The organism is Aureimonas ureilytica DSM 18598 = NBRC 106430, from assembly GCF_000382705.1.
GTDB classification, from domain to species: Bacteria; Pseudomonadota; Alphaproteobacteria; order Rhizobiales; family Rhizobiaceae; genus Aureimonas; species Aureimonas ureilytica.
On sequence record NZ_ARQE01000004.1, the window covers coordinates 54,239 to 277,053 of the forward strand.

The 222,815-nt window shown below is 68.0% G+C and carries 212 protein-coding genes, 3 tRNA genes, 2 other RNA genes and 3 pseudogenes (2 of these 220 running past the window's edge); 90 read left to right on the top strand and 130 right to left on the bottom strand.

Annotated elements, in window-relative coordinates; translation table 11 throughout:
- The 3 genes from B146_RS0110260 to B146_RS0110270 all read left to right on the top strand — a co-directional run.
- A protein-coding gene (locus B146_RS0110260) for a circularly permuted type 2 ATP-grasp protein (RefSeq protein ID WP_026358503.1) crosses the window boundary here: on the top strand, nucleotides 1–1,279 show its 3' portion. It extends 134 nt beyond the left edge of the window; the window shows 1,279 of its 1,413 coding nt (coding positions 135–1,413); its start codon lies off the left edge, out of view; its stop codon occupies nucleotides 1,277–1,279.
- Between the two features lie 96 nt (nucleotides 1,280–1,375).
- Nucleotides 1,376–2,317: an alpha-E domain-containing protein gene (locus B146_RS0110265; protein ID WP_019996348.1), complete on the top strand. Its 942-nt coding sequence runs from the start codon at nucleotides 1,376–1,378 to the stop codon at nucleotides 2,315–2,317.
- A gap of 162 nt (nucleotides 2,318–2,479) precedes the next feature.
- Nucleotides 2,480–3,223 carry a proteasome-type protease gene (locus B146_RS0110270; protein ID WP_019996349.1) on the top strand — a complete coding sequence of 248 codons (744 nt, stop codon included), beginning with the start codon at nucleotides 2,480–2,482 and terminating at the stop codon, nucleotides 3,221–3,223.
- 10 nt (nucleotides 3,224–3,233) lie between these two features.
- Here the strand turns inward: B146_RS0110270 and B146_RS0110275 are convergent, their stop codons facing one another.
- The gene (locus B146_RS0110275) at nucleotides 3,234–3,596 is read right to left on the bottom strand and encodes a gamma-butyrobetaine hydroxylase family protein (protein WP_019996350.1); all 363 of its coding nucleotides are present in this window, start codon (nucleotides 3,594–3,596) and stop codon (nucleotides 3,234–3,236) included.
- Nucleotides 3,597–3,701: 105 nt separating this feature from the next.
- Here B146_RS0110275 and moaA point away from each other — a divergent pair, with 105 nt between their 5' ends.
- Nucleotides 3,702–4,736, top strand: coding sequence for a GTP 3',8-cyclase MoaA (moaA, locus tag B146_RS0110280; RefSeq protein ID WP_019996351.1), 1,035 nt, complete (start codon nucleotides 3,702–3,704; stop codon nucleotides 4,734–4,736).
- Between the two features lie 78 nt (nucleotides 4,737–4,814).
- Complete coding sequence (locus B146_RS0110285; RefSeq protein ID WP_019996352.1) at nucleotides 4,815–5,057, top strand: YMGG-like glycine zipper-containing protein; 243 nt, start codon at nucleotides 4,815–4,817, stop codon at nucleotides 5,055–5,057.
- Nucleotides 5,058–5,197: 140 nt separating this feature from the next.
- Here B146_RS0110285 and B146_RS0110290 read toward each other — a convergent pair whose 3' ends face one another.
- Entirely contained in the window at nucleotides 5,198–5,500 is a 303-nt protein-coding gene (locus tag B146_RS0110290) for a hypothetical protein (RefSeq protein WP_019996353.1), read from the bottom strand.
- A gap of 277 nt (nucleotides 5,501–5,777) precedes the next feature.
- Between B146_RS0110290 and B146_RS0110295 the strand changes: the two genes are divergently transcribed.
- From B146_RS0110295 to B146_RS0110320, 6 genes are all read left to right on the top strand, one after another.
- Complete coding sequence (locus B146_RS0110295) at nucleotides 5,778–6,680, top strand: DMT family transporter (RefSeq protein WP_019996354.1); 903 nt, start codon at nucleotides 5,778–5,780, stop codon at nucleotides 6,678–6,680.
- On the top strand, nucleotides 6,677–7,297 hold the full coding sequence (mobA, locus tag B146_RS0110300; RefSeq protein WP_019996355.1) for a molybdenum cofactor guanylyltransferase: 621 nt from the start codon (nucleotides 6,677–6,679) through the stop codon (nucleotides 7,295–7,297). Before B146_RS0110295 ends, mobA begins: the two co-directional genes overlap by 4 nt.
- 106 nt (nucleotides 7,298–7,403) lie before the next feature.
- Nucleotides 7,404–8,201, top strand: a complete 798-nt coding sequence (locus B146_RS0110305) for an ABC transporter substrate-binding protein (protein ID WP_019996356.1) — start codon at nucleotides 7,404–7,406, stop codon at nucleotides 8,199–8,201.
- Between the two features lie 256 nt (nucleotides 8,202–8,457).
- Nucleotides 8,458–9,168: an ABC transporter permease gene (locus B146_RS0110310; protein ID WP_026358505.1), complete on the top strand. Its 711-nt coding sequence runs from the start codon at nucleotides 8,458–8,460 to the stop codon at nucleotides 9,166–9,168.
- A complete protein-coding gene (locus B146_RS0110315; RefSeq protein WP_019996358.1) occupies nucleotides 9,165–9,953 on the top strand; it encodes an ABC transporter permease in 789 nt (262 codons plus the stop codon). The genes B146_RS0110310 and B146_RS0110315 overlap by 4 nt, the downstream gene beginning before the upstream one ends.
- A gap of 78 nt (nucleotides 9,954–10,031) precedes the next feature.
- Entirely contained in the window at nucleotides 10,032–10,901 is an 870-nt protein-coding gene (locus B146_RS0110320) for an NAD(P)-dependent oxidoreductase (RefSeq protein ID WP_026358507.1), read from the top strand.
- A 74-nt stretch (nucleotides 10,902–10,975) separates the two neighbouring features.
- Here B146_RS0110320 and B146_RS0110325 read toward each other — a convergent pair whose 3' ends face one another.
- Nucleotides 10,976–11,464 carry an Lrp/AsnC family transcriptional regulator gene (locus B146_RS0110325; RefSeq protein ID WP_019996360.1) on the bottom strand — a complete coding sequence of 163 codons (489 nt, stop codon included), beginning with the start codon at nucleotides 11,462–11,464 and terminating at the stop codon, nucleotides 10,976–10,978.
- A gap of 56 nt (nucleotides 11,465–11,520) precedes the next feature.
- On the bottom strand, nucleotides 11,521–12,222 hold the full coding sequence (locus tag B146_RS0110330) for a uracil-DNA glycosylase family protein (RefSeq protein WP_019996361.1): 702 nt from the start codon (nucleotides 12,220–12,222) through the stop codon (nucleotides 11,521–11,523).
- Between the two features lie 81 nt (nucleotides 12,223–12,303).
- Here B146_RS0110330 and B146_RS0110335 point away from each other — a divergent pair, with 81 nt between their 5' ends.
- From B146_RS0110335 to B146_RS0110345, 3 genes are read left to right on the top strand one after another with little or no spacing between them, the layout of a single operon-like run.
- Nucleotides 12,304–13,809, top strand: coding sequence for a sensor histidine kinase (locus tag B146_RS0110335; protein WP_026358509.1), 1,506 nt, complete (start codon nucleotides 12,304–12,306; stop codon nucleotides 13,807–13,809).
- A gap of 47 nt (nucleotides 13,810–13,856) precedes the next feature.
- Entirely contained in the window at nucleotides 13,857–14,051 is a 195-nt protein-coding gene (locus tag B146_RS0110340; protein ID WP_019996363.1) for a DUF1289 domain-containing protein, read from the top strand.
- A gap of 1 nt (nucleotide 14,052) precedes the next feature.
- The gene (locus B146_RS0110345; RefSeq protein ID WP_019996364.1) at nucleotides 14,053–14,748 is read left to right on the top strand and encodes a retropepsin-like aspartic protease family protein; all 696 of its coding nucleotides are present in this window, start codon (nucleotides 14,053–14,055) and stop codon (nucleotides 14,746–14,748) included.
- A 12-nt stretch (nucleotides 14,749–14,760) separates the two neighbouring features.
- Here B146_RS0110345 and B146_RS29000 read toward each other — a convergent pair whose 3' ends face one another.
- The gene (locus B146_RS29000; RefSeq protein WP_019996365.1) at nucleotides 14,761–14,913 is read right to left on the bottom strand and encodes a hypothetical protein; all 153 of its coding nucleotides are present in this window, start codon (nucleotides 14,911–14,913) and stop codon (nucleotides 14,761–14,763) included.
- Between the two features lie 43 nt (nucleotides 14,914–14,956).
- Nucleotides 14,957–15,976, bottom strand: a complete 1,020-nt coding sequence (gene dusA / locus B146_RS0110355; RefSeq protein WP_019996366.1) for a tRNA dihydrouridine(20/20a) synthase DusA — start codon at nucleotides 15,974–15,976, stop codon at nucleotides 14,957–14,959.
- A gap of 247 nt (nucleotides 15,977–16,223) precedes the next feature.
- Here dusA and B146_RS0110360 point away from each other — a divergent pair, with 247 nt between their 5' ends.
- The 7 genes from B146_RS0110360 (at nucleotide 16,224) to B146_RS0110390 (ending at nucleotide 23,842) form a co-directional block, all read left to right on the top strand.
- Nucleotides 16,224–16,562: an acyl carrier protein gene (locus B146_RS0110360; protein ID WP_192843328.1), complete on the top strand. Its 339-nt coding sequence runs from the start codon at nucleotides 16,224–16,226 to the stop codon at nucleotides 16,560–16,562.
- A 134-nt stretch (nucleotides 16,563–16,696) separates the two neighbouring features.
- Nucleotides 16,697–17,890, top strand: coding sequence for a beta-ketoacyl-ACP synthase (locus B146_RS0110365; protein ID WP_019996368.1), 1,194 nt, complete (start codon nucleotides 16,697–16,699; stop codon nucleotides 17,888–17,890).
- A 64-nt stretch (nucleotides 17,891–17,954) separates the two neighbouring features.
- Nucleotides 17,955–19,241: a beta-ketoacyl-ACP synthase gene (locus B146_RS0110370; RefSeq protein WP_019996369.1), complete on the top strand. Its 1,287-nt coding sequence runs from the start codon at nucleotides 17,955–17,957 to the stop codon at nucleotides 19,239–19,241.
- Nucleotides 19,242–19,256: 15 nt separating this feature from the next.
- The gene (locus tag B146_RS0110375; RefSeq protein ID WP_019996370.1) at nucleotides 19,257–20,306 is read left to right on the top strand and encodes a zinc-binding dehydrogenase; all 1,050 of its coding nucleotides are present in this window, start codon (nucleotides 19,257–19,259) and stop codon (nucleotides 20,304–20,306) included.
- The gene (locus B146_RS0110380) at nucleotides 20,303–21,223 is read left to right on the top strand and encodes a lipid A biosynthesis lauroyl acyltransferase (protein WP_019996371.1); all 921 of its coding nucleotides are present in this window, start codon (nucleotides 20,303–20,305) and stop codon (nucleotides 21,221–21,223) included. Before B146_RS0110375 ends, B146_RS0110380 begins: the two co-directional genes overlap by 4 nt.
- 90 nt (nucleotides 21,224–21,313) lie before the next feature.
- Nucleotides 21,314–23,272, top strand: a complete 1,959-nt coding sequence (locus B146_RS25665) for a putative bifunctional diguanylate cyclase/phosphodiesterase (protein ID WP_019996372.1) — start codon at nucleotides 21,314–21,316, stop codon at nucleotides 23,270–23,272.
- Nucleotides 23,273–23,509: 237 nt separating this feature from the next.
- Nucleotides 23,510–23,842: a response regulator gene (locus B146_RS0110390; RefSeq protein WP_019996373.1), complete on the top strand. Its 333-nt coding sequence runs from the start codon at nucleotides 23,510–23,512 to the stop codon at nucleotides 23,840–23,842.
- A gap of 183 nt (nucleotides 23,843–24,025) precedes the next feature.
- Here the strand turns inward: B146_RS0110390 and B146_RS29500 are convergent, their stop codons facing one another.
- Entirely contained in the window at nucleotides 24,026–24,172 is a 147-nt protein-coding gene (locus tag B146_RS29500) for an entericidin domain-containing protein (RefSeq protein ID WP_019996374.1), read from the bottom strand.
- 354 nt (nucleotides 24,173–24,526) lie between these two features.
- Here B146_RS29500 and B146_RS0110400 point away from each other — a divergent pair, with 354 nt between their 5' ends.
- Nucleotides 24,527–25,471 carry a lysylphosphatidylglycerol synthase transmembrane domain-containing protein gene (locus B146_RS0110400; protein WP_019996375.1) on the top strand — a complete coding sequence of 315 codons (945 nt, stop codon included), beginning with the start codon at nucleotides 24,527–24,529 and terminating at the stop codon, nucleotides 25,469–25,471.
- Nucleotides 25,472–25,504: 33 nt separating this feature from the next.
- Here B146_RS0110400 and B146_RS0110405 read toward each other — a convergent pair whose 3' ends face one another.
- On the bottom strand, nucleotides 25,505–26,350 hold the full coding sequence (locus tag B146_RS0110405) for a DUF1194 domain-containing protein (RefSeq protein WP_019996376.1): 846 nt from the start codon (nucleotides 26,348–26,350) through the stop codon (nucleotides 25,505–25,507).
- A gap of 357 nt (nucleotides 26,351–26,707) precedes the next feature.
- Here B146_RS0110405 and B146_RS0110410 point away from each other — a divergent pair, with 357 nt between their 5' ends.
- Nucleotides 26,708–28,441 (top strand): hypothetical protein, encoded by a 1,734-nt coding sequence (locus B146_RS0110410; protein ID WP_019996377.1) that lies wholly within the window; start codon nucleotides 26,708–26,710, stop codon nucleotides 28,439–28,441.
- 96 nt (nucleotides 28,442–28,537) lie between these two features.
- Here the strand turns inward: B146_RS0110410 and B146_RS0110415 are convergent, their stop codons facing one another.
- The 11 genes from B146_RS0110415 to B146_RS0110465 form a co-directional block, all read right to left on the bottom strand.
- Nucleotides 28,538–30,004, bottom strand: a complete 1,467-nt coding sequence (locus tag B146_RS0110415) for an aspartate aminotransferase family protein (protein WP_019996378.1) — start codon at nucleotides 30,002–30,004, stop codon at nucleotides 28,538–28,540.
- Nucleotides 30,005–30,017: 13 nt separating this feature from the next.
- On the bottom strand, nucleotides 30,018–31,031 hold the full coding sequence (locus B146_RS0110420) for an NAD-dependent epimerase/dehydratase family protein (protein ID WP_019996379.1): 1,014 nt from the start codon (nucleotides 31,029–31,031) through the stop codon (nucleotides 30,018–30,020).
- Nucleotides 31,031–31,471, bottom strand: coding sequence for an EamA family transporter (locus B146_RS0110425; protein WP_019996380.1), 441 nt, complete (start codon nucleotides 31,469–31,471; stop codon nucleotides 31,031–31,033). Before B146_RS0110425 ends, B146_RS0110420 begins: the two co-directional genes overlap by 1 nt.
- A complete protein-coding gene (locus tag B146_RS25670) occupies nucleotides 31,468–32,916 on the bottom strand; it encodes an FAD-binding oxidoreductase (protein ID WP_019996381.1) in 1,449 nt (482 codons plus the stop codon). Before B146_RS25670 ends, B146_RS0110425 begins: the two co-directional genes overlap by 4 nt.
- Nucleotides 32,909–34,351 (bottom strand): UbiA family prenyltransferase, encoded by a 1,443-nt coding sequence (locus tag B146_RS0110435; protein ID WP_019996382.1) that lies wholly within the window; start codon nucleotides 34,349–34,351, stop codon nucleotides 32,909–32,911. Before B146_RS0110435 ends, B146_RS25670 begins: the two co-directional genes overlap by 8 nt.
- Nucleotides 34,352–34,479: 128 nt before the next feature.
- The gene (locus B146_RS0110440; RefSeq protein ID WP_019996383.1) at nucleotides 34,480–34,785 is read right to left on the bottom strand and encodes a YkgJ family cysteine cluster protein; all 306 of its coding nucleotides are present in this window, start codon (nucleotides 34,783–34,785) and stop codon (nucleotides 34,480–34,482) included.
- 171 nt (nucleotides 34,786–34,956) lie between these two features.
- A tRNA-Lys gene (locus B146_RS0110445) sits at nucleotides 34,957–35,032 on the bottom strand.
- A gap of 125 nt (nucleotides 35,033–35,157) precedes the next feature.
- The gene (locus B146_RS27700) at nucleotides 35,158–35,571 is read right to left on the bottom strand and encodes a PilZ domain-containing protein (RefSeq protein ID WP_019996384.1); all 414 of its coding nucleotides are present in this window, start codon (nucleotides 35,569–35,571) and stop codon (nucleotides 35,158–35,160) included.
- Between the two features lie 218 nt (nucleotides 35,572–35,789).
- Nucleotides 35,790–36,809: a ketol-acid reductoisomerase gene (ilvC, locus tag B146_RS0110455; RefSeq protein ID WP_019996385.1), complete on the bottom strand. Its 1,020-nt coding sequence runs from the start codon at nucleotides 36,807–36,809 to the stop codon at nucleotides 35,790–35,792.
- Complete coding sequence (locus tag B146_RS0110460) at nucleotides 36,793–37,488, bottom strand: TetR/AcrR family transcriptional regulator (protein WP_051091541.1); 696 nt, start codon at nucleotides 37,486–37,488, stop codon at nucleotides 36,793–36,795. The genes ilvC and B146_RS0110460 overlap by 17 nt, the downstream gene beginning before the upstream one ends.
- A 100-nt stretch (nucleotides 37,489–37,588) precedes the next feature.
- The gene (locus B146_RS0110465; protein WP_019996387.1) at nucleotides 37,589–38,716 is read right to left on the bottom strand and encodes an ATP-dependent DNA helicase; all 1,128 of its coding nucleotides are present in this window, start codon (nucleotides 38,714–38,716) and stop codon (nucleotides 37,589–37,591) included.
- 192 nt (nucleotides 38,717–38,908) lie between these two features.
- Here B146_RS0110465 and B146_RS0110470 point away from each other — a divergent pair, with 192 nt between their 5' ends.
- On the top strand, nucleotides 38,909–39,826 hold the full coding sequence (locus B146_RS0110470) for a sugar phosphate isomerase/epimerase family protein (protein ID WP_019996388.1): 918 nt from the start codon (nucleotides 38,909–38,911) through the stop codon (nucleotides 39,824–39,826).
- Between the two features lie 43 nt (nucleotides 39,827–39,869).
- On the opposite strand, the gene B146_RS0110475 is transcribed toward B146_RS0110470, so the two are convergent.
- The 6 genes from B146_RS0110475 to miaA form a co-directional block, all read right to left on the bottom strand.
- A complete protein-coding gene (locus B146_RS0110475; RefSeq protein ID WP_019996389.1) occupies nucleotides 39,870–40,463 on the bottom strand; it encodes a LysE family translocator in 594 nt (197 codons plus the stop codon).
- A 78-nt stretch (nucleotides 40,464–40,541) separates the two neighbouring features.
- Nucleotides 40,542–41,123, bottom strand: a complete 582-nt coding sequence (gene ilvN / locus B146_RS0110480) for an acetolactate synthase small subunit (protein ID WP_019996390.1) — start codon at nucleotides 41,121–41,123, stop codon at nucleotides 40,542–40,544.
- Nucleotides 41,124–41,183: 60 nt separating this feature from the next.
- Entirely contained in the window at nucleotides 41,184–42,977 is a 1,794-nt protein-coding gene (locus B146_RS0110485) for an acetolactate synthase 3 large subunit (protein WP_019996391.1), read from the bottom strand.
- 204 nt (nucleotides 42,978–43,181) lie between these two features.
- Nucleotides 43,182–44,030 carry a DUF1206 domain-containing protein gene (locus B146_RS25680; protein WP_019996392.1) on the bottom strand — a complete coding sequence of 283 codons (849 nt, stop codon included), beginning with the start codon at nucleotides 44,028–44,030 and terminating at the stop codon, nucleotides 43,182–43,184.
- Between the two features lie 71 nt (nucleotides 44,031–44,101).
- Entirely contained in the window at nucleotides 44,102–44,875 is a 774-nt protein-coding gene (locus B146_RS0110495; RefSeq protein ID WP_019996393.1) for a transporter substrate-binding domain-containing protein, read from the bottom strand.
- 66 nt (nucleotides 44,876–44,941) lie between these two features.
- Nucleotides 44,942–45,889: a tRNA (adenosine(37)-N6)-dimethylallyltransferase MiaA gene (miaA, locus tag B146_RS0110500; RefSeq protein WP_019996394.1), complete on the bottom strand. Its 948-nt coding sequence runs from the start codon at nucleotides 45,887–45,889 to the stop codon at nucleotides 44,942–44,944.
- 18 nt (nucleotides 45,890–45,907) lie between these two features.
- On the opposite strand from miaA, the gene serB reads away from it, so the two are divergent.
- Both serB and B146_RS0110510 read left to right on the top strand, forming a co-directional pair.
- Nucleotides 45,908–46,789, top strand: a complete 882-nt coding sequence (serB, locus tag B146_RS0110505) for a phosphoserine phosphatase SerB (RefSeq protein WP_019996395.1) — start codon at nucleotides 45,908–45,910, stop codon at nucleotides 46,787–46,789.
- A gap of 17 nt (nucleotides 46,790–46,806) precedes the next feature.
- Nucleotides 46,807–47,364, top strand: coding sequence for a GNAT family N-acetyltransferase (locus B146_RS0110510; protein ID WP_019996396.1), 558 nt, complete (start codon nucleotides 46,807–46,809; stop codon nucleotides 47,362–47,364).
- Nucleotides 47,365–47,373: 9 nt separating this feature from the next.
- Here the strand turns inward: B146_RS0110510 and B146_RS0110515 are convergent, their stop codons facing one another.
- The 4 genes from B146_RS0110515 to B146_RS0110530 all read right to left on the bottom strand — a co-directional run bounded on the left by B146_RS0110515 (nucleotide 47,374) and on the right by B146_RS0110530 (nucleotide 52,290).
- Nucleotides 47,374–49,053: a Do family serine endopeptidase gene (locus tag B146_RS0110515; protein WP_019996397.1), complete on the bottom strand. Its 1,680-nt coding sequence runs from the start codon at nucleotides 49,051–49,053 to the stop codon at nucleotides 47,374–47,376.
- 258 nt (nucleotides 49,054–49,311) lie between these two features.
- Entirely contained in the window at nucleotides 49,312–50,361 is a 1,050-nt protein-coding gene (hflC, locus tag B146_RS0110520) for a protease modulator HflC (protein WP_019996398.1), read from the bottom strand.
- Nucleotides 50,358–51,569: an FtsH protease activity modulator HflK gene (gene hflK / locus B146_RS0110525; RefSeq protein WP_019996399.1), complete on the bottom strand. Its 1,212-nt coding sequence runs from the start codon at nucleotides 51,567–51,569 to the stop codon at nucleotides 50,358–50,360. The genes hflC and hflK overlap by 4 nt, the downstream gene beginning before the upstream one ends.
- 178 nt (nucleotides 51,570–51,747) lie before the next feature.
- Nucleotides 51,748–52,290 carry a dihydrofolate reductase gene (locus tag B146_RS0110530; protein WP_019996400.1) on the bottom strand — a complete coding sequence of 181 codons (543 nt, stop codon included), beginning with the start codon at nucleotides 52,288–52,290 and terminating at the stop codon, nucleotides 51,748–51,750.
- A gap of 213 nt (nucleotides 52,291–52,503) precedes the next feature.
- Between B146_RS0110530 and thyX the strand changes: the two genes are divergently transcribed.
- The 6 genes from thyX (at nucleotide 52,504) to B146_RS29560 (ending at nucleotide 56,916) form a co-directional block, all read left to right on the top strand.
- Entirely contained in the window at nucleotides 52,504–53,451 is a 948-nt protein-coding gene (gene thyX / locus B146_RS0110535; RefSeq protein ID WP_019996401.1) for an FAD-dependent thymidylate synthase, read from the top strand.
- 85 nt (nucleotides 53,452–53,536) lie between these two features.
- The gene (locus B146_RS0110540; protein WP_019996402.1) at nucleotides 53,537–54,943 is read left to right on the top strand and encodes a CHASE3 domain-containing protein; all 1,407 of its coding nucleotides are present in this window, start codon (nucleotides 53,537–53,539) and stop codon (nucleotides 54,941–54,943) included.
- A gap of 93 nt (nucleotides 54,944–55,036) precedes the next feature.
- Nucleotides 55,037–55,402, top strand: a transfer-messenger RNA (tmRNA) gene (gene ssrA, locus B146_RS28325).
- Nucleotides 55,403–55,452: 50 nt separating this feature from the next.
- The gene (locus B146_RS0110545) at nucleotides 55,453–56,058 is read left to right on the top strand and encodes an SspB family protein (RefSeq protein WP_019996403.1); all 606 of its coding nucleotides are present in this window, start codon (nucleotides 55,453–55,455) and stop codon (nucleotides 56,056–56,058) included.
- A 6-nt stretch (nucleotides 56,059–56,064) separates the two neighbouring features.
- Nucleotides 56,065–56,256 carry a DUF4169 family protein gene (locus B146_RS0110550; protein WP_019996404.1) on the top strand — a complete coding sequence of 64 codons (192 nt, stop codon included), beginning with the start codon at nucleotides 56,065–56,067 and terminating at the stop codon, nucleotides 56,254–56,256.
- A 9-nt stretch (nucleotides 56,257–56,265) separates the two neighbouring features.
- A complete protein-coding gene (locus B146_RS29560; RefSeq protein WP_019996405.1) occupies nucleotides 56,266–56,916 on the top strand; it encodes a ribbon-helix-helix domain-containing protein in 651 nt (216 codons plus the stop codon).
- A 382-nt stretch (nucleotides 56,917–57,298) separates the two neighbouring features.
- Here the strand turns inward: B146_RS29560 and B146_RS0110560 are convergent, their stop codons facing one another.
- Nucleotides 57,299–61,015 (bottom strand): AsmA family protein, encoded by a 3,717-nt coding sequence (locus B146_RS0110560; protein ID WP_019996406.1) that lies wholly within the window; start codon nucleotides 61,013–61,015, stop codon nucleotides 57,299–57,301.
- A 184-nt stretch (nucleotides 61,016–61,199) separates the two neighbouring features.
- Here B146_RS0110560 and B146_RS0110565 point away from each other — a divergent pair, with 184 nt between their 5' ends.
- Nucleotides 61,200–63,830, top strand: a complete 2,631-nt coding sequence (locus B146_RS0110565) for an ATP-dependent helicase (protein ID WP_019996407.1) — start codon at nucleotides 61,200–61,202, stop codon at nucleotides 63,828–63,830.
- A 94-nt stretch (nucleotides 63,831–63,924) separates the two neighbouring features.
- On the opposite strand, the gene B146_RS0110570 is transcribed toward B146_RS0110565, so the two are convergent.
- Genes B146_RS0110570 through B146_RS25690 form a run of 3 tightly spaced genes read right to left on the bottom strand, consistent with a single transcriptional unit; the run spans nucleotide 63,925 to nucleotide 66,438 of the window.
- Complete coding sequence (locus tag B146_RS0110570; protein ID WP_019996408.1) at nucleotides 63,925–64,518, bottom strand: hypothetical protein; 594 nt, start codon at nucleotides 64,516–64,518, stop codon at nucleotides 63,925–63,927.
- Nucleotides 64,515–64,988 (bottom strand): hypothetical protein, encoded by a 474-nt coding sequence (locus tag B146_RS27705; protein WP_019996409.1) that lies wholly within the window; start codon nucleotides 64,986–64,988, stop codon nucleotides 64,515–64,517. The genes B146_RS0110570 and B146_RS27705 overlap by 4 nt, the downstream gene beginning before the upstream one ends.
- Nucleotides 64,989–65,040: 52 nt before the next feature.
- The gene (locus B146_RS25690; protein ID WP_019996410.1) at nucleotides 65,041–66,438 is read right to left on the bottom strand and encodes a hypothetical protein; all 1,398 of its coding nucleotides are present in this window, start codon (nucleotides 66,436–66,438) and stop codon (nucleotides 65,041–65,043) included.
- Between the two features lie 399 nt (nucleotides 66,439–66,837).
- Between B146_RS25690 and B146_RS25695 the strand changes: the two genes are divergently transcribed.
- Nucleotides 66,838–67,341: a BA14K family protein gene (locus B146_RS25695; RefSeq protein ID WP_081630962.1), complete on the top strand. Its 504-nt coding sequence runs from the start codon at nucleotides 66,838–66,840 to the stop codon at nucleotides 67,339–67,341.
- Between the two features lie 130 nt (nucleotides 67,342–67,471).
- Nucleotides 67,472–67,963, top strand: coding sequence for a BA14K family protein (locus B146_RS27710; protein ID WP_019996412.1), 492 nt, complete (start codon nucleotides 67,472–67,474; stop codon nucleotides 67,961–67,963).
- Between the two features lie 16 nt (nucleotides 67,964–67,979).
- On the opposite strand, the gene B146_RS0110595 is transcribed toward B146_RS27710, so the two are convergent.
- A complete protein-coding gene (locus B146_RS0110595; protein ID WP_019996413.1) occupies nucleotides 67,980–69,809 on the bottom strand; it encodes an aminopeptidase P family protein in 1,830 nt (609 codons plus the stop codon).
- Nucleotides 69,810–70,006: 197 nt separating this feature from the next.
- Here B146_RS0110595 and B146_RS0110600 point away from each other — a divergent pair, with 197 nt between their 5' ends.
- A complete protein-coding gene (locus B146_RS0110600; RefSeq protein WP_019996414.1) occupies nucleotides 70,007–71,803 on the top strand; it encodes an acyl-CoA dehydrogenase C-terminal domain-containing protein in 1,797 nt (598 codons plus the stop codon).
- A 46-nt stretch (nucleotides 71,804–71,849) separates the two neighbouring features.
- Nucleotides 71,850–73,058: an acetyl-CoA C-acetyltransferase gene (locus tag B146_RS0110605; RefSeq protein ID WP_019996415.1), complete on the top strand. Its 1,209-nt coding sequence runs from the start codon at nucleotides 71,850–71,852 to the stop codon at nucleotides 73,056–73,058.
- 59 nt (nucleotides 73,059–73,117) lie between these two features.
- Here B146_RS0110605 and B146_RS0110610 read toward each other — a convergent pair whose 3' ends face one another.
- Entirely contained in the window at nucleotides 73,118–73,906 is a 789-nt protein-coding gene (locus B146_RS0110610) for an EAL domain-containing protein (RefSeq protein WP_019996416.1), read from the bottom strand.
- Between the two features lie 140 nt (nucleotides 73,907–74,046).
- Here B146_RS0110610 and B146_RS0110615 point away from each other — a divergent pair, with 140 nt between their 5' ends.
- The gene (locus B146_RS0110615; RefSeq protein ID WP_019996417.1) at nucleotides 74,047–76,251 is read left to right on the top strand and encodes an FAD-dependent oxidoreductase; all 2,205 of its coding nucleotides are present in this window, start codon (nucleotides 74,047–74,049) and stop codon (nucleotides 76,249–76,251) included.
- A 61-nt stretch (nucleotides 76,252–76,312) separates the two neighbouring features.
- Here B146_RS0110615 and B146_RS0110620 read toward each other — a convergent pair whose 3' ends face one another.
- Nucleotides 76,313–77,380, bottom strand: coding sequence for a YihY/virulence factor BrkB family protein (locus tag B146_RS0110620; RefSeq protein ID WP_019996418.1), 1,068 nt, complete (start codon nucleotides 77,378–77,380; stop codon nucleotides 76,313–76,315).
- 227 nt (nucleotides 77,381–77,607) lie between these two features.
- Between B146_RS0110620 and B146_RS30260 the strand changes: the two are divergent.
- From B146_RS30260 to B146_RS27715, 3 genes and pseudogenes are all read left to right on the top strand, one after another.
- Nucleotides 77,608–77,818, top strand: a pseudogene (locus tag B146_RS30260) (helix-turn-helix domain-containing protein); the annotation flags it as partial.
- 56 nt (nucleotides 77,819–77,874) lie between these two features.
- Nucleotides 77,875–78,252 (top strand): annotated as a pseudogene (locus B146_RS30265) (S24 family peptidase); the annotation flags it as partial.
- Between the two features lie 125 nt (nucleotides 78,253–78,377).
- Nucleotides 78,378–79,163 carry a thermonuclease family protein gene (locus tag B146_RS27715; protein WP_019996420.1) on the top strand — a complete coding sequence of 262 codons (786 nt, stop codon included), beginning with the start codon at nucleotides 78,378–78,380 and terminating at the stop codon, nucleotides 79,161–79,163.
- Nucleotides 79,164–79,253: 90 nt separating this feature from the next.
- Here B146_RS27715 and B146_RS0110635 read toward each other — a convergent pair whose 3' ends face one another.
- Together B146_RS0110635 and B146_RS0110640 are read right to left on the bottom strand one after the other, a co-directional pair.
- On the bottom strand, nucleotides 79,254–80,915 hold the full coding sequence (locus B146_RS0110635) for a lysine--tRNA ligase (RefSeq protein WP_019996421.1): 1,662 nt from the start codon (nucleotides 80,913–80,915) through the stop codon (nucleotides 79,254–79,256).
- A gap of 93 nt (nucleotides 80,916–81,008) precedes the next feature.
- Nucleotides 81,009–81,884 carry a transporter substrate-binding domain-containing protein gene (locus B146_RS0110640; protein WP_407638547.1) on the bottom strand — a complete coding sequence of 292 codons (876 nt, stop codon included), beginning with the start codon at nucleotides 81,882–81,884 and terminating at the stop codon, nucleotides 81,009–81,011.
- A gap of 100 nt (nucleotides 81,885–81,984) precedes the next feature.
- Between B146_RS0110640 and B146_RS25710 the strand changes: the two genes are divergently transcribed.
- Nucleotides 81,985–83,931 carry a glycosyltransferase family 2 protein gene (locus tag B146_RS25710; protein ID WP_019996423.1) on the top strand — a complete coding sequence of 649 codons (1,947 nt, stop codon included), beginning with the start codon at nucleotides 81,985–81,987 and terminating at the stop codon, nucleotides 83,929–83,931.
- Nucleotides 83,932–84,035: 104 nt separating this feature from the next.
- Here the strand turns inward: B146_RS25710 and B146_RS0110650 are convergent, their stop codons facing one another.
- Nucleotides 84,036–84,281: a DUF2188 domain-containing protein gene (locus B146_RS0110650; RefSeq protein WP_019996424.1), complete on the bottom strand. Its 246-nt coding sequence runs from the start codon at nucleotides 84,279–84,281 to the stop codon at nucleotides 84,036–84,038.
- A gap of 458 nt (nucleotides 84,282–84,739) precedes the next feature.
- Here B146_RS0110650 and B146_RS0110655 point away from each other — a divergent pair, with 458 nt between their 5' ends.
- Nucleotides 84,740–85,174, top strand: a complete 435-nt coding sequence (locus B146_RS0110655) for an NUDIX hydrolase (RefSeq protein WP_019996425.1) — start codon at nucleotides 84,740–84,742, stop codon at nucleotides 85,172–85,174.
- A gap of 22 nt (nucleotides 85,175–85,196) precedes the next feature.
- Here the strand turns inward: B146_RS0110655 and fdhD are convergent, their stop codons facing one another.
- Entirely contained in the window at nucleotides 85,197–85,937 is a 741-nt protein-coding gene (fdhD, locus tag B146_RS0110660; RefSeq protein WP_244877424.1) for a formate dehydrogenase accessory sulfurtransferase FdhD, read from the bottom strand.
- Nucleotides 85,938–86,351: 414 nt separating this feature from the next.
- On the opposite strand from fdhD, the gene B146_RS0110665 reads away from it, so the two are divergent.
- The 3 genes from B146_RS0110665 (at nucleotide 86,352) to ribB (ending at nucleotide 88,670) form a co-directional block, all read left to right on the top strand.
- Entirely contained in the window at nucleotides 86,352–87,014 is a 663-nt protein-coding gene (locus B146_RS0110665) for a TerC family protein (protein WP_019996427.1), read from the top strand.
- Nucleotides 87,011–87,466: a preQ(1) synthase gene (gene queF, locus B146_RS0110670; RefSeq protein ID WP_019996428.1), complete on the top strand. Its 456-nt coding sequence runs from the start codon at nucleotides 87,011–87,013 to the stop codon at nucleotides 87,464–87,466. The genes B146_RS0110665 and queF overlap by 4 nt, the downstream gene beginning before the upstream one ends.
- A gap of 70 nt (nucleotides 87,467–87,536) precedes the next feature.
- On the top strand, nucleotides 87,537–88,670 hold the full coding sequence (gene ribB, locus B146_RS0110675) for a 3,4-dihydroxy-2-butanone-4-phosphate synthase (RefSeq protein WP_019996429.1): 1,134 nt from the start codon (nucleotides 87,537–87,539) through the stop codon (nucleotides 88,668–88,670).
- A gap of 396 nt (nucleotides 88,671–89,066) precedes the next feature.
- On the opposite strand, the gene B146_RS0110680 is transcribed toward ribB, so the two are convergent.
- Nucleotides 89,067–90,305, bottom strand: coding sequence for a porin (locus tag B146_RS0110680; RefSeq protein ID WP_019996430.1), 1,239 nt, complete (start codon nucleotides 90,303–90,305; stop codon nucleotides 89,067–89,069).
- A 632-nt stretch (nucleotides 90,306–90,937) separates the two neighbouring features.
- Here B146_RS0110680 and B146_RS0110685 point away from each other — a divergent pair.
- Nucleotides 90,938–92,029 carry a pyridoxal phosphate-dependent aminotransferase gene (locus tag B146_RS0110685; RefSeq protein ID WP_019996431.1) on the top strand — a complete coding sequence of 364 codons (1,092 nt, stop codon included), beginning with the start codon at nucleotides 90,938–90,940 and terminating at the stop codon, nucleotides 92,027–92,029.
- Between the two features lie 44 nt (nucleotides 92,030–92,073).
- On the opposite strand, the gene B146_RS0110690 is transcribed toward B146_RS0110685, so the two are convergent.
- Complete coding sequence (locus tag B146_RS0110690; RefSeq protein ID WP_019996432.1) at nucleotides 92,074–92,337, bottom strand: hypothetical protein; 264 nt, start codon at nucleotides 92,335–92,337, stop codon at nucleotides 92,074–92,076.
- 273 nt (nucleotides 92,338–92,610) lie between these two features.
- On the opposite strand from B146_RS0110690, the gene B146_RS0110695 reads away from it, so the two are divergent.
- From B146_RS0110695 to B146_RS0110710, 4 genes are all read left to right on the top strand, one after another.
- On the top strand, nucleotides 92,611–92,961 hold the full coding sequence (locus B146_RS0110695) for a DUF2147 domain-containing protein (RefSeq protein WP_019996433.1): 351 nt from the start codon (nucleotides 92,611–92,613) through the stop codon (nucleotides 92,959–92,961).
- A 327-nt stretch (nucleotides 92,962–93,288) separates the two neighbouring features.
- Nucleotides 93,289–94,527, top strand: coding sequence for a porin (locus tag B146_RS0110700; protein WP_019996434.1), 1,239 nt, complete (start codon nucleotides 93,289–93,291; stop codon nucleotides 94,525–94,527).
- Nucleotides 94,528–95,180: 653 nt separating this feature from the next.
- The gene (locus B146_RS0110705) at nucleotides 95,181–96,419 is read left to right on the top strand and encodes a porin (RefSeq protein ID WP_026358514.1); all 1,239 of its coding nucleotides are present in this window, start codon (nucleotides 95,181–95,183) and stop codon (nucleotides 96,417–96,419) included.
- Nucleotides 96,420–96,720: 301 nt separating this feature from the next.
- On the top strand, nucleotides 96,721–97,059 hold the full coding sequence (locus tag B146_RS0110710; protein WP_019996436.1) for a DUF2147 domain-containing protein: 339 nt from the start codon (nucleotides 96,721–96,723) through the stop codon (nucleotides 97,057–97,059).
- A gap of 241 nt (nucleotides 97,060–97,300) precedes the next feature.
- Here B146_RS0110710 and B146_RS0110715 read toward each other — a convergent pair whose 3' ends face one another.
- A complete protein-coding gene (locus B146_RS0110715) occupies nucleotides 97,301–98,008 on the bottom strand; it encodes a glutathione S-transferase family protein (RefSeq protein ID WP_019996437.1) in 708 nt (235 codons plus the stop codon).
- 179 nt (nucleotides 98,009–98,187) lie between these two features.
- Here B146_RS0110715 and B146_RS29005 point away from each other — a divergent pair, with 179 nt between their 5' ends.
- The 4 genes from B146_RS29005 (at nucleotide 98,188) to sbmA (ending at nucleotide 102,331) form a co-directional block, all read left to right on the top strand.
- The gene (locus tag B146_RS29005; protein WP_019996438.1) at nucleotides 98,188–98,346 is read left to right on the top strand and encodes a hypothetical protein; all 159 of its coding nucleotides are present in this window, start codon (nucleotides 98,188–98,190) and stop codon (nucleotides 98,344–98,346) included.
- 71 nt (nucleotides 98,347–98,417) lie between these two features.
- Entirely contained in the window at nucleotides 98,418–99,920 is a 1,503-nt protein-coding gene (locus B146_RS0110725) for an AMP nucleosidase (RefSeq protein WP_019996439.1), read from the top strand.
- Between the two features lie 5 nt (nucleotides 99,921–99,925).
- Nucleotides 99,926–100,948, top strand: a complete 1,023-nt coding sequence (locus tag B146_RS25715; RefSeq protein ID WP_019996440.1) for an endonuclease/exonuclease/phosphatase family protein — start codon at nucleotides 99,926–99,928, stop codon at nucleotides 100,946–100,948.
- Nucleotides 100,949–101,098: 150 nt separating this feature from the next.
- The gene (gene sbmA, locus B146_RS0110735) at nucleotides 101,099–102,331 is read left to right on the top strand and encodes a peptide antibiotic transporter SbmA (RefSeq protein ID WP_019996441.1); all 1,233 of its coding nucleotides are present in this window, start codon (nucleotides 101,099–101,101) and stop codon (nucleotides 102,329–102,331) included.
- Nucleotides 102,332–102,349: 18 nt separating this feature from the next.
- Here the strand turns inward: sbmA and B146_RS0110740 are convergent, their stop codons facing one another.
- Nucleotides 102,350–103,978 carry an electron transfer flavoprotein-ubiquinone oxidoreductase gene (locus tag B146_RS0110740; RefSeq protein ID WP_051091550.1) on the bottom strand — a complete coding sequence of 543 codons (1,629 nt, stop codon included), beginning with the start codon at nucleotides 103,976–103,978 and terminating at the stop codon, nucleotides 102,350–102,352.
- A gap of 189 nt (nucleotides 103,979–104,167) precedes the next feature.
- On the opposite strand from B146_RS0110740, the gene B146_RS0110745 reads away from it, so the two are divergent.
- Nucleotides 104,168–105,070 carry a uracil-DNA glycosylase gene (locus B146_RS0110745; protein WP_026358515.1) on the top strand — a complete coding sequence of 301 codons (903 nt, stop codon included), beginning with the start codon at nucleotides 104,168–104,170 and terminating at the stop codon, nucleotides 105,068–105,070.
- A 116-nt stretch (nucleotides 105,071–105,186) separates the two neighbouring features.
- Nucleotides 105,187–106,437, top strand: coding sequence for an MFS transporter (locus B146_RS0110750; protein ID WP_019996444.1), 1,251 nt, complete (start codon nucleotides 105,187–105,189; stop codon nucleotides 106,435–106,437).
- A 10-nt stretch (nucleotides 106,438–106,447) separates the two neighbouring features.
- On the opposite strand, the gene B146_RS0110755 is transcribed toward B146_RS0110750, so the two are convergent.
- Nucleotides 106,448–107,395 carry a DMT family transporter gene (locus B146_RS0110755; RefSeq protein WP_040408467.1) on the bottom strand — a complete coding sequence of 316 codons (948 nt, stop codon included), beginning with the start codon at nucleotides 107,393–107,395 and terminating at the stop codon, nucleotides 106,448–106,450.
- A 452-nt stretch (nucleotides 107,396–107,847) separates the two neighbouring features.
- Between B146_RS0110755 and pepN the strand changes: the two genes are divergently transcribed.
- The gene (gene pepN / locus B146_RS0110760) at nucleotides 107,848–110,496 is read left to right on the top strand and encodes an aminopeptidase N (protein ID WP_019996446.1); all 2,649 of its coding nucleotides are present in this window, start codon (nucleotides 107,848–107,850) and stop codon (nucleotides 110,494–110,496) included.
- 363 nt (nucleotides 110,497–110,859) lie between these two features.
- Nucleotides 110,860–113,133 (top strand): PAS domain-containing sensor histidine kinase, encoded by a 2,274-nt coding sequence (locus B146_RS0110765; protein ID WP_019996447.1) that lies wholly within the window; start codon nucleotides 110,860–110,862, stop codon nucleotides 113,131–113,133.
- A 58-nt stretch (nucleotides 113,134–113,191) separates the two neighbouring features.
- Here the strand turns inward: B146_RS0110765 and B146_RS0110770 are convergent, their stop codons facing one another.
- From B146_RS0110770 to B146_RS0110925, 32 genes are all read right to left on the bottom strand, one after another.
- Nucleotides 113,192–116,161, bottom strand: a complete 2,970-nt coding sequence (locus B146_RS0110770; RefSeq protein ID WP_040408468.1) for a bifunctional [glutamine synthetase] adenylyltransferase/[glutamine synthetase]-adenylyl-L-tyrosine phosphorylase — start codon at nucleotides 116,159–116,161, stop codon at nucleotides 113,192–113,194.
- The gene (locus B146_RS0110775; protein ID WP_019996449.1) at nucleotides 116,151–117,578 is read right to left on the bottom strand and encodes a sensor histidine kinase; all 1,428 of its coding nucleotides are present in this window, start codon (nucleotides 117,576–117,578) and stop codon (nucleotides 116,151–116,153) included. The genes B146_RS0110770 and B146_RS0110775 overlap by 11 nt, the downstream gene beginning before the upstream one ends.
- A 28-nt stretch (nucleotides 117,579–117,606) precedes the next feature.
- Nucleotides 117,607–118,323 carry a response regulator transcription factor gene (locus B146_RS0110780; RefSeq protein ID WP_019996450.1) on the bottom strand — a complete coding sequence of 239 codons (717 nt, stop codon included), beginning with the start codon at nucleotides 118,321–118,323 and terminating at the stop codon, nucleotides 117,607–117,609.
- 110 nt (nucleotides 118,324–118,433) lie between these two features.
- Nucleotides 118,434–119,954 (bottom strand): Do family serine endopeptidase, encoded by a 1,521-nt coding sequence (locus B146_RS0110785; protein WP_019996451.1) that lies wholly within the window; start codon nucleotides 119,952–119,954, stop codon nucleotides 118,434–118,436.
- A 90-nt stretch (nucleotides 119,955–120,044) separates the two neighbouring features.
- On the bottom strand, nucleotides 120,045–120,563 hold the full coding sequence (locus B146_RS0110790) for a cytochrome c-type biogenesis protein (RefSeq protein WP_019996452.1): 519 nt from the start codon (nucleotides 120,561–120,563) through the stop codon (nucleotides 120,045–120,047).
- A 4-nt stretch (nucleotides 120,564–120,567) separates the two neighbouring features.
- Entirely contained in the window at nucleotides 120,568–122,544 is a 1,977-nt protein-coding gene (locus B146_RS0110795; protein ID WP_019996453.1) for a heme lyase CcmF/NrfE family subunit, read from the bottom strand.
- Nucleotides 122,541–123,053, bottom strand: a complete 513-nt coding sequence (gene ccmE, locus B146_RS0110800; protein ID WP_019996454.1) for a cytochrome c maturation protein CcmE — start codon at nucleotides 123,051–123,053, stop codon at nucleotides 122,541–122,543. Before ccmE ends, B146_RS0110795 begins: the two co-directional genes overlap by 4 nt.
- Nucleotides 123,050–124,222: a c-type cytochrome biogenesis protein CcmI gene (gene ccmI / locus B146_RS0110805; RefSeq protein ID WP_019996455.1), complete on the bottom strand. Its 1,173-nt coding sequence runs from the start codon at nucleotides 124,220–124,222 to the stop codon at nucleotides 123,050–123,052. The genes ccmE and ccmI overlap by 4 nt, the downstream gene beginning before the upstream one ends.
- Nucleotides 124,223–124,334: 112 nt before the next feature.
- Nucleotides 124,335–124,742: a hypothetical protein gene (locus tag B146_RS25720; protein ID WP_019996456.1), complete on the bottom strand. Its 408-nt coding sequence runs from the start codon at nucleotides 124,740–124,742 to the stop codon at nucleotides 124,335–124,337.
- Nucleotides 124,743–124,789: 47 nt separating this feature from the next.
- Nucleotides 124,790–126,193 carry an ATP-binding protein gene (locus B146_RS0110815; RefSeq protein ID WP_019996457.1) on the bottom strand — a complete coding sequence of 468 codons (1,404 nt, stop codon included), beginning with the start codon at nucleotides 126,191–126,193 and terminating at the stop codon, nucleotides 124,790–124,792.
- A gap of 27 nt (nucleotides 126,194–126,220) precedes the next feature.
- On the bottom strand, nucleotides 126,221–126,883 hold the full coding sequence (locus B146_RS0110820) for a response regulator transcription factor (RefSeq protein WP_019996458.1): 663 nt from the start codon (nucleotides 126,881–126,883) through the stop codon (nucleotides 126,221–126,223).
- A 37-nt stretch (nucleotides 126,884–126,920) separates the two neighbouring features.
- The gene (locus B146_RS0110825) at nucleotides 126,921–127,250 is read right to left on the bottom strand and encodes a hypothetical protein (protein WP_019996459.1); all 330 of its coding nucleotides are present in this window, start codon (nucleotides 127,248–127,250) and stop codon (nucleotides 126,921–126,923) included.
- Between the two features lie 77 nt (nucleotides 127,251–127,327).
- Complete coding sequence (locus B146_RS0110830; RefSeq protein WP_019996460.1) at nucleotides 127,328–127,534, bottom strand: hypothetical protein; 207 nt, start codon at nucleotides 127,532–127,534, stop codon at nucleotides 127,328–127,330.
- A gap of 38 nt (nucleotides 127,535–127,572) precedes the next feature.
- The gene (locus tag B146_RS0110835) at nucleotides 127,573–131,451 is read right to left on the bottom strand and encodes a baseplate multidomain protein megatron (protein WP_019996461.1); all 3,879 of its coding nucleotides are present in this window, start codon (nucleotides 131,449–131,451) and stop codon (nucleotides 127,573–127,575) included.
- A 3-nt stretch (nucleotides 131,452–131,454) separates the two neighbouring features.
- Nucleotides 131,455–131,892 carry an NlpC/P60 family protein gene (locus tag B146_RS0110840; protein ID WP_019996462.1) on the bottom strand — a complete coding sequence of 146 codons (438 nt, stop codon included), beginning with the start codon at nucleotides 131,890–131,892 and terminating at the stop codon, nucleotides 131,455–131,457.
- The gene (locus B146_RS0110845; RefSeq protein WP_019996463.1) at nucleotides 131,892–132,779 is read right to left on the bottom strand and encodes a DUF2163 domain-containing protein; all 888 of its coding nucleotides are present in this window, start codon (nucleotides 132,777–132,779) and stop codon (nucleotides 131,892–131,894) included. The genes B146_RS0110840 and B146_RS0110845 overlap by 1 nt, the downstream gene beginning before the upstream one ends.
- Nucleotides 132,776–133,402 carry a phage distal tail protein, Rcc01695 family gene (locus tag B146_RS0110850; protein WP_019996464.1) on the bottom strand — a complete coding sequence of 209 codons (627 nt, stop codon included), beginning with the start codon at nucleotides 133,400–133,402 and terminating at the stop codon, nucleotides 132,776–132,778. Before B146_RS0110850 ends, B146_RS0110845 begins: the two co-directional genes overlap by 4 nt.
- Nucleotide 133,403: 1 nt before the next feature.
- Nucleotides 133,404–133,970, bottom strand: a complete 567-nt coding sequence (locus B146_RS0110855) for a phage tail tape measure protein (RefSeq protein WP_051091552.1) — start codon at nucleotides 133,968–133,970, stop codon at nucleotides 133,404–133,406.
- 22 nt (nucleotides 133,971–133,992) lie between these two features.
- Entirely contained in the window at nucleotides 133,993–134,220 is a 228-nt protein-coding gene (locus B146_RS0110860) for a phage tail assembly chaperone (RefSeq protein ID WP_019996466.1), read from the bottom strand.
- Nucleotides 134,217–134,555, bottom strand: coding sequence for a gene transfer agent family protein (locus B146_RS0110865; protein ID WP_026358522.1), 339 nt, complete (start codon nucleotides 134,553–134,555; stop codon nucleotides 134,217–134,219). Before B146_RS0110865 ends, B146_RS0110860 begins: the two co-directional genes overlap by 4 nt.
- The gene (locus tag B146_RS0110870; RefSeq protein WP_019996468.1) at nucleotides 134,552–134,965 is read right to left on the bottom strand and encodes a phage major tail protein, TP901-1 family; all 414 of its coding nucleotides are present in this window, start codon (nucleotides 134,963–134,965) and stop codon (nucleotides 134,552–134,554) included. The genes B146_RS0110865 and B146_RS0110870 overlap by 4 nt, the downstream gene beginning before the upstream one ends.
- A gap of 76 nt (nucleotides 134,966–135,041) precedes the next feature.
- Nucleotides 135,042–135,455 carry a DUF3168 domain-containing protein gene (locus tag B146_RS0110875; protein ID WP_019996469.1) on the bottom strand — a complete coding sequence of 138 codons (414 nt, stop codon included), beginning with the start codon at nucleotides 135,453–135,455 and terminating at the stop codon, nucleotides 135,042–135,044.
- 61 nt (nucleotides 135,456–135,516) lie between these two features.
- Complete coding sequence (locus tag B146_RS0110880; RefSeq protein WP_019996470.1) at nucleotides 135,517–135,696, bottom strand: hypothetical protein; 180 nt, start codon at nucleotides 135,694–135,696, stop codon at nucleotides 135,517–135,519.
- Complete coding sequence (locus B146_RS0110885) at nucleotides 135,693–136,025, bottom strand: phage head closure protein (protein WP_019996471.1); 333 nt, start codon at nucleotides 136,023–136,025, stop codon at nucleotides 135,693–135,695. Before B146_RS0110885 ends, B146_RS0110880 begins: the two co-directional genes overlap by 4 nt.
- A gap of 1 nt (nucleotide 136,026) precedes the next feature.
- Nucleotides 136,027–136,587, bottom strand: a complete 561-nt coding sequence (locus B146_RS0110890) for a head-tail connector protein (protein WP_019996472.1) — start codon at nucleotides 136,585–136,587, stop codon at nucleotides 136,027–136,029.
- A gap of 75 nt (nucleotides 136,588–136,662) precedes the next feature.
- Nucleotides 136,663–137,913 carry a phage major capsid protein gene (locus tag B146_RS0110895; RefSeq protein WP_019996473.1) on the bottom strand — a complete coding sequence of 417 codons (1,251 nt, stop codon included), beginning with the start codon at nucleotides 137,911–137,913 and terminating at the stop codon, nucleotides 136,663–136,665.
- Nucleotides 137,901–138,452, bottom strand: coding sequence for an HK97 family phage prohead protease (locus tag B146_RS0110900; RefSeq protein WP_019996474.1), 552 nt, complete (start codon nucleotides 138,450–138,452; stop codon nucleotides 137,901–137,903). Before B146_RS0110900 ends, B146_RS0110895 begins: the two co-directional genes overlap by 13 nt.
- Complete coding sequence (locus B146_RS0110905; protein WP_019996475.1) at nucleotides 138,449–138,796, bottom strand: DUF6107 family protein; 348 nt, start codon at nucleotides 138,794–138,796, stop codon at nucleotides 138,449–138,451. The genes B146_RS0110900 and B146_RS0110905 overlap by 4 nt, the downstream gene beginning before the upstream one ends.
- 18 nt (nucleotides 138,797–138,814) lie before the next feature.
- Nucleotides 138,815–140,017 carry a phage portal protein gene (locus B146_RS0110910; RefSeq protein ID WP_019996476.1) on the bottom strand — a complete coding sequence of 401 codons (1,203 nt, stop codon included), beginning with the start codon at nucleotides 140,015–140,017 and terminating at the stop codon, nucleotides 138,815–138,817.
- Nucleotides 140,018–140,093: 76 nt separating this feature from the next.
- A complete protein-coding gene (locus B146_RS0110915; RefSeq protein WP_019996477.1) occupies nucleotides 140,094–141,398 on the bottom strand; it encodes a DNA-packaging protein in 1,305 nt (434 codons plus the stop codon).
- Nucleotides 141,395–141,769: a hypothetical protein gene (locus B146_RS0110920; protein ID WP_019996478.1), complete on the bottom strand. Its 375-nt coding sequence runs from the start codon at nucleotides 141,767–141,769 to the stop codon at nucleotides 141,395–141,397. Before B146_RS0110920 ends, B146_RS0110915 begins: the two co-directional genes overlap by 4 nt.
- A gap of 117 nt (nucleotides 141,770–141,886) precedes the next feature.
- Complete coding sequence (locus B146_RS0110925; RefSeq protein ID WP_019996479.1) at nucleotides 141,887–142,378, bottom strand: YcgN family cysteine cluster protein; 492 nt, start codon at nucleotides 142,376–142,378, stop codon at nucleotides 141,887–141,889.
- 181 nt (nucleotides 142,379–142,559) lie between these two features.
- Between B146_RS0110925 and B146_RS0110930 the strand changes: the two genes are divergently transcribed.
- From B146_RS0110930 to B146_RS25725, 3 genes are read left to right on the top strand one after another with little or no spacing between them, the layout of a single operon-like run.
- On the top strand, nucleotides 142,560–144,734 hold the full coding sequence (locus B146_RS0110930) for a transglycosylase domain-containing protein (RefSeq protein WP_019996480.1): 2,175 nt from the start codon (nucleotides 142,560–142,562) through the stop codon (nucleotides 144,732–144,734).
- Nucleotides 144,735–144,789: 55 nt separating this feature from the next.
- Nucleotides 144,790–145,377 (top strand): DUF1214 domain-containing protein, encoded by a 588-nt coding sequence (locus tag B146_RS0110935; protein WP_019996481.1) that lies wholly within the window; start codon nucleotides 144,790–144,792, stop codon nucleotides 145,375–145,377.
- Nucleotides 145,370–145,963, top strand: coding sequence for a DUF1254 domain-containing protein (locus B146_RS25725; protein WP_019996482.1), 594 nt, complete (start codon nucleotides 145,370–145,372; stop codon nucleotides 145,961–145,963). Before B146_RS0110935 ends, B146_RS25725 begins: the two co-directional genes overlap by 8 nt.
- Nucleotides 145,964–146,017: 54 nt before the next feature.
- Here B146_RS25725 and B146_RS0110945 read toward each other — a convergent pair whose 3' ends face one another.
- Entirely contained in the window at nucleotides 146,018–146,218 is a 201-nt protein-coding gene (locus tag B146_RS0110945; RefSeq protein WP_019996483.1) for a hypothetical protein, read from the bottom strand.
- A 311-nt stretch (nucleotides 146,219–146,529) separates the two neighbouring features.
- Between B146_RS0110945 and B146_RS0110950 the strand changes: the two genes are divergently transcribed.
- Entirely contained in the window at nucleotides 146,530–147,696 is a 1,167-nt protein-coding gene (locus B146_RS0110950; protein ID WP_019996484.1) for a hypothetical protein, read from the top strand.
- A gap of 346 nt (nucleotides 147,697–148,042) precedes the next feature.
- Here B146_RS0110950 and B146_RS0110955 read toward each other — a convergent pair whose 3' ends face one another.
- The 3 genes from B146_RS0110955 to B146_RS27720 are packed head-to-tail and all read right to left on the bottom strand — an operon-like array spanning nucleotide 148,043 to nucleotide 150,927.
- Nucleotides 148,043–148,390 carry a DUF1491 family protein gene (locus tag B146_RS0110955; RefSeq protein ID WP_019996485.1) on the bottom strand — a complete coding sequence of 116 codons (348 nt, stop codon included), beginning with the start codon at nucleotides 148,388–148,390 and terminating at the stop codon, nucleotides 148,043–148,045.
- A 10-nt stretch (nucleotides 148,391–148,400) separates the two neighbouring features.
- Nucleotides 148,401–149,252 carry a peptidoglycan-binding domain-containing protein gene (locus B146_RS0110960; RefSeq protein WP_019996486.1) on the bottom strand — a complete coding sequence of 284 codons (852 nt, stop codon included), beginning with the start codon at nucleotides 149,250–149,252 and terminating at the stop codon, nucleotides 148,401–148,403.
- Nucleotides 149,194–150,927, bottom strand: a complete 1,734-nt coding sequence (locus tag B146_RS27720; RefSeq protein WP_162141939.1) for a sensor histidine kinase — start codon at nucleotides 150,925–150,927, stop codon at nucleotides 149,194–149,196. Before B146_RS27720 ends, B146_RS0110960 begins: the two co-directional genes overlap by 59 nt.
- A gap of 357 nt (nucleotides 150,928–151,284) precedes the next feature.
- Here B146_RS27720 and B146_RS0110970 point away from each other — a divergent pair, with 357 nt between their 5' ends.
- On the top strand, nucleotides 151,285–152,103 hold the full coding sequence (locus tag B146_RS0110970) for a DUF5330 domain-containing protein (protein ID WP_019996488.1): 819 nt from the start codon (nucleotides 151,285–151,287) through the stop codon (nucleotides 152,101–152,103).
- Between the two features lie 65 nt (nucleotides 152,104–152,168).
- The gene (locus tag B146_RS0110975; RefSeq protein WP_019996489.1) at nucleotides 152,169–152,597 is read left to right on the top strand and encodes a SufE family protein; all 429 of its coding nucleotides are present in this window, start codon (nucleotides 152,169–152,171) and stop codon (nucleotides 152,595–152,597) included.
- Here B146_RS0110975 and B146_RS25735 read toward each other — a convergent pair.
- A pseudogene (locus B146_RS25735) lies at nucleotides 152,598–153,056 on the bottom strand (DUF6456 domain-containing protein); the annotation flags it as partial.
- Nucleotides 153,057–153,088: 32 nt separating this feature from the next.
- Nucleotides 153,089–153,487: a helix-turn-helix domain-containing protein gene (locus B146_RS25740; protein WP_019996491.1), complete on the bottom strand. Its 399-nt coding sequence runs from the start codon at nucleotides 153,485–153,487 to the stop codon at nucleotides 153,089–153,091.
- 224 nt (nucleotides 153,488–153,711) lie between these two features.
- Between B146_RS25740 and B146_RS0110990 the strand changes: the two genes are divergently transcribed.
- Entirely contained in the window at nucleotides 153,712–154,188 is a 477-nt protein-coding gene (locus B146_RS0110990; protein WP_019996492.1) for a hypothetical protein, read from the top strand.
- Here the strand turns inward: B146_RS0110990 and B146_RS0110995 are convergent.
- The 3 genes from B146_RS0110995 to B146_RS0111005 form a co-directional block, all read right to left on the bottom strand.
- Entirely contained in the window at nucleotides 154,151–154,552 is a 402-nt protein-coding gene (locus tag B146_RS0110995; protein WP_019996493.1) for a winged helix-turn-helix domain-containing protein, read from the bottom strand. The two genes, B146_RS0110990 and B146_RS0110995, sit on opposite strands and share 38 nt — an antisense overlap.
- Before the next feature lie 71 nt (nucleotides 154,553–154,623).
- Nucleotides 154,624–155,307 carry a dihydrofolate reductase family protein gene (locus B146_RS0111000; RefSeq protein ID WP_026358524.1) on the bottom strand — a complete coding sequence of 228 codons (684 nt, stop codon included), beginning with the start codon at nucleotides 155,305–155,307 and terminating at the stop codon, nucleotides 154,624–154,626.
- Nucleotides 155,308–155,392: 85 nt separating this feature from the next.
- On the bottom strand, nucleotides 155,393–156,460 hold the full coding sequence (locus B146_RS0111005; protein ID WP_026358525.1) for an NAD(P)-dependent alcohol dehydrogenase: 1,068 nt from the start codon (nucleotides 156,458–156,460) through the stop codon (nucleotides 155,393–155,395).
- A 201-nt stretch (nucleotides 156,461–156,661) separates the two neighbouring features.
- Here B146_RS0111005 and B146_RS0111010 point away from each other — a divergent pair, with 201 nt between their 5' ends.
- Entirely contained in the window at nucleotides 156,662–157,588 is a 927-nt protein-coding gene (locus B146_RS0111010; RefSeq protein ID WP_019996496.1) for a ribokinase, read from the top strand.
- The gene (locus B146_RS0111015; protein ID WP_019996497.1) at nucleotides 157,588–158,556 is read left to right on the top strand and encodes a sugar kinase; all 969 of its coding nucleotides are present in this window, start codon (nucleotides 157,588–157,590) and stop codon (nucleotides 158,554–158,556) included. Before B146_RS0111010 ends, B146_RS0111015 begins: the two co-directional genes overlap by 1 nt.
- A gap of 70 nt (nucleotides 158,557–158,626) precedes the next feature.
- Here B146_RS0111015 and B146_RS0111020 read toward each other — a convergent pair whose 3' ends face one another.
- From B146_RS0111020 to B146_RS0111050, 7 genes are all read right to left on the bottom strand, one after another.
- A complete protein-coding gene (locus B146_RS0111020) occupies nucleotides 158,627–160,873 on the bottom strand; it encodes a xanthine dehydrogenase family protein molybdopterin-binding subunit (protein WP_019996498.1) in 2,247 nt (748 codons plus the stop codon).
- Nucleotides 160,873–161,856 carry an FAD binding domain-containing protein gene (locus B146_RS0111025; RefSeq protein ID WP_019996499.1) on the bottom strand — a complete coding sequence of 328 codons (984 nt, stop codon included), beginning with the start codon at nucleotides 161,854–161,856 and terminating at the stop codon, nucleotides 160,873–160,875. The genes B146_RS0111020 and B146_RS0111025 overlap by 1 nt, the downstream gene beginning before the upstream one ends.
- Nucleotides 161,853–162,356 carry a 2Fe-2S iron-sulfur cluster-binding protein gene (locus tag B146_RS25745; protein ID WP_019996500.1) on the bottom strand — a complete coding sequence of 168 codons (504 nt, stop codon included), beginning with the start codon at nucleotides 162,354–162,356 and terminating at the stop codon, nucleotides 161,853–161,855. The genes B146_RS0111025 and B146_RS25745 overlap by 4 nt, the downstream gene beginning before the upstream one ends.
- Before the next feature lie 168 nt (nucleotides 162,357–162,524).
- Complete coding sequence (locus tag B146_RS0111035; RefSeq protein ID WP_019996501.1) at nucleotides 162,525–163,673, bottom strand: anhydro-N-acetylmuramic acid kinase; 1,149 nt, start codon at nucleotides 163,671–163,673, stop codon at nucleotides 162,525–162,527.
- Between the two features lie 110 nt (nucleotides 163,674–163,783).
- Entirely contained in the window at nucleotides 163,784–164,635 is an 852-nt protein-coding gene (locus B146_RS0111040; RefSeq protein WP_019996502.1) for a DUF2793 domain-containing protein, read from the bottom strand.
- Nucleotides 164,636–164,738: 103 nt separating this feature from the next.
- On the bottom strand, nucleotides 164,739–165,698 hold the full coding sequence (locus B146_RS0111045) for a DMT family transporter (RefSeq protein ID WP_019996503.1): 960 nt from the start codon (nucleotides 165,696–165,698) through the stop codon (nucleotides 164,739–164,741).
- A gap of 140 nt (nucleotides 165,699–165,838) precedes the next feature.
- Nucleotides 165,839–166,438 (bottom strand): DNA-3-methyladenine glycosylase, encoded by a 600-nt coding sequence (locus B146_RS0111050; RefSeq protein WP_019996504.1) that lies wholly within the window; start codon nucleotides 166,436–166,438, stop codon nucleotides 165,839–165,841.
- A gap of 246 nt (nucleotides 166,439–166,684) precedes the next feature.
- Here B146_RS0111050 and B146_RS0111055 point away from each other — a divergent pair.
- A tRNA-Met gene (locus B146_RS0111055) sits at nucleotides 166,685–166,761 on the top strand.
- Between the two features lie 148 nt (nucleotides 166,762–166,909).
- Nucleotides 166,910–167,866 (top strand): Gfo/Idh/MocA family protein, encoded by a 957-nt coding sequence (locus B146_RS0111060; protein WP_019996505.1) that lies wholly within the window; start codon nucleotides 166,910–166,912, stop codon nucleotides 167,864–167,866.
- Nucleotides 167,867–167,902: 36 nt separating this feature from the next.
- Here B146_RS0111060 and mnmA read toward each other — a convergent pair whose 3' ends face one another.
- Entirely contained in the window at nucleotides 167,903–169,057 is a 1,155-nt protein-coding gene (gene mnmA / locus B146_RS0111065; RefSeq protein WP_019996506.1) for a tRNA 2-thiouridine(34) synthase MnmA, read from the bottom strand.
- Nucleotides 169,058–169,312: 255 nt separating this feature from the next.
- On the opposite strand from mnmA, the gene sciP reads away from it, so the two are divergent.
- On the top strand, nucleotides 169,313–169,603 hold the full coding sequence (gene sciP, locus B146_RS0111070; RefSeq protein ID WP_026358527.1) for a CtrA inhibitor SciP: 291 nt from the start codon (nucleotides 169,313–169,315) through the stop codon (nucleotides 169,601–169,603).
- 227 nt (nucleotides 169,604–169,830) lie between these two features.
- On the opposite strand, the gene B146_RS0111075 is transcribed toward sciP, so the two are convergent.
- The gene (locus tag B146_RS0111075) at nucleotides 169,831–170,190 is read right to left on the bottom strand and encodes a flagellar FliJ family protein (protein WP_019996508.1); all 360 of its coding nucleotides are present in this window, start codon (nucleotides 170,188–170,190) and stop codon (nucleotides 169,831–169,833) included.
- 375 nt (nucleotides 170,191–170,565) lie between these two features.
- Between B146_RS0111075 and ctrA the strand changes: the two genes are divergently transcribed.
- The 3 genes from ctrA to B146_RS25750 all read left to right on the top strand — a co-directional run bounded on the left by ctrA (nucleotide 170,566) and on the right by B146_RS25750 (nucleotide 173,337).
- Entirely contained in the window at nucleotides 170,566–171,261 is a 696-nt protein-coding gene (gene ctrA, locus B146_RS0111080; RefSeq protein WP_019996509.1) for a response regulator transcription factor CtrA, read from the top strand.
- A gap of 366 nt (nucleotides 171,262–171,627) precedes the next feature.
- Nucleotides 171,628–172,476, top strand: a complete 849-nt coding sequence (locus tag B146_RS0111085; RefSeq protein WP_019996510.1) for a hypothetical protein — start codon at nucleotides 171,628–171,630, stop codon at nucleotides 172,474–172,476.
- A gap of 105 nt (nucleotides 172,477–172,581) precedes the next feature.
- Entirely contained in the window at nucleotides 172,582–173,337 is a 756-nt protein-coding gene (locus B146_RS25750) for an EAL domain-containing protein (protein WP_019996511.1), read from the top strand.
- Nucleotides 173,338–173,377: 40 nt separating this feature from the next.
- Here the strand turns inward: B146_RS25750 and B146_RS0111095 are convergent, their stop codons facing one another.
- Together B146_RS0111095 and chpT are read right to left on the bottom strand one after the other, a co-directional pair.
- Complete coding sequence (locus B146_RS0111095; protein ID WP_019996512.1) at nucleotides 173,378–173,752, bottom strand: response regulator; 375 nt, start codon at nucleotides 173,750–173,752, stop codon at nucleotides 173,378–173,380.
- A gap of 113 nt (nucleotides 173,753–173,865) precedes the next feature.
- Nucleotides 173,866–174,501, bottom strand: coding sequence for a histidine phosphotransferase ChpT (chpT, locus tag B146_RS0111100; protein WP_019996513.1), 636 nt, complete (start codon nucleotides 174,499–174,501; stop codon nucleotides 173,866–173,868).
- A 303-nt stretch (nucleotides 174,502–174,804) separates the two neighbouring features.
- Between chpT and B146_RS0111105 the strand changes: the two genes are divergently transcribed.
- Complete coding sequence (locus B146_RS0111105) at nucleotides 174,805–175,395, top strand: DUF1134 domain-containing protein (RefSeq protein WP_019996514.1); 591 nt, start codon at nucleotides 174,805–174,807, stop codon at nucleotides 175,393–175,395.
- 208 nt (nucleotides 175,396–175,603) lie between these two features.
- Nucleotides 175,604–176,794 (top strand): hypothetical protein, encoded by a 1,191-nt coding sequence (locus B146_RS0111110; RefSeq protein ID WP_019996515.1) that lies wholly within the window; start codon nucleotides 175,604–175,606, stop codon nucleotides 176,792–176,794.
- Here the strand turns inward: B146_RS0111110 and B146_RS0111115 are convergent.
- Entirely contained in the window at nucleotides 176,727–177,548 is an 822-nt protein-coding gene (locus B146_RS0111115) for a TrmH family RNA methyltransferase (protein ID WP_026358528.1), read from the bottom strand. The two genes, B146_RS0111110 and B146_RS0111115, sit on opposite strands and share 68 nt — an antisense overlap.
- 105 nt (nucleotides 177,549–177,653) lie before the next feature.
- Here B146_RS0111115 and B146_RS0111120 point away from each other — a divergent pair, with 105 nt between their 5' ends.
- Nucleotides 177,654–178,406 carry a DUF2161 domain-containing phosphodiesterase gene (locus B146_RS0111120; RefSeq protein ID WP_155897457.1) on the top strand — a complete coding sequence of 251 codons (753 nt, stop codon included), beginning with the start codon at nucleotides 177,654–177,656 and terminating at the stop codon, nucleotides 178,404–178,406.
- On the top strand, nucleotides 178,403–178,930 hold the full coding sequence (locus B146_RS25755; protein ID WP_019996518.1) for a metallophosphoesterase: 528 nt from the start codon (nucleotides 178,403–178,405) through the stop codon (nucleotides 178,928–178,930). Before B146_RS0111120 ends, B146_RS25755 begins: the two co-directional genes overlap by 4 nt.
- On the opposite strand, the gene B146_RS0111130 is transcribed toward B146_RS25755, so the two are convergent.
- The 5 genes from B146_RS0111130 to B146_RS25760 all read right to left on the bottom strand — a co-directional run bounded on the left by B146_RS0111130 (nucleotide 178,914) and on the right by B146_RS25760 (nucleotide 182,349).
- The gene (locus B146_RS0111130; RefSeq protein WP_019996519.1) at nucleotides 178,914–179,351 is read right to left on the bottom strand and encodes a response regulator; all 438 of its coding nucleotides are present in this window, start codon (nucleotides 179,349–179,351) and stop codon (nucleotides 178,914–178,916) included. The two genes, B146_RS25755 and B146_RS0111130, sit on opposite strands and share 17 nt — an antisense overlap.
- A 138-nt stretch (nucleotides 179,352–179,489) precedes the next feature.
- Nucleotides 179,490–179,918: a YbaN family protein gene (locus tag B146_RS0111135; protein WP_202814987.1), complete on the bottom strand. Its 429-nt coding sequence runs from the start codon at nucleotides 179,916–179,918 to the stop codon at nucleotides 179,490–179,492.
- Between the two features lie 561 nt (nucleotides 179,919–180,479).
- Entirely contained in the window at nucleotides 180,480–181,637 is a 1,158-nt protein-coding gene (locus B146_RS0111145; RefSeq protein ID WP_019996522.1) for a GGDEF domain-containing protein, read from the bottom strand.
- A 221-nt stretch (nucleotides 181,638–181,858) separates the two neighbouring features.
- Nucleotides 181,859–181,933: transfer RNA gene (locus tag B146_RS0111150), tRNA-Glu, on the bottom strand.
- 50 nt (nucleotides 181,934–181,983) lie between these two features.
- The gene (locus B146_RS25760) at nucleotides 181,984–182,349 is read right to left on the bottom strand and encodes a hypothetical protein (RefSeq protein ID WP_019996523.1); all 366 of its coding nucleotides are present in this window, start codon (nucleotides 182,347–182,349) and stop codon (nucleotides 181,984–181,986) included.
- A 21-nt stretch (nucleotides 182,350–182,370) separates the two neighbouring features.
- Between B146_RS25760 and B146_RS0111160 the strand changes: the two genes are divergently transcribed.
- The 3 genes from B146_RS0111160 (at nucleotide 182,371) to recQ (ending at nucleotide 186,568) form a co-directional block, all read left to right on the top strand.
- Nucleotides 182,371–183,420: an RluA family pseudouridine synthase gene (locus B146_RS0111160; RefSeq protein ID WP_019996524.1), complete on the top strand. Its 1,050-nt coding sequence runs from the start codon at nucleotides 182,371–182,373 to the stop codon at nucleotides 183,418–183,420.
- Nucleotides 183,421–183,627: 207 nt separating this feature from the next.
- Entirely contained in the window at nucleotides 183,628–184,539 is a 912-nt protein-coding gene (gene rpoH, locus B146_RS0111165; protein WP_019996525.1) for an RNA polymerase sigma factor RpoH, read from the top strand.
- A gap of 151 nt (nucleotides 184,540–184,690) precedes the next feature.
- Complete coding sequence (gene recQ / locus B146_RS0111170; RefSeq protein WP_026358531.1) at nucleotides 184,691–186,568, top strand: DNA helicase RecQ; 1,878 nt, start codon at nucleotides 184,691–184,693, stop codon at nucleotides 186,566–186,568.
- A 155-nt stretch (nucleotides 186,569–186,723) separates the two neighbouring features.
- On the opposite strand, the gene B146_RS27725 is transcribed toward recQ, so the two are convergent.
- Together B146_RS27725 and B146_RS0111180 are read right to left on the bottom strand one after the other, a co-directional pair.
- Entirely contained in the window at nucleotides 186,724–188,706 is a 1,983-nt protein-coding gene (locus B146_RS27725) for a hypothetical protein (RefSeq protein ID WP_019996527.1), read from the bottom strand.
- A 234-nt stretch (nucleotides 188,707–188,940) separates the two neighbouring features.
- Entirely contained in the window at nucleotides 188,941–190,233 is a 1,293-nt protein-coding gene (locus B146_RS0111180; protein ID WP_019996528.1) for an adenylosuccinate synthase, read from the bottom strand.
- A 283-nt stretch (nucleotides 190,234–190,516) separates the two neighbouring features.
- Between B146_RS0111180 and B146_RS0111185 the strand changes: the two genes are divergently transcribed.
- Nucleotides 190,517–191,440 carry a DMT family transporter gene (locus B146_RS0111185; protein WP_019996529.1) on the top strand — a complete coding sequence of 308 codons (924 nt, stop codon included), beginning with the start codon at nucleotides 190,517–190,519 and terminating at the stop codon, nucleotides 191,438–191,440.
- Between the two features lie 75 nt (nucleotides 191,441–191,515).
- On the opposite strand, the gene serA is transcribed toward B146_RS0111185, so the two are convergent.
- From serA to ybgC, 14 genes are all read right to left on the bottom strand, one after another.
- On the bottom strand, nucleotides 191,516–193,108 hold the full coding sequence (gene serA, locus B146_RS0111190) for a phosphoglycerate dehydrogenase (protein WP_019996530.1): 1,593 nt from the start codon (nucleotides 193,106–193,108) through the stop codon (nucleotides 191,516–191,518).
- Between the two features lie 182 nt (nucleotides 193,109–193,290).
- Nucleotides 193,291–194,466 (bottom strand): phosphoserine transaminase, encoded by a 1,176-nt coding sequence (locus B146_RS0111195; protein WP_019996531.1) that lies wholly within the window; start codon nucleotides 194,464–194,466, stop codon nucleotides 193,291–193,293.
- A gap of 192 nt (nucleotides 194,467–194,658) precedes the next feature.
- Nucleotides 194,659–195,444, bottom strand: a complete 786-nt coding sequence (locus B146_RS0111200; RefSeq protein WP_019996532.1) for an outer membrane protein — start codon at nucleotides 195,442–195,444, stop codon at nucleotides 194,659–194,661.
- 229 nt (nucleotides 195,445–195,673) lie between these two features.
- Nucleotides 195,674–196,471, bottom strand: coding sequence for an outer membrane protein (locus B146_RS0111205; RefSeq protein WP_019996533.1), 798 nt, complete (start codon nucleotides 196,469–196,471; stop codon nucleotides 195,674–195,676).
- Nucleotides 196,472–196,812: 341 nt separating this feature from the next.
- Complete coding sequence (glmM, locus tag B146_RS0111210) at nucleotides 196,813–198,162, bottom strand: phosphoglucosamine mutase (RefSeq protein WP_019996534.1); 1,350 nt, start codon at nucleotides 198,160–198,162, stop codon at nucleotides 196,813–196,815.
- 167 nt (nucleotides 198,163–198,329) lie between these two features.
- A complete protein-coding gene (gene ftsH / locus B146_RS0111215; RefSeq protein WP_026358532.1) occupies nucleotides 198,330–200,267 on the bottom strand; it encodes an ATP-dependent zinc metalloprotease FtsH in 1,938 nt (645 codons plus the stop codon).
- On the bottom strand, nucleotides 200,267–201,718 hold the full coding sequence (gene tilS / locus B146_RS27730) for a tRNA lysidine(34) synthetase TilS (RefSeq protein WP_019996536.1): 1,452 nt from the start codon (nucleotides 201,716–201,718) through the stop codon (nucleotides 200,267–200,269). Before tilS ends, ftsH begins: the two co-directional genes overlap by 1 nt.
- Entirely contained in the window at nucleotides 201,718–202,677 is a 960-nt protein-coding gene (ybgF, locus tag B146_RS0111225; protein ID WP_019996537.1) for a tol-pal system protein YbgF, read from the bottom strand. The genes tilS and ybgF overlap by 1 nt, the downstream gene beginning before the upstream one ends.
- 192 nt (nucleotides 202,678–202,869) lie before the next feature.
- Nucleotides 202,870–203,421 carry a peptidoglycan-associated lipoprotein Pal gene (gene pal / locus B146_RS0111230; protein ID WP_019996538.1) on the bottom strand — a complete coding sequence of 184 codons (552 nt, stop codon included), beginning with the start codon at nucleotides 203,419–203,421 and terminating at the stop codon, nucleotides 202,870–202,872.
- A 96-nt stretch (nucleotides 203,422–203,517) separates the two neighbouring features.
- Nucleotides 203,518–204,810 carry a Tol-Pal system beta propeller repeat protein TolB gene (tolB, locus tag B146_RS0111235; RefSeq protein WP_155897471.1) on the bottom strand — a complete coding sequence of 431 codons (1,293 nt, stop codon included), beginning with the start codon at nucleotides 204,808–204,810 and terminating at the stop codon, nucleotides 203,518–203,520.
- 159 nt (nucleotides 204,811–204,969) lie between these two features.
- On the bottom strand, nucleotides 204,970–206,103 hold the full coding sequence (locus B146_RS0111240) for a hypothetical protein (RefSeq protein WP_019996540.1): 1,134 nt from the start codon (nucleotides 206,101–206,103) through the stop codon (nucleotides 204,970–204,972).
- 7 nt (nucleotides 206,104–206,110) lie between these two features.
- Nucleotides 206,111–206,614 (bottom strand): protein TolR, encoded by a 504-nt coding sequence (gene tolR, locus B146_RS25775; protein WP_051091543.1) that lies wholly within the window; start codon nucleotides 206,612–206,614, stop codon nucleotides 206,111–206,113.
- A 45-nt stretch (nucleotides 206,615–206,659) separates the two neighbouring features.
- Nucleotides 206,660–207,379, bottom strand: a complete 720-nt coding sequence (gene tolQ / locus B146_RS0111250) for a protein TolQ (RefSeq protein ID WP_019996542.1) — start codon at nucleotides 207,377–207,379, stop codon at nucleotides 206,660–206,662.
- A 250-nt stretch (nucleotides 207,380–207,629) separates the two neighbouring features.
- Nucleotides 207,630–208,082 carry a tol-pal system-associated acyl-CoA thioesterase gene (gene ybgC / locus B146_RS0111255; protein WP_040408518.1) on the bottom strand — a complete coding sequence of 151 codons (453 nt, stop codon included), beginning with the start codon at nucleotides 208,080–208,082 and terminating at the stop codon, nucleotides 207,630–207,632.
- 140 nt (nucleotides 208,083–208,222) lie between these two features.
- On the opposite strand from ybgC, the gene B146_RS0111260 reads away from it, so the two are divergent.
- Nucleotides 208,223–210,427 carry an esterase-like activity of phytase family protein gene (locus B146_RS0111260; protein WP_019996544.1) on the top strand — a complete coding sequence of 735 codons (2,205 nt, stop codon included), beginning with the start codon at nucleotides 208,223–208,225 and terminating at the stop codon, nucleotides 210,425–210,427.
- A 65-nt stretch (nucleotides 210,428–210,492) separates the two neighbouring features.
- On the opposite strand, the gene B146_RS0111265 is transcribed toward B146_RS0111260, so the two are convergent.
- A complete protein-coding gene (locus B146_RS0111265; protein ID WP_019996545.1) occupies nucleotides 210,493–211,302 on the bottom strand; it encodes an MBL fold metallo-hydrolase in 810 nt (269 codons plus the stop codon).
- A 166-nt stretch (nucleotides 211,303–211,468) separates the two neighbouring features.
- On the opposite strand from B146_RS0111265, the gene B146_RS0111270 reads away from it, so the two are divergent.
- The gene (locus B146_RS0111270; protein WP_019996546.1) at nucleotides 211,469–212,218 is read left to right on the top strand and encodes a YebC/PmpR family DNA-binding transcriptional regulator; all 750 of its coding nucleotides are present in this window, start codon (nucleotides 211,469–211,471) and stop codon (nucleotides 212,216–212,218) included.
- Between the two features lie 96 nt (nucleotides 212,219–212,314).
- On the opposite strand, the gene B146_RS0111275 is transcribed toward B146_RS0111270, so the two are convergent.
- On the bottom strand, nucleotides 212,315–213,790 hold the full coding sequence (locus tag B146_RS0111275; RefSeq protein ID WP_026358534.1) for a glucosyltransferase domain-containing protein: 1,476 nt from the start codon (nucleotides 213,788–213,790) through the stop codon (nucleotides 212,315–212,317).
- Nucleotides 213,791–214,078: 288 nt separating this feature from the next.
- Nucleotides 214,079–215,179 (bottom strand): serine hydrolase domain-containing protein, encoded by a 1,101-nt coding sequence (locus tag B146_RS0111280; RefSeq protein WP_155897458.1) that lies wholly within the window; start codon nucleotides 215,177–215,179, stop codon nucleotides 214,079–214,081.
- A 150-nt stretch (nucleotides 215,180–215,329) separates the two neighbouring features.
- Between B146_RS0111280 and ruvC the strand changes: the two genes are divergently transcribed.
- The 5 genes from ruvC to ruvB all read left to right on the top strand — a co-directional run bounded on the left by ruvC (nucleotide 215,330) and on the right by ruvB (nucleotide 218,284).
- Nucleotides 215,330–215,848: a crossover junction endodeoxyribonuclease RuvC gene (ruvC, locus tag B146_RS0111285; RefSeq protein WP_019996549.1), complete on the top strand. Its 519-nt coding sequence runs from the start codon at nucleotides 215,330–215,332 to the stop codon at nucleotides 215,846–215,848.
- A 66-nt stretch (nucleotides 215,849–215,914) separates the two neighbouring features.
- On the top strand, nucleotides 215,915–216,184 hold the full coding sequence (locus B146_RS0111290) for an AbrB/MazE/SpoVT family DNA-binding domain-containing protein (RefSeq protein WP_019996550.1): 270 nt from the start codon (nucleotides 215,915–215,917) through the stop codon (nucleotides 216,182–216,184).
- Nucleotides 216,162–216,584: a type II toxin-antitoxin system VapC family toxin gene (locus tag B146_RS0111295; protein ID WP_026358535.1), complete on the top strand. Its 423-nt coding sequence runs from the start codon at nucleotides 216,162–216,164 to the stop codon at nucleotides 216,582–216,584. Before B146_RS0111290 ends, B146_RS0111295 begins: the two co-directional genes overlap by 23 nt.
- Entirely contained in the window at nucleotides 216,581–217,201 is a 621-nt protein-coding gene (ruvA, locus tag B146_RS0111300; RefSeq protein WP_019996552.1) for a Holliday junction branch migration protein RuvA, read from the top strand. The genes B146_RS0111295 and ruvA overlap by 4 nt, the downstream gene beginning before the upstream one ends.
- A gap of 42 nt (nucleotides 217,202–217,243) precedes the next feature.
- The gene (gene ruvB / locus B146_RS0111305) at nucleotides 217,244–218,284 is read left to right on the top strand and encodes a Holliday junction branch migration DNA helicase RuvB (RefSeq protein ID WP_019996553.1); all 1,041 of its coding nucleotides are present in this window, start codon (nucleotides 217,244–217,246) and stop codon (nucleotides 218,282–218,284) included.
- Between the two features lie 42 nt (nucleotides 218,285–218,326).
- Here the strand turns inward: ruvB and B146_RS0111310 are convergent, their stop codons facing one another.
- From B146_RS0111310 to B146_RS0111320, 3 genes are all read right to left on the bottom strand, one after another.
- Nucleotides 218,327–218,554: a hypothetical protein gene (locus tag B146_RS0111310; RefSeq protein ID WP_019996554.1), complete on the bottom strand. Its 228-nt coding sequence runs from the start codon at nucleotides 218,552–218,554 to the stop codon at nucleotides 218,327–218,329.
- Nucleotides 218,555–218,637: 83 nt separating this feature from the next.
- The gene (locus B146_RS0111315) at nucleotides 218,638–219,459 is read right to left on the bottom strand and encodes a TIGR00282 family metallophosphoesterase (protein ID WP_019996555.1); all 822 of its coding nucleotides are present in this window, start codon (nucleotides 219,457–219,459) and stop codon (nucleotides 218,638–218,640) included.
- A complete protein-coding gene (locus tag B146_RS0111320; RefSeq protein WP_019996556.1) occupies nucleotides 219,456–220,103 on the bottom strand; it encodes a glutathione S-transferase N-terminal domain-containing protein in 648 nt (215 codons plus the stop codon). The genes B146_RS0111315 and B146_RS0111320 overlap by 4 nt, the downstream gene beginning before the upstream one ends.
- A gap of 149 nt (nucleotides 220,104–220,252) precedes the next feature.
- Between B146_RS0111320 and B146_RS25780 the strand changes: the two genes are divergently transcribed.
- The gene (locus B146_RS25780; RefSeq protein ID WP_019996557.1) at nucleotides 220,253–220,804 is read left to right on the top strand and encodes a CAP domain-containing protein; all 552 of its coding nucleotides are present in this window, start codon (nucleotides 220,253–220,255) and stop codon (nucleotides 220,802–220,804) included.
- On the opposite strand, the gene B146_RS0111330 is transcribed toward B146_RS25780, so the two are convergent.
- The 5 genes from B146_RS0111330 to B146_RS0111345 all read right to left on the bottom strand — a co-directional run.
- Nucleotides 220,758–221,348: a 5-formyltetrahydrofolate cyclo-ligase gene (locus B146_RS0111330; RefSeq protein ID WP_019996558.1), complete on the bottom strand. Its 591-nt coding sequence runs from the start codon at nucleotides 221,346–221,348 to the stop codon at nucleotides 220,758–220,760. The genes B146_RS25780 and B146_RS0111330 overlap by 47 nt on opposite strands.
- A gap of 126 nt (nucleotides 221,349–221,474) precedes the next feature.
- Nucleotides 221,475–221,633: non-coding RNA, 6S RNA (ssrS, locus tag B146_RS28335), on the bottom strand.
- A gap of 79 nt (nucleotides 221,634–221,712) precedes the next feature.
- Nucleotides 221,713–222,348, bottom strand: coding sequence for a 5,6-dimethylbenzimidazole synthase (gene bluB / locus B146_RS0111335; protein WP_019996559.1), 636 nt, complete (start codon nucleotides 222,346–222,348; stop codon nucleotides 221,713–221,715).
- Nucleotides 222,349–222,355: 7 nt separating this feature from the next.
- Nucleotides 222,356–222,718 carry a cell division protein ZapA gene (locus tag B146_RS0111340; RefSeq protein WP_019996560.1) on the bottom strand — a complete coding sequence of 121 codons (363 nt, stop codon included), beginning with the start codon at nucleotides 222,716–222,718 and terminating at the stop codon, nucleotides 222,356–222,358.
- 47 nt (nucleotides 222,719–222,765) lie between these two features.
- Nucleotides 222,766–222,815: the end of a DUF4164 domain-containing protein gene (locus B146_RS0111345; RefSeq protein ID WP_019996561.1), read on the bottom strand. It continues 232 nt past the right edge of the window; 50 of the gene's 282 nt are visible here — the last part of the coding sequence; its start codon lies beyond the right edge, outside the window; it ends in the stop codon at nucleotides 222,766–222,768.

The following is a 222,815-nucleotide window of genomic DNA, read 5'->3' on the forward strand; positions in this document are numbered from 1 at the left end:
GCGCACCGGCATCACCTTCAATGTCTATGGCGAGCAGGAAGCGGCCGAGCGCCTGATTCCCTTCGATCTCGTGCCGCGCATCATCGCGGGCTCCGAATGGGCCAAGCTCGCCGAGGGCATCGAGCAGCGCGTGCGCGGGCTCAACGCCTTTCTGGACGACATCTACCACGATCAGGAGATCGTGAAGGCCGGCATCGTTCCCGAACGTCTGATCAAGGGCAACGAGGCCTTCATTCCGCAGATGGTCGGCTTCCGGCCGCCCGGCGGCGTCTACACGCACATCATCGGCGTCGACATCGTTCGCACCGCCGAGAACCAGTTCTATGTCCTGGAGGACAACGCCCGCACGCCGTCCGGTGTCTCGTACATGATCGAGAACCGCGAAACGATGATGCAGATGTTCCCCGAGCTCTTCGCGCAGAACCGCGTGCGCCCGGTGGAAACCTATCCCCGGCACCTGCGCCGCTCGCTGCAGGCCGTCGCCCCGCCCGCCTGCAAGGGCACGCCCCGCGTCGCCGTGCTGACGCCGGGCATCCACAATTCGGCCTATTACGAACACGCCTTCCTCGCCGACCAGATGGGCGTCGAACTCGTCGAGGGCACCGATCTGAAGCTCGTGGACGGGCGCATCGCCATGCGCACCACGCAGGGCTATCTGCCGATCGACGTTCTCTACCGCCGCGTGGACGATGCCTATCTCGACCCGGAGGTCTTCAATCCCGAATCCGTTCTCGGCGTTCCCGGCATCATGGAGGTCTATCGCAACGGCGGGATCACCATCGCCAATGCGCCCGGCACCGGCATTTCGGACGACAAGGCCATCTATTCCTACATGCCGGAGATCGTGGAATTCTACACGGGCCGGCCGGCGATCCTCGAGAACGTGCCGACCTGGCGCTGCGCCGAGGAGCAAAGCCTCGCCTATGTGCTGGAGCATCTCGAAGAGCTGGTCGTGAAGGAGGTTCACGGCTCGGGCGGCTACGGAATGCTGGTCGGCCCCGCCGCTTCGAAGGCCGAGCGCGAGGCCTTCGCCGCCAAGCTGCGCGCCCGCCCCGGCAACTACATCGCCCAGCCGACGCTGGCGCTCTCCACCGTCCCGATCCTGACCGAGAAGGGTCTGGCGCCCCGCCATGTGGACCTTCGGCCCTTCGTTCTCGTGTCCGACAGCGTGAAGATCATTCCGGGCGGCCTGACGCGCGTCGCGCTGAAGGAAGGCTCGCTCGTGGTGAATTCCAGCCAGGGCGGCGGCACCAAGGATACCTGGGTTCTGGAGGACTGACCGCCCTCCCCGGCGCGTCGGCTCTTGCCGCCGCGCCCGCCCGATGCTCGAACTTACCGGCGGCGCGCCGCTCTTATCGGATCAGAATCGCGACAGATGGCACTACTCGGACGCACCGCCAACGGCCTCTTCTGGATGCAACGCTATATCGAGCGGGCCGAGAACATGGCCCGGCTTCTCGACGCGGGCCTGCGTCTGTCCCTGACCAATCTCTCGGCCGAGCCCGACGAATGGCAGTCGGTCCTGGTCTCGGCCGGCGTCGAGACGGGGTATCTCGCCAAGTACCAGAGCTTCGAGCCCGCGCAGATCATCGACTACATGCTGCGCGATCTCGACAATCCGTCGAGCGTTCTCTCCTCCATCGGCATCGCGCGCACCAACGGGCGCATGGTGCGCACGGCGCTGACGCGCGAGACCTGGGAGGCGATCAACGAAAGCTGGCTGATCCTGCGCCAGCACTTGTCGAAGCCGGTGGAGGAACTGCCCGCGCTTCTGGATCTCGTGAAGGCGCGCACGGCGCTCATTCGCGGCTCGTTCTACGGCACGATGCTGCGCAACCCGATCTTCGATTTCTGCAATCTCGGCACCTTCGTGGAGCGCGCCGACAACACGGCCCGCATTCTCGACGTGAAATACTGGGTGCTCATGCCCCAGCATTCCTCGGTCGGCTCCTCGCTCGACAATTACCAATGGGGCTCGATCCTGCGCTCGGTCTCGGCGCTGCGCTCCTATGCCTGGGAATACGACGCGGATCTGCGCGCGGTCGACATCATCGACTTCCTGCTTCTCAATCGCCGGATGCCGCGATCGCTCGCCTATTCCTATCGCTGCATCAACGACAGTCTCGACTATCTCGCCCGCGCCTACGGGCAGGAGTGCGACTGCCACGCGACGGCCCGGCAGATCGCGAACCGGCTGGAGCAGCAGACCGTCACCGAAGTCCTGGAGACCGGCCTGCACGAGTTCCTGGAAACGCTCATCATCGACAACAACCGCCTGTCCAACGAGATCGCGCGCGACTTCAGCTTCTATTCCTGAAGCTTGCGCCGCTCTTCCTGACGCTTGCGCGGTGGAGGCGCTCAGGCCTCCGGGGCGGCCGTCCCATCAAAATGCGGGCTTGCGATCCCCCGCCGCCCCCGGCATATCCTCGCGCCCGTGAGCCCGGCGGAGGGCGTGGTTTGCCCTGGGGGAGCATCTGAAGTGACCTATTGCGTCGGTCTTCTTCTCAATCGCGGCATGGTCTTCATGTCCGACACACGGACCAATGCCGGGATCGACAACATCTCGGTCGTGACCAAGCTGCGCACCTGGAACGTGCCGGGCGATCGGTTCATCTGCCTGATGTCGGCGGGCAACCTCGCCACCACGCAGTCCACCATCTCGCTTCTGGAAGAGCGGGGCGTTGCCACGCAGCAGCGCAAGCCGAAACTCCTGACGCAGCCGACCATGTTCCAGACCGCCAAGCTCGTCGGCGAAACGCTGCGCGAGGTGATTTCCTATACGAACGACGGTGATGGGGGCGGAAGCCGCTTCCTCGGTTCCTTCATCCTCGGCGGCCAGATCAAGGGCGGGCGCCCGCGCCTCTTCATGATCTACCCGGAAGGCAACTTCATCGAGGCCGGGCCGGACAATCCGTTCTTCCAGATCGGCGAGCACAAATACGGCAGGCCGATCCTGGTGCGCACCTATGATTCGGACATGGCGCTGGAGGACGCGGTGAAGCTCCTGCTCGTGTCCTTCGATTCGACCATCAAGTCGAATCTTTCCGTCGGCCTGCCGATCGACCTCCAGCTCTACGAGACCGACACGCTCGAGGCCGGCCATCGCCAGCGCTTCGACGATCGCGACCCCTATTACCGGCAGATTTCGGAAGGCTGGGGCGACGCGCTGAAATCGGCCTTCGACCGGCTTCCGCCCTTCGCGCCGACGCGGGCCGAGGGCTGAGCCCTCGCCTTCAGGCGTCGCGGCTGAGGCCCTTGGCTTCGAGCTCGGTGAGATAGCCGGTCCAATGCCGCTCGCCGTCGCGCGCGAGCTGGAACAGGTAGGACCAGGTGTAGATGCCCGTGTCGTGCCCGTCGTCGAAGACGATGCGCACGGCATAATGGCCGACCGGAAAGACGTTGCTGATCGCCACGTTGCGCTTGCCGCCGACCGTGACGCGCTGGTCCGGCGAATGGCCCTGCACTTCGGCCGAGGGCGAAAGGACGCGCAGCATCTCGGCCGAAATCTCCGCGCCCGGCGCGCTCGGGAAGCGCAGGACGAGGGTCCGGCGATCGGCCGAAACGCGAATTTCCTGGGGGATGGGGGCTGTGGCCATGGGCTTTCTCCTCGCGCGCGGTGATGCGCCCGCTTGACCCGCTTGGCAAGCCTTTCCACATTCGAGCCAGACGCAAGGAAAGGACGGCGGCTTCGGCTGCCCATCATGAGCATCATCGCGCCTCTCGCCCCCGCCGTCGGCAAGCCCGCCCTGATCGACCCGTTCCAGCGGGCGATCACCTATCTGAGGGTGTCGGTCACGGATCGCTGCGATTTCCGCTGCACCTATTGCATGGCGGAGGATATGGAGTTCCTGCCCAAGCGCGATCTTCTGACGCTGGAAGAGCTCGACCGCCTGTCCACCGCCTTTATCGAGCGTGGCGTGCGGCGGCTGCGGCTGACGGGGGGCGAGCCCTTGGTGCGGCGCAACGTCATGAGCCTCATCCGCTCGCTGTCGCGCCATCTGAAAAGCGGGCTTCTGGACGAGCTGACGCTGACCACCAACGGATCGCAGCTTCAGCGCTTCGCGGGCGAGCTGGCCGATTGCGGCGTGCGGCGGCTCAACGTGTCGCTCGACACGCTCGACCCCGACAAGTTCCGCTTCATCACGCGGCGGGGCGATCTCCCCGTCGTGCTGGCCGGCATCGAGGCGGCGCTCGCGGCCGGCATCAAGGTCAAGCTCAACGCGGTGGCGCTCAAGAACTTCAACGAGGGCGAACTGGCCTTCATGATGGCCTGGGCGCACGAGCGGGGCATGGACATGACGGTCATCGAGACCATGCCGCTCGGCGAGATCGATGAAGACCGCACCGACCGCTATCTGCCGCTCGATCTCGTGCGGAGCCGCCTCGCCGAGCGCTTCACCTTGCGCGACATTCCCTACAAGACCGGCGGCCCGGCGCGCTATGTCGAGGTGGCCGAAACCGGCGGACGGCTCGGTTTCATCACGCCGATGACGCACAATTTCTGCGAAAGCTGCAACCGGGTGCGCGTCACCTGCACGGGCACGCTCTTCATGTGCCTCGGTCAGGAGGACGCGGCGGACCTTCGCGGCGCCATGCGCCGGTCGGAAGGCGACGAGGCGCTGCATCAGGCGATCGACGAGGCGATCGGGCGCAAGCCCAAGGGCCACGATTTCGTCATCGACCGGGCGACCAAGCGCCCCGCCGTTTCGCGTCACATGAGCGTGACCGGCGGCTGAGAGATTTCGGGCTGCGGAACTCTCCGGGCGCATCGGCGTTTGATCGAAACGTTAACGCCAGCGTTCGGAAGGCCGTCCATGAAACCTCTCGTTAAATCCTCCATCGCCCTCGGCGCGATCATGATGCTCGCCGCAGGTTGCACCACGACCGAACGCACGATCGGCGGCGCGGCGATCGGCGGCGTCGGTGGCGCGGCTGTCGGCAACGCGATCGGCGGTTCGGGTGGAGCGATCATCGGCGGCGTCGCGGGCGGCACCGCGGGCGCGCTCATCGGTCGCGAGTCCGGCCGTCGCGCGAACGGGCCTTACTACCGTTACTGACGATCGCTCTTCCCGCACGGGAAGCGAAAACCCCCGCGTCCGGGTACCCCTTCCCGGACGCGGGGGTTTTCGTATGCTCGGGTGAGATTGAGCCGAGCATGACGGCCGGCGGCGCTTCCCGCTGGGGAAGCGCTGAAGGCTTAGTTGCGGTCTTCGTGATAGGCGCGGGAGGCCGATGTCGCCGAGATGGCGTAGGCGCCACCTGAAAGCGTCGTCGGCGAGGCGGCCGCGAAGGGGAGCGGCAGCGCGCTGGCCACCATGGCGCTCGCGGCAGCGATCTCGGACGGGCCGACGGGCGTCGCGGCGGACGCATCCAGGGGCGCGCCTGGGCCCTGCGTGTTTGCGGTCGGCGCGTTTGCGTAGGGCGAGTTCCAGTTCGCGCGCCACTGCGCCAGGCGCTGGCTGCGCTGAAGGTCTTCCGTCTGTGCCAATCGATCGATCATGGCGGGTGTCCCGGTGAGGTTGGCGGTGTCTGTCCGTCAAACGGCTCGGCAAGAGGCCGGTTGCCGCCAACGCCCTCACCTTAGCGCGAGCCGCTTGCCGATCCCTTTGCCCAATCGTTCGGATTTGATGGATCGTGCCGAAACGCACGTGGGAAAACGATCATCGCTGGCCAGCCGCGCCGCCCGGCCCTAGAAGAGAATGGAGCCTCGGGCGTGCGTCGCCCGAGACCTCGTCCCACCCTTTGAGCCCCCAGAACCGAGCCGAAGCGGAACTCGCATGTCGTTCACAGGCGCCCTCCTGGCCGGAGAGAACGCTCGCGCAAGCCTTCTGATGACTGGCGCGATGGCCTGCTTCTCCTTGAACGACCTCATGGTGAAGCTTCTCTCGGCCTCCATGGAAGCGCCGCAGATCATGGCGCTACGGGGTCTTCTGGTGTCGAGCCTTCTGATCGCGCTCTCGCTGCAACGCGGCGCGCTGCGCTCGCTCGGCGCCTTGCGCCACCGCACCGTTTTCCTGCGCACGATGGCCGACATCCTGACCACCGTTTCCTACATCTCGGCGCTCAAGCATCTGCCGCTCGGCAACGCCTCTGCGGTCTTTCAGGCCTTGCCCTTCACGATCACGATCGGCGCCGCCTTGTTTCTGGGCGAGAAGGTCGGCTGGCGGCGCTGGGCCGCGATCGCCGTGGGTTTCGTCGGCGTGCTCGTCATCCTTCGCCCGACGGGCGACGGGTTCAACACCTATGCGCTCTGGGTGCTCGTGTCGGTGGTCTTCGCCGCGATGCGCGATCTCGTCACGCGGCGCATGCCGACCACCATCTCGTCGCTCCAGGTGGCGACCGTCACCTCGATCGCCGTCGCGCTCACCGGCTTCGCCATGCTCCCCGCGGTCGGCTGGGCGCCGGTGACGGCCCTCAACTGGCTGACGCTCCTGTTCGCCGCCTTCGCCATCGGAAGCGGCTATATCCTGATCGTCGCCTCCATGCGGGTGGGCGACATGAGCTTCGTCGCGCCCTTCCGCTACACGATCCTCCTTTTCGCCATGCTGCTCGGCGCCCTGGTCTTCGGCGAGCGGCCGGATGCGTTCGAACTTCTCGGCTCGGCGATCGTGGTCGCGAGCGGCGCCTATACGATTCACCGCGAGGGCCTGAACCGGCGCTCGCGCAAGGGAACCGCGTGAGAACCTTCGGCGCGCTTCTGGCGGGCGGCGCGGCCTCGCGCCTCGGCGGCGTCGCCAAGCCGCTCCTCCTGATCGGCGGCCGGACGATGGCCGAGCGGGCGCTTCAGCCATTGCGCGATCGGACGGAGCGTCTTTTCGTCTCGACCGACCGGCCCGCCCTGTTCGAACCGCTCGGCCTTCTCGCGGTGGAGGACGGGCGACCGGAACGGCTCGGCCCATTGGCGGGTCTTGCCGCCCTTCACCGCGCTATCCGGCGCGAAACCGAAGACCCCTTCCGGCTGCTCGTGGTGCCCGGCGACACGCCCTTTCTGCCGGATGATCTCGGCGCCCGGCTCCTCACCGGCGCCGCGCCGGGCCATGTGCGCATCGCCGCCTCTCGCGGCCGATGGCAGCCGACGATCGCGCTCTGGCCGGGGGAGGCCCTGGCAGGCCTCGGCGCATGGCTCGACGCCGAACCGGCGGACCGCTCGCTTCGCGGCTGGATCGAACGGCATCCTCACGAGACGGTGGAGTTCCCCCCCGCCCCGGGCGCGCCGGACGGCGATCCCTTCTTCAACGTCAACACGCCGGATGATCTGGCCCGCGCCCGTGCGGCGGTCGACGCGGTGGAAAGCTGAGGGCAGTCGTCCGCAAGGCTTGCCAATCCCGCGACCTGCCCATTATTGCTTGCTGAATGGGCATGCCCGTTTGTCGGGCTGCCTCGCATCTGCGAGAAGGTTGACCATGCGATCCATCAAGACGGTTCTCTTCGCCCTGTCCGCGCTGGCGGCCACCTCCTCCCTCGTCGCGGCGCAGGACGGCGACGCCAACAAGACCTGGACGGAGGTCCGCATCGGATCGGAAGGCGCCTATCCGCCCTTCAACGTTCTCGATTCCTCGGGCAAGCTCAGCGGCTTCGACATCGACATCGCCAACGCGCTCTGCGACGAGATGAAGGTGAAATGCACCTTCGTCACGCAGGATTGGGACGGCATGATCCCGGCCCTCCAGAACGACCGGTTCGACGCGGTGATCGCCTCCATGTCGATCACGCCCGAGCGCGAGAAGCAGGTCCTCTTCACCAACAAATACTACAACACGCCCGGCGCCATCGCCGTGCCAAAGGACTCGACCATCCCCGACACGTCGGATGCCTCCTTCAAGGGCAAGACGGTCGGCGTTCAGGGCTCGACCACCCACTCCCAGGCCGTCGAGAAGTTCCTGCCCGACGCCGACGTGCGCGTTTATCCAACCGCCGAGGAATACAAGCTCGACATCGAGAACGGCCGTCTCGACGCGGTCAGCGACGATGTCGTGGTTCTCTCGCAGTGGGTCGAAAGCCCCGAAGGCGCCTGCTGCAAGGTCCTCGGCTCGCTGCCGGCCGATGAGAGCATCTACGGCCGTGGCGCCGGCATCGCGCTGCGCAAGGGCGACACCAAGCTGAAGAAGATGTTCGACGACGCGATCGTCGCCATCCGCGCCAATGGCACCTACAAGCAAATCCAGGACAAGTATTTCAAGTTCGACGTCTACGGAAAATAAGCGTCCCGCCATCGGGGGAGGCCGGCCCGCCCGGCCTTCCCCTCGCCGCCTTCCGTTCGCGGGCTTCCCCTGGCGGGTTCCCCCATGTGACCCGGCGCCGGTGCCCCAGGGCTTTTGCCAAGGGCTCGCCCGCTCGAGGCTCCCCCGCCTTTCGCAGACGGGCGAGAGGTGTTACCAGCAGCGCTCCATTTCCGAAGGCCCGGGACCCGATGACATCAGTCCGCCCAGGCGTATGTCACCCTGACCGGTGCCCCTTGTGACCGATTATCTCACCCTTCTTTCCTACGGTGCCGACGGCTGGGGCGACGAGCTTCTGTCCGGCCTTGCCGTGACCTTCTCGCTGGCGCTCGCCACGCTGCCGCTCGGCCTGATCCTCGGCCTCGGCCTCGCGCTCGCCAAGCGCAGCGCCGATCCGGCTCTCGCCTTGTCGGCCAATATCTACACGACGCTGTTTCGCGGCCTGCCCGAGCTCCTGACGCTCTTTCTCGTCTACTACGGCGGGCAGAACCTCCTGAATTCGGTGAGCGGTGCGCTCGGCTTCGGCAATCTGGAGATTTCCAGCTTTCTCGCCGGCATGATCGCGCTCGGCTTCGTGTTCGCGGCCTATTCCAGCGAAGTTTTCCTTTCGGCCTTTCAGGCGATCCCCGCCGGACAATGGGAAGGCGGGCGCGCGCTCGGCCTTCGCGAGCGGCGCATCTTCCGGCTGGTGGTGTTTCCGCAGCTCCTGCGCATCAGCCTGCCGGGCCTGTCCAATGTCTGGCTCAATCTCCTGAAGGACACCTCGCTCGTGTCCGTGGTCGGGCTCGCCGACATCATGCGCCAGACGGGCGTGGCCGCGCGGGTCACGCGCGACGCCTTCTTCTTCTTCGGATTGGCCTGCGTCCTTTATCTCCTTCTGACCTTCGTTTCCTCGCTGGCGCTCGGCTGGCTGGAGCGCTGGACCCGGCGTGGGGAGGCGGCGCGATGACCTTGGCGCGTTTCGTCTCCTGCTCGAGCTGGCTCGGCCTTCTGACGCTTCTCGTCTGGCTCGGCGGCGGCATCGGCCTCGCGCTCTACCTCGTCGCCGTCTGGGACCCCGAGCTCGTGGCGCGCTACGGCCCGCTCTATCTTCAGGGCCTGCGCACGACGCTGATCCTCGTGTCGCTGTCCTTTCTCTGCGGCATGGCGCTGTCCGTGCCGATCGCCGCCGGCCGCCTGTCGAAGAACCGCGTCGCACGCGGGGTCAGCTCGGCCTATGTCGGCTTCTTTCGCGGCACGCCGCTGATCGCCCAGCTCTTCCTGATCTATTACGGCTTCGGCACCTTCCGCCCGGCCTTCGAGGCGGTCGGCCTCTGGTGGTTCTTCCGCGAAGCCTGGTATTGCGGGGTTCTGGCGCTGGCGCTCAACACGGCGGCCTATCAGAGCGAGATCCTGCGCGGGGCGATCCTCAGCATTCCCAAGGGCCAGTGGGAGGGCGCGCGCTCGCTCGCCCTGCCCCGCTCGGTCACGCTGCGCCGGATCATCGCGCCGCAGGCCCTCATGGTGGCGCTGCGCCCCTATGCCAACGAGCTGATCCTTCTGGTGAAGGCCTCCGCCATCGTCGCCATCATCACCGTGTTCGATCTCTTCGGCGAAACGCGCCGCGCCTTCTCGCGCACCTTCGACTTCCAGACCTATATCTGGGCGGCCTTGTTCTATCTCGTCATCGTCGAGATCGTGCGCAATCTCACCGCCCGCGCCGAAAAGCGCCTGACGCGCCACCTTCAGCGCTAGAGCCTGTCTCCCCTGCAGCCTCGCGGGAAAGCTGCTATGTCGCTTCGCGTGATCCAAGCGGAGGCGAAAGGAAGCGGCATGGCGAAGACGGCTTTCATCGGACTGGGCGTCATGGGCTTTCCCATGGCCGGCCATCTCAAGGCCAAGGGCGGCCACGAGGTCGCGGTGTTCAACCGCACGGGCGCGAAGGCCGAGCGCTGGGCGAGCGAGCATGGCGGAACCGCCCATGCCACCCCACGCGAAGCGGCCGAGGGCGCGGATTTCGTCTTCGTCTGCGTCGGCAATGACGACGACGTGCGTTCGGTCGTTCTCGGCGAGACCGGCGCGCTCGCTGGCATGAAGCCGGGCGCGGTTCTCGTCGACCACACGACGGCCTCGGCGGAGCTCGCCCGCGAGCTCGACGCGGCGGCGCGCGAACGGGGCCTGCGCTTTCTCGACGCGCCTGTTTCGGGCGGTCAGGCCGGGGCCGAGAACGGCGTTCTCACCGTCATGGTCGGCGGCGAGGCGGAGACCTTCGAGGCGGCGCGGCCGGTGATCCAGTCCTATGCGCGCATGGTCGGACTGATGGGACCGGCCGGGTCCGGCCAGCTCGCCAAGATGATGAACCAGATCTGCATCGCCGGGCTCGTGGAAGGGCTCTCCGAAGCGGTGCATTTCGGCCAGAAGGCCGGGCTCGACATCGCCACCGTGATCGACGTCATCTCCAAGGGCGCGGCCGGGTCCTGGCAGATGGAAAACCGTCACAAGACCATGGCGGCCGGCCAGTACGAGTTCGGCTTCGCGGTGGAATGGATGCGCAAGGACCTCGGCATCTGCCTGAGCGAGGCGCGCCGCAACGGCGCGTCCCTGCCCGTCACGGCGCTGGTGGACCAGTTCTATGCCGAGGTCGAGAGCCTCGGCGGCAAGCGCTGGGACACGTCCTCGCTTCTCGCCCGCCTCAATCGCTGATGACGCATGGCTGATGACCGGCGGGGGTCTTGAAAGCGTCCCTCCGGCGCCGCATCGGGCGCCGGAGAACGCTTTCAGGAGGGCTCCCGCTGCTCCTTTTCCAGGATCATGTAATCGAGTGGCAGCTCGGTCGTGGTCTTGATCCGCTCCATGGCGAAGGCGGAGGACACGTCGCGAATGTCGATGCGCGAGATCAGCCGCTTGTAGAACGCGTCATAGGCGGCGATGTCGGGCACGACGACGCGCAGGAGATAGTCCACGTCGCCGCTCATCCGGTAGAAGTCGACGACTTCGGGAAACTCGTTCACCACTTCCGAAAAGCGCTTCAGCCATTCGGCCGAATGCGAATGGGTGCGGATCGAGACGAAGACGGTGACGCGCGTGTTCACCTTGTCGGGGTCGAGAATGGCGACGCGCCGGCGGATGACGCCCTCTTCCTCCAGCTTCTGGATGCGGCGCCAGCAGGGCGTGGTGGACAGGCCGACCCGCTTGGCGATGTCGGCCACCGCCAGCGTCGCATCCTCCTGAAGCAGTCTCAGGATCTTCTTGTCCAAACGGTCCATCGCCGCGCCCCACTCCTGGTACAAAGGCTGTTTGTACAACAGGCGCGGCCCCGCTGTCAGACCAGCGCCGCGATCCGCTGGCGAAGTTCGGGCAAAATCGTCTCCTCGAACCAGGGATTGCGCGAAATCCATCCGCTGTTGCGCCAGGACGGGTGAGGAAGCGGCAGGATCGTCGGCCCCTCCCGCGATTCGGACCGGCGCTCCATCCAGAGCTCCAGCGCCTCCGCCACGCTCCGCCCCGCCAGCCCTTGCGGGCCGAGATGCCAGCTCTGCGCCGCGCGCCCGACCGCCAGAATGAGCGAAAGCTGGGGCATGGCGGCGAAGACCTCCGCGTGCCACAGCCGGCGGCATTCCGGGCGCGGCGGTCGGTCGCCGCCCTTCGGATCGGTGCCGGGAAAGCAGAAGCCCATGGGCACGATCGCAACGCGCCGCGAATCGTAGAACACGTCCTCGCCGACCCCCATCCAGGCTCGCAGCCGCACGCCGGACGGGTCGGTGAAGGGCCGGCCGGATCGATCCGCGAGATTGCCGGGCGCTTGACCCGCAATGCAGATGCGGGCGGTGGGGGAGAGAACGAAGACCGGGTTCGGCTCGCGCTCGAGCGGCGTCCCGAGCGGCGCGTCCCGGCACATGCGGCAGGCTCGGATGCGCGCGCAAAGCTCATCCAGCGAGCGCTCCCGCGCATCGGAAGGCCCGGCGGGTCGGGAGGCGGCGCTCGAGATTTCCGGCGGCGCGGCGGCAAGAAGGCTGTTTGTCACCGCCTCTTAATCCAATTTCTTAAGCTTTTCGCAAGAGCATGGGGCGGTGCCTTTCCGCGCAACGACAGCGTTCTCGAGTTCATGTCCCTTGCGGCCCCTCCTTCCCTGAACGAGAAGCTGCCCCGTCGCGGGCAGGCGTCGCGCCGCGCGGATATGGCCGATACGGTGCGCTCGGCGCGGGACCGGCTCCTGTCGCCCGCCGGCCTGCCGCCGCGCATCGAGCTCGCCCTCCTGCGCCAGCATGTCGCGCATCTCTTTCTCGGCCTGCCGGTCATCGCGACGATCGTGGCGACCGTGGCGATCGCCGTGGGCCTGCGCGAAACGCTGTTCGCCTGGAGCTGGATCGCCGCCAATCTCGTGGCGTCGGGCCTCCTCGTGTTCACCGTTTTGCGCTTCGAAGCGTCGAGCCGGCCGATCTTTCAGGCGCTGGCCTGGAAGCGCCTGTTTCTGGCGGGCCATTTCCTGGCCGGCCTGCCCTTCGCGCTGCTCTGGCTCTGGCCACTCTGCGAGAGCTGCGGCTTCGTGGACACGGATGCCCTACGCTTTGCGGCCTCCATGGGCGCGATCGCGACGATGGCGATCATCGGCGCGGCGCTCGGCGGCGTCGTGGTGGCGAGCTGCCTGCCGCTCGTGGGCGCGCTTCTCTACCGCCTGGCCTCGGGCACGGCCCCGATGGAACAGGCGCTGCACGGGCTTCTGATCGGCGCCGTGCCCTTCTTCACGTTGGTGGCCGAGCGGCTTCGCCGGGGCATGGTCGAGCGCCTGCGCCACAAGGCGGAGAAGGACCAGCTCGTGTCGGAGATCGAGACGGCGCGCATCCAGTCCGACGAGGCGCGCCAGCGCGCCGAGCACGCCAATCTCGCCAAGTCTCAGTTCCTGGCCACGATGAGCCACGAGTTGCGCACGCCGCTGAACGCGATCCTCGGCTTCTCCGAGGTCATCAACAACGAGATCCTCGGGCCGGTCGGCAACGACACCTATCGCGAATATGTGCGCGACATCCACCATTCCGGGCAGCACCTTCTCGACCTCATCAACGAGATCCTCGACCTCTCGCGCGTCGAGGCGGGCCGCTATACGCTCAACGAAGAGCCCATGCTGCTGGCCGACAAGGCCCGCGAGGGCATCGGCTATATCCAGCTCAAAGCCGACACCAAGCGCATCTCGATCGTCTCCGAATTCGAGCCGGACCTGCCGCAGCTCTGGGGCGATCCGCGCTCGCTGCGTCAGGTCGTGCTGAACCTCCTGTCCAACGCCGTGAAGTTCACGCCGGAGGGCGGGCGGATCGTCTGCCGGGTCGGCTGGACGGCGGGCGGCGGGCAATATGTCTCCGTCACCGACAACGGCCCCGGCATTCCCGAAGACGAATTGCCGACCGTCCTCTCCTCGTTCGGCCAGGGCTCGAGCGCCATCAAGTCGGCCGAACAAGGCACGGGTCTCGGCCTGCCGATCGTCCAGGCGCTGATGGCGCTTCACAATGGCCGCTTCGATCTGCGCTCGCGCGTCGGCCAGGGCACCGAGGCCATCGCCATCTTCCCGCATTCGCGCGTTCTGGAAGTCATGCCCGCCATGCAGGACTTCGCCTGACGAAACCTTCATTTGCGAAGCCTTCAGCGCAAACCCATCTTCCGGTCATGCCCACGACGCCTTCCTCCCCCTGCATCAAGATCTGCGTGCTCGACCCCCAAAGCGGCTGGTGCGTCGGCTGCGGGCGAACGCTCGACGAGATCGCCGGCTGGGGCTCGCTCAGCGAGGCCGAGCGGCTGGCCGTGATGGACGGGCTGCCGGCGCGGATGACAAACCTGCCGACTGTCCCGGTGGAGGCCTGACATGCGGGGCCTCGCCGTCCTCGTCGCGCTTCTCGCCGGCGCCGCCCTCTTCGCCCTGTCGCGAAACGGGGCGCCGGACTGGGGCGGCCTCGACGGCGACCGAATGGCGTCGCTCCTTTATCTCGGCGTCTGGGGCATGCTCCTGTCGAGCAGCGTCGTGGTTCTCTTCCGCAACCGCTGGGGCGAGGCGGTGCGCAATCTCCTGATCTGGGGCCTCGCCTTTCTCGTTCTGATCGGCGCCTATGCGTTTCGGGGCGAGTTCGGCACGGTGCGCGACCGGGTTCTGGCAGAACTGTGGCCCGGTTACGCGGTGACGTCGTGCACGGCGGGCGAGGTCCTAGCGGTGCGCGCCGACGACCGGCATTTCCATGTGGACGCCGTCGTTAACGGAACGCCCGTCTCGTTCCTGGTGGACACGGGCGCGAGCGTCGTCGCCATCGACCCGGCCGTGGCGCGCCGCATCGGCGTCGACCCGGACGCCCTCGCCTATTCCAGCCGCATCCAGACGGCCAATGGCGTCGCCCGCGCCGCGCCCGTCACGTTGGACACACTGCGCGTCGGCTCGATCGAGCGACGCAATGTCCGCGCCGTGGTGACGGACGGGCCGGGCATCGGCACCAGTCTTCTCGGCATGAGCTTCCTCGGCTCGCTCGACTCGTTCGAGTTCCGCGGCGATCGTCTCATCCTGCGCGACTGAGGACAGGCGCGATCAGCGCCAGACCATGCCAAGGAACAAGTAGGCGACGATCGAAATATTCCCGATCAGGCCGATGGCGAGCACGGCCCAGATAAAGAACCAGAGCGGAGAGCGCTTGGGCTTCTCGAAGGCGACGGGCGGCGTCGAAGGGCTATCGGTCTTCAAGGCTTGGGTCCTCTTACGGGGCGGTGTGTTTCCGGCCATCGCGTCAGGCCGCCGTTTCTGCGGGCTGGCCGCCAAGATCGACATGACGGAAGGCCTCCAGGATCAGATCGGGCGTCGCGTCGGGGCGAACGGCGCGCTCGGACAGGACCTGCCGCCAGCGGCGCGCGCCGGGCATTCCGCCGAACAGGCCGACCATATGCCGCGTGACCTGCGCGAGGCGACCGCCCCGCGCCATGTGCGCGCCGGCGTAGTCGGCCATCCGCTGCAAGAGAGCCTCGTAATCCACCGCGACGGCCGGCCGGCCATGAAGGCGCGGGCCGACCTCGGCGAGGTCGGACGGATTGCCATAGGCGGCGCGCCCGAGCATGACTCCGTCCAACCCCTTGCGCTCCTCGGCCGCCATGGCGACGCTGGCAAGACCGCCGTTGAGGCCGATGAACATGTCGGGCAGGCGCGCCTTCAGCCGGTGGACGCGGTCATAGTCGAGCGGCGGGATGTCCCGGTTCTCCTTGGGGCTGAGCCCTTGGAGCCAGGCCTTGCGGGCATGAACCCAGATCGCCGAGACGTCGGCCGCCACCGCCTCGTCCGCCAGCGCGTCCAGCGCCGCCTCGGGGTCCTGGTCGTCGACGCCGATGCGGCACTTCACCGTGACCGGGATCGACACCACTGCTCGCATCGCGGCAAGGCACTCGCCGACGAGCTCCGGCTGGCGCATCAGACAGGCGCCGAAGGCCCCCGATTGCACCCGGTCGGAGGGGCAGCCGACATTGAGGTTCACCTCGTCATAGCCGAAGCCTTCGGCGATCCGAGCGGCCTCCGCGAGCTTGGCCGGGTCGGAGCCACCCAGTTGCAGGGCGAGCGGATGCTCGGCGGCATCGAACCCGAGCAGACGCTCGCGATCCCCATGCAGAACCGCGTCGGCCACGATCATCTCGGTGTAGAGCAGCGCATCGGGCGCGAGCTGGCGATGAAAGAAGCGGCAATGACGGTCGGTCCAATCGATCATCGGCGCGACGGCGAAGAGCGGACCGGAAGCGTAATGGGCGGGGCGGGCGGCGGGCATGGTGGTGTTCGGCTCTTGTGGGTCTGGCGCCGCGCTGTCCTTTTTCAAACGCGAACTCTTTTCCGGGCCCCAGAACTGGGACGAACGGTCTTGGCGGCGACCTGTCTTGGCTTTAAATCTATATGCGCGACAAGACACGGTTGCGCTACCCGTTCCAAGGGTTTTGCGGCTGGCCGGGCCGCGCGCCGTCCTCGTGAACGGTGCGTCTTCCCCTGGCCGGCCCGGCGGCGTGCTTTGCAAAATCGCCATGATTGCCTATAGGGTCCCGACTCGACTAGCCAGCGCCTTTGCGAAGGAAACCGACTTGACCTCCACGTTCGACCGGGTTGCCGACATCATCGCCGAAACGAGCGAGATCGATCGGGACAGCATCACGCCCGAAAGCCACACGATCGACGATCTGGGCATCGACTCCCTCGACTTCCTCGACATCGTCTTCGCGATCGACAAGGAATTCGGCATCAAGATCCCGCTCGAGAAGTGGACGCAGCGCGTCAACGAGGGCGAGGCCAACACGGAGGAATACTTCGTGATGAAGAACCTCTGCGCCAAGATCGACGAGCTGCGCGCCGCCAAGGGCGCCTGAGACCCCCTCCTCTTCGGATGCGCCCCCAGGCAGCGCATCCGCGATACGGCCGAGCCTGACCTGTTCGGCGGGCGCGCGGCGTCCGCGCCCCCGATCCGGCGATCCCGCGTCCGGCTCGTTCTGAGAGACGACCCATGACGCAAGCCGCCCGCGACGTTCTGATCACCGGACTGGGACTGGTTTCCTCCCTCGGAGAAGGGGTGGAGGCGCATGTGGCACAGCTCGGCGGCACCTCCGCGCCGCAGCCGACCATCGAGGCCGAGCGCTTCGCCCCCTATTTCCTCCACCCGCTGCCGCAGATCGACTGGAGCCGCCAGATCCCCAAGAAGGGCGATCAGCGGCAGATGGAGACCTGGCAGAAGCTCGGCGTCTATGCCGCCGGCCTCGCGCTGGAGGATGCCGGCATTCCCGCCGACGAAGCCATGCGCGCCGGCATCGACATGATCGTCTCGGCGGGCGGCGGCGAGCGGGACCCGGAGGTCGACGCGCTGATCATGTCGCGCGCGCGTGGCCTTGCCGATCCGCAGCCGCTGATGAACGAGCTTCTGTCGAGCGAGCTTCGCCCGACCCTGTTTCTGGCCCAGCTCTCCAACCTGATGGCCGGCAATATCTCGATCGTCCATAAGGTCACGGGCTCGTCGCGCACCTTCATGGGCGAGGAAAGCGCCGGCCTATCGGCGGTGCAGATCGCGAGCGCCCGCATCCGCTCGGGTCAGAGCCGCATCTGCCTCGTCGGCGGCGCCTTCTCGGCCGAGCGCAAGGATCTCCTGACCAATTACCAGCTCGGCGGCTTCCTCCTGCGCGATCATTGGCTGCCGGTCTCCGCCCGCTCCGGCGAGACCGCGGGCCTTGCGCCCGGCAGCATGGGCGCGTTCCTGATCCTGGAAGACGCCGAACACGCCGCCGCGCGCCATGCGACGGCCTATGCCAGGCTGCGCTTCGTGGCGGGCGATCGCGGCTCGCGCGAGGACGCGCCCTTCCGTCGCCGCCTCGGCCGGCTTCTGGACGAGGCGGGCGCCTCCGACGACGGGCTTCTCGTCCTGTCCGGCGCGGCGGGCCTCGATGGCGCGACGCAGGGCGAAGCCGAGCTTCTGCGCGAGCATTATCCGCAGGCCGCCCACCGCGCCTATGGCACGGCGATCGGCCATGGGTTCGAGGCGCATTTCCCGGCCGGCGTCGCGCTTGCCGCCGCGTTTCTCTCCGCGCGCCGCCTGCCCGCCGAAATGGGCGGCGACGAGCGGCCGGCCGCCTTCGAGCCCAAGCGCGCGCTCGTGACCGGCGTCGGCCATGTGCGCGGCGAAGGCGTCTGCCTGATGGAAGCGGTCTGAGGCGGCCCGGCCGCCGGTTAAGATTTGAGCGCGGCTGATCCGCGCCAGGGACGAAAACACGATCATGGCTTCAAGCGATCTCGACTTTCTCGGCCGGCCGGTGGTCGCCGTCACCGGCATCGGCGTCGTGTCCTCGCTGGGGCGCGGCGTCGCCGACAATTGGGCGGCGCTCGTCTCGGGCCGCTCCGGCATCCATACGATCACGCGCTTTGCCACCGACAATCTGCGCACCACGATCGCCGGCACCGTGGACTTCATGAGCGTCGAGCCCTGGAGCGGCATCGACCTCTCCTACGCGCTGGCGGAAGCGGCCGGCACGGAGGCCATCGCCATGGCCGGCCTCGACCCGGCCGCGTTCGACGCGCCCCTGTTTCTGGCCGCCCCGCCGATCGAGCTGGAATGGTCGCAGCGCCTCGCGCTCGACAAGCTGACCGGCGAGGCGCGCGAGGAAGCGGGCTATGATCGCCTGATGGAACTCGCCCGCAGCCATCGCTCGCGCGCGGTCTACGACCTCACGCTGTTCGGCGGCATTTCGGAGCGCCTTGCCGACAAGCTCGGTACGCGCGGCCTGCCCGTGACGCTCTCCACCGCCTGCGCGTCCGGCGCGAGCGCCATCCAGCTCGGCGTCGAGGCCATCCGCCGGGGCGATGCGGACCGCTGCATCGCCATCGGCACGGACGGTTCGGTGGGCGCCGAAGCGCTGATCCGCTTCTCGCTCCTGTCGGCGCTCTCGACGCAGAACGATCGGCCCGAAAAGGCGTCCAAGCCCTTCTCGAAGGACCGCGACGGCTTCGTCATGGCCGAGGGCGCGGGCGCGCTGGTCTTGGAATCCTTGAGCGCGGCCAAGGCGCGCGGCGCCACCATTCTCGGCGTGCTGCTCGGCGTCGGCGAAAAGGCCGACGATTTCCACCGCACCCGCTCCAAGCCCGACGGCTCGCCGATCATCGCGACCATCCGCGCCGGGCTCGTTGATGCCGGGCTGAAGCCCGAGGACATCGGCTACGTCAACGCCCACGGCACCTCGACGCCCGAGAACGACCGGATGGAATATACCGGCCTTTCCGCCGTGTTCGGCGACGCGCTGCGTGCGACACCCGTTTCCTCCAACAAGTCGATGATCGGTCACACGCTGACGGCCGCCGGCGCGATCGAGGCGGTGTTCTCGGTCCTCTCGATGCGCGAGGGCACGCTGCCGCCGACGATCAATCACGACCAGCCGGACCCGGCCATTCCGCTCGACATGGTGCCCAACACGGCCCGTTCGGCGGATGTCGCGGCGGTCCTGTCCAATTCCTTCGGCTTCGGCGGCCAGAACGTTTCGCTCGTGATCGGGCGCGAGCCGCGCGGCTAACAGAAGAGTCAGAACATGCAGGCTTTGCAGCTCGTCGGAGACAAGGATCTTCGCCGCGTCGAGATCGATGAACCCGGCGCGCCCGGCCCGGGCGAAGTCACCGTCCGCATCAAGGTCGTCGCGCTCAATCATATCGACGTCTGGGGCTGGCGCGGCATGGCCTTCGCCAAGCGCAAGATGCCGCTCACGATCGGCGCGGAAGCGTCGGGCGTGGTCGAGCGCCTGGGCGCCGGCACGTCCGGCCTCGTTCCCGGCCAGCTCGTGTCGATCTATGGCGCGCGCACCTGCGGCCTGTGCAAGAGCTGCCGCGAGAGCCGCGACAATCTCTGCGAGCACGTTTCGGGCGTCCACGGCTTCCATCTCGACGGGTTCGCGCAGGAACTCGTGAACCTGCCCGCGCGGCTTCTCGTTCCCGCCCCTCCCGGCTGCGACGCGGTCGGCGCGGCGCTCGCGCCCGTCACCTTCGGCACGGTCGAGCACATGCTCTTCGACAATGCCAAGCTTCAGCCCGGCGAGACGATCCTCGTTCATGCCGGCGGCTCAGGCATCGGCACGGCGGCGATCCAGCTCGCCAAGCGCCATGGCGCGACGGTCATCACGACGGTCGGCTCCGACGACAAGATCGAGCCGGCGCGCGCGCTCGGCGCCGACCACGTCATCAACTACCGCACCGACCGCTTCGAGGGCGTCGTGCGCAAGCTGACCAAGAAGAAGGGCGTCGACGTCGTGTTCGAGCATGTCGGCAAGGACACGTTCGCCGGCTCCATGCTCTGCCTCAAGCGCGGCGGACGGCTCGTCACCTGCGGCTCGACCTCGGGCGTCTCGACCGAGGTCAATCTGATGATGCTGTTCCAGCAGCAGCTGAAGCTTCTCGGCTCCTTCGGCTGCCGCATGGAGAACATGGCGGACGCCATGCAGAAGATGGCGCGCGGCCTCGTGAAACCCGTGATCGACACCGAGGTCGGGCTGGACGACATCGCCGTCGCGCTCGACCGGATGGAAGGCCGCCGCGTCTTCGGCAAGATCATCCTCCACATGAGCAGCGACACGGCCGCTGCGGGATGAATCCGACGCTCGCCAAGGCCTGGAAGCTCCAGAAGAAGACGCGCGACTTCGTCGCCGCCAAGGCGCTCTTCGCGATCCTGCGCGTCCTGCGTTTGTTTCCGGCCCGCAAGGGGCTGGACGCGGCCGACCGTCTGGCGCGCCTGATCGGCCCCCTCACCTCGCGCCACAAGCTGGCCGTCGAGAACCTCACGCTCGCCTACCCCGAGAAGGATGCGGCCTGGGTCGAGGCCACCGCGCGCTCGAACTGGGGCCAGATGGGGCGCATCGCGGCCGAATACGTGTTTCTGGACGAGATCTTCGACTTCGACCCCGAGCGTCCGGCAGGCGAAGGCCTGATCGAGGTGGAGGGGATCGAGCTCTTCGCCGAGCTTCGCAACAGCGAGCGGCCGGTCGTCTTCTTCACCGCGCATCTCGGCTGTTTCGAGCTGCTGCCGATCTGCGCGGCGACGTTCGGGCTCGACGTCACCGCCCTGTTCCGCCAGCCCAACAATCGCTACGTGGCGCGCGAGGTTCTCGCCGCCCGCAAGACACGCGGCGGGCATCTCGTGCCGTCCAAGGCGGGCGCCGCCTGGGCGCTGGCGAGCATTCTCGATCGCGGCGGCAAGGTCGGCATGCTCGTCGACCAGAAATTCGCCAAGGGCGTGCCGACGACCTTCTTCGGTCGGGCCTGCCGCACCAATCCGCTTCTTCCCAAGCTGGTCCGGCAGTTCGACTGCGACGTCTATCCCACGCGCTCGATCCGCCTACCGAACGGCCGCTACCGGCTGGAGCTGCATCCGCGCCTCGATCTGCCGCGCCTCGAGACGGGCGAGATCGATGTCGCCGCGAGCTGCCAGCGCCTCAACGATGTCGTGGAATCCTGGGTCCGGGAGCATCCCGACCAGTGGATGTGGTTCCACCGTCGCTGGCAGACCTGACGCGAAGCCGAGGGAATTCGCGCTTTCTCGCCGCCGACCCAGACTTTCTTAAGGAACATGCCCTAACCCTGTCTGCAAAGGGATTGGGTAATGCTCCGGAAACTGGGACGCAAATATGCCTCGACAGCGGTGGGAGCGATCGCGCTCCTGACCGTGGTCGGCGGTGCGGCCCTTTATTCCAGCAAGATCGCCGTCGAAATGCTGGTGCGGGGGCAGACGGAAAGCCGCGGCCGCGCTTTCTCGGACTTCCTGCTCGAACAGAACGGGCAGCTCAATGCCCTGCTCACCGGCATTTCGCGGACCTCCGACGCCGAGGTCGACGCCCGCACGGCCAGCAAGGCCGCTGGTCTCCTGACCTTCTCCGTTTTCGACAAGACGGGTCGTGAAGTCTTCACGCCCCGCTCGATGCAGCAGGAATGGTTGCTGCGCGAGCGCCCCGGCGGCACCGCGACGGGCGCCAGCCTGTCGGCCGACTATATCGCCAAGCCCGGTCCCTGGATCGCGGTGGAGGGGCTCGACGGCCCCCGGCCGACCGCGATCCTGCCTTTGGAGCGCAACGGCGAGCGGATCGGCTTCCTGTCGGCCAGCCCGAACATGACCGCGGCGATCGAACGATTCGAATCCGTGGTCCGGCTGATCGCCATCAGCCTGTTCTGCGCGGCGGCGATCGCGGTGGGCGGACCGGCGGCGATGGTCTTCCTGCGCCGGAGACGGATCGATCAGGCCAACGAGCGGATCGAGTTCCTCGACAATTTCGACCCGTTGACGCATCTCCTCAACCGCAAGCGTTTTCAGGAAGAGACCGACCGCATTCTGGCGACGACGCGTGCCACGCGCGAGCGCACGGCGCTCTGGGCCATCAGCGTCGTCGGCCTGTCGGAAATCAACAGCGGCATGGGCCAGCAGACGGGCGACGATCTCCTGCGCGCGATTTCCGATCGCATCGCCCGTGTCATCGACAAGAACGACCTGTTCGGGCGGATGGGCGGCGGCGACTTCCGCCTGCTTCAGCGCAACAAGCCGAGCGGCGTGGAGCCGATCGACCGCCTGGCTCAGACGATCCGGCAGAGCCTCGCCGTGCCGATCGAGATCGCCGGCCATGTCATCGTTCCCAGATTGTCGATCGGCGTGGTCTTGGCGCCCGATCACGGCCGCACCTTTTCCGATCTCGCCCGCCATGCCGATCTGGCGCAGGCGGCAGAACGCGAAACGCGGGCCGGCTTCTACACGGTCTTCGAACCGTCCATGGATGTCGAGGCGCATCGGCGCCGGCGGATCGAGCACGAAATGCGCATGGCGCTGCGCTCCGGACGCTTCGAGCTGTTCTATCAGCCGATCGTCGGCGCGCAGGACGGGGTTCCCAAAGGCTTCGAAGCGCTGATCCGTCTGCCCGACGGACAGGGCGGCTACATTTCTCCGGCCCAGTTCATTCCCATCGCCGAAGCGCGCGATCTGATGAAGCCGATCAGCGATTGGGTGATCGAGGAAAGCATCCGCGCGGTTTCCCGCTGGCCGGAGCCGCTTTACGTCTCGATCAATCTTTCCCCGGCGCAGTTCCGCGACGACGATCTCGTGCAGCTCATCGGCGCGACCCTCCGGCGCCATGGCGTCGCCGGTCGCAGGCTCCAGATCGAGGTGGTGGAAACGCTGCTTCTGGAACGAAGCGACCCCGTCCTGCATCAGTTGCGCGGCCTGAAGGATCTCGGCATCTCCATCGCGATGGACGATTTCGGCACGGGCTATTCCTCGCTCGGCTATCTCTGGCGCTTCCCGTTCGACACGGTGAAGATCGACCAGTCCTTCATGCTGGCTTTCGAGGCGGGCGAAGCGAACGTGCCGCAGATCCTGGAGACGATCATCTCGCTCGCGCACAATCTCGGGATGCGCGTGACCACCGAAGGCGTGGAGACCGCCGAACAGGCGCAAATGCTCGCCCAGTTGAACTGCGACTCGCTGCAGGGCTTCCACTTCGCGCGGCCCAAGCCCTTGAACCAGCTCGACATGCCGACCGCCCTGCCGTCGAAGCCGCAGGCCGAGCGCGCCGCCTGACAGGGCAGGTAAGGGTGAGGATGCGATCGTCCCTACCCCCGCAAACCGCGCCCGCCAACCGGCCGCCGCGCTTTCTTCACCATAGACGTTGAGTATTCACTCGCACTCGCCTGCTATAGTCAGGCGAGCGGGTCGAATTCTTAACGCATCTTTACTTCCATAGAGAAATATTTCTGCAAGAGGCCCGAACCCAATCAACCCGAGTCCGTTCTCTTCTCAAGGCATGGGAGTTGTGTGATGCGTATCCTGATCGTCGAAGACGAGCCTCTGATCGCCATGGACTTGGAAGACATTCTGCACGAAGCGTCCGACGTGGATTGCGTCTGGGCTCGCGACGTGGCGGGCGGGTTGATGCAGGTCGCGCGCGGCGTGGATTTCGCGCTGCTCGATTTCGACCTCGGGCACCAGACCTCGCTGCCGGTCGCCCTGCGCCTGCAGGCCGAGGCCATCCCCTTCTGCTTCGTGTCGGGCAGCCTGTCGGACCTCCCCCCGGCGATGCGTCGCATTCCGAGCATCGCCAAGCCGTTCCGGGCCGCCGATATTCACCGCCTTCTCACCACCGCCGCATGAGCGCGGCATCCCGTCCGGGCGACAGCGCGCCGCGGTCTCGATGGGACGCGGCGCGCTTTCGTTCGGACTGAACTGTCGATGGCCAGCGGAGCGGCGCTCCCGCAAGGCCTTGAAACGAAACGGCCGGACCGCGTTTCCAGCGGTCCGGCCGTTCGGATAGAGGATGGTGAGCGCAAGCGCCGCTTAGCGCGCGACGTCCTTCACGGCCGCGCCGGTCGCATCGACCGTGTTGCCGACATCGCGGCCGACGCCGCGCACGGTGTTGGCGCATGCCGACAGCGCCAGGGTTGCAACGAGGGCGATGGCGACGGAAGTGACGCGACGGGGCATACTGCGCTCCTTTGAACGAATGCTTCGTCGCAAGAACGGGTCCCCGGTCGTTTGGTTCCCACAATTTCGTCACTTTCGCGACATGGCCCGGTCATTCCCGGGCGCTAATCACGCGGGGAAAGATCGCGCGCGAAAGATCGCCGTCTGATTCACCCGGACCGTTTGCGCCTTGCCGACGAAGCGTCGATCGGGTCTCCTGGCGGGTGAGACGGGATGGCTCACGGCCGCGTGTCGTCCCTGTTTGCTTTGCCTTCACTTTTTCAATGGCTTATGTGGCAGGGGCACAGGCGACGGGACGCCGCGCCGAGCGAGCGTCGAACGGCGCGCGGGAGACCTGGGCGGGAAGGGATTCGCATGAAGTTCAAGGATGCCATCTGGCCCCTGATCGGCATTGGCGCCGTGATCTTTTCCTGTTGGCTCCTGTTCCGCGAAGTGCGGACGATCTCTCTCGACCAGATCTGGGCGAGCTTCGTCGCGATCACGCCGCTGCAATGGACCTGTTCCGTGGCGAGCGCGATCGTCGCCTATATCGTGCTCGCCTATTACGACCGGCTGGCCTTGCGCCATATCGGCCGCTCGGTGTCCTTCCCCTTCGTCGCCGCCACTTCGTTCGCCACCTACGCCCTGTCCCACAATATCGGCGCGTCGGTCTTTTCCGGCGCCGTGGTGCGCTACCGCGCCTATCGCTCGCGCGGACTGTCGGGCTCGGAAATCGCGCTTCTGATCGCCTTCTGCTCGTTCACCTTCGGCGTCGGCGTTCTTCTGGTCAGCGCGGTGTCGCTGCTGATCCAGCCCGATATCATCCAGCGCTATTTCGACATCCACTCCTCGGTGCCGGTCTTCATCGCCGGCGCGATCGTGGTCGCCATCGCCTTCTATGCGTTCGGCAGCTTCAAGGGGTTCCAGCCGCTCACGATCGGCAAGTTCCACCTTCATTATCCGCGCCGCGATGTGGTGATCCGGCAGCTCATCGCCGCGCCGCTGGAGATCGTGGCCGCCGCCGGCATCATCTATTTCGCGCTGCCGGCCGAGCACAATCCGGGCTTCGTCGTGGTTCTCGCGATCTTCGTGATCTCCTTCACGCTGGCGCTGGTGTCCCATGCGCCCGGCGGCCTCGGCGTTCTCGAAGTGACCTTCCTCGCGGGCCTCTCCGACGTGCCGGAAACGCATGTCCTGGCCGCGCTTCTCGTGTTCCGAATTCTCTATCTCCTGATCCCCTTCGCGATCGCCATCGTGCTCGTTCTCGTGTTCGAGCAGAGCGCCCTCTGGCGCCGGCGCTCCGCCGACCGCCCCTCCTGAGGCCGGACGAGGGATCGAGGCGAGGGACAAGCGCTAGTTCGGCGCCGGCCCGCCACCTGGCGGAACGCGCCACATGCGCTCGCCCGACAGGCAATTGGGCGGGATCGCCGCGGCACCGGCCGTGAGCACGACCCGCGCCGGCCGTGGCGCCGCCGGGGGCTCGAGCCCGGCCAGTTCCAGGACCAGCTTGCGGCGGATCGCGTCGGGGAATTGCTCCCAGCGCGTCACCGGGATCAGGAACGCGCCCGGCCCGCCGATCACGCAGTGTCCGTAATAGCGATCGAGATCGGGCATCGGGCCCCAGGAATAGGGTCCCTCCTCCGCGCCCGAGGTCATCAGCGGCAGGCCGTTGATCGTGACGCCCGCCCGCACGGCCGCGTCGCGCGCTTCCGTCACCGGCCGTCCCTGGTTGTTGGCGCCGTCGCCCGACACGTCGATGACGCGCCGAAGGCCCTCGAACCCGTTGCGGTCGAACAGCCCGGCGGAGAAGTCGATCGCCGCCGAGATCGAGGTGCGGCGCTGCCGGTCGAACCGCGCCGTCGAAAGGCGATACGCGAAGCGATCGGCGCTTTCGCGCCCATCGATCAGCATCCAGGGAACGACGACGGTCTGCGACAGGTCGCCCGCCCATTCGACATAGGTGACGGCAACGCGCGCGTGCAATCCGTCGAGGATCGCGTCGAGCACCTCCTTGCTGCGCCAGGCGGCGACATAGCCCTGCCGCTGAATGTCCTGCTCCTCCTGATCCATCGACCAGGAGATATCGACCGCCAGGACCAGTTCGACATCGACCGGCAGGTCCTCGGCCGCAGCCCGGCCCGGCCCTTCCGCAGCGAGAAGAGCGAGACACCACAGGAACGGGGTCCACAGGGAGCGCATCGGGGAATGGTGATCCCTCTTCGGCGCGCGCGCAACGGCCTTGGCCGTGATGCCCCCTCGCCCGGGCCGGCGCAAAATGTCGCTGCCTGCATGGACGCGGTCGCGAGTCCCTGCGCGAGCGCGGCCAACGACGCTTCCGCAGCCTCGTTTCTCTCGTTCACATTGTCGTAAACGCGGGGGGTTTTGCCCGCGCTTCCGTCGTTGGATGTCCCGGCCTTTCGGACGTTGCCCCTTCTCCGCATGGTTCGAGCGTCAAAAGCCCAAAGGGTCGACCGTGACGGGTCGGTATCGCCAGCTTTTGTTAGAAGCTCTTGGGCAGGATGCGTCTGGATTGTTTCCCCACCGGAGCTTGCGGATATGTCCACGCCCCCGATATCGCAGCCGCCGGGTGTGGCCCGCCCGTCGCGCTTCGAGCCGCTCGTTCGGCGCGGCCATCTGCCTCTCGTTCTTCTGGTTCTCGCGCTCTGCACGCTCGGGCTCTGGCTGCGCCTGTCGGTGCCGCTCGGCCCCTTCTACTGGGACACGGTCCTGTATCTCGACGGCGGCAACCGCGTTCTGTCCGGGCAGATTCCCTCGGTGGACTTCTTCGCGCCGGTCGGCGCGCTCGGCTACTGGCTCTTCGCGGCGGGGCTCGCCCTGTTTCCCACGCCCCAGCCGCTGCTTCTCGCCCACTGGATGATGTTCGCGGTGACGCTGCCGCCCTTTCTGCCTCTCGTCCTGCGCCTGGCGCGGGATCGGGCGGGCCTTGCCTGGGCGCTGCTTCTGCCGCTTCTCTTCTTCCAGCTCGTGCCGCTGAACGTCGAACAGTTCTCGACCTTTCCGAGCTTCGACGGCTACGGCATGTACAACCGGCAGGTGGCGCAGGTTCTCTACGTGCTCGTCGCCACGCTCCTGTTCGAGCGCCGCGCCGGGCCTCTCCTGTTCGCGATCGCCTGGTGCTGCACGACGCTGTTTCTCCTGAAGATCACCGGCTTCATCGTCGCGGGGCTCGTCTGTCTTCTCGCCTTTGCCGCCGGCCGGGTGCCGCTGCGCGTGGCGCTGGGCGCGCTCGGGGCCTTCGTCGCCACGCTCGCCGCGCTGGAACTCGGCTTCGGCCTCGTCAGCCATTACATGGCGGACATTCTGACACTGGTGCGGCTCAACGAGGGCGGCATCGCCGGCCGGCTCGTCCAGGCCGCATCGATCCATTTCGGCTTCGTCGGCTCGGGCGCGCTTCTGCTCGTTGCCCTTCTCGCGATGGGCTGGACGAGCGTCTGCGCGCGCTTCGCGGCGCTGGCGGAGCGCCGCGATCTCGCCTCGCTCAACGCCGCGCTCGATCAGGACGTGGTCTGGCTCGCCGTGCTGCTCGCGGGCGGCATCTTCTTCGAGTCGCAAAACACCGGCGATCAGGCCTTCATCTTCCTCTGGCCGCTGCTCCTGCGCATTCTCTCAGGCCCCGAGGGACGGCGCCTGCCGATCCTCGTTCTCGCGGGTGCGGTCGCCCTGCCGCCGACCGTCAACGTCGCCCATCGCGCGGCGCGGGCGGTGATCGGTCAGGTGAAATACGTCGCCTTGCCGCTGCCGGATCTGAAGATCCTCGGGCAGGTCAACCAGCGGCCCGAACTCGTCGAGCGCGCGCAGACCAGCCTGGAGATCCTCGGCGAGCACGAGGAGACCTACACGCTCTTCGCCGATCGGGGGCTCCTGCCCTTCTATTCGCTCTATGCCGATATCGACTTTCAGGCGACCTGGCTTCTCGGGACGGATCAGGCGGTGCGCGCGATCCGCGCCTTCGAGGCGCGGAACGGCGTGCGCTTCGAGACGATCATGACGCTGAACTTCACCAATCCCTATCCCTATCTCCTCGATCGGCAGGCGCCCCGCCATATCGCGATCGGCGCCGATCCGAGCCGCGCCGTTCCGGCGCCGGATGCCGAGACGATCGCGGCCGTGCGGGCGACGGACCTCATCCTCTACCCGACCTGCCCGGTCACGCCCGCCAATATGCGCCTTCGCACGATCTACGAGGCGGGGCTGGTCGGCCATCACCCGGTGGAGCTTTCGCCCTGCTGGATCGGCTATGTCAGGGACGCGCTGACGCTCCGGCGCTGAGACAGGGCGCACGCTGAGACGGGGCGCATCTTCCGACGAAAAAGGCCGGGCCCTTCGGGGACCCGGCCTTTTCGTTCGTCGTCTCGTCGGCCTGGATCAGCCGATCTGCGTCTTCACGAAATCCTTGACGATCGACACGATGCCCCGGCCGAGAAGCGCGTCCAGCGCGTCGCAGAACTGGTCGACATTCTCATGCGTGCAGATCAGCGGCGGCTCCAGACGGATGACGTTGCGATTGTACTCGGTGAAGGCGACGAGGCAGTCGTAATCCTTGAGGAGCAGCGCGCCGACGAAGCCCGAAAGCGAGCCCTTCAGCTTGTCGTCGAGCAGCGCCACCATGGGGCGCAGCGCGAAGGGAAGCGTCTGCGAGAAGTCGTGGAACTCGAGGCCGATCATCAGGCCGCGTCCGCGCACATCCTTCACGATGCTCGGATATTTCGCCTGGATCGCCGTCAGCCTGTCCTTCAGATAGGTGCCGACCGCCGCCGCATTGCCGATCAGGTCCTCGTCATAGAGCGTGTTCAGCGCCTCGATCGAGGTGGCGCAGCCCTCGCCGATGCCCCCGAACGTGGCATGGGCGTGGATCATCGCCGTCTTCGGCGTGCCATAGGCCTTCATGTAGACGTCGCGCCGCGCGACCATGGCCGCCATCGCCGCCTTGCCGCCGCCGAAGCTCTTGGCGAGCGCGGTGACGTCGGGGATCACGCCGTGATGCTCGAAGGCGTAGAAACGGCCCGTGCGCCCGTAGCCGCACTGAACCTCGTCGGCCACCCAGATGACCTTGTGCTGGTCGCAGAGCGCGCGCACGCCCTGCCAATAGTCCGTCGGCGCCTCGATGATGCCGCCGCCACCCTGCACCGTTTCCAGGACGACGACGCCGACATCGGGGTCGGAGCGCACGACCGCCGTCAGCGCCTTCAGGTCGCCGAAGGGCACGCGATAGGTGTTCTCGACCAGCTTGAACTCGCCCTTGTAGAGCGGCGAGTCGGTGATCGAAAGGACGCCCTTGGTCTTGCCGTGAAACGAATTCTCGGCATGGACGATCTTGCAGTTCTTGCGGCCCGACGCCCGCTCGGCCACCTTGATCGCGGCCTCCATGGCTTCCGAGCCCGACGAGCCGAGGAAGACCATGTCGAGATCGCCGGGCGAGCAGGCGGCGACGTTCTTGGCCAGCGCCGCCGCATATTGCGACAGGAAGGCGATGGCGATCTCGTGGCGCTTCTCGTCCTGGAACTGCTTGCGGGCGTTGAGGATGCGCGGATGGTTGTGGCCGAAGGCGAGCGAGCCGAAGCCGCCGAAGAAGTCGAGGATCTTCCGGCCGTTCTGGTCGATGTAGAACATTCCCTCGGCGCGTTCGACCTTCACCTTGTGAAAGCCGAGCAGCTTCATGAAATGAAACTGGCCGGGGTTGATGTGCTCCTTGAACAGGTCCGCCATGGTGGCGACGTCCATCGCCTTGGCCTGTTCGAGGGTGAGCATGGCGGGCTTGGGCGGCCCGTGCCGGGGGGCGGGCGCCTCGGCGCTGTCGAGACGGGGCGCGGTCATGATCGGGCGATCCAGCATCACGATTCAGTCCTCACTCGGCCGGATGGGGGAAGGCGGAGCCGGAGGCCGAGCGACCTTCCTTCTTCGCGCGATATTCGGAATAGGCCGCGATCAGCATGTCCTCGTCGCGGTATTGCGGCACCCAGCCGAGATCGCGCTTGCCCTTGGACACGTCGAGAACGCATTCCTCGTCGGCGATCAGATACTGCTCGGGGTCCATGATCGGCATGTTCAGCCAATCCAGGAAATCGAGCGTGCGCTTCACCGCGAAGCCCGGCGTCGGGATCAGGATCGACTTCGAGCCGGCATGGCGCACGAGATCGCCGAGAAGCTTGCGCACCGGCGGCGGGTTCAGCGAGCCGAGATTGTAGGCCTCGTTCGGGACATCCGCCTTCCAGGCGAGGCGCGCGGCCTCCGCGCAGTCGAAGACCGAGATGAACTGATAGGGATTGCGCCCCGAGCCGATCATCGGCACCGGCAGGTTGGCGTCGATCAGCTTGAACAGCTTCTCCAGGATGCCCAAGCGCCCCGGGCCGATGATGAGGCGCGGGCGGAAGAGCGAGATGCGCATGCCGCGCTCGCGCCATTCGGCCGCCAGATGCTCGGTGTCGAGCTTGGACTGGCCGTATTCGCCGAGCGGGGCCACAGGATGGTCCTCGGTCATCGGCGTCGTCACCGTGTGGCCGTAGATCATGTCGGTGGTGAAGTGGACGAGGCGCGAGGCGCCCGCCTTGTCCATCGCTTCCATGATGTGCTTCGTGCCGTCGTAATTGACGGGATAGAAGAAGTCGTGGCGCTTGGCGCGCACCTGGATCGGCGAAAGCATCTTGGCCGACAGGTTGTAGACCATGTCATCCGGCGCGATCGGCGCCTTCATCACGGCCTGCCGATCGGTCACGTCGAGCGCGATATGGGCCACTTCGGCGTAATGCGGCAGATCGCTCTTGGCGATGTCGAGAACGACGACCTCGGCCCCCTCGCCGGAGAGCTTCTGCGCCAGATGGCGGCCGACGAAGCCGTCGCCGCCGAAGATCACGTGTTTCATCAACGGTTTCCTTCAGCCGATGTTGGGTGCGTCTCGGTCGCCCGGAGCGCGCCGTCGTGCCCCGTCTCGCCGCCGTCCCAGGCGATGAAGACGGTGCCGACGCAGATGAGTGCGATGCCGCCCATGCGGGCGAGCGTGAGGTCCTCGCCGAACAGGCCCCAGGCGGCGAAGGCCACCACGACATAGGCGAGCGACAGGAAGGGATAGGCGTAGGACAGGTCCACCTTCGACAGGACGAAGAGGTGCGAGGCCATGGAGACGACGAAGGTCAGGAGGCCCAGGAACACGAAAGGGCTGAAGACGATCTGGAGAAGCTTCAGGATCGGGTTCACGCCCGCGAAGCTCAACGGGCCGAGCTGCATCATGCCATGCTTCAGGAGAAGCTGCGCCGCCGCGTTCGTGAACACCGTGAAGAGGATGAAGGGAATATAGCGGCTCATGATCGCTCCCGTTCGTTCGAATGCCTTACAGAATGACGCTCGGGACCTGTTGGGCGGTTAAGGTCGCGCAAGTCTTCGCGCAAAGGCTCAACAAACGCTTTCCGATCACACGCCCGCGTTGCGGTGGGTGCGGCCTCCAGGCGCAACGCCGTGCGTCGCCAGAAGTCGGAGAGGCACGTCGGGTCGCGCAGCGCTTCCAGCTCGCGCCAGCGCGGAAAGGACGCCGCGAAGGTGGCGGGCGACATGCGGGCGTCCTTGTAGGGGTTCACCCGCCCCCTCGCCGCTACCACGATCGCGTCCAGCGCTTCGAGCAGGCGCTCGGTGCGCTCGCCCAAATGCGGGAAGTCGAGCGTCAGCGTATAGCCCGCCATCGGGAAGCTGAGGAGGCCCGCCCCTTCCAGCGCGCCGAAGCGCTTCAGCACCGTCAGGAACGAGCCCTGGCCGTGCGCCAGCGCGGTTTCCATGAGCGCGCGGATCGTCTCGGGCGCGCCGGCTTCCGGCACGACGCTCTGATGCTGGTGCAGCCCGCGCGGGCCATAGAGCCGGTTCCACCCGCCGACCCGGTCCAGCGGATAGAAGAACCCGTCGAAGGGCACGGTGCGGCGGCTCGTGCCGCGCGCCGCCTTGCGGAAATAGGCCTCGTTGAAGGCGCGAAGCCCGAGCCCTCGAAGCGGGCTGACGGGCGGCGTCCAGGGCACGCTGGCGAGCGGCGCGCGCGCCTTGCCGACGCGATCCCCCTTAAGGGCATGGTCCCCGCAGATCAGATGTCCGCGCCCGAAAGCGGAGCCGCGCGCGAGCGAATCGATCCAGGCGACGGCATATTCGTGGCGCGCGTCCGCCGCCTCGGCTTGGGCGAAATAGTCGGCGAGCCGGTCGAAGCGGTGCGTCACTTCCTCGATCGAGGCCGAGCCGACCCGCATGAGACGAAGCCGCAGGCGCGTGACGAAGCCCGTCAGCCCCATCCCGCCGATCGTGGCGTGGAACAGGTCGGCGTTCTCATCGCGCGAACACAGGAGCGCGTCCGGCCGGTCGGAGCGCCGGAGGTCGAAGCTCTCGACCCATCGCCCGAACGTGCCACGCCGATGGTGGTTCTTGCCGTGGACATCGTTGGCGAGCGCGCCGCCGAGCGTTACGAACTGCGTGCCGGGCGTCACGGGCAGAAACCAGCCCGCCGGCACCACGCGCTCGGTCACGTCCCGCAGCAGAACGCCGCTATCGGCGTCGATCACGCCCGTCTGCGCGTCGAAATGGTGGATGCGCGCGGGCTCGGCGGGCGTCAGCAGAAGGCCCGCATCGTTCAGCCCGCTGTCGCCGTAGGAGCGCCCGTTGCCATGTGGCAGGACGCTGCCCGCGGCTCCGCCCATCTGCCCGTCGAAGGCGCGGTGACGCCGGCCGCCCGGCGGCGGCGCGAGCGTTCCGCCCCAGTTGAAACCGGCCTCACGCATAGGCGGCCGCGAGGAAGAGCAGAGCGCCGGAGCCGACCATGATCTGCGAGCGCCAGTCGCGCAGGATGAACACGACCGGGTCGTCATGCATCTCGTTGCGCTTGGCCAGAACCCAGATGCGCACGATGATGTAGAGAACCAGCGGGCAGAGCGGCCAGATCAGATAGGGATGGGCCTGAAGCTGGCGGATTTCCGCGCTGTCGATATAGAGCGCGAGCACCAGCACCGAGGAAAAGCCCGAGGCCATGCCGGCCTGGGCCAGCGTGTCGAGATCGGCGGGCACGTAGCCTCGCCCGGTGGTCTGCCGCGAGGCCCCTTCCCCGAACTCGGCGAGCTCGACATAGCGCTTCACCAGCGCCAGCGAGAAGAAGAAGAACAGGGAGAAGGCCAGGAGCCAGAAGGACTCCACCGTATCGGCCGAGGCCGCGCCGGCGAGGATACGCAGCGTGTAGAGGCTCGCCAGCGTCAGGACGTCGATCAGGAGCATCCGCTTCAGCGCCAGCGAATAGGCCGTCGTCAGCCCGAGATAGGCGGCGAGGACGATCGTGAAGCCGGCGGGCAGAAGGAGACTGAGGCCGAACGCGCCGACCAGCAGCCCGACCGCCGCGCCGACGCCGATCGGAATGGGCACCTGCCCGCTGGCGAAGGGGCGATGGCGCTTGGTGCTGTGGCGACGGTCGGCCGCGAGGTCGAGAAGGTCGTTGAAGAGATAGACCGAAGACGCCGCCATGGAGAAGCAAACGAAGGCGAGCAGCCCCGCCAGCACCATGGGGATGTCGAGATACTCATGGTTCAGGACGATCGGGACGAAGATCAGGACGTTCTTCATCCACTGGTGCGGGCGCATGGCCTTGAGAAGGCTGCGCGAGACGGGCTTCTCGTCGCGGATCAGGCGGCACTCGCGCGTCGCGCCGCGATGCCAGCGCGCGGCGTGCCGGTCCGGCTGCACCACGGTCGCATGTTCGGCCGCCTCGAACAGGCAGAGATCGTCGCGCGAATTGCCCATATAGTCGAAGGGCGCGCCGGCGCGATCGGCCCGGATGCGCTCCAGCTTGCGCTCGGCCGACAGATTGGTCTCGCCGTCGCTGGCGATCACCTCGTCGAAAAACCCCAGATGATCCGCGACGCCTTTTGCCAGACGCTCGTCGGCGGCGGTGGCGAGCACGATGCGACGCCCCGCCTCGCGCTCGGTGCGCAGCGTCTCGACGACGTCCTCGCGATAGGGCCAGGTCGCCGGATCGACCTCGATACGCCCGGCGAGTTCGGCCTTCAGCCGCGCCTTGCCGGCCAGCGCCCAGCCGAACACACGCCAGACCTCCAGCGGCTTCTGGCGGGCGAACAGGAACAGGCTTTCCCACAACAGGTCGCTGCGAACGAGCGTCCCGTCCAGGTCGACATAGAGAGGCCGATCGGCTTTCGCGCTGAGCGTATCCATATCGAGGGCCGTCGTCGCTTGTGAAATCGGACCCTATGCTTCAACCCGCGCGGGTTTCGGTCGCGTAAACCCCGGCCTCACGAGCCCGCGATCTGAAGTTGACGTTAAGGAAAGGCTTACGGCGGCAGTCAGACTGCAAGGCCATGGGCGGCGCGGGCCATCAGGCATTCCTCGTCGCCGGGCTGGCAGGTGCGGCAGACATGCGGGCGCACGGCATAGATGCCGCAGCCCGTCCTTTCCCCGACGACGCCTGTGAGGGCCGCGCAGCGCTCGCCCTCGCAGCGCATCCCCGACAGGTCCTCGGCGACGAGTTCGGCGGGAATGCGGTCGAGCTCCTCGTCGGTCTCCAGCGAGAAGCGCGGCCAGTCCGACGAATAGGCGCAGCACGCGCCGCAGCTCTGGCAGTCGAAGGAACTGTCGAGGTCCGCCGTCATGAAGGGATTCCTCGAAGCCGGTCGCGAATCGCGGACAGGGCGAAGGTCATGATGCCCCTATCGAACCCGCCGAAACGGCGCGATGGAGGATGCCAAACAAACCTGATCGGAAGAAAAAACAGACGCTGCCGAAGTTTAAACCGAACCCTTTGCCTGATAAGGCATAGGGAATGGTGGGTGATGTAGGGATCGAACCTACGACCCGCTGATTAAGAGTCAGCTGCTCTACCAACTGAGCTAATCACCCGAAGCGCTTGTTTTTGCGCTCTTCAGTGCCGGTCGGCGTCTGTGAGGCGGTGTATACGCAGGGCGATCGGACCTGTCCAGTGCCTTTTTCGCGCCCGGCGCATTTTTCTTGGAAATCGCCGGGGCTCAGACGTCCGACCAGCGAAACCGCGCCACGAGCGCAACCGGCAGCGGCTTGGGCGTGATGCGCAGCCCCTCCTCTCCCGCCGATACGCTGGAAACGACGCGCGGGGTGATTCCGACCGTCTGTTCCTCGTCTTGCGGCACGTCGAGGAAATGGATGCCGGCGAACAGTTCGCGGCGATACACGAGCTTGGCGGGCCGCGGCACCTCGTCGTCGCCGATGCGGAACTCGAACTGCTTGGGCAGCGGCACGGAGCCGTCGATCGTCAGGAGAGCGCCGGTCGCGGAGATGTTGCGAACGATGCAATCGACGGTCGAAAACCGATTGTTGAAGAGGATCTGGGCGCGCTTGAAGGTGCGGGTGCGCGGGGCGACCCGGCGTTCGCTGCCGTCGGAATCCGGTTGCACAAGGGCCATGGATCAGGTCTCCCTGGAAGAATTCTCCCTCATGACCTAACGGGAAAATGGTTCGTAAACCTTGAATCCATCACCCGTAAGGAGGGTGGAACCCGAAAGGGGCGAAGGATTCGCCCTCCCCCGCGAACGAAATCGCCCGCCGGACGCGTGCGTGCATCCGGCGGGCGGGGAGAACGGAACAGGCGGCGGGCGCCGCCTGTCTTCAGCTCGAGGGGAGCTTAGTTGCGGGCCTTGTCGACCAGCTGGTTCTTGGCGATCCAGGGCATCATGCCGCGCAGCTTGGCGCCGACTTCCTCGATCTGGTGGCTGTCGTTGACGCGGCGGATGCCCTTGAAGCGGGCGGCGCCGGAACGATACTCCTGCATCCAGTCGGAGGTGAACTTGCCGGTCTGGATGTCCTTGAGGACGCGCTTCATCTCGGCCTTGGTCTCGTCCGTGATGATCCGCGGGCCGGTGACGTACTCGCCCCACTCGGCCGTGTTCGAGATCGAGTAGTTCATGTTCGCGATGCCGCCCTCGTAGATGAGGTCGACGATGAGCTTCACCTCGTGGAGGCACTCGAAATAGGCCATCTCGGGGGCGTAGCCGCCCTCGACCAGCGTCTCGAAGCCGGCGCGGATCAGCTCGACCAGACCGCCGCAGAGAACGACCTGCTCACCGAAGAGATCGGTCTCGCACTCTTCCTTGAAGTTGGTCTCGATGATGCCCGAGCGGCCGCCGCCGACGCCGCAGGCGTAGGACAGAGCGAGGTCGAGCGCGTTGCCGGACGCGTCCTGGTGGACGGCCACGAGGCAGGGCACGCCGCCGCCCTTCTGGTATTCGCCGCGCACCGTGTGGCCGGGGCCCTTGGGCGCGATCATGACGACGTCGACCGACTTCTTCGGCTCGATCAGGCCGAAATGAACGTTGAGGCCGTGGGCGAAGGCGATCGCCGCGCCGTCGCGGATGTTGCCCTCGATGTCGGCCTTGTAGATGTCGGCCTGCAGCTCGTCCGGCGTCGCCATCATGAGGAGGTCGGCCCACTTGGCGGCCTCGGCCACGGTCATGACCTTGAAGCCGTCGGCCTCGGCCTTCTTGATCGTGGGCGAGCCGGCCTTGAGCGCGATCGCGACGTTCGTGGCGCCCGAGTCCTTCAGGTTCAGCGCGTGGGCGCGGCCCTGGCTGCCGTAGCCGACGATCGCGACGTTCTTGGACTTGATCAGGTTCAGATCGGCATCACGATCATAATACACGCGCATGGACGTTTCCTCTCTCGTTGTTGGATGTGGCCGGAGCCGTTGCCGGAGCCGTTGATTGTGCCCCGTGCAGGGACAGAAACTGCTGCGTCGCGCGCCGGGCGTCCCGGTCGATCTCCGCGTCAGTGATGGGGGTGCGATCGCCGAGCAGAAGGCGAATCTGAAGATCGCGCACGACGAGGCCGAAGAAGGTGCCGAAGGCCTCGTCCGCCGTGTCGAATTCGAGAAGCCCGGCTTCGCGCGCGACTTCCAGGAAGGGGCGCAGGCGGGCGCGGAGGGCGACCGGGCCGTTCTCCAGGACGATGAGGCCGAGATCGTGCTTGTCGGTTCCCGCCTGACCGACGGCGACGCGGTTGAGCGCGATCGACGTGCGGCTGGCGATGACGCGCAGCCAGTCGGAGGCGAACTGCTCCAGCCCCTGCACCAGCGATTGCGGGCACAGCGTCTCGCGGCGGACGGGAACCGCCCTCACCTTCGCGGCCTGCCATTGCACCGTCGCGGTGAGGAGACCGTCGCGGCCGCCGAACCACTTGTAGAGCGTTTCCTTGGAGCAGCTGGCGCGGCGGGCGACGGCCGTCATGGTCAGCTTGTCGCCATCCTCCACGAGAAGCGACAGGGCCGCGTCGAGAACCGCCTTCTGGCGCTCGCTCAGGGCCTCGTCCATGGGGAGGGTTGCACTCATCGCCACTCGCTCTCGCCGGCCGCAAAGCACGTACCGTACGTTACGGTTCGCACTACACAAGCCACGAAGCGGAGGCAAGAGGGGAAGCGCGCGCTCGCCCTTATTTCACGATGGTCAGCCGCTCCGCCGCGCGGGTGATGGCCGTGTAGAGCCAGCGCTCGCGCGAATCCTTGAAGGCCCAGCTCTCGTCGAAGAGCATGACGTCGTCCCATTGCGAGCCCTGCGCCTTGTGGACGGTCAGCGCATAGCCATAGTCGAAATCGTCGTAGCGCCGCTTCAGGGCCCAGGCGACCTCGGCCGTCGGGTCCTCGAAGACCTGCTTCAGGAGCTTGATCTTGGCCATGCCCTTGTCGATGTCGTCATCGTCGGGTTTCACGAGAAGATTGGTGCCGGGCTTCGTCGTCTCGGGCGAGGCGGTCATCACCTGCCAGAGCGAGCCGTTGAGAAGGCCCTTGGTCGGGTCGTTCCTGAGACAAACCAGCTTGTCGCCCGATTGCGGCAGCGCGCCGGTAAAGCCTTTCAGCTCGCGCAGGCGATTGTTGTAGAGGCGGCGCGTCCGGTTGGTGCCCACCAGAACCTGATCGGCGCCAAGCACCTCGTCGCGGTCCACCTCGCGCTTGGTGATAACGCGGGCCGCGCCGTAGTCCCCAAGCTTCAGCTCGCGCCCTTCGCGCGCGTCGAGCGCCAGTTCCAGAATCGGATTGTCGCGGGCTTGGCGGTGGATTTCCGTCAGAAGGAAATCGGGCTCGGCCTCGGTGAAGAAGCCCCCGCCCGACACGGGCGGCAGCTGGCCAGGATCGCCCAGCACCAGAATCGGCGTGCCGAAGGAGAGGAGATCGCGCCCCAGCGCCTCGTCCACCATGGAGCATTCGTCCACCACAACGAGCTTGGCCTTGGCGACGGGGCTCTGGCGGTTCAGCGAGAAGGTCGGCGACACGCGGGCCGTGCCGGTCGTCTCGTCCTCCAGCGCTTCCTCGCCGCGCGGGCGATAGATGAGCGAATGGAGGGTCTTGGCGGATTTCGCGCCCTTGGAGCGCAGCACCTGCGCGGCCTTGCCGGTGAAGGCGGCGAACTGCACGCCCCCTTCCACCCCTTCGGCGAAGTGACGCGCGAGCGTCGTCTTGCCCGTTCCGGCATAGCCGAACAGGCGGAAGATCGGCTGGTCGCCGCGCCGGAGCCAGTCGGCCACACGCGTCAGCGCCTCGTCCTGCTGCGGAGAGAACTTCATGCGCCGAGGGGTCGCAGAAATCGCCCCATTTGCCAAGCGGTCTCGTTCTGTTCTCGTCTCACTTCATGGGCCATTGCAAAACCGTCACGCAAGCGAACTATGAACCCGCTCGCCGCCGGTGGGCCCGCGAGCCCGAAAGATCGGGCCGCCCGCCGCCGGCTTCTCACAGCGTGCGACCCGAAGGATCATCCCATGTCCGGCATCATTTCCGCCGTCGGCTTCTGCAATCACACCGGACCGGGCGACCTGTCGACGCTCGACGCTTCCTTGCGCGCGGTCGCCGACACGGGCGCCGACGCCTGCGAGATCGGCATCTATGCCGAGGAGATCGTGGCGGGCGGGCGCATCATCGAGGAGCGGCTGAAGCGCGTCTCCGCCATCGCCGGCCAGTATTCGTTCCGCAAACTCTCGCTGCACGGGCAGATCGTGTCCAACTTCATGGACCGCGAGAACCTGCATCTCCAGAAGCGCGTCGTGCGGGCCATGCTCGAACTCTGCGACCGGCTCGGCGCGGGCGTTCTCGTGCATCATTGCGGCTCTGCTCAACTGGCGGAAGGCGAAAACGCCGGAGATCTCGACCGGATGGAGCGCGAGGCCCTCCACGAGATGGCCGAACTGGCCAAGGGCTACGGCACGCGCATCGTTCTGGAAAACATCTTCACCACCGCGCCCGGCCAGTATCGCCAGACACCCAGCGAAGTCGCGGCGACCGTGCGCGCCGTCGGCCACAGCCATCTCGCCGCGCTGATCGACTTCAGCCATGCCTATATCGAATCGAGCTACAAGGGCCTCGACTTCCGCCAGGAGCTTCGCGCCATGGCCGAGGTCGCGGGCCATCTCCATGTGCATGACAGTTTCGGCCTGCCCTACACGATGAAGACCTTCTACCACCCGGCGGAAGCGACGGCACTCGGCATCGGCGATCTGCACCTGCCGCTCGGCTGGGGCGACATCGCCTGGGAGGACATCTTCTCCGAACTCACCTTCCTGCCCGACACGACGCTCATCATGGAGATCGATTCGGGCCGCTTCGCCGCCGAGCAGCCGGCCTGCCTGGAGCGCGCCCGCAAGCTCGCCGACCTCGTCAACACGCGCGCGCAGGCCGCCTGACCGAACGCGCTTTCGGCCGAGCCCTCGACGCGCTCGGCCGGGATCAGCGCAGCATGGGCCAGATCGAGGCGACGAGCGCGAGGCCCATGGCGATGTTGAAGATGCGAAGGCGCCTGGGGTCCGACAGGAAACCGCGCAGGGCGACGCCGAAGCCGGCCCAGACCGAAACGCTCGGCAGGTTCACGATGGCGAAGGCCGTGCCGACGAGGACGACGGAAAGAACCGGCGCGTCGGCCTGCGTGTAGGCGCCCATGGCGACGAGAGCCATGGCCCAGGCCTTCGGGTTGACCCATTGGAACGCCGCCGCCTGCCCGAAGGTCAAAGGCTGGCCGCTCGCCCGCGCCTCGCCCATCGCGCCCGAGGTCGCGATCTTCCACGCGAGCCAGAGCATGTAGACGAGGCTCGCGAGTTTCAGCCCCGTCTGGAGCGCGGGAACGGCGTGAAGCAGCGCGCCCAATCCGAAACCGACCGACAGAAGCAGGACGAAGAAGCCGATGGCGATGCCCAGCATATGCGGGATCGTGCGGCGAAAGCCGAAATTCACGCCCGATGCCATGAGCATCATGTTGTTCGGCCCCGGCGTGACCGAGGAGACGAAGGCGTAGACGAGAAGGCCGAGAAACAGATCGAACGGCATGGGAAACTCCGGGCGCGCGCCATCGCGCCGCCCGGATCGGGCGGCGTCAGACGTCGAAAGGGGATCGGTCGGAAATCATCAGCTCTCGTGGGCCGCGTCGCGGCCGCGCGCCATGGCGGCGACGCCCGTGCGGCAGACCTCTACGAGGCCGAGCGGCGCCATGATCTGGATGAACTTCTCGATCTTGGAGCCCTTGCCGGTGATCTCGAAGACGAAATGGTCGGTCGTCGAATCCACCACCTTGGCGCGGAACACGTCCGACAGGCGCAGCGCCTCGACGCGGTCGTCGCCCTTGCCGGCGACCTTCACCAGCGCCAGCTCGCGCTCGATCGGACCATCGTCGCCGAGGCCCATGGCGGTCTTGGTGAGGTCCACCACGCGGTGAACCGGAACGATGCGGTCGAGCTGGCTTTTCAGCTGCTCGATGACCGGCGGCGCGCCGCGCGTCACCACCGTGATGCGCGACAGGTGCTTGTTGTGGTCGGTCTCGGAGACGGTCAGGCTCTCGATATTGTAGCCGCGCCCCGAGAACAGGCCGATGACGCGCGCGAGCACGCCCGGCTCGTTGTCGACCACGATCGACAGGGTGCGCGATTCGACGGAGGGCTTCTCGTCGGTGATGAAATAGGCGGAGGCCGGCGGCTGGACGGGTAGATTCATGACGGATGCTTCTCGAAGAACGAACGGGGATTGGCGGGGCTTATGCCCCGCCGCGCGATGTCAGACCAGAGCCTTGCCCTTGGCGTCGATCGCGTTCGCCACCACCTCGTCGCTCGCCTCGTCGGGAAGCAGGATCTCGTTATGCGCCTTGCCGCTCGGGATCATCGGGAAGCAGTTTTCCAGATTGGCGACGCAGCAGTCGAAGATGACCGGCCGGTCGACCGAGATCATCTCGTCGATCGCCGCATCCAGATCGCCCGCCTTTTCCGTGCGGATGCCGACGCCGCCATAGGCTTCCGCCAGCTTCACGAAGTCCGGCATCGCCTCCGAATAGCTGTTCGACAGGCGGTTGCCGTGGAGCAGCTGCTGCCACTGGCGGACCATGCCCATATACTGGTTGTTCAGGATGAAGACCTTGACCGGCGCGCCGTGCTGGACCGCCGTCGAGAGTTCCTGCGTCATCATCTGGATCGAGGCATCGCCGGCGATGTCGATGACGAGCGCATCTGGGTGCGCGATCTGGACGCCGACCGCCGCAGGCAGGCCGTAGCCCATCGTGCCGAGGCCCCCGGACGTCATCCAGCGGTTCGGCTCCTCGAAACCGTAGAACTGCGCGGCCCACATCTGATGCTGGCCGACCTCCGTGGTGATGAAGGTCTTGCGGTCCTTGGTCTTCTCGTAGAGCCGCTTGATCGCGTGCTGCGGCAGGATGATGTCGCCTTCCTGGCGATAGGCCAGGCAATTGCGCGCCTTCCAGCGGGCGATCTTCGCGTTCCAGTCGGCGAGCGCGGCCTCGTCGGCCTTCGCCCCGCTGTCGCGCCAGATCGAGACCATGGCCTCCAGGACATTCGCGACATCGCCGATGATCGGCAGATCGACGCGGACGTTCTTGTTGATGGAGGATGGGTCGATGTCGATATGGATCTTCTTGGAATTGGGCGAGAAGGCGTCCAGCCGGCCGGTGATGCGATCGTCGAAGCGCGCGCCGACGCAGATCATGACGTCGCACTCGTGCATCGCCAGATTGGCCTCGTAGGTGCCGTGCATGCCGAGCATGCCCAGCCACTTCTCGCCCGACGCCGGATAGGCGCCGAGGCCCATCAGGGTCGAGGTGATCGGGAAGCCGGTGAGGCCGACGATCTCGCGCAGGAGGCGCGAGGCTTCCGGCCCGGAATTGATGACGCCGCCGCCCGTGTAGAAGACCGGACGCTTGGCCGAGCGCATCAGCTCGACCGCCGCCTGGATGCGGCCGCGCTCGGCCTCGCGCTTGGGCTGATAGCGCTGCAGGGCGCGCGAGTGGTTCGGCGGCGTGTAGGTGCCGGTCGCGAACTGGACGTCCTTCGGAATATCGACGACGACCGGGCCGGGCCGGCCGGAGGTCGCGACATGGAAGGCCTCGTGCAGGATCTCGGCCAGATCCTCGACGCTCTTCACCAGCCAATTGTGCTTGGTGCAGGGGCGCGTGATGCCGACCGTGTCGCATTCCTGGAAGGCGTCGGAGCCGATCAGCGTCGTCGGGACCTGACCCGTGATGCAGACGAGCGGGATGGAATCCATCAGCGCGTCCTGCAGCGGCGTGACGGCATTGGTCGCGCCGGGGCCGGACGTGACCAGCATGACGCCCGGCTTGCCGGTGGAGCGGGCATAGCCTTCGGCCGCGTGGCCGGCGCCCTGCTCGTGGCGAACCAGAATGTGCTTGACCGCGCTCTGCTGGAACAGAACGTCGTAGATGGGAAGAACCGCGCCGCCCGGATAGCCGAACAGGTGCTCGACGCCATGATCCTTCATGGCCTGAACCACCATCTGAGCGCCCGTCATCTTGCGGGGGCCCGTCTCCATCATCAGATCGTTCATTGTGCGGCCTTCGTCTTCTTCGTGCCGGTCGGCGCTATCGCTTGGGAAATCTGGGCAATAAAAAAGGCCCTCCGAGGGGCCTTGGGTTGCGCACACGTGGCAAGAGCCGGACGGCCCTTAGACCGTCTCGCGTGTGCGCCTGCTTACGAGGAGAATGAGCTTCTTCGACATGGTGCTGGACGTTATTCCTCGATCCCCTCCCCGTCAAGCGCCCGAACGCGCCTTTTGAATGACCTCGCTGGGATCGAGGTCCGGCGAGCGAATGCGCCCGTAGCGCGCCAGAAGCAGCGCATAGGCGCCGAAGGCGACGAGCCCCAGTCCCGTGGCCGACAGGAGCAGCCAGCCATAGGGCCAGGAGCCGATCTCGCCGAGCGCATCCTCCAGCCCCGGCCGGTGGTCCGGTGTCCAGCGCGAAGCGCCGGTGAAGAACAGGACGGCGATGGCGGCGAAGACCATTCCGCGCGCGGCGAGCCCGAAGCGGCAGATGGCGATCATCCAGCGCGCATGGGCGGGCGGCAGCGAGAGAAAGCGCAGGAAGCTGCCGTCCCAGGCCTTCTTCACCTGCGCGCCGGCGACACCCAGCATGACCGCGGCCGCCGGCAGCGTGAACCAGGGGCCGAGGATCGCGCCCCAGCGGTTCAGGATGTCGGACCCGCCCTGCCCGCCGCCGGTCGAGACACCGAACAGGAGCGAGGCGGCGTAGAGCGCCAGGAACGTATAGGCGAGGCCCGACACGAAGCGGCCGATGCGCACGAAGATGCCCTTGGCCCCCGTGCCGTATCCGTCCGCGTCGAAGATCGCCTGGATGAAGCGCCAGAGCGCGAAACAGGGCAGAGCGATCACCAGGAGAACGAGCATGACGCCGCCGAAGGGCGAGCCGACGATGCGCGAGATCGCCTCCTCCTCGCTCAAGGTCGAACCGCTGGCAAAGGCCGTTCGGAAGGCGAAATAGCCGATCGTGATGAAGACGGCGGCCCGCGCGAGATAGCCGAGCCGCGCGCCCTTCTCGATCGCGTCGCGATGGTCGTGAATACCGACTGGCGTCGTGGACATGCTTACCCCCTCCGATCCGCTGAGAACGAAGGGTCGGCTCGCCCGGTTCCCAGGCGCGAAGGCAGCCCGCCTTACTTCAAGTTGGCGTCCACGATCCGGTCGAACTCGCCGGTGGCTTTCGCCAGATGCAGCCATTGATCGACATAGGCCTTGAAGGCGACGTCGCCGCGCGGCAGCACGATACCCATCTCGCCATATTGCAGGGGCTGGTCGGGGTTCACGGCGCACAGGCCCGGATGGAGCTTTTCCTGCAGCTTCACCTCCACCGATTCCGCCACCATCACGTCCGCCCGCCCTTCTAGGATTTCCTTGAAGATGACGCGGTTGTCGGGAAACAGCCGGATCTCGGCCTTGGTGAAATGGGCGCGGGCGAATTTCTCGTTCGTGCCGCCCGGGTTGACGACGACCCGCGTGCCCGGCTGGTCGATCGCGGCGACGCTCTGGTATTTCGACACGTCCTCGCAGCGCACGATCGGCGCCTTGCCGTTGACGAGATACATCTGGCTGAAGGCGACCTGTCGCTGACGCGGCAGCGTCACGGAAATGCCGCTCAAGGCCACGTCGCACTTGGCCTGGAAGTCGGCGAGAAGATCGGACCATTTGGTCGGCACGAAGACCGGCTCGGCGTCGAGCGACTGGGCGAGCGAGCGGGCGAGATCGATGTCGATGCCCACGAACTCGCCCTGATCGTCCGCCCGGTAGGAGAAGGGCCGATAGTCGCCCGTGGTGCAGACGTTCAGCACCTTGCGCTCGACGATCTGGTCGAGCCGGCTCGGCCCGTCAGTGGCGAAGGCAGGCGGTGCCAGGAGCGTCGCGGCAAGGAGGGCGGTGGCGAGTCTCTTCATCGGGGCAACCTTCGGGGGGCAGGAAAGTGGGCTCGATCCGAGGCTATCGCAGGACCTGCTCGGGCGTCATCCGGTTTCCCCCTCGCCCGCCCCCTTCCCGGCAGATCGGGAAAGTCTCGCCAGCGCCTCGGCCGGGTCGGCAAAGCGCAGCCAGCTCGCGTCGAACTGGTTGCGGAACCAGGTTTCCTGGCGCTTGGCATATTGGCGTGTGCGGGTGACGGAAAGGTCGCGCGCCTCGGCGAGGGTCAGTTCGCCCGCCCGCACGCGCGCGAGTTCCGAAACGCCGATCGCGCTGGCCGCAAGGCCCGTCGCGGCGCCCGGCCGCGCGGCGAAGGCGGCGGCTTCCGCCTCGGCCCCGTCCGCCAGCATGGCGTCGAAGCGCCGGGCGATGCGCTCGCGCAGGAGCGCGCGGTCCGGCGCGAGAACGAGCTTCAGCGCCGCCGCGCCGTCCACCAGCCCGGCACCCGCGCCGCGTTGCAGCCGGCTCAGCGGCGCGCCCGTCGTCTCGAAGAGTTCCAGCGCCCGAAGGATGCGCTGCGGGTCGCTCGGCCGCAGTTTGGCGGCGGCCTCCGGGTCACGCTCGGAAAGCACCGCGTGCAGCGCGGCCGGCCCCTCCTCGGCCATGCGCGCGCGCCAGCGCTCGCGGATCAGGGCCGGAACCTCCGGCAGGTCGTCGAAGCCGCCGGTGAGCGCGCGAAAGTAAAGCCCCGTTCCGCCGCAGAAGACCGGCACGAGGCCGCGCGCGCGAAGCTCGGGCAAGAGCGCCTCCACCTCGCGCAGCCAAGCACCGGCCGAATAGGGCTCGCCCGGCGCGACATGGCCGTAGAGACGGTGCTCGACCCCGCCCATCTCCTCCGGGGTCGGACGCGCGCTGAGGATGCGCAGACCCTCGTAGACCTGCATGGAATCGGCATTGACGACGACGCCCCCGACGCGGCGCGCCAGTTCCACCGCGAGGGCCGACTTGCCGCTCGCGGTCGGCCCCGCTATCAGGATCGCCTCCGGCTTTTCCATTCTCAGGCCCCGTTCCCCATGTTTGTCGTCACCCTTCTGTCGTCGCGGCGCGCGCCCCGCGTGTCGCGCACCCTGGTGAATGCCGCCGCCGACGAGATCGGCGAAGCCGAGATTCAATGGCTGGAGCCCGACATCGCCTGCGATCTCGTCACGCGCGCAAAGCCCTCGGATGAGACCGTGGACCGGCTGCGGCGGCTGGCGCTGGACGAGGCGGTGGACTGCGTGGTGCAGGAGGCAGCCGGGCGGCGCAAGCGGATTCTGATCGCCGACATGGACTCCACCATGATCGAGCAGGAATGCATCGACGAGCTGGCCGCCGCGATCGGCATCAAGGATCAGGTGGCGGGAATCACGGCGCGCGCCATGAACGGCGAGATCGCCTTCGAGCCGGCGCTGCGCGAGCGCGTCGCGCTCCTGCGCGACCTGCCGAGCTCGACCATCGCGGACGTGATCGAGCGGCATATCACGCTGGCCGAAGGCGGGCGGGAGCTCGTGGCCACGATGAACGCCAACGGCGCGCACACCGCGCTCGTCTCCGGCGGTTTCACGGCCTTCACGTCGGTCATCGCGGGCCGGCTCGGCTTTGCGGAAAACCGCGCCAATATCCTCAACATGACCGCCGACCGGCTGGACGGAACGGTGGCCGAGCCGATCCTCGGCGCCGAGGCCAAGCTTCTGGCGCTGCGCGAGATGGCCGCCAAGCTCGGCCTTTCGCCGGCCGACGCGATCGCGGTCGGCGACGGTGCCAACGACCTGCCGATGATCCTGGAAGCGGGCACGGGCGTCGCCATCCACGCCAAGCCCGCCGTCGCGGCCAAGGCGCCGATCCGCATCGACCATGGCGACCTCACCGCCCTCCTGTTCATCCAGGGCTACCGGGCGAGCGACTTCCGGAGCTGAAGGGAGAGGCGACGCCGATGGAGGGCCTGCGCACCGAACGGCTGATGCTGCGGCGCTGGCTGGAAAGCGACCGCGCCGTCTTTCACCGTTTGAACAGCGACCCCGAGGTCATGCGCTTCTTTCCGCAGCGCATGAGCCGGGCCGAGGCGGACGCCACGATGGACCGCTGGAACGCCGATCTGGAAGCGGACGGCATGAGCTTTCTCGCCGCCGTGCGGCGCGACGATCGCCGCATCGTCGGCGTGATCGGCCTGGCCCCCGTGACCGAGCCGATCTACGATTTCGCGCCCAGCGTCCAGATCGGCTGGCGTCTCCTGCCGGAGGCGCAAGGGCACGGCTATGCCACCGAGGGCGCTCGCGCCTGCCTCGCCTTCGGCTTCGGGATGCTGGCACTGCCCGAGATCGTCTCGCAATGCGTGGCGGAGAACGTCGCGTCTTCGGCCGTGATGGAGCGGCTCGGCCTGCGCTTTCGCCGGACGTTCGATCATCCTCGCATCGTGGCGCGCGCCCATCCGCATCTCCTGCGCCACAGCCTCCACGGGCTGCGGCGCGAGGAATGGCTGGAGCGCGCCTGAAGCGGCCTCTCAGTCGATCGGCACCACGACGAGGCGAAGGTCGCCGGAGCGGTCGGCCACCAGAAGCAGCGCGTTCTTGCGACCGTCCGACTTGGCCTTGGCGAGCTTGGCGCGCGCGTCCTCGGCGGTCTGCACCTTCTCCTGACCGATCTCGCGGATCGTCATGCCCGCCTCGAGCCCCTTTTCGGCGGCCGCCGAATTGGCCTCGACCTCGGTGATGACGACGCCCGAGGCCTCGGCCGGCAGGTCGAAGCGCTTGCGCGTCTCGTCGCTGAGATCGCCGACGGTGAGGCCGAGCATCGGGCCGGGCGCGGCCTCCTCGCCGTCCTCGACACTCTGCTCCTCGCCCTGGTCGGTCTGGTTCTCGGCCTCGTCGCCCGCCTCCTCCAAGCGGCCGAGCGTCACCTCGACCTCGACCGGAACGGCCGGCGCGTCGAGGCTCTGCTTGCGCAGGATCGCGAGTTTCACGACCTTGCCGACCGGCGTTTCGGCGACCATGCGCGGCAGGTCGCGCGAGGTCGCGACGCGCTTGCCGTCGAACTCGCGAATGACGTCGCCGATCTCGATCTTGCCGGTGTCGGACGGCCCCTGGGGCACGACGCCCATCACCAGCGCGCCGGCCGCGCTCGGCAGGCCCAGGCTCTCCGCGATCTCGTCCGTCACTTCCTGAAGCCGGAGGCCGAGCCAGCCGCGCCGCGTTTCGCCGAATTCGCGAAGCTGGGCGACGACGTTCTGCGCCAGAAGCGAGGGAATGGCGAAGCCGATGCCGATCGAGCCGCCGGTGGGCGAGATGATCGCCGTGTTGATGCCGACCACCCGGCCATACATGTCGAAAAGCGGGCCACCCGAATTGCCGCGATTGATGGCGGCGTCGGTCTGGATGAAATTGTCGTAGGGACCGGCATTGATGTTGCGCCCGCGCGCCGAAACGATGCCGACCGTGACCGAGCCGCCGAGGCCGAACGGATTGCCGATCGCCATGACCCAGTCGCCGATCCGAACCTGTTCGCTGTCGCCGAACGGAACGGCGGGCAGCGGCGCTTCGGGCTCGACCTTCAGGACGGCGATGTCGGTCTTGCTGTCGATGCCGAGGATCTTGGCGTCGAGCTTCTTGCCGTCTGCGAAGTTGACGCTGATCTCGTCGGCATCGGCGATGACGTGATTGTTGGTGACGATGATGCCGGACGGGTCGATCACGAAGCCCGAGCCAAGCGACTGCACCTTGCGCGTGCCGTCCGAATTCTCGCCCTGCAGCAGGTCGTCGAAGAACTTCTGCAAGGGAGAGCCGTCGGGCGCGTTGAGCGGCGGCACGGGCGCGGACGGGGCGGGCGTGTCCTCGCCGTCGGTCTCGTCGTCTTCGTCGTCGGCGGCGTCCCCCTTCTCCACGGTCTGCGAGGTGGAGATGTTGACGACGGCGCCGAGCAGCCGTTCGGCGAGATCGGCGACCGAGGCCGGCCCCTGCATGCGCGGCTGGGCGGAGCCGGGCGCGGGCGGCGCGGCCGGGACCCCGGCGGCATTCGGGTTCACGCCCTCGGCGGCCGGCGGCTGGGGCGCGATGGACTGGCCTTCGGAGGGCGGCGCGATCACCCCTTGCGCGAAGGCCGGCAGCGGCATCGCGGCGACCGAGGCCAGAAGCAGGGCCAGGGCACGAACAGACCGACGCGGGCGGCGGGAGGGTGTCTCGTTCATCAAGCGTTCCGTGCCGTTTCAGCCAGAGGGGTCGCCGCGCTCTGATCGCCGCGCGCAAGGCCCGAGCGGGCCGACGCGGGATTCGGCCATTGTGTGAGGCAAGCGGATAAAAGCGACCGAATCAAGAAGCCCGGGCCGCCATCCCCCGGTCTCTCGGTCGCAGGTGGTTAAGGGCCCGGACAAGGGCGAGGGCGAAGGCGAGGCCCCCGAAACGAAACCGCCCGCGTCTTGCGACGCGGGCGGCAGGGTCGATCCGTCTCAGTTGGCGGGCGCGGCGGCCGGCGCCGCGTCCGGTGCGGCGGGCGGAGCCGCGGGAGGCGCTGCCGGGGCGGCGGGAGCCGCGGGAGCCTCCGGCGGGGTCGCCGCCGCTGGCGCAGCGGAGGCGTCCGCCCCCGCTCCGGTCGAGGCCGGCCGCGACGTCAGGTTGCCCCGCGCGGTGCCGGATTCGAAGTAGCGGAAGAAGTCCGTGTCGGGCGACAGGACCATGGTCGTCCCGCCCTTCGACATGGCCTCGCGATAGGCCTGGAGCGAGCGGTAGAACTCGAAGAACTCCGGGTCGCCCTGATAGGCGGCGGCCAGGATCGAGTTGCGCTCGGCCTCGCCCTCACCCTGAAGGATGGTGGCGTCGCGCCGTGCGGCGGCGACGGTCTGCGTCACCTGACGATCGGCGCCGGCGCGGATCTCGCGCGCCGACACGCGGCCACGGGCACGAACCCGCTCGGCCTCGGCCAGACGCTCGGCGCGCATCCGGGCATAGGTCTGCTGCGAGACTTCCTGGGTCAGGTCGGTGCGGCGGATGCGCACATCGATGAGATCGAGGCCGAGCTGAGCCGCGTCGGGGCGGATCTGATCGCGCACTTCCACCATCATCTGCCCGCGCTCTTCCGATAGGGCCGACTGGAAGTCGCGAAGACCGTAGACCCGGCGGATCGCCGCGTCGAAGCGCGTGCGCAACCGCTGTTCGGCCTGCTGCACCGAGCCCGACAGGGTCTGTCGGAAGCGGGCCGCGTCGGAGATGCGGTACACGAGGAAGGCGTCCACCTCGTAGAAGGCGCCACCCGAAACCTGAACGCGGATATTGTCGAGATCGAGCCGCAGGAGGCGGTTCGGCAGCATGCTGACATTGTCGGCGCCGGCGAAGGAGAAGGGCAGCTTGAAGTTCAGGCCGGGCTCCGTGACGACGCGCTGGATCTGACCGAAGCGCGTGACCACGCCCTGCTCGCCCTCGCGCACCACGAAGGCGGAATTCCACACCACGAACAGAACGAGGGCGATCGCGACGAGAACGCCATAGAAGCGATTGCTCATCGGTTGCCCCCCTGTCCGAGCGTCGTCGTGCCCGTGTTGCTGCCGGCGGAGACGGCCGGCGCGCGCGCCGAGACGTTGGCGGGCGCGCTGGTCTGGCCTGTCGTGCCGGCCGGGGCGCCTGCGCCGGGCTGGCGCGGCTGCTGCAGTTCGTTCAGCGGCAGATAGGGAACGACGCCCGATCCGCCCGAGGTCTGGCGATCCATGATGACCTTGTTGGAATTGCCGAGCACGCTCTCCATCGTTTCCAGATAGAGACGTTCGCGCACGATGGCGGGCGACCGGCGATATTGTTCGAGGATCGCGGTGAAGCGCTGCGCGTCACCCTGCGCTTCCTGCACGACGCGGTCCTTGTAGGCGGCGGCGTCCTCGCGAACCTGCACGGCCTCGCCCTGGGCGCGGCCGATCTGCTCGTTCGAATAAAGGCGCGCTTCCTCGATGAACTGCGATTCGTTCTGTTCGGCGCGCTGCACCTCTTCGAACGCATCGGCGACTTCGGACGGAGGCGCGGCTTCCTCGATCGAGATCGCGTTCACCACGAGGCCCGTGCCGTAGGCGTTGAGCGTCGTCTGCGTGATCTGGCGGACCTGCTCGGCGATGCCGGCGCGATCGTCGCGGAAGACGTCCTCCACCGGACGGCGGCCGACCACTTCGCGCATTGCGCTCTCGGCGACCTGACGCAGAAGCGACTGCGGGTCCTGCACGTTGAACAGATAGGCCCGAGGGTCCTCTACCGCGTAGAGCACGGCGAACTGGACATCGACGATGTTCTGATCGCCCGACAGCATCAGGCCGGAGGAATCGACGCCGCGCTGGCCGCTGCCGATCGTGATCTGGTTTTCGACGATCGGAACCGTCTCGACCGTTTCGAAGGGCCACATCACGAAGTGAAGGCCGGGCTCGGAGAGTTCCTGGCGCGGCTTGCCGAACAGGAGCTCGACGCCGACCTCGTCCGGCTGGACGGTGTAGACGGCGTTCATCAGCCAGACGACCGCCAGACCCGCGACCGCGAGGCCGGCGATGGCGAGGCCGCCGCCCGAACCGCCCGAACCGGAGCCGCCGGGCATGGCGCGGCGCAGCCGGTCCTGACCACGGCGCAGGATGTCCTCGAGATCAGGCGAGTTGTTGCCGCCGGGCCTTGGTCCTTGCGGCCCCTGGCCCCATGGGCCGCCGCCGCCGCCGCCCTTCCCCGTCTGATTGCTCCAGGGCATGAATGTCCTTCCGGTCGATGGCCGGGCGCGCATGGGCGCCCTGGCACGTCAAAGTCGTCGAAATGCTTATAGGAACTCGAAAATACGCTTTCAACGCGGGCCCCTCCGTTTCGGGCGCCGCGTGCAAGGCATGGTTAGCGGCGCGCTTCGCTTGGTCGCGCTTGCGCCTCGCCCCGCTTCAGCGCGCGGCGGAGACGCTGGGACGCGCCCAGGTCTCGAAGCGGATCGCGGCGCTATCCCTCGGATTTCGTGGCGGAGTCCGGGTTTCCAGCAACTGGAAGCCTTGATCCTCGAAGACCGGAAAGAACGTGTCGCCCTCGGGCTCGGCATCGACGCGGGTGAGTTCGATCCGGTCGGTCAGCGGCAGAAAGGCGCGGTAGAGTTCCCCTCCCCCCGCCATCACGATTTCGTTCGCGCCGCGCGAGGCGGCCATCATCCGGGCGGCCTTGATCGCCGTCTCCGCGTCCGTCACGGCGAGGACGCCCGGCGCCTCGAAGCCGGCCTGCCGGGTGAGGACGATCGTGTCCCGGCCCTCCAGCGCCTTGCCGATGCTCTCGAAGGTCTTGCGGCCCATGATCATCGGCCGGCCGAGCGTGCGTTCGCGGAAATGCCGGAGATCGGTCGGCAGCGTCCAGGGCATCTCGCCGCGCCGGCCGATCACGCGGTTCCTGGCCATGGCGACGACCGCGACGAGCTGGGGGAGAGGATCGGGCTGGGACATGGGGGACGCTTTCCGTTGGTCCGCCCTTACCTAGAAACGCCCTGCGTCAAAGGTAGCGTTCGCCTCGGCTCGCGGCGTCGCAAGCGCGTCGCATCGGCATGATTAGGGAGACCTTAACGACGCGCCTTTCATAAAGGAGGCGAAGCAAGACAACCCGCAGCCGAGCGTCGGGTCCGGCACCTGAGCCGGCGCGCCGGAACAGGAGGCCGATCCGTGAGCCAGTTCACCAGCGAGCAGATCGCGGAGATCGAACAGCTGCGCGCGGCGCGCTCGGCGACCATCCGTCCCGTGTCGGAAGGGCTGGAGGCGATTCTCCATCAGCCCATTCCCGTGCTCGACCACGGCTTCGTGCGCGTCGTCGACTATATGGGCAATGACGACGCCGTGGTGCAGGCGGCCCGCGTGTCCTACGGGCGCGGCACCAAGCGCGTCTCGGAAGATCGCGGCCTCATCAACTATCTCCTGCGCCATTGGCACACGACGCCCTTCGAAATGGCGGAGATCAAGCTTCACGTGAAGCTGCCGATCTTCGTGGCGCGCCAGTGGATTCGCCACCGCATGGCGAGCGTGAACGAATATTCCGCGCGCTACTCCGTGCTCGACCGCGAGTTCTACATCCCCGAGCCGCAGCATCTGGCCGCCCAGTCCGCCTCCAACCGGCAGGGGCGCGGCGAGATCCTGGAAGGCGACGAGGCCGCCGAGGTGCTCGATCTCCTGCGCCGCGACGCGGGCCGCGCCTATGACGACTACGCCTTGATGCTGAACGAGGACGGCACGGATGCCGGCCGCAAGGGTCTGGCGCGCGAGCTGGCGCGCATGAACCTGTCGCTCAACTTCTATACCCAATGGTACTGGAAGGCGGACCTGCACAATTTCATGAGCTTCCTGCGCCTGCGCGCCGATCCGCACGCGCAGTACGAAATCCGCGCCTATGCCGATGTGATGATCGACATTCTGAAGCGCTGGGTGCCGATCACGCACGAGGCTTTCCTGGAGCACCGCTTCGGCGCGGCGCATCTTTCGGCGACCGCGCTCGCCGCCGTGCGCCGAATGATCGCAGGCGAGACGCTCGATCAAGTGTCGAGCGGACTCACCAAGCGCGAATGGGGCGAGCTTTGCGCCGTTCTCGATCTCGAGGAAGGCGCAGCGGCCCCGCGCTGATTTCCTCTTCCTCCTCCCGCAACCTCGCTCGCAGTACGGGCGCGCCGCCCTATCTTCCCGTCGCTTAACCGAGCGAGGACGAGGGATGGCCGCGGGGACGACAAGCGCACAACGGGCGATTCCCACGCTGCCGCTCACCGTGGTTCTGGCGGGCGTCTCGTCCGTTCTCCTCCTGATCGTCGCCTCCGTCGCCATCTGGTCGAGCACCATGGCGCGCGGCGGCGTGGAAGGCCTGCGGGAAACCTCGGTCGTGCAGTCGAGCGCGCTGACCTTTCTCAGCCGCCTTCAGGACGCCGAAACCGGCCAGCGCGGCTATCTTCTCACCGGCAATGCGTCCTTTCTGGAACCCTACGAACGATCGGTCGGGCTGGTGCCGTCCGATCTGGCGCGGCTGAAGTCCGCGACATCCGATGATCCCGACCTGATGCGCGAGGTCGCGCGGCTCGACGGGCTTCTGGCGCGCAAGATCGAGGAACTGACCCGCACCGTCATGCTGGTGCGCGAGAACCGGCGGGCCGATGCGCTCGCCCTGGTGTCGGCCGCCGGCGGCAAGGAGGCGATGGACGACATCCGCCTTCTCGTGCGCCACATCCTCGAAACCGAGGACATGAAGCAGATCGAGCGCGAGACGGAGCTGGCGCACTGGACGCGCCTGTCGACGCTGGCGATCGCCGCCTCCGCGCTGGTCGCCCTCGTTCTCGTCGCCGTCACCTTCCGGCTCGGGCAACGGCAGTTCGCGGTGTCCGAGGACATGCGTCTTCGACTGGCCGAGGCCAACGATCGGCTGGAAAACGAGGTGGAACGGCGCACCGCCGAGGCGGAGGCGGCGCGCGCCGAGGCCATCCGCGAAGCCGAGCGCGCCGTGGCGGAGCGCTCGCGTGTCGAGCTTCTCCTGCAGGACGTCAATCACCGCGTCGGCAACAATCTCGCCATGGTCTCGGGGATGCTCGGCCTCCAGATTTCTGCCACCGCCGACGCCGACACCAAGCGGCAATTGCGCGCGGCGCAGGAGCGCGTCGCGACGATCGCCAACGCCCAGCGCCGCTTGCGGCTGCGCGACGACCTGTCCTCCACGCGTGCCGACGAGATCGTGGCGAACACGATCGCCGATCTTCGCGCGACGCTCGGTCACGACCGGCCGATCGAGATCGAGACCCGGCTGGAGCCCCTCGCGATGGACGGGCGCGACGCGATCCATCTGGCGATTCTCACCAACGAGATCGCCATGAACGCGGTGAAACACGCCTTCGAGGGGCGCGAGGGCGGGCGCATCCGCGTCACGCTCGGCCAGGCCGACGCGGGCATCCGCCTCGTGGTGGAGGATGACGGGCGCGGAATGCCGGACGGGGGCGGCGGCCGGGGGAGCCTCGGCACCAAGCTCATCACGCGCCTGACGCGCCAGTTCGGCGGCGAACCCCTGATTTCGGCCGCCGAGGGCGGAGGAACCCGGATCGAGCTGACCCTGCCGGACCTCGCCGCCTCCCCGGCCTGATCCCTCCCGCCGCAGGATCGTGCCCGATGCCGATGCCGATGCCGATGCGCGGGGCGAGCGATCCTTACGCAGAGATTGCAGGATGCGATTTCTGCCCTTTCCACCTCTGCCGCGAATGCCTATATTGGCCGTGCCGGACTTGATCCGGCTATGGCAATAAACGGCCGATGTAATAAACCTTTCGGACCCGGGGGCGGTACCCGGCGCCTCCACCTGAGCCCACCGGCGAGCTTGCGCTCGTGGGTTGAGGCGGGGGCGAAATAGGATCGACGAGGGCGTAAAGATCGGACTTTTGCTCGGCATGGTACCACCGTCATCGGGCTGTTAAAATAGTTGCCAACGACAACTATGCGGAAGCCCGTCTCGCCGCTTAATGCGGTGCGATAGCTTCAATTCAAGCCCTAGTGGTTCGCACTTCTAGGCGGGGCTCGGAGGCGCCTGGCAACAGAAGCCTCCACTTGTTTCTAGGGCGCCCGCGAGGTGCCATGTCTGCGAGTTCAGGACGACCGATGGGTCAGGATCTTATCCGTTACGATGTTCTGGCGCAGGACGCGCTGCGCGGTGTCATCCGCAAGGTGCTGGGCGAGGTCGTGAAGACCGGCCTGCCCGGAGATCATCACTTCTTCATCACCTTCCTGACCTCGGCTCCCGGCGTGCGCGTGTCGTCGCGCCTGCGCGAGAAGTATCCCGAGCTGATGACCATCGTCATCCAGCATCAATATTGGGACCTGTCGGTCAACGACACGGCCTTCGAGGTCGGCCTTTCCTTCTCCGATATCCCGGAGCGCCTGCTGATTCCGTTCAGCGCGATTCGCGGCTTCTACGATCCGGCCGTCAATTTCGAGCTGGAATTCGACGTGCGCGACATGGACGCGGCGAATTCGCAGAACGAGGAGCCCTCCGCGCCGACCGCGCTCGCCCCTGTGCCGAGCACCCCTGCCCCGGTCGTCGCCGTGGCGCCGGCCAAGGCGCCCGCCAAGAGCGCGGGTTCAGCCAAGGCCGCTGGCAAGGACGCGCCGAAGGAAGCTGCCGGCGAGGCTGCTCCCGCAGAGGAGAAGCCGGCCGAGAAATCCGCCGACGTCGTTTCGCTGGACGCCTTCCGCAAGAAGACCTGATCCGGCATGGGCGAGGTCGTGAACCTGCGCCTCGCGCGCAAGCGCTCCGAGCGGGCGGCGGCCGAAACCAGGGCCGCCGAGAACCGCGCCCGGCACGGGCGCGGCAAGGCCGAGCGCGAACGCGAAGCCATCGAGAAGAGCCGGGCCGAGCGCGATCTCGACGGCGCGCGCCGCGATCCACCCTCGAAGCCGGACTGAGCGCCGGGAATGACCGAGAAGCGCTCGCTCTCGATTCGGGGCCATCGTACCTCCATCAGCATCGAAGAACCCTTCTGGGCGGAGTTGAAGCGCCTCGCCGCGCGCCGGGGCCGCTCTCTGGCCGATCTCGTGGCCGCGATCGACGGCGAGCGCGATCCCGACACCAATCTGTCCTCCGCGATCCGCCTCCATGTTCTCGCCGCGACGCAGGCGCGCGCCGAAACGCCGTTCGAGCGTGGCGATCCCGCCCATGTCATGCTGTCGCATGTCTATATCGGCGTTCGCGATTTCGACCGCGCCCTGCGCTTCTGGGCCGCCGTCGCGCGCGAGATGAACCTGCGCTTTCGCTTCGAGGAGCCCGAGCGCGGCTGGGCCGGATGGCAGCCCGCCGAAGCGGACCGCCCGCTCTTTCTGATCGGCCGCCCCTTCGACGGCGAGCCCGCCTCCGTCGGCAACGGCGCCATGGTGGCCTTCCAGCTCGGCTCGCGCGAGGCGGTGGACAAGACCCATGCGCTCGCCCTGGCGCTGGGCGGTCAGGACGAAGGCGCGCCGGGCCCGCGCCCGCACTACCACCCCCATTATTACGGCGCCTATTTCCGCGATCCCGACGGCAACAAGATCGGCCTCGCCTGCCACCGGCCGGAACCGGAGATGCGGTAGCGTCCGCTTCCTGAGACCGGAGCGTTCAGCTTCGACAGGCGCATAGGGAAAGCCTCATCGGGCGGACCGAGCCTCCACGTCATCGACGCGTTGCGGCCGGGATGAGCGACGATGCGCGGCTCGAACGACCTCAGGGAGGCCAACGGGCCGTTCGAGGACCGGTCAAAGCCGGCGGCACGTGGAGCCTGGGCCTCGCAAGGCGCAGAGCGCATTTGAACCAGTCCGCGCCCCCAAGAGGCGGCTTGGGAAATGGTACGGCGAAGGCGCTTAGGGCGTCGCGGGATGCCAAATGCGGTCGAGCCCGTTAGCACCGGCAACGCATGGGTGAGGCAGCAGCGGCGGAAGAACTGCGGTTCGACCGTCCCTCCTCTCCCAAAATCCCCTAGAACCGGGTCGGGTTCTGAACGCCCGGCAGGCTCGGGAAGGTGTTGGGCTGCACGGGCGGCGGGGCGGGCACGGCGACGGGCGGCGCTTCGAGATCGAGCCCGTCCTCGGCGCGCGACGGGCTGGGACGCGGCGGCGTGGTGGCGGCGGCGCGGGCGGCTTCCTCCGTGAGGCGACGTCGCTCGGCGGCCGCGCGCTCGGCCTCGGCCCGCTCGGCGGCCTTGCGGCGCTCGGCTTCCTCCGCTTCGGCCCGCTCGGCCGCCTTGCGACGCTCCGTCTCCTCGGCCTCGAGCCGCGCGTCGCGAATGGCCTCGCGCTGCTTCTCGCGCGCCTCGTAGAGCCGCACTTCGCGTCGAAGGCGCACGCTCTCGCGCAGCGCCTCCTCCAGGCCGCGCACGCGCGCCTGCTCGATCTGATAGGCCCGCGAGGCGAGATAGCTCGTCAGCGGCGCGACATCGCTCGTTCGACGCGGCTCCGCCAGCGTGCCCGAGAGATCATAGACGACGGCCGGATCGGGCGCGTCCACGACGTCCTCTTCCTCGGGCTTGGGAAGTGTGAGGTCGATCCGCCCCTGAAGCGCGCGATCGGCGAGCGCGATGCTCGCTTGTCCGGATAGAGCGAGTTCGCCCGCCTTCGCCTCGGCCGGCCCGATATGCAGGACGCCATTGGCGAGCCGGAGATCGGCCGAGACCGTGCCGAGGTCGAGGCTCTGGCCCGCGCTCGCCGCCGCCACGAGCGGCGCGACGCGCTCGTCGCTCGCCGAAAAGCCCGGCTCGTTGGCTTTTGCCAGAACGCTCTGCATCACGCCCGGCGAGGCGTCAGAGAGCCGCGTCTCGTGGAGGCTCGCCTCGCCCGATCCTTCGGCCGAGAGGCGCAAAGCCTGCCAGGATTGGCCGCCGGCCCGCCATGTCATGCGTCCGTCGAGCCGGCCGGACAGGATCGCGCCTACCCCCTCGCCAAGTTGCACGGGACGATCCGCGACGCGCCACGTCCATTCCGTGCCAACGAGCCCGCCGACATTGCTGAAGCGCCCGCTGCCCTCGACGCTCCCGGCGCTGATCCGCGCCGCGAATTCGCTGAGCGCGAGTTCGCTCGGTGAGCCGATCACGGTGGCTGTCAGCTCGTCCACCGCCAGGGGCGCGCCCACGAGTGCGCTGGCTTCCAGCGCGAGGCGGAACGGCCAGTTCGGCAGAAAGGGCGCCGCGAAGGGCCGCGTGTCGGCGTCCGTGCCATCCTGCGAGACGCCGGTGAGAACGGTCTTCAACCAGTCGGCGGACAGGCGATCGACGCGCAGACGGCCGATCACGTCGCTGCCGCCGGCCGCCGAAAGCTGCGCTTCGAAGCGATTGCCGGCGAGCTGCCCCTTGGCGCCGTCCAGAACCCAATCGCCCCCGAACCATTTGAGATGCGCCGAAGCCTCGGCCGGCAGCGCCTCGACGCCCTGGCCGAGCGCAAGGCCGAGCACCGTCGCCCAGAGAGCGGCATCCTCGCTCCGGCCGTCGAGCCGGGCATCGAGCGAGCGGAGCCCGCTGGCTCCGAGCGCGGCGGTTCCCTCCAGCGACACGCGGGAGCCCGGCGCCTCGGCTTTCAAGGAAACGCTCGCGCCATCGCTCGGCGCGCCGGAGGAGGAGAGCGTCAGCGACAAGGGTCCGGGCGCGCCGAGATCGAGCCCGGCGAGCCCGAGTTGCGAAAGAAGCGCCACCGGCTTTTCGTTGCGAAGCGCGAGTTCCAGGCCGAAGCGCCCGTCCTTCCAGGCAGCGGCCAGACCGTTTTCCAGCGCGAGCTTGGCGGAAACGTCCGTCTCGCCTGCCTTGCCGGAGAGATTCGCCACGAGGTCCTCGCGGCCGGCGACGGTGATGGGCGAGGCCGTGCCGCTGAGCGCGAGGGGACCCAAAGCCCCGCCCCGCGCGGCCACGGCTTCGAGAAGCGGGCTTTCGGCCAGGCGCGCGCGCAGGAAGGCCAGAAAGCGCGCCGGGTCCTCCGCCGACACATCGAAGCTCAGGTCGGGCATGGGCGCGCCGGTGAGCGCGGCGATCGTGCCCTCGGCATGGATATCCGCGCCCACGAGCCCATTGGCGTCGAAGGCGCTGATGTCGAGAAGATCGCCGGTCAGCGCGAGATCGGCTTCCAGACTGTCGGCCTGTACGCCCTGATAGCGGAGCGGCGCGGCAGCGAATTGCAGCTCCAGCCGATCCCTCGCGCTGGTGGCGGCCGGGTGCAGCTGCGACAGCGCCAGAAGCGGTTCGAGGTCCACCGCCTCGCCGCGAAGCTCAACCGAGGTCGTGGTGCCCTCGGGGCGGACGGCGCGGGCGATCGCCCCGCGCAGCGAGCGGCCGCCGAGATCGAGTTCGAGCCCGTCGAAGCGTTGCGTGGCGGCCGTAAGGTCCACCTTGCTCTGGAGGCCCGCCTGCGAAAGCTGCGCGAGCGCGCCGACATCGCCGAGCCCCGCCCAGGTGAAGAAGGTGGCGGGCTGGCGCGCGGCCACCAGAAGCGAGCCGCGAAAGCCCGGCGTTTGTCCGAGTTCCGCCAGCCCCGAGGCTTCCACCAGCGTGCGCCCCGGAAACTCGCCCGACATGCGCTCGATCGACCAGCCCTCTTGCGAGGGCGAGCCGGAAAAGCGCACCTCGCGAATGGGCGTGTCGCCGATCGTGACGATCGGCAGGGCGAGGCGCACCCGGCCCGGCAGCGGGCTCGCCGGCAGGCGCGACAGCGCCGCGCGCACCGCCTCGACCCGCGCGGCAAGGCTCGGCGCCGCGCCGCCGGGGTTGGCGGAGGCCGGGGCGAGCCGGTCGAGATCGATGTCCTGGCCGGACAGATCGACGTCGAAATGCGGGATCGGCGCAAAGCTGAGCGAGGCCGCGCCGGTCACGAGATAGGGCGCCTCGCCCTCCCCGACGGAGGCCCGCAGATCCGACAGGGCGACGCGCTGGGGCGAAAGCTGGAAACCTCCCTGCATCTGGATCGCCGGCCAGCCGGCGGCGGCGCCGGCAAGCGGCGTGCGCAACGCCAGGGTGCCGTCGAGAAGTGGCTTGTCGGCGGCGCCCGACGCGATGCCCGCCACCGTCACGGACAGGCTCGGCGCGTCGCCCTCCACCGTGACGCGGACCGGCAGCGTCCCGTCGCCGGGCGCGACGCCGGTGGACAGGCTCACCCGCAGCGGCCGGCCGTCGAGGGAAAGCATTCCCGTCCCGGAAATCGGCCCGAGCAGAGAGCGGGCCGACAGATCGGCGTCGATCGCGTCGAGCCGCACGCGCCGGTCGAGGCGACGGTCGGTCAGGAGCACCGTTCCGTCGGCAATGCGGACCTTTTCGAACACGACCGGCAGGCTGGTGGACAGGCTGGAGGTCGCGATCGGCCAGCGGACGCGGCCGCCCGCATCGATGGAAAGGAAGAGCTGCGGCGCGTCGAGCTCGGTGTCGAAGATGCGCACTTCGCCCGACAGGAAGGGCGCGAGTTCGGCATCCATCTTGAAGGCCGACACGGTCAGGATCGGGTCTTGCGGGTCCCCCACCACGACATCGTTGAAGGCGATCGAGGGAAACGGCAGAAGCTGGGCGGACACCGCGCCGCGCACGGCGACCGGGCGGCCGACGAGGCGCGAGGCTTCGGTCTCGAACGCGGTCCGGTATCCCGTCCAGTCCACGAAGCGCGGACCGACGAGAAGCACCAGCAGACACGCGATCAACAAGCCGCCGAGGACGATAAACAGCCGCAACGCTTCGAATTTCCCTTGCCGCGTCGAATCACGGGGCGGTCGGCCCCTCCTGGCCCAAACCCTAGCAGGTCCGCCCCGCGCCGGTCATGCGGCTTGCGCGCCGCGCCGATCAACTCGAGCCGGCGGTGTCGCGAGCCGCCTTGTTCCCCTAGTGTTCCCCGCAGAATCCATTAAGTAGTCCGCCATGACCGACCCGTCCGATCCGTTCGCGCCGCCCGCCCCGAAGAAACCCGGCATCGCCGCCCGCGCCCTCGCCGCCCGTGGCGGGCCGGTGGGCGCGCCCGTCGCGGATTACCTTTCGGGCCTGAACCCCGAACAGCGCGCCGCCGTGGAAACCACGGAAGGCCCGGTCCTGGTTCTGGCGGGCGCGGGCACGGGCAAGACGCGCGTTCTGACGACGCGCATCGCCCATATCCTGTCGCAGCGCCTCGCCTACCCCTCGCAGATCCTGGCCGTGACCTTCACCAACAAGGCCGCGCGCGAGATGAAGACGCGCATCGGGCTTCTCGTCGGCGGCGAGGTCGAGGGGATGCCCTGGCTCGGCACGTTCCACTCGATCGGCGTGAAGATCCTGCGCCGCCATGCCGAGCTGGTGGGGCTCAAATCGAACTTCACGATTCTCGACACGGACGACCAGATCCGCCTCATCAAGCAATTGCTGCAGGCGGAGAATCTCGACGACAAGCGCTGGCCGGCCCGCACCTTCGCCAATCTCCTCGACGGCTGGAAGAACAAGGGCCTGACGCCCGACACGATCCCCGAGGGCGACGCGCGCTCCTTCGGCAACGGCAAGGGGCGCGAGCTCTACCGCGCCTATCAGGCGCGGCTGGCGACGCTGAACGCCACGGATTTCGGCGATCTTCTCCTCCATCCGATCGCCATCTTCCGCGACCATCCCGACATTCTCGCCGAGTATCACAAGCGCTTCCGCTACATTCTGGTGGACGAGTATCAGGACACCAATGTCGCGCAATATCTCTGGCTGCGGCTTCTGGCGCAAAGCTCGGAGGTGCGCCGGCAGGCGGGCCAGGAGACGGTGAATGTCTGCTGCGTCGGCGACGACGACCAGTCGATCTATGGCTGGCGCGGCGCGGAGGTGGACAACATCCTGCGCTTCGAGAAGGACTTTCCGGGCGCGACCGTGATCCGGCTGGAGCGCAACTATCGCTCCACGGCGCATATCCTGGGCGCCGCCTCCGGCCTCATCGCCGTCAACGAGGATCGGCTCGGCAAGACGCTCTTCACCGATTTCCACGACCCCGAGCACGAAAAGGTCTCGGTCAACGCCGGCTGGGACTCGGAAGAGGAAGCGCGCACGATCGGCGAGGAGATCGAGCAGCTTCAGCACAAGGGCCACAAGCTGAACGACATGGCGATCCTCGTGCGTGCCTCGTTCCAGATGCGCGAGTTCGAAGATCGCTTCGTCACGCTCGGCCTGAATTATCGCGTCATCGGCGGCCCGCGCTTCTACGAGCGGCAGGAAATCCGCGACGCGCTCGCCTATTTCCGCTGCGTCTGCCAGCCGGCCGACGATCTGGCCTTCGAGCGCATCGTCAACACGCCCAAGCGCGGCCTCGGCGACGCGGCGCTGAAGCTGCTGCACGAATATGCCCGCGCCAAGGGAATGCCGCTTCTGGCCGCCGCCGGCGATCTCGTGCAGGGCGACGAGCTGAAGCCGCGCCCGCGCGCGGCGCTCGCCGATGTCGCGCGCAATTTCGACCGCTGGTCCGGCCTCCTCTCGACCATGCGGCATACGGACCTCGCCGAGATGATCCTCGACGAATCCGGCTACACGGAAATGTGGCAGGCGGACCGCTCGGCCGAAGCGCCGGGGCGGCTGGAAAACCTGAAGGAGCTCATCCGCTCCATGGACGATTACGAAAGCCTGCCCGGCTTTCTGGAGCATATCGCCCTCGTCATGGACACCGAGCAGAACGCCGAGACCGACGCGGTCTCGATCATGACGCTGCACTCGGCCAAGGGCCTGGAATTCGAGACCGTGTTCCTGCCCGGCTGGGAGGAAGGCCTGTTTCCGCATCAGCGCTCGCTCGACGAGGGCGGGCGCTCGGGGCTCGAGGAGGAACGGCGTCTTGCCTATGTCGGCATCACGCGCGGCAAGCGGCGGGTGAAGATCACCTTCGTGTCCAACCGCCGCATCCACGGCATGTGGCAGACCACCATTCCCTCGCGCTTTCTGGACGAGCTGCCGGAGGACCATGTCGAGGTGATCGAGGCCTCCGCGTCCTATGGCGGCTACGGCGCCGGCGGCATGGGCGGCTATGGCGCCTCGCGCTGGGACGCGAACGCCTTTTCCGCCTCCTCCTACGGCACGCCCGGCTGGCGCCGCGCGCAGGCGGCCGGCGGCATGGGCGGGTCCGGCACCTATGAGGGCGGGCGCGGCCGGCGCATCGAATATAACGAGGGCGGCGTATCGGGTTCGGGCGCGCGGGCTTCCGCCACCGCCGACAAGTATATTTCCCGCGATGGCGGCGCGGGCTCGTCCGAGCGCAGCGGTTTTGCCGGACGGCTCGAAGAGCCCCATTCCGCGCAGCGCTCGCGCGGCTCCAACCAGCCGCCGCGCAAGGGCGGCGGGCTCTATTCCTCGGCCAAGAGCGGCGGCCCGCGCGAGATCGAGGGCACGCTCGTCGCCAAGTCGGTGGCCGACGAGGAAAGCCGCTTCGCCATCGGCGACCGCGTCTTCCACATGAAGTTCGGCAACGGAACCGTGGCGATCGTGGAGGGCAACAAGCTCACGGTGGATTTCGACCGGGCGGGCCAGAAGCGGGTTCTGGACGGGTTCGTCTCGGCGATCTGACGGCGCTTCGCCTTCCAACGAAAACGCCCGGTTCCCCTCATGGGAAACCGGGCGTTTCTTTTTCCAAGGCTGCGCGCGTGGCGCTAGCCTAGTGTCAGGACAGGCCGGCCAGAAGCTCGTGGACGCGGCGCAGATAGGCCTCGGCCTGCTGGGCGCGCGCTTCGGCCTCTTCGGCCCGTTGCTCGGCGCGCTTGGCGCGCACATTTGTTTCCCACTCGTTGTATTCGGCGTTGCGCAGCGCGACTTCGGCGCCGGCGATCTTCTCGTCCGCCTGCTTCAGGCGCTCTTCCAGCATCAGGATCTGCGACTGGGCACGCTGATGCTCCTCGGCGGCGCGGTCGGCGAGAGCCCGGTTCTGCTTTTCGAGCTGAACGAAGCGCTTCTCGTAGCTGCGGATCGTGCCGGCCGCCTGCTCCACCATGGTGAGCGTCTGCGTCCAGTCTCCACCCGGCGCGTCGAGCGGCAGCTTGGCGGGCTGCACCAGTTCCGTCGACGGAGCGACGGGCACGACGCCGCTGCCCTCGTTGGCGGGGGGCGGAATATCACCCTCGCGCAGCGGCAGGGGTTCGCCGCCCCGGAACAGGCTGCCGAGTTCCTCGGCGGCCATGTCGAACAGCGCGGACGGGCGATCGGGCTGGCCCGGATCGAGGTCCAGATCGTCCGAAACCTCGGTGCGGATCGCGCTCATTCGTCATCTCCCTGCGTCGTGCCGAGGAACGCGGCCCGAAGGTCCGCTTCGACCTGTGCGTCGTCATTGTCCGAGCCGACGACCTTGCTGAAACTGCCGATGATGGCGTCGTGCATCTTGGCGAGCCAGGCTTCGGCCTCGCTGGCGCGGGCCTCGGCCCGGCGCGCCCGCGCTTCCGACTCGGCAAGGCGCACTTCGGTTTCGTCGAGCTGCTCCTGAAGCGAGCGGATTTCCTCGGCCGCGCGCTCGGCTTCCAGACGATGCTCGATCTCGAGTTCCGTCGCGCGCTCGTCGCGGATGCGGATCGCCTCGCTCGCCTCGCGCACGAGGTCGAGCGCCGCCGACCAGTCCCGCTTCGGCTCGCCGCCCGGCGCGACCAGCGAGTAGTTCGGCTCGCCCCGGTCCTCGGCCATGTCGGCGAGGCTCTGACGCAGGCTCAGGCCGATCTCCTCGTTTCCTCTGATGGTCATGCGTCGGTTTCCCCTCGTCCCTTGCCGCAGTCCTCGAAACGCCCGAAAGCGCTCAATCGTTCTTGTCGGGCGCCGTGAAGGGGCGCACGTTGGATGGCTTCTCCTCGCGCGCGACCGGCTCGGACGGCAGGTCGATCGCCCCCTCGCCATGGCGAAGCCGCGTCGCGCGCTTCAGGCTTTCGTTCTGCCGCTGCAGCGCGGAGCGACTTTCGCGGGCGATGTCGAGCGCACCTTGGGCAAGTGTGCGTTCGGCGCGCTCGTTCTGCAACTCCTCGATCAAACGACGGTTAGCGACCTCGAGCGCCATGCGCTCCTGCTCGAAGCGGAGCGTCAGCGCCTCGACGCGGTCCGACAGGTTGGCCGCGCGCGCATTGACGCTTTCGAGCGAGGCGTCCTTGGCCGCCAGCGCCTTCACCAGCATGTCGCAGCGCGCTTCCATCTCGTTGCGGCCCTTGTCGGCCTCCCCGAGCATGGTGGACAGGCGCCCATTGTCAGCGCGCAGGCTCTCGACGCGGCGCTCCAGGGTGATGCGGTCGGCGGAGGCTTCCTTCACCGCGCGGTCGGCCGAGCGCACGGTTTCCTCGCGCTCGCGCAACTGGTTGCGCACCTGCACGAGAATCTGATCGGTGGCCGCCAGCCGGGCGGTCAGCGTCTCGATCTTCATGGTGGAATTGGCGCGCTCGGTCTTCAGCGCGCCGAGATCGGCCTCGTGCTGGGCGACGCTGCGCTGGCGCGCGGCCTGTTCGGAGGCGAGCTGCGTTTCCAGCGTGGAGATGGTCTGGAGATTCTGATCGACCTGCTGCTCGATCTCGCTCAGCCGGCCATAGAGGCCGACGAGCTCGGCCGATTGTTCCTCGGCCAGAAGCTGCAGGCGGCGGTTCTCCCCGTCGAGAATCTGCCGCTTCTCCTCGGTTTCGGCGAGCATCCGCTCGGCCTCGTTGAGGGCCTGCTCCGAAATCTGCGCTTCGGCGCGCAGCGTCTTCACTTCGAGCGACAGCGACTGGTTCTGCTCGACCTCGGCGAGGAGCTGGCGCTCCAGCGCATTGGCATGCGAGGTGCGCTCGCGCAGCGACAGGCGCTGCTCGTCCATCAGCGTCTCGTTCTCGCGCAGCGTCGCTTCGAGACGGCCGACGCGGCCCGAGGCGGCGTTGAGATCGGCGAGCGCCTGCGAATTGCGGCTGAGAAGATCGTCCACCTCGCGGCGAAGCGACTGGTTGCCGTCGACTTCCTGCGACAGGAGCGCTTCGAGCTCCAGAACCCGCGCCTTGGTCTGCGACAGTTCGCCGGCGATCGTCTCGATCGGCGCGATCAGAAGCGAGAAGTCGTCGGTCAGGGTGCGCAGCTCGCCGAGGCGCTCCGACATCTCGCCGATCCGCACCCGCAGCATCTCGTTGCGCTGGCCGATGCCGTCGAGGGGCGGCAGGACGCTTGCCGCGGGTTTGGTCTCCACGGGGGGCGCTCTCCAAACGGGCGGGGCCGGCGGTTGTGCCTGCGGCGGGGCCGGCGCCCGCGCTTCGCCTTCCACGGCGCCGACCGTGTCCGGTCGATGTCCGCCGAGCCGGAACAGGAAGGACAAAGGTGACGTCATGGAACGGGACCCCGGAGGCAGCGGCTTCACGCTCTGTCTTGACGCCTCGGGGGCGGGGACGCAATTGGATTAAGATTTCCGAAACGAAGTTTTCCTCAAATTGTCGTTTTGAAACCTCACTCATTCGTCACCCGAACGACGATGTTCCGCCGCGTTATCACGCGGAAATGATGGCGCGAACCCGAGTCCCGAGGCCGTTCAGGAACCGTTCAGGTCCGACCTTGTTTTTAAGGAACTCGAACAATCCAGCCGGAGTGAATCATGCGCATCGCAAGAATGCTCGGGGGTAAGGTCTTGGCCGTCGCCATTGCGCTGACGATGCTGCCCGCCGCCCTCCCGGCCAATGTCCCGCTCGTGGGCGGCAGCGCCGCCAAGGCCGATCCCTATTGGGGCGGCCATGGCCGACACCATTACCGTGGCGGCGGCTATTATCGCGGCGGGCCCGGCTATTACGGCGGTCCTCGCTACTATGGCGGCCCTCGTTATTATGGCGGCCAGCGCTATTACGGCGGCCCGCGCCATTATCGCCGCCACAACAATGGCGGCGCGGCCGTCGCGGGCGCGATTCTCGGCCTCGGCGTCGGTGCGGCCATCGCCAGCGCCAACCAGCCGCGCTACGTCGCGCCGCGCTATGCCGCGCCGAGCTACGGTCTGCGTCCGTGGACGCCGGAATGGTACCGCTATTGCTCGAACCGCTACCGCTCGTTCGACGCGCGTTCGGGCACGTTCCAGCCCTATAACGGCCCGCGCCAGATGTGCCGCTGAGCGGCATCCAACGACATGAGAACGGCCGCGCCCTGCTCCGGGCGCGGCCGTTCTTCGTTGGAGGAACCGCCGAGCCCCGCGCCGCATTTCCCTTTCACAAGGTTGACGCAAGGGCTGGGGAGGCGGCGACATGAAGACGCAGTGGGGACTGAAGCTGGCGGCGGTGGCGCTTTTCGGAGCGATTGCGGGATCGATCGGCCTGCCGGCGCAGGCCTCGGCCGGCGAGTTCGTCGGGCTCGATCCCTATAACCGCCCGGTCTATGCGCGCGACGCGCGCTTCCCCATCGTGCCGAGCATCGTCACCGGCCCTCATTATCGCAAGACGGTCGGCCAGTTCGGCGGCCCTGCGGTGGCCGGCCCGCTCTACTACGCGACGCCCGCGCCCCCGGTGCCCGGCTTCTATCGTCCCGACCCCCTCGTGGAAGCGGGCGCGACGCTCGCCTTCGACCAGAACGCCGCGCTCGCCCGCGCCGAAACCGTGCGGCGGATCGAGCGCGGGAGCGCCCGCCCCGCGCCCTTCAGCGGCGAATGGTATCGCTATTGCGAAACGCGCTACCGCTCCTTCGACCGCGAAACCGGAACCTTCCAGCCGAACGCAGGCCCGCGCCGCCTCTGCCGCTGACGGCCAGCGTCCCCTGTCAAAGCGGCAAAGGACGGGTCGCGAGGTCGAGCCAGCGGCGATCCTCCTCGCTGTCGAGGCGCGGGCCGATCCGGGCCGCGACCTCGGCATGGTAGCCATTCAGCCATTCGATCTCGCCCGGCTCCAGAAGCGAGCGCACCACGAGGCGGCGGTCGATCGGCACGAAGGTCAGCGTTTCGAACCCATGCATCGGCAGGTCGCCGCCCTCGATCGGCGCGGCCTCCAGCGTGAGAAGCAGGTTCTCGATGCGGATGCCGAAGGCCCCTTCCCGATAATAGCCGGGCTCGTCGGACAGGATCATGCCGGGCTCCAGGACCGCCATGCCCCGGCGCGAGATGGATTGCGGCCCCTCGTGAACCGCCAGGAACGAGCCGATTCCATGGCCCGTGCCATGCGCGAAATCGCAGCCCGCGCGCCAGAGCGCGATGCGCGCGAGCGGGTCGAGATCAACCCCGCGCGTGCCCTTGGGAAAGCGGGCCGTGGCGATGGCGATCATGCCCTTGAGCACCAGCGTGAATTTCCGGCGCGCCTCGTCCGGCACCACGCCGACCGCCACGGTGCGGGTGATATCGGTGGTGCCGTCCTGATATTGCGCGCCGGAATCAATCAGGAAAATCTCGCCGTCACTGATCGTGCGGTTGGAAGCGCGGTTGACCCGGTAGTGCGGCAGCGCCGCGTTGGGGCCGGCGGCCGAGATCGTGTCGAAGGAAAGATCGCGCAGCGGCATCCCGTCGCGCTCGCCGAACTCCGCGCGGATGGCTTCGAGCTTCTGCGCGGCGTCGATCTCGGTGATCGTGCCGGCGGGCTGGCGGTCGAGCCAGGACAGGAAGGCGACCATCGCCGCCCCATCGCGCAGATGCGCGCGGCGCGAGCCCTCGATCTCGACCGGGTTCTTGCGGGCGCGCGGCAGCCGGGCGGGGTCTTCCTTCTCCACCACGCGGCCGCCTGCCTCCGCGACGATCCGCGCCAGCCGCTCCGCTGCGAGGGCCGGATCGAGCATTACCGCCTTGTCGCGCGCGAAATCCGCGAGCTGCAGTTCCAACTGATCCGGCGCCTCGATCTCGACGAGATCGGACAGATAGGCGCGCGCCTCGGCGTCGAGCTTGCCCGCGTCGATGAAGAGGGTTGGCCGCCCCTCGTTCGGCACCAGCGCGAAGGACAAGGGCAGCGGCGTGTGGGCGACGTCGCCGCCGCGAATGTTGAAGACCCAGGCGACCGAACTCGGATCGGTCAGCACCACCGCATCGGCCTTGGCGACGTCGAGCGCCTTGCGGAGGATCGCGAGCTTCTCGGCCGCCTCGACGCCGGCATAGGCGACGGGCTGGAGAGTGACGCGGCCCTTCGGCGCACTCGGCCGCGACTGCCAGATGCGATCCACCGGATTGTGCGGGAGAGGCACGAGCGCGCCGCCCGCCGCCTCCATGGCCTTGGAGAGCGCCTTCACCTCGGCGATCGTGTGCAGCCAGGGGTCGACGCCGATGCGAAGGCCCTTGGCGTGCTCGCCGAGATAGGTGGCGAGCGGCGTGTCTACCGAGCTTTCCGGCGCGAACACGGCGCCGTCGATCTGCGCGCGCGCCTGCACCGTGTAGCGCCCGTCCACGAAGAGGGCGGCGCTGCCCGGCAGCACCAGCGCGGTGCCGGCCGAGCCGGTGAAGCCGGTCATCCAGCGCAAGCGGTCGGCGGAAGGCGGGATGTATTCGCCCTGGTGCTCGTCGGCGCGCGGGATCACGAATCCGTCGACGCCCGCTTCGCGAAGCGCGGCCCGCAGGCGCTCGACCCGCGAGGCCGTTTCAGTGGCGTCGGACGTGTCGTCGAAATCCTGGAACATGGCGGCCTTCCCCGGTTCAGGGCAACGCGGCGCCGGGAGGCGCCCTGCCCCGTTTCCCCCGTCTGTTTCAAATCCCCTGGCCGGGCTCAAGCGAAAAAAGGATCGCCGGCGGGCGCTTGCGCGGATCGCGGAGGCTGGCTATGTTCGATCTTACGTTTACGCAAACGTCAAAGTTGCTCTACCGGGGAGGGTTCGCGATGCCGGTCTACCAGGCGCCCGTGGCCGATACGCTGTTCGTGCTCAATGATCTCTTGGGAATGGAGCGGCACAGCAACCTGCCCGCTTTCGCCGAAGCCTCGCCCGACATCGTGGAAGCCGTGCTCGGCGAAGCCGGGCGCTTCGCGCAGGAGGTGTTCTTTCCGCTGAACCAGTCGGGCGACCGCGAGGGCTGCCACCGCGCCGACGACGGTTCGGTGACGACGCCGAAGGGATTCCGCGAAGCCTACCAGCAGTTCCGCGAGGCGGGCTGGGGCGGGCTTTCGATCGACGCCGCCTATGGCGGCCAGGGCCTGCCGCATACGGTCGCGGCCGCCGTCAACGAATATCTCTCCTCCGCCAACATGGCCTTCGCCATGTATCCGGGCCTCACGCGCGGCGCGATCGCGGCGCTCGAACTGCACGGCACGGACGAGCAGAAGCAGCTTTATCTGCCCAAGATGGTCGAGGGCATCTGGACCGGCACGATGAACCTGACGGAGCCCCATTGCGGCACCGATCTCGGCCTCCTGCGCACCAAGGCCGTGCCTCAGGGCGACGGCTCCTACCAGATCACCGGGCAGAAGATCTTCATCTCGGCCGGCGAGCACGACCTCTCCGACAACATCATCCATCTCGTTCTCGCCCGCATCGAGGGCGCGCCGGAAGGCGTGAAGGGCATTTCGCTCTTCGTGGTGCCGAAGTTCCTGCCCGACGCGTCCGGCCAGCCCGGCGCGCGCAACGCGCTCTCCTGCGGCTCGATCGAGGAGAAGATGGGCATCCACGCCAACGCCACCTGCGTCATGAACTACGACGGGGCGACGGGCTGGCTGGTTGGCGAGGCCGACAAGGGCCTGCGCGCCATGTTCACCATGATGAACGAGGCGCGGCTCGGCGTCGGCGTTCAGGGGCTCGCGGTGTCCGAGGTCGCCTATCAGAACGCTGTCGCCTATGCCCGCGAGCGCCTTCAGGGCCGCTCGCTCTCCGGCACCAAGGCGCCCGACAAGCGTGCCGATCCGATCATCGTGCACCCGGACGTGCGCCGGATGCTGATGACGATCCGCGCCGTCAACGAAGCCGGCCGCGCGCTGATCCTCTCGACCGCGCTGAAGGGCGATCTCTTCCATCTCAGCGAAGACGCCAAGGAGCGCGAGGCCGCCGACGACTGGCTCGGCCTGATGACGCCCGTGATCAAGGGCGTTCTCACTGACAAGGGCTTCGAGAACGCCGTGATGGCGCAGCAGATCTTCGGCGGCCATGGCTATATCGCCGAATGGGGCATGGAGCAGTATGTGCGCGACGCGCGCATCGCGCAGATCTACGAGGGCGCCAACGGCATCCAGGCGCTCGATCTCGTCGGCCGCAAGCTGGCGCTGAACAACGGCCGGGCGGTGCAGAGCTTCTTTGCCGAAGTCGGCGCCTTCTGCGAGACGCACCGCGCCGACGAGCGCATGGCGCCCTTCACCAAGGGCCTGAAGAAGGGCCTGAACGACCTGCAGGCGGCGACGCTCTGGCTGATGGGCAACGCCATGGGCAAGCCCGACAATGCCGGCGCGGCCTCGACCGACTACATGCACCTGTTCGGCCTCGTGGCGCTCGGCTACATGTGGGGGCAGATGGCGAAGGTGGCGTCCGACAAGCTCAGCGAGGGAGGAGCCGTGAACGCGGAGTTCCTGGAAGCCAAGCTCGTGACGGCGCGCTTCTTCATGGACCGCCTGATGCCGGAAACCGCCGCGCATCTTGCCCGCATCTCGTCGGGCTCCACCTCGACCATGGCGCTGGATGCCGGCGCTTTCTGACCCGTCCACCCGAACCGCCCCGGCCACGATCCGAAGAGAGCCTGAGATGACCGAAGCTTATATCTACGATCATGTCCGCACGCCGCGCGGCCGAGGCAAGAAGGACGGCTCCCTCCACGAGGTGCCCGCCGTTCGCCTCGCCGCCCGCGTCCTGGAATCGCTGCGCGAGCGCAACGGGCTCGACACGGCCAAGGTGGACGACATCATCTTCGGCTGCGTCGATCCGGTCGGCGAAGCCGGCTCGGTGATCCCCAAGGCTGCCGCCTTCGAGGCGGGCTACGATTTCGCCGCGCCCGGCATGCAGATCTCGCGCTTCTGCGCGTCCGGCCTCGACGCGGTGAATCTCGGCGCGTCCAAGATCGCCTTCGGCGCCGACGACATCGTGATCGCCGGCGGCGTGGAATCCATGTCGCGCGTCGGCATGGGCATGTCGGGCGGCGCCTGGATCATGGACCCGTCCGTCGGCATTCCCGCCTATTTCATGCCGCAGGGCATTTCGGCCGATCTGATCGCCACGAAATACGGCTTCTCGCGCGACGACGTGGACGCCTATGCCGTGGAATCGCAGCGCCGCGCGGCGGAAGCCTGGGGCGACGGGCGCTTCGCCAAATCCGTCGTCCCCGTGCGCGACCAGAACGGGCTCGTGATCCTCGACCGCGACGAGCACATGCGCCCGTCCACGGACATGCAGTCGCTCGGCAGCCTCAACGCCTCCTTCGCCATGCATGGCGAAATGGGCGGCTACGATGCGGTGGCGATCCAGGCGCATCCCGAGCTGGAAAGCGTGACCCATGTTCACCACGCCGGCAACTCGTCGGGGATCGTGGACGGCGCGGGCGCGGTGCTTCTCGGCTCCAAGCGGGCGGGCGAAACGCTCGGCCTGAAGCCGCGCGCGCGCATCCGCTCCTTCGCCAATATCGGCTCCGACCCCGCCCTGATGCTGACCGGGCCGGTGGACGTGACGAAGAAGCTTCTGGAGCGCTCCGGCATGGCGCTGTCGGATATCGACCTCTTCGAGCTGAACGAGGCCTTCGCGGCCGTGGTGCTGCGCTATCTTCAGGCCTTCGAGATCGATCCGGCCGTGATGAACGTCAATGGCGGCGCCATCGCCATGGGCCATCCGCTCGGCGCGACCGGCGCGATGATCCTCGGCACGGTGCTGGACGAGCTGGAGCGTCAGGACAAGCAGACCGCGCTCGTCACGCTCTGCATCGGCGCCGGCATGGGCACGGCCACCGTCATCGAACGCGTCTGAGGCGGGCGAGCGTGACCGCCCCTCGCCTCCTCCCGCGCCCGGCCGAACGCGTCAGGCGTTCAGCAGACCTGGATGCCGAGTTCGGCGGCCATGGCGTGGGCGCTGGTGAGGTTGAGATGCGGCAGGGCCTCGAAGGCGGGACGGGCGAAGTAATAGCCCTGGAAGAGATGGATGCCAGCGACCTGCAGGATCGTGAACTCGGCTTCCGTCTCGACGCCTTCGGCGAGAACCTCGATGCCGAGCGCCCGGGCGGCCGTGGCGATCGAGGCGACCACGACCTGCCGCGGATAGCTCGCGTCGATGCCGCGCACGAGCTTCATGTCGAGCTTGATGAGGTCGGGCTGGAAATCCACGAGAAGCCCGAGCCCGGCAAAGCCCGCCCCGAAATCGTCCAGCGCGGTGATGAAGCCCTGCCGGCGATATTCGGAGAGGATGCGCTGGAGATGGCCGGTGTCGACGATCTCCTCGTTCTCGGTGAACTCGAACATCAGGGCGCCGAGCGGGAAGTCGTGGCGGCGCGCGGCCAGAAGCGTCGCGCGCAGGCAGGCCGCCGGCTCATAGACGGCGTTGGGCAGGAAGTTGATCGACAGGCGAAGATCGTCGCCGCGCGGGAAGAGGCGGGAGGCGAGCTCGATCGCCTTCACGCGGCAGCGCTGGTCGAAGCGGTATTTCTGCTCGGCGCGAACCTGCGACAGGATGCTGTAGGCCCCCTCGCCGCCCAGGCCCCGGATCAGCGCCTCGTAGCCCCAGACCCGGTTCTCGCGCAGATCGTAGATCGGCTGAAAGGCCATGGAAAAGTCGAAGTCGAGCGCCTCGCCCGACCGGCATCCTTCGCATTCGACGCTCATGGGGCTGGCTCCGTTTCGCGGTTTCTCGGCTTTAACCTTAAGGCTCGTCCCTTAGTAAAACCTGAAGTCCATCCGGCTCTTCCTTAGCCGGTGCACCAAATCCATCTCCCATTTTCCATCGTTCTTTCCGGGAAACAGGCATGACCTACAAGAACTTCACGCTCGGCCCGAATGAAGAGGGCATCGTCGTCGTCACCTGGGACATGCCGGACCGGTCGATGAACGTCTTCACCGAAGAGGTGATGGGCGAGATCGACGCGATGGTGGACGCCTTCGCCGCCGACGAATCGGTGAAGGGCGTCGTCTTCACCTCGGGCAAGGCGGGCTCCTTCACCGGCGGCGCCGATCTGAAGATGCTGCGCGGCATGTTCGACGCCTTCGAGGCCAAGCGTCGTGAGGATAAGGACGCGGCGGTCGCCGAACTCTTCACCCGTTGCGGCGAGATGGGCCGGATCTGGCGCAAGCTGGAAACCTCCGGCAAGCCTTATGTCGCGGCGATCAACGGCACCTGCATGGGCGGCGGCTTCGAGCTGGCGCTGGCCTGCCACGGCCGCGTCGCCGCCGACAGCGCCAAGATGGGCCTGCCGGAAGTGAAGGTCGGCATCTTCCCGGGCGCCGGCGGCACGCAGCGCGTGCCGCGCCTCACCGACACGCAGTCCGCGCTCCAGATGCTCCTGAAGGGCGAAACGCTCTCGGCCGCCAAGGCCAAGGGGATGAAGCTGATCGACGAGGTCGTGCCCGCCGATCAGCTGGTGGAGAAAGCCAAGGACATGCTGCGCGCCGGCCTGAAGCCGGTGAAGGCCTGGGACGAGAAGGGCTTCAAGCTGCCCTCCGGCCCGGTCTATTCGCCGGCGGGCGCGCAGGTCTGGCCGGCCGTCGCCTCGCTCTACCGCAAGGAGACCAGCGACAATTATCCGGGCGCCCGCGCCATCGTGAAATGCGTCTATGAAGGCCTGCTCCTGCCGATCGACCAGGCATTGAAGGTCGAGCAGCGCTACTTCACCGAGGTTCTGCAGACCACCGAAGCGGCGATGATGATCCGCTCGCTCTTCGTTTCCATGCAGGCGCTGAACAAGGGCGCGCGCCGCCCCAAGGACGTCGGCCCGACCGAGCTCGGCAAGATCGCGGTGATCGGCGCCGGCTTCATGGGCGCGGGCATCGCCCATGTGGCGGCCAAGGCCGGCCTTTCGGTCGTGCTTCTCGACCGCGACCAGGAGGCCGCCGACAAGGGCCGGGCCCATTCCGCGACCGTCATGGAAGGGCTCGTGAAGAAGGGCCGCGCCACCAAGGAGGAGGCCGAGGCGCTTCTGTCGCGCATCACCGCGACCCCCGACTACGCCGCGCTCGGTGACGTCGATCTCGTGGTGGAAGCCGTGTTCGAGGACCGCAAGGTCAAGGCCGAGGTGACGAAGCGCGCCGCCGAGGCGATGAAGCCCGGCGCGATCTTCGCTTCCAACACCTCCACCATCCCGATCACGAGTCTGGCCGAAAGCTTCCCCGATCCGCAGCGTTTCATCGGTATCCATTTCTTCTCGCCGGTGGAGAAGATGATGCTGACCGAGATCATCATGGGCGAGGAAACAGGCTCGCAGGCGCTCGCCACCGCGCTCGACTTCGTGCGGGCCATCAAGAAGACGCCGATCGTCGTCAACGACACGCGCGGCTTCTTCGCCAATCGCTGCGTGCTTCGCTACATGTCGGAAGCCTACGACATGCTGATCGAGGGCGTGCCGGCGGCGATGATCGAGAACGCGGCGCGCGGCGCGGGCATGCCCGTCGGCCCGCTCGCCCTCAATGACGAAGTGGCCATCGACCTCAGCCAGAAGATCATGCGCGCCACGATCGCGGACCTCGGCGAAGCGGCCGTCGATGCCGGCCATCTCAAGCTGGTCGATGCGCTGGTGGCCGAAGGCCGGATCGGCCGCAAGGGCGGCAAGGGCTTCTACGACTATCCGGAGAAGCCCGCCAAGAAGCATCTCTGGCCCGGCTTGAAGAACCTCTTCCCGCAGAAGCGCCCGGAGGAGGTCGACTTCACCGAACTCAAGCAGCGCTTCCTCGTGACCATGGCGCTGGAAGCGGCGCGCACGATGGAGGAAGGCGTCGTGACCGACCCGCGCGAGGCCGATGTCGGCTCGATCCTAGGCTTCGGCTACGCGCCTTATACGGGCGGCACCATCTCCTATATCGACGGGATGGGCGTGAAGACCTTCGTGGCCCTGTGCGAGACGCTCGAAGCCAAGCATGGCGAGCGCTTCCGCCCGACGCCGCTCCTGCGCGAGATGGCCGAGAGGGGCGAGAGCTTCTATTCGCGCTTCGGCGCGGCGGCCTTGGTGGAAGCGGCCTGAGGCGACATCGCCAGACGGACCCGGATCAGGGGGCGGCTCTTCGGGGCCGCCCCTTTTCGTTTCAGCCCGCGCGCTTTTCCTTGGCGAGGCTGCGGCCGATCGTGTCGGCGACGCGCGCGCCGCGCACGCCGAGCGGCTTTTCCGGCTCGTCGGTCGTGTCGACCGCCGTCTGATGCTCCATCTCGGCATTGATCTCGGCGCCGACGATGAAGATGGTCGAGGACAGCCAGACCCACATCATGAAGCCGACCACCGCGCCGAGCGAGCCGTAGGTCGCGCCGTAATTGGCGAAGTTCTGGAGATACCAGGAGAAACCCATCGAGGCAGCGAGCCAGATCGCGGCGGTCAGCGTCGCTCCGAAGAACACCCATTTCCAGCGCGCCCGCGCCCGGCTCGGCCCGTAGCGATAGACCATGCTGATGCCCCCGACCGCCAGCGCGAAGACGATCGGCCAGCGCGCGGCGGCGATCAGTTCGTCCGTCAGGCTCTCGGCCCCGATCAGGTTCATGAGGATCGGCACCACGCCGACCGAGACGAACATGACCGTGCCGATGAAGACAGCGCCCATGGTGAACAGGAAGGCGACCGCGTTGAGCTTGAGGAAGGAGCGCATTTCCTGCTCGCCATAGGCGACGTTCATCGCCTCGAACAGCGTCTTCACGCCGTTGTTGGCGCTCCAGAGCGAGAAGAGAAGGCCCGAGACGAAGCCGATCGACAGCGAGGCGGGATCGCGCGTCACGAGGTTCTCGAGCTGCGACGTGAGGATTTCGGTGCCCGCGCGCGGGAGGAACTGGCCGACATAGGCGATGTGGTCCGCGATCGTCGTCGGGTCCGCCACGATGCCGTAGAAGGACACGAAAACGGCGAGCGCGGGAAACAGCGCCAGCAGGAGATAGAAGGTCGCGCCGGCCGCGATCAGCATCACCCGGTCCTCGAAGAACGAGTACCAGAGCCGCCAGGCGATGTCCTTCCAGCCCTTCCAGGGAATGCCGAGCGGGCCTCGCGCGTCACGACCGCGCCCCGGTTCGCTGGCGCGGCGCCGGATTTCCTCGGTCGTGTTCGGGGCAAAGCGCAGGCCCGGCACAGGCATGGTCGTCTCCAGCAGGAACTCCAGCCGCGTCGCGGCCATCGAACCCACGGAAATGCCGCATTTCGCCAGACGGTTCCCGCCTTGCCTGTGGAGAAGCCACCGACGGGCCGGTTTCGCGCAAGCTCGGCAAGCGGGCGTGGAAAACCTAGCCCTTCGCGTGCGCTTCCCCTCGACAGGGCGGGCGTGGGATCGTAAAAGTCGAAACGTCAAGGATAATATTCCTTGATCTCTCACTCCGCTCCTTCGATCCCTCCGAGACGATCCGCATGTTTTCCCACGAGCGCATCTGGACCGCGATCGATCTACTGGCCGCCCGCTGCAAGCTGTCCGCTTCGGGTCTGGCGCGGCGGGCGGGGCTGGACCCGACCACGTTCAACCGCTCCAAGCGCTTCGCCGCCGACGGGCGTCCGCGCTGGCCCTCCACCGAATCGATCGCCAAGATCCTGGAAGCGACGGGCGTGTCCTTCTCGGAATTCTCCTCGTTTCTCGGCAGCGGCCTGTCTCCGGCCGCCCTGCCCGCGCGCGCGCCGGCCGCCGTCCCGCTGATCGGCTTCGCGCAAGCCGGCGCCGGCGGCTTCTTCGACGATGCCGGCTTCCCGGTCGGCCAGGGCTGGGACGAGATCGAACTGCCCGGCCAGGACGGGACGCTCTATGCGCTGGAAGTGTCCGGCCAGTCCATGCTGCCGCTCTATCGCGAGGGCGACGTCGTGATCGTCTCGCCCGGCGCCTCGGTTCGGCGCGGCGACCGGGTCGTCGCCAAGACGCGCGACGGCGAGGTCATGGTGAAAATCCTCCAGCGCCAGACCGCTAGGACGGTGGAACTCGCCTCCGTGAATCCGGACTTCCCCGACCGCCAGTTCGCCGCGTCCGAGATCGAATGGATCGCGCGCATTCTCTGGGCCAGCCAGTAGGCTCCGCCGTTTCGTCACAGCGACCGGGGGTGAGCGGTCCGGCTGAACCCGATCCGGGCGCCTATCCGGACTCGGCTTTCAGGCGGCACGCCCTAGGTTTCCAAGGGTACAACCGAGGAACGGACATGCAAGCGTTTCGAATCGCGCTGGGGCTCTGCGCGCTTCTTCTGGCCTGGATGTTTCTTCTGCCGCCCGCAGCGCTCGGCCCCGTGGAGCGGGATATCGTGGAAGCCCGCCCCGTCGCCACACCAGCCGCGACTGCCTCGCCCGCGCCCGCATCCGCGCCCGTCGTGGAAACGGTGGACGCCGCTGCCGCTCCGGTGCGAACGATCGGCCCCGTCGCGGTGGAGATCGACGGCGCGCTTCAACGCCTGCCGGCGGTGGCGAGCGGCGCAGCGGAGCCTCCCATCGCCGAACGGCCGGCGCAGGTCGCACTGGCCGGGGCCGCCGAGGCGGCACCCGCTCCGGAACCCGACCCGGCCGAGACGGCGGCGGTATCCCCGACCCCGGACGCACCGCAGGTGCGCCGCCTTCCCGCGCCGATCGCACTCGACACGGGAACGATCCGCTCCGGCGAGGAGACGATCCAGATCGCGGGCATCGCGCCGATCGCGCCGGAAACGCGCTGTGCCGACGGGCCGCGCTCCTGGCCCTGCGGCGTGCGGGCCAGAACCGAATTCCGGGCCTGGCTGCGCGGGCGCACCCTCACCTGCGACCCGGCCGAAGCCGCGACGCCGGATGCGCCGACCGCCTGCCGGCTGGGCGAAGAGGATGTCGGCGACTGGCTGGTGCGCAATGGCTGGGCCAATGCCGAGCCCGGCAGCCGCTACGAGCGCGAGGCGCAGGCCGCAAGACAGGCCGGCCGGGGCGTCTGGCAGTTCGAGGTGACGCGGCAGGGCGCCGTTCAGTAAGGCGACGTTTGCCCGGTCAGCGCCGCCCCTTCCCCAGGAGAGGCGCTGCGGAGCGAAGAGCACGGCGTCGCCGCCGCGCTCCTTGTCTCGTCAGGCGAGCGGCTGGAGACGACCTTCCAGCGCGTCGCGGATCAGCTTGCGCGTTTCCTCGATGCCGTAGAGCGCCACGAAGGAGCCGAAGCGCGGTCCCCGCTCCTGTCCGATCAGGATCTGGTAGAGCGCCGAGAACCACTCGAGCGACACGCCCGGGCCGCCGTCCGGGCCCTTCTTCTTGGTGTCCTGATAGCGCTCGATGGGCCGCGCGACGTCGAGAACCGCATCCTGGATCGCACCCGCGTCGGCGTCCGGCGCCAGCGCGCCGAGCTTCTGCTCCAGCGTTTCGAGCGCGGCGCGCTCCACCTCGTCGGGCGCGCGGAAGCGCTTGGTCGGGCGAACGAAGTCCTCGAAATAGCGCAGCGCATAGGCGACGAGCCGGTCGAGTTCGGGATCGGTCTCGGCGGTGACGCCCGGCGCATAGCGCGAGATGAAGCCCCAGAGCGTCTTGGCGTCCGACGCATTCGAGGCCGACACGAGGTTCAGAAGCAGCGCGAAGGGCACGGCGATGCCCTTCACCGGCGGCTCGCCATTGTGGATGTGGAAGACCGGGTTCTGCAGGCGGGACTTCGCGTCCTGCCGGTCGAAGGCCGAGGCGAAGGCGTAATAGTCCTCCACCGCCTTCGGGATCACGTCGAAATGCAGGCGCTTGGCGGCGCGCGGCTTGTTGAACATGTAGAGGCCGAGGCTTTCGGGCGAGGCATAGGTCAGCCATTCCTCGATCGACAGGCCGTTGCCCTTCGACTTCGAGATCTTCGCGCCCTCGGCGTCGAGGAAGAGTTCGTAGACGAAATGCTCCGGCGCCTCGCCGCCGAGAATCTCGCAGATCCTGTCGTAGACGCCGGCATTGGTCTGGTGGTCCTTGCCGAACATCTCGAAATCGACGCCGAGCGCCGCCCAGCGCATGCCGAAATCGGGCTTCCACTGCAGCTTCACCGCGCCGCCCGTGACCGGCAGCGTGGTTTCCGTGCCGTCCTCGTCGAGGAAGGTGACGGTGCCCGCCTTGGCGTCGACATGCTTCATAGGGACGTAGAGGACGCGTCCGGTCTTGGGCGAGATCGGCAGGAAGGGGCTATAGGTCGCCTGACGCTCGGGCCCGAGCGTCGGCAGCATGACGCCCATGATGTCGTCGTAGCGCTCGGCCGCGCGCAAGAGCACCTCGTCGAACCGGCCGGAGCGGTAATAATCCGTCGCGCTCGCGAACTCGTATTCGAAGCCGAACGTGTCGAGGAAGCGGCAGAGCATGGCGTTGTTGTGCTCGGCAAAGCTCTCGGCCTCGCCGCCGAACGGATTGGGCACGTCGGTCAGCGGCTTCTGGAGATAGGGCTCCAGCGCGGCGCGGTCGGGCACGTTGTCGGGGATCTTGCGCATCCCGTCCATGTCGTCCGAGAAGCAGATCAGCCGCGTCGGCACCTTGTCTTCCGTCAGGATGCGGAAGGCGTTGCGCACCATCGTGGTGCGCGCGACCTCGCCGAACGTGCCGATATGCGGCAGGCCCGAAGGGCCGTAGCCGGTCTCGAACAGGGCTTCCGTCTTGCCCGTCCGCTCCAGCCGCTTCACGATCTTGCGCGCTTCCTCGAAGGGCCAGGCATTGGAGCCGAGCGCCTCCGCATGGATCGTGGCATCGTGATAGACGGAAGGCCGCGGCGCGTCGGACATTCGTTCGAGTTCCTTCGAAATCAGGGCGGCGCATCGAGCGCCGCGTTGACGTCCGTCTAGGGGCGCAGACGGTCCGTCGTCAACAAATCGCGTTCAGAACGCGCTGATCGGAAAATAGCGAAGCAGGAGTTCGGACATGCGCCCGTCCCTCACGATGCGCCCGATCGCGTAGTCGAAGGCGCTGGCAAGTTGCGGGTCGTCGCCGCGCACCGCGATACCCAGCCCCTCGCCGAGAAAGCGGTCGGACAGATAGGGACCGCCCGCGAACTCGCAGCAATCGGCCGAGGCTTCGCTGCCGAGCCAGAAGGACGAGGCGACCCCATCGCCGAACAAGGCCTTCACGCGCCCGGCGCGCAGGGCCTCCTGCGCGTTCGCCAGCGTGTCGAAGGGAACGGGCTTGGCCTTGGGAAAGAAGGAGCGCAGCATCGCTTCGTGCGCGCTGCCGGTGACGACACCGACATCGACGCCCACCAGCCCGCCTTGCAGAGGTTGCGTCAGGTCCGTCCCCCGCCGAACCATAAAGCGCGCGGGATAGCGGAAGAAGGGCTGCGTGAAGGCGAAGCGCGCGCGGTTGTCGGCGCTGATCGCGAGCCCGGCGACGACGGCGTCGCCCTCCCCCGATTCCAGTGCCGCGCCGAGATCGGCGAAGGGCCGCGCCTCGATCTGGCAGATCGCGGTGACGTTCAACTCCTCGCAGATGGCGCGCGCGAGATCGACATGGAAGCCGGTCAGCCGGCCGCGCTGGTCCAGAAAGTTGAACGGCGGATAGTCGACGGCCGTCAGGAAGCGAATGCGCGTGCGCGCCGAAAGGTCGGGCTGCGTGATTCGCAGCGTCTGGTCGCGGAAATTCGGCGTTTCGACGGCCGACTGCGCCTGAGCCGGAGATACCGCCCAGAATGCAACCAGGGATAAACAAAGAGCCGCAAGATTCGTCAGGGTTCGCTTCTGGGTTGGTTTCTTCAAGCGCATCATTCCGAAACCATCGGGCGGGGTCCTCGTGGGGTGGCGCGTGTCGGTTCCAAAGTCCGCAGATGAGTGGGAAGACGGGTCCGGCGCACGGGCAGAGCCTTTGTATGGCGCGTGGCAAGAGCTCGGCAAGCCGGCCGACCTCCTCATCGAGCCGGCGCATCCGCTCATCATCGAGGGCCGGGACGCGCGGCTGCTCGACGCCTTCCTAGCCCATGCCGGCCTCGACGAACACATCTATGCCGAAACCGCGAACCGTGCGCGCCGCCACGGCGCCGCGGTGGACGAGGAGCTCGTCGCCAGCGGGGTGCTGACGGAAGAGCGCCTCGCCGCAGCGATCGCTCGGACGCTCGACCTTCCCTTCGCCCGGATCGAGCCGGGCATCACCATCCTGCGCAACGGGCGCGGCGAGTGGCAAAGCGGCCAGCGGCACCTCAAAGGGTGCGGCCTCGGCTTCGACGCGCGGCTTTTCATCAGCCCGGCGCTCGACGACCTTGCCGGCACCGCCCGGCGGATCGCGGCGCTCGGCCCGAGGCGGACGGCGCTCTGCGTCGCCACGCGCGGCGACATCGCCCGCGCCCGCGCCGATTTCACCCAGCAGGAACGCGCCGACCGCGCCCGGTTGAGCTTGGCCGCCGACCGGAACCACCTGTCCGCGCGCGAGGTGATGACCGCGTTTCAGGCGATGGTCGCAACGCTGATCGCGACAACCGTCGTTCTCGCCTGGGCTCTCCTGCCCTGGTTCTGGAACGCGGTCCATGTGCTTTGCAGCCTGACGGCCATGGTGCTCACCACCTTCCGGCTGGCGGTTCTCTCCGAAACGCCGCCGATCGAAGAGGAGCCGAGCCGGCCTTCTCCGCCGGACCTTCCCGACCCACTCGACGAGATCGACGGCCTGCCCGTTTATTCGGTGCTCGTCGCCCTGCATCGCGAGGCCGACATGGCCCCGTCCATCGTCGAGGCCATGGCCGCGCTCGACTGGCCGCGCTCCAAGCTCGAAGTGTTCTTCGTCTGCGAGGCGTCCGATCCGGAGACGGTTCATGCGGTGGAACGCGCCATCGCGGGCGAGCCGAATTTCTCGGTGATCGCGACGCCCCGCAGCGATCCCCTCACCAAACCCAAGGCGCTGAACTTCACGCTGCCGCTCGCGCGCGGCGAATTCCTCGTGCTCTACGACGCGGAGGACCGCCCGGCCCCGCGCCAGCTGCGCGCCGCCTTCGAGACCTTCCGCAGCGCCGCGCCGGACCTTGCCTGCGTTCAGGCCCCGCTCACCATCCGCAACGCGCGGGCCGGCTGGTTCGAGACGCTTTTCGCACTGGAATACGACGTCCTGTTCAAGGCGACCCTCCCCTGGCTCGCCGCCCACAACCTTCCCATTCCGCTCGGCGGCACGTCGAACCATTTTCGCCGCGAAGCGCTCGTGGATGTCGGCGGGTGGGACAGTCACAATGTCGCCGAGGATGCCGATCTCGGCATTCGGCTGGCCCGCGCGGGCTGCCGGACCGGGGTGATCGACGCGCCGACCTCGGAAACGGCGACGGGACGCTGGCGCGACTGGCGCAATCAGCGCACCCGTTGGATCAAGGGCTGGATGCAGACCTGGCTGGTTCACATGCGCAATCCCGGCCGTCTGGTGCGGGATCTCGGCTGGCGCAACCTTCTCTCGTTCCAGCTCGTGTTCGGCGGCATGGTGGCGTCCAGCCTGCTGCACGTCGTCTTCGGAATCCATCTCGTCGCCCAAGCGCTCGCCTATGCGGCCGGCCAGCAGACATCGCTCGTCTTCGGCCTTCTGGCGTTTCTCGACGTGTCCAACATCATCCTCGCCTATGCTGCCTTCATCGGCCTTGCCAGCCGCGTGACGCCGCGAAGCGAGCACCGCCTTTTGCGGCGCCTCTGGTCGCTCTGGTTCTATTGGCTGATGGTGAGCTTCGCCGGAATGCGCGCGGCGCTGCAACTCCTGCACAAGCCGCACCACTGGGAAAAGACCCCGCACGGGCCCACCGCCGCGCGGCCGCTGCCGGACGCAGGACATCACCTGTCGACATCCTGACATTCGGCATATGGAAGAGCCCCCGCCGCGATGATCCACGGCGGAGGGTTCGAGCCTCACTCCGATCGAGCCGAGACGTCGCGCCTCGGCTCGCGCCGTTCCGGTCAGTCGCGATCCACGACCTCGGCATGGGGCCGGTCGTCGCCGCGCGCGATCTCCTCGTGCCAGCCGCCGTCGCGGTCCTGATAGACGATGCCCTCGGTTTCGCCCGCCAGTTCCTGACGCGCGGAGGCGTCGCGCGCGGCGGCGAGCGCCGCGTCATGCGACCGGAACGTCTCGGAAAACACGTCGCCGACCTTGTAGGCCCAACCGCCATCGTGCTCGACGACTTCGTAGCGGATGTTCGACATCGGGTCTTCTCCTCGGATGGGCGTCGGGGACGCGCTGCACTCTGTTCAAAGCTGGAGGGAAAGCTGGAACAGCGCGGCGCGAAGGCCAGCCCATCGCGCCTGAATGAGCGTTCAACGCAACTCGGCCGGAACGCTCGTCCGCGAGACGGGGCAAGGTTCCCCGATCCGGCGAGACCGATCGTCGCGGGCATCCCTCATCTTTTGCGGCCCGAAACTCCGGCGTTTGTGTTAGAGATTTTACCGCCAGCCAGAGGCAACCTCTTCCAAAGCAGATTCAAATCGTTATATGCCTTCATAAGGCATCCATGCGATCAAACCGCAGCCTTGAAATCTCGACAGCGACAACGTCCGGTAGCGCCCACCTCGGGTCGTGGCGAACAACATGGCGCGTCGAAATCCAGCCTGACACCATTAGAATACGCCTTCATAAGAGGCCGCATCGAACGAGAGCCCAGACCATGAAAGAGCGCAGGCAGATTGGCGCGATCGCCTATTCCAACGACGCCGACGCGGGTCTGCGCATTCTCTTGGTGACGTCGCGCGAGACCGGCCGCTGGGTGATCCCCAAGGGCTGGCCGATGAAGTCCAAGCAGCCGCATCAGGCGGCCGCGCAGGAGGCTTTCGAGGAAGCCGGCGTGGAAGGCTCGATCGCCAAGAAGGCGGCCGGCTCCTATCGCTATCCCAAGACCCTGCGCAACGGCGAAATCGTCTCGTGCCGCGTCAAGGTCTATCCGATGCAGGTGAGAAAGCTCGTCTCCAAATGGCCGGAGGCCGCCGAACGCAAGCGGCAATGGTTCAGCACGGAGGACGCGGCGGCGGCCGTGCTCGAGCCTGAACTCGCCGACATCCTGCGCTCGATGGGGCAAACGCTGAGCGCGCCTTCCGCATCGTGAACGCGCGGGCGATGGCCCGCGCTTAGCTTTCGGCCTCCGCGCCCCGGATGCGGTGCGGATGGCTGGCCAGTTCGAAATCGGCGCCGCGCGCCACGACGGCCAGCGTAAGGCCGGCTTCCTCGGCGCTGTCGAGCGCGAGCGCGGTCGGCGCGGAAACGGCGGCCATGAGCTCGCAGCCCATCACCGCTGCCTTCTGGACGAGTTCCACCGAGACGCGGCTCGTCATCACCAGGAATCCGCCCCCGGCGCGTCGCTGCGAGCGCGCGAGCCAGCCGGCCACCTTGTCGAGCGCGTTGTGCCGCCCGACATCCTCGCGAACCACTTCGATCGTGCCGTCCGCGCTCGCGAAAGCGGCGGCATGGACCGCGCGGGTCCTGGCACCCAGCACTTGGCGCGCACCGAGTTCTTCCATGGCCCGGCCGATCGCCTCCGGCGCGACGCGGAGGCGGTCGCTCAGCCGGGGCAGGTCCGGCCGCGTCTTCTCCAGGCTTTCCGCCCCGCACAGGCCGCAGCCGACCGGCCCGGTCATGAGACGGCGCTGCGCGACATAGGTCGCGGCGCGCGAGGCGTCGAGCCACAAGCGGCAATCGTAGCCGCCCTCCGCTTCCTCGATCTCCAGAGCCTCGATCTCGTCGGGATGACGGACGATCCGCTCGTTGAGGGCGAGGCCCACGGCGAAGTCCTCGAGATCATCGGGCGTCGCCATCATCACGGCATGGGTCGAGCCGTTCACCGACAGAGCGACCGCCGTCTCGGCCGGCACGCTCCGCTCCGTCGCGACGAAACGCCCGTTTCGCCAGGCAAGGATCGGCGCGGCTCGAAAACTTTCGACCAAGGCAAGTCTCCCGGTTGCAGGTGGCGCGCCGCTTCGCGCCCGATCTGGGGTTTTAAACCAAGGCGGACCCGTGCGGTTAGATTTCCCATGGAGGCATGACCACGAATTGCGGACGATGGCTCGGTCGCAAGGATCATGCCTGCCGCGCGACCGCAGGCGAACAGTTCGACATCGCCGGTCCGGCCCACTTCGTTGCAAAAAGATGTCACCCGAAAGGTCGGATCGGGCAAAGGCCATGCCCCCCTCGCGTCCTACACGAAGAGGTGACGCGTTTGTCATCGACAATCACGAGAAACTGAAGGAAGAACCCGCCACGTCCTTTCAACTAGGTGTGTCAAACCCGTGAGCGACTTTCTGTCCGCCGAGCTGGCGGCCCTTCTCCAGGTTCTCTTCATCGACATCGTGCTCGCGGGCGACAATGCCGTGGTGGTCGGCCTCGCCGCCGCCGGCGTCGATCCCGCCATCCGCCGCAAGGTCATCTTCCTCGGCATCGCCGGCGCGGTGGTGCTGCGCATTCTCTTCGCGCTGGTCGCCGTCCAGCTTCTGGCCATCGTCGGCCTGACGCTCGCGGGCGGCCTGCTGCTTCTCTGGGTCTGCTGGAAGATGTTCCGCGAAATCCGCGAAAGCGGCAGCGCGGAGGACGAGGCCGCCGCGATCGCGGAAGAAAGCAGGAAGCACAAGACCTTCGGTCAGGCGCTGTTCCAGATCATCATCGCCGACGTGTCCATGTCGCTGGACAACGTGCTCGCCGTCGCGGGCGCGGCGCGCGATCATCTGACGGTTCTGGTGATCGGCCTCCTGATCTCCGTGGTGCTCATGGGCGCCGCCGCCACATTGATCGCCAATCTCCTGCATAAATACCGCTGGATCGCCTGGGTCGGCCTCGCCGTCATCTTCTTCGTGGCGCTGCGCATGATCTATCACGGCTGGGACGACGTGGCCTGCCATGTCCAGTCGCTGTCGAGCTACTGCTCGGGCATTCCGATCGGAGGAACCGTTCATTGACCACCGACCTCACGCAACTCGGCCGGGACGCGCGCCCGGCCGCGAGCCCCGAAGACGCCGTTCTCGAAACCGTGCCCTTCGCGCGGCGCACGGACCCGGCCGCGGTGGTGCGTTTCACCTGCCCCGAATTCACCTCGCTCTGCCCGGTGACCGGCCAGCCGGACTTCGCGCATCTCGTGATCGACTACGTGCCGGACGAGCGGCTGGTGGAATCCAAGTCGCTGAAGCTCTTTCTCACGAGCTTTCGCAACCATGGCGCCTTCCATGAGGATTGCACGGTCATGATCGGCCAGCGCATCGTGGAGGCGACGCGCCCGCTCTGGCTGCGCATCGGTGGCTACTGGTATCCGCGCGGCGGCATCCCGATCGACGTGTTCTGGCAGACAGGCGCGCCGCCCGCCGGCGTGTTCCTGCCCGACCAGGGCGCGCCGACCTATCGCGGACGCGGATAGCGAACGCACCGTTCCGGTTGATCGCGACCCCGGCTCGGCCTAATGCCGAGCGATCAAGAAGGGGAGCGCCATGCAACTGGATCGAATCGAAGACGCCATCAAGGCCATCGCGGCGGGCGAGCTCGTCGTGGTGGTCGACGACACGGACCGGGAGAACGAAGGCGATCTGATCATGGCTGCCGGCAAGGCGACGCCGGAGAAGATGGCCTTCATGATCCGCCACACGAGCGGCATTCTCTGCGTTCCCATGACCGGCGAGCGGGCGGCGCAGCTCAACCTGCCGCCCATGGTCGCCAACAATCTCGACCCGATGCGCACCGCCTTCACCGTTTCGGTGGACTACAAGGTCGGCATGACCACGGGCATCTCGGGCGAGGAACGCGCCAACACGGCTCGCGCCCTCGTCAACGACAACGCGGTCGGCTCCGACTTCATCCGCCCGGGGCACATGTTCCCGCTGATCGCGCGCGAAGGCGGCGTCCTCACGCGCTCGGGCCACACGGAAGCGGGCGTCGATCTCGCCAAGCTCGCGGGCCTCGCCCCGGCCGGCATTCTGGCCGAAGTCGTCAATGACGACGGCACCGTGAAGCGCCTGCCCGAACTCCTCGTCTTCGCCAAGGAACACGATCTTCGCATCGTTTCGATCGAGGATCTCATTTCCTATCGCATCCGGCGCGAAAGCTTCGTGACGAGCGTGCGCGACGAGGAGATGGTGGTCGGCGGGCTCAAGGGCCGCGTGAAGATCTACCAGACCCCGTTCGATCCGATCCAGCATGTCGTGGTCGTGTTCGGCGACGTGCGCGGCGAGCGCAACGTGCCGACGCGCATCCATCGCGAGCAGCCGGTGGTCGATCTGTTCTCGCGCGGCGGCACCAGCCGGAAATCCTGGGTGGACGCGGCGCTGGAGCCCATCCGGCGCGAAGGGCGCGGCATTCTCATGCTCCTGCGCACCGCCAATGTGGACGAGTTCGAGACCGAGGTGGAAGCCCGGATCGAGCCCAACGCGGCGGGCGTCTCCGATGGCGAGAAGCACGCCAGCGCGCGCGCGCGCACGCAGCGTTGGCGCGAGGTCGGCGTCGGCGCGCAGATCCTGCGCGATCTCGGCGTCCTTTCCATCGGCGTCATGTCGTCCAAGGAGCGCGACTATGTCGGCCTGACCGGCTTCGGCATCGAGATCGGCGACACGATCCGGCTCGAAGACTGAACGGGGTGCCTCTGCGGGCTGGAGCCGTGTTCGCGCTCGGCTCCCGCATGCGCACAGGATGAAAGGCGCTTCCGGCGACGTTCTCTTCGCCGGCAGTTCTCAGAGGACGACCCTCAGGGGACGACCCTGAGCCCGGACGGGACGGGAGCGGCGACACCGCCCCTCCCCCGTCGCACCATTCCGCCGAGGCGCCTCCGCGTCTCCGCCCCCTCCCGATGAAACGCCGCCGTTCTGCCTCGACCGTCCGTCGAGCCGGAACGGCGGCGTTTTGCGTTCGCAGTTCGTGCGCGTCGCTCGATCGGATGTTCGCTCATAGCCGACCGAGCGTCCCTTGCGGCCAAACGCAAAAAGGCCCGGCTTTCACCGGGCCTTTTCGTATCCGATCGGCGATGCCGATTAGAAGTCGCGCTGGAAGCGCAGGAAGCCGGACACCTGGTCGATGTCGCCAGCAGGACCGCCGAAGTCGACGTTCTTGTAGGAGACTTCGCCGAGCGTCGCGAAGTTGTTGGTGATCTGGTAGCCGACGTTGGCGACGGCGGCCCAGTACTCGCCCTGGTCGACCGAGGTCAGGCCGGTGCGCGGGTTGAACAGACGGACGTCGAAGGTCTCGCCGTACTGACCCGAAACCGCGAGGCCGAGCTTGCCGAAGCTCTGCGCGTAGCCCGCACCAGCGGCCCACTCGAGGAGGATCGGAACGCCAGCGTTGGTCAGGCGGTTCGTGGCGAGCGACGACAGCGTGTCGATGCCCGTGATGCCGGCGTAGATCGTGGGATCGAAGGCGTAGTGACCCTCGATCTTCAGCTGCGAGTCAGCCGCGACGAGGTTCTTCAGGAGCACGCCGCCCTTCAGAGCGAAGGCGTCGTTGTTGCCGTCCTGGAGGAGCGTCGGGAACGTGCCGTTGAGGTTCACGGTCACGCCGTTGATGACGACGGCGCCCGGGATATCGCCGAGGTTGTTGGTCTCGTCATAGACGGCCGACAGGTAGGCACCGCCCCAGGCGCCCGAGTAGACGAGCTTGGCATGGACGTCGGGAACGACATCGCCGGTGCGGTCGTCTTCGAGGCCGAGCGTGGCCGAGAAGCCGTTCGCGGCGAACGTGTAGCTGATCTGGTTGGTGTTGATGTCGCCGACCACGAGGTCCGTGTCGGTGAGCAGGCCGTCTTCCAGGCCGCCGATGCCGGAGGTCCAGAGCGAGTCACGGTAGCCCATGAGCAGGCCGCCGAGCTGGATGTAGGCCTGGTCCATCACGTAGCTGGCGCCGAGCGACGAATCCTGGTTGGCGATCGTGTTGTTCTGGGCCTGGACGCGGGCGAAAGCGCGCAGCGTGCCGAGCTCGGTTTCTTCGCGGGCGTCGAAGTTCAGACGGGCGCGGACCGAAGAACCGGCCTGGTAGTCGTCGCCTTCCAGGTTACGAGCCGGGTCGCCGGCGACGTTGTACTGGAAGCGGACATAGCCGCCGATGCTGAGGCACGTCTCGGTGCCCGGGATGTAGTAGAAGCCCTTGCCGTAGACGTCGCAAACGCGGACGTAATCAACGGGCTCAGGCTCGGCCACGACGACAGCGTCAGCCGCGCGAGCGCCGGTCACTGCAACGAGGGCGGCAGCGGAGCCGAGAAGAAGGCTCTTGATGTTCATGTCCTGACCTCCAGTCAAGTTATGGATAGGGTTGGGCCTTGTTTCGAAGGACAGCCTTCCCTGCCCCATACCCTTCAGAAAGCCCGGGTCGTCCCCCGCTCTTTCTTGCCCCAGAATATTCACGGACCCGTCATGCGCAATTGCAGAAAGGACACACTGAGCTTTGGGTGACACGTCTCGGCTCCGCTTGTGCCCGCAGGGACACGGTTCGCCCGACGCTCGGAGGGACCGCCGATGCTGCACCGCCGAACCCGAAACGATTTCGGAGCGACCAACGCAACGTCTTCTATCCGCTACACTTTTAACGATGCCCTTGAGACGGCGTGAGGTTTTCCGCCGCCCTCACCCACGCCGCCTTCGCTTGCGGCGTCGCGCAAAACAGGCCGATTTCCGCCTGACCCAAAATCGCCTCGGGAGGTCAGGTTAGGGTCAGCCCCACAGATTCAGTCGACCCTTTCGGCTTCGCCAAGGGGACGAATCGGCCTGGAAACGGGACGCGAGGGCTTCGTCCGAAGCCTGCGTCGCTGCGACGAAGCGCATTCAAAAGGCGCGCCGCAGGTTCTATGACGGGTTCCGGGCGGCGCCGTCTCGCGGCCGTCCCCCTTGCTTCCGTTTCAGAAGGCGCGCTGCCCATGCCGTTCACGTCCCGCACACAGGCTCTTCCGGCAACCGTTCCCTTCGTGGGCCCCGAAGCCCTTGAACGACGCCTGGGCTTTCGCTTCCGGGCGCGGCTGGGGGCGAACGAGAGCGTGTTCGGCCCCTCGCCCCGCGTGCTCGAGGCCATGGCCTCGGCGGCGCGCGAAAGCTGGGCCTATGGCGATCCCGAGCATCACGACCTGAAGGCCGCGCTCGCCCGCCATCACGGGCTGGAGCCGGATTGCTTCGTCGCCGGCGAGGGGATCGACGGATTGTTCGGTCTTCTGGCGCAGCTCACGCTCGATCCCGGCGACACGGTCGTCACCTCGCTCGGCGCCTATCCGACCTTCAACTATCATGTGACCGGGCATGGGGGCGTTCTGGACTTCACGCCCTACCGGGACGACCGGGAAGATTGGGACGCGCTGGCCGAGCGCGCAGCGAGGCTGCGCCCCAAGCTCGTCTATGTCGCCAATCCCGACAATCCGACCGGCAGCTGGCACGAGGCGGCGGCGGTGGAGCGTCTGATGGACGCGATTCCGGAGGAGACGCTTCTGGTCCTCGACGAGGCCTATAGCGATCTGGCGCCGGCGAGCGCCCTGCCCCCGCTTCAGCCGCTTCGCCATAATGTCCTGCGCTTTCGCACCTTCTCCAAGGCCTATGGCATGGCAGGCGTACGCGTCGCCTATGCGATCGGCGCGCCGGACGTCGTCCGGCAGTTCGACAAGGTGCGCAATCATTTCGGCCTGTCGCGCATGGCCCAGGCCGGCGCGATCGCCGCGCTGTCCGATCAGGCCTATCTTCGCGAAACGGTCGCGCGGATCGAGCACGCCCGAACGCGCCTCGCCGAGATCGCAACAGGGGCGGGCCTGCGCCCGCTGCCGTCAGCCACGAATTTCGTCGCCATCGATTGCGGCCGCGACGGCGCCTTCGCGCGGCGCGTGCTGGAGGGCGTCCTGAACGAGCGCGTCTTCATCCGCATGCCGGGCGTGGCGCCGCTGGATCGCCTGATCCGCGTCACCGTCGGCCCCGACGAGGATCTCGACCTCTTCGCCGCCGCGCTCGAAACGGCGCTGGCGAAGGCCTGACCCGATCCGCCGGACGATCGGCCCGTGTTCGGCTGCGAGGAGGGTCAGTTGCGGGCGAGCCATTCGCGCGCCGCGCGCTGGGCGCGGGCGATCTGGACGCGCGTCATGCCGGCGGCGAGATCCTGCCGGTGGAACGCGGCGTCCTCGACGCCCATGCGGTCGGCGAGATTGAAGTACATATGGGCCGACACGAGCTCGCGCGGGTTGGCGGCCATGCGCAGGCCCATGGCGAAGAGCGTCTCGCCGAGCGGAACCGCCGTGCCGAGCGCGGTGCCGAAATGGGCGTCCTGAAGTTCGAAGCGAGCCATGATCCGTTCCCTCCTGTGCGGCCGCCCCTTCGGCGGTTCATGCCCCGAGAATGCGGGCTGCGACTGAACGGGTCTCTAAAAGACTTGGATAATTTGAGATAAAACATTCGCACCGGCGCGGAAACCTTAACCGGACCTCAAAACGGGGACGATCGACTTGAACGCATGATGTCGGATGAAAGCAGAGGGTTCGGCGCGATGCCCTCTTGCATGAAGCCGAAAGCCGCTTAGCCTCCGGTCAAGGGCGCAGGACGCCCTGTCTGGGAGGACATCATGAAGAAGACCTTGTCGCTGCTGCTCGTTTTAGCGAGCCTTGGCATCCCTACCCTGGTGCAGGCCGATCCGATCGAAGGCCGCTGGAAGATGCCCTCCGGCAACGACGCCACGATCGCGCCCTGCGGCTCCGACTTCTGCCTGACCTATGTCAACGGCCCCCTGAAGGGAAAGCGGTTCGGCAAGATGAGCGCCGCGGGCACGGGCACCTATGAAGGAACTGTGACGGATTACACCCGCAACGGTCGCGAGTTCAGCGGCAAGGGCAAATTGTCGGGCGACACGCTCTCGGTGTCGGGCTGCGTGCTGGGCGGTCTCATCTGCCGCTCGCAGGAACTCAAGCGCATCTGACGCGCCCTATCGTCCCGCATCGGAAATCGCGCTCCGGCGGCCCTCATGCGAGGGCCGCCGCTTTCTTTTCCAGGCGGGGAAAACGGGATCGAGCGCATCCTTAGCCAATGTAACATTATTCGTTTTGCAAACTTATTTTGTGATGCAAAGCTACAACTCGGCTCTGTGACAAGCTGTCATAAATCTTCCCAAGCCGGAAATGAGTCTCATCTCAACAAACGTTCATGTTAAACGGCTCCTAGAAGGCCTCGACACTGCTGCAGGCTTTCGCCAACGAACCGAACAAGCCCCAAGAAGCTTGATCTGAATGTTGACTGGAGAAAGAACATGAACATCAAGAGCCTTCTTCTCGGCTCCGCTGCGGCCCTCGTGGCAGTGACCGGCGCCCGTGCGGCCGATGCCGTCGTCGTGGCTGAGCCCGAGCCCGTCGACTACGTTCGCGTCTGCGACGTCTACGGCAAGGGCTTCTACTACATCCCGGGCACGCAGACCTGCCTCAGCATCGGCGGCTATGTCCGCTTCCAGTACAACGTCGCCGGCGACCCGGCTCGTAACCTGGAAGGCGACGACTACCAGGCCGGTTCTTCGGTCCGCGCCCGTCTGAACTTCGACGCCCGCGAAGAAACCGAGCTCGGCACGCTGCGCGCCTTCGCCCGCGTCCAGGCCACCAACAACACGATCGCCCAGCCGGATTCGTCGCTCGGCGCCAGCTACGTGATGGACCAGGCCTACATTCAGCTCGGCGGCCTGCTCATGGGCTACCGTGACACGCTGTGGAGCTCGGGCATCGGCGGTCTGGAAGACGGCCTGCTCACCGACACGGACCTCGTGGTCGGCAGCTTCAACACCAACCAGATCAGCTACACGTTCGCTGCGAACGGCTTCTCGGCCACGATCGGCCTCGAAGACGACCGCACCGGCGATGTCGTTCCCGACGTCCACGCCAAGCTCGTCTACTCGGGCGCCTGGGGCGGTGCCTACCTGTCGGCCGTCTATGACGAGACCTACAACAGCAACAACCTGCCGCGCACGATCACGCTCAACGGCGTGACCGTCGCGATCAACGGCACGTACCCGACGCTGGTTCAGGACGGCAACAACGACGCCTTCGCCCTGAAGGGCGGCGTGCTCCTGAAGAACCTGATCGCGGCCGACTCGCAGCTGAAGATCGAAGGTCACTACGCCTTCGACCCGACCGTCTATGCCGGCCTCACGGCGATCGACACGCTCTCCACCCTGTCGACCAGCCAGCTGACCAATGCTGGCGTTCCGATCCTCCTCGAGTGGGCCGCTGGTGCGGGCTACGCGCAGAAGTTCGGCAAGTTCGGCTTCGCGATCTCCGGCCAGTACGGCGAGACGTTCGACATGCGCCTCTTCAACGCGCGCACCGGTCGTACGACGATCGATCAGGGCGAATACTGGGCGGCCGTCGCCAATGTCGGCTACCAGATCACCAACAACTTCGCGACGCTGGCCGAAGTCTCCTACAAGAACGTCGATTTCGGCGGTCCTGCTGGCGACATCGATCAGGTCTCGGGCTTCCTGCGCTTCCAGCGCAACTTCTGATCCAGAGCTGCCCTGCGGGCTCCGGCCCGCAGGCAAACCCGCCGGTCTCCGGCACCATGACCTGCCTCCAGCAAGTCGCGCATAGGCCAAAGATCTTTCGTCCACACTTTGGCCCGGATAGGGAGCCGTTCCGCGTCAGCGGGACGGCTTTCGGCCTTTGCGGGCTCGGACGGACGAATTGCCAGAGCCGCCCGTAGCGAAGCGGAAGAGACGCGGCCTGCGCCCTTCGTGCGCCCGCGACGCCGGCAGGCTCTGCGCCAAGGGAACCGTCGAGCGAGACGCTGGCGGCACGGGCCCGCACGCTCAATCGGGCGCAACACCTCAAACGCATGCTTCATCGCGCGAGAACGCTTCACCCCGAAGCCTCCCCATTTGGGTGTCGCTTCGCCTCAAAGAGGTGGACTGGGTGAAAGAAGACGCAACGTTAGCTCGTGCAACATACTTTGTTAGTTATGCTTATTTTGTGATGCAAAGCTACAACTCATCCATTTCGCTAGCTGTTGCGAAGCTTTCACGACCAGAAAATGACTCTCGTATGAAAAAAAGTTCATGTTACACGTTTTAGCGAGGGCCACGACGCTACGGCAGGCTTTCGCCAACGAACCGAACAAGCCCCAAGAAGCTTGATCCGAATGTTGACTGGAGAAATGATCATGAACATCAAGAGCCTTCTTCTCGGCTCCGCCGCGGCCCTCGTGGCAGTAACCGGCGCCCGTGCGGCCGATGCCGTCGTGGTTGCCGAGCCCGAGCCCGTCGACTACGTTCGCGTCTGCGACGTCTACGGCAAGGGCTTCTACTACATCCCGGGCACGCAGACCTGCCTCAACATCGGCGGCTATGTCCGCTTCCAGTACAACGTCGCCGGCGACCCGGCCCGCAATCGGGAAGGCGACAAGTACCAGGCCGGCTCCTCGGTTCAGGCTCGCATCGATTTCGACGCCCGCGAAGAAACCGAGCTCGGCACGCTGCGCGCCTTCGCCCGCGTCCAGGCCACCAACAACACGATCGCACAGCCGGATTCGGGGCTCGGCGCCAGCTATGTGATGGACCAGGCCTATATCCAGCTCGGCGGCCTCCTCATGGGCTACCGTGACACGCTCTGGAGCTCGGGCATCGGCGGTCTGGAAGACGGCCTTCTGACCGACACCGGTCTCGCCGTCGGCGACATCGGCACCAACCAGATCAACTACACCTTCACGTCCGGCGGCTTCGCGGCCACGCTCGGCCTCGAAGACGACCGCACCGGCGACGTCGTTCCCGACGTCCATGCCAAGCTCGTCTACACCGGCGACTGGGGCGGCGTTTACCTGTCGGCCGTCTATGACGAGACCAACAACCGCAACGACATTCCGAGCGCGATCACGATCAACGGCGTGACCGTCGCCGTGAACGGCACGTTCCCGACCCTTCTCCAGAACGGCAACAACGACGCCTTCGCTCTGAAGGGCGGCGTGCTCCTGAAGAATCTCGTCGCGCCGGACACGCAGTTCAAGCTCGAAGGTCACTACGCCTTCGACCCGACCGTCTATGCCGGCATCACGGCCATCGACACGGTCTCGACGCTGGCAGCCAATCAGCTGACCAATGGCGGCGTTCCGATCCTCCTCGAATGGGCCGTCGGTGCGGGCTATGCGCAGAAGGTCGGCAAGGTCGGCTTCGCGATCTCCGGCCAGTATGGCGAGACGTTCGACATGTCGCGCTTCGACCCGCGCACCCGCCGCACCACGGTCGACCAGGGCGAATACTGGGCGGCCGTCGCCAATGTCGGCTACCAGATCACCAACAACTTCGCGACGCTCGGCGAAGTCTCCTACAAGAGCGTCGACTTCGGCGGTCCTGCTGGCGACGTCGACCAGGTCTCGGGCTTCCTGCGCTTCCAGCGCAGCTTCTGATCCAGAGCTGCCCTGCGGGCTCCGGCCCGCAGGCAACCCCGCCGGTCTCCGGCATCATGACCTGCCTCCAGCAAGTCGCGCATGAGCCAAAGTCGTTTCGTCCACACTTTGGCTGGAATAGGGAGCCGTTCCGCGTCTGCGGGACGGCTTTCGTCGTTGAAGGCCCTTTGGCCGACGCAGCAACGCGCCTCACCTCCCGTTCCTCGCGGAGATGCCGGGGAGCGGGCCCTGCGGCCCTGCCCCCCCCTTGAAGCGCCGCGATCGGCGCGCATGTGAAGCCCGGTTCGCACCGGGAGTTTCCATGCTTCACCCCTTCCTTCTCGCTCCGCTGCTTCTTCTGTGCGGCGTCGTCACCGCCAGCGCGGAGCCGCTTCTGGGCACGTGGCGGCTTTCGAACGGGGAAACCGTGACCTATTCGCGCTGCGGTGCGGCCTTCTGCTCGACCGTCGATACGGGACGCTACAAGGGCCAGTCGGTCGGTCGGATGGAAGGCTCGGCGCCGCTCTACAAGGGCACCGTGATCGATCCGCGCGACGGCAAGAGCTATGACGGGCGCGCCAGCGTGGAGGGCGACCGGCTCGTGCTGACCGGCTGCGTCGCGCGCGTCTTCTGCCGGTCGCAGACCTGGACGCGCCGCTGACGGCTGAGACCGATGAATCGGGTGAGAGCCGGGCTGGGCTCTCGCCCCGCGTCTCGCGAGGCACCGTCACGGCCAGCGGCTTCGGCGAGCATCGGGTTCGGCGGGCATCGGCAACGACGCCGCGAAGCAAACGTCCCTTTCGCGCCGATCCGATCAGGCCGTCGAACAGGCCCCGAGGGTGCCGCACCATCGGCGCGGCCCCTCTCGTGAAGTCGAATGTCGAGGGGTTCGAAGCCGCCGTTCAGCGCGCCTTCTGCCCGAACAGAACGCTCTGCGCGTTCTTGTCGGCGGCCAGATTCAGCTTCTCGCGCTCTTCCTTGCCGACCGCGAGACCCCGCTCCACGGCCGGCCGCGCCTTCATGCGCTCGAACCACGCTTTCAGATCGGGGAAATCCTCCAGCGACTGGCCCTGATTGGCGTGCGGCACGATCCAGCCGATCGAGGCCATGTCGGCGATGGAATACTCGCCGGCCAGGAAGTCGCGGCCCGACAGACGCTTGTTCATGACCCCATAGAGGCGGTTGACCTCGTTGGTGTAGCGATCGATGCCATAGGCGATCTTCTCGGGCGCATATTGGCGGAAATGATGCGCCTGCCCCGCCATCGGGCCGAGCCCGCCGACCTGCCAGAACAGCCATTCCTCGACGGCGACGCGCGCGCGCTCGTCGCTCGGATAGAAGCGCGCGAACTTGCGGCCGAGATATTGCAGGATCGCGCCCGATTCGAAGACCGAGATCGGCTCGCCGCCGGGGCCTTCGGGATCGACGATCGCGGGCATCCGGTTGTTGGGGGCAATGGCCAGGAAGTCCGGCTTGAACTGGTCTCCCGCCCCGATGTTCACGAGCTTCAGCTCGTAGGGCACGCCGAGTTCCTCCAGCATGATCGAGACCTTCCAGCCGTTGGGCGTCGGCCAGTAGTGAAGTTCGATCGGCTTGGTCTGCTCTGTCATGGCGCATGGCTTCCTTCTACGACTGGGCACGCAATCTAGGCACGCCGTGCGCCGACGAACAGGGGAACCGCGCCGAAGCCGGGCAGTCCCGCGAAATCTGAACGAATGCTTAAGGCCTTCCCCAGTCCGGGTTCAGCTTCGTCGGGCAAGGTTCGGCACACGCCCCGGAGGAGATTTCGATGCCGCTTCGCCTTGCCATCGTGTGCAGCCTGTTCGCTCTGTTCGCCTTCGGCTTTTCGGAACTCGTCGAATCCAAGCAGCGCGTGCCGGGCATCGGCGTGGCGAGCGCGGGCTGCCTCGATCGCGGCATGGTCTGCGTGAAGCCATCGGCCGATTGATCCCCCGGCGTCAGGCAAGTTTCGCGGGCGCCCGGCATTCCCGAAGACACGCCCCTCTTGTATGAGGGAGCATGACCGAGCCATTCGCGAGTTCGACCGTGCCGCAATTCGTTTCTCCCCCGTCCGGCGCGCCGCGCGCCTTCATGGAGGCCGAAGCGGCCGTGGCGGAGCTGACCCGCCTTTACCGGCTATCCGCCGAATTCCTGTGCGACCGCTTCGACGAGGTTCTGACCTCGGGCGACACGTCGCGCCGCTTCCGGGCCTTCTACCCGGAGGTGCGGATCGAGACGGCGGGCCATGCGCGGGTGGACTCGCGTCTCGCCTTCGGCTTCGTGCCCGGCCCCGGCATCTACGCGACGACCGTGACGCGGCCGGACCTCTTCGACCACTACCTCGTCGAGCAGCTGGAACAGCTTCTCAAGAACCACGGCCAGCCGATCCAGGTCGGCCTGTCGCAGACGCCCATTCCCTTACATTTCGCGCTGCCGGAAGGCACCTATGTGGACGGGGCGCTGGCCGAGAAACTCGACAAGCCGCTGCGCGATATCTTCGACGTGCCCGATCTTGCCGCGACCGACGACCGGATCGTCAACGGCAATTTCGAGCCGGAGCCCGGCGAGCCCCTGCCGCTCGCGCCCTTCACGGCGCAGCGCGTCGATTATTCGCTGATGCGGCTCGCCCATTACACGGCGACGAGCCCCCGCCATTTCCAGAACTTCGTCCTGTTCACGAACTACCAGTTCTATGTGGACGAGTTCTGCGTCATGGCCCGGCGGCTGATGGACGAGGGCGGGCGCGGCTATGACGGGTTCGTGGAGCCCGGCAACATCCTGACGCGCGCCGGCGCCTCCGAGCCCGAAAGCGGCGTCGCGCCCGTGCGCATGCCGCAGATGCCCGCCTATCACCTGACGCGGCCGGACGGCAGCGGCATCACCATGGTCAATATCGGTGTCGGCCCGAGCAACGCCAAGACGATCACCGACCACGTGGCCGTGCTGCGCCCCCATGCCTGGCTGATGCTCGGGCATTGCGCCGGCCTTCGCAACACGCAGGCCCTTGGCGACTACGTGCTCGCCCATGCCTATGTGCGGGAAGATCACGTTCTCGACGCCGATCTGCCGGTCTGGGTACCGGTTCCCCCGCTCGCCGAGGTGCAGGTGGCGCTGGAGCGCGCGGTGGCCGACGTCACCGGCCTGTCGGGCTACGACCTGAAGCGCATCATGCGCACGGGTACGGTCGCCACGATCGACAACCGCAACTGGGAGCTGCGCGACCAGACCGGGCCGGTGCAGCGCCTGTCGCAGTCGCGCGCCATCGCGCTCGACATGGAATCGGCGACGATCGCCGCCAATGGCTATCGCTTCCGCGTTCCCTACGGCACGCTGCTCTGCGTGTCCGACAAGCCGCTCCATGGCGAGTTGAAGCTGCCGGGCATGGCGACCGAGTTCTACAAGCGGCAGGTCTCGCAGCATCTGGAGATCGGCATCCGCACGATGCAGAGCCTGGCCGACATGCCGCACGAGCGCCTCCATTCGCGCAAGCTGCGCTCCTTCTTCGAAACGGCGTTCCAGTAGGCTCCATGGGTTTTGCCGCGCTTTGGAAGGGGCTGCTCGTCCTGGCCGCGTTCGCGGGCGGGCTGGGCATCCTCGCGGGTTTCTTCGGAGCGCGCGTCCACCCGTTCGACAGCGTGGCCCATTTCCGGCTGCTTCTCTCGATCGCCCTGGTGCTCCTTGCCTTTGTTGCCCTGGGAACGCGCGCCTGGCTGGCTATGGGTGTCGCGCTCGGCTTTGCCGGTCTCGGCTTCGCCTTCACGCTGCCCTGGCTCCTGCCCGGGCGGGCCCAGCCGGCGAGAGAGGGCCAGCCGAGCTACACGCTGCTGCAGATGAACCTTCGCTACGACGCCGCCGACAAGGCGGGAGCGCTGCGGCGCATCGGCGAAGCGCGGCCCGATGTCGTGACGCTGCAGGAGGTCACGGACGAGTGGCGGGAGACCTTCGGGCTTCTGGCCGAGACCTATCCGTTCCAGACCTATTGCGGCTTGAAGGAGGATCGCGACGGGATCGCCATCCTGTCGCGTCGCCCCTTCGTCGGCGAGGCCCTGTGCCAGCCGCGCAACGGGCGCGTCACGCAAGGCGTCGATCTCAACGGGCGCGTCCTCGCCGTCACTTCGCTTCATCTCGACTGGCCCTGGCCCCGGCACCAGTGGCGCCAGATTCGCGGCATCGGAGACACGCTGCGCCGCGCGGACGGCCCATCGCTTCTCGGCGGCGACTTCAACGCCGCGCCCTGGAGCGCGGCGGTCGGCACCGTCGCCGAGAACAACGGCCTTCGCGTCGTCGGCGGGATCGGACCGACCTGGCTGACCATGCGCTTCAGCGAGCTTTGGCCGCGCTGGCTCGGCCTGCCGCTGGATCAGCTTCTCGCCTCGTCCGACGTGATCGTGGACGAGGTGCATGTGCTGGAGCGCACGAGTTCGGACCACCTGCCCGTGCTTCTGCGCTTCTCGCTCGCGTCCAAAGTGCCGGCCACGACGCCGGAGAGCCAGCCACCGGCCACCGCATCCGCGCAAGCCGACCGAAGCGCCAGTCCGGGCAGCGCGTGATACGCGCCCGCCCGCGCACGCAGGCATGAAGACCGAAGACCGAAGACCGAAGACCGAAGACCGAAGATGAAAACTTGGTCATGACAGAAGCTTAACGGGATCGGCCGCCTGCCCTCTGCCAAGGTTCGCCTCGTCAGAGGGTCCTTGCCGATGTTCGTTTCCTTCTTCCCCCGCCCCCGCCTGTTCTTTTCCTCCGCGCTCGTCTGGACGCTCCTCTGCGCGGGCCTGTGGTACGGGGCCGCGCGGCCGCTCACGCATCATCTGGGGTTCGGCGAGGGCGCGGACGCCGTCGGCATCTCCGCCTTCTGGTCGCCGGCCTTTCTCTGGTTCTATCTTTATTTCGCGGCCTGCGTGTCGCTGTTCGCCAGCGTCTGGCAGCGCATCGCTCCGCACCCCTGGGCGCGCTGGTCGATCCTCGGCTCGGCGCTGATCCTGTTTCTGACCTATTTCCAGGTGCAGATCTCGGTCGCCGTGAACACGTGGTACGGGCCGTTCTACGACCTCATCCAGGCCGCGCTCTCGCACGAGCATCCGGTCACGACCGGCGACATCTATCGCAGCTTCCTGACCTTCGGCGGGCTGGCGCTCGTCGCCGTCTCGGTCGGCGTTCTCACCAGCTTCTTCGTCAGCCATTACGTGTTCCGCTGGCGGCAGGCGATGAACGAATTCTACATGGCGCACTGGTCGGCGCTGCGCGGGGTGGAAGGCGCCTCGCAGCGCATCCAGGAAGACACGATGCGCTTTGCGACCACGGTGGAAAATCTCGGCGTCAGCCTGATCCAGGCGGTGCTGACCCTCATCGCCTTCCTGCCGATCCTGCTCGGCCTTTCCTCCGCCATCCGCTCCCTGCCCCTCGTCGGCGAGGTGCCCCATGCGCTGGTGATCGCGGCGCTGCTCTGGTCGCTGTTCGGGACGAGCTTCCTGGCGCTGGTCGGCGTCAGGCTGCCGGGTCTCGAGTTCAGCAACCAGAAGGTCGAGGCCGCCTATCGCAAGGAACTCGTCATCGGCGAGGATCGCGCCGACCGCGCCCAGCCGCCGACGGTGCGAGCGCTGTTCGCCGATGTCCGGCAGAACTATTTCCGCCTCTACTTCCACTACATGTACTTCAACGTCGCGCGCATCTTCTACCTGCAGGCGGACGTGATCTTCCCCTATCTGGTTCTGGCACCGACCATCGCGGCGGGCGCGATCACGCTCGGCGTCATGAACCAGATCCTCAACGCCTTCGAGCAGGTGCGCAGCTCGTTCCAGTATCTGGTGACGAGCTGGACCACGATCGTGGAGCTTCTGTCCATCTTCAAGCGCCTGCGCGCCTTCGAGGGGATGATCGGGACGGACACGCCCGTCCCCGCCTACGGCGCGGCCCTTCCCGCCGCCGAGTGAGGACGGCGGGCCGGCCGGTCACATCGTCCCGTAGACCGGCCCTTCGCCGCCCTGCGGCGGAACCCAGGTGATGTTGCCGTTCGGGTCCTTGATGTCGCAGGTCTTGCAGTGGACGCAGTTCTGCGCGTTGATCACGTAGCGCGGATCGGCCGGGTTGCTCTCGTCCCACTCGTAGACCGCCGCCGGGCAATAGCGCTGCGACAGGCCGGCATAGCGATCGTGCTCCGAGCTTTTCTGAAGCGCCATGTCCTTCACCTTGAGATGAACCGGCTGGTCCTCCTCGTGATTGGTGTTGGACAGGAAGACCGAGGAGGTCTTGTCGAAGGTGAGGACGCCGTCGGGCTTGGGATAGACGATCGGCTTGTGCTGGTCGGCCGGCTCGGTCGACTCGGCGTCGGTCTTGCCGTGCGGCATCGTGCCGAAGAAGGAGAAGCCGACGAGTTGGTTCATCCACATGTCGAGCGCGCCGAGCGCGACGCCGACACCCGTGCCGAAGCGCGACCAGAGCGGCTTCACGTTGCGCACGGCGTAGAGGTCCTGCCCGATCGGCGAGGCGCGCCAGCCGCTCTCATAGGTCTTCAGGAGATCGGCCGAGCGCCCTTCGGCGATCGCCGCCGCCGCCGCTTCGGCGGCCTGCATCCCTGAAGAAATCGCATTGTGAACGCCCTTGATGCGCGGCACGTTGACGAAGCCGGCCGAGCAGCCGATGAGCGCGCCACCCGGGAAGACAAGCTTCGGCACCGACTGGTAGCCGCCTTCCGTGATCGCCCGCGCGCCATAGGTCAGACGCTTGCCGCCTTCCAGAAGCTCCGCGATGTCGGGATGCGTCTTGAAGCGCTGGAACTCCTCGAACGGGTTCAGATAGGGGTTCTTGTAGTTCAGGTGCGTGACGAAGCCGACATAGACCTGATTGTTTTCGAGATGGTACAGGAACGAGCCGCCGCCGGTGGCGAGATCCAGCGGCCAGCCGAACGAATGCTGGATCAGGCCGGGCTTGGCCTTGGCCGGGTCGATCTGCCAGAGCTCCTTGATGCCGATGCCGAATTTCTGCGGCTCGCGGTTCACGTCGAGCCCATGATGGCGAATGAGCTGCTTGGCGAGCGAGCCGCGCACGCCCTCTCCGATCAGCACGTATTTGCCCATGAGAGCCATGCCGCGCTGGAAGTTCGGGCCGGGCTCGCCGGAGCGCTCGATTCCCATGTCGCCGGTGGCGACGCCGATCACGCGGTCTTCCCCGTCGGTCAGCAGCTCGGTCGCGGCAAAGCCCGGATAGATCTCGACGCCGAGCGCTTCGGCCTTTTGCGCCAGCCATTTGCAGACGAGGCCGAGCGAGACGACGAAATTGCCGTGATTGCTCATGAGCTTCGGCATGAAGGCGTTGGGCAGGCGCACGCCGCCATGCGAGCCGTAGATATAGAAGCGGTCTTCCGTCACCGGCTGGCGGATCGGGGTTTCCTCGCCGCGCCATTCGGGCAGGAGCTTGTCCAGCGAGGACGGATCGAGCACGCAGCCCGACAGGATATGCGCACCGACCTCCGCGCCCTTTTCGAGAACGACCACCGAGAGATCGGGATTGACCTGCTTCAACCGGATCGCGGCCGACAGGCCGGCCGGGCCGGCGCCCACGATCACCACGTCGAACTCCATGGATTCCCGCTCCGGGATCGCCTCGCTCGCCACTGGTGTTTCCTCCGCGCTGATTTCTTTTCTCGAACGCTTCTAACGGAATCTTCATGCCGATGTCTTCCCGTTGAAACGGGCTGAACGGGTTTGTGACGCTTTTCCCCCGCCCGCGGGCGGTTCCCGCGCGCAAGCCGATCCGATAAGACGAGACGCATGACGAGGGCGGAGCCAGAAGCGGACGAACGGATGGGCGAGGCGCTGGACGCCTTGCTCGGCTGGTATGCGCGCGCCGGGGTGTCCACCTTCGCGTCGGACCGCCCGCGCGACCGCTTCGCCGAAACCGAGGCCGAGACCGAGCGCCGCCGTCTGGCACGACCGGCCTCCGCCGCGCAGGGCGTGGCGCCGGGCGCCGGGCCTCAGCCGCAAGGCAGCGCCGCCCTTCCCGAACGCCGCGCGGCGGCCCCGCCGCCACGCCCGCGCGCCCCTTCGATCGCGCTGCGCTCCGACGAAGCCCTGGCGAGCGAAGCGCGCGAGGCGGCGGCGAAAGCCACGAATCTCGCCGAGCTTCAAGCGCTGCTCGCCGATTTCACCGGCTGCGGCCTCAAGGCCACCGCCAAGAACCTCGTCTTCGGCAATGGCGCGGAAACCGCCGAGATCATGTTCGTCGGCGAAGCGCCGGGGCGCGACGAGGATCTGGCGGGCGAGCCCTTCGTCGGGCGCTCGGGCCGGCTCCTCGACCGGATGCTCGCCGCGATCGCCATCAAGCGCGAGGATGTGCGTGTCACCAACACGGTGCCCTGGCGCCCGCCCGGCAACCGCACGCCGACGCCGGCCGAGACCGAAACCTGCCTGCCCTTCACGCTGCGCCATATCGAGCTGGTCAATCCGCGCTTTCTGATCTGCCTCGGCTCGCCCTCCACCAAGGCCCTTCTGCGCTCCGAGGAAGGGATCATGCGGCTGCGCGGTCGCTGGGCGAGCGTGACGCTGCCGAACGGCGTCGCGGTGCCGACCATGGCCATGCTCCATCCGGCCTATCTCCTGCGCCAGCCGAGCCAGAAGCGCCTCGCCTGGCGCGACCTTCTCAGCCTTCGCCAGAAGCTCGACACGAAGGAATGATCGGCGTTTCGCCGCGCTGTCGGCAAGCCGACACGCTGCGTCGTTAATCAGGGTGCGCTGCAGCGAGGAACGCGCTAGGTGATGCGTCACCACGCTGCCCAACCGGACGATGCCCCATGCGCGCCGACCTCCTGCCGATCGTCTCGCTGCTTCTTTCCACCTTCTTTCTCATGGCGGGCGCCGGTCTTCAGGGCATTCTCCTGCCGGTGCGCGCCTCGATCGAGGGCTGGAGCCCCTACGAGATCGGCCTGATGGGCACGGGCTATGCCGTGTTCTTCACGCTGGGCTGCGTCGTCATGCCGGCGATCGTGCGCTCGGCCGGGCATGTGCGCACCTTCTCCTCGCTCGCCGCGCTGCTCGCCATCTCGGTTCTCCTGAACGGGCTGATCATCCATCCCGTGGCCTGGATTCTGGCGCGCGGCCTCGCCGGCTTCGCGCTGGCGGGCGCCTACATGGTGATCGAAAGCTGGCTGAACGAGCGCGTCACCAACGAGACGCGCGGGCGCATCTTCTCGATCTACATGGTGATCTCCATGGCGGCGATGATCGGGGGGCAGTTCGCCATGCCGATCGCAAGGCCGGAACTCGCCGCCGGCTTCATGATCTGCGCCATTCTCTATGCGCTCGCGGTGATCCCGACCGCCCTGTCGCGCGCCGAAAGCCCCAAGCCGCTGACGCAGGTGAAGCTCGACCTCGGCACGATCTATCGCAACTCGCCGGCCGCCGTGATGGGCGTCTTCGCCTCCGGCATCCTGTCGGGCGCCTGGACCAACATGGCCCCCGTGCTCGGCCAGAAGATCGGGCTCTCCACCGCCGAGATCTCGACGCTGCTCGTCTCCACCATGGCGGGCGGCGCGGTGCTGCAGGTGCCGCTCGGCCGCTTGTCGGACCGGATCGACCGGCGCGCGGTGATGGTGCTGGCCGGCCTCATCGGCCTCGGCGCCTCCACCTTCGCGCTCACCTTCTGGTCGGGCAACGTCCTGACGCTCTTCGCCATCGCCTTCGTGATGGGCGGCGTGATCTATCCCGCCTATTCGCTCGCCGTCGCCCATGCCAACGACTTCGCCGACGCGGCCGATTTCGTGAAGATCTCCGGCGGGCTCCTGATCCTCTACGGCTTCGGCACGATGGGCGGTCCGATGCTCGCGGCCTGGCTGATGGAGCGCGGCGGGCCGAGCGGCATCTTCTTGGCGACAGGCGGCGCGCATGTGGCGCTGGCCGGCTATGCCGCCTTCCGCATGGCGCGTCGGCAGGCGCTGCCGGCCGAGGAGCGGGAGGACTTCAAGTCCGTGCCCTTCGCGCGGACGCAGACCCCCGCCTCCTTCGAACTCGACCCGCGCGCCGAGGGCAACGCCCCGGGCGCGTGAGCCGCCCTCCTCATCCCTGCGGCGAGGACACGCGGCGCGCCTTGCGCCGCTCGATGCCGAGCCGGTGCTCGCGATAGATGATGAAGATGCCCGAGCCGATCACGATGCAGGCGCCGACCAGCGTCGTGCTCTGGATTTCCTCGCCGAAGAACTGGACGCCGATGGCGATGGCGAACAGCATCGAGGTGTATTCGAAGGGCGCGATCGTGGACGTGTCGGCATAGCGATAGCAGCCGGTCAGGAGAAGCTGCCCGACGCCCCCGCACAGACCCGCCACGACCAGCGCCACGAGCTGCGCCGGGCTCGGCCAGACCCAGCCGAACAGGATGGTGGACAGGGCGACGAGGCTGGAGGTCAGCGAGAAATAGACCACGATCGTCGGCGTGCGTTCCTTGCGCACCAGACGCCGCACCTGGATCATCGCGATCGCCGCGAAGCCCGCCCCGCCGAGCGAGGCGAGCATTCCATAGGCCCGGTCGGGGTCGGCCGCCTCGGCTCCCAGCGTGAAGTTCGGCACGGCGACAACGAGAATGCCGCACAGGCCGATTAGCACCGCCGCCCAGCGATAGGCGCGCACCGTTTCCTTCAGGAAGAGCGCGGCGAAGATCACCGTCAGGAGAGGCGTCGCGTAGGAGATCGCGATCCATTCGGGATAGGGCAGACGCGACAGGGCGAAGAAGCCGAGCCCCATGGACGAGACGCCGATGATGCCGCGCAGGAAATGGCCGCCGATATCGTCGGTTCTGAGCGCGGTTCGGATTTCGCCGAGATAGGCGAGATAGATCGCGACCGGCACCAGGGCGAAGAAGGATCGGAAGAAGACGAGCTGCCCCGCCGGGATCTCCTCTCCGAGCGTCTTCAGGGAGGTCTGCATCGCCACGAAGACGACCACCGAGAAGACCTTGAGCCCGATCCCGAGCATCGGCTGGGGGGACGGAACGAGGGAGGTTGCGCTCATCGGACTCATGCTTCGGCTGGCCTTGCGGCCGGAAGCCGTCAGGCGATGCGCGCGCCGGCCCGAGCCGGAACGGTCCGGGCGGCGGCTGGGAGATGGCGAGACCCGTTCGGCAACCCGGCCCCAAGGCCCGCCTTTGCCTTTCCTCCGCGCGCGTGCGCCGGGTCGATCGATGCGTATCGCATCGGCCTGCCGGCTTCGACACGGGAAGGCGCTTGCGCGGCGAGATGCGTCCCGCCGGCCCTTGTGCAGCCGAGTTGTCAAACCGTCTCTGAAAAGGTGATAGGTAAGTCGCCCCCATGCGTCGACCCTAGAAGCGCACGGGTTCGGGAAACTTCCATTCGCGGCGGACATATCGCGTGAACGCGGGCCGCGCCCGGCGCCCCGCTGGCAAAGCGACGGGTTCGGCGCTATCCCCGGAGCCACCCTGGCTTTTTCGGAAGGCGACCCTCTCCATGCTGCGAACCGACGACGGACAGACCATTCGCCTCGAGGATTATCGACCGACCGATTTCGCCGTTCATCACGTCGACATGCTCGTCCGCCTTCGGGACGGCGCGGCAGAGATCCGGGCCGATATCCGCCTGGAGCGGCGCGAGGGCGTGGCCATGAGCGCCCCGCTCGTTCTCGACGGCGACGAACTGGTGCTGACCGGCCTTTGGCTCGACGGCGAGCCGGTCGCACCCGAGCGCTTCGACGCGACGCCCGAGCGGCTCGTGCTGCGCGACCTGCCCGCGCGCGGTCCCTTCGGCCTGCGGATCGAGACGCGCCTGTCGCCCGAGACCAACACGCAGCTCATGGGTCTCTACCGCTCGGACGGCGTCTGGTGCACCCAATGCGAGGCGGAGGGCTTTCGCCGCATCACCTATTTCCTCGACCGGCCGGACGTGCTCGCCACCTATCGCGTGCGCCTCGAGGCGGACCGCGCGAGCGCGCCGATCCTTCTCGCCAACGGCAACCCGCTGGAATCCGGCGATCTGGGAGAGGGGCGGCACTTCGCCGTCTGGGACGACCCGCATCCCAAGCCCTCCTATCTCTTCGCGCTGGTGGCCGGCGATCTCGATGCGCTGCACGATCGCTTCACGACCGCGAGCGGGCGCGACGTGGCGCTCGCCATCTATACGGAAAAGGGTCTCAGCGGACGCGCGGCCTATGCGATGGACGCGCTGAAGCGCTCCATGATCTGGGACGAGCGGCGCTTCGGGCGCGAATACGATCTCGACGTCTTCAACATCGTCGCGATCTCCGCCTTCAACATGGGGGCGATGGAGAACAAGGGTCTCAACGTCTTCAACCACAAATACGTGCTGCTCGACCCCGACACGGCGACGGATGGCGACTATGCGGGCGTCGAAACCGTGATCGCGCACGAATATTTCCACAACTGGACGGGCAATCGCATCACCTGCCGCGACTGGTTCCAGCTCTGCCTGAAAGAAGGGCTGACGGTCTATCGCGACCAGGAATTCTCGGCCGACGAGCGCTCGCGCCCGGTCAAGCGCATCAGCTCGGTCCACGGCTTGAAGGCGCAGCAGTTCCCCGAGGATCAGGGGCCGCTCCAGCATCCCGTGCGCCCGACGCGCTACCGCGAGATCAACAACTTCTACACGGCGACCGTCTACGAGAAGGGCGCAGAGCTCGTGCGCATGATCGAGACGATCCTCGGCGCGGCGCGCTTTCGCGCCGGAATGGACCTTTATTTCGAGCGCCATGACGGCGACGCCGCGACGATCGAGGATTTCCTCCGCTGCTTCGAGGAAGCCGGCGGGATCGATCTCTGGCAATTCTCGCGCTGGTATCACCAGGCGGGCACGCCGGTTCTGACCGTGAGCGAGCGCTTCGCGAACGGGCAGCTGACGCTCCGTCTGGAACAGGACCTGCCCAAGGGCGCGGCGGGCACGGGAACCGAACCCTTCCACATGCCGATCCGCTTCGGGCTGGTCGATGCGCAAGGCCATGATCTCGCGCTGGAGCCCGTGGCGGGCGATGCGGAGGTCGAGGGCGACGTCATCCACCTGACCGAAAGAAGCGCCGAGATCGTCTTCGATACGGGCGAGACGCGACCGCTCGTCTCGATCCTGCGCGACTTCTCCGCCCCCGTCACGCTGCGTCACGACCAGCGGCGGGAAGACCGGCTGGCGCTGGCGCGGCTCGATCCGAACCCGTTCGGCCGCTGGCGCGCCCTCACCGATCTCGTCGGCGAGATGCTGCGCGAGGCGGCGCTGGCCGAAGGCGCGGGCCGCGCCGTGCGATACGACGAGGCGGTGCTCGACGCTCTTTGCCGCTCGGCGGGCGACGCGGCGCTCGAGCCCGCCTTGCGGGCCCTCATGGTCACGCTGCCAGGCGAAGCGGAGATCGCCCGTCTCGTCGGCAGCGAGATCGACCCGGAGGCGATCCACCGCGCCCGGCGCGGCGCCTTGCGGGCGCTGAACGCGGCCGGCGGCGCCGGCTTCCAGGCGCTGCGGAGCACACTGGCCGAGCCGGCCGGCGCCTTCAGCCCGGATGCGGCGAGCGCCGGACGGCGCGCCTTGCGCGCCGCGCTTCTGCCCGTCGTCGCCTCCGGCCTCGCCTCGCCCGCTCCCCTGCTCGGCGAGTTCGAAGCAGCCGGCAACATGACCGACCGGCTCGCCGCGATCACGGCGCTCGTTCACGTCTTCCCGGCGAGCGCGGAGGCGCAAGCCGCGCTCGCCGCCTTTTTCGGGCGGTTCGAGACGGACGCGCTGGTGCTCGACAAATGGTTCACGCTGCAGGCGACCGCCCCGACCGACGACATCGTGGAAGCCGTGGAGCGGCTGCGCGCCCATCCCAAGTTCGATCTCGGCAATCCGAACCGCGCCCGCGCGCTGATCGGCGGCTTTGCCACGGGCAATCAGCGCGGCTTCAACCGCGCCGACGGCGCCGGCTATCGCTGGGTGGCCGAGCGGCTCGCCGAACTCGACCGCCTGAACCCGCAGACGGCGGCGCGCCTTGCCACCGCCTTCCGCTCCTGGCGCTCCTTCGACGCGCCGCGCCGCGCTGTGGCGGAAGCGGCCTTGCGGGAACTTGCCGGGCGCAAGGACCTGTCGCGCGACCTGTCCGACATCCTGACGCGCACGCTTGAATGAGCGCTCAGCGACGGGAAAAATTCACCCGTTCCCCTTGACTTCTCGCGAAGCGCGGAACCCCTCGAAAGGGCCCCGCGCTTCGATAATTTCACCCGTTCACGTTTTGTTAAGGCTGTTGAGGGAAAAGCGGGCGTAACCCCTGTAAGCGAGGCGCAACAGCAAGATTTGAGGCTTGCTCCCAGCCTGCGCTTCGCTCTCCCGCGCGCTGGACAAGCGAGTCGCGCTCTGTTTGATTGAACCCCGATTCGGGCTGGCGGAGCCGGGATCAAGGTCGACGGACGAGGGGTCGGTTGGATGAGGTCGGACGCTACCAGCGTGCCGGCAAGAACGGATTCGTCCCGAATTTCGGGATGGCTTCGCAGCTTGTCGCAAAGGGTTTCGAACCCAATCCTTCTGTCTTTTCGTGATCGGCTGGGCGAATACGAGCCCCTTCTGCGCAATCTCATTCCCTATTGCGTCATCGTGTTTCTGGTGGTCATGGCGCTCGTGCGCGTGATCTCGCTGATCGATGAAGGCGAGGCGATCGAAGCGCGCACGGCCAACGAACTGCGCGTCGTGGCGAGCCTTCTGCGCGCCGAGGATGGCGGCCTCGACGAGGCGATGCGCGACCCGCGCCAGCGCGCCACGCAGCTCCTCGCCGCCACGCTTCCCCTGTTCCTGAAGGATGACGGCCTCGTCGCGCTCGTGACCGATCGGCAGGGCCGCATCGTCGCCACGACCTTCGGCCATGAGGACGCCGTCGGCCGCAGCCTCGACACGGTGGTGGACGGCAGCCAGCCCTTGTCGGTCTTCGGCGAGCGCGCCGGCGTCATGCGCGTCGCGCTGAACGGCGCCAAGGCCCGCGCCTCCTCGGCGCAGCTCGACGCCCCCCTCGGCAACGTCATCCTCATTCGCGTCGAGGCCCAGACCTTCGCGGACTGGCGCCGCTCGGCTTCGCTGAACGTCACGCTCTTCTGCCTGACCTGCCTCGTCTTCCTCGCCATTCTCGTCGCCTATTATCGGCAGGCCCTGCGCGCCGGCACGGCGGACCGCCTGCTTCTCGACCAGCACAAGCGGGTCGAGACCGCCCTGTCGCGCGGTCGCTGCGGCTTGTGGGACTGGGATCTGGCGCGCGGGCGCATGTACTGGTCGCGCTCTATGTACGAAATCCTCGGCATGGCCCCGCGCGAGGAGGTCCTGTCCTTCGCCGAGGTCGCCGCGCTCCTGCATCCCGAAGACGGCTCCTTCTTCGAATTCGCCCGGCAGATCGCGTCGGGCTCGGTCGGCCATTTCGAGCGCTCCTTCCGGATGCGACGGGCCGACGGGCAGTTCCTCTGGCTGCGCGCGCGCGCCGAGGTGGTGCGCACGCCCAACAACGAGATCCATCTGATCGGCGTCGCCGTCGACGTCAGCGAGAACCAGCTTCTGGCGCGCATGACGGACGAGGCGAACACCCGCCTCCAGAACGCCATCGAGAACATTTCCGAGACCTTCGTCCTGTGGGACGCGGACAATCGTCTCGTTCTCTGCAACTCGAAATATCAGGAGGTCTTCGGCCTCACCGATGGCGATGTGCAGCTCGGCTCCGCCTTCGAAGCGGTGCGCGCCAAGGGCCGCAAGCCGATCGCCGAGCGCAAGCTGACCAGCTCGACCTTCGTGAAGGGCGAGCGCGCCTCCGAAACGCTTCTGGCGGACGGGCGCTGGCTGCAGATTTCCGAGCGCACCATGCCCGACGGCAGCCATGTGGCGATCGGCACCGACGTCACGCAGTTGAAGGTCCATCAGGAGCGGCTCAGCGATTCCGAGCGCCGCCTCATGGCGACGATCAACGACCTCTCCGCCTCGCGGCGCGACGCCGAGGCCAAGGCGCGCGAGCTCGCCGAGCTGAACCACAAATACATGATCGAGAAGGAGCGCGCCGAAAGCGCGAACCAGGCCAAGACGACCTTCCTCGCCAATATGAGCCACGAGCTGCGCACGCCGCTCAACGCCATCATCGGCTTTTCCGAGATCATGCACGAGGAAAGCTTCGGCCCGATCGGCAACGCGAAATACACCGAATACGCCGCCGACATCCATCAGAGCGGCCATTACCTCCTGAAGCTCATCAACGACATTCTCGACATGTCGAAGATCGAGGCGGGCCGCATGGTCCTGGCGCGCGAACTCGTGAACTTCCCGGCCATTCTCGCCGAGGCGACCAAGATCGTCGAGGTTCAGGCCGGCTCGAAGAATCTCAGCCTGCGCGTCGAAAGCCCCGAAAGCCTGACGCTGATCGGCGACCGGCGCGCCGCCAAGCAGATCCTTCTCAATCTGATCGCCAATGCCGTGAAGTTCACGGGCGCCGGCGGCGAGGTGCGCGTGCGCTCCCGCGTGCGGCAGAACCATGTGGTCGTCACCATCGCCGACAATGGCATCGGCATTCCCCGCTCGGCGCTCAAAAGCCTCGGCCGCCCGTTCGAGCAGGTCGAGAACGAGCTGACGCGCACGCACAAGGGCACGGGCCTCGGCCTCGCCATCGCCCGCTCGCTCGTGGAGCTTCAGGGCGGCCGGATGCGCATCGCCTCGACGCCCGGCCGGGGCACGGCGGTCTCGATCCGCCTCCCCTGCGCGCAAGCGGCCGAGATGCAGCAGCTTCCGGTTCCCGTCGCCGCCTGATCCCGCCTAGAGTCCCAGGCGCTTCGCTGGCGAGGCCGGGGCTTCGCTGGGGGGAAGTCTAGCCTCGCGGCAGACGCTCGTCGCCCGCGCCCTCGAACGGAAGCAGGGCGGCGAAGGACGCGCGCACGCGCTCGGCGAGATCGAGGATATGCGGCTCGATGCCCGCCTGATCGGCGAGGTCGAGCGATCTGGCGAGCCGGTCGGCAAGGCCCGGCGGCAGGTCCGCCACGCGAAAGGCCGTGCCCGGCCCCAGCCGGTGCAGATGAACGACGCGGGTGAGATCGGTCATCGCGGCGGGCAGCGCCTCGACGCCCGGCAGATCGGGATGGCGGCGGGCAAGTTCCGCCAGGACCCGTTCCGTGCTGCGCCCGATGAAGGACAGCGGCACCGCGCCCGACAGGATCGCCCATTGGGCAATGAATTCGAGATCGGTGAGCCCGCCCACCAGCCGCTTGAGGTCGAGAGCTCCCCGCGCCGGCTTCTGCACTTCCAGCCGGGCGCGCATGTCGGCGATGTCGTAGCCGAGCAGCGGGTCGCTCGCGTGGCTCTCGATCGCTGCGCGGATCGCCTCGCCGATCTCATGGGTCAAGGCGGCATCGCCCGCGAGCGAGCGCGAGCGCGTCAGGGCCATGCGCTCCCAGGTCCAGGCCTCGCGCTGGTATTTGCGGAAGGCGTCGATATGGGTGGCGAGCGGTCCCTTGTTGCCGGACGGGCGAAGGCGGAAATCCACCTCGTAGAGAACGCCGTCGGCCATGGGCGCGGTGAGCGCGGCGATGAGGCGCTGGGTCAGCCGCGTATAATAGGTCGAGACCGGAAGCGGCCGGTCGCCGTCCGAGGTCTCGGCCTCCGGGTCGTGGTCGTAGAGCAGCATGAGATCGACATCGGAACTCGCCGTCATCTCGCCGCTACCGAGCCGGCCGAGGCCGAGCACCACGAGCCGGCCGCCCGGCACGCGCCCGTGCGCGCGGCGGAACTCGGCTTCGACGCCCTCGACCAGCGCTTCCAGAACCGCGTCGGCGAGCGCCGTGAAGGCGCCGCCCGCCGCCTCGCCCTCGATCGCGCCGGCCAGAAGCCGGATGCCGACCAGGAAGCGCTGCTCGGAAGCGAAGATGCGGAGCCGGGCTAGACGCTCCTCGAAGAACTGCGCGTCGCGCAGGAACAGCGCAAGGCGTTCGCGCAGCAGCGCCCGGGTTGGGATTTCGCGGTAGAAGGCCGGATCGAGCAGCGCGTCGAACACGTGCGGACGCAGCGAGATCGTGTCGGCCAGTCGCGGCGCGGACGAGATCGCCAGCGCCAGAAGCTCCAGAAGGCGCGGGTTGGAGGCGATCAGCGAAAAGAACTGAAGGCCGGACGGTAGGCCGAACAGGAAGCGGTCGAAACCGGCGAGCGCGGCGTCCGGGTCCCGCCCCCGCGCGAAGGCCTCCAGAAGCGAGGGCAGGACGCGCACGAGCTGATCGCGCGCCGCTTCCGAGCGCGTCGCCCGGTAGCGCCCGCCGGCCCAGCCATGCACGATGCGCCCGATATCGCCGGTTCGGCGATAGCCGACACGCTCGAGCCAGGCGAGCGCGCCGGGGTCTTCGGCATCCGACAGGAGCGCGATCGCGCCCTCGTCGCTGCGCACCGGCGCGTGCTCGGCAAAGAGCGCCGAAAACCGCGCCTCGACGGTTTCGAGCCGCGCGATCAAGGCCGCCGAAAATTCTGCCAGCGTCTCGAAATTGCACAGGCGCGCGACGCGCAGGAGATCGCCCTCGGTCTCGGGCAGCGTGTGCGTCTGCTCGTCCGCCACCATCTGCACGGCGTGCTCGACCCGGCGCAGGAACCAGTAGGCCTGTGTCATCTCCTCGGCCGCCGCCGGCTCGATCCAGCCTTCGCGCGCGAGCTGGGCGAGGGCGTCGTCGGTGCGGCGCAGGCGCAGCGCCGGATTGCGGCCGCCGGCGATGAGCTGCTGGGCCTGCGCGAAGAACTCGATCTCGCGGATGCCGCCGCGCCCGAGCTTCACGTTCTGCCCGGCGACCATGATGCTCTCGAAACCGCGATGCCGGTCGATCCGCATCTTCATCGCGTGGATGTCGCCGATCGCGACGAAGTCGAGATAGCGGCGCCAGACGAAGGGGGTGATGTCGCGCAGGAAGGCGGTCGACGCCTCCTCGTCTCCGGCGATCGGGCGCGCCTTGATCATGGCGGCGCGCTCCCAGTCCCGCCCCGAGCTCTCGTAATAGACGAGCGCGGTCGGCACGGGCACGGCGAGCGGCATGGCGGACGGATCGGGACGCAGGCGCAGGTCGGTGCGAAAGACGTAGCCGTCCCTGGAGCGCTCGCCGATCATCTTCACGAGGCGCCGGGCGAGGCGCGAATACATCTCGACGCTTTCGGGCGGATCGAGCACGGCCTCGGCTTCCGGCTCGAACAGGACCACGAGGTCGATATCGCTGGAATAGTTCAGCTCCTCGCCGCCGAGCTTGCCCATGCCGAGAACGAAGAGGCCCGAGCCCCGCTCGGGATGGGCAAGATCGGGAAGCCGCAACTGCCCGCGGCGATGGAGATCGAGAAGCGCAAAGCGCAAGGCGCGCTTCACCGCGCCCTCCGCCACGCCGGACAGATGGCGCGTCGTGACGTCGGGCGGGGCGGCGCCGAAGAGATCGCGCAGCGCGATCAGGAGGCTCGCCTCGTTCTTCGAAAGGCGCAGCTCCGTCATGAGCGAGGCCTCGCTCGCGCCTTCGGGCACCGGCGCTCCCAGCGCCGCGATCAGCGCCTCGACGCGCGCGCCGGCCTCCTCCTCGAACAAGCGGTCGAGCCATTGGGGCGCGCGCAGCGCGAGGCCTTCGAGATGGGGCGAAAGCGACAGGGCCGCGCCGAGCCGCTGCTGCTCGGGGCCGTCCAGCGCGGCCCAGGCGGCGAGGCGGTCGAGGTCCTGCGCTGTTGCGGCAGCGGCGAGATCGGCGAGGCAAGAACGCGCCTTCTCCGGCGAAAGCGGCACCAGGGGAAGCGCCCCTCCGATACGCAGCGCGTCCCTGCCTTCAAGTGTCATCGCTCGCCTTGCCTCCCTCGGCCGGAATCGTGAGTGTCACGATAAGGCCGGGGGCGGCGTCGTCCAGAGTCATTCGTCCGTCATGGATGGAGGCGATCGCCTGCACCAGGGACAGGCCGAGGCCGGAGCCGGGCTTGGTGCGGCTTTCGTCCAGCCGGTAGAAGCGCTCCAGCACCCGCTCGCGCTTGTCGGCGGCGATGCCTGGGCCGTTGTCCGCGACGGACAACGAGAAGCCGCGCTCCTCGGGCGCGAGCCGCACGCGGATGCGCAAGGGCCCTTCCGTCGGCACGCCGTATTTCAGGGCGTTGTCGATGAGATTGGACAGGCCTTGCGCGATCAGCTCGCGGCTGACCTCGGCCGTCAAGCTCTCGGGCGCCTCCACCTCCAGCGTGCCGCCTGCATCCTCGGCCGAGGGCTCGTAAAGCTCGGTGACGTCCCGCACGATCGCCGCGACATCGACCTCGGTCTTCAGGGCCGGATGCGAGCCCGCCTCGACGCGGCTGATCATGAGGAGCGCGTCGAAGGTGCGGATCATCCCGTCGGCTTCCGCCATCACGCCTTCCAGCGCGCCGCGCAGCTCTGCGGGTGTCGCGTCCTCGCGCTCGCGCAGCGCCGCCTCGATGCGGTTGCGCAGCCGCGTCAGCGGCGTCTTGAGATCGTGCGCGATGTTGTCGGAGACCTGTCGCAGCCCTTCCTGCAGAAGCGAGATGCGGGCGAGAAGCACGTTGAGGTTTTCCGACAGGCGATCGAACTCGTCGCCCGTGCCGGCCACCGGCAGGCGCTCGTCGAGATCGCCGCCCATGATGCGCGCGGTGGCGAGCGACATGTTGTTGAGGCGGTGCAGCGCCGTGCGCCCGACCAGGAACCAGGCGATCAGCGCGCCGACGCTCATCAGGCAGAGCGCCAGGATCAGGGCGTTGCGCACGACGAGACGAATGCGGTCGAGCTCGGTCTGATCGCGCCCGACGAGAATGCGCAGCCCGTTCGGCAGCTGGATCACCTGCGCGATCGCCGTGTGGTAGCGATCGCCCGCGTCCTCGGTGAAGCGCGCGTAGCGGAAGGCCCGGCCGACGAAGCCGGGATCGTCGAGCACGCCCGCTTCCAGGCTCTCGACATTGCCGGCGAGAATGCGCCCCGTCGCGTCCGTCATGAGATAGAGCGAGGCGCCGGGCTGGCGCGAGCGCCGGTCGATGCTGCGCACGAGGCCGACGATCCCGGTGTTCTGATAGACGCGCCCGAGATCGGCGATCTCCTCGTTGATCGTCTCGCGGTTCTGGGTCTGGAGGATCGAGGCGGCCGATCCCGTGACATAGAAGAGAAGGATCGCCGCGAAGACGGCGAAGAGGCAGAGATAGATCGCCGACAGGCGAAAGGCCGTGACCCGCCAGAGGTCCCGGATGCGATTGAACCTTTGCATGATCGAGCGGGGCGCGCCGAAAGGGCGATCACCCCTGCCCCGCGCGCAGGATGTAGCCCGAGCCGCGCACCGTATGCAGCAGCGGCTCGCCGACATCGCGCTCGATCTTGGAGCGCAGGCGCGAGATATGGACGTCGATCACGTTGGTCTGGGGGTCGAAATGGTAGTCCCAGACGTTTTCGAGCAGCATGGTGCGCGTCACCACCTGACCGGCATTCTTCATGAGATATTCGAGAAGGCGGAACTCGCGCGGCTGGAGCACCACGGTCTTGCCGCCGCGCTTGACCTCGTGGGACAGGCGATCGAGTTCGAGATCGCCGACCCGGTAGACCGTCTCGATCTCCTTGGTGGCGCGGCGCCGACCCAGAACCTCGACGCGGGCGAGCAGCTCGGAAAAGGCGTAGGGCTTGGCGAGATAATCGTCGCCGCCCGCGCGCAGGCCGGTGACGCGGTCGTCCACCTGGCCAAGCGCCGACAGGATCAGCGCCGGCGTCATGTCGCCCTTTTCGCGAAGCGCCGAGATGACCGACAACCCGTCGCGCTGCGGCAGCATCCGATCCACGACGAGAACGTCGTAGTTCTGGCTTTCCGCCATGTGGAGGCCGGTCTCGCCGTCGGCCGCGTGATCGGGCACATGGCCCGATTCGCGAAACGCCTTCTGGAGATAGGCGGCGGCTTCCTTGTCGTCTTCGATCAGGAGGATACGCATGGTGTCGGATGTAGGCGAAACCGCTTGCAGCGTCATCTGTCCCCTCCGTCGGGATCGGGCGATTTCATCGAAAAAGAAACGGCGCCCCACGGTGGAGCGCCGCCGGGACGCGTGGAAGGGGAGGCCTTGGCCTCCCCTCCGCGAGCTCAGCTGCCGGAGATCGGCAGGGCGACGAAGCGGTTCTGGTCGCCGTTGCGCAGCTGGAAGAGCGCCGCCTTGCGACCGCTCGTGGAGGCGCTCTTGATCGCGGCCTCGACTTCGCGCTGCGACTTCACCTGCGTGCCGTTCACCGCCACGATCGTGTCGCCGGCCGATACGCCGCGCGTGGCGGCTTCGGAGTCCGGGTCCACGTCGGTCACGACCACGCCCTGCCCATCGTCCGAGGGGGTCAGCGTCAGGCCATAACCGCGCAGCGAGGACGGGTTCACCGGCACGTTGCTGTTCGAGCCCTGGTTGGAGGCTTCGTCGAGCGAGGCGAGATTGCCGAGCTGGACCTTGATCTGCTGGGCGGCGTTGTCGCGCCAGACCGTCACGTCGATCGACGCGCCGGGCTTGAACTCGGCCACCTTGCGGGCCAGCTCGCGCGGGCTGGACACGGTGTCGCCGTTGACTGCCGTGATCACGTCGCCGGTGCGGATGCCGGCCTTGGTGGCGGGCGTCTCGTTGTCGGGCAGCGTGACGATGGCGCCGTTGGTGCTGCCAAGGCCGAGCGCCTCGGCGATGTCCTTGGTCACCGGCGCGATCTGGACGCCGAGCCAGCCGCGCTGGACATTGCCGCTTTCGCGAAGCGACTGGATCACCGACTGAGCCGAGGACGCAGGGATCGCGAAGCCGATGCCGACCGAGCCGCCCGAGGGCGAGAAGATCGCCGTGTTGATGCCGATCACCTGGCCCTGCATGTTGAAGGCCGGGCCGCCCGAATTGCCCCGGTTCACCGGCGCGTCGATCTGGATGAAGTCGTCATAGGGACCGGCGCCGATGTCGCGGCCGCGCGCCGAGACGATGCCCGACGTCACCGAGCCGCCGAGGCCGAACGGATTGCCGACAGCCACGACCCAGTCGCCGACGCGCACCTTGGAATCGTCGGCCCAGTTCACATAGGTGAACTTGGTGTTGGGCGCGTCGACCTTCAGCAGCGCCAGATCGGTGCGCTTGTCGGCGCCCACGAGCTTGGCCTGATACTCGGTCCCGTCGTTCATGACGACCGTGTAGGTCGTGCCGCCCTCGACGACGTGGTTGTTGGTGACGACATAGCCGTCATCGGAGATGAAGAAGCCGGAGCCCTGGGCCATGCCCTCGCGCGGCGCCCGGCGCGGGGTGCGCTGGCCCGGTGTGGCCGGGCCGTTCGGGTTGCCGAACTCGAAGAAGCGGCGCAGCGGATGGCCTTCCGGCAGGTTCTCGAAAGGCGAGCCCTGGAGATTGCTGTCGCGGTCCGAGGCGTCGACGATCTTTTCCTTGACGCGGACGGAGACGACGGCGGGCGACACTTTCTCGACCACGTCGGCAAAGCCCGTATTCTGCGCGGTCGGGGCGACCTGCACGGCCTGCGCATAGGACGGATTGACCGTCGTCATCACGCCGCCGCTGAACGCCAGGCCAGCCACGCCCGCCGCCAGAGCCGCGGCGGTCAGGCGGCGCTTGGTCTTGTTGGTGATCGAGTTCGTCATGGATACCCTCGTTGGTTCCGGTCTGGCGCGGCGGGAAGCCCGTCGTGTCTGTGGTTGGGAACCTAGAGGATCGAAGATTACGGCAAGTTTTCAGCCACGTGAAAGCTTCGTAAGGTCGCCGGCCCCCTCGTCGCGCTCCAGCCGTTCGAGCACGGCGGCCACCGCCTTCTCTTCGTCCGCCGACAGGGGCGCGGGCGCGGCACCCGCCGGGCGACGGCGCGAGATCACGAGATAGGTGCCGCCTGCCAGGAGAAGCGCGACCGGCATTCCCCAGAGGAGCAGCGTCTGCGGCTCGAAGCGCGGGCGCAGAAGCACGAACTGCCCGTATCGCGCGACGAGATAATCGAGCACCTCTCCATCGCTGTCGCCCGCCTGGATGCGCTGGCGGACGAGGACCCGCAGGTCCTTTGCGAGATCGGCGTCGGAATCGTCGATCGACTGGTTCTGGCAGACCATGCAGCGCAGTTCGGACGACAGGGCGCGCGCGCGCTTTTCCATCGCGGGATCGGGCAGCATCTCGCTCGGCTGCACCGCGCCGGCCGGGACGGCGGCGAGGAGGCACAGGCCGGCGAGAGCGGCTCGCCCGACGGAGAGGGCTCGTATCGCCATCGGCTCAGGCCTCCACGGCCCGGGCGCGGCGCGAACGGGCCGGGGCGCCGACACGCAGCCGCCGATCGGCCAGCGACACGACACCGCCGAAGGCCATGGCCACGGCGCCCAGCCAGATCAGCGTGACGAGCGGCTTGTACCAGATACGCACCACGGTGGCCCCACCATTGGCCGCGGCGTCGCCGAGCGAGATGTAGATCTGGCTGAACCAGTGCGTATGGATGCCCGCTTCCGTGGTGGGCATCTGCCGGGCCGGATAAAGGCGCTTGGAGGATTCGAGCGGCGTTTCGCTCGCGCCCCGGATCAGAGTGAAGCGGCCGACCTCCTCCTGGTAGTTCGGCCCCTGGCGGGGCGCGATCCCGTCGAAGCGGATCTGCACGCCACCGGCCTCGATGCGATCGTCCGGCGCCATGGTGGTGATCGTTTCCGTCGAGAAGGCGCCGACCGAGACGATGCCGAGCAGCGTCACCCCCACGCCGAAATGGGCGATCGCCGTGCCGAAGGCCGAGCGCGGCAGGCCGCGCAACCGTCGCCATGCGAGGGCGGGGCCGGCCTTCGGCAGGCCGGCACGGGCCGCCAGATCACAAAGGCTGCCGACCAGAAGCCAGACGGCAAGGCCGAAGCCGAAGGCGGCGAGAATGCGTGTCCCCTCTGTGAGGGCGAGGACGACGACGATCGTCAGGAAGGCCGCGCCGACGGCGGCGTAGAGGCGCTGCGCGGCGGCCAGGAGATCGCCCCGTTTCCAGGCAAGAAGCGGGCCGAAGGGAACCGCGAAGAGCAGCGGCACCATGAGCGGGCCGAAGGTCGCGTTGAAGAAAGGCGCGCCGACCGAGATCTTGGTGCCGGTGACGGTTTCGAGCGCCAGGGGATAGAGCGTGCCGGTCAGCACCGTCGCCATGGCGGTGGTGAGGAACAGATTGTTGAAGACGAGCGCCCCTTCCCGCGAGATGGGCGCGAAGAGACCGCCGCTCTCCAGTTCGCTCGAGCGCCAGGCGAAGAGCGCCAGCGAACCGCCGATGAAGACGCAGAGAATGGCGAGAATGAAGACGCCGCGCTCCGGGTCCACCGCGAAGGCGTGAACCGAGGTGAGGACGCCCGAGCGCACGAGGAACGTGCCGAGGAGCGAGAGCGAGAAGGTGAGGATGGCGAGAAGCACCGTCCAGACCTTCAGCGCCGAGCGCTTTTCCATGACGAGCGCGGAGTGAAGCAGCGCCGTGCCCGACAGCCAGGGCATGAAAGAGGCGTTCTCCACCGGGTCCCAGAACCACCAGCCGCCCCAGCCGAGTTCGTAATAGGCCCAGTAGGAGCCCATCGCGATGCCGCCCGTCAGGAACACCCAGGCGATCAGCGTCCAGGGCCGCACCCAGCGCGCCCAGGCGGCATCGATGCGCCCGTCGATCAGCGCCGCGACGGCGAAGGAGAAGGCGATCGAGAAGCCGACATAGCCGAGATACAGAAGCGGCGGATGGATCGCGAGGCCGATGTCCTGAAGGATCGGATTGAGATCCTGCCCTTCCAGGGGCGCCGGCACGACGCGCGTGAACGGGTTGGAGGTAAGGAGGATGAACAGGAGGAAGGCGACCAGAATCCAGGCCTGGACGGACAGGACATTGGCCTTGAGGCTCGCCGGCAGGTCCATGCCGAACGAGGCCACCAGCGCCCCGAACAGGGCGAGGATCAGGACCCAGAGCAGCATCGAGCCTTCGTGGTTCCCCCAGACGCCGGTGACCTTGTAGAGCATGGGCTTCAGCGAATGGCTGTTCTCCACGACGTTCGCGACGGAGAAATCCGACGTCACATAGGCCGCCGTCAGCGCGCCGAAGGCGAAGGCGAGAAGCGCGAAGCAGCCGAGCGACGTGATCGTGCCGGTTTCCATCAGCCTCGTGTCGCCCAGCCGGCTGCCGAGAACCGGCAGAACGGATTGAACGAGGGCAAGGCCCAGCGCCAGGACCAGCGCGAAATGGCCGAGTTCGACGATCACAGGCCCGCTCCCCCTGCCGCCGAAGCGGGCGTCGAAGCGCCGGGTTCGGGCATGGCGGCCTCGCGCGCCACCACCGTTCCGTCCTTCCAGAGACCGCGCGCCTTCATGTCGTCCACGACTTCCTTGGGCATGTAGGTCTCGTCGTGCTTGGCCAGAACGGTGTCCGCGACGAAGACGCGATCGGGCCCGATCGTGCCTTCGGCGACGACGCCCTGCCCTTCGCGGAAGAGATCGGGCAGAAGTCCGGCATAGCGCACGGCGACGCTTTCCACCGTGTCCGTCACGCGGAACCGCACCGCCTGCCCCGTGCCCCGCTCCACCGAGCCGCTTTCCACAAGGCCGCCCAGGCGGATGCGCTGGCCTTCGACAGGCGGATGGGACGCCAGATCGGTCGGCGAATTGAAGAAGGCGACGCTATCAGACAGGGCCGTCAGCACGAGCGCGAAGGCCGCGCCGACGACGAAGAGAATGGCGAAGATAGAGGAAAGGCGCTTCTGCTTGCGGGTCATGGCGTCGCGGCGTCCCCTCTCAGGCTGAGGCCGAGCGACTGCGCAAAGGCCAGGATGTTCTTACCCTCGGCCGTCTCGGGTGAGAAGGTGCCGAGCGCCTGGCGTCCTGCCGCAGCCGCCTCGTCGCGGCGGCCAAGAACGACATAGGATCGCATCAGGCGCCGCCATCCCTCCGCGTCCTCGGGCGCGGCCTGCAGCTTGCCCGCGAGCTGCGACACCATGCCTTCGATCATCGCGCGGCGATTGTCTGCGCTGAGCGCCTCGGCCGCCGCCACATCAGTGGTGCTCGGCCCCGGTGCCTCGAGCGTGAGGGAAGCGATGGCGGGCGCGGGCGCGCCGCCGAGTTGCGCCTGCGCATCGGCGAGCGCGGAGCGCGCCAGCCCCAGCCAGGGCGCATCGGGCGGCGAGGAGGCGACGAGCGCGCTCCAGGCGTCGCGGGCCTCCGCATAGCGCCCCGCCTGCGACAGATCGAGCGCCAGATAGAAGCGCGCGGCATAGGAGTTCGCGTCGAGCGCGAGGGCGGATCGAAACGCCTGCCGCGCCTCGTCCGTGATCTGTCCATGCGCCTGCTGCACCAGGGCCTCGCCGAGGCCGACCCGCATGTCGGCCGTCGGCGGCGTCAGGCGAAGCGCGTTGCGATAGGCGGTGACGGCCTTGTCGGGCTCGCCCATGCGCAAATAGACGGGCGCGACGACGCTCCAGCCGGTGCCATCGTCCGGCTTTTCCGCCAAACGACGCTCGACCGCCGCGAGCATGTTGCCGATCTCCCCGGTGGGTGCCGGTTCGCTTTCGCGGCTCGCCAAGGGCATGTCGCCGAGTTCGGGCGACCCGGCGCGGTCATAGAAGAGAAAGGTCGCGGCCGGCAGGAGAAGCGCCACGAAGAGACCGGCCACGATCGCGGCGCGCCCCTGCCCGTTCAACGTGGCCGCTTGCGAGGCGCTTTCCGCCCTCAGGAGGCGGCGCGCGATCTCGGCGCGGGCGGTCGCCGCGTCCGGCTCGCCGATGGCGCCGCGCGCGCGGTCGGTCTCGAGCTCGGCGAGCTGTGCGCGATAGACCTCGGCGTCATGGCGCGAGCGCGGCTCGACGGAGGCGGGTTTGCCGCGCAGAAGTGGGCGGACGGTCGCGATCGTCGCGACGAGCGTCATGAGGGCGGCGGCAAGCCAGAACAAACGTCATCATCCCGTGAGCGGTCGCCGCGAAAACCGGCGGCCGGCAAAGCGAGAGAAGGTCTATCAAGGGCAAGCGCGCCTGCCTATTCACATCCTTAGAAAGAATGTCGCGTCAGCCGACCGGCGTCCAGGTGTCGGCGCCTGTCCGGCAGGCGGTGCCCACCTGCCGCGTCGTCGCGTTGCCGCGCGTGACGACATGCGTGTAGCCCCGGCAATCCTGCGAGCCGATGCGATAAAGCTGCGTCGGCGTCACCTCGCCGCGATAGGCGCCGGCCGACCAGGGAACGGCCTGGCCCACCGAGCCGAACTGCAGCGCCTGATACTGGGCGAGAAGCGCGCCCTGCTCGGCGCGCCCCGACAGCGCGACATCGCCGCTTTTGGGCAGGCTGGGCCGCAGCGCGAGCGCGCTCGCCGGCAGGGCCGGCGCGGGAGCAGCAGTCAGCGACGCGCCGGACGATAGACATCCACCGAGCGCGAGCATGGAGACGAGGGCTGCAAAGGTCTGAAACGCACGACGCATGGGCCAGCCTGATACCGACCGGGGCGAGCCCCGATTTCACCAACAGTTCAGGAAATCGGCGCATCCGGGGAGCGAGGCAAGATCAGTTCGGCTTTCAGTCCCCCGAATTCGGAGCGCTCCAGCCGAAAATCGCCCCGGTATTGCAAAACGGTCTCAGCGACGATGGACAGACCGAGCCCGCTGCCGGGCACCGTTTCGTCGAACCGCTTGCCGCGCTTCGTCGCCTCGGCCATCTCCTGAGGCTGGAGGCCCGGCCCGTCGTCGGAGACCGCGACCGAGAACCGCGAGCCGTCCGGCACCACCAGCGAGAGCACGATCCGGCTGCGCCCGTATTTCGCGGCGTTCTCCAGAAGATTGCCGAGCATCTCCTCCAGATCCTGCTGCTCGCCGGCGAACACGGCCCGCTCCGCGCCAGGCGCGATCTGCGTGTCCACGCGAAAACCCGGATTGAGCTTGGAGACGACCCGCACCAACCGCTCCACCACGGGCTTGACCGGCGTGCGGGCGATCACGCTCTCGCCGCCCGCCGCGATCCGAGCGCGGTCGAGATAGTGCTGCACATGAGTGCGCATCCGCTCGCCCTGGTCGCGGAGAACGCGGCCCTTCTCTCCGCCGATCGCGCCGGCTTCGTTCAGGATCACGGCGACCGGCGTCTTCAGCGCATGGGCGAGATTGCCGACCTGCGTCCGCGCGCGCTCCACGATGCGCCGATTGCTGTCGATCAGCGCGTTCATCTCGCTCGCCAGCGGCTGGATTTCGGACGGGAAGCGCCCTTCCAGCCGCTCCTTCTCGCCCGTCCGCACGGCGGCGAGCGAGCGCTGGACGACGGAAAGCGGGCGCAGCCCATAGAGGATCGCGAGCGCGTTGATCACCGTCGAGCCCAAGCCGAACAGGCCGAGATAGAGCGTCAGCGACCGGTTGAACGCGGCGATGTCGGCATCCAGCGTGCTGGCATTGCCCATGACGCGGAACCGCGCGGCATGGTTGTCGCTGTCGAGCACGACCTCCGCTTCCTCGACATAGAGCGTTTCGCCGTCGAGCCCTGGCACGCGGTAGTCGCGCCGATACTGCATGTCGAACGGCGCTTGCGCTTCCGGCACGTCGGCGATGCGCGCGCGCCCGAGCGAGAAGGAGGACAAGCGGCCCGTCGTGTTGGCGCTCGCGGGCAGCACCTCCCAGTACCAGCCCGACAAGGGCTGCGAATAGGCGAGATCGCCGAGATCGGGCACGCCGCGCAGGATGCCGTCCTTGTCGACGGTCACGGCGTTGATGAGGTTGAAGAGCTGCGCCCGCACCACGGCTTCGAAGCCGGATTGGGCGGTGCGCTCGTAGAGCGAGGAGATGAGGCCCCCCACCACGAGAAAGGCCGCGATCGCCCAGAGGCTCGACATGCCGACGACGCGCGCGGCGAGACTCCCGAAGAGGCGCTGCGTCCGCGACGCACCGCTCAAGGACGCGCGCTCCGGCCCGGCAAGGCGTCACGCATCCCGGTTCATCCGGTAGCCGAGCCCGCGAACCGTCTCGATCAGGTCGAGGCCGATCTTGCGGCGAAGACGCCCGACAAAGACCTCGATCGTATTGGAATCGCGGTCGAAATCCTGGTCGTACATGTGCTCGGTGAGTTCGCTGCGCGAAACGATCTCGCCCTGATGGTGCATGAGATAGGCCAGCAGTCGATACTCGTGCGAGGTCAGTTTCAGCGGCGTTCCGTCCACCGTCGCGCGCGAGGATTTGGTGTCCAGGCGCAAGGGGCCGCAGTGGATTTCGGACGAGGCATGGCCCGCCGCGCGGCGGATCAGGGCGCGAAGGCGCGCCAGCACCTCCTCCATGTGGAAGGGCTTGGCGACATAATCGTCGGCGCCCGCGTCGATGCCCGCCACCTTGTCGCTCCAGCGGTCGCGCGCCGTCAGCAGAAGAACCGGCATGGTGCGCCCGTCGCGCCGCCAGCGCTCCAGAACGCTGATGCCGTCCATCTTCGGCAGGCCGACATCCAGGATCACCGCGTCGTAAGGCTCGGTGTCGCCGAGGAAATGGCCGTCCTCGCCATCCGCGGCGCTGTCCACCACGTAGCCGGCCGCGCGAAGGGCCTCGCCGAGCTGACGGCTGAGTTGGGCGTCGTCCTCGACGATCAGGATGCGCATCTTGTCTCCGGTCGGCGGTTTCGATTCGCGAAGGGGCTTACTGGGGAATCGTGATCGTCTGACGGCGGGGCCGGCTGCCGTCCCGCGCCGGCACGAGGACGGTGACGACGCAGACCGTGCGCCCGCCCTGTTCGGCCATCTGGACGGACAGGACCTGTCCGCCCGTCTGCGCGGCGGCTTCGGCGGCGGCGGCCGAGCAGCCGCCCTGCGCGACGAGGCGCGGCGTCTCGGCCGGCTCCGGCGCGCTGTTTGCGAGCGCCGACACCGTGCCCACGCCCGGCGCGGACCAGCTGGCCAAGGCCGGCGCGGCGGCCGTCCACAGCCAGAAGCCGGCAAGAAGAGGGAAAGCGAGGGTGCGGCGGTTCATCGGACGTCCCGTTTTCTGTCCCCCTTCTTCTAGGCCTCGGCCGCTGAATGTCGAATGAATGGGCGGCAAATGTCGCCTCAGCGAATCTCCGCCTCGGCCTGAAAGCGCCCGAGAATGGCGACCACGGCGCCGACCGCCGAAGCGCCCGCCGCCAGCGCGCCGGCCAGCTGATCCTGCGCGCCGCCGTCCAGCTGATAGCCGAACAAGGCGGCGAGACTGGCGCCGAGCGCCACCAGCGCGCCCCAAACGGTCTTCGACTTCCACCATTCCTTGGTCTGATCCATGGGTCTCTCCTTTGTGAAGCGAGCGAGGGGGAAAAGCGTCAGGCGGGCAGCGTCAGGCCCAGCCGGGCGGGCGCACCCACCCCGACGCTGGCGCTCATCTGCACGACCGAAACAGTCAAACGCCGCCCGCCATCCGCCAGAAGCGGACGCCAGAGCGAGGCCTCCACATCGAGGCGCGGCGTGCTTGCAAGGAGGTCGAGCGAGGCTCCGGCCGCCGACCGGAGCGTGACGCGATAGGTCTCGTTCTCCTCCCAAAGCGGCGGGTCCGCTTCGTCCCAGCCATCCAGCACCGCGCGGCTGCGCCGCCGCCAGGTGAGATGCAGCGTGCCGTCATCGCCGACGCGGCCCGCGAGATGCGCGGGCGAAAGCGGACGCAGCGCACGGCGCCCGAGCGCCGCCGCCTGCCGATCCGCCGCGGCATCGTCGAGCCCGCGCCCGGCCGGCACGGCCAGCCATTGCCGCTCCGCGCCAAGGCCCGCGACGGTTTCGGGCACGGACAGGCAGGCCGCGTCCAGAAGCACGAAGGCCGCGCCCGCCGGATGGCCCTCACCCATCGCGTCGCCCGTGCCGCCGAGCGCGCGCACCAGCCGCCCCAGCCGGAAGCGTCCGGGCGCGACCTCCTCCGCATCGCGAAACTGCAGGACCTCCCACGCCCCGCTGGGGGCACGGACCGCCGCGCGATTGGCGCCCGCGAGCAGCGCCGCGTCGGTCACCGAGGACAGAGCGCCCCAGGCGAGATCGACCTCCAGGCGGTTGGCGCGGTCGATCACCCCTTCCCGCCCCGGCGCGAGCGGCTGGCGCAGGAAGCCGAGCGTCGCCGGCCGCGTCACCCGCCCGAAGCTCTGGAACCCTGTGCCGGTCGGCGAAGCGAGAAGGTCCAGCGGCACGAAGGGCCGCGCGGCGGCCGCCACCACGGCGCCGCCCCCGCCCCCGCCATCTAGGGTCGGCAGGTCCATCCAGAACACGACCGGCCGCGACGCCTGAACCGGCAGCGCGGGCGCGGGCGGCGCTGCCGATGCGGGCGAGGCGACCCGCGAGGCCGCCCGGCGCACCCGGCGCGCCTCCACCCGGCGCGTCGCCCCATCCTCGATCCGCTCGATCCGCCAGACGCCGGCCTCGCCCGCCACCCGGACGCAATCGCCCGGCGAAAGCGCAAGCTCGCTCGGTGAAACGGCAAAGCTTGCCGTCTCCCGCTCGCCGGTCTCGCGGTCGAGAAGCTCGGCGGCGAAGCGCCGTGCCTGCCCTTCCGCGAGGATCACCGGCAGTTCGACGCTGGTCTGCCGGGGCCGATCCGCCTCACCGAGCGCGGCGTCCGCGACGCCCGTCTGATAGGCGCGCGCCGGATCGCTGAAGCCGACCAGCACCTCCTCCACCCGGTCCACCGGCTCGCTGCGGCGAATCTCGAAACGCGGCGCCTCGTCGGCATCCGCGAGCGCGTCCAGCAGGATGGGGTCGCCGCGCCGGGCGAGCGAGCGGAAGCAGAGCCTGCCGCCTTCCGTGCGCACCTCGGTTCCCGTGAGCCGCAGGAGGTCTTCGAGTTCGGCGCGCGCCGAGCCCGGTCCCGAAACGAGGAAGCCGCCGAGATCGGCGTCGACCTCGTCGACCCGCCCGGCCTCGAAACCATGATCGGCGAGCAGCCGCGCGACCAGCGCGTCCAGCGGCGCGCGCCCGAGCCGCCCGGTCAGCCAATGCCCGCGCTCCCAGTTCGCGCCGTCGGCCCAGACATCCGCGCGGTCGGGAAAGGCCGGGGCGGGCCGCGCGTCCCAGCACCAGAGATGGATCGCCTCCGGCGGCACCATCCGCCCGCCATAGAGGGGCGAGACCGGATTGTCAGCCTCGCGAAAATGCGGCGATGCGGGGTCCCAATGCCGCAGATGCGCTTCCAGAAAGCGCCGCTGCGCCAGATCGTCCCGCTCGCCCGTCGAGAAATAGGGCCAGTGGCTTTCGGAGGATTTGGGGTCGAAGAAGACATTGGGCTGGTTGGCGCCCTTGTCGATCGCCGGGCAGCCGAGTTCGGTGAGCCAGATCGGCTTGGAGCGGGGCACCCAGTCGGTCGGCTCAGCGCGTTCCACCCCGCCGCGCCGCTCGACATGCGGGTTCTCCCACCAGCTCTTCAGATCCTTCGGCCGGAAGGTCCAGGCCTTGCCGAGCCCGTCCGTGATGGGCGCGCGCGCGCCTGTGCGCCGCGCCGCCTCATCAGGATAATACCAGTCGAAATATTCGCCCGAGGAGAGGCCGGCCCGCAGGGCGTCGCGATCATAGGGCGAGGCCATCTCCCCCGCCTCCCCCTCGTCGCGCCAGTCGGCGAGCGGCAGGTAATTGTCGATCCCGACCGCGCCGATATCGGGCGAGGCCCAGAGCGGATCGAGATGGAAGAAGACGTCGCCCGAACCGTCGGCCGGATGATAGCCGAAATACTCGCTCCAATCGGCGGCATAGGTGACGAGCGCCCCGGGCAGGAGCGCCTTCACGTCCCGCGCCAGCGCCACCAGCGCGTCCACGAAGGGGAAGCGCCCCGTCTCGTCGCGCAGAACCGTCAGCCCGCGCATTTCCGAGCCGATCACGAAGGCATCAACCCCGCCGGACAGCTTGGCGAGATGCGCGGCATGAAGGATCATGCGGCGATAGGACCATTCAGTCGCGCCAGCATAGACGACCGCTCCGTTCTCGATGCGAAAGTCGGCGAGCGTGGCGGAGCCGACGAAGCGGGCGATGTGGGCCCGTGCCTCGTCCGTCCGGTCGGCCGACCCGGCGCGTCCCGGCACTACATCCAAGGTCATGCGCCCGCGCCAGGGATAGGGCGCCTGTTCCGCGCCGCCATGGGGGTCGGGCAAGCCGTTGCCGGCGGGCACGTCCATCATCAGGAACGGGTAGAAGGTCACGCCGAGCCCGCGCGCACGCAGCGCCGCGATGGCCCGCAGGACGCCCGCGTCGGACGGCGTGCCGCCATAGGCCGGCGCCCCGTCGATCCGGCTGACGAGATGAGCCTCGTCCCGCCCGACATCGCCCGCGCGCCAGGGGATGGTCTCGTCGCGGGTTCGCACTTCGATGCCCGGCCGAACGCTCGCTCGGCCGACGCGCAGGTCGTCCGCGAACCAGCTCACCACGAGCGCCGCGCGCTCCAGACGCGGGCAGAGCGCCGTCAGTTCCTCCAGCGACGCGTCGAAATCGCTCGCGCCATGCAGCATGTTGCGGTTGAGCAGCCGGTCCTCGCCCGGCCCGACGCGCTCGCGCACCACGCTCGGGTCGAGCCCGTGTTCCGTCGCGCCGGGAATGATCGTGACCGCCCGAAGCCCCGCTTCCAGTTCGCCGACGGGCCGGATCACCTCGCAGCTGATCCGGGGAATGCGGTTGCCCCAGCGCTCCAGCGGCAAATGCTCGAACACGAGATAGGCGAGCCCGCGATAGGCCGGCGCGTTGCCCCGCCCCTGCCGCGCCTCGATCAGCGGGTCGGGCTCTTGGCTCTCGCCGCCCTTGTGCAACCGAACGGTGACGAGCGACAGGTCAAGCTCCTCGCCATCGGCCCAGATGCGGCGAACATGGGCGATCGGCCCCTCGCACAAGCCGATCGCGACATGGCCGAAATAGCTGTAGCTCGTCGTCTCGCCGCCGCCGCGCGTGCCCTTGCCGCCCGAGCGCTCCGTGGTCGCGACTTCCTCGAAGCGCGTCGTCCAGATCACCTGACCGGCGATCCGCGCCGTGCCGTAAAGGCGCGCGACGCCGCCCCCCTCGTCCGCTTCCATGATGCGGCGGCCGGCGAGACGCGGCCCTTCGCGCTTCGCCTTGCCCCCGAACAGGGTGTTGTCGACGAGCGAGCCGCCGAGCGCGCCGAGCGCCCGCCCCGCCATCATGCCGAACGGGCCGCCGACGAGCCCGCCGAGCGCCCCGCCCGCCGCCTGAAGAAGGATCGTCGCCATGGGTCAGCTCCGGTCGATGAATTGAAAACAGCCGGCGATGCGCCGCGCCCAGCCGGGCGTCAGCAGCGAGGAGACGACCGCCGCGCCCTCATAGGCGTGGATCAGCCGCAGCCTTTCGCCTTCGGCCTCGTCGAGAAGGCCGCAATGCTTGGCCGGCCGCCCCTCGCGCCAGCGAAACAGGACGAGATCGCCCGGCCGCGCGTCTCCTCGCTCGACTTCGCGAAACAGGCGCCGCGCGGCCTCCAGCATCGGATCGCCCTCGCCCGTCTCGGCCCAGTCGGCGCTGTAGGGGCCGGGGTGCTCGGGCTCCGTGCCATAGACCTCCCGCCAGACGCCGCGAACGAGGCCGAGGCAGTCGCAGCCGACGCCCGCCCGGCTTCCCTGGTGGCGATAGGGCGTGCCGAGAAAGCCGCGCGCCGCCCGAAGCACACGCCCGCGCATCAGGGCACCACCGGCGAGCCGTCGTGCCGCCCGTCGCTCTTGGCGACCCCGAGCGCCGCGTCGGCACCCGGCAGATGCGGAAAGCCGCGAAAGTTCACGCCGTTGCCGAACCGGTCCCGGCAGGTCGAAAAGGCGCGGTCGCAGCCCGCCACGAGCGCGACCCGCTCGCCCACGGTCGGCAGGCGCGCGGGCGGCCGATGCGGAAAGAGCCTGACCGCACCCGGCGCCGCTCCCTCGACGAGGCCCCGCAGCGGCACCGGCTCCGCGCCCTCGCCGAGCATCAACCGCCCTTGCGCGAACAAGCCTTCCTCGTCCCGCGAGAAGGCCAGCACCGGGCGCACGGTGATCTCGTCGTCCGCCGCGTCGAGGACCTCCGCAGACCGCGTCCAGCGCGCCAGATCGACCTTGCATCTGGCATCGCCGAGGACGGCGTCGCAGCGGCGGCGGTAGGTGCGCCCGCGCGGCCGGTCGAGCCGGGCGGCGAGCCCGCGCAGCTCGGCGCGAAAGCTGCCCGCCCCCCGCGTCACCTCGCCGAGATCGGCGACCTCCATCAGGACGTGGTGGCCCGGCTCGCGCCAATCGACGCGAAAGCTCTCGATGCTGGCGCCGTCGAACAGGCCGCGCTCCACGTCGCTCTCGCGGATCGCCTCGTCGCTGAAGCCGCCATCCACCGCCTCGGTGCCGGCGCCGAGCCCCCGCGCCGCCTCGCCCTCGCCGGCGGTCCAGCCGGTGCGGGCGCGAAACAGCGTCCCGGCAAAGCGCAGGTCCTCGTCATGGTCGGTGAAGCCGAAGACCACGCCGTCGCGCCGCGTCAGCCGCCAGGCGCTCGCCAGCGTCGTCGCCGGCTGGTTCAGTCTCTCCCGAAACGCGGCGGACAGGGTCTTCATGGCCGGATCTCCACGAGCGGAATGGTCGGGATGTCGCCGGCTTCGAAGGCGGCGACGTTGAGCGCGAGATGGTCGATGTCGAAGCGCACCGGCACGTCGAACTCGAAGCCGGCGGTGATCCGGCTGCCCGGCGGCGGCGGGCTGGCGAAGGTGACGAGACCGCTTGTCGCCTCGACGCTGGCATTCGCCGCCACACCGTCCACGGCAAGGCGCACCGTGCCGGAGACCGGCTTGCGGATCGGCCTGACATAGGCGTCCTCGCCCGCGCCGTAGCGCTTCGCGAGCTGGAAGCTCCGCGTCTCGCCGTCGCCCGTGCCGAGCAACTGATCGAGCGCCGTCGCCGCCTGTCCCCAGCGCGCCGAGGCGGCGTCGAACGGGTCGCGGAAGCGGAAGCCGACGAGCCGCCCGCGCCGCGCCTCGAAGAAGTCGAGGACGCGGATCAGGTCGGCGAGGCTCTTGACGCCCGAGCCGGCATCGTAGCGCCGCCAGGAATGGCGCGTGCGCTGGTTGCGGTTCTCGTAGCCGGTGGACAGGCGCACGATGTCGGTGCGCCGCTCCGGCCCGCCCGACGTGCCGAAGGCGACCGAAAGCGGAAACCGCTCCTCGCTGAAGGAGGCCACCATCTCAGAGCCCCCTTTGGCCGCGCAGCGCGGCGCGCGCGAGCATGGCCTGGATCTGCGTTTCGGCGCGGCGGAAGCTCGGCGCGTCCGGCGTCGAGACGTTGAAGGTGACGTTCGCGCCGCCGCGCCGCCCGCCCTCCACGGCGACGCCGAGCGAGCCGTCCGCCCCGCGCTTCAGGGGCATGATCGCCTCCGCCCCCGCCTCGCCCATCAGGCCGACCTGACCGCCCGCAGGAAAGAAGCTCGGCGCGCGCACGACGCCCCCCTTGGCGAAGGGAACGACGCTCGGCCCCGGTTGGGCACTTGCCCCCGGCGCGCCGCCGCCAAGGCCTGACAGGAGCGAGCCGACCGCCCCGCCCGCGAGTTGGGAGAGCGGCTTCAAGGCCGCGTCGAGCGCGATCGCCGACAAGCGGCTGCCGAGGCCGCGCAAGACGGTGTCGAGCGAGCGCCCGCCGCCGACCGCGCCTTTCAGCGCCGCGCTCATCGCCGCGCCGAACCGGTCGGCGCGCGAGGACAGGTCGGAAAGGGCACGCTCGAAGCCGCTGGTATCGGCCTCCACGGCAATGCGCATCGTGTCCACGGACGGGTCCATGTCACCTCCGGTCGGGATAGAGTTGCAGAAGGGCGTCGAGCCGCTCGCGGGTCGGCGCGGCCGAGCGCCGGCCCAAGGGGCGAGCCAGCGCCGCCAGCTCGCGCGGGCTCAAGGCCCAGAAGTCGCGGGGGGACAGGCGAAACGTGCCGAAGCAGAGCGCCATCGCCTCGTCCCAGGGAAAGGCCGCCGCGCCGCCCGGCTCGCTCGGGTCCGGCGCGGCGGCGCTCAAGGGCGGGCGGTGGCGGCCTCCTCCACGCCGAAGGCCGCTTCCAGAAGCGCGGTCGCGAGCGCCGCCGCGCCTGCCGCGCCCCGCTCGAAGCGCATGGCGGCGACCTCCTCGTCGCTCACCGCCTCGCCGGCGCCGCGCAGGCCCGCGCCGATGACGCGCACGAGATCGCGCGCAGCGAGGCGTCCCGAGCCGAAGCGCGCGGCGAGCGCCGAGATGTCGTCGAGCGCGAAAGCCTCCTCCAGTTCGGCCAGCGCGCCGAGCGTCAGGCACAGGCGCCGCTCGCGCCCGTCGATGGTGGCGGCCACCTCGCCGCGTCGTCGGTTCGCCGCCATCAGATCGCCTCGAAGCTGAGCGCGCCGGCCGATTCCAGCGTCAGCTCGAAGGCGATCTCGCCATTGTGCTCGCCGGAATATTCGAGCGCCGTCACCTGGAACGGGCCGCTCACGCGTCCGAAATCCGGGATCACCGCCTGAAACGGCGCGATGCGCCCTTCGAAGAACAGCTGGCGCACCGCCATGTCGGAAGCCGCGTCCTTGAAGATGCCCGCGCCCGACAGGGCGGCGCGCTGCACGCCGGCCCCGCCCAGAAGCTCGCGCCAGCGTCCGGCGCTGTCGCTGTCGGTCACGTCCACCGTCTCGGCATTGAACGAGATGCGGCGCGAGCGAAGCCCCGCCACGGTCTGGAATGTCCCATCATTCTCCGCGTCGAGCTTGAGGAGAAAGTCCTTGCCCTTTTGCGCGCCCATGCCCGCCTCCGTGTCGTGAAACGAAAAAGGGCGGCCCGAGGGCCGCCCTTGTGATCCGTGGAAGTATGAGGTCGTCCTACGACGCCAGCGGCTCCGTCACCGCGCGAAAGCGCAGGATGCCGTGATAGGCGGGCGAGTCCGGCGCCTGCCGCGCCTCGGCGAACTGAAGCCGCAGGTTCACCAGCCGATGGGTTTCCAGCGGCAAGGTCGCGTCGTTCAGCCGCTCGGCGATCTTGTCCATGATCTCGTAGGTTTCCTGCTTCGAGCCGCCCTTGGCCCAGACATGCAGGGTGAGAATATGCTCCGCGCCGTCTTCCGTGCCGGTGGACCAGTCGATGACCGCCGTGCGGCCGAGCGTCAGATAGGGAAAGCTCGCGCGCTCGGGCACATGGTCGAAGATCTTCGGCCCGCCCAGGAGCTTGGTCAGGCCCGCGTCGGCCGTCAGCGCGCCAACGATCGTCGTCTGCAATTCCGCTGAAGGATGCGACATGCTGCGAAACCTTTCGATGCCTGCGTTCACGTCGGATACATTCGATAATATGCCGTGACCGCTAACCGCGCCATTGCGGATTCATTAAAATTGAGTGAGGTTCGCCCGCCGATGGCCGCGCATCGCGGGACACGGCCGCCTCCCGCTCGTCCATCTGCCGTTCCACCTCGCGCCGGACCCGCTCGCGCAGCGCGCGGCGCAGCGCCTCGACCGGCAGGCGGAAGGCCCCAAGCGCGATCACGTCTCCTCCTCGCACCGGCAGACGAGCCAGCGCCCCGTCTCGTCCGGGTCGTGAAGGCTGCGGATCAGAAGTCGCCGCGCCCCCAGCCGAAACGCCATGCCGCGCGACAGGCCGTCGCGCGCCCGCAAGGTGACGCGATGCGTCAGCACGCCGATGCGCTGGCCGAGTTCCTCCTCCACCTTGCCGGTCAGCGGCTCGACGCGCACCGAGGTTTCGCCGACCTCCAGCCAGCGCTCCCGCGCGCCGCCCATCGCGTCCGGCAGGGGCTCGTTGCGCTCGATCAGCGCCCGCTTGGTCAGGAGGCCGGGGTCCAGAAACACGGGCACCATGTCAGAGCCTCGGCGTGCGAAACGGCGCGATCAGCGCGCGGGCGAGCGGTGGCATGAAGGCCGGCTGCAGCGCGAGGGAAACCGCGCCGCGTGTCTCGAAGGCCGCGCCCGCCAGCCTGACGATCGCGAGCTTCAGCGCTTCGGGCACGTCGTCCGGCGCCTCTCCTGCCCGCAATTCCAGCTCGACGCCGTTCGACGCTCGGGCGGCGAGCCCCGCCGGCAGATGCAGCCACGCGCCGAAGGGCTGGGGATCGAGCCGGAAGCTCGCGGGCTCCAGCGGCACCGCCGCGCCCACCTCGTCATAGCCGATCGCCTCGGCGACATCCCGCAAGGGCCGACGATGCAGCGCCAACCGGTCCCGCGCGGGGTCCGCCTCGAAGGACAGGCGCAGGCGGCGCTCGGTCAGGACGAGGCCGGTCTGCGCTTCCACCGCCTCGCGCGCGGCACTGATGCAGCGCGCGACGATCGCGTCCTCGTCGTCCCGCTCCAGCCGCAGAAAGCGCTTCACCTCGCCGAGCGACACCGGCTCCTCGCCGCTCTTGTCCCATTCGATCCAGATCATGTCCGCTCGCCTTCCCCTCGAAACAAAGAAGGCCGGGCGTCGCCGCCCGGCCCGGTTGCTCCTCGCGCGTTTCGATCAGGCGGCGAACCTGAGGTATTTCGCGGCGTCGAAATCCTGGATGCCGCCGCCGACGCGCTTCGTCGTGTAGAAGAGGACGTAGGGCTTGGCGGAATACGGATCGCGCAAGACCCGCACGCCCTGCCGGTCCACCACGAGGTAGAAGCGCGAGAAGTCGCCGAAGGCGATGGCGCTCGCGCCGTTCGCGATGTCCGGCATGGCTTCCGCCTCCACCACCGCGAAGCCCATGAGGCTCGCCTTGGCGCCGGCCGCCGCCGGCGGCTGCCAGAGATAGTTGCCCTCCGCGTCCTTCAGCTTGCGCACCGCGCTCTGCGTGCGCCGGTTCATCACGAAGGCGGCGTTCTGCCGGTAGCCGGCCTTCAGCGCATAGACGAGGTCGATCAGCGCGTCGGACCCGCCCGAGGCCGCGAAGCCGCCGTTCACGCCGGTCGAGACCGTGCCGACCTTGCCCCAGGCCCATTGCGCCTCGGGCACCGTGTCATAGGCCATGAAGCCCTTGGGCTTGGCGACGCCGTCGCCCGTCACGAAGGCGACGCCTTCCTGCGCGGCGAAGGCCTGTTCCACCTCCTCGCCGATCCAGGCGTCGATATCCACGGCCGCGTCGTCGAGCAGCGAATTGGTCGCCGCCGGCATGGCGTAGAGTTCCATGGTCGGGAACACGAGCTCGCCGAGCTGCGGCTGCGCCGTCTGGGGCCGCGCGTCGGTTTCGCCGACCCAGCCCGTCTGCGCACCGCTGAGCGCGAAGGGCTTCTTCAGAACGGCGGAGGACACGGTGCGCAGCCCGCTGATGGCGCGGATCGGCGAGACATTGGCGAGGCGTCGGCCGATCTCGGCCTCGGTTTCGGGCGGCACGAGGAAGCCGCCGTCCGCCCCGACCAGCCCCGACATCGCCTTTTCCTCGAGCCGGCGCATCCGCCCCTCGTCGCCGGCCCGCACATAGGCCTCGAAGGCCGAGCGGTGCTCGCTCGGCAGGTTCGGCGCGCCCTCGCCGCCGCCGACCGGCGGGCGCAGATTGCGCAGGACGAGGCGTTCCATGCGCTTTTCGTGCTCGTCCATCGCCTTGGACAGGCGGTCGACCTTCTCGTCCGTCACCGGATCGGCGCTCATGCGCCGCTCGATCTGGTCGAGGCGCTCGTCGTTCGCCTCGCGAAAGGCCTCGAAGGCGCGCATCAGCTCGTCCAGCGCGTCCGGCCCTTCCGCGCCGGCACCGGCCTTGGTCTCGATCGCGCCGCTCGTCATCGTCTGCATGGGATCTCCTTCGGGGAGTTGGAACAGGTGGCCTCCGCGATCCGCCGGGCGGCGCTCGCGAAACGGGACAAGAGATCGCCGCGCGCTTCGCGCACCCGCGCCGCTTCCTGCATGGGGAAGGTCACGATGGAGATCTCCAGAAGGTCGATATCGAGAAGCAGCCGCCGGGCTGCGCCGCGCAGCGGCCGGCTGGCCCGCGTGCGAAAGCCGATGGAGAGGCCGTCCAGCGCCTGCGCGCGCAGGAGCGCGAAGGCCTCGCGCCCTTGCGCCGTGTCGAGCGCGAGCCGCCCCTCGGCCAGAAGCCCGCGCTCGTCCTCGACGAGGCGCGTCCACACGCCGATCGGCCGCGAGGGGTCGTGCTGCCAGAGCATCCGCACGCCCGCCGCGCCGCGCTCGCGCAAGGCCCGTGCGAAGGCGCCTGGCCGGATGCGGTCGCCCGAGAGATCGGTGCGGTCGAAAAGGCTCGCATAGCCCGACACGAAGCCCGCCGGCGGCTCGCGCGCGCCGGGGGCGCGACCGACTGCGGGAACGCTCCTCATGCGCCGCCTCCGCGCCGCCCGGCCGCCAGCGCCAGCCCGTCGGCGAAGCGCTGGAGCACGCCGAGCGCCCACCAGGCGCAGAGGCTGGCGCTGGCCGAGCCGATCAGTGCCAGCTCCGCCGCGCCGATCCGCTCCGTGAAGCCGAGCTGGTCGCCGAGCGCCAGGCCGGACGGCCCGCCGAAGACGAGGCCCGTCACAGCTCCGGCCAGAAAGCGCACCGCCGCCTCGCGCCGGCCGGCCGGCAGGAGATAGGCGATCGAGATCACCGATCCGCCGACCGCGCCGGCGAGTTTCGCGCCCCAGAGCGCGAGCGGCGAAACGACCTCGCCCGTGATCGTGTCCATGGCAGAACTCCCCTTGTGTCAGGTTCCGCGCCGGCGCGGCCCGTAGCCGACCGCCTCGCGCTTTTCGTCCTCGTCGAGGAAGCTCGCGGCCCCGAGCCGCGCCCAGAGTGCCTCGCGCTCGGCCGAGAGCCCCTCGATCCGGTCGGCGTCGAAGCCGAGCCGCAAGCGCCGGCCGGGTTCGAACCCCTCGGCCAGCCAGTCGCCGAGCGCGCCGAGAAGCCGCGCCAGAAGCGGCAGGACGGTGAGCCGGTAGAGCGCCCGGTTCGCCTCGGCGAGGTTGGCGTAGGTGGCGTCGCCGGGAATGCCGAGCAGCATGGGCGGCACGCCGAAGGCGGTGGCGATGTCGCGCGCCGCTCCGTTGCGCGCCTCGATGAAATCCATGTCGCGCGGGCTCAGCGCCATGGACTTCCAGTCCAACCCGCCCTCCAGGAGCATCGGACGCCCGGCCCGCGCCGCGCCCGCATAGCCGCTTTCGAGTTCCGCCTTCAGCCGGTCGAACTGGTCGGCCGAGAGATTGCCGCCGTCGCCGGCCTGATAGACGAGGGCGCCGGAAGGCCGGGCCGAGTTGTCGAGAAGCGCCTTGTTCCAGCGCGTCGCCGCATTGTGCAGGTCGAGCGCGGTCTGCGCGGCTTGAAGCGGCGCGAACCCCTCGCCCTCGCCGAGCGGATGAAACAAGCGGATCGCCAGAACCGGCGCCATGCCCTCGTCGGCTTCGAGAGGCAGTCGTCGCACCGCCGAGCCCGCGCGATATTCCACCGCCTGCGGCCAGCCGTCGGCGGCGCAGATCACCCGAACCCGGTCCGGCCGCAGCGCGTGAAGCTGGCGCGGCTGGCCGCCGAGCGACACCGCTTCCACATGGGCCGTGCCCGAAAGGAGAAGATAGCCGCAAAGCCCTTCCAGAAAGCCCGGCCCGTCCTGTGCCGGGTTCGGCCGGCGCAGAAGGTCGAGGATCGGATGCGTCTCGACCTCCCGATTGCCTTCGTAGAGAAGCGGCGGCACGGCGCTCGCGGTTTCGGCGATCAGCCGCACGCAGCGGTAGACGACCGGGTTCTGCTGGAAGCCGGCCCGCGACAGCGCTGGGTAGGAGCGCTCGCTCCAGAAGGCCGCGTCCGGCGAGCCGCCCCCGAAGACGAGCGATCCGCCCGTGGATTTGCGTTCGGGCACGCGCGCGCCCTCGCCGCCGAGGCGCGCGAGCGCCCGCAGCCGTGAAGCCAGTCCCATGGATGTCTCCGATCGTGTGAAGGTGAAAACCCGCTTGGCCGCGCGCGGGTCGGCGCTCAGGCGGAGGAGCAGACTCTCAGAGCGAGCGGATGCGCGGGGCGGCCTGCGCCTGCGTCAGCGCGGTCACGGCCCAGACGAGCGCGTCCAGCCGGTCGGGCGAACGCCCGTTCGACAGGCCGTCCGGCCCGAAGTCGCACATCTCGTCTTCCAGCTCGGCGAAGCTGCCAGCATGGCGCACGCGCCCTTGCTCGTAGAGCGTCGCGACCGGCTCGGCGCGCAGCCACTTGCCGCGCGTCGCCCGCACGGTGGAGACGGGCAGATGCGGCGCGACCGTGCGGATCACGGTTTCCACCATGTCGCCGCCCTGGTTCACCTCGGCGACGATCCGGTCGGCCTCGACCTCCGAAAACAGCGCCACGGCCCGCGCCGCCCAGTCCACCGGCTTCAGGCCGCGCCGGCTGCGATCGGCCAGCACATAGACGATCCCGTCCTCGCCCATCCCGGCGGCGACGAGCCCGCAGGCGTCGGAGCGCTGCGTGGCCGTGGCCGGCGGGTCCACCGCCACCACGACGCGCCGCAAGGGCGGCGCGGCGCGCACCCGGCTGCGGTCGATCGCGGCGCGCGAAAACAGCGCGTCCTCGCGCCCGTCCACCAGTTCGCCGTCGAGTTCCTGCCGCCCGAGCCGCGAGCCGCCATAGCGCGCCTCCATCGCCGCGAGGAAACCCGGCGCGAGATGCGCCGCGTTTTCCCGCGTTCGCATATGCGTCACGCGCGTTCCGGGCTCGGCCATCAGGCGTTTCAGAAGCGGCACGGCGCGCGGCGTCGTGGTCAGCGCCATGCGCGGGCTCGTGCCCAGCCGCAGCGCCAGTTGCAGATTGTCGAAACAGGCATCGGCATGGGTCCATTTGGCGAGTTCGTCGCCCCAGGCCGCGTCGAACTGGTAGCCGCGCAGGGCGTCCGGGTCCTCCGAAGAGAAGATTTGCGCCACCGCCCCGTTGGCGAAGACGAGCCGCCGCCGCGTCGCTTCGAAGACGGGCCGCGTTTCGTAGTGAAGCGCGCGCAACCCGCTCTCGCCCTCGATCATCACTTCGCGCGCGTCGCCGAGCGTTTCCGCGACAAGCGCGATGCGCCCGTGAACCCGGCCCGCCAGCGGCGCGCGGCCGAGCGCCAGCGCCCGCACCCATTCCGCCCCGGCCCGCGTCTTGCCCGACCCGCGCCCGCCGATCAGAAGCCATTGCCGCCAGTCGCCCTCGGGGGGCAGCTGCGCGGGGCGCGCGCATTGCGCCCAGTCCGGCATGGCGCGCAGGAGAACCCGTTTCGGCTGCCGGCCGATCTCCGCCTCCACCTCGCGCCAGAAACCCGCCTCGCCCGCCTCGCTCAAGCGCCGGGCTCCGGCGAGGCCGCGTCCCCAAACAAGCCCCCGCCACCCGGCCGCCGCGCGTCCAGGGCGCGCAACCGCTTCAGCATCTCGTCCCGCAGCCGCTCGGTTTCGGCGTCATCGCCGTCCTCGGCGGCGCGGTGGCCGAGCGCCTCGATCTCCCGCAGTTCCAGAAGCTTTTCCAGGCTGCGCGTTAGATGGCCGATCGCCTCGATCCGCGCCTTCGCGTCCACCCCTCGCGCCGCCGCGCCGCCCTCCTCCTCGCTCGACCGTCCGCGCGCCGGGCGGCCCTTTTCGAGGCGCGCCAGTTCCTGCGTCAGGGCGCGCAGAAGCCGGTCCGAAAGCAGCGTCTTGGGTCGCGCCCGCTTCGCCATGTCCGTCCCCCAAAGCAAAAGGCGGCCGTTCCCTTCGGAACCACCGCCTTCGAACCCACTCTCTCGATTGTGTCTGAAACCTATCCGACCACCGTCACGCAGTCAAGGACTATTTTCCTATTTCGCAATCGTCCGCTCGGCCGGAACATAGCCGTCGCCCGGATCGTCGCCCGGCCAGCTCGCCAGGTGATCCTCGTAATCCTCCGGCTTCAGCCCTTCCTCGCTCACCGTCTGGCCCTGCACCGAGATGCCCGCGAGATGGACGGTTTCCGGATCGCCCGAAATCAGAGGATGCCACCAGCGCAGGTCGCGCCCTTCGGCCACCAGCCGATAGCCGCAGCTCGGCGGCAGCCAGGGGATGGAGCGCACCGTCGCGGGGTCGAGCGCGACGCAGTCCGGCACGCTCTCGAACCGGTCGACATAGTTGGAGCAGCGGCAGCTCTCGCCGTCCAGGAGCTTGCAGGCGAGATGGGTCCAGATGATCTCGCCGGTGTCCCAGTCTTCCAGCTTGTTGAGGCAGCAGCGCCCGCAGCCGTCGCAGAGCGATTCCCACTCCGCCGACGTCATCTCCTCCAGCGTCTTGCGCTTCCAGAAGGGTATGTTGCTCAAAGACCGCACCTGACGATTTGCTTCATGAATTCCACTTTCGGCCTTGTTCCGCCACGCAATCTCCACACCTCTTCCCCCACGAAGGAGAGCGGCGGCGCGGACAGGTTCGATTGTCTCGCGAACCGCTTCCTGTAGAATGGGCCGACGGGCCATGAAAACCCGCCGGAGGATGGTGTAGACCGTGCCTGAACAGATCCCGCGCAAGCCCGGCAGACGCAAGCTTCCCTTCGGCCTGATCGAGATCGACGCCTGGCTGGACACCAGCTTGTGGCGGTTTTTTCATGGCCTTGCCAGCTTTTGGGAAAGCGTGTCGATCTTTTCGCGCCGCTTTCGCGTGCGCGGCGCCAATCGCGTCGCCGTCGAGCTGTGCTGCGAGGCGCTGACGCTCGGCCTCGCCGGTTTCGTGGTGCTCGCCGCCCTCGCCCAGCCGGCCATGAAGATGACCCGCCACGGCCTGCCGCAGCAGGCCGACTTCTCCGTCCAGTTTCTCGACCGGCACGGCAACGAGATCGGGCGGCGCGGCATTCTGAAGGCCAACGCGGTTCCGATCGACGAGATGCCCGATCATTTCGTGAAAGCGGTTCTGGCGACGGAAGACCGCCGCTTCTTCGAGCATTGGGGCATCGACTTTCTGGGCCTCGCCCGCGCGCTCGGCGAGAACGCGCGCGCCGGCGGCGTCGTCCAGGGCGGCTCGACGCTGACGCAGCAGCTCGCCAAGAACGTCTTCCTGTCCAACGAGCGCTCGCTGGAGCGCAAGATCAACGAGGCCTTCCTCTCGCTCTGGCTCGAAGCCAATCTGACCAAGCGCGAGATTCTCGGCATGTATCTCGACCGCGCCTATATGGGCGGCGGCACCAACGGCGCGGCGGCGGCGGCCGAGTTCTATTTCGGCAAGAACATCCGCGACGTGAATCTCGCCGAAGCGGCGATGCTGGCGGGCCTCTTCAAGGCGCCGACGCAATACGCCCCGCACAACAATCTTCCCGCCGCCCGCGCCCGCGCCAATGTCGTGCTCGGCGCCATGGTGGATGCCGGCTTCATGACCGAGGGCCAGGTCGTCGCCGCGCGCCGCCATCCGGCCACCGCCGTCGACCGCGCCTCCGTCATGCAGTCGCCGGACTATTTCCTCGACTACGCCTTCGACGAGATCCAGCGCATCGCCGCCGATTTCCCGCAGCGCACCTTCGTCGCGCGCACCACGATCGATGTCGGCCTGCAAAAGCTCGCCGACGAAAGCGTCGACTTCCACCTGCGCCAATACGGCAAGACCTATGGCGTGGAGGAAGGCGCCATGGCCGTGATCGACGACGAAGGCGGCATCGTCGCGCTGGTGGGCGGCCGGGACTACGGCCTGTCGCAGTTCAACCGCGCCACGCGCGCGCTCCGCCAGCCGGGCTCGTCCTTCAAGGCCTATGTCTATGCGGCCGCGATGGAGAACGGCCACAAGCCGACCGACTTCATCGTGGACGGGCCGGTGCGCGTCGGCAACTGGATGCCGCAGAACTACGGCAATTCCTTCGCCGGCCGCATCCAGATCCAGGACGCGATGGCCCGCTCGCTGAACACGGTCGCCGTCAAGCTCAGCCAGGAAACCGGGCCGGGCAAGGTCGCGGCGCTCGCCAAGTCCTTCGGCGTCGAGACGCCGCTGCGCGGCGACAAGACCATCGCGCTCGGCACCAACGAGGTGACCGTTCTGGATCAGGCGACCGGCTATTCGGTGTTTCCGGCGGGCGGCCTATCCTCGCAGCGCCATTCGATCGAGCAGATCGCGATGGCCGACGGCACGGTCCTGTGGGACGCGCGTCGCAACCTGCCGCCGCGCCACCGCGTCCTGTCGGAGCAGGCGACCAAGAGCATGAACGAGATGTTCGTGCGCATTCCCGAGATCGGCACGGCCCGCCGCGCCCGCCTGCCCATGACGCGCGCCGCCGGCAAGACGGGCACCACGCAGGGCTATCGCGACGCCTGGTTCGTCGGCTTCACCGGCAATTTCACCGCCGCCGTCTGGTACGGCAATGACAGTTTCAAGCCGACCAACAAGCTGACCGGCGGCGGCCTGCCGGCCATGACATGGCAGCGTTTCATGGAAGCGGCGCATCAGGGCATCGAGCTTCGTCCGATCCCCTATATCGACAATCCGATTCCCGCGCCGGGCTCGGTGGAGGTGGCGAAAGCCGAGAACGAGGGCGATCTGCCGCGCATCACGCGCCCCAGCCTCGTCAACAACGCCGCGCAGAAGGTGCTGAGCGATCTGGAGCACATGCTGCGCTCGGCCCCGCCCGTGCCGCCCGAAAAGCTCGCCTCCGCCACCGGGGCGTCGCCCATTCCGCCCGCGCGGCCCGTCGCCAACCCGTGACCTCCTTCGAGCAAGGCTCTGGCGCGTCGGCGCGCGCCGGGCGATAGAGGCCGCGATGCGCTTTCTGTTCCTGACCCTTCTGTCCCTCGCCATCGCGCTCGGTCTCGGCACCTATTCGGCGGCCTGGATGATCGACCATTTCGAGGGCACCGAAACCGTCGTGGTCGGCCCCTGGCACGCCGACCGCACCGCCGGCTCGCCGGCCGCCGACCCCTATGCCAAGGCGCGGCAGGCCCGCAGCGGCAACCTGACGCTGGGTCTGGGCGAAGGCGTCGCCTTTCGCGCGCGCGTCGATTCGCAAGGCGCCGAACTGCGCCGCGAATGCTCCTACCGCCTGGAGGGCGCCTATCCGCCCGCCCGCGTCGCGACGCTCGCCGCCTATGATTTCGAGGGCCGCCTGATCGAGGCCGGCAACGAGCGCCCCGACCATCTCGTGTCGCTCAACTGGATGCGCGAGGACGACAATTCGGCCGTGATCGCCGTCGGCCCGGTGGCGCGGCCGGGCAACTGGCTGGCGACGGTGGGCGATGGCGGCTACATCCTCGCCCTCACCTTCTACGACACGCCGGTCAGCACCGACAGCGGCGCCGCGCCGATCGCCATGCCCCATATCGTGAAGACGGATTGCCAAGCGAATGGGTAAGCTTCTTCTGGCGATCCTGATCGGTCTCGTGGGCGCCGGGATCGTCCATATCGCGATCATCCTCTCCCTTCCCGGTCAGGCCGAGAACGATGCCTGGAGCCGTCTGTCGCGCCTCGGGCCCGTGCTCCAGACGGTGCGGATCGGCTTCGAGGAACCCGCGCCCGAAGGCCATGTCGCCTCGCCGGCCGGCTTCGTCTTCGTGGACCCCGCCTTTATCGACGTCGCCTGTCGCTTCTCGGTGGAGGACGGTCCGGTGCGGCTCTTCTCGGACGAGAAGACGCGCTTCTGGACGGCGTCGATCTACGGGCGCAACGGCGACAATCTCTATTCGATCAGCGAGCGCGTGGCGCTGGACGGTCGGCTCGACCTTCTGGTCGGCACCGCCGAGCAGCTCGATCTCGCGCGCGTCGAAGGCTCGTCCAACGACATCCCGACCGTGCCCGTCGCGATCACCGGCGACGAGGGCTACCTCACCGTGCGGGTGCTCGTCGCGTCCGAAAGCGCCCGGCCCTTCGCCGATCGCTTCGCGCGTTCCGTGACCTGCCGCCCCGCGACACCCGAGGAAGCCGGCACCCCGGCGTCCTGACGCCTCGCTCGCGATCGGACCGCTCGTCCTCCCGCGCCGGCTCGGCCGGTCGCGTCAGGCGCTTTGTTCGTCCTGCACGAGGGCGACGGCGCGCAGCGCCATGCAGCGCTCTTCCATCGTCATCGACCTGTGGTCGGACAGGCGCTCGCGGCGGATGCAGGGCAGGATGACGATATTGCCGCCCTCCGGTCCTCGCCAGGGCCGCGTGGCCAGATAGGGCCTCGGCGGCGGGACGAGCTGATGAACCTCTGCCATGTGTTTCCCCTTCCCGGTTGCGGCTGGGCGACCACTCCTTCCAACGACGCCCCGCCCGTTTCGACGAGGTCACCGGCCCCGCTGGCTCGCTCTGCGAGCCGGCCGTTCCGAGACCCGATCTATGGTCCGCCGATGGGGAAACAACCCGACTTGCGGCGGCATGTGATCCGAGGCTGACGCGGGCCTTGCAGCCCTTTCGCAACGCGCCTCGAACAGGGACGATTACACATTTGCAAGGTTAACAGGTTGCTAAGAAATTTGCTCTAATCCTGGCGGTTGCATGGCCGCCACACTGTAGCTTCTGGAGCACCATGAAGGACGCAGCACCGCGTATCTTCCGATCCCTCGAACGTCAGTTCGGACTCGGGGAATTCGACACCGTCGTGGCCGCCGCCGTCGCGACCTTCGGCTCCCTGCGCAATCCGAGCGCGGCGCAGGTGGAGGATCTCAGCCGTCTCGTGGTGCCGCTCTGGCAGCGCACGCGGGATGAGACCAAGCGCAACGTGGCCGCCTCGCTGTCCCATGCGCGGCGGGTGCCCCGCTCGCTGGTGGAGCTTCTCCTAGAGAGCCCGGTCGAAGTCTCCGCGCCCTTCCTGGTGTCGAGCCCGGCCCTGACGGACCACGATCTCGCCCGGCTGGCGCTGTCCGCCGACGAGCGCGTGGCGCGCCTCGTGCGCAATCGCGACGCGCGCGGCACGCAGCCCCCGGCGGCCCCGACCGCGCCATCGATCGCGCCCTCGACCGAACCCGTCGCGGCAGCCCCCGCCGAGCCGGCCGCTCTTCCCACCGAGCGCTCCCGCCCCGAAGCCGCCGCGCCCGGCGACACGGCGAAACGCCCCGCGACGGAGACGCCCGCCGAGGCGGAGGCTGCGAGCCAAACCCGCTCCGGCCCGCCCGAGATCGAGACGCCCTCGCTCGCGGCGGATTTCCTGTCCGAGACGCCCTTCAACGCCCGCGCCCCCTCGCCCGGCCGCCGCCTGCCCCCACGCAATGCCGACGAGGCGCGCGAGCTTCTGCGCCGGCTGGCGACCGCCGGGCGCGGCCAGCCCAAGCGCGAGCCGGCCGGCCTGCCCGAGCTGATGAACGCCGCCTTCGCGCGCGAGGACGTCCTGTTCTACGAGACGCTCAGCGAGATCTTCGCCTTCGACCCGGCGACCCTGTCGCGGCTGATCGAGGAGCCCTCCGGCGAGACGCTGGCCGTCGCCCTGCGCGCCTTGAAGGCGAGTTCTGCCGATGCCTTGAGCATCCTGATGCTGATGAAGCCGGCGGTCGGCCTCGACGTCGCGACCTTCGATTCCATGGCGCGTTTCTACGCCGCCCTGAAGCCGGAAGACTGCCGCGCGGTGATCGACGCGGCGCGCGCCAGTGCCCGCCACATGCCGCTCACCTCGCCGGAAGCCTTTGGGTCGAACGAAGCCACAAGGCGCGATTTCGGCCGCCGCTCCCAGCGCCCCGCCGCGCGCGAAGCCAAGGGCTGAGTGCCCCTCCGAAACGGGATTTGTCCCAAGGGGAAGTCCCACATTCTCTTCGAGCGCTGACGGGCGCGGAGCCCCTTGGGCGGACGTCTCGAAGGAAAGGAAACGGTGCGTGCGGCACGTCCGCGCCACCAGCGCTGGTCAGACCCGGCGCACCAAGCGGCCTCGCGCGCCGCACCGCCCGTAATGCTCTTGCGCGATCACGGCCGCCGTCACGACGTCCCCAGCTAAACGAGCCTGCAGCCGGGCACGCGCTTCTCTCGCGGCATCTCTTGTGAACCGGCGGGGGCGGATCGCTCAGCCGAGAAGGCAGACCTGCCCCCTCGGCACCGATCGCTCGCCCCTCCGGTTAGGGGGTGCCGCTCTCGTCCGTCACGAGGGTCAGATAGGTCTCGGGGGTCTCGGTCTCGATCTCGACCACCCAGAAATCCGGGTCGAAGCGCGCTTCGCGCGCCAGGCGCTTGGCGAGCTCCGCCTCGTCGCGTGCGGCTTCACGCAGGAACGCGCGACCGCCGCCTTCGAGCGCGAGCGTCTGGGGCGCCGGGCCGAAGAGCTGAAGCCCCCCTGCCCGATCCCGCGCCACGACGAACACCGCCCCGGCCGCCTCCGCGCCGCGCCGCTCCACCGCCGCAAAACCGCCTTCGGAAAAGACGCGGCGCACGAGCGCCGCGACGAAGATCTCGCTGGTGAGCCGCATCCGCTCGCCGTTATCGCATGGCCGAGGCGCCGGTCTCGTTGAGGCGCGCGAGCACCTCCTGCGAGGGCTCGCCATTCACGTCGAGACTTTCCAGCGCCTGGAAGGTGCGGATGGCTGCGCGCGTGCGCTCGCCGAGAATGCCGTCGGCCTTCAGGTCCGCCACCCGCGCTTCGGCGAGCTTGGCCTGAATCTGGCGCACGAGTTCGCTCGAGCCGTCAGAGCCGATGCCGCCGGTGGACCCGAGGTCCACATTGCCCCCGCCCGCCAGCTGCGCGATCGGATCGTCGGCGAGCGAGGCCGGCGGGTTGGCCGCCTGCCGCAGCTGCGACAGAAGCAGCGGCGTCGCCATGCCGTCCACCTTCAGCCCGCGGGCGGACTGGAAGTCGCGGATCGCCATGTCGGTCGCCTGACCGGCGCGCCCGTCGATCTCGGCCGTGTAATAGCCTTGCCTGGACAGGAGCTGCTGGGCTTCCTTCACGAGCGGAAAGGGCACGATGCGCGGGTCGTTGGCGATCACCGGCTCGGCCACCGCCGCGCGCGACACCGGGATGGGCGCGGCCTGGGCCGGGCTCGTCAGCTGCGCGGAGGCAAGGCGCGTCGTGTCGGCGCCGCGCGTCACGAGCATGGGATGCGCGTGGCGTCCGGCCTGCCGGTTGAGCGCGTTGTCGGCCACGATTCCGGCCAGCGTCGAGAACAAGGCGAGGCTGCCGAACAGGACGGGACGGGCGGCGACGATCCGCGCCCCGGCGAGAAGCGCGAGGGCTCCGGCGCGGCCTGCCGCCGCGCCCAGACCGTCGGACCGTTCAGGCCGAGCGGCGGGTCGGGAAGACTTGCGAGGAGAGACTGGCTTTTTGGCGGGCATGGGTCAGGGCAACGACATTTTCGGGAGGGGTTTCGCCGAAGCGCGGGCGCTCGGCACAATCGGTGGGGATGCGCACCGTGACGGTGGTGCCGCGTCCCTCTTGGCTCTCGATCTCCATGGTTCCGTGGTGAAGTTCGGCAAAGCCCCGCACGAGCGACAGGCCGAGGCCGGTTCCCTCGTAGCGACGGCTGGGGCCCTGCGACAGCTGGACGAAGGGCCGTCCGAGGCGGGCGATGTCGGCCTCGGCGATGCCGATTCCGGTATCCGACACTGCGAGCACGAGTTCGTCCTTCTCGACCCGCGCGCTGAGGCACACCGTGCCCGCATCCGTGAACTTCACGGCATTGGCGAGGAGATTGACGAGTATCTGTCGGCAGACGCGCCGGTCGGCGGTCACGCATTCGGCCGGCTCGCCGGTGCGGACCACGAGCCGCAGCCCCTTGCGATCCGCCTCGCCGCCGATCATCTCGGCCGCCGCGCGCGCCACGTGAGCCACGGAAAAGCTTTCCATGGCCAGATCGTAGCGACCCGCCTCGATCTTGGACATGTCGAGAAGGCCGTTGACGATGTCGAGGAGATGTTGCCCGGAGCGATGGATCAGGCCGACATATTCCTTCTGACGCGGGTCGGAGAAGGGGCCGAACGTCTCGCGGTCGAGCAGTTCCGAAAAGCCGATGATGGCGTTGAGGGGCGTGCGCAGCTCGTGCGAGATCGTCGCGAGAAAGGCGCTTTGGGCGCGCGTCGCGGAGGTCTCGCCCTCCTCGGCGCCGGCCGGCTCATTCTCGCCTTCGGGCAGATGCGCTTCGACCTGCAGGAGCTCGCCCTCGGCCGAGCGGCACGGAACGAGGCGCACGGGCGTCGCGCGGAAGGAGCCCGGCTCCTCGCCACGCAGGCGCAGCGAAAGCTCGCTCTCGCCCCGCCCGTGGCGCATGGCGTCGAGCACCTTCAGGAAGGCCACCCGGTCGAGAAGATGAAGCCGCTGGCTAAAGGCCGAGCCCGCGCCCGCGCCGCCAAGAACGCGGCCTTCCGCGTCGAGAAGCACGATCGAGGCGGTGCGATCCTCTTCGGTCTCCCGTGCCGGGCGCACGGCGAGGCGATGCAGGACGAAACCGGCATAGGCGGTGATCAGCGGCAGCGCGAGCGTGGTGCCGGCAAAGCCCTGGTCGCTCGGTCCGAGCCCGTGCAGCGACAGGAAGCCGACGAGACCGGCGCCGAGAAACACCGCCGGCAGCATGAGCCGGAACAGGAGGCGCTGGCCCGCGAGCCGCGCTTCCACCGGGCCGATCGCCAGCAGCGTCAGCGGCCAGAAACTGTCGATCTCGACCGAAAGAACCGCCAGGAGCGCCGCGAGAAGCGTGTAGAGACCGGCCGCCGCAAGGTCCGTCTCGCCACTCGCGGCCACGGCCACGGCCGACAGAAGCGCGCCGAAGCCGAGCACGGCGACGGAGGCGATCGCCGGCGTGCCGAAGCCGGCCATGCCGAGCGCGGGAGCGGCCAGGGCGCAGACGAGACCCGCGAGCACCAGGGCGCCGCAGATCGAGGCGAGCCGGCGCTTGGCCGCACGGCTGGAAGCGGGAGGGTCGATCATCGCCTGGCAGCGGTCGGCCCATGCCTTGCCCGCGCGGCGAAGGACGCCTGCATGTCCCTCGGTGTGCGCGTTGTCCAATGGAATCATTATCGATCCACGTCTCTGGTCGGGGCATCCGGCGTCGTCATGACGCCACCGTACCGTCATTCAAGATGGGACCGATCTTGGCTCTTAACCTTTTAAGGAAGGCATAAACGGCGCGCCGGGATCGCGCGAAGGTGACATCGGAGCCTCATCCCCGGCGCGATCTCGCGCCATGGTTAACCGTCGATTAACGACGGATTTTCCGATGCTTAGCCGCTTGCCCTCTGTGGCGAGAACGCCAATTCAGCCCTGTTTTTCCGTGACTTGCGCCTGCGACCCCTCGCAATTCGACGCGAATTGAAGGCAAATTGGACGCGACGCGATCATCAACCGGAACCGGGTCCCACGGGTCTTTCCACCATGCGCTTCCTCATCAAGCTCGCTCTTCTCGTCGGCCTGGTGGCGCTGTTCCTGCCGGGACGGCCCAAGGACGGCGCGCCGGGCGATCCGGGCCTGTCGCCGGTCGTGCTTCTCTACGGCGTGCAGCAGGCCTTCACCGATCTCGGCGGCTTCTGCGACCGCTCGCCGGCGGCCTGCGCCACGGCGCGCGACGCGGCGAGCTTCGTGGGCGAGCGCATCGCCGAGGGCGCGGCGATCGGCTATGCGATGGTGCGCGACAAGATCGCGCCTCACGCGGGTGAGCCGGCGCGCGCGGTCGAGGACCCCTACCCCGCCCCTCGCTCCTACAGCCCGCCCGCGCCCGGACGCGACGGCGGCAACGGGGGCGACATCGTGACCGGCGCCCTTTCGCCCGGCAACGCCGCCGGCGGTCCCGCGCAGACCCGCGCGGCTCTCTCGGCCTCGCCGCAGGTCGAGCGCCCGGCTTCGGCGCGCCCGGCAGCCGGCGAGCCGGCCGGCTCCACGCCCGCCACCGAGTTCCGCCCGCCGCAGCCCTATCGCCAGCCGATCTCGCCGGGTTCGACGCCCGCCGCCAAGGCCGCGCCGGCCAAGCCCGCCCCTCAGTCGGCCAAGGCGCACGCGAAGGAAGCAACGCCCGCCAGGGAGCCGGCTCGCACCGCCGCGATCGCGCCGCCGCAGCTCGACCATGTGCCGGGCAGCCCCAAGCCGTTCCGTATGCCCGCCATGGCCGGCGGCGCGCGCGAGGCCCTGCATCCGATGCCGCTCGAGATCATTCCCCCTGAGCGCGCGCCCGTGCCGCGTTTCGCGCCCCGCGCCTGACAAGCGCCCCCGCTCTCCATATATGGGGGCAAACAGGCGGGCGCGGCGCGAAGGGAATCGGCAGCATGAGAACGATCGACGACATCCGGACGGACTTCGAGCTTCTGGACGATTGGGAAGATCGCTATCGCTACGTGATCGAACTCGGGCGCGAGCTGCCGCCCATGCCCGAGGAAGACCGCAACGAGCACACCAAGGTCCCGGGCTGCGTCAGTCAGGTCTGGCTGACCAGCCAGAGCGACGGGGCGAGCCCGCCGCATCTGACCTTCCGGGGCGAATCGGACGCCCATATCGTGCGCGGCCTCGTCGCCATCGCGCTCGCGCTTTATTCCGGCCGCAGCGCGCCCGAGATTCTCGAAACCGAAGCCGAGACGATCTTCAAGAACCTTGGCCTGAAGGAGCACCTGACGCCGCAGCGCTCCAACGGCCTTCGCTCCATGGTGGCCCGCATCCAGAGCGACGCGAAGGCCGCGATGGACGCGGCCGCCGCCTGATCAGGGCGCGCCCGCCTCGCCCGCCTTCCAGCCGCGCAGCGTGCCGCGCCCCTCACCCGCCCGGTGAACCAGCCCGTAATGACGGGCGAGCGCGCCGAGCCCGGCCTTGAGCAGGAGTTTGGCCGAGCGCACCGGCCATTGCCGCTCGCGCTCCACCTGTTCCGTGCCCTTCAGGAAGCAGCAGACATCCACGAGAATGCCGGAGAGTTCCGGCCCGACGGCGTCGAGCGCGGCGCCGACGCGCTGGCGCGAATCGAGCGCCGCATCGCCGAGATCGGAGCCCGCCGCGCGGCTTCCCCCGCCACCCGGCGGCCGGTCCCAGCGCTGCGTGACGCTCGGCATCAGGGCGCCCCGCGTCCAGTCCCGCCGCAACCGCTCGCCCGCTTCCGCCTCGGGCGCGGACAACCAGGGCGTGCCGTCCGGCCCGCGCCTTGTCGCCAGACGCGCCAGGGGCGATTCGTCGCTGATGGTTCGAGACGTCATGAGCCGAGTTACTCCTTGTCTTCGTTGGGAACGGTGAGGCGGCGGCAGGCGCGCGCCAGCGATTCCATGCGCGTGAGCAGCCGGTCGAAATCGGCGTCGTCGCGCTGGTTCTCGATCCGCTGCAAGGCGTAGCCGACGCTGGAGCGATCCCGCCCGAAGCCCTCGGCCACGAGAAGCGGGGGAAGCTGAAAGGCGACATGGGCCAGATAGATGGCCGTGTGGCGGGCATGGGCGATGTCGGCCCGCGCGCGCCGCGCCGACAGGATGTCCTCGGCCGGAATGCCGAGAAAGGCCGCGACGATCTCGGCCGCCACATGGCACTGCAACCGGCGCTGAACCGGCGAGACGGGCAGGAAGCAGGGATGCGACCGGGCCCCCTGATTCGGCCGATGGCGGTGGATGGACATGAGGCTCCTCGCTGCAGACACAGGGCGACAGGCTACGGCCGATCCGTCGTTGTAGGATTATTTTCTTATCTGTTCTCTTTTTGTTCTAGCATCAAACCCCTGCGCTCCAAGGGTTTCGGCCGGACTTTTCCACAAGCGCGACGCGAAATTCCGGCCAACTTATCCCCGCGTCCGCCACTGGCCGCACCCTGAAGGCCGTTTCCGCTTCAGGGAGTGTCCCCGCCATGTCGTCCGTCCCCTTCGCCAGCGCGATCGATCGCTTCGAGGCGCGCCTGCGCCAGTCCGCCGAGATGTTCGCGGCCCGCAGCCTCGGCCCTGGGGCATCCTCGGACAGCGCGGCGCTCGGCTTTGCCCGCCGCTACGGCTTTCTGGAGGGCGAGCCGACGAGCCTTGCCACCCTCGGGGCCGCGACGCGCCGCGCGCTCAAAGCAAGGCTGGAGGAGGAGAACCGGCGACTTGCCCGCGCCGCGCGCCGCAATGCGCCGGGCTACGATCTCGGCCGCCACATCGCCCTGCGCCGCGCCCTGAACGCGCTCGCGCCGGACGAAAGTCAGATCGCCGCCCCGCCGGTGCCGACGGCCGACAAGCCCCTGTCGGGCCGCGAGTTGAACACGTGCTTTCGCCGTCACGGCCCGCGCGCGGCGCCGCCGGAGCGCAAGAGCGTCAGTCCGGCTCGGCGCCCGATGGCCCGAGCCGGCTGAGAAGCGCTTCGAGGTCGGCGGCGATGGCGCGGTCGCTCGCCGCCTGCATCTGCCGATAGCGCGCGACGACCTCGTCTCCGAACGCGGTCAGCCGCGCCCCGCCATGGCCCGCCCCGCCCCGGTGCATCTCGACCAGCGGGGCGTCGAACGTGGCGTTCAACTCTTCCACCAGTGTCCAGGCGCGCTTGTAGCTCATGCCCATGCGCCGCCCGGCCGCCGCGATCGAGCCGGTCGCGCCGATCCCTTCCAGGAGATCGACCCGGCCGGGACCGAGCACCTGCTTGTCGCCGAACACGAAGCGCAGGCGCGTGACGTGAGACGCCAGGCGCGGGGAAGCTGCGGGAGAGTTCGCGTCGTCGTCCATCGGGGTCTCGCGTTCCGTCGCCCTTTGTAGCGAGCGGGGCGGCGGATCGCGAGAGCCCCTTGCATCCTGCGTCAGTCGTTGTGGACGCGGTAATGCAGCTTCACGATGCCCCGCTCCCCCGGCTCGCAGGACAGAAGCTCCAGCTTGCGCGAGCCGCGCCAGTCCGGCCGGATGTCGAACAGGCTCGGCGCGTCCGGCCGCCCGTCCGTCAGCGGCAGGACGAACTGCACGATCTCGTCGACCAGCCCCGCATTCAGCACCGACCCGTTGACCCCGCCCCCGCCTTCCAGAAGCAGGCGCCTGATGCCGAGATCGCGGGCAAGCGTATCCATGACATCAGTGAAATCGATCTCGTCCCGGCCGCCGAAAATGTAGGACACGCCGCGCTTGCGCAGAAAGGCGAGGTAATCGTCCGGAACGCCATCACCGAGAATGGCGACGAAATGCTCGCCGTCGATGTTGTCGCGCTTCCAGTTCAGCTTGCCGGAGCGATCCACCGCGATGGCGAACTTGCCGGCATCGGGCTGCGCGTACCAGTTCGTGCGCTCGATCGGCCCGGTGGCGAGCCCGCGCTCCCATTCGCCGCCCGCGTCGAAATCCTCCTCCATCGTCACGCGGCCGACCAGCCAGGCCTCGCCCTTCAGCTCCTCATGGGCCGATTCGAAAATGTCGGAAGGCGCGTCGATCGCCCATCCGTCCGTCAGCACGCGGCCGTCGACGGAGGTCATCATGAGGCAGAGAATATGAGGCTTCACAGGCAATCGCTTTCGTCAGGGAGAAGAGAAAACGAAAACGCCGGCCCGAAGGCCGGCGTTCCGGATGTCGACGACAGGAGGCGCGTCAGGCCGCCTGCCTGGTCTCGGCGAGCGAGGCCATGTCGATCACGAAGCGATAGTGGACATCGCCCTTCACCGTGCGATCGAAGGCTTCGTTGATCTCGGCGATCTTGATCGTCTCGATATCGCAGGAAATCCCGTGCTCGGCGCAGAAGTCGAGCATTTCCTGCGTTTCGGCGATGCCGCCGATCAAGGAGCCGATCACCGACTTGCGGCCGAGGATCAGATTGACGCCGCTCACCGGCGGGTCGAGCGGGCCGATCACGCCGACGATGATATGCGTGCCGTCGCGCTTCAGCGTCGAAATATAGGGATTGAGGTCGTGCGGCACGGGCACCGTGTCGAGGATGAAGTCGAACGAGCCGGCCACGGCCTGCATCTGCGCCTCGTCGGTGGAAAGCACGACATTGGTGCAGCCGAGTTCGCGCGCTTCGGCTTCCTTGGCGGGCGAGCGGGTGAACAGCGTCACCTCCGCGCCCATGGCGACGCCGAACTTGATCCCCATGTGGCCGAGACCGCCGAGGCCGACCACGGCGAGCTTGTGGCCCTTGGCGAGACCCACATGCTTCAGCGGCGAATAGGTCGTGATGCCCGCGCACAGAAGCGGCGCGGCAGCGGCGAGATCGAGAGTCTCGGGCATGCGCAGAACGAACTTGTCGCGAACGATGATCTGGTCGCTATAGCCGCCATAGGTCGTCTGGCCGTCGCGGCGGTCCTTGTCGGCATAGGTCTGCGTCATGCCGTTTTCGCAGTATTGCTCCAGCCCGTCCGCGCAGGACGAGCAATCCTGGCAGGAATCGACCATGCAGCCGACGCCGACCTTGTCGCCCACCTTGTAGCCGGTGACGGCCGAGCCGACCTCGGCGACGCGGCCGACGATCTCGTGGCCGGGAACCAGCGGATAGCTCGCCCAACCCCAGTCGTTGCGAGCCTGATGGATGTCGGAATGGCAGACGCCGCAATGGGTGATCTCGATGCGGACGTCGTCCTCGCGAAGGTCGCGTCGCTCGAAGCTCCAGGGCTTCATCGGAGCGCCGGCTTCCGTGCAGGCAAAACCGTAGCTGGGTGTCATGGTGCAATTCCTTCTGGCGCACCGATTCGGAAAAACCGGTCGCGCGCGAGATATATGCCAGGGCCTCGCAACGGCCAGGGAAAAACAAAAGCCTGGCTGATTGTCGCCTGCCTTCCCTTCGGCCCGGCACGTCGCCCCGCTTGTGGCCGGAATCGTTGTTGTCTAGGGATCGGAGCACCAAGGCTTGGGAGAGTTTCGCCTATGATCGTCGTCTTCGGCTCGTTGAACGTGGATCTCGTCTGCCGGGTCGAGACCATTCCCAAGCCCGGCGAAACCGTGCTCGCCCCGCGCTACGAGCGCATGCCCGGCGGCAAGGGCGCCAACCAGGCGACCGCCGCCGCGCGCGCGGGCGCGCGCACGCTCTTTGCCGGCGCGGTCGGGCGCGACGCCTTCGGCGAAGAAGAGGCCGCGATCCTGGAGCGCGAGGGGATCGACGTGTCCACGCTCGCCCGCGTCGAGGAAGCGACGGGCTGCGCCTTCATCACGGTGGCCGCCGATGGCGAGAACGCCATCACGGTGGCGAGCGGCGCCAACCGGCTGGCCGATGCCGCGAGCCTCGCCTCGGTCTGGGCCCAAGAGCCCTCCGCGCTCCTCCTGCAGATGGAACTGCCCTTCGAGGAAACCCTGCGGGCGGCGCGCGAGGCGCGCGACCATGGGGTGCGCGTCGTTCTCAACCTCGCCCCCGTGCCGGTGGGCGTCGATTCGGCCTCGCTGCGGGCGCTCTTCGCGGCGAGCGACATTCTGATCGTCAACGAGCACGAGCTCGCCGAATCGGCCGCGATCCTGTCCGTCACGGGCGGGGATGCCGACGCGCTCGCCAACGCCTTGGCGAGCGAGGCGGGCATTACCGTTCTCGCGACGCTCGGCGGCGACGGCGCGCTGATCGCGACCGGCCAGGGCATGAGCGAGCGGTTCCGCGCGCCGGCCATCGAGCCGGTGGACACGACCGGCGCGGGCGACACGCTCTGCGGCGTTCTGGCCGCCGGTCTCGGTGCCGGCCTGACCCTGTCCGATGCCACGCAACGCGCGGTCGCCGCCGCTTCGCTCGCCTGCCTGTCCTTCGGCGCGCGCAGCGCCATGCCGAAGGCCGAGGCGATCGACGCGTTCCTCACCGGGGGGCAGGCTTGATGGCCGCTTCCCCCAAGCCGCGCATCGCCTTTCTCGGCGAGTGCATGGTCGAACTCTATCACCGCCCCGGCGACGAAGCGGGCGTCATGCGGCGCACGGTCGGCGGCGACACGCTGAACGCCGCCGTCTATTGCCGCCGCGCGCTGGGCGACACCGGCGCGGCCGAGGTTCATTACGTGACCCGCGTGGGTGACGACGCCTTCGGCCTCGAAATCCCCGGCTTCATCGAGGCCGAAGACGTCCGCACGGATCATGTCGAGATCGCCAAGGGCGAGACGACCGGGCTCTATGCCATCTCGCGGGACGACGAGGGCGAGCGCTCCTTTTCCTATTGGCGCTCGGCCTCGGCCGCGCGTCGCCTCTTCACCGATGGCCGCGACGAGGCGCTGGAAGCCGAACTCGAGAGTTTCGACGGGCTGGTCTATTCCGGCATCTCGCTCGCCATCCTGTCGCCCGAAGGACGCGAACGGCTTCTGGCGCTCGCCGAGCGCATGAAGGCGGCGGGGCGCATCGTCGCCTTCGACGGCAATTATCGCCCTCGGCTCTGGGCCTCGAAGGAAGAGGCGGCGGAGACCATCGCGCGCGCCCATGCCCGCGCCAGCCTGAGCCTGCCGGGCCTCGACGACGAGCAGGTTCTCTATGCCGACGCCGATGCGCAAGGCGCCGTGCAACGGCTGCTCAAGCTCGGCGCGACCAGCGCCATCGTGAAATCGGGCGGCGACCCGGCGCTTCTCGGCGACGCCTCGGGCCTTCGCGAAGTGGCAGGCGTCAAGGCACCGCGCATCGTCGACACGACGTCGGCCGGCGACAGTTTCAACGGTGCGGCGCTCGCCGCCCTCGTCAGCGGCGCCAGCCTGGAAGAGGCCGCGCGGGCGGGCCATCGCATGGCAAGCGCCGTGATCGGCGAATATGGCGCGATCGTTCCGCGCGAGGCGACATGGTGGGCGCAAGGCCCGCGAGAAAGCTGAGAAGCGAAAGCTGACAACAGAAAGGCGCCGGATCGCTCCGGCGCCTTTTTCGATTCCATCGCCCGGCCGATCACTCGGCGGCGATGCGATGCCCGTTCGCCGGGAGACCCGCGAGGATCTTGTCCAGCGTCATCGGATAGTCGCGCACACGCACGCCGCAGGCATTGTAGACCGCGTTCGTCACCGCAGCGCCGACGCCGCAGATCGCGAGTTCCCCGATGCCCTTGCCGGCCAGCGGGCTCGCCGCATGGTCGCGCTCCGGCAGGAGCACCACTTCGAGCTGCGGAATGTCGGCATTCACGGGCACGTGATATTCGGCCAGATCGTGGTTCACGAGGAGGCCGCTGCGCACGTCCACGACCAGCTCTTCGGTCAGCGCCGAGCCGATGCCGAAGATCTGGCCGCCATAGCACTGCGAGGTCGCCGTCTTCTCGTTGAGAATGCGCCCCGCCGTGCCGACGGTGAGCATCCGCCGCACCCGCACTTCGCCGGTGACGGCGTTGACCCCGACCTCGCAGAAATGCGCGCCATAGCTCGCCTGATGGGTGTTCTGAGAGGTCTTTCCCGGCTTGAAATTGCCGGTCATCACGATCGGACCGTCGGAGAGAACCTGCGACAGCGGCGTCTGGCGGTTGCCTGATATGACCGTCCCGTCCTTCAGCGTCATGTCCTCGGCCTTGACGCCGAGCTTCTTGGCGAGCGCCTCGACGATGCCCTCGCAGGCCGTGTAGACGGCCGAGCCCGAGGAGTTCGCGCCCCAGGAGCCGCCGGAGCCCGGCGCCTGCGGCAGCCGCGAATCGCCGAGCATGACCTCGACCTGCTCATGCGGCAGGCCCAGCATCTCGGCGGCGATCTGCTGAAGGATTGTGTAGGTGCCGGTGCCGATATCGGTCATGTCGGTTTCGACCGTGGCTCGCCCGCTGCCGAGCAGCGTAACGCGGGCCGAGGCCTGCTGCAGCATGTTCTTGCGCGAGGCGGCGGCCATGCCCATGCCGATCAGCCACTCGCCCTCGCGCCGCGTGCCGGGCTTGGAGCGGCGCTCCTTCCAGCCGAAGCGGCGGGCGCCCTCCTCCATGCAGTCCACCAGCATGCGCGAGGAGAAGGGCAGCCCGTCCTGCGGATCGACCTCCGGCTCGTTGCGCTTGCGGAATTCGATCGGATCGAGCCCCAGCTGTTCGGCCATCTCGTCCATGGCGTTTTCGAGCGCCAGCATGCCGACCGCCTCGCCCGGCGCGCGCATTGAGGAGGACAGAAGCAGGTTGAGGTTCACCTTTCGGTGCGTCACCTGCCGGTTCTCGCCGGCATAGAGGAACACGGTCGAGATGCCCGCCGGCTCGAAGAACTCGTCGCCGCGCGAATTGCTGGTGATCGTGTCATGGGCGATCGCCTGGATGCGGCCGGACTTGTCGGTGCCGAGCCGCACGCGCTGGATCGTGTCAGAGCGGCGCGAGGTCGCCTGATAGACCTGCTGGCGCGTTAGCATGACCTTGACCGGCCGCCCCAGCTTGCGCGACGCCATGGACGCGAAGACGCTTTCCGGGCCGATGCCGAGCTTGCCGCCGAAGCCGCCGCCGATATAGCGGTTCACCATGTGAACCTTGGACGGCGAAATGCCGAGCGCCTTGGCGAGCTGGCTCACATTGGTCGAAACCAGCTGGTAGCAGCCGTAAAGCGTCAGCTCGCCGTCCTTCCAGTCCGCGATGGCCGAATGGGGCTCCATGGCGGAATGGCTCTGGCTCGGCGTCGTGTAGGTCACGTCGAACTGAACGTCGGCCGCAGCGAAGGCCTTGTCGAAATCGCCGCGCTTCACGGTCGAGGGCATGGCGCCCGAGCCCTTCGGCGGCTCGTAGGCCTTGTTCTGCTCGGCCTGGAGGTCGAACACGCCCTCCTCCGCCTCGTATTCGATCACCACGAGGCGCGCCGCGTCGCGGGCGATCTCGAAGCTCGTCGCGACGACCAAGCAGATCGGCTGGCCGTAATGGACCACCTCGCCCTTGATCGCGGCGGGCATGTTGTCGTTCGGGTCGGCCGAGGCACGCGGCCCGTCCGCCTCGTAGATCACGTCGAGCACGCCCGCCTTGGCGAGCGCGGCCATCGTGTCGACGCGCTTGATGCGCGCAGCGCCCGTGCCGGCCGTGACGACGAAGCCATAGGCGACATTGCCGCCATGCATGTTCTCGTAGGCGTAGCGCGCTTGGCCCGAGACTTTCAGCGGGCCTTCGAATCGGTCGATGCCCTTGCCGATGACGTTCTGCACGCCCGCGTCGAGCCGCGTCTCGCCGACCGGCTCGTTCATCTTGAGGTCGAACGTGTCCATCAGTTCTCTCCCCGCGTCGCGTCGTGCAGAACGGCCGGCAGCGTGCGGCGCGTCAGTTCGAGCTTGAAGTCGTTGTCGCCGAAGCCCTTGGCGTCCTTCAGAAGAAGATCGGCCGCTTCGGCAAAGAGGGCGTCGCTCGGCGCCTGCCCTTTCAGGGCCGCTTCCACCGCCGGATCGCGCCAGGGCACCGTGCCGAGACCGCCGAAGGCGAGCCTGGCCTCGGCGATGCGCCCCCCGTCCATCCGCACGATCGCGGCGACGGAGACGAGCGCGAAGGCGTAGGACGCGCGGTCGCGCACCTTGCGATAGAGATGCACGCCCTCGACGGGCTTGGGCAGGCGCACGGCCGTGATGAGTTCGCCGGGCTCCAGCGAGGTCTCGATCTGGGGCGTCGCGCCCGGCAGGCGGTGAAGCTCGGCGATCGGGATTTCGCGGGTCGAGCCGTCGCTTTTCAGCGTTTCCACGACGGCGTCGAGCGCGCGCATGGCAACCGCCATGTCGGACGGATGGGTCGCGATGCAGCTTTCCGACGTGCCGAGAACGGCGAGAATGCGATTGAAACCCTCGCGCCCGTCGCAGCCCGAGCCCGGCTCGCGCTTGTTGCAGCGGGCCGTCGTCTCGTAGAAATAGCCGCAGCGCGTGCGCTGAAGGAGATTGCCCCCCGTCGTCGCCTTGTTGCGCAGCTGGCCCGAAGCGCCGGCCAGAAGCGCGCGGGAAAGAACCTCGTAGTCGCGCCGCACCCGCTCGTCGGCGGCCAGATCGCTGTTGGTGACGAGCGCGCCGATGCGCAGGCCTCCGCCCACCTCCTCGATCGACTTCAGCGACAGGCGCGTGATGTCGACGAGCTTGTCCGGCACTTCCACCTGAAGCTTCATCAGGTCGAGAAGATTGGTGCCGCCGGCGATGAACTTGGCGCTCGCCTCGGAGGCGACATGGGCGGCCTCGCTCGGGCTCGCGGCGCGGACATAATCGAACTGTCTCATGCCGAGGCCTTTCCGCTCGCCGTGCGGATGGCGTCGACGATGTTGGGATAGGCCGAACAGCGGCAGATATTGCCGCTCATGCGCTCGGAAATCTCGGCGTCGCTGAGATCGACCTTGCCGTCCAGCGCCTCCGTAACGTGGCTCGGCCAGTTCTCCTTGGCCTCGCCGAGCATCCCGACGGCGGAGACGATCTGGCCCGGCGTGCAATAGCCGCACTGGTAGCCGTCGTGATGAAGAAAGCTTTCCTGCATCGGATGCAGGTGGCCCGGCGCGCCCAGCCCCTCGATCGTGGTGATTTCGTCGCCCTCGTGCATGACGGCGAGCGTCAGGCAGGAATTGATGCGCCGGCCGTTCACGAGAATGGTGCAGGCGCCGCACTGGCCGTGGTCGCAGCCCTTCTTGCTTCCCGTCAGCCCAAGATGCTCACGCAGGGCGTCGAGCAGCGAGGTCCGGGGGTCGAGGTCCAACTCGTGGTCGGCTCCATTGACGTTCAGTCGCATGACCGATGCCGCTCCTTGTAACGTTTCCAGATTGGACAACGCAGCTAGAGCGGGATGGGTGCATGGACATTCGCGCGCAGCCCTTTTGCGCCGCGTGTTCGGTAGCCGGGAAGCGATGGGGCGAAGGAGCGTGGCGCGAAAGCGCAGCCCCCGGCCAGCCTTTGTCGGTCAGCCTTCCTCGACCTCCGGCGCCTTGCGCCCGGGCGGCAGGGCGAGGCGGCCGCCGGTCATCGGCTCCGGCGCGCCGGTCGTGGTTGGATAGCTGATCGGCAGGCCGCGCAGCGAGCGCACCGCGAGATAGGCGAAGCACTCGGCCTCCACCGTGTCGCCGCGCAGACCGAGCGCGTCGGCATTCTCGACCTCGACCCGCGCGCGTTTGGCGATCTCGCGCATCAGGACCGGGTTGCGCCGCCCGCCGCCGCCCACCACCAGCCGGGTCGGACGGTGCGGCAGGAGGTCGAGCCCGCGCCCCACCATGCCGGCCGTCACGGCCGTCAGCAGCGCCGCGCCGTCCTCGGTGGACAGGCCCTCCGCCATGCCGGCCGAGAAGTCGTTGCGGTCGAGGGATTTGGGATAGGGCCGCGAGCAATAGGGGTTGGCGAGAATGCTTTCCAGCCGCGCCTCGTCCACATGCCCCTTGGCGGCGAACTGGCCGTCGCGGTCCATGTCCGCGCCCATCCGCCGGTCCATCCAGTCGTTGAGCGGGGCGTTGGCGGGGCCGGTGTCGAAGGCCTGCATCGTGCCGTCGGCGGCGACCCAGGTGACGTTGGCGACGCCCCCGAGATTGAGGAAGGCCGTGTCCTCGCCCGCCCCGATGCGGCGCAGAAGCGCGCGGTGATAAAGCGGCGCGAGCGGCGCGCCCTGCCCGCCCGCCGCCACATCGGCCGAGCGGAAATCATAGACCACGGGAATGCCGAGCCGTTCGGCCATCAGCCGGCCGTCGCCGAGCTGGCGCGTTGCGCCCCGGCGTTCGGGCGTGCGCGCCCGGTGCAGCACGGTCTGCCCATGGAAGCCGATCACGCCGACATCCTCGGCCGAGACGCCCTCGTCCTCCATCATGGCGGCGATGGCATCGGCCTGGGCGATGGTGAGCGCCCGCTCGGCTTCCGCGAAGATCTCGGGCTCGGGCCCTTCGAAGCCCCATTCGGCGGCCTCGGCCAAGGTTTCCTTGAGAAGAGGACGGATGTCGCGGCGATAGGGGGCGAGCAGGGTCGGGCCGAATTCCTCGATCCGCTCGCCATCCGTGCGCAGCATGGCAATGTCGACATTGCCGTCCAACACCGTTCCGGTCATCAGACCGATCGCCCAGATTGCCATGCGTGCTTTCCCGAATCGAAGCGAGAGTTTGCCCTTGGCTATCGCATGGGAGCGTTCGTGCCAAACTGACCATGGGTTCCAACCCGCGTCCGGTCGGTCCGCCGCTGAGGTCAGCCGACCGGCGCGCGGTCCGTGACCCGGCGCCAACGCGCCCCGTCGCTGAAGGCCAGAACCGCGCCGCCCGCCTCGTCGGAGACATAGACGATCTGCCCCGCGCCCCCTGCCGCATCAGGCAGATCGGCGCGCGCATAGGCGCCCACGCGAACCGGCCCGCCGACATCGAGCGCGCAGATCGGCGCCTCTCTGCGCCCGATGCCGACGCGGCCCGAGCCGGCCGAAACGCGCAAGGCGTCGCGAAAGCTGCCGCCATCGGCCGAAACGCGGATCGAGAGATCGTCATGGCCGGTGAGCCCGATCTCGGCCCGGCCCGACCAGTTGGACTGGAACAGGACGGAGGCCGTGCGGCCGGGCGCGGCCTTGTTGATCACCTTGCGCGCGTCGCCGCTGCCGGGCGTGCGCGCGTCATGGGTCAGAAGCTCGGCATCGGCCGCGACCGTCAGCTTGTTGTATGCGGAAGGCTCGGCGTTCACTCCGAACTGGTCGACCTGGCGGGGCCGGAACGGGCGATCCGTCCAGGCCGCGCCGTCGAACAGGAGAAAGGCGCCGGTGTCCGCGACATAGGCGATCTGCCCCGCGACGGGCGCAATCTCGACGAAGCCGCCATCCTCGAAGAGCGCCAGCGCGCCGGTCGTCATCGAGGACCAGCGCGCGCCGGACGCGCCCGCCGGCAGGATGAACAGCGCGCCTTCGGCGGCGCTCGCCGGTTCGACGCCAAGGCTGGCCGAGACCACCGCCGTCTGCACCAGCGCGTCGAGCCGGCGCATGGCGTCGTTGACGGTGAGGTGCTTCTGCGCCTGCTGCGGCAGGACGAAGGGCAGATCGAGACGAGGCGAGCGGGACATGGGCGGCGCTTTCCGTGCGGTTTCGGGAAGGCCGAAGCTTACGGGCAGGCGCGAGCCCTGCGGAAAGATCGCGGACAGATCGTGGAAAGATCGGCGCGCTTCCTCAGGGGTTCGGCCGGTCTACGATCTGCACCGCGTCGGGCGCGCCGGACGTCGCGGCCGCGCCGGAGGCCGTCGTCGCGACGCTCAGCTTCTGCTCGCGCAGGAAGATGAAGACCCCGGACGCCGTGATGACGGCCGCGCCGAGAAGCAGGCTGATCCGCGGCGTTTCCCCGAACAGCACCACGCCGAACAGGATCGCCCAGACGATCAGCGTGTATTGATAGGGCACGACCACCGAGGCCGGCGCGATCAGGAGCGAGCGATTGACGCAGGCATGGGCCACCATCGACACGATGCCGAGAAGGCCGAGGAAACCGAGATCGAAGCCGCTGGGCTGAACCCAGCCGATCGGCGCGAGAACGGCACCGGCGATCAAGGCCGCCGTCGTCTGCCACGCGATCAGCGTCGCCTCGCCGCTCTTGGCGAGAATGCGCGTCGAGATCATCAGGAGCGCGTAGCAGAAGCTGCCGGCCACCGCGATCATCGCCGGCCAGCCGGCGCTGGCGAGATCGGGACCGAGCGCGACGAGAACGCCGGCGAAACCGCAGAGAACCGCACTCCAGCGCACCCAGCCGACCCGCTCCTTCAGGATCACCGCGGAGAGCGCCGTCACGTAGATCGGCCCAGCCAGATAGAAGGTCATGACATTGGCGAGCGGCAGATAGCTCAGCGCCCAGTAGAAGAAGCCGACCTCCAGCGTCGAGCCCGCCGCGCGCAGGATCTGAAGCCCCGGTCGCGCGGGTCGCAGCACCCGCCCCCAGCCTTCGCGATGCACGAAGGGCGCGACGACGATCAGGGCGGCGATGCTGCGCAGAAGCAGGATCTGCCCGACCGTGTAGGTGCCGACCAGCCATTTGCCCATCGCGTCGTTCACCGAGAACAGGAAGACGCCGAGCATCATGAATCCGACGCCGAGAAGCGTGCTGGGCGAAGTCTTCGAAAGGGGCGACGAGGAGTTCATGGGACAGTTTCCGGGGGCCGGCGCTCCGAAAGCGCGCACAACCAGCGCCTATACCGATGATCATCGCCCTCCAAGCGAAATTGCCGCCGCGAGGCGCCTGATTTCCTTGGGGGTCGCATCGTCCGCGTGGTCGCCCGAAGTCAGGCCGGCGATCCCGCGCGAAAGGCGCGGCTGAGATAGCGCGAGCCCGCGTGGCCGAAGCGCCAGGGCTGCTCGACGCCCTTGGTGATGCCGATGCGCGGCCCCGTCGCCAGCGCGAGTTCGGGACCGGGCGCGGTCATCCGAAAGGGCGCCTCCAGAAGATCCGCGCCATCCTGCGCGCGGCTGATGCCGAGCGCCTGCGCGAGGCGTCCGGGCCCCGAGCAGAGAAGGCGCGGCGCCTCGGTTCCGCGCCGCTCGGCCATGCGCTCCAGCCCGGCGCGCGGCTCCAGCGCGCGAATCAGGACGGCGCTGCCGGGCTCCCGCGCGTCGCAGACCACGTTGAGGCACCAGTGGATGCCATAGGAGCGGTAGACATAGGCGCGCCCGACCGCGCCGAACATGGCGCGGTTGCGCTCCGTTTCGCCGCGAAAGCTGTGCGAGGCCGGATCGTCCCGCCGATAGGCCTCGGTTTCCACGATGAGCCCGCCCACCCCGTCGAGATAGAGCCCCGCCCCGATCAGCCGGGTGGCCAGCGTCACCGCGTCGAGGGCGAACCATTCGGCGGGAAAGGGCGACGGGTCGGAAGAAGGCAGGGTCATGAGGCGGGTCCGTCGCGAGGCGGCATCAGGATCGGCAACGCCGATCCGGCGGGTCTGGTTCTCAAGCCCTCGCTCGCGCTTCGATCAACCCGATTTCGGCGGCGCGCTCTCGCGGCGGGGCTTGACAGCGCGGCCCTCCCCTTCGTATATCGCGCCCATGCTCGACACGCCCCACGGCGACGGGCCCTTTCGATCGTGGCGCAAGCCGGATCGGGATGTCGCGGCCGAGGCCGCGTGATTTGGATTGGCAGTGTAGCTCAGCTGGTTAGAGCGTCGGATTCATAACCCGAAGGTCGGTGGTTCAAGTCCACCCACCGCCACCATCCTCCCTTACCCCTTCCATCTATCGATCCTCGTGCACAGACGTCGTGGCGCTCGTCTGGCATTTCCGGCCGTCTGGGGCCATGAGGGGCGGGTGTCGAATCCGTTTCGCAGCGGGTTCGATCCACGAGGCGCGAGAAGGATAGATCCATGACGACGCGACTGGCCGTGATCGGCTGTGGCCAATGGGGGCAGAATCACGTTCGCACCCTGAAGGAGATCGGCGCGCTGGCGGCGATCGCGGACGGAAATGCCGAGCGTGCGAGCGCCCTGTCGCAGCGGTTCGAGGTGCCCGCCCGCACGGTGGACGAGGTCCTCGCCGATCCCGGGATCGCCGGCGTCGTCCTGGCGCTGCCGCCCCGCCTGCACGGGCCGACGGCGCGCGCGGCGTTCCGGGCCGGCAAGGACGTCCTGATCGAGAAACCCATCGGGCTCGACCTGGCCGATGCGCAGGAAACGGCCCGCGTCGCCAAGGCCGAAGGCCGGCTTCTGATGGTCGGGCACGTCCTGCGCTTCCATCCCGTGTTCGAGGCGCTCGATGCGCTGGTGCGCGAGGGCCGCATCGGCACGGTGCGGCATATCGTGTCGACGCGGCTCGGCCTCGGGCGCTTTCTCGGCATGGACGCGGTCTGGGACCTTGCGCCGCACGATCTCTCGTTGGTTCTGCACATGGCGGGCGGCGCGCCGGACGCGGTGGACACGCTGCGGCGAACCGTTCTCAGCGACGAGACCGACGCCGCCGACATCGCGCTGCGCTTCCCGGGCGGGCTGACGGGCGAAATCCACGTGTCCCGCATCTCGCCCTATCGCGACCGGCGCTTTTCGGTGATCGGCACCAAGGGCATGATCACCTTCGACGATCTCGCGCCCGAGGGTCAGAAGCTCGCGTTCTACGGGCACGAGGTCTGGCGCGACGGATCGCATTTCGCCTTCCGGGGCGCGGATGCCGACTACCAGCCGACCGAGCCGGGCCTGCCGCTCGACCGCGAGCTGCGGCATTTTCTCCACTGCATCGAAACGCGCCAGGAGCCGCGCACGGGTTCGGCGGAAGCGGTGGAAACCGTGCGCATCCTCAATCTCGCCTCGCCTCGCGCGGCGCCGGCCTGATCGCAGGCGCGCCGCTTCGAGGGGGTGCGCCGCCGCTCAGGCGGCGCGCGAGGTCTGGCTCACCGGCTCGGTGCGGGCGATGACGCCCCCGCCGAGCACCTGCGCCCCGGCGCCCTCGCCGGCATAGAAGACGCAGGCCTGTCCGGGCGAAACGCCCTCCTCGCCCATGGCGAGTTCCACCAGGACCTGCTCGCCCTCCGCAACGAGGCGCGCCGGCGCGGGCGGGCGGGTGGAGCGAATCTTGACGAAGAGCGGCTCGCCGCGCTCCGCCGCGGTCGCGAAGCTCTCGGCTCCCAGCCAGTTCACGTCGCGCAGCGCCAGACGGCGCGTCGCCAGCGCCTCGCGCGGGCCGACCGTGACGGTGCGGCTGCGCGCGTCGATCGCCACGACGTAAAGCGGCTCGCCCGACGAGACGCCGAGCCCGCGCCGCTGGCCGATCGTAAAGTTGACGATGCCCGAATGCTGGCCGAGATGGCGCCCGTCCACATGAACGAGATCGCCCGGCGCCCCCGCATCGGGCTTCAGCTTGGCGATCACGTCGCTATAGCGCCCGTTGGCGACGAAGCAGATATCCTGGCTGTCGGGCTTGGAGGCGACGCCGAGCCCGAAGCGCGCGGCGATCTCGCGCGTCTCGGGCTTGGTCAGCCGGCCGAGGGGAAAGCGCAGGAAGTCGATCTGCGCTTGCGTCGTGGCATACAAAAAATAGCTCTGGTCGCGGTCGAGATCGGCGGGCCGGAACAGGCTGCGACGGCCGCCATTGGCGCGCGACTCGATGTAATGGCCGGTGGCCAGCGCGTCGGCGCCCAGATCCTGCGCGGTGGCCAGAAGGTCGCGGAACTTGACGGTCTGGTTGCAGGCGACGCAGGGAATCGGCGTCTCGCCCGCCAGATAGCTTTCCGCGAACGGGTTGATGACCGACTGGCGGAACTTGTCCTCGTAGTCGAGCACGTAATGGGGAATGCCGAGAATCTCGGCCGTGCGGCGCGCATCCGCGATGTCCTGCCCGGCGCAGCAGGCGCCGGCGCGCTTGGGCGTCGCGCCGCCGTCATAGAGCTGCAGCGTGATGCCGACGACGTCGTAGCCCTCGTCCTTCAGGATCGCGGCGGTGACGGACGAATCGACGCCGCCGGACATGGCGACCACGACCCGCGTATCGGCGGGCGCCTTCGGAAGATCGAGGCTGTTCAACATGGCATGGACTCTGCGAAGAACCGCACGCGGCGGCCGGTCAAAGCGCGTATGTAAGCGCTCACGCGCGCCATGCCAACCGTCTGAGGGCGCACGGCTTTTCGCTTCACTTACGAAACGGGGAGGGTCCCGGCACCGGTTCGGCGGAGTTGAGACAACCTCTTATCAAAGTCTTTCAAGGGGTTTAGCGGATTTTTTAGAAGCTAAGGGCTAGGTTTGATTCAGCGATTAGGTCTTTGCGTGAGTGTAGAGAGTTCAATGACCGATCAGGTTAGACCAAGAGTGAAATACGTCATCGGCCCGGACGGGAGCCCGCTGACGATTGCCGATCTTCCCCCGTCCAACACAAGGCGCTGGGTGATCCGACGCAAGGCCGAGGTGGTTGCCGCGGTGCGCGGGGGTCTCCTCAGTCTCGATGAAGCTTGCTCGCGCTATACGCTGACCGTCGAGGAATTCCTGTCCTGGCAGGTTTCGATCGACAGTCACGGCCTGGCCGGCCTTCGCACCACGCAGATCCAGGAATACCGCAAGAAGGCCGACCTCCACTGAAGGTCAGCCGCGCCCCGCCTGGGTGGCCCATGGGTTTTCAAGAAGGACTGGCGCGAGCCGGTCCTTTTTTATGGGCGCCTCGCTTCATTCTCGAGCCCTTACGGTCTAGCCCGACAGGCTTGTTCCAGGCTTGCATGACAAAAGGCCCGGCGCTCGCGCGCACGGGCCTTTTTTTGTGGGGTGGCGTATCGGGAGATCGGATGGGGCGAGCCGCCCTCCGAGCGTCCTCAGGCGACGGCGGGGCGACGATCCTCGACGGCCTCGCGCTGTTCCAGCTTCTCGGCATTGGCGAATTCCGCCTCGGCTTCCTCGAGGGACAAACGCGCGGCATTCATCTGAATGCGCAGGTCGCCGACCGAGTTCATCAGATTGTCGCGCCGGGTGCGGGCGGCCTTGGCGAAGGTCGGATAGGCGAAATGCGTGACGTCGGTGATTCCCGACTTCTTTTCCTCGTTGGCGATCTGGGCGTCCAATTCGGCGGCCATGCGCTCGAACTCGTTCAACATGAGCTGGAGCTGCTCGACCTGCCGGCGCTTTTCCGTCACCTTGAAACGGCTGAGTCGCATCAGGTTCTCACGTTTCGGCATCACGGTTCACTCTCCTGTTCTAGGGCTTCGCATCATGAAGCCCCGAGCCGCGTCGCGAGGGGTGGTTTCGGGCAAGGCTCGAAAGCTAGCTTTAACCACCTGTTTACGCGCGCCGTTAATCATATGCGGCGAGGATTTAAGGCTGAGTAAATCGAACGGTTCAAACGCTTCCCTTCTCCACCGGCGCGCCGCCCCGAATGTGACTTTACGGCAACGCCCTCGAACTTAAACTTCCATCATCAGAACAGTTCGAAGTGAGACCGGAAATTGAAGCGATTGTTAACCATTCAGTGCCAAGCTCCAATCCATCAGGGCACGAACACCAACCTTGTCGATTTCAAGGCGATCGACCGGGCTGACGCAGAGGGATAAGTGATGCGCGTTCTTTTGATCGAGGATGACAGCGCCGTCGCGCAAAGCATCGAACTCATGCTGAAGTCCGAGAGCTTCAACGTGTATACGACGGACTTGGGCGAAGAAGGCGTCGATCTCGGCAAGCTCTACGACTACGACATTATTCTGCTCGACCTCAATCTGCCGGACATGTCCGGCTACGAAGTCCTGCGGACGCTGCGTCTGGCCAAGGTCAAGACGCCGATCCTCATTCTCTCCGGCATGGCCGGAATCGAGGACAAGGTTCGCGGCCTCGGCTTCGGCGCCGACGACTACATGACCAAGCCCTTCCACAAGGACGAGCTGGTGGCGCGCATCCACGCCATCGTGCGCCGCTCCAAGGGCCATGCCCAGTCGGTCATCGTGACCGGCGACCTGACGGTCAATCTCGACGCCAAGACGGTCGAGGTTAACGGCCAGCGCGTCCATCTGACGGGCAAGGAATACGCCATGCTGGAGCTTCTCTCGCTCCGCAAGGGCACGACCCTGACCAAGGAAATGTTCCTCAACCATCTCTATGGCGGGATGGACGAGCCGGAACTGAAGATCATCGACGTCTTCATCTGCAAGCTGCGCAAGAAGCTGGCGACCGCCACCGACGGCAAGAACTATATCGAGACGGTCTGGGGCCGCGGCTACGTGCTGCGCGAGCCGGAAGCCGACACCCGCGCCGCCTGATCCCCTCGCCTTTCCCAAACGCAAAGCCCGCGCGCCGTTCAGGCCGCGGGCTTTTTTCGTTTCGCGAACGGGCTCGCGGTGCTCGCGAGGACCGAGTGAACACGGGGCGAGGCGCGGCGCTGACGCGCGTCGAGCCTGCGCGCCACGCGTCCCACCCCTCCCTAGCCATAGCCCTAGCCCTAGCCTCGATTGCGGTCCGCGTGACCCCTACGGATTTCCAGCACACTCGACGGTTTGGAGTAGGGCTCCGTTTACCGCGTCGGAAGGACGAAAAACATAACCTCAGATAACACTTGAAACCGCAACCTCTGCTGCGAGATTATAACTCAGGGTTCTAACCCGCACTCGTATCTTGTGGAGACGGATATGCTGAGCAACCTTCTGCCGACCACCATCAATCTCGTGGACGCCCTCCTGGGAGGGGGGAGCAGCGGCGGTTCGGGCATGACACCTGCCAACCCCACCACGGCGAACACGCCTGGCCTATCGGCCATTCTCAATCTCGACGCTCTGAATCTCTTGAACGTGAAAGCGTCCCTCGGCGTCGGCGAAAGCCTCGTCGTCAAGGACGGCAACGTCATGAAGCAGTCCGGCGGCTCACTTCTCGATCTCGGGCTGGATATCGGAAGTTCCGCAACCGGTGGTAACTCGCTGATTTCGGTCGGCGGCAAGATTCTGTCGCAGGGGCCGGGCGGGTCGCTGATCGATCTCAATCTCGGGATCGGCTCGGACGGATCGATCATCTCGGTCCCCACTCCGGGCGCGGCCGCGCCGACGCAGGACGTGTTCCGCTTCTACAACGTGGAGACGGGCGTTCATTTCTACACGGCCAGCGTCGCCGAGCGCGACAGCGTGGTGCAGAACCTGCCCCAGTTCAAATACGAGGGGAACGCCTTCGACGTGACGACCGATGTCGGCGCCGGCCCGGAGGTCTATCGCTTCTACAACGTGCAAACCAAGACGCATTTCTATACGGCGAGCGAGGTCGAGCGCGACAGCGTGCGCGCCAATCTCAGCCAGTATCAATATGAAGGCCCCGCCTACACGGCCTACGCGGACGACGGCGGCGGCAAGCACGAAGCGCTCTATCGCTTCTACAACACCGACACCGGCGCGCATTTCTACACGACCAGCGAGCAGGAAGTCGCCCAGGTCGTCCAGGCCCTGCCCCAGTTCAAATACGAAGGCATCGCCTACTACGTCGACGCGGCCTGATCCGCGCCGGCGCCGGGCAGGGCCAAGCTCGTGCCCCTCTGCCGCGCTCCGCCCGGCGCCCTCTCATCCCGCAGCATTCACGACGCCCCCGCCAACGAGGCCGGCATGTCCCATCTCGCTGAAGTGCCTGCACACACCCTCACAGACGCCAGCCCGCGACGCGCCGGAGCGCGCGTCATCCACCGCATCATCCAGAACCGTGCGTACCGCTCGGCCTATCAGCCGATCGTCGATCTCTCGACCTCCACGATCGAGGGGTTCGAATGCCTGACGCGGTTCGACGCGTCGGGCGACCGCTCGCCGGACACCTGGTTTCTGGAAGCGGCGGAAGCGGGTTTGGGAGACCGGCTGGAGGCCGATACGATCGGCTGCGCCATCCGGGCCCTGCGCATCCTGCCGCCCGGTCTCTATCTCTCGGTGAACGCCTCGCCGGGCGCGGTTCTCACCGGCGCGATCCTGCCGATCTTCGAGCGGATCGACCCGCGACGGATCGTCCTGGAACTCACCGAACACCGTCCCGTCGAGAACTACGCCGCGCTGAACGAGGCGCTCGGCCCGTTGCGGGCCAGGGGTCTTCGCGTCGCGGTGGACGATGTCGGCGCCGGCCATGCCGATCTGCAGCACCTCATCCATCTTCGGCCCGATGTCGTGAAGCTCGATATCTCGCTGACGCGCGGTCTGATCGGAAGCGAGGCGATCCACGCCCTGATCAGCGGTCTCGTCGGCTTCGCCCATGCGATCGAGAGCCGCGTGGTGGCGGAAGGCATCGAGACGCCGGCCCAGCTCCACGCCCTGAAGGCGCTCGGCATCGACGCGGGACAGGGCTTCTTCCTGGGCGCGCCGATCGGCGTCCGGCGCTAGGCAGCGGGCGGTCGGGCGGATCGGATGCCGGTGGAACGGCTCAGGCCGCGACGACGAGGAAGGGTTCGACCCAGGCCGTCAGGCTGGCGCGGTCGAAGGGGCGGAAGATGAAGCCGCTGGCCCCGGCGCGCTTGGCGCGGGTCATCAGGCCGAGATTGGATTCCACCAGCGAGACGAGGATCGGCGCCTTGCCGACCGGGCTGCCGCGCAAGGACCGCAAGGCGACGTCGACCGGCGTGCCCGGCAGGGTCGAGGACAGGAGAACGAGGTCGAACGACGTCTTGGTCATACCCAGAAGCCCCTCCGCCTCCTGCAAGCCCGACACGCCGACCGTGTCGATACGGATGCCGGAGAGAATTCGGCTGGCGACCTTCTGAACGATATTGTTCTCGTCGATAACGAGGCAGGACGGCATGGCGCGAGACTCCCGACGCAAGGCGATGAAACGACCCTAGCGTCGGCAGCTTTTCCGATCGGTTCCCAAACGCGGCGAAGGAAGCATGAACGCCGCGCGTCAAATTGGACCGATCAGTCCCGCTCGACCGTGATGACGGCCGCTTCGGTGTCCAGCGCGAGGGAAACCGTGGCGCCGCATTCGCGCGCCAGAAGCAGCGTGTAATACTGCTGCACGCCATGCGCGTCGATCGGCTCGGCCAGCGGCTCGTCGGCCAAGAGCGCCCGGAACGTCGCGGGAACGCGCAGCGGCTTGCCATTGGCCGTGACGGTGATGCGAAGGCGCGGCTCGAGTTCCTCCACCCGCACCTCGACGCGCCGGCCGCGCGGCACGGAGGCGTTGGCGATCAGCACGAGATTCAGAACCAACTTGGCGACGTTCTTGGGAACATAGGCCCGCTGCCCTTCCCAGCTCAGTTCCGCCTTCTCGAAGGACATGAAGCCCTCGGCGACGGTCTTGGCGTCGCCCATGTCGATCTGCGCGACGGTGGAGCCGGACGAGCCGTAGGCGATGCGGGCGAACTGGAGCTTGGCGACCGCGCTCTGCGTCGAACGCCGCACGAGCGCCATGGCCTCCGGGTCGTTCGGCATCTCGTCCAGAAGTTCCAGACCGGCCTGCACGGCCCCCACGGGGGAGATGATGTCGTGGCACAGGCGGCTGGCGAGAAGCGCGGCCAGATCCGGCGCGGACAAGTCGGGCAGGGTCGTCATCGGAGCTCCGTTCGTCCCGTTCGTTAAAATTGTCTGATAGCGCGCCTAACATGAGCGAGCCCGCCCGACGAGGCCGGATGCGCGCCGACACCCATTTCGGGCCGAGCCGTGCGGCAAAAGCAACAGGGCCGGCCGCTTTCGCCGCCCAATTGGGGGACGTGACTGTCCGCCCGGCGAAGGTAGGCGCGGCTTTTTCGCGCCTTTGTGCCGTTGTCTTAGCATTTCGGCAACCATGCCGCTTCTAGGCTGCGGGCTCGAAAAGCGCAGCCGCGCGCGTCCGCTCGTTATAGAGGAACCGGCTCCATGCAGCGCCTTCTCCGGCACATCCGCCCCCTGTCGCTCGCCTTCCTGACGCTCGGTGCCGTTCTCGCGCCGTCGGCCCTCGCGCCGGCCAGCGCGCAGCAATCCTCCGGCGGCTACACGATGCAGGAGATCGTCACCGAGGGACACCGCTTCTTCGGCGCGACGTCCGGCGGCCTCGCCACGGCGGTGGAGCGGGCGTTCCAGGAGCGCGGCCTGCCGAACGGCTACATTCTCGGCGAGGAAGGCTCGGGCGCGTTCATCGGCGGCTTGCGCTTCGGCGAGGGCACGCTCTTCACCAAGAACGCGGGCGAGCACAGGGTCTATTGGCAGGGCCCCTCGATCGGGCTGGATGCCGGCGGCGACGGCGCGCGCACCATGATGCTGGTCTACGACCTGCCTTCGGTGAACAGCCTCTTCGGCCGCTATGCGGGCGTGTCGGGCAGCGCCTATCTCGTGGGCGGCATCGGCATGACCTTCCTGCAGCGCGAAGCGGTCACGCTGGTGCCGATCCGCACCGGCGTCGGCGCCCGGCTCGGCGTCAATATCGGCTATCTCAAGCTGACGCCCGCCCCGACCTGGAACCCGTTCTAAAGCTCCACGCTACCCGAGCGGCGCGGCGCCGCCATATAGGCGGATGACCCGGCGCCTGGAGCCTGTCTGAAAACGCGGCAGGCTGGCCCGGCCGGGTTTTCAGACAGGCTCCGAACGCCGGCGAGCCTAGCCACGATCGCCAGGACTGGCGTAGAGAGGCGAAGGGTTCGGACCTTCGGCGACCGCGCCCGGGAGCGCAGGGACTTTGATGATCGCGACCGCCCTTATCTTCTGTCTGGGCGCCCTGTGCGCCAGTCTGATCGCGCTGTTGTTCGTGCCGCTGGTCTGGCGGCGCGCCCAGCGCCTCGCGCGGCGCGAGTTCGACGCGACCATCCCGACCAGCGTCAACGAGATTCGCGCCGAGATGGATCTCGTGCGCGCCACCTCCGCCTTTTCGCTGCGGCGCGAGGAGCGGCGGGCGCGGGAGGTCAGCGAGAAGGCGGCGCGAGAGCGCGGCGAAGCCGGCCGCGTGATCCTCGAGAACGGCCATCTTCTGGCACGCCAGAAGGAGCTGGAAGAAACGCTCACCCAGCGCGACATGCATGTCTCGGCGCTAGACGAGCGGTTGCGCGCCGTGGTCGGCGAGCGCGACGAGCTGTTGCGCGCGCATCAGGAGCTGCGCGCGCGGCTGCAAGGGCGCTCGGAGGAACTCGAAGCCCTCGCGCTGCGCCATCAGGCGCTGAAGGAGCGCGCGGCGGAAGACCACCAGCGCCTCGGCTTGGCCGACGCGCATATCGCCAAGCTGGAAGAGGCTCTGCGCCTCGCGCGCGCACCCGGCGCCCCCACGCTCCCGAGCGCGAAGCCGAGCGCCGTCGCGCCGCCGCCCCCGCCGCCGCAACCCGCCCCACCGATCGAAGCCGCTCCCATTGCCGCGAAGCCGGAGCGCGGCGGGACGCCCCGCAGCGGCAGCGAGCGGCTGCGCGCCGTGCTGAAAAGCCGGGCGGATGTCGGCACGCCCGCAGCGCCGCTGCCCGTAGCCGCGCCCGTCCCCATGCCGAACCCCGTCGCCGCGCCCGCGAGCTTCGCGGCGGATGGAAACGAGAATGCCGAGATCCGCGAGCGGATCAGCGACATCGCCGCCCGCGTGATCCAGAAGGAAATCGAAACGGAGGGCGCGAACTCGCCGCTGCGCGCGCTCATCGAACAGCCCGAGCCGGTGCGCGAGGGCGCGCCGAGCCTGGCGAGTCGCGTTCGGGCGCTTCTTTCGGCAGGCGAAGCGAGCCCCGGCGACAGCGCGCCTTCGCGCGAAGCCGCGCCCATGCCCGCGCCCGCCGCGCTTCTGGCGGCCACGACGCCCGACGCGCCGCCGGCCCCCGCCCCAACCGTGGTGGCTAAGCCGGCTTCTGGCGCAGCGAAAAGAAATGGTGGAGGGCGATCGCGGCCGAAGTCGCGACGTTGAGACTGTCGAGGCCCGGCGCCATGGCGATGCGCAAGGTCTCGCCGCGCGCCAGAAGCGCGGCGTCGAGCCCATCGCCTTCCGTTCCCAGGAACAGGGCGCGGGGCTTGGTGTCGCGCAAGCCATGCAGCGCCTTCGCCCCGCCGGGCGAGAAGAACAGGCATTCGAAGCCGAGCGCCGCGAGCCTTGTCCGGATCGCGTCCGGCGCGCCCATCCGGCGGAAGGGCACCGTCAGCACCGAGCCGACCGACACGCGAATGGCCTTGCGGTAGAGCGGGTCGCAGGCGCGCTCGTCGAGAAGGATCGCCCCGGCGCCGAACGCATCGGCATTGCGGAACAGCGCGCCCATATTGTCGTGGTTGGACAGACCGCAGGCCACCACGACGACGCCCGCCTCGTCCCGGATCGCCGCCAAGCGCCGGTCCCAGTCCTCCTCCGGGTCGGGTGCCGGCTCTCCATAGGCCAGAACGCCGCGATGCACCGGGAAGCCGGCGATGGCGTCGAAGACCTCCGCCCCCGCGATATAGATCGGCACGTCCGGCCCGAAGGGCGCCAGACGCTCCGACAGGCCCTCCAGGCGGTTTTCCAGGATCAGGAGCGCCCGCGTGCGAAAGCGCGTGGAGCGGGCGAGTTGGTCGAGAACGACGCTCCCCTCCCCGATGAACCCGTCGCGCCCGCGCACGTCCCGATCGCGCACCGCCCGAAACGGCTCGATGCGCGGATCGGCCGGATCGAGAATGCGCAAGGGTTGTCTCATGGCGTCCTGACTTTCAGACGAGAAGGCGAGGCAAGGGTGCGACGAAGCGTCGGGCGGCGCGGGAAGGCCATGCGCCGGCAAGGCTTGTCCTGTATGGACGCTCCCATGTCCAGCATCGAGACCCAAAGCGGCGAAACCGCGCTCTACGGCCCCGTCAAAGCCTTTCTGGAAACGCTCGGCTTCGACGTGAAGGGCGAGATCGGCGCCTGCGACCTTCTCGGCCTGCGCGACGGAAAGCCCGTCTTCGCCGTGGTCTGCGAGCTGAAGCTTCAGTTCAACCTCGAACTCGTGCTGCAAGGCGTCGACCGCGCGCCGGCCGTGGACGAGGTCTGGCTCGCGGCGCGCCTGTCGACGCGCGGCAAGGGGCGCGAAGGCGACCGGCGCTTTCGCGATCTCTGCCGGCGGCTCGGCTTCGGCCTCATCGGCGTCGATGCGAGCGACCGGGTGCATGTGCTCCTGTCGCCCGAATCCCCTGCCCCGCGTCGCAACGCCAAGCGCCGCTCGCGGCTTCTCGCCGAGCACCGGCGGCGCGAGGGCGATCCGTCCGTCGGCGGGGTCACGCGTCGGCCGATCATGACGGCCTATCGGCAGGAGGCGCTGCGCTGCGCGGCGGGGCTCGCGGCGGGCGCCAGCCGCCCGCGCGATCTGCGCCCCGCCTGCCCGCGCGCCCAGACGATTCTCGCCCGCAACGTCTATGGCTGGTTCGAGAACACCGCGCGCGGCGTCTATGCGTTGACGCCGGCCGGCGTCGAGGCCTTGGCGCGCTGGCCGCAGCCTGCACCCATTCCGGCTCCAGCTCCGGCTTTGGCTCCGGCATTGGCGAACGAAGCGCCGCTGCCTGCGTTGCGGGAGGCATGATCTTCTTCACCGCCGACACGCATTTCACCGACCCGCGCGTCCTGCGCCTGGACAAGCGCCCCTTTCCCGATCTCGCCACGCATGACGCGGCGCTGATCGAAGCCTGGAACGCCGCCGTCGGCGAGGATGACGACGTCTGGCATCTCGGCGATTTCGCGCGCGGCGGCGCCGACCACAAGGCGGCGCTGCTCGGCCGCCTTCACGGCCGCAAGCATCTCGTGCTCGGCAACAATGACGACGAGGCGACGGCGCGGGCGGGCGGATGGGAAAGCGTCTCGGCCTATCGTGAGATGGAGCTGGACGGGCGGAAGCTGGTGCTCTGCCATTACGCCTTCCGCACCTGGAACGGCAGCGGCAAGGGCGCGCTCGATCTGCATGGTCATTCGCATGGGCGGCTGGCGCCGATGACGGGTCAGTACGACGTGGGGGTGGATGTCTTCCGATTCCGGCCGGTCACGCTGCCGGAGATTCTCGTGTCGCGGCGACGGCGCGCGAAGCGGGACGAGATCAGCCCGAAATCTTGACCGAGATGTCGCGCAAGGCCCGCACGATCGAGGCGGGCGGATAGGGCTTGGCGAAGAAGAGCCCGTTTTCGGGCAGGTCTTCCTTGGCGACCTTCACATGACCGGAGGCGATGAAGATCGAGACCGGGGGCCAGCGGTCCCGCACGGCGCGCGCGAGCTTCAGCCCGTCCATCGAGCCGGGCATGTCCACGTCGGTGAACAGGACGCGAATGTCGGAATGGCGTTCGAGAAGTCGGATCGCCTCGTCCGCGTTGGAGGCCGCATAGGCCTTGAACCCGGCTTCTTCCACGAGATCGACGGCGTCCCACAGGAGAAGCGGCTCATCTTCCACCACGAGAACGGCGAATGTGTTGGGATCGAAAGACTGGGCCATGGAGAAAAGAATGTTGCAGCGGGTGTTCTGGTTCAGAGGACGAGGCATGAGGCTTCGAGCCGGTTTCGAGTTTGCCGATGAAGGCTCAACAGAGTCCTGCCTGCACGGATTTTCCTCCGTTCGTCCACGAAACAATCGATTGCCAGACACCGGCTCGGGCCGCAGTCCGGCGGCGAAACCCACGTGTCACGACGGTCTCGTCAAGAGATAGGTCGCGACCCCGAGGAGAACCACCCCGACGCCCGCCAATAGCATGGGGGAGGCTCCGGTCAGCGCCAGAAGCGCAAAGCTCGCCGTCATGGACAGGACGGCGAGACCCTTGGCGCGGCGGGGCACGGCGCGCCGCTCGCGCCAGTCGCGCAGATGCGGGCCGAAGCGCGGGTCCCGCTCCACCCGGGCCGCCCATTCGGGAGACCCGCGCCCGAAGGCCCACACGGCCAGAAGCGCGAAGGGCGTCGCCGGCAGGCCCGGCAGGATCACGCCCGCGACGGCGAGCGCCAGACAGGCGAAGCCGAGGCCCCGGTAGAGAAGCCGCGCGAGCGGCCCGGGCGCCGGACGAAGCGCGCCCGGTGCGTCGCTCCCCATTTCCGGCTCGGCCCTGCGGCGCTCGGACAAGACGCCCTCCCCTGCGATCAACGAGGCTCCTCCGTCAAGGACACGCCAGACAAGCGCGAAAACTCAAGCGGAAGACGTTTGGCGACGCAAGCCGTTCCCTGCCCGACGCCCATCGGGCGCGATTCGGAGCGGAGCGGAACCGCGCTTTCCGGCGCGCGCCTTGCCGCACCCCTGCAAAGAAGCGTTTCGATATCCCAAATAGGGGGAAGACGGCGCCGCATGGCGTCGTTAACCTGACGATTCGCAACGCCGCCCCTTGCCGGGGCGGTCAGGGGACAAAAGGACGCCATCATGGAGCCGATCCTCATCGCCACCATCGCCACCGCCCTTCTGGGCGCAGCGGCCGTGCTTCAGGCCGCCCGCCCGGCGCGCGCGCCCGCCAAGGTGACGGCCAAGTCGCGCAAGCGATAAGCGAGCCGAGGCGGGTCCTCCCGGTTTTCCAGCATCGGGCCGCCGCCCGGAAAGGCGCGGCTCTCTCGGGCTTTCCAGTGAAGCCGATCGGCCCGTGGCTTGCACTGGCCGAGAGAACTGCGTGGCAGGTCCCGCGCCCGGCGAGAAGCGTCAGCGATTGACCACCGCGAGGCTGAGGCGCTGGGACGGCAGGTCGTCCTCGATCCGGTCTCGCCCGTTGCGCTTGGCCTCGTAGACGAGGCGGTCCGCCCGCCGCAAAGCATCTTCCAGCGGCTCGGCCTCAGCGCGCATCGTCGCCCCGAAGGACGCCGTCTGATGTCCCGCAATCCCCGTCGGCGACCAGTCGAAGCGCCGCATGGCGGCGCGAAGGCTTTCCGCCGTGGCGCGGACATGGCGGGCGGGCATGTCGGCGAGGTGGACGACGAACTCCTCGCCGCCGGTTCGCGAGACGACGCCGGACGATCCGACGACGTCCTGCGCGAGATCGGCGAAGGCCACGAGCAAACGGTCGCCGGCCTCGTGGCCCCAGGTGTCGTTCACCTGCTTGAAGCGGTCGAGATCGCAGCAGATCACCCCGCCGGCCTGCCCCGCCGTTGCACGGCCGGCGATCGCCGCAAGGCCGCGGCGGTTCAGAAGGCCTGTCAGCGGATCGACGAGCGCGTCCCGGCGATAGCCGTCCACGAGATCCGACACGGTGCCGGAGAGGGCGAGGATGGCGAAGACGAGGCTCGTCAAAAGCGCCCCGCCGAACATCAGCTCGCTATAGTCCGTGGTGAAGAAGGCCTCGGGACGAGCGTCCCCGACGGTCAGCTGCACGCTCGCGGCCAGAAGCACGTTCTGGATCACGACGACCCACAGGACCACGAGAAGCCCTCGATCGATCCGCCTCGCCGGCCAGCACCGCGCGGTGACGAGCGCGAATCCCAGTTGCAGCGCGCAGGTCAGGTCCGAGGCGAGCGTTTCCGCCGGCAGGCTTTCGGCGACGAAGATGCCGTAGGCCGGCGCGACGATCCCGACCCCCAGAAGGGCGATCCGCGCGCGAAACAGGCGCGGGCCGCCGAAGCGAAACACGACGGCGCAGGCATAGCTGAAGAAGGCCAGCGCGAAGAACGCGTCGGCCATGAAGGCGATGATCTGGGTGGGAATCAGGACGTCCGTCGCGGGGAAACCGAACGCCGCCGCCGACAGGAGGAAGCCGAGCCCCCAGAAGAGGGACTCCCGCGCCGCGCCCAGCTTTCGTGCGGCGAGAAACAGGACCCCGAAGGCCGCCATCACCACGGGCACGGCGAAGCCGAGGCCTGGATCCATTCTGCGCTACCCTTCCGCGCCGAAACGCGCGATCCGCGTTCCGTAAAAGCCTAGCGGCCAGCGGTTGCGGAAGCGTTTCGAGGTGACGAACAGGCCGCCTGAATTTCACGACGCCACACCGTCGCGAGGCACGACGATCCCGACTCGACGCCGACAAGCTCGACAGACGAGCCGAATGCCGCTTGGAGCACAACAAATCAAAACTGATGGGGAAATTTGACTGGTACGCCCAAGGGGAATCGAACCCCTGTTTGCGCCGTGAGAGGGCGCCGTCCTAACCGCTAGACGATGGGCGCGAACCAGTGAGAGGGTGTATAGCCGCGCCGTTCGGGCGTGGCAAGCGCTTTTATTGCGCGGACGAATTTTTCTCCGATCCGTCGAAAACGAGCGGGTAGCGCGAGAGGATACGGCGCGAGGGCCGGTCCACGAGGAGAATTTCCTCCGAATCGCCGATCGCCACCCGAAGGAGGATCGTCTCGCCGCTGAGGCTCGTCTCCACGACGCGGGCGCCGACGGGCAGCGAGATCGGCCCGCCGCCTTCGGCCAACGACGCGGTGGCCGGGCCGGCGCTGCGATAGACAACGGCGCTCAGAACCGCGATAAGGCCGACGAAAAGCACGGCGATCGATAGCGCCAGAAGCCGCACCATCTTGCGACGGATCTTCTCGAAGGCCGGGTCCAGGGGGGGCTGCGCACCCGTTTCGTCGCTCATGCCGTTATTGTCCAGATACTCGTGGAGGTTCCCATTCCGGCTGTTGGTACAAGCGGACCGGAAGCGGGCGCAAGCCGCTTCCTCGTTTCCGATGAGGATGCCGGCAAGCGGCTCGACCAGTTCCTGGCGCAGGCCCTCGCCGGCGACCTGTCGCGCTCGCGCGTCCAGTCGCTGATCGAGGCCGGCCAGGTGAGCGTCGACGACGTCGCCGCCCTGTCGCCCAAGCGCCGGGTGCAGCCGGGCGAAAGCGTCGCGCTCGTCATGCCCGAGCCGGAAGCGCCCGACCCCGAGCCCGAGAACATTCCGCTCGACATCCTCTACGAGGACGCCGACCTCGTGGTGCTCGACAAGCCGGCGGGGCTCGTCGTCCATCCGGGGCCGGGCAACTGGACGGGAACGCTCGTCAACGCGCTCCTCTTCCATTGCGGCGACACGCTGTCGGGCATCGGCGGCGTGCGCCGGCCGGGCATCGTGCATCGGCTCGACAAGGACACGAGCGGCGTCATGGTGGTCGCCAAGAACGACCTCGCCCATCGCTCGCTCGCCGAACAGTTCGCCGCCCATGGCGCGGACGGGCGCATGGAGCGCGCCTATCAGGCCGTGGTCTGGGGCATTCCCTCGCGCCCGATCGGCACGGTGGAGGCCGCGCTCGGCCGCTCCAATTCCGACCGCACCAAGCGCACCGTCGTGCCGGCCGGCCGCCCCGACGCGCGCCATGCGGTGACGCATTTCGAGGTGCTGGAGCGCTATGGCGAGGGCAACACCAGCGCCTCGCTCGTCGCCTGCATTCTCGAAACAGGGCGCACGCATCAGATCCGCGTCCACATGGCCCATATCGACCATCCGCTGATCGGCGACGAAACCTACGGCGCGCATTTCAAGAGCAAGGCGCGCAAGTTCGGCACTGCAGCCGAAACCGTCGCGGGTTTTCCGCGTCAGGCGCTCCACGCCTTCCGCCTCGCCTTCGAGCATCCCTCCACCGGCGAGGCGATGGAATTCGAGACCGAACTTCCCGACGATCTCTCGGAACTCGTGGAGGCGCTTCGACATTTCACACCCGACGCCACTTGAGGGCAGCGGGTCGCAGCGAGTTCGAAACGCCCCGCCTCCGAGCGTCTTCGTCAGGTGAACGATTTGTAATCGTTTTCGCCATGTTCAGGCCGTGCAATGCGGCGACTGCATCACCATATCGGGTTGGAGCGAGTTGCGCCTACCGGGCAGCTCGCCTTGCGATCGGCTCGGTTTCGAGCGGTCGCCGATGAGAAGGAGGGTTCCCTTATGGCGAGAGCCAATCTTCCGAGCATTGCGTCGGGCGAAGGTGGTCTGGCGCGCTATCTCGATGAGATCCGCCGGTTTCCCATGTTGGAGCCGAACGAAGAGTACATGCTGGCCAAGCGCTATGCCGAGCACGACGATCGTGACGCGGCGCACCGGCTGGTGACGAGCCATCTGCGCCTCGTGGCGAAGATCGCGATGGGCTATCGCGGCTACGGCCTGCCGATCGGCGAGGTCGTGTCGGAGGGCAATGTCGGCCTGATGCAGGCGGTCAAGCGTTTCGACGCCGACCGCGGCTTCCGTCTGGCGACCTATGCCATGTGGTGGATCAAGGCTTCGATCCAGGAATATATCCTGCGTTCGTGGAGCCTCGTGAAAATGGGCACCACGGCCAACCAGAAGCGCCTGTTCTTCAATCTGCGCAAGATGAAGAGCCGCATCCAGGCGCTGGACGAGGGCGATCTTCGCCCCGAGCAGGTTCAGCAGATCGCCACTTCGCTCGGCGTGTCCGAGGAAGAGGTCATTTCCATGAACCGCCGCCTGTCGGGCGACGCTTCGCTCAACGCGCCGATCCGCGCGACCGAGGGCGAAAGCGGCGAATGGCAGGACTGGCTGGTGGACCAGTCGGAAAACCAGGAAGACGTCCTCGTCGAGCAGGACGAGATGAACCAGCGGCGCGGTATGCTGCGCTCGGCCATGAACGTCCTCAACGACCGCGAGCGCCGTATCTTCGAGGCGCGCCGCCTCGCCGAGGACCCGATCACGCTGGAAGCCCTGTCCGGCGAGTTCGACATCAGCCGCGAGCGCGTGCGCCAGATCGAGGTGCGCGCCTTCGAGAAGGTGCAGAAGGCCGTGAAGGACACGGCCGAGGCCGCCCGCCGGCAGCTGCGCGTGGTCAGCGAAGCGACCGCCTGACCGCTCTCACGGTCCCGTCCCAGACATCCAAGCCTCCGGCGCCGCCGGGGGCTTTTTCTTTGGGCGCGCGCCGGCCGAAAAGACGGGGCCGGATGCTTGCGATCGGGGAAGCGATCCACGACATTCCGCCCTGACAATGCGGAGTTTTTCGATGCCCGATCCAGGACGCGCCCCGGCGCGATCCAGCGCCAGCGACGTGCTCTTTGCGCGAGGCACCCAGCCCAAGCCGCTCGACGTCCTGAAGACCGTGTTCGGCCACGAGGGCTTTCGCGGCCAGCAGGAAGCGGTGGTGGAGCAGATCGTGTCGGGCGGCGACGCGCTGGTCCTGTTTCCGACGGGCGCCGGCAAGTCGCTCTGCTATCAGGTGCCGGCCCTTTGCCGGCCGGGCGTCGCCATCGTCGTCTCGCCCCTGATCGCCCTCATGCGCGATCAGGTGCAAGCGCTGCGGCAGGTGGGCGTGCGCGCCGCCTCGCTGAACTCGACGCTCAGCGAGGACGAGCGCAACGCCGTCTGGCGCGATCTCACGAGCGGCCAGCTCGATCTTCTCTATGTGACGCCCGAACGTCTGACGGCGGAGGGTTTCCGCCGCAGCCTGTCGCGGCTCGACATCGCGCTCTTCGCCATCGACGAGGCGCATTGCGTCAGCCAGTGGGGCCACGATTTCCGCCCCGAATATCGCGAGCTTGCCAGCCTTGCGGACGAGTTTCCGCACGTGCCGCGCGTCGCCCTCACAGCGACGGCCGACGCCGCCACCCGCGCCGACATCGCCGAGCGCCTTCGCCTCGAGGACGCGCCGGTCTTTGCCACGTCCTTCGATCGGCCGAACATCCGCTACGCCATCGTGGAGCGCGACAACGCCCGCAAGCAGCTTCTCCACTTTCTCCAGGGGCACAAGGGCAATAGCGGCATCGTCTACTGCCTGTCACGCCGCAAGGTGGAGGAGACCGCCGAGTGGCTGAACGCGCAAGGCATCTACGCCCTGCCCTACCACGCGGGCATGGAGCCGGCGGTGAAGGCGCGCCATCAGGACGCGTTCCTGCGCGAGGAAACGGTCTGCCTCGTCGCGACCGTCGCCTTCGGCATGGGCATCGACAAGCCGGACGTGCGCTTCGTCGCCCATCTCGACCTGCCTTCCTCGGTTGAGGCCTACTACCAGGAGACCGGCCGCGCGGGCCGCGACGGCCAGCCCTCCGAAGCCTGGATGGCCTATGGCCTCCAGGACGTGGTGCAGCGCCGGCGCATGATCGACGAAAGCAGCGCGGAGGACGCGATCAAGCGCGTCGAGCGCGGCAAGCTCGACGCGCTGCTCGGCATCTGCGAGACGCCGCAATGCCGGCGCGCGGCGATCCTCCGGCATTTCGGCGAAGCGCATGACGGGCATTGCGGCAATTGCGACACTTGCCTCTCTCCGGTTGAAACCTGGGACGGAACCGACGCCGCCGTGAAGCTCATGGCCGCCGTCTATCGCACGGGCGAGCGCTTCGGCCTCGCCTATGTGATCGACGTCCTCACCGGCAAGGCAAACGACAAGGTGCGCCAGAACGGGCACGACACGATCCCCGTCTTCGGACAGGGCTGCGATCTCGACGCCCGCGCCTGGAACTCGGTGGCGCGCCAGCTGACGGCGGCGAGCCTGCTTCTGGTCGATCACCAGGCCTATGGCGCGCTTTATCTCGGCGAAGGCGCACGGGCCGTGTTCAAGGGCGAGCGGCGCGTCGTCCTGCGCAAGGATCGCTCGCGCAAGGCGACCGAATTCCGCCGCACGCCGGGCGCGGCGACGAGCGGGCTGGATCAGGAGGCCGCCTTCGTCTTCGAAGCGCTGCGCCGCCTGCGCGCGCGCCTGTCGCGCGAGCAGGGCCTGCCGGCCTATATGGTCTTCTCCGACGCGACGCTGCGCGCCATGGCCGAGATGCGCCCGCGCACGCTGCGCCTCATGGGCGAGGTGCCGGGCGTCGGCGTCGCCAAGCTGGAGCGCTACGGCGAGATGTTCCTCCAGGCCCTTCAGGAAGCCGAGGAAGCGCTGCCCTGAGGGCGCAGGACCCGGTTGGCAGGCGGTTGCCGCCGCGCGATCCGTGGGTTCGCCGAAAGCCGATCCCACGGATCGCCCCCTTCGGAGCGAGACGGGAGAATCCTCGTCGGGCGGCGGGCAAAAAAAAAGCCCCCGCCGAAGCGGGGGCTCAGGGATCAGGTCTTGGCGGCCCAGGCGTCCAGCGCTTCCTTGAAGACGCGATCGCCGGGAATGCCCTTCTCGATCGACATCAGCGCGCGCTGGCCGCTCGCATAGGCGAGCGGAATGTCGATCCACTCCTCGCGGCCGAGAAGGGCGAGATTGCTGCGCACGGCCTGTTCCAGATCGTTCAGCGCGATGATGAAGAACCCGTCCGAGATCTTGCCGGAAATGCCGATCAACGGCTCGCCGCGCGCCTGCTCGGTGGGCTTCAGGGCCAGACGCTGGACATTCTCGATGCCCCCGCCCGGCGGGCCATTCGGCGTGTCGAACATGATCTCGATCACATGGCTCGCCGGCAGCGTCTGGTCGGCGTTGCGACGGATCGTCATGGTCATCTTCATGCCGGTCGAGGGGATCTCGGCAACGGCACGGATCGCGGGCTCTGCCGGCTGCCCTTCGGCCGGGGGCTCGCGCACGAGGCTCCAGACGATATTGCCGTCCTGCTGCGTGCCTTCCCGGTCGGCGGAGCGCTCCTCGTAGAACACGGCGCGCTGGCCGACCGCGATCGGCGCGTTGGTGGCCGTCGGGGCCGTGTTGGCGGCGGCGGCGGGCGGCGTGGCGGGGGTGGGTGCCGGGGTCGCGGCCGCATCCCGCGCCTGATCGGGCGCCGGGCTCACCTCGGCGGCGACGACATTCGTGCCTTCCTCGAAGGCATTGGCGACGTTGACGCCCGGACCCTCGTCCACTTCGCTGCCGTCGGCCTGAAGGCGCTGCGTGAACTGGCGCGGGCGCACGCCGTTGGCGGAGGCACCAGCGGCCGCGGGCGCGGTGTCGCTCGGCGTTCCCTGCGGCGCGGCGGCGGTGGCCGGCGCCTGATCGGCGGGAACAGCGGCGGGCGGCTCGCCCTCATCGGTCGTGTTCGGCGTCGTGGTCGCGACCTGCGTCTCCCCGCTCCCGGTCACGACGGAGCGGATGTCGTCGAGATAGAACCAGCCGGCCGCGCCGAGCACGACGATCGCCGCGCCCGCAACGCCCAGTCCGAGACGCGAACGGTCCTTGGAGCGGGCGCGGCGCGCCGGGTAGCGCGGCGCGGCGAGATCGGGCTCGGGAATGCCGGCGGAGAGCGCGGCTTCGCGCACGGGCGCGCGCGGCGGGATCGTCGCGGGGCGAAGCTGGCGCGCGCCGGGCGCCTCCGCTAGGGCGGGCGACGCCCCGTCCGTCGGTCCGATCTCGCCGACACGCGGCGCGTCGTCCAGGGGCTCGGGCGCGCGCGGGGCGCGGTCGACAGGTCCGGTGCGATTGGGCAGGGCCGGCCGGTCGAGCGTCGGCTCGGAGGCGGGCGCGCCGCTGCTCGGCTCGGCCGGAGACGGCACGCGCGGAAAGGCGGGGAACGCGGGCGGGCGCGTCGTGGGCGTCGCACGCGGGAAAGCGGGCTGCGGCTGGCGCTCATTGGCCGGCGGCGCGGCGACCGGACGGCGCTCGTCGCTGCGCGCCGGCACGGCCCATTCCTCGGCCAGGGGCTCCGACGCGGGCTCGATCGGCGCCGGCACCGGCGGCGGCGTCAGGGAGCGCGGCGGCAGGCCGCGCGGCGCGAAACTGCCGGGCTCCGGCGCGCGCGGGCTCGCCATCGGCGGGGCCGGCTCGAAGGGCGCGGGCGGAGAATAGGGCTCGCTCTCGGGCGGCGAGGGAAGCGGGTCCGGCGCGGCGCGCGGGGCGTCCGGCATCGCGTCCATGACAGGCGCGGGGGCGGGCGCGGGCGGCGCCTCGGGCTCGGGCGCCTCAGGCGGCGGCGCGTAATGCGCCTCGGTCTCGCGAATCGCGTCTTCCAGCACGCGATAGCGCGCCTCGACGACGTGGTCCTCCAACGGCGGATTGGCGGCTTCGATCTGCCGCGTGATCGCAGCCCGCGCCTTTTCGTAGACCTTCGCGCGCAATTGCGGCGACGCGTTGGGCAGTCCGTCGATCGTCTTTCGCAGAACGGCGGTCAGGTTCGCCATGGATAGCTGCACTCGCTAAGCTGTATGGCTGCGCACCGCGCGAGCCGTCGAGAAACGCCCGTGACCCCATCAGCTCGACCCTGTCCGAGACTGTCGGGACATGGACGCGCCTTAAACCCCAAGCGGTCCTGTTCCTAGCCGAAAACTGCGGCAAGGAAAGGACCGCCAAGGGCACAGGGCCCGGAGCTTCGCCCGAAAGATCGAACGGTACGGAGATTTTATATCAACCCTTCCTTAATCCTGAAACGGATCACGGACAAGGATCGTGTCGTCGCGCTCGGGCGAGGTCGACAGGAGCGTGACGGGCGCGCCGACCAGCTCCTCGATCTGCCGGACATATTTGACCGCCTGTGCCGGCAGGTCGGCCCAGGAGCGCGCGCCCGCCGTCGTGCCCTTCCAGCCCTCGAAGCTCTCGTAGATCGGCACGACGCGGCGCTGCGCGCCGAGGCTCGCCGGGAAATAGTCGATCCGCTCGCCGTCGAGTTCGTAGCCGACGCAGATCCTGATCTCGTCCATGCCGTCGAGCACGTCGAGCTTGGTCAGCGCGAGGCCGTGGATGCCGTTGATGGCGACGGCCTGGCGCACCAGAACCGCGTCGAACCAGCCGCAGCGGCGCTTGCGGCCCGTCACCGTGCCGAACTCGTGGCCCTTGGTGCCCAGGAACTCGCCGACCTCGTTGTCCTGCTCGGTCGGGAACGGACCTTCGCCGACACGCGTCGTGTAGGCCTTGGTGATGCCGAGCACGAAGCCGGCCGCCGAGGGGCCGAGGCCCGAGCCCGCCGCCGCCTGCCCCGCCACGGTGTTGGACGAGGTCACATAGGGGTAGGTGCCGTGGTCGATGTCGAGAAGCGTGCCCTGCGCGCCCTCGAACAGGATGCGGTCGCCGGCCTTGCGGCGCTCGTCGAGAAGGCGCCACACGCGGTCGATATAGGGCGTGATCTCGGCCGCCACCGAGGTCAGCTCTTCGAGGATCGCCTCAGCCGAAACCTCCGGCTGGCCGAGGCCGCGCCGCAGCGGATTGTGATGGGCAAGGAGGCGCTCGATGCGCTCGGGCAGGACGTCGAGCTCGGCCAGATCCATGATGCGGATGGCGCGGCGGCCGACCTTGTCCTCGTAGGCCGGGCCGATGCCCCGGCCGGTCGTGCCGATCTTGGTGCCGGAGGCCGCCGATTCGCGCGCGGCGTCGAGCTCGCGGTGGAGCGACAGGATCAGCGCGGCGTTGTCGGCGATGCGCAGCGTCTTCGGGCCGATCTGGATGCCCTGCGCCTCGATGCGCTTCTTTTCGGCGACGAAAGCGTGCGGGTCGAAGACCACGCCGTTGCCGATCACCGACAGCTTGCCCTGGCGCACGACGCCCGAGGGCAGAAGCGACAGCTTGTAGGACACGCCGTCCACGACCAGCGTGTGACCGGCATTGTGACCGCCCTGGAAGCGCACGACGACGTCGGCGCGCTCCGACAGCCAGTCCACGATCTTGCCCTTTCCTTCGTCACCCCACTGCGATCCGACGACGACGACGTTTGCCATTGATGCTCCTCGGCGGCCTTTTGCGGCCCGTTCCGCTCGCGCCCGCCAGAGCGGGGACGCGCCAAAACACGCGGAATCCCCTTGGAGATTCCGACGCACACTTCGGCCGGACTATAAAGAAGCGAAGAGCGACTTGCGAGGGCGGAGCATCACTATTTCCGGCGGAGCGGCAAGCGATCTGTGGAGGACGGCGCCGGCCGCCGCCGGCCTTCGCCTTTTGCATCGCCGGCAAAGACCGCTAAGGGAAGCGCACGGATCTCCCCGTGTCACTTGAGAGACTGCCATGCTCGCCCGCCTCGGCCACCCGTACATCCTTCTGGGCGCCACCGCGCTGATCTGGGGCGCCAACGCGGTGGCCGGCAAGCTCGCGGTCGGCCATGTCTCGCCCATGCTCCTGACCTTCCTGCGCTGGTCGATCGCAGTGGTGGTGCTCCTGCCCTTCGTTCGGCCGCATCTGAAACGCGACCGCGAGGCGCTGAAGGGGCGCTTCGGCTATTTTCTCCTGATCGGCCTTCTCGGCTTCACGGGCTTCAACTCGATCTTCTATCTCGCCCTTTCCTACACGAGCGCCATCCATGCGATGATCGTGCAGTCCTCCATGCCGCTCGTGGTCTTCGTCGGCATGTTCGCCCTGTTTCGCGCGCGCACCACGGCGCTGCAGGTCGTCGGCTTCGGGCTGACGCTGATCGGCGTCCTTCTCACCGCCGCCCATGGCGAGCCGGCGACGCTCCTGCATCTCGAAGTGAACCGGGGCGACGCGCTGATGCTGGTCGCGGTTCTCACCTTCGGCGCCTACACGATCCTCCTGTCGCGCAAGCCGAACGTCCATTGGCTGAGCTCGATCTTCCTGATCTCGCTCGTCGCCGCCCTCACCTCGCTGCCGATCGCGATCGCGGAAGCCGCGATGGGCTATCTGCAATGGCCGGACGCCCAGGGCTGGGCCGTGGTCGTCTTCAGCGTCCTCCTGCCCTCCATCATCTCGCAGAGCCTTTATATCCGGAGCATCGAGATGATCGGCGCGAACCGGGCCAATCTCTTCGTCAATCTCGTGCCGATCTTCGGCACGCTGCTGGCGGTCGCGATCCTCGGCGAGCCGCTCTACGCCTATCATGTCGTCGCGCTGACGCTGGTTCTGGGCGGCATCATGCTGGCGGAAGCCGGCAAGCGCGGCCAGCGCCTCGCCAATCGGCCGAAGCCCGCGCGCTGACCACCCCCAAAGCAAACGAAAAGGGGCAGAGCGGTCGCCCGCCCTGCCCCTTCAAATCAAACTCGATCGGTCCGATCAGACCTCGAAGGTCAGCATCTTGGCCTGACCGATGGCGTTGAGGCCGCGGATCTCCTCGAGGAACTCCTCGCTCAGCGGCTCGTCCAGATAGATCACGGCGATGGCGCTGCCGCCCTGCTCGTCGCGGCCGAGATGGAAGTTGGCGATGTTGATGCCGGCCTTGCCGAAGGCGGTGCCGAGCTGGCCGATGACGCCCGGAACGTCCTTATTGGCCGTGTAGAGCATGTAGCGGCCGACATCGGCCTCCATGTTGATGCCCTTGATCTGGATGAAGCGCGGCTTGCCGTCCGAGAAGGTCGTGCCCGCCACCGAGCGCGTCTGCTTCTTGGTCTTCACCGTGACCATGACATAGCCGTCGAACACGCCGGTCTTGTCGCGGCGCACCTCGGAGACGGCGATGCCGCGCTCCTTGGCCATGAGCGGCGCGGAGACCATGTTGACCGTCTGCACCTGCGCCTTGAGAAGGCCGGCAATCGCGGCGGCCGTCAGGGCGCGGGTGTTCATCGTGCCCGGCGCGCCGTCATAGACGATCTCCACCGCGTCGATCGCCTCTTCCGTCAGCTGGCCGGCGAAGGAGCCGAGGATTTCGGCGAGCTTCACGTAGGGCGTCAGGATCGGCGCCTCTTCGGCGGTGATCGAGGGCATGTTGAGCGCGTTCGACACCGCGCCGTTGACGAGGTAGTCGGCCATCTGCTCGGCCACCTGGAGCGCCACGTTCTCCTGCGCTTCCGTGGTGGAGGCGCCGAGATGCGGCGTGCAGACCACGTTGTCGAGGCCGAAGAGCGGCGAGTCTGTCGCCGGCTCGACCTCGAACACGTCGATGCCCGCGCCTGCCACATGGCCGGCCTTGATCGCGTCCGCCAGGTCCTTCTCGACGATCAGTCCGCCGCGCGCGCAGTTGATGATGCGCACGCCCTTCTTCATCGTGGCGATCGCCTTGGCGTCGATGATGTTGCGCGTCTTGTCGGTCAGCGGCGTGTGCAGCGTGATGAAGTCGGCACGCTTGAAGAGGTCTTCCAGCTCGACCTTCTCGATGCCCATCTCGCGCGCCCGCTCTTCCGACAGGAACGGGTCGAAGCCGATCACCTTCATCTTGAGGCCGACGCCGCGCGACGCGACGATCGAGCCGATATTGCCGCAGCCGATGACGCCCAGCACCTTGCCGGTGATCTCGACGCCCATGAAGCGGTTCTTCTCCCACTTGCCGGCCTGGGTGGAGGCGTCGGCGGCGGGCAGCTGGCGGGCGGTCGCGAACATCATGGCGACGGCGTGCTCGGCCGTGGTGATGGAATTGCCGAAGGGCGTGTTCATCACGATGATGCCCTTCCGGCTGGCGGCCGGAATGTCGACATTGTCGACGCCGATGCCGGCGCGGCCGATGACCTTGAGGTTCGTGGCGGCGTCGATGATCTTCTCGGTGACCTTGGTCGCCGAGCGGATGGCGAGGCCGTCATACTGGCCGATCACCTCGAGGAGCTTCTCCTTGTCCTTGCCGAGGTCGGGCAGGTAGTCGACCTCGACGCCGCGATCCTTGAAGATCTGGACGGCGGTGGGGGAAAGCTTGTCGGAAACGAGAACGCGGGGTGCCATGGGGGAAGTCCTCTGCCGGGCGCACGGGCGCGAAACGCGGTGCGAGCGAAGATGAAACGAAAGGGAAAGGGGATGCGCGAGCCGGAGCCCGCCACGAGGGGGCCGCTCCGGGGATCAGCGATCGGGGCGCGCGAGGCGCCGCAAGCGGCCCTCCGGTCAGGAGGGCCGAACAAGGATCGAGCTCAGGCGGCCTGCGCCAGGGACGCCTTCTGCGTCTCGTAGGCATAGGCGAGCCAGGGCATGAGCGCTTCGACATCCACCGTCTCGACGGTCGCGCCGGTCCAGATGCGAAGGCCGGCGGGCGCATCGCGATAGGCGCCGATATCGAGGGCGACGCCCTCCTTCTCCAGAAGCGAGGCGACGCCCTTGGCGAAGGCTTCCTGCGCGTCCTTCGGCAAGGCCGTCAGCGCCGGGTCGGTGAACTGGAGGCAGACCGAGGTGTTGGAGCGGATCTCGGCCGACTTGGCGAGGAAACCGATCCAGCCGTTGGCCTCGACGAAGCGTTCGATCACCGCGAGATTGGCGTTGGCGCGCTCCTTCAGGCCTTCCAGCCCGCCGACCGACTTGCCCCACTGGAGCGCGTCCAGATAATCCTCGACGCAGAGCATCGAGGGCGTGTTGATCGTCTCGCCCTTGAAGATGCCCTCGATCAGCTTGCCGCCCGAGGTCAGGCGGAAGATCTTCGGCAGCGGCCAGGCCGGCTTGTAGGTCAGAAGACGCTCGACGGCTCGGGGGCTGAGGATCAGCATGCCATGGGCCGCTTCGCCGCCCATGACCTTCTGCCAGGAGAAGGTCACGACATCGAGCTTGTCCCAGGGCAGGTCCTGCGCGAAGGCGGCCGAGGTCGCGTCGCAGATGGTGAGACCCTGGCGATCGGCCGGGATCTTGTCGCCGTTGGGCACGCGCACGCCGGAGGTCGTGCCGTTCCAGGTGAAGACGACGTCGTTGTCGAAGTTCACGTCGGCGAAATCGACGATCTCGCCATAGCCCGCTTCCAGAACGCGGGCGTCGGTGAGCTTGAGCTGCTTGACGGCATCCGTCACCCAGCCCGAGCCGAAGCTTTCCCAGGCGACCATGTCGACCGGGCGAGCGCCGAGCAGCGACCACATCGCCATCTCGACCGCACCGGTGTCGGACGCGGGAACGATGCCGATGCGATAATCGGCGGGAACCTGAAGAATCTCGCGGGTGTCCTCGATGGCCTGCGCGAGCTTGGTCTTGCCGAGCTTGGCGCGGTGCGAGCGACCGAGAGCGGCGTCGCTCAGGGCTTCCAGCGTCCAACCGGGACGCTTGGCGCAAGGACCAGAGGAAAAACGGGGATTGGCCGGACGCGTGGTCGGCTTGGCGATCTGTGCCATAAGTGGCTACCCTTACAGATAGAAGCGCCTCGTTGGGGAGGCGTGTCCCACGGACGGGAATACGGGGAGTTCCTTTCCCAGTCAAGTGACGCCGCGATGACAGGGCGTGCCGCGTCAGGCCCGAAACAGCAAAAAGGGCGGGTTGCCCCGCCCTTCTTCACCCATCGAAACGTGGAGGAACCGCGCCCGGTCCTACCAGAGGCTGTAGCGCAGGCCCGCCGAGATCGTGTGGCGGTCGAAGCCGCCGTCCGAGCCCGTGACCGTCTGGCCGGGCAGGCCGACCTTGTCGCCGCCGAGCTTGTAATTGTCGCCGCCTTCCACGTTCATGTAGCGGTAGCCGACATCGAGCTGGAGGTTCTTGGAGATGTCGTAGGCGACACCCGCCGAGACCGACCAGGCGAAGCGCCAGGATTCCTCGCCCTTGAGCGGGGTGGTGGCGCAGAAGACCGCCGAGCAGGCTTCGAGGGTGGGCGAATCGTAGTTCAGGTGCACCGCGCCGACGCCGCCGCCGACATAGGGCGTGAAGCCGGCGACCGTGCCGAGATCGACATAGGCGTTGGCCATCACGTCCCACATCGAGGCCTCGCCCCGATCGCGCAGGTTGCAGCCCGCGCCGCAGTAGAGGGAGGCCTGCGTGAAGCCGTTGAAGTCCGGCTTGGAGTAGCGCGCGGTCACGTCGGTCCGCAGCATGTCGGTCAGGCGGTAACCGATGCCGACGCCGCCGCCGAAGGTCTCGTCGAGGCTGGCGTCGCGATAGGCTTCGCTTTGCGAGGAGAAGGGCGCGCGCAGCGTGCGCTCGCCGTCGAGATCGGAGCGGAAGTCGTAGGTCACGTCGCCGCGCAGATACCAGCCCGTGCCGATCTCGACCGGCTGCAATTCGGGCGCCTCGCGGTAGATCGGCCCGAGATCGGCAGCCAGGGCTGCACCCGGCAGGGAAAGCGCGGCGGCGCCGAGGAGGAGAAGGGTCTTGAGGGTCATCGCGATCGGCCTCGAAACGAAAGATGCGTTGGAAGCGGATCGCAGCCCGCTTGCTGCGTTAACCATGCCGGACAATGCTTAACTGCGGGTTAACCCTGTTCCTTAACCCTGCCACGATGGTTCGCTCGGGTTACGAAGTGCTCTCGCCGCCACGAAAAAGGCCGCCCTCCCCATCCGGGAAGAGCGGCCCTTCGATGCCTGTCAGACACTCGGCCGGAGGCCGAAGGTCTTAGTAGAAGGAGTAGCGCAGACCCGCGCGGATGGCGTGGAGGTTGAAGCCGTTGTCGCGGCCCTGGACGCCCGTGGCGCCAGCGGCGCGGTCGCCGGCGTCGAAGGCGAAGGCCTCGCCTTCCGAAACGCGGGTGTAGCGATAGCCGACGTCGAGCGCGAGGGAGTGGGTCAGGTCGATGCTCGCGCCCGCCATGAGCGAGGCGGCGAAGCGCCAGCTGTCGAGGCCTTCATGGATGCCGACATAGTTGTTGGCATCGCCGCAGTTCGGCGCGCAGACTTCGTTGCGCATCTCGCCGTAGCTGACATTCGCGAAGCCGACGCCGGCGCCGATATAGGGCGTGACCGCGCCGAAATAGCCGAGATCGACATAGGCGTTGGCCATGACGGTCCAGAGATCGGCCTTCGAGCTGTCGTTGAAGCGGCAGCCGGAATAGCCGAACGAGTAGGCGCAGTCGCTCGAGCCCTTGACCTTGAAATTGTAGTAGTCGGCGGTCAGATCGGTGCGGAAATGGTCGGCCCAACGATAGCCGACGCCGCCGCCGACGCTGTAGCCGTCCTTGAACTCGATCGAGGAGTAACGGAAATCGTCGCCATAGAGGCCGCTATGGGCGTCGAAATAGCGGTAGGACCCCGAGGTCTCGCTCGAGAACGCGTAGCCGGCGTCCGCGCGGATGTACCAGCCGCTGTAGTCGGCGGGCGCGTCAACGACCGGGATCGGCTCGATGATGTCGGCGGCCTTGGCAGCCATGGGGGAAAGGAAGGCGCTCGCCAGAAGGGCGACAGCAAGCCGGTTCATATCAAAGATCTCCAGACTTCGAACACGCAGCGGCTTGGGTTCCGCAGTGCCTTCAAATCTAAAGATTAATGATTAACCGAAGATTACCTTCCGTTGGGGCAGAGGCCCAGTCCGTGGCTTGAGCGCAACAGTGCGCGTGCAAGCCGAGGGTCTGCCGGGGGTCTGAGAGGGCCACGCCCCTTGCCCTCCCCCAAAAGAGAGATCGGCCGCCACGTCCCCAATCTGGGTGAAGCGTCCTCGGCCGGAGGCCGAAAGGGGTTGTCCGACGCGGTCGAGACACCGGAACGCGAGCGATGGACTAAACCCGCCGAACCGAGCCGGCGGGCTTTGCCGACCGCCTCTCAGGCCGCGGTGCGGCGCAGGACGTCCACGATATCGTCCACCACGTCCGAGACGAGGCGCGCGTCGTCGCCTTCGGCCATGACGCGGATCAAGGGCTCGGTGCCGGACGGACGGATCACGAGGCGGCCGGACTGGCCGAGCCGCTCGCGGCCGAGATTGATGACGTCCTGCACGCTCGGCAGTTCCAGCGGCGCGCCGCCGCCGAAGCGCACGTTCTTCAGGACCTGCGGCACCGGCTCGAACTTGCGACAGACCTCGGACACGGTGCCGCCGGCCTTGCGCACCACGGCGAGCACCTGCAGCGCCGAGACGAGCCCGTCGCCCGTCGTGCCGAAATCCGACAGGACGATATGGCCGCTCTGCTCGCCGCCGACATTGTAGCCATGCTGGCGCATGTGCTCCACGACATAGCGATCGCCGACCTTGGTGCGGGCGAGCTGGATCTGGCGGTCATTGAAGAAGCGCTCCAGACCGAGATTGGACATGATCGTCGCCACCACGCCGCCGGCGGCGAGGCGCCCGTCCTCGGACCAGGCTTCGCCGATCACCGCCATGATCTGGTCGCCGTCGACGATCTCGCCGTGCTCGTCCACGATCAGCACTCGGTCGGCGTCGCCATCGAGCGCGATGCCGATATCGGCGCGCACTTCGCGCACCTTGGAGCGGAGCGCGTCCGGGCTGGTGGAGCCGCAATTGAGATTGATATTGGTGCCGTTCGGCTCGACGCCGAGCTTCACCACTTCGGCGCCGAGCTCCCAGAGAACGTCGGGCGCGACGCGATAGGCCGCGCCATTGGCGCAGTCGATGGCGACCCTGACGCCATCCAGCGACAGCTCGCGCGGCAGCGTGCGCTTGGCGAACTCGGCATAGCGGTCCCGGCCGCCATCGTCGTAATGCTTGGCGCGGCCGAGATGCGAGCCGACCGACAGGCGCGAGCTCAGATCCTCGTCGATCAGCCGGTTGATCTCGGCCTCCAGTTCGTCCGACAGCTTGTAGCCGTCCGGCCCGAAGAGCTTGATGCCATTGTCCTCGAACGGATTGTGCGAGGCGGAGATCATGACGCCGATATCGGCGCGCATGGAGCGCGTCAGCATGGCGACGGCCGGCGTGGGAATCGGACCGAGCATCAGCACGTCGACGCCCACGGCCGTGAAGCCCGCGCAGAGCGCCGGCTCCAGCATGTAGCCGGACAGGCGCGTGTCCTTGCCGATCACGACGCGGTGCCGGTAGTTGCCGCGCTGGAAGGCAAGGCCGGCGGCCATGCCGACCTTCATGGCGATTTCCGGCGTCATCGGATGGCGGTTGACGCGGCCGCGAATGCCGTCGGTGCCGAAATAGGATTTGGCCATGGTGTTCCCCTCGCCGTCTCGTTCCCTGCCCTAGCCGCGCCCCCGATCGGTCGTGGGCCTGCGAGGGCGGGATGCGAGATCGCGGCGTCCCCCGCCTGCGATCCCGTGCCCTTCACCAAAAAAGGCGGGCCGAGGCCCGCCTTTCGCTCGATGGTTCCTCTGCCGCCTCAGGCGGTCGGCTGCGGCTCCAGACCGCCGTCCGTGTCGTCGCGCGGACCGCTCGGCTTAGTGGAGCCGGCCTTCGGCACGGCCGAACCACGCGAGGGCGGCGTGTCGTCGCCCATGTCGCGGGCGAGCGGCTTGCCGGCCAGGAGATCGCGCACCTCGTCGCCCGAGAGGGTCTCGTATTCGAGAAGGCCGTTGGTCAGCGTGTGCAGCTGGTCGATATGCTCGCGCAGGACGGCGCGGGCGCGGTTCTCGGCGACCTCGATGATGCCGCGCACCTCGGAGTCGATCAGACGCGCGGTTTCTTCCGACATGTTCTGCTGCTGCGACACCGAATGGCCAAGGAAGACCTCTTCCTGGTTCTGGCGGTAGCGCAGGCGGCCGAGCTTGTCGCTCATGCCGTATTCCATGACCATCGCGCGGGCCATGTTGGTGGCCTGCTGGATGTCGTTGGACGCGCCAGTGGTGACGTTGTCGAGACCGTAGATGATCTCCTCGGCCGCGCGGCCGCCGAAGATCATGGCAAGGCGCGCTTCCATCTCCATCTTCTTCATGCCGTAGCGGTCGCGCTCCGGCAGGTTCATGGTGACGCCGAGCGCCCGGCCGCGCGGGATGATCGTGACCTTGTGCAGCGGGTCGTTGCCGGGCACGTGGATACCGACGAGCGCGTGGCCGGCCTCATGATAGGCGGTCAGCTTCTTCTCTTCCTCAGTCATGGCCATGGACCGGCGCTCGGCGCCCATCATGACCTTGTCCTTGGCGTCCTCGAACTCCAGCATCGTGACGAGGCGCTTGGAGCGGCGAGCCGCCATCAGCGCGGCCTCGTTCACGAGATTGGCGAGATCGGCGCCCGAGAAGCCCGGCGTGCCGCGCGCGATGGTGCGCAGGTCGACATTGGGGGCCAGCGGCACGTTGCGAACATGGACCTTCAGGATCTTCTCGCGGCCACCGACATCGGGGTTCGGCACCATGACCTGACGGTCGAAGCGGCCCGGACGCAGAAGCGCCGGGTCGAGAACGTCGGGACGGTTGGTCGCGGCGATGAGGATGATGCCCTCGTTCGCCTCGAACCCGTCCATCTCCACGAGAAGCTGGTTCAGCGTCTGCTCGCGCTCGTCATTGCCGCCGCCGAGGCCCGCGCCGCGATGGCGGCCGACGGCGTCGATTTCGTCGATGAAAATGATGCAAGGGGCGTTCTTCTTGGCCTGCTCGAACATGTCGCGCACGCGGCTCGCGCCGACGCCGACGAACATTTCCACGAAGTCAGAGCCCGAGATGGTGAAGAAGGGCACGTTGGCCTCGCCCGCGACGGCGCGCGCCGTCAGCGTCTTACCCGTGCCCGGAGGGCCGACGAGGAGGACGCCGCGCGGGATCTTGCCGCCGAGGCGCTGGAACTTCTGCGGCTCGCGCAGGAACTCCACGATCTCCTCGAGATCCGCCTTGGCCTCGTCCACGCCCGCGACATCCGCGAAGGTGACGCGGCCATGCGCCTCGGTCAGGAGCTTGGCCTTGGACTTGCCGAAGCCCATGGCCTTACCGCCCGCGCCGCCCTGCATCTGGCGCATCAGGAAGATCCAGACGCCGAGAATCAGGAGGATCGGACCGAAGGAGATCAGGATCGACCAGATCGGATTGACATTGTCCGAGGGCGGGCTCGCGTTGATCTGGACGTTGCGCTGCTCAAGCCGGCTGACGAGCTGCGGATCGCCCGGCGAATAGGTCTGGAACGGCGTCGCGCCGTCCGTGTACGAGCCGGAAATGCGCTGGCCCTGGATCGTGACGGAGCGCACGCGACCGGAATCGACATCGGACAGGAACTGCGAATAGGGCACTTCGCGCGAGTTCGAGTTCGGCGACCCGTTCGAGAAAAGCTGAAACAACGCGATCAGCAGAAGCGCTATGATCGCCCAAACGGCGAAATTGCGGAAGTTCTGGTTCATCATCCGTCCTGGAAATGCGCCCTGGCGACCGTGCGTCCATCGACGCAGGAGGCTTCGACTTGCCCTCGAATGTAGGTGTACGCCACCCCCTTGCCAACAGGTTCACCGTGATTTGCGGCATTTTGGAGCCGGCCGGTTAACGCGGCCCGCGCCGGGAAGACCAAATCCGCGCAAACGCGCCAGCCGACCCGGCAGGACAGGCGCAAGGGCACTGCCGCCGCGTCCCCCGCGCGACGGGTCAAATCGGGATGCACGGCGCGGATCACCCCGGCCTCGTCCAGCGTGATCGGCAGGGTGCCGTACCGTGCCCCTCCCCTGCCCGAACGACCATAGGCGGCGATCCGCCCCCATGAATCCTCGGGGGATCGCTCGATGTCGAACCTCCGGTCGAAACAGGCGCGGGGCGCGTTTGACGGCCATAGGAGATCGGGCGGCCCCTCGCGGCCATATTCGCGGCCGGCGCGCACATGTCCCGCCCGCCATTCCACACGCGCCCCACCGAGCGTCGACGCGCCCTGCGGCTCCGTGTCGATCCGGCGGGCGAGACGGTCGAGCGCCTCGGCGGCGGGCGGATAGAGCGCGCCGCCGGCCGCCGTCACGGCGCGCGACAGGAGACGGGCATCAGTCGCCTGCGTCGGCCATTCGACCTCGCCGAGCGGGGACACCGCGAGGTCGCCGCGCGCGACGAGCGCGTCCAGCCGAGCCGCCAGGTCCTCATCCTCGACCGTCCGCAGCCGTCCAGCCGCATCCAGCGCCGCGAGAATCGCGCGCTCTTCGCTCGGCGAGTGCGGCGCGGCACGCAGCCGGGCGCGGGCAAATCGAAGGTCGCGATTGGTCGGATCATCTGCGGCGCACACGCCGGCCCTTTCGACGATCGCAACGAGGTCGCGCTTCGGAAGCGTCAGAAACGGGCGCAGGAGCACCAAGCCGGGTTCGAGATCGCGCCAGGCGCGCATTCCCGCGAGCGCCGTGCCGCGTGCCCCGCGCTCCCGCGCCAGGAGATACGTTTCGATCTGGTCGTCGCGGTGATGGGCGGTGAGAATCGCGCCCGCGCCGATCGCATGAGCGTGCGCGGCTAGTCGCTCGTAGCGCGCCGCGCGGGCCTTGGCCGAGACGTTCCCGCGCAGCGGCGCGGTGCGATTCCAGAATAGCGTGCGATGCGGCAGATCGAGGCTTCGGGCGATCCGCGCGACTTCGGCCGCTTCCGCCGCGCTCTCTGGCCGCAAGCCATGATCGACGGTCGCGACCTCGATCGCTCGGGGCAGACGGCCCGACGCCCGCGCTTCGGCACCGGCGAGAAGCAGCGCCAGGGAATCCGGCCCGCCGGAAACGGCGAGAAGCAGGCCGCCATGGCGGCGATCGGGAGGGCAAGATGCGAGCGCGGCCTGAAGGGCGAGAATCGCGGCGTCGAGCGGCCCGGCGCCACCCGGCGCGGAGCCGCCGTCGCGCATCAGCCGCAGCGGGCCGTCTTTTCCTCGGCCTGCACCTTGCGCTTCACATTGGCGCTCATGTTCGGATAGCGCTTGTTGATCTCGGAATAGGTGATGCAGGCGGTCTCGCGATTGTCGAGATGCACGAGCGACATGCCGAGCTTCAACATCATTTCCGGCGCCTTGGGCGTCTGCGGATGGGCCTTCTGCGCGTTCAGGAAGACCTCGGCGGCTTCCCGGTATTTCGACTGCGCGTAAAGGCTTTCGCCGAGCCAGTACTGGGCGTCCGGCGTGTCGCTCGCGTTCGGATAGGTCTGCGTGTACTGGCGGAAGGTCTGCTCGGCCTGCGCGTAGTCGCCCGACAGCATGTAATTGTAACCGAGCCCGTAAAGCTCGCCCGGCGCCTTGCCCTTGATCGAGGCGACCTGCATCTGGTCGGGCGCCGGGGCGGCTGGCTTGGACGCCGCCGAGCCCGAGCCGATCAGGGCGCCGATCTCGTCGCCGCCCGCCTGCGCGGAGGCGGGCGCGCGCGAGGGCGCATCGCTCATCGAGGGCGGCGTGGCGGAGGCGACGCGCGAGGGCGCGTCCGCCGCGCCGGGAAGGCTCGGTGCCGGCTCGGCCTCGGAGCGGCGCTGCGGAGCGGCTGGCGCGGCACCGCCGCCACCCTTCTTTTCCAGATCCTGGAAGCGGAACTCGTTGTCTTCCTGCGTCTTGCGCAGCTGTTCCTGAAGCTGCAGCACGAGGAAGGACAATTCCTCCACCTTGCCGGTCAGCCGGCGCATCTCGTCTTCCATCTGGCTGATGCGGACCGTGGCGTCCGACATCTGCGCCATGCGCACCGGGGGCGCCGCCTCGCGGGTCTCGGCGCGCGGTGCAGAGCCGCTGAAGCCGAAAGGCAGTTCCAGCGCACCGGCCGGTCCGGCCAGCGCCGCCAGGGCGACACCTGTGACGAGAAAGCGTGAAACGAGCGAGCCAGCCATGCGTTATCCCTTCCCTGGCGCGAAGGGCGGCCCGCGAAAGCGGTGGCGGCTTCGGCGCCCTGTCGACGTCCTCGCCGCTTTACGGAACGGGAAGGCGTCCAAAATTTGTCCGCTTCTATCACGCCCCTTTGTCCTGCAACGCAAAACGGCCCCGAAGGGCCGTTTCGACAGGGGCATTGTTGCCGAAATGCTTCAGGAGCCGGCGCCCGAGAGCACCGTGACGGCGCGGCGGTTCTGCGACCAGCAGGAAATGTCGTCGCAAACGGCGACCGGGCGTTCCTTGCCGTAGGAGATCGTGCGCATCCGGTTGGCCGAAACGCCCTTCGACGCGAGGAAGTCGCGCGTCGCGGCGGCGCGGCGGGCGCCGAGCGCGAGGTTGTATTCGCGCGTGCCGCGCTCGTCGGCATGGCCTTCCACGACGATCTGGTAGCGCGGATACTGGTTCAGCCACTGGGCCTGACGGGCGAGCGTCTGCTGGGCGTCGGCGCGGATCGAGGTCGAGTCCGTGTCGAAGAAGATGCGGTCGCCGACATTGACCGTGAAGTCCTGGCTGGTGCCCGGCGCGGCCGAGCCGCCCGCGCCACCGGCGCCGCCATAGCCGCCGGCACCGCCCGCGCCGCCGAGGCCGAGGCCCGCCGCGTTGTCGGGAAGAGCGTTGTTCTTCTTGGCGCAAGCCGAAAGCGCCAGCGCTGCAACGAGCGCGAGGGCAATTCGACCATGGACCCCAGTAGCGATGCGGCGCATGGCCGTCTCCTTCGATGTATGGATGTCTGTGACGTGTCGTTTACCATTTTCAGGGTTAACGACCCGTCAACAAGCCGTTGAAATTGTTGGCCGGAGCTATTCCAGCGCGGGCGACCAGGCCGGGTCCGAGGCGAAGTTGGGCGTGGCGACGCGCTGCTCGTTCCGGCCGGTCAGGTCGATCGAATAGAGCTGCGGACCGCCGCCCTGATCGCGGAAGAACATGATGACGCGGCCGTTCGGCGCCCAGGTCGGCCCTTCGGCGTGGAACGAGGAGGTGAGGATGCGCTCGCCCGACCCGTCCGGCTTCATGACGCCGATCTGGAACTGGCCGCCCGACTGCTTGGTGAAGGCGATCAGATCGCCGCGCGGGCTCCAGACGGGCGTGTTGTAGCTGCCCTGGCCGAAGGAGATGCGCTGCTGGCCCGAGCCGTCGGCATTCATCGAATAGATCTGCGGCCGCCCGCCACGATCCGATTCGAAGACGATCTTCGTGCCGTCGGGCGAATAGGAGGGCGAGGTGTCGATCGCGCCGGTCGAGGTCAGGCGCGTCGTCGCCCGAGAGCGCAGGTCCATGGCGTAGAGATTGGCGTTGCCGTCCTGCTGGAGGCTCATCACCACCTTCTGGCCGTCCGGCGAGAAGCGCGGCGCGAAGGTCATGCCGGGGAAGTTGCCGACCACCTCGCGCTGACCGGTTTCCAGCTGCAGGAGGTAGACGCGCGGCTCGCCCTGGCCGAACGACATATAGGTGATTTCCTGCCGGTTCGGGGAGAAGCGCGGCGTCAGCACGAGGTCGTTGCCCTGGCTGAGATAGCGCACGTTCGCGCCGTCCTGGTCCATGATGGCGAGGCGCTTGCGGCGCTTGTCCTTGGCGCCGGTCTCGTCCACGAACACGATGCGCGTGTCGAAATAGCCCTTCTCGCCCGTCAGCCGCTCGTAGATCGCGTCGGCGATGATATGGGCGATGCGGCGCCAGTTGTCGGGGCTCGCATAGAACTGCTGCCCGTCGAGCTGGCCGCCGGCATAGGTGTCCCACAGGCGGAACTCGACGCGCAGCCGCCCGTCGGCCTCCGGCGTCACGCGGCCCGACACGAGGGCCTGCGCGTTGATGACGGTCCAGTCCTGGAAGCGCGGCGTCTGGTCGGGCGACAGGTCCTTCTGGATGAAGGCCGCCGGGTTGATCGGCGCGAAGAGGCCGGAGCGCTTCAGGTCGGCCGCGACGACTTCCATCAGCTTGGCGCCGAGCCCGTCGCGCGACTGGAAGGCCGGCAGCGCGATCGGCAGCGGCTGGACATTGCCCTGGTTGACGTTGATCTCGACCTTCGCCTGAGCCGGGGCGGCGACGGCGAGGCCCGCGACGGTGGCGGCGAGGGCCAAGCTCAGGAATTTCATGGTGCGGGTCATGCTGGTGCGAGGCTTGGTGGTGAGAGTCATGGGGAGAAACCTTCCCGTTCGATCACCGGGCGCTTGTCGCGCCTTGCGGCGCACCCGTGCTCTTGGAGGTGTGGAGGCGAGGCGGCGCTTGGACGCCGCCGCGATGGCGAAATGAGGTCAGAACATCTGGCTCGGGTCGAAATTGACGGTGACGTCCGCCCAGGTCTCGTATTTCTCCGCCGGCAGGTTGTAGGGCGCGCAGCGACGAACCGCACGGATCGCGGCTTCCGCCGCTGCCCGCTGGGCCGGAGACGCACCGCCGCCCTCTTCGATCTGCGGCATGCCCTGGACCGCGCCGGACGGGTCGAGCTGCATCGAAATCTTCACCTGGAACGAGCCCGCATCCGTATTGCCGGCCGGCGGGTTCCAGCATTTGGAGATCTGGCCGCGCAGCGCGTCCATCTCGCTCTGCGAGAGCTGCCCACCCGTCTGCGTCTTGCCGCCGAGCGATGCCGTTTGGGTCGAGCGCTTGGCGCCGCCGCCGGCCGAATCCTGCGTGTTCTTCAGCGCCGCCAGAACCGCGTCCTCCAGCGGATCGCGCTCGGACGCGCGGGTGCCGGGCTTCTTGGTTTCCTTCGGCTTTTCCTTCGAGGCTTCGGTCGCCTTGCTCTTGTCCGGCATCTTGGGCTTCTCGGGCGGCTTTTCCTTCACCGGCTCCGGCTTCTTCTCGGCCACTTTCACCGGCTCGGGCGGCTTGGGCTCGGGCGGCTTCGGCTTGGCCTGGGGCGCGGGCACGTTCCGGGGCGGGGCCGGCGGCTTCTCGGCCTCGGCCTTGGCGATCTCGGCGGCGAGCGGATCGATCTCCGGCGCGCTGTCGGCCTCTTCCGTTTCCGGCTCGGGTTCGGGCGGCGGCGGCGTCGGCTCGGGCACCTTCACGGGCTCGGGCTTGGGCTCGGGCGGCTTGGCGGCAGGGGGCGGCGGCGGCGGAGGCGGTGCCTCGTCCACCGTGGTCTTCACGCTTTCGCGCGGCGCGGCCTTGGGCGCGGGCGGCGTCGGAAGGTCGACCTCGTTGTCGCCGACATTCTGCGCCGGCATCGGAAGCTTGGATTCGGTCTTGGTCGGCTGGGGCGCGGGCGTGTCGGTCTGCGGCGCCTTCTCGTCGCCGATCATCGACTGGCTGACTTCGGTCACGAGTTCGACGGGCACGGCCTCGCTGCCCATGTCGAGCTTTTCGGGCGCGCCCAGCGACCAGAGCCCCCAGGTGAGGAGGACGACGTGAACCGCAACGGAGGTTGAAAGCGACGACTTCATGGGCGCGTCAGCTCTTGGCCCCGGTCTTGGGGGCTCCAGTGGTGGCGGCAGAGGCCTTGGAGGCGGCCTTTTCCTGCGAGGTGACGAGGCCGATATTCTTGAAGCCGGCGGCCGAAATGCGGGCCATGACCTGCATCACCGTGCCGTAGCTCGCTTCGCCGTCGGCGCGCAGGAAGATGCGCTCCTCGTAGCCCGCTTCCGCGATGGCCTTGAGCTGCTCCACCACCGCGTCCGCCTGGACCGGCGTTTCCTGCAGATAGATTTCGCCGCCGCGCTGCACCGAAATGGTGATCGGCTGCTTGTCGGCGCTGAGCGCCTTGGCGGCCGTCTTGGGCAGTTCGAGCGGCACGCCCACCGTCATCAGGGGCGCCGCCACCATGAAGATGATGAGCAGAACCAGCATGACGTCCACCATGGGCGTCATGTTGATTTCGGCCATCGGCTGCCGGCGCTTGCCGCGGCGGCGTCGTGATCCCCCGCCCGATGATGCGGCGCCCGTCGACATGCCCATTGTGTCTGATCCCCTCGTCTCTTCTGGCCGATAAGCGCCGCGCGATCAGCGCCCGGCGCTCGCCTTCTCGTCGATCTGACGCGACAGGATGGAGGAAAACTCGTCCGCGAAGGCTTCGAGCCGCATGCCGAGCTTGCTCGCGTCGGCCGAGAGCTTGTTGTAGGCGATGACGGCGGGAATGGCGGCCACGAGGCCGATCGCGGTCGCGAGCAGCGCTTCGGCGATGCCGGGCGCGACCACGGCAAGGCTCGTCTGCTCCGACGCCGCGATGCCCTGGAAGGCGGTCATGATGCCGACCACCGTGCCGAACAGGCCGATAAAGGGCGAGGCCGAGCCGACGGTGGCAAGGAAGCCGAGGCGCGATTCCAACTCGTCCATCTCGCGCGCCATGGTCACGTCCATGGCCTTCTCGATGCGGGTCTGAAGGCCGATCGGCGAACGGGCGCCCTTCTCGAAGCTCTTCTTCCATTCGCGCATGGCGGCCACGAACAAGGCGCCCATGCCGGACGTCTTGCGGTCGGACAGGGTGTGGTAGAGCTCTTCCAGCGACTGGCCGCTCCAGAAATTGCTCTCGAAACTGTTGAGCTGCCGGCGGAAACGGCCGAAGCGCGCCCATTTGTCGAAGATGATCGCCCAGGTCCAGACCGACGCGGCGAGAAGCCCCAGCATGACGAACTTCACGACGAAGCCGGCCTGCCAGAAAAGCCCCATCAAAGACATGTCGCTGCCATGGGCGGCGAGCGCAGTCTGTGCGACGTCGTTCATCCTCGAGTCCCTCGAATTCGTAAAGCCGGCGGCCCGTTCGCGCCACGGCGCCGATCGAGGCGCCACACGCCATGGACCACGCGCCGAAGCCGCTGCGCCCCCGCCCGTCCTTTCACCGTCGAATCCGGTAAAAGAATGGCGCGGCAACAGCTTCGGGCGCGACGCTCATGAAGCACCATTAGGGTTAACAATCCGTTTCCGGCCGATAACCCGTGCGCGGATCGAGCGAGACGGACGGCCGAGGCCGTGTCTACTCCCCGCCCGCTCCCCCCGGCTGGAGCCGCTCGGCCACGAGCGGGGGCATGCGGCGGGGCTTGCCTTCGGGGGAGATGACGGCGACCTTCACCTTGGCCTCGATCAGGACCTCCTCGCCGTTCAGGATGCGCTGGTCGAGCACGACGCGCGCGCCGCCGAGAAGCGCGGTGCGGGTTTCCACGGTCAAGACATCGTCGATCCGGGCGGGGCGCAGGAACTCGATCTCCATGCGCCGCACCGCGAAGGCCATCGGCTCACCGAAGGCGCCCTCCATCAGCTCGCGATGGCCGATGCCATGCAGGCGCAGATAGTCGGTGCGCCCGCGCTCCAGGAAATGCAGATAGCGCGCATGGTAGACGACGCCGGAAAAATCCGTGTCCTCGAAATACACCCGCACGTCGAGACGATGGCCGAACTCCGTCAGCCGGCCGGCAAGCTGATCTGTCATGGTGGACGTCATAGCGATCCGCCGAGCCACGCGCCACCATCCCCCGCCCTGTCATGCAACCGTCGCAAAACCGTCACCTGTGTTTTGCCGGAGCCTGATTGACCTCGAACGCAGTCCGCCGCTCGACCCAGGAGATTCGCATGTCGCCCCGTCTCGCCGTCACCCTGACGCTTCTCGCCTCCACGGCGCTGCCGGCCGCCGCCTTCGCACAGCCCGTGTTCAACCGCGTCGGCTCCTTCTCGGTCGTCCGCAACCTGCACGCCGGCGCGGACGAGAAGACCGCGACCTCCGCCGAGATCGTGACGGCCTCCGAGGACGGCAACACGCTCGTCTATTCCGACAGCCCGCATGGCGGCATCGGTTTCATCGACATCGCCGAGCCTCATGCCCCGAAGCCCGCCGGCTATCTGAAGCTCGAGGGCGAGCCGACCTCCGTGGCGGTCGCGCGCGGTCATGTCCTCGTCGGCCTCAACACGTCGAAGAGCAAGGCGGAGCCGAGCGGGCAGCTCGTCGCGGTGGATCTGGCGGCCAAGACGGCGGGCGAGACTTGCGACCTCGGCGGCCAGCCCGACAGCGTGGCGGTGTCGCCCGACCGCAGCTTCGCGGCGATCGCCATCGAGAACGAGCGGGACGAGACGGTCAACGACGGAGCCCTGCCCCAGATGCCGGCCGGCTTCCTGGCGCTCGTCGCCTTGAAGGACGGGGCGCCCGATTGCTCGACCCTTCGCCGCGTCGAGCTGACCGGCCTGACTGAAATCGCGCCCGAAGACCCCGAGCCCGAATTCGTCGACATCAACGACCGCAACGAGGTCGTGGTGTCGCTCCAGGAAAACAACCATATCGCCATCGTCGACGGCGCGAGCGGCAAGGTGACCGCTCATTTCTCGGCCGGCAGCGTTGCGCTGGACGGGGTCGACACCGAGAAGGACGGCAAGCTCGATTTCACCGGCAAGGTCGAGGCGCGCCCGCGCGAGCCCGACGCCGTGAAATGGCTGAAGGACGGGCGCATCGCCGCCGCCGACGAGGGCGACTGGAAGGGCGGCACGCGCGGCTTCACCATCTTCAACCGCGACGGCACGGTCGCCTATGAATCGGGCGCCTCGCTGGAGCGCGAGGTCGCGCGCCTCGGCCACTTCCCCGATAAGCGGGCCGACAAGAAGGGCATCGAGCCCGAGGGCCTGGCCACCGGCACGTTCGGAGGCGAGACCTTCCTCTTCGTGCTCGCCGAGCGTGCCTCGGTGGTGGCCGTCTATCGCGACACGGGCGCGGAGCCCGAACTGACGCAGATCCTGCCGTCGGGCATTTCGCCCGAAGGCGCGGTGGCGATCCCCCAGCGCAACCTTCTCGTCACCGCCAACGAGGCCGATCTCGGCGAAAAGGGCGGCGCGCGCTCGCATGTGATGATCTACGAGCGGGCGGAGGGCGAGGCGGCCTATCCGACCATCGTCTCGACCGACGACAAGAGCGGCAACCCGATCGGCTTCGGCGCTCTGTCGGGTCTCGCCTCGGCCGGCGAGCCGAACCGCTTCTATGCGGTCAGCGACAGCGTCTACGGCAAGATGCCCCGCATCTATGCGGTGGACGCGGCGACCAAGCCCGCCCGCATCGTCTCGGCGATCGACGTGACGCGCGACGGCAAGGCCGCGGCGAAGCTCGACCTCGAAGGCATCACGCCGGACGGCAAGGGCGGCTTCTGGCTCGCCAGCGAAGGCAATCCGGAAAAGGAGGTGCCGCACGCGCTGGTCCATGTCGACGGCAAGGGCGCGATCGAGGAGGAGGTCACCTTCCCCGAAGGGCTCCTCGCCTCGCAGACGCGCTTCGGCGCGGAAGGCGTCGCGCTCGCCGGCGGCAAGATCTGGATCGCCATCCAGCGCCCCTGGACGGACGACCCAAAGAACGAGACCAAGCTTCTCGCCTACGACCCGGCGACCAAGGAATGGGGTGCCGTGCTCTACCCGCTCGACCCGGCCAAGGACGGCGCCTGGAACGGCCTGTCGGAAATGACCGTCCATGGCGACCACGCCTATTTCATCGAGCGCGACAACCAGATCGGCGACAAGGCCGCGCTGAAGGCGATCACGCGCGTCAAGCTTTCGGAGCTGAAGCCCGCGCCGCTCGGCGGCGCGCTGCCCGTCGTCACGAAGGAAAAGGTGCGCGATCTCCTGCCGCTCCTCACCGAAGCGACGCATGGCTATGTCGTGGACAAGGTCGAAGGGCTCGCGATCGACGACAAGGGCGAGATGACGGTCGTCACCGACAATGACGGCGTGGACGATTCCTCCGGCGAGACCCTGTTCCTCAAGATCGGCAACGTGACCGAAAAATCCGCTTCGCTCGCGAAGTAAACGCCCATCCGTTCGACGGGAATCTCAGGGCCGGCGGAGCGATCCGCCGGCCTTGCTCGTCTCGATCACACGCCCTTCAGGAGGATGACCGTCGGCTGTCTCGGCAGGGTGCGGGCCGAGAGGGTCAACGTGTCCTCTGCGCGTCGTTCCACGCCGAAATCGGGAATTTGCTCCAGAAACCGCTCGATGGGCGTGCGGAAGCGGTGCATCGGCAGGACCACGGAGGCATGAAGCCGCTCGGCGATCTCGCCCATGCCGCGCTGGCTCATGGTCCAGGACCCGTCCACCGGCACCATGAGCACGTCGAGCCGCCCGATCGCGGCATAGTCCTCCTCGGTCAGCTTGTGGTGGAGATGGCCGAGATGCCCGATGCACAGCCCGTCCGCCTCGAAGATGAAGATGGAATTGCCGTCCGCCTCGAACGTGCCGAAGCGGTTGATGTCGGTCGGGACATTGCGGATCAGGACATCGCCGACGGTGACATTATGCCGGGCCGCGCCACCCGCCGGATTCCAGCCCCGCAGCACCGTGCCGATCGCGGGGTCGGGAAAGTCGGTGTAATGGGTCGAATGGGCCTTGTTCATGGTGACGACGTCGGGCACCGGCCCCGCGCCCGAAAAACCGGCATAGTCGGTGGCGATCCGCACCCCCTGCCCGGTTTCGATGAGATAGGTCGCGTGGTGGACAAAGGTGATACGCACCTCGCCCAACGTTCTCGCCGCCACGCGCCATGGGGCGGTGGCGTCCAGCGAGGCGGTGCGGACGCCCGCGCGCTCGGCGACGGCAAGGCAGGTGCTCGGCGCCCCCTCCCCGTCTTGCGCCATGGCGGCTTGCATCGGAACGAGAAAGCTCAAGGCCAGAAGAAGCCGTCGCATCGCATCGCCTTTCGGACGGAGGCATTTGCTAACCTCAGCTTACCTCCGGGCGGCGCGCGGCCAAGTCATATTCCCGCGAGGACAAGCCGGCCTCGCGCTGGACGATCGCGGGCCGAAAACCTATAGAAACACCATTCATCTGAAATCTTGACGAGACAGGTGCCCGATGGCCGGTCATTCCCAATTCAAGAACATCATGCATCGCAAGGGCCGGCAGGATGCCGTGCGCTCCAAGATGTTCTCCAAGCTGGCACGCGAAATCACGGTGGCGGCCAAGAGCGGCACGCCCGATCCCGACATGAATCCGCGCCTGCGCCTGGCGATCAACAACGCCAAGGCGCAGTCCATGCCCAAGGACAACATCCAGCGCGCCATTTCGAAGGGCTCGGGCGCCGACACCGAGAACTACGACGAGGTCCGCTACGAGGGCTACGGTCCCGGCGGCGTCGCCGTCATCGTCGAGGCGCTGACCGACAACCGCAACCGCACCGCCTCCAACGTGCGCTCCTACTTCACCAAGTCCGGCGGCGCGCTCGGCGAAACCAATTCCGTGTCCTTCCTGTGGGACCGCGTCGGCGAGATCGTCTATTCCGCCAAGGCCGGCGACGCGGACAAGGTGATGGAAGCCGCGATCGAGGCCGGCGCGGACGACGTCCAGTCCGACGAGGACGGCCACCGCATCCTCACCGCCTTCGCCGATCTCGGCGACGTGTCGGCGGCGCTGGAAAAGACGCTGGGCGAGGCCGAAAGCGTCAAGATCATCTGGCGCCCGCAGACCGGCGTGCCGGTGGACGAGGACAAGGCCCAGAGCGTCCTGCGCCTCATCGCCAATCTCGAGGACGATGACGACGTGCAGAACGTCTACGCCAATTTCGAAGTGGACGAAGAGGTCATGGCGAAGCTTTCCGCCGCCTGATCCCTTTCATCTCGCTCTGCAAGAAGGCCGCGCCGGTTCACACGGCGCGGCCTTTTTTCGTGGCGTCCGTTGCCCGCCCATTCGGGCACGCGGTTCTCAGTTGATGTTCACCACCACGGTGCCGTCGATCACGAAGACGGAGCCGGAACGCGGCCATTCCGGACGCTCGCCGGCCGCGCGCAGAATGTCCTCGCGGCGGGCTCCGGTGATGGGCGCGATGCGCGGGTCGATATGGCGGAAGATCCATTCCTGCGACCAGAGCGTTGCGCGCGATGTCGACGGCACCCCGGTCGAGGCCAGGGAAAAGGGCTTTTCGTAGCGCACCACGAGAGGGATCGGTCCTTGCATGGACAGCCCTGCCTCGGCGGCGGCTTCTTCCACGCGGGCCATGATCCGGTTCGTCGCGAGGAAATCGTTTCGCGAGGTCAGGTATTCGTCGAAGGCGTTCTGCGAGATGGCGACGGACGTTCCCAGAACGAGGCACCCGGCGACCACGGCCGGCACCAGCGCAAAGGATAAGCGCCAGCGTCTCGCCGTCTCGATCGCCAGAACCGCGATCGAGGCATGGGTGATCGAATAGGCGATGAGGGCGCGCGGACCGAAATCATCGATCGGCGAGGCGAAGGCCAGACAGAAGGGCGTGACGAACAGGCCGATGGCCAGAAGCGCTGCGAAAAGCGTCAGCGCCAGCCCGCCGCCCGAGGAAGCGAGCGAGACGACCACCGCGACGAGCAGGGCGATCAGCGCCCAGATCGACAGCTGCATCAACAGGTTGAAGTGCGAGATGTCATCGCCGCTCGGCACAGCGTGACCGGTCAGGATCTTCCAGAAGCGACCGTACTCGGCCAGGGCGCCCAGAATATCCACCGACGAACGCGGACTGAGCGGGACGCCCGTCCAGAAGGGCGAAAGCTTGGTCAGCACGAGATAGAGCGCGAGACCGCAGACGACGCCGGCTGCGCCGATCACCGCTTTTCGGAGCGCCGGCGCGACACGTCGCTCCGACAGAAGCGTCGCCAGGGACGCCGCGAGAATGATGGTGAGGCCGACCTGGACGGACGCCGGAAACAAGGCCGGGGCGAGTGCGAACAGGAGCGCACCGGCGATCCAGCGCCGCGACAGCATCCCGTGAACGGCGAGAGCGGCGACGGCGACCGACAGCGGATAGGCGATGCGCGTGCTGTCGAAGGAGAAGCAGATCGCGAAATAGATCGAGACGGCCGTGATCAGAACGAAACTGCCGTAGGACAGAGCGGTCGACGCGCCGATGGTCCGGGCCGCGACGACACCCGCTCCGCACAGGATCGCAACGCCCGCCATGAGCGCGAACGGGCCTGCCGGATTGGCGTCGAACAGATACCCGTAGATCAGGAAATAGCCCCAGCGCCCTTGCTGGGCGAAGGTCATGTAGTCGCCACTGACGCTCTGGGTCTGAATGATGTCGTCGGCATTGAAGGCGGGCAGAATGATCGCCGATGCGTAGCAGACATAGGCGATCAGCAAACAGGCCACGAAGTGCTGAAGGGTGAAGCGTCCGAAGAGCGGCGACTTGCGGAGCGGCGCGTCCGTCATGATGCGGGTTCGATCTCGATATTCAGCGTAAAGGACGGCATCCATCCCGGATGATCCTCGGGAAGCCTTGCCGCCTCTAGCTGATCCGCCTCCCCTTTGGAACTCCCATTCGGGATGCCCCCCGGGTCCGGAGCGCATATCGGATTCGATGGGGAGATTCCGTTACGTCAAACAGGCCCCCGGTCGAAAGTGCTCGGGTGCTTCGGAAAGGGACGGCGCGCCCCGAGCATCCGGGAGGCGGGAGCTGCTCGCACGGCGCGCGCTGCGATGTGCAAAGGACGCCGCGCCTCAGAGGCTCCTGGGTGGAGCATTAACCCCTTTCGCCCTCGCCGCCGGGATGATCGCTTCCGACACCAGCCGGTGCAGATCGGCGACGTAGCCGGAGCGGGCGGAGGGTTGCGTCTCGTCGGAGGTGATGGCGACGGTGAGCGCGAGGTCGGGGATCACGTAGATCATCTGTCCGCCATAACCCCAGCCATAGAAGCCCTCATGGCCGGCGAAGCGGTCGATGAACCAGCCATAGCCGTAGCGCCCGTCATGGAAGCGCGAGGTGGTGCGGGGCGTCCAGCTTTGATCGATCCAGCTCTTCGACAGGACGCGCGTTCCATCCGCCGCCGTGCCGCCGCGCCGGTACAACTCGCCGAAGGCCAGGAGCGAGCGCGGCGTCATCGCCATCTGGTTGCCGCCGAGATAGAGGCCTTGCGGATCGCGCTCCCAATCGCTCACGCGCACGCCCGCCGGCCCCAGCCAGTCGCGCGACAGTTGCAGGGTCGAGCGACCGGTGGCCTTGGTGAGGATCGCCGACAGGAGATGGGTCGAGCCGGTGGAATAGAGCATCGGGCCACCGGGATCGCTGACGAAGGGCCGGCGCAGCGCGTCGCGCACCCAGTTGCGCGAGGAAATCCAGGCGCCGTAATTGCCGCCCGAGGTGCGCTCCAGCCCCGCCTGCATCGACAGGAGATGACCGACCGTGACATGAAACAAGCGCGGATCGGGATCGGCGGGGAAGTCGGGGCGAAGGAAATCCGCGATCTTCTGGTCCGTCCCCTTGATCGCGCCCTTGTCGATGGCGATGCCGACGAGGGACGCGACCACGGATTTCGAGGCCGACTTGATGTTGGTGGCGCGGTCCGTCCGATTGCCACGGAACCCCTCCTCCAGCACGGTCTCGCCACCTTGCGCGACGAGCAGCGTTTCCAGCGCGGCGAGGCCGCTCGCGCGCTCGCGCACCGCACCGAAATCGGCCACAGCGGGCGCCCCGGCCTGTGAGCCCCGCGCATCGGGCGGAACCCTTGAGGGTTCGGAACCGGGCGCCGTGTCCTGCGCCAGGGCTGAAGACAGGAGGAGGCCACCGACAAGGGCGAGCGTCGCGAAGGTTTTGCCGATCATGAATCCCAGATGGCGAGCCGCGCGGGCCATCGACAGGGCGCGTCACCGCAACTTGATCCCCCGCCTTTCGCTTTGTTCCGCTTCGTTTTCGATCCGTTCACTCTTTGTCTTTAGCGTCGAAATCCGTTAAGCATTTCGGGGCGCGTGTTCATGCTGCAGGAGCGGACCATCAGGATCATCGGCATCGACCCCGGCCTTCGCCGCACGGGTTGGGGCGTCGTGGAGACCGTGGGCAATTCGCTGCGCTTCGTGGCGAGCGGCACGGTCACGTCCGACGCCAAGCTCGACCTCGCCTCGCGCCTGCGCCAGATCCATGACGGGCTCTCGGCCGTGGTTCATCACCACCGGCCCGACGAGGCGGCGGTGGAGCAGACCTTCGTCAACAAGGACGCGGTGGCGACGCTCAAGCTCGGCCAGGCGCGCGGCGTGGCGCTGCTGGTGCCCGCGCTCGCTGGCCTGCCCGTCGCCGAATACGCGCCGAACGCCGTGAAGAAGGCGGTGATCGGGGTCGGCCACGGCGAAAAGGCGCAGATCCACATGATGGTGAAGGTGCTGATGCCGCGCGCGACCTTCGAGGGCGACGACGCCGCCGACGCGCTCGCCATCGCCATCTGCCACACGCATCACCGCCAGTCCGCGCAGGCCCGGGCGGCCTTTGCCGGCCTGTGATGTTCTTGACTTGTTCGCATCTCGCAGCTAGGTAATACCAATTAGGTATTACACCGCGAGGTCTTTATGCGCGTGACGGAAAAAGGCCAGGTGACGATCCCCAAGCCGATCCGCGACAAGCTGGGAATCGGCCCCGGAAGTGAAGTCGCCTTCGTGGACCGGGGAGACAATGTCGTGGTGCTCGAAGCCCGTTCGGGACCGGCGAGCGACAGCGCCCCGAAGAGTTTCGAAGAATGGGCCGACAGCGTGGCCGGCACGCTGGACCTCGGCGGCATGACGACGGACGAATACATGGAATGGCTGAGAGGTCCGCGTGACGATCTCGACTCTCATTGACACCAATGTCCTGATCGATCTCCTGAGCCCAGCCGATGCCGCGACGCGGCCTTGGTCCCTTGCACAAATGAAGCGTTGCACGACGGAAGGGCCGATCGTTTTCAGCGCGATCGTCTGGGCCGAACTGGCCGACCCGCGTTTTCAGGAATTTCAGTTGGCGCAGGCTTTCGCATGGCTTCAGCCCAAGCGGGAGACGTTTCCCTATGCGGCCGCATGGCCTGCCGGAGAGGCCCATCGCCTTTATCGCCGGCGCGGCGGCCGGCGCGAACGCACCCTGCCGGACTTCCTGATCGGCGCCCATGCAAAGGTCGCTGGACACCGCCTGCTGACGCGCGACGGCAGCCGCTATCGCGACTATTTTCCCGACCTCATCCTCATCTGCCCGGAGACGCATCCTTGATCGGCAAGCTGAAAGGCACGGTGGACGAGAGTGACGAGGAAAGCGCGACGATCGACGTGCATGGCGTCGGCTATGTCGCCTTCTGCGGCGCGAGGACGCTCGCCCATCTGCCGGGGCGCGGCGAGGCGGTGGAGCTCTTCGTCGAGACCTATGTGCGCGAGGACATGATCCGCCTCTACGGCTTTTCCACCAAGGCCGAGCGCGAATGGTTCCGCCTGCTTCAGAGCGTGCAGGGGGTCGGCGCCAAGGTGGCGCTGGCCGTCGTCGGCACGCTGACGCCGGGCGATCTCGCCAATGCCGTCGCCCTGCAGGACCGCGCCACGGTGGCGCGCGCGCCGGGCGTCGGGCCGAAGGTCGCCGCGCGCATCGTGGCCGAGTTGAAGGACAAGGTGCCGGCCTTTTCGGGCGCGGGCGGCGACGAGACGCTCGGCCTCAAGCGCGAGATCGGCGAGGGCGTCGCGCCCGCCCCGGTGGCGGACGCGGTGTCGGCGCTCGTCAATCTCGGCTATTCGCGCGAGCAGGCGGCGGGCGCCGTCGCGACCGCGCTCAAAGAGGCCGGCGAAGGCGCGGCGTCCACGGCGCTGATCCGGCTTGGCCTGAAGGCTCTCAGCCGATAACGAGAAGGCCGCTCCCCGATGGGAGCGGAACGGACGAGACCCATGAGCGACACCCGCCTCATCACCCCGGAAAAGCGCGGCGAGGACGTCGATGCGACGCTGCGCCCGCAAAGGCTCGACGATTTCGTCGGCCAGGCGGCGGCGCGCGCCAATCTGAAGATCTTCATCGAAGCGGCCAAGACGCGCGGCGAAGCGCTGGACCACGTGCTCTTCGTCGGTCCGCCGGGCCTCGGCAAGACGACGCTGGCGCAGATCATGGCCAAGGAACTCGGCGTCAATTTTCGCTCGACCTCCGGCCCGGTCATCGCCAAAGCCGGCGATCTCGCCGCGCTCCTCACCAATCTCGAAGAGCGCGACGTCCTGTTCATCGACGAGATTCACCGCCTTTCGCCGGCGGTGGAGGAAATCCTCTATCCGGCGATGGAGGATTTCCAGCTCGACCTCATCATCGGCGAGGGGCCGGCGGCGCGCTCGGTGAAGATCGACCTGTCCAAGTTCACGCTGGTGGCGGCGACGACGCGCCTCGGCCTTCTGACGACGCCGCTGCGCGATCGCTTCGGCATTCCCGTCCGCCTGAATTTCTACACGGTGGACGAACTCGAACATATCGTGAAGCGCGGGGCGCGGCTGATGAGCCTGCCGATGAGCGAGGACGGAGCGCGCGAGATCGCAAGGCGCGCGCGCGGCACGCCGCGCATCGCCGGCCGCCTCCTGCGCCGCGTGCGCGATTTCGCGACCATGGCCGGCGCCGAGGTGGTGGACCGGCGCACCGCCGACGAGGCCCTGACGCGGCTCGACGTCGACAGCGTCGGGCTCGACCAGCTCGACCGGCGCTATCTCGACCTCATCGCCCTCAATTTCGGCGGCGGCCCGGTCGGCATCGAGACGATCGCCGCCGCCCTGTCGGAGCCGCGCGACGCGATCGAGGACATCGTGGAGCCCTATCTCCTGCAGCAGGGCTTCATCCAGCGCACGCCGCGCGGGCGGCTCCTGACCCAGCACGCCTTCCGGCATCTCGGCCTCGCCGTGCCCGCGACCTATCAGGGCGTGCAGGCGAGCCTCTTCACCGGCGACGAAGACTGAACGGACCGACAAGCCTTGCCGGACCGAAGAGCTTCGCCGCCCTCACGCCGCCGCTTCGAGCGGATCGGGATCGTCCTCCTCGTCCTTTTCCTCGCTCTCCGCCATCGGCAGCAGGACCTCGCGATCCTCGTCGTCGTCCAGCTGCGAGAAGAGGGGCGCATGCAGGGCGAGGCGGTGATGCGGCAGCCGTGGGCATCCCGGAAGGGATGTGACGGACGCGATCGAGGCCAGAACGAGGCCCAGACTGGAAAGGAAGCGGTTGGATGGCATGACCCCCCTGCCACGAAAAGCCCGAGACCCCACCGGGCGTTTCGCAGGGCAGAAGAGCCGCGCTTCACGGCATCAATAGGGCGTCACCAGAAGCTCGGCACGACCTCTTCAAGCCGGGGCCCGATCCGCACGGCCGAGACCTTCTCGGCGAGCCCCGTGCGGTCGGAAATCTCCACGGCGAGGCCGCAGATCGTCGCCGGGCCGCTCGCCGCCTCGAAGCGCCCGCGCGGAATGCGGGTGAGGAAGCGGTTCAGCGGCTCCTCCTTCTCCATGCCGAGCGAGGAGTCGTAGTCGCCGCACATGCCGGCGTCGGACTGATAGGCCGTGCCGTTGACGAGGATCTGGTGATCGCCCGTCGGCACATGCGTGTGCGTGCCGACGACGACCGACACGCGCCCGTCGAGATAATGGCCCATGGCCTGTTTCTCGCTCGTCGCCTCGGCATGCATGTCGATGATGATGGCGTCGGCCTGTTCGCCCATCGGGCAGGCCGCGACGATCTCGCCGGCGGCGCGGAACGGGTCGTCGAGTTCGGGATGCATGAAGGCGCGGCCCATGAGATTGGCCACCAGCACCCGCGCGCCGTTGCGCGCCTCATAGAAGCCCGAGCCCTTGCCGGGCGTGCCGGGCGGATAGTTGGCCGGGCGCAGGAACCGATCGTGCCGCGCGGCGAAGACCAGCGCCTCGCGCTGATCAAACACATGGTTGCCGGTGGTCATCACGTCGGCGCCGGCCTGGATCGTTTCCTCGAAAATGTCTTCGGTCACGCCGAAGCCGCCGGCGGCGTTTTCGCCGTTCACCACGACGAAATCGAGCTTCCAGTCGGAAATGAGACCGGGCAGGCGCTCATAGACGGCGCTGCGTCCGCTGCGGCCCACCATGTCGCCCAGAAACAGAAATCTCATGCGTTCGAAGCCTTCTCGGCGGCGAGGCGCTTGGCCTCCTGAAGGCGCTCCAGCGCCCGGACGACGGCGGGGCGCGCGCCGACCCGGTCGACCCAGGCGGCGAGCGCGGGAAAGCGGGCGCGCGCGTCGAGATCGTTCAGCCCCGAGCGCGCCCAGCTCCAGTTCATCATGTCGGCGATCGAATAGTCGCCGGCGAGATAGTCCACCTCAGACAGTCGCGTGTCGAGAACGCCGAGCAGGCGCTCGCCCTCGCGCTCGAAGCGCTTGATGGCGAAATCGCTGCGCTCGTCCGCGTTGCGGAAGTAATGGATCTGCCCGATCATCGGCCCGGTGCCGCCGGCCTGGAAGAAGGTCCAGGCGAAGGTCTCGGCGCGGGCCATGCCGCCGGGGGCCAGGAAGCGCCCGGTCTTCTCGGCGAGATGAACGAGGATCGCGCCGGATTCGAAGACCCGGTACCCCTCGCCCGCGTCCCGATCGAGAATCGCGGGAATGCGCCCGTTCGGGTTGATCGCAAGAAAGCCCGATTCCTTCTGTTGTCCGGTCGAGATATCGACGAGGCGCAGGTCGTAGTCGAGCCCGCATTCCTCCAGCATGAGGACAGGCTTTTCGCCGTTCGGCGTCGTCCAGGTGTAAAGCTCGATCACCCGTGCTCTCCGCTTTTCCATTGGTTTGGGCTCTAACGTAGGAGCGGCCAAAGGGGGAGCGGCCTTTTACGAGAAAAATCGCCGCCCTCGGGAGTTTGCCCAAGGGCGGCGCCAGACCCAGACGCCCGCACGGGCCGGAAAGACGAGACGTGACGCGACCTTCCCTCCCCGCCTTCCTTCTTTGCGCCGCCGCGCTCGGTCTCTCGGCCTGCGCGAGCGTCAAGCCCGTGGACACGAGCCGCACCGCGCCGCTCCTGATCGAGCGCGCGCAAGGGCTGGCCCTCGTCAACGAGTTTCGCGCCCGCAACGGCTTGAAGCCGCTGCGCATCAACGAGAAGCTGATGCAGGCGGCGAGCTGGCAGACCGCCGCGATGGCGGAGCGCAACCGGATGGACCATGCCGTGGCCGGCGCCTTGCCCGGGCGCGTCGCGCGCTTCGGCTACGAATGGTCGACGGTGGCGGAGAATATCGGTCGCAACTATTCCAACTATGGCGCGGCCATGGTGGGCTGGATCAACTCGCCCGGCCACCGGCGCAATCTCCTGAACCCCAACGTGACCGAGATGGGCTTTGCCGGCGGCAAGCTGCGCGAGGGTGGCCCGACCTACTGGACGCAGATTTTCGGGGCACCGAAACCCGACGCCCCGGTCGCGGTCAGCCAGACGCCGATGCGCTGGGGACCAGAACTCCGCTTTCCCTGACGATGCGGTCGAGAAAGCGGTCGCTCGCTTCCATCGGCACCTGAGCCACTTCCTGCGCGTCGAAGCCGAGACCCAGCGTCTCGACGGAGCCCAAGCGCTCGGCGACGCGCGCGATGGCCCGGTCGTAGAAGCCGCGCCCATAGCCGATCCGCCCGCCGCGCCGGTCGAAGGCGAGAAGCGGCACGAGGAGGATCGCCGGATCGAGTTCGGGCGCATCCTCGCCCGGGCCATGCGTGCCGAAGCCCTGCGGCACGAGCTCGGCTCCGCGCCGAAGCTCGCGAAACACGAGATCGCCCCGGACGATGCAGGGCAGCGCCAGACGCGCGCCGCGATCCTGCAGCCGGGCCATGAGCGGGCGTGGGTCGACTTCGGAGCCGATGGGCAGAAAGGCGCCGATCGCGGTGCCCGGCTCGAAGCGGAGCGCGGGGTCGGCATGATCGGCGATGGCGAGCGAGGCCTCGATCCGCGCGCCGGCCGGCAGCGCGTCGCGCAACGCCTTCATGCGCCGGCGCAAAAGCGTCTTCTCGTCCAGCACGTCCGCCATGCCACTCCCCGATAGTCCCTCAGCATCCCACGGGGTCTAGCAGATCGCCCGAGCGGCGACCAAGCCGATGCACCCGCCCCCACGCAGCGCGGGTCGGATTTTGATCGATCGGAGGGAAGAGGATAGTGGCGAGCCACCTCGGCCGATGAGAAAGTCGATCCCGGGAACCTACAAAGTAGGTGGGCGCCGTGTGCCGCAGTCCACGGACCGCAGCAGGGACAGCTCCCTAAGGGATGAGTAAGGCCCCGGGGAATAAGTTATCCCTGTCGAACCGCGCAGCCCGCCGAGACCGAATATAGGCCCTCGCGCGCCCGAGCGCCAGAGGTCCCCGGCCCGCTTTCGGCGCGCGGCGTCTTTGCCGCGCTCAGCGTTGGAAGAGCTTGCCCTCGAGCCCCCGGCGGCGCTCCCAGCCGGCGCGCTGCAGCTCGGGCGTCTCGGCCTCCTCCTTCGGATAGCCGAGGCAAAAGTAGCCGATGAAGTGCCAGTCGGCTGGCACCTCCAGGGCTTGCGCGACGCGGACGGGATCGAGGATCGAGACCCAGCCGAGGCCCAGCCCCTCGGCGCGGGCGGCGAGCCAGAGCGTGTGCGCGGCGAGAACCGCGCTATAGGCCGCCATTTCCGGCATGGTGCGCCGGCCGAGACCGCCGCCCTGCGTGGGGTCGGCGTCGGCAAAGAGCGCGAATTGCGCCGGCGCGGTTTCCATTCCTTCGAGCTTCAGGCGAGCATAAAGCGCGGCGCGGTCCTCGCGCTGCTCGCGGGCCGCAGCCAAGTTCTCGCGCGCGAAGTCGGCGCGGATCGCCGAGCGGCGCGCCGGCTCGTCCACCACCACGAAGCGCCAGGGCTCGCAAAGGCCGACCGAGGGGGCGAGCGTCGAAAGCGCGATCAGTCGCGCGAGCGTGCCGTCGGGCAGAGGGTCGGGTCGGAAGTGGCGGACATCGCGCCGCCAGGCGAAGAGATCGAGGAGCCCGGCGCGAAAGGCCTCGTCGAAATCGGGCGTCATCGCGGCGTCAGCGGCCGGTCTCCAGCTGTTCGGCCAGCCGCTCCACGATGTCGCTGACGCCGAGAAGATGCTCGATCAGACGCTGGTCGCCGGTCGAGGCGGCGCGCGCGGTGTCGCCGCCGCCCGCGCCGAGGCGCGCCAGCTCGGCCTCGAGTTCGGCCACGCGCCGGCGCTGCTCGGACAGCTCGTCGCTCACCATGATCGCGGCCATGACCGTGATGCGCAGGTCCCCGATCTCGCCGAAGGCGCCGCGCAGCTCGCCGATGCGGCCGTCGAGATCGGCGGCGAGCCCCGTCAGATGCGCTTCCTCGCCGTCGGCGCAGGCCATCCGGTAGGTCTTGCCATCGATGGAAACGACGATCTGGGGCATGGGTGTCTTTCGGTGGTTCGGCGGCGGCGGGCGAAGGGACGGCGGGGCTAGCCCCGGCGCTGGGCCAGGACGTCGCGGATCGTCTCCATGGCCGTGA

Coding starts and splice junctions, on each gene's coding strand:
- B146_RS0110265 (WP_019996348.1), top strand. CDS start 1,376: ATGGCACTACTCGGACGCACCGCCAACGGCCTCTTCTGGATGCAACGC.
- B146_RS0110275 (WP_019996350.1), bottom strand. CDS start 3,596: ATGGCCACAGCCCCCATCCCCCAGGAAATTCGCGTTTCGGCCGATCGC.
- moaA (WP_019996351.1), top strand. CDS start 3,702: ATGAGCATCATCGCGCCTCTCGCCCCCGCCGTCGGCAAGCCCGCCCTG.
- B146_RS0110285 (WP_019996352.1), top strand. CDS start 4,815: ATGAAACCTCTCGTTAAATCCTCCATCGCCCTCGGCGCGATCATGATG.
- B146_RS0110290 (WP_019996353.1), bottom strand. CDS start 5,500: ATGATCGATCGATTGGCACAGACGGAAGACCTTCAGCGCAGCCAGCGC.
- B146_RS0110295 (WP_019996354.1), top strand. CDS start 5,778: ATGTCGTTCACAGGCGCCCTCCTGGCCGGAGAGAACGCTCGCGCAAGC.
- B146_RS0110305 (WP_019996356.1), top strand. CDS start 7,404: ATGCGATCCATCAAGACGGTTCTCTTCGCCCTGTCCGCGCTGGCGGCC.
- B146_RS0110315 (WP_019996358.1), top strand. CDS start 9,165: ATGACCTTGGCGCGTTTCGTCTCCTGCTCGAGCTGGCTCGGCCTTCTG.
- B146_RS0110320 (WP_026358507.1), top strand. CDS start 10,032: ATGGCGAAGACGGCTTTCATCGGACTGGGCGTCATGGGCTTTCCCATG.
- B146_RS0110325 (WP_019996360.1), bottom strand. CDS start 11,464: ATGGACCGTTTGGACAAGAAGATCCTGAGACTGCTTCAGGAGGATGCG.
- B146_RS0110335 (WP_026358509.1), top strand. CDS start 12,304: ATGTCCCTTGCGGCCCCTCCTTCCCTGAACGAGAAGCTGCCCCGTCGC.
- B146_RS0110340 (WP_019996363.1), top strand. CDS start 13,857: ATGCCCACGACGCCTTCCTCCCCCTGCATCAAGATCTGCGTGCTCGAC.
- B146_RS0110345 (WP_019996364.1), top strand. CDS start 14,053: ATGCGGGGCCTCGCCGTCCTCGTCGCGCTTCTCGCCGGCGCCGCCCTC.
- dusA (WP_019996366.1), bottom strand. CDS start 15,976: ATGCCCGCCGCCCGCCCCGCCCATTACGCTTCCGGTCCGCTCTTCGCC.
- B146_RS0110360 (WP_192843328.1), top strand. CDS start 16,224: ATGATTGCCTATAGGGTCCCGACTCGACTAGCCAGCGCCTTTGCGAAG.
- B146_RS0110365 (WP_019996368.1), top strand. CDS start 16,697: ATGACGCAAGCCGCCCGCGACGTTCTGATCACCGGACTGGGACTGGTT.
- B146_RS0110370 (WP_019996369.1), top strand. CDS start 17,955: ATGGCTTCAAGCGATCTCGACTTTCTCGGCCGGCCGGTGGTCGCCGTC.
- B146_RS0110375 (WP_019996370.1), top strand. CDS start 19,257: ATGCAGGCTTTGCAGCTCGTCGGAGACAAGGATCTTCGCCGCGTCGAG.
- B146_RS0110380 (WP_019996371.1), top strand. CDS start 20,303: ATGAATCCGACGCTCGCCAAGGCCTGGAAGCTCCAGAAGAAGACGCGC.
- B146_RS25665 (WP_019996372.1), top strand. CDS start 21,314: ATGCTCCGGAAACTGGGACGCAAATATGCCTCGACAGCGGTGGGAGCG.
- B146_RS0110390 (WP_019996373.1), top strand. CDS start 23,510: ATGCGTATCCTGATCGTCGAAGACGAGCCTCTGATCGCCATGGACTTG.
- B146_RS29500 (WP_019996374.1), bottom strand. CDS start 24,172: ATGCCCCGTCGCGTCACTTCCGTCGCCATCGCCCTCGTTGCAACCCTG.
- B146_RS0110400 (WP_019996375.1), top strand. CDS start 24,527: ATGAAGTTCAAGGATGCCATCTGGCCCCTGATCGGCATTGGCGCCGTG.
- B146_RS0110405 (WP_019996376.1), bottom strand. CDS start 26,350: ATGCGCTCCCTGTGGACCCCGTTCCTGTGGTGTCTCGCTCTTCTCGCT.
- B146_RS0110410 (WP_019996377.1), top strand. CDS start 26,708: ATGTCCACGCCCCCGATATCGCAGCCGCCGGGTGTGGCCCGCCCGTCG.
- B146_RS0110415 (WP_019996378.1), bottom strand. CDS start 30,004: ATGCTGGATCGCCCGATCATGACCGCGCCCCGTCTCGACAGCGCCGAG.
- B146_RS0110420 (WP_019996379.1), bottom strand. CDS start 31,031: ATGAAACACGTGATCTTCGGCGGCGACGGCTTCGTCGGCCGCCATCTG.
- B146_RS0110425 (WP_019996380.1), bottom strand. CDS start 31,471: ATGAGCCGCTATATTCCCTTCATCCTCTTCACGGTGTTCACGAACGCG.
- B146_RS25670 (WP_019996381.1), bottom strand. CDS start 32,916: ATGCGTGAGGCCGGTTTCAACTGGGGCGGAACGCTCGCGCCGCCGCCG.
- B146_RS0110435 (WP_019996382.1), bottom strand. CDS start 34,351: ATGGATACGCTCAGCGCGAAAGCCGATCGGCCTCTCTATGTCGACCTG.
- B146_RS0110440 (WP_019996383.1), bottom strand. CDS start 34,785: ATGACGGCGGACCTCGACAGTTCCTTCGACTGCCAGAGCTGCGGCGCG.
- B146_RS27700 (WP_019996384.1), bottom strand. CDS start 35,571: ATGGCCCTTGTGCAACCGGATTCCGACGGCAGCGAACGCCGGGTCGCC.
- ilvC (WP_019996385.1), bottom strand. CDS start 36,809: ATGCGCGTGTATTATGATCGTGATGCCGATCTGAACCTGATCAAGTCC.
- B146_RS0110460 (WP_051091541.1), bottom strand. CDS start 37,488: ATGAGTGCAACCCTCCCCATGGACGAGGCCCTGAGCGAGCGCCAGAAG.
- B146_RS0110465 (WP_019996387.1), bottom strand. CDS start 38,716: ATGAAGTTCTCTCCGCAGCAGGACGAGGCGCTGACGCGTGTGGCCGAC.
- B146_RS0110470 (WP_019996388.1), top strand. CDS start 38,909: ATGTCCGGCATCATTTCCGCCGTCGGCTTCTGCAATCACACCGGACCG.
- B146_RS0110475 (WP_019996389.1), bottom strand. CDS start 40,463: ATGCCGTTCGATCTGTTTCTCGGCCTTCTCGTCTACGCCTTCGTCTCC.
- ilvN (WP_019996390.1), bottom strand. CDS start 41,123: ATGAATCTACCCGTCCAGCCGCCGGCCTCCGCCTATTTCATCACCGAC.
- B146_RS0110485 (WP_019996391.1), bottom strand. CDS start 42,977: ATGAACGATCTGATGATGGAGACGGGCCCCCGCAAGATGACGGGCGCT.
- B146_RS25680 (WP_019996392.1), bottom strand. CDS start 44,030: ATGTCCACGACGCCAGTCGGTATTCACGACCATCGCGACGCGATCGAG.
- B146_RS0110495 (WP_019996393.1), bottom strand. CDS start 44,875: ATGAAGAGACTCGCCACCGCCCTCCTTGCCGCGACGCTCCTGGCACCG.
- miaA (WP_019996394.1), bottom strand. CDS start 45,889: ATGGAAAAGCCGGAGGCGATCCTGATAGCGGGGCCGACCGCGAGCGGC.
- serB (WP_019996395.1), top strand. CDS start 45,908: ATGTTTGTCGTCACCCTTCTGTCGTCGCGGCGCGCGCCCCGCGTGTCG.
- B146_RS0110510 (WP_019996396.1), top strand. CDS start 46,807: ATGGAGGGCCTGCGCACCGAACGGCTGATGCTGCGGCGCTGGCTGGAA.
- B146_RS0110515 (WP_019996397.1), bottom strand. CDS start 49,053: ATGAACGAGACACCCTCCCGCCGCCCGCGTCGGTCTGTTCGTGCCCTG.
- hflC (WP_019996398.1), bottom strand. CDS start 50,361: ATGAGCAATCGCTTCTATGGCGTTCTCGTCGCGATCGCCCTCGTTCTG.
- hflK (WP_019996399.1), bottom strand. CDS start 51,569: ATGCCCTGGAGCAATCAGACGGGGAAGGGCGGCGGCGGCGGCGGCCCA.
- B146_RS0110530 (WP_019996400.1), bottom strand. CDS start 52,290: ATGTCCCAGCCCGATCCTCTCCCCCAGCTCGTCGCGGTCGTCGCCATG.
- B146_RS0110540 (WP_019996402.1), top strand. CDS start 53,537: ATGGCCGCGGGGACGACAAGCGCACAACGGGCGATTCCCACGCTGCCG.
- B146_RS0110545 (WP_019996403.1), top strand. CDS start 55,453: ATGGGTCAGGATCTTATCCGTTACGATGTTCTGGCGCAGGACGCGCTG.
- B146_RS0110550 (WP_019996404.1), top strand. CDS start 56,065: ATGGGCGAGGTCGTGAACCTGCGCCTCGCGCGCAAGCGCTCCGAGCGG.
- B146_RS29560 (WP_019996405.1), top strand. CDS start 56,266: ATGACCGAGAAGCGCTCGCTCTCGATTCGGGGCCATCGTACCTCCATC.
- B146_RS0110565 (WP_019996407.1), top strand. CDS start 61,200: ATGACCGACCCGTCCGATCCGTTCGCGCCGCCCGCCCCGAAGAAACCC.
- B146_RS0110570 (WP_019996408.1), bottom strand. CDS start 64,518: ATGAGCGCGATCCGCACCGAGGTTTCGGACGATCTGGACCTCGATCCG.
- B146_RS27705 (WP_019996409.1), bottom strand. CDS start 64,988: ATGACCATCAGAGGAAACGAGGAGATCGGCCTGAGCCTGCGTCAGAGC.
- B146_RS25695 (WP_081630962.1), top strand. CDS start 66,838: ATGCGCATCGCAAGAATGCTCGGGGGTAAGGTCTTGGCCGTCGCCATT.
- B146_RS27710 (WP_019996412.1), top strand. CDS start 67,472: ATGAAGACGCAGTGGGGACTGAAGCTGGCGGCGGTGGCGCTTTTCGGA.
- B146_RS0110595 (WP_019996413.1), bottom strand. CDS start 69,809: ATGTTCCAGGATTTCGACGACACGTCCGACGCCACTGAAACGGCCTCG.
- B146_RS0110600 (WP_019996414.1), top strand. CDS start 70,007: ATGCCGGTCTACCAGGCGCCCGTGGCCGATACGCTGTTCGTGCTCAAT.
- B146_RS0110605 (WP_019996415.1), top strand. CDS start 71,850: ATGACCGAAGCTTATATCTACGATCATGTCCGCACGCCGCGCGGCCGA.
- B146_RS0110610 (WP_019996416.1), bottom strand. CDS start 73,906: ATGAGCGTCGAATGCGAAGGATGCCGGTCGGGCGAGGCGCTCGACTTC.
- B146_RS0110615 (WP_019996417.1), top strand. CDS start 74,047: ATGACCTACAAGAACTTCACGCTCGGCCCGAATGAAGAGGGCATCGTC.
- B146_RS0110620 (WP_019996418.1), bottom strand. CDS start 77,380: ATGGCCGCGACGCGGCTGGAGTTCCTGCTGGAGACGACCATGCCTGTG.
- B146_RS27715 (WP_019996420.1), top strand. CDS start 78,378: ATGCAAGCGTTTCGAATCGCGCTGGGGCTCTGCGCGCTTCTTCTGGCC.
- B146_RS0110635 (WP_019996421.1), bottom strand. CDS start 80,915: ATGTCCGACGCGCCGCGGCCTTCCGTCTATCACGATGCCACGATCCAT.
- B146_RS0110640 (WP_407638547.1), bottom strand. CDS start 81,884: ATGCGCTTGAAGAAACCAACCCAGAAGCGAACCCTGACGAATCTTGCG.
- B146_RS0110650 (WP_019996424.1), bottom strand. CDS start 84,281: ATGTCGAACATCCGCTACGAAGTCGTCGAGCACGATGGCGGTTGGGCC.
- B146_RS0110655 (WP_019996425.1), top strand. CDS start 84,740: ATGAAAGAGCGCAGGCAGATTGGCGCGATCGCCTATTCCAACGACGCC.
- ribB (WP_019996429.1), top strand. CDS start 87,537: ATGCAACTGGATCGAATCGAAGACGCCATCAAGGCCATCGCGGCGGGC.
- B146_RS0110680 (WP_019996430.1), bottom strand. CDS start 90,305: ATGAACATCAAGAGCCTTCTTCTCGGCTCCGCTGCCGCCCTCGTTGCA.
- B146_RS0110685 (WP_019996431.1), top strand. CDS start 90,938: ATGCCGTTCACGTCCCGCACACAGGCTCTTCCGGCAACCGTTCCCTTC.
- B146_RS0110690 (WP_019996432.1), bottom strand. CDS start 92,337: ATGGCTCGCTTCGAACTTCAGGACGCCCATTTCGGCACCGCGCTCGGC.
- B146_RS0110695 (WP_019996433.1), top strand. CDS start 92,611: ATGAAGAAGACCTTGTCGCTGCTGCTCGTTTTAGCGAGCCTTGGCATC.
- B146_RS0110700 (WP_019996434.1), top strand. CDS start 93,289: ATGAACATCAAGAGCCTTCTTCTCGGCTCCGCTGCGGCCCTCGTGGCA.
- B146_RS0110705 (WP_026358514.1), top strand. CDS start 95,181: ATGAACATCAAGAGCCTTCTTCTCGGCTCCGCCGCGGCCCTCGTGGCA.
- B146_RS0110710 (WP_019996436.1), top strand. CDS start 96,721: ATGCTTCACCCCTTCCTTCTCGCTCCGCTGCTTCTTCTGTGCGGCGTC.
- B146_RS0110715 (WP_019996437.1), bottom strand. CDS start 98,008: ATGACAGAGCAGACCAAGCCGATCGAACTTCACTACTGGCCGACGCCC.
- B146_RS29005 (WP_019996438.1), top strand. CDS start 98,188: ATGCCGCTTCGCCTTGCCATCGTGTGCAGCCTGTTCGCTCTGTTCGCC.
- B146_RS0110725 (WP_019996439.1), top strand. CDS start 98,418: ATGACCGAGCCATTCGCGAGTTCGACCGTGCCGCAATTCGTTTCTCCC.
- B146_RS25715 (WP_019996440.1), top strand. CDS start 99,926: ATGGGTTTTGCCGCGCTTTGGAAGGGGCTGCTCGTCCTGGCCGCGTTC.
- sbmA (WP_019996441.1), top strand. CDS start 101,099: ATGTTCGTTTCCTTCTTCCCCCGCCCCCGCCTGTTCTTTTCCTCCGCG.
- B146_RS0110740 (WP_051091550.1), bottom strand. CDS start 103,978: ATGGAGTTCGACGTGGTGATCGTGGGCGCCGGCCCGGCCGGCCTGTCG.
- B146_RS0110745 (WP_026358515.1), top strand. CDS start 104,168: ATGACGAGGGCGGAGCCAGAAGCGGACGAACGGATGGGCGAGGCGCTG.
- B146_RS0110750 (WP_019996444.1), top strand. CDS start 105,187: ATGCGCGCCGACCTCCTGCCGATCGTCTCGCTGCTTCTTTCCACCTTC.
- B146_RS0110755 (WP_040408467.1), bottom strand. CDS start 107,395: ATGAGCGCAACCTCCCTCGTTCCGTCCCCCCAGCCGATGCTCGGGATC.
- pepN (WP_019996446.1), top strand. CDS start 107,848: ATGCTGCGAACCGACGACGGACAGACCATTCGCCTCGAGGATTATCGA.
- B146_RS0110770 (WP_040408468.1), bottom strand. CDS start 116,161: ATGACACTTGAAGGCAGGGACGCGCTGCGTATCGGAGGGGCGCTTCCC.
- B146_RS0110775 (WP_019996449.1), bottom strand. CDS start 117,578: ATGCAAAGGTTCAATCGCATCCGGGACCTCTGGCGGGTCACGGCCTTT.
- B146_RS0110780 (WP_019996450.1), bottom strand. CDS start 118,323: ATGACGCTGCAAGCGGTTTCGCCTACATCCGACACCATGCGTATCCTC.
- B146_RS0110785 (WP_019996451.1), bottom strand. CDS start 119,954: ATGACGAACTCGATCACCAACAAGACCAAGCGCCGCCTGACCGCCGCG.
- B146_RS0110790 (WP_019996452.1), bottom strand. CDS start 120,563: ATGGCGATACGAGCCCTCTCCGTCGGGCGAGCCGCTCTCGCCGGCCTG.
- ccmE (WP_019996454.1), bottom strand. CDS start 123,053: ATGACCCGCAAGCAGAAGCGCCTTTCCTCTATCTTCGCCATTCTCTTC.
- B146_RS25720 (WP_019996456.1), bottom strand. CDS start 124,742: ATGCGTCGTGCGTTTCAGACCTTTGCAGCCCTCGTCTCCATGCTCGCG.
- B146_RS0110820 (WP_019996458.1), bottom strand. CDS start 126,883: ATGCGCATCCTGATCGTCGAGGACGACGCCCAACTCAGCCGTCAGCTC.
- B146_RS0110825 (WP_019996459.1), bottom strand. CDS start 127,250: ATGAACCGCCGCACCCTCGCTTTCCCTCTTCTTGCCGGCTTCTGGCTG.
- B146_RS0110830 (WP_019996460.1), bottom strand. CDS start 127,534: ATGGATCAGACCAAGGAATGGTGGAAGTCGAAGACCGTTTGGGGCGCG.
- B146_RS0110835 (WP_019996461.1), bottom strand. CDS start 131,451: ATGGCGACGATCCTTCTTCAGGCGGCGGGCGGGGCGCTCGGCGGGCTC.
- B146_RS0110840 (WP_019996462.1), bottom strand. CDS start 131,892: ATGCGCGGGCGTGTGCTTCGGGCGGCGCGCGGCTTTCTCGGCACGCCC.
- B146_RS0110845 (WP_019996463.1), bottom strand. CDS start 132,779: ATGAAGACCCTGTCCGCCGCGTTTCGGGAGAGACTGAACCAGCCGGCG.
- B146_RS0110850 (WP_019996464.1), bottom strand. CDS start 133,402: ATGGTGGCCTCCTTCAGCGAGGAGCGGTTTCCGCTTTCGGTCGCCTTC.
- B146_RS0110855 (WP_051091552.1), bottom strand. CDS start 133,970: ATGCGCATTGCCGTGGAGGCCGATACCAGCGGCTTCGAGCGTGCCCTT.
- B146_RS0110870 (WP_019996468.1), bottom strand. CDS start 134,965: ATGGGCGCGCAAAAGGGCAAGGACTTTCTCCTCAAGCTCGACGCGGAG.
- B146_RS0110875 (WP_019996469.1), bottom strand. CDS start 135,455: ATGTCGCATCCTTCAGCGGAATTGCAGACGACGATCGTTGGCGCGCTG.
- B146_RS0110885 (WP_019996471.1), bottom strand. CDS start 136,025: ATGGTGCCCGTGTTTCTGGACCCCGGCCTCCTGACCAAGCGGGCGCTG.
- B146_RS0110890 (WP_019996472.1), bottom strand. CDS start 136,587: ATGATCTGGATCGAATGGGACAAGAGCGGCGAGGAGCCGGTGTCGCTC.
- B146_RS0110895 (WP_019996473.1), bottom strand. CDS start 137,913: ATGCAGACGATGACGAGCGGCGCGATCGAGACCAAGGCCGGTGCCGGC.
- B146_RS0110900 (WP_019996474.1), bottom strand. CDS start 138,452: ATGAGGAGCGTTCCCGCAGTCGGTCGCGCCCCCGGCGCGCGCGAGCCG.
- B146_RS0110905 (WP_019996475.1), bottom strand. CDS start 138,796: ATGGACACGATCACGGGCGAGGTCGTTTCGCCGCTCGCGCTCTGGGGC.
- B146_RS0110910 (WP_019996476.1), bottom strand. CDS start 140,017: ATGGGACTGGCTTCACGGCTGCGGGCGCTCGCGCGCCTCGGCGGCGAG.
- B146_RS0110920 (WP_019996478.1), bottom strand. CDS start 141,769: ATGGCGAAGCGGGCGCGACCCAAGACGCTGCTTTCGGACCGGCTTCTG.
- B146_RS0110935 (WP_019996481.1), top strand. CDS start 144,790: ATGCGCTTTCTGTTCCTGACCCTTCTGTCCCTCGCCATCGCGCTCGGT.
- B146_RS25725 (WP_019996482.1), top strand. CDS start 145,370: ATGGGTAAGCTTCTTCTGGCGATCCTGATCGGTCTCGTGGGCGCCGGG.
- B146_RS0110945 (WP_019996483.1), bottom strand. CDS start 146,218: ATGGCAGAGGTTCATCAGCTCGTCCCGCCGCCGAGGCCCTATCTGGCC.
- B146_RS0110950 (WP_019996484.1), top strand. CDS start 146,530: ATGAAGGACGCAGCACCGCGTATCTTCCGATCCCTCGAACGTCAGTTC.
- B146_RS0110955 (WP_019996485.1), bottom strand. CDS start 148,390: ATGCGGCTCACCAGCGAGATCTTCGTCGCGGCGCTCGTGCGCCGCGTC.
- B146_RS0110960 (WP_019996486.1), bottom strand. CDS start 149,252: ATGCCCGCCAAAAAGCCAGTCTCTCCTCGCAAGTCTTCCCGACCCGCC.
- B146_RS27720 (WP_162141939.1), bottom strand. CDS start 150,927: ATGATTCCATTGGACAACGCGCACACCGAGGGACATGCAGGCGTCCTT.
- B146_RS0110970 (WP_019996488.1), top strand. CDS start 151,285: ATGCGCTTCCTCATCAAGCTCGCTCTTCTCGTCGGCCTGGTGGCGCTG.
- B146_RS0110975 (WP_019996489.1), top strand. CDS start 152,169: ATGAGAACGATCGACGACATCCGGACGGACTTCGAGCTTCTGGACGAT.
- B146_RS25740 (WP_019996491.1), bottom strand. CDS start 153,487: ATGTCCATCCACCGCCATCGGCCGAATCAGGGGGCCCGGTCGCATCCC.
- B146_RS0110990 (WP_019996492.1), top strand. CDS start 153,712: ATGTCGTCCGTCCCCTTCGCCAGCGCGATCGATCGCTTCGAGGCGCGC.
- B146_RS0110995 (WP_019996493.1), bottom strand. CDS start 154,552: ATGGACGACGACGCGAACTCTCCCGCAGCTTCCCCGCGCCTGGCGTCT.
- B146_RS0111005 (WP_026358525.1), bottom strand. CDS start 156,460: ATGACACCCAGCTACGGTTTTGCCTGCACGGAAGCCGGCGCTCCGATG.
- B146_RS0111010 (WP_019996496.1), top strand. CDS start 156,662: ATGATCGTCGTCTTCGGCTCGTTGAACGTGGATCTCGTCTGCCGGGTC.
- B146_RS0111015 (WP_019996497.1), top strand. CDS start 157,588: ATGGCCGCTTCCCCCAAGCCGCGCATCGCCTTTCTCGGCGAGTGCATG.
- B146_RS0111020 (WP_019996498.1), bottom strand. CDS start 160,873: ATGGACACGTTCGACCTCAAGATGAACGAGCCGGTCGGCGAGACGCGG.
- B146_RS0111025 (WP_019996499.1), bottom strand. CDS start 161,856: ATGAGACAGTTCGATTATGTCCGCGCCGCGAGCCCGAGCGAGGCCGCC.
- B146_RS25745 (WP_019996500.1), bottom strand. CDS start 162,356: ATGCGACTGAACGTCAATGGAGCCGACCACGAGTTGGACCTCGACCCC.
- B146_RS0111035 (WP_019996501.1), bottom strand. CDS start 163,673: ATGGCAATCTGGGCGATCGGTCTGATGACCGGAACGGTGTTGGACGGC.
- B146_RS0111040 (WP_019996502.1), bottom strand. CDS start 164,635: ATGTCCCGCTCGCCTCGTCTCGATCTGCCCTTCGTCCTGCCGCAGCAG.
- B146_RS0111045 (WP_019996503.1), bottom strand. CDS start 165,698: ATGAACTCCTCGTCGCCCCTTTCGAAGACTTCGCCCAGCACGCTTCTC.
- B146_RS0111050 (WP_019996504.1), bottom strand. CDS start 166,438: ATGACCCTGCCTTCTTCCGACCCGTCGCCCTTTCCCGCCGAATGGTTC.
- B146_RS0111060 (WP_019996505.1), top strand. CDS start 166,910: ATGACGACGCGACTGGCCGTGATCGGCTGTGGCCAATGGGGGCAGAAT.
- mnmA (WP_019996506.1), bottom strand. CDS start 169,057: ATGTTGAACAGCCTCGATCTTCCGAAGGCGCCCGCCGATACGCGGGTC.
- sciP (WP_026358527.1), top strand. CDS start 169,313: ATGACCGATCAGGTTAGACCAAGAGTGAAATACGTCATCGGCCCGGAC.
- B146_RS0111075 (WP_019996508.1), bottom strand. CDS start 170,190: ATGCCGAAACGTGAGAACCTGATGCGACTCAGCCGTTTCAAGGTGACG.
- ctrA (WP_019996509.1), top strand. CDS start 170,566: ATGCGCGTTCTTTTGATCGAGGATGACAGCGCCGTCGCGCAAAGCATC.
- B146_RS0111085 (WP_019996510.1), top strand. CDS start 171,628: ATGCTGAGCAACCTTCTGCCGACCACCATCAATCTCGTGGACGCCCTC.
- B146_RS25750 (WP_019996511.1), top strand. CDS start 172,582: ATGTCCCATCTCGCTGAAGTGCCTGCACACACCCTCACAGACGCCAGC.
- B146_RS0111095 (WP_019996512.1), bottom strand. CDS start 173,752: ATGCCGTCCTGCCTCGTTATCGACGAGAACAATATCGTTCAGAAGGTC.
- chpT (WP_019996513.1), bottom strand. CDS start 174,501: ATGACGACCCTGCCCGACTTGTCCGCGCCGGATCTGGCCGCGCTTCTC.
- B146_RS0111105 (WP_019996514.1), top strand. CDS start 174,805: ATGCAGCGCCTTCTCCGGCACATCCGCCCCCTGTCGCTCGCCTTCCTG.
- B146_RS0111110 (WP_019996515.1), top strand. CDS start 175,604: ATGATCGCGACCGCCCTTATCTTCTGTCTGGGCGCCCTGTGCGCCAGT.
- B146_RS0111115 (WP_026358528.1), bottom strand. CDS start 177,548: ATGAGACAACCCTTGCGCATTCTCGATCCGGCCGATCCGCGCATCGAG.
- B146_RS0111120 (WP_155897457.1), top strand. CDS start 177,654: ATGTCCAGCATCGAGACCCAAAGCGGCGAAACCGCGCTCTACGGCCCC.
- B146_RS25755 (WP_019996518.1), top strand. CDS start 178,403: ATGATCTTCTTCACCGCCGACACGCATTTCACCGACCCGCGCGTCCTG.
- B146_RS0111130 (WP_019996519.1), bottom strand. CDS start 179,351: ATGCCTCGTCCTCTGAACCAGAACACCCGCTGCAACATTCTTTTCTCC.
- B146_RS0111145 (WP_019996522.1), bottom strand. CDS start 181,637: ATGGATCCAGGCCTCGGCTTCGCCGTGCCCGTGGTGATGGCGGCCTTC.
- B146_RS25760 (WP_019996523.1), bottom strand. CDS start 182,349: ATGAGCGACGAAACGGGTGCGCAGCCCCCCCTGGACCCGGCCTTCGAG.
- rpoH (WP_019996525.1), top strand. CDS start 183,628: ATGGCGAGAGCCAATCTTCCGAGCATTGCGTCGGGCGAAGGTGGTCTG.
- recQ (WP_026358531.1), top strand. CDS start 184,691: ATGCCCGATCCAGGACGCGCCCCGGCGCGATCCAGCGCCAGCGACGTG.
- B146_RS27725 (WP_019996527.1), bottom strand. CDS start 188,706: ATGGCGAACCTGACCGCCGTTCTGCGAAAGACGATCGACGGACTGCCC.
- B146_RS0111180 (WP_019996528.1), bottom strand. CDS start 190,233: ATGGCAAACGTCGTCGTCGTCGGATCGCAGTGGGGTGACGAAGGAAAG.
- B146_RS0111185 (WP_019996529.1), top strand. CDS start 190,517: ATGCTCGCCCGCCTCGGCCACCCGTACATCCTTCTGGGCGCCACCGCG.
- serA (WP_019996530.1), bottom strand. CDS start 193,108: ATGGCACCCCGCGTTCTCGTTTCCGACAAGCTTTCCCCCACCGCCGTC.
- B146_RS0111195 (WP_019996531.1), bottom strand. CDS start 194,466: ATGGCACAGATCGCCAAGCCGACCACGCGTCCGGCCAATCCCCGTTTT.
- B146_RS0111200 (WP_019996532.1), bottom strand. CDS start 195,444: ATGACCCTCAAGACCCTTCTCCTCCTCGGCGCCGCCGCGCTTTCCCTG.
- B146_RS0111205 (WP_019996533.1), bottom strand. CDS start 196,471: ATGAACCGGCTTGCTGTCGCCCTTCTGGCGAGCGCCTTCCTTTCCCCC.
- glmM (WP_019996534.1), bottom strand. CDS start 198,162: ATGGCCAAATCCTATTTCGGCACCGACGGCATTCGCGGCCGCGTCAAC.
- ftsH (WP_026358532.1), bottom strand. CDS start 200,267: ATGAACCAGAACTTCCGCAATTTCGCCGTTTGGGCGATCATAGCGCTT.
- tilS (WP_019996536.1), bottom strand. CDS start 201,718: ATGCGCGACGGCGGCTCCGCGCCGGGTGGCGCCGGGCCGCTCGACGCC.
- ybgF (WP_019996537.1), bottom strand. CDS start 202,677: ATGGCTGGCTCGCTCGTTTCACGCTTTCTCGTCACAGGTGTCGCCCTG.
- pal (WP_019996538.1), bottom strand. CDS start 203,421: ATGCGCCGCATCGCTACTGGGGTCCATGGTCGAATTGCCCTCGCGCTC.
- tolB (WP_155897471.1), bottom strand. CDS start 204,810: ATGAAATTCCTGAGCTTGGCCCTCGCCGCCACCGTCGCGGGCCTCGCC.
- B146_RS0111240 (WP_019996540.1), bottom strand. CDS start 206,103: ATGAAGTCGTCGCTTTCAACCTCCGTTGCGGTTCACGTCGTCCTCCTC.
- tolR (WP_051091543.1), bottom strand. CDS start 206,614: ATGGGCATGTCGACGGGCGCCGCATCATCGGGCGGGGGATCACGACGC.
- tolQ (WP_019996542.1), bottom strand. CDS start 207,379: ATGAACGACGTCGCACAGACTGCGCTCGCCGCCCATGGCAGCGACATG.
- ybgC (WP_040408518.1), bottom strand. CDS start 208,082: ATGACAGATCAGCTTGCCGGCCGGCTGACGGAGTTCGGCCATCGTCTC.
- B146_RS0111260 (WP_019996544.1), top strand. CDS start 208,223: ATGTCGCCCCGTCTCGCCGTCACCCTGACGCTTCTCGCCTCCACGGCG.
- B146_RS0111265 (WP_019996545.1), bottom strand. CDS start 211,302: ATGCGACGGCTTCTTCTGGCCTTGAGCTTTCTCGTTCCGATGCAAGCC.
- B146_RS0111270 (WP_019996546.1), top strand. CDS start 211,469: ATGGCCGGTCATTCCCAATTCAAGAACATCATGCATCGCAAGGGCCGG.
- B146_RS0111275 (WP_026358534.1), bottom strand. CDS start 213,790: ATGACGGACGCGCCGCTCCGCAAGTCGCCGCTCTTCGGACGCTTCACC.
- B146_RS0111280 (WP_155897458.1), bottom strand. CDS start 215,179: ATGATCGGCAAAACCTTCGCGACGCTCGCCCTTGTCGGTGGCCTCCTC.
- ruvC (WP_019996549.1), top strand. CDS start 215,330: ATGCTGCAGGAGCGGACCATCAGGATCATCGGCATCGACCCCGGCCTT.
- B146_RS0111290 (WP_019996550.1), top strand. CDS start 215,915: ATGCGCGTGACGGAAAAAGGCCAGGTGACGATCCCCAAGCCGATCCGC.
- ruvB (WP_019996553.1), top strand. CDS start 217,244: ATGAGCGACACCCGCCTCATCACCCCGGAAAAGCGCGGCGAGGACGTC.
- B146_RS0111310 (WP_019996554.1), bottom strand. CDS start 218,554: ATGCCATCCAACCGCTTCCTTTCCAGTCTGGGCCTCGTTCTGGCCTCG.
- B146_RS0111315 (WP_019996555.1), bottom strand. CDS start 219,459: ATGAGATTTCTGTTTCTGGGCGACATGGTGGGCCGCAGCGGACGCAGC.
- B146_RS0111330 (WP_019996558.1), bottom strand. CDS start 221,348: ATGGCGGACGTGCTGGACGAGAAGACGCTTTTGCGCCGGCGCATGAAG.
- bluB (WP_019996559.1), bottom strand. CDS start 222,348: ATGACGCCCGATTTCGACGAGGCCTTTCGCGCCGGGCTCCTCGATCTC.
- B146_RS0111340 (WP_019996560.1), bottom strand. CDS start 222,718: ATGCCCCAGATCGTCGTTTCCATCGATGGCAAGACCTACCGGATGGCC.